The organism is Exiguobacterium sp. KKBO11, assembly GCF_001644945.1.
Lineage (GTDB): Bacteria > Bacillota > Bacilli > Exiguobacteriales > Exiguobacteriaceae > Exiguobacterium_A > Exiguobacterium_A abrahamii.
Genome location: NZ_LUCU01000011.1, coordinates 461,374 through 692,059, shown reverse-complemented (window position 1 = coordinate 692,059; position 230,686 = coordinate 461,374). Strand labels below are relative to the sequence as shown.

At 47.4% G+C, this 230,686-nt stretch carries 220 protein-coding genes, 1 tRNA gene, 1 pseudogene, 2 riboswitches and 3 other annotated features (2 of these 227 running past the window's edge); of the genes and pseudogenes, 51 read left to right on the top strand and 171 right to left on the bottom strand.

Features of this window, described 5'->3' with window-relative positions:
• The 14 genes from mreD to AYO36_RS03560 form a co-directional block, all read right to left on the bottom strand.
• On the bottom strand, positions 1-271 hold the 5' portion of the coding sequence (gene mreD, locus AYO36_RS03625; protein ID WP_023468949.1) for a rod shape-determining protein MreD. The gene continues 233 nt to the left of window position 1, outside the view; only the first 271 of its 504 coding nucleotides appear in the window; the start codon lies at positions 269-271; its stop codon lies beyond the left edge, outside the window.
• Positions 264-1,148, bottom strand: coding sequence for a rod shape-determining protein MreC (mreC, locus tag AYO36_RS03620; RefSeq protein WP_058703839.1), 885 nt, complete (start codon positions 1,146-1,148; stop codon positions 264-266). Before mreC ends, mreD begins: the two co-directional genes overlap by 8 nt.
• A 14-nt stretch (positions 1,149-1,162) precedes the next feature.
• A complete protein-coding gene (locus AYO36_RS03615; protein ID WP_029342258.1) occupies positions 1,163-2,197 on the bottom strand; it encodes a rod shape-determining protein in 1,035 nt (344 codons plus the stop codon).
• Between the two features lie 162 nt (positions 2,198-2,359).
• A complete protein-coding gene (radC, locus tag AYO36_RS03610; RefSeq protein WP_050677672.1) occupies positions 2,360-2,992 on the bottom strand; it encodes a RadC family protein in 633 nt (210 codons plus the stop codon).
• Between the two features lie 46 nt (positions 2,993-3,038).
• A complete protein-coding gene (locus AYO36_RS03605; protein WP_064299551.1) occupies positions 3,039-3,614 on the bottom strand; it encodes a Maf family protein in 576 nt (191 codons plus the stop codon).
• 107 nt (positions 3,615-3,721) lie between these two features.
• Positions 3,722-4,453, bottom strand: coding sequence for a YfgM family protein (locus AYO36_RS03600; protein WP_029342261.1), 732 nt, complete (start codon positions 4,451-4,453; stop codon positions 3,722-3,724).
• Positions 4,450-6,186 (bottom strand): type IV pilus biogenesis protein PilM, encoded by a 1,737-nt coding sequence (locus AYO36_RS03595; protein WP_064299550.1) that lies wholly within the window; start codon positions 6,184-6,186, stop codon positions 4,450-4,452. The genes AYO36_RS03600 and AYO36_RS03595 overlap by 4 nt, the downstream gene beginning before the upstream one ends.
• Before the next feature lie 18 nt (positions 6,187-6,204).
• Entirely contained in the window at positions 6,205-6,960 is a 756-nt protein-coding gene (locus tag AYO36_RS03590) for a prepilin peptidase (RefSeq protein ID WP_064299549.1), read from the bottom strand.
• Between the two features lie 57 nt (positions 6,961-7,017).
• Positions 7,018-7,488 (bottom strand): type II secretion system protein, encoded by a 471-nt coding sequence (locus AYO36_RS03585; RefSeq protein ID WP_064299548.1) that lies wholly within the window; start codon positions 7,486-7,488, stop codon positions 7,018-7,020.
• Positions 7,489-7,625: 137 nt separating this feature from the next.
• Positions 7,626-8,843 carry a type II secretion system F family protein gene (locus AYO36_RS03580; RefSeq protein ID WP_064299547.1) on the bottom strand — a complete coding sequence of 406 codons (1,218 nt, stop codon included), beginning with the start codon at positions 8,841-8,843 and terminating at the stop codon, positions 7,626-7,628.
• A gap of 4 nt (positions 8,844-8,847) precedes the next feature.
• On the bottom strand, positions 8,848-9,894 hold the full coding sequence (locus AYO36_RS03575) for a type IV pilus twitching motility protein PilT (RefSeq protein ID WP_058703845.1): 1,047 nt from the start codon (positions 9,892-9,894) through the stop codon (positions 8,848-8,850).
• A complete protein-coding gene (locus AYO36_RS03570) occupies positions 9,891-11,555 on the bottom strand; it encodes a GspE/PulE family protein (RefSeq protein WP_064299546.1) in 1,665 nt (554 codons plus the stop codon). The genes AYO36_RS03575 and AYO36_RS03570 overlap by 4 nt, the downstream gene beginning before the upstream one ends.
• 8 nt (positions 11,556-11,563) lie before the next feature.
• Complete coding sequence (locus AYO36_RS03565) at positions 11,564-11,878, bottom strand: hypothetical protein (protein WP_029342268.1); 315 nt, start codon at positions 11,876-11,878, stop codon at positions 11,564-11,566.
• Between the two features lie 15 nt (positions 11,879-11,893).
• Positions 11,894-13,261, bottom strand: a complete 1,368-nt coding sequence (locus tag AYO36_RS03560; RefSeq protein ID WP_064299545.1) for a G5 domain-containing protein — start codon at positions 13,259-13,261, stop codon at positions 11,894-11,896.
• 190 nt (positions 13,262-13,451) lie between these two features.
• Between AYO36_RS03560 and AYO36_RS03555 the strand changes: the two genes are divergently transcribed.
• The 3 genes from AYO36_RS03555 to AYO36_RS03545 are packed head-to-tail and all read left to right on the top strand — an operon-like array spanning position 13,452 to position 16,152.
• The gene (locus tag AYO36_RS03555; protein WP_064299544.1) at positions 13,452-13,979 is read left to right on the top strand and encodes a prepilin-type N-terminal cleavage/methylation domain-containing protein; all 528 of its coding nucleotides are present in this window, start codon (positions 13,452-13,454) and stop codon (positions 13,977-13,979) included.
• Positions 13,942-14,562: a PilW family protein gene (locus AYO36_RS03550; RefSeq protein ID WP_064299543.1), complete on the top strand. Its 621-nt coding sequence runs from the start codon at positions 13,942-13,944 to the stop codon at positions 14,560-14,562. Before AYO36_RS03555 ends, AYO36_RS03550 begins: the two co-directional genes overlap by 38 nt.
• A gap of 18 nt (positions 14,563-14,580) precedes the next feature.
• Positions 14,581-16,152, top strand: a complete 1,572-nt coding sequence (locus AYO36_RS03545) for a type IV pilus modification PilV family protein (protein ID WP_064299542.1) — start codon at positions 14,581-14,583, stop codon at positions 16,150-16,152.
• Positions 16,153-16,200: 48 nt separating this feature from the next.
• Here AYO36_RS03545 and AYO36_RS03540 read toward each other — a convergent pair whose 3' ends face one another.
• From AYO36_RS03540 to AYO36_RS03395, 30 genes are all read right to left on the bottom strand, one after another.
• Positions 16,201-16,887: an ankyrin repeat domain-containing protein gene (locus AYO36_RS03540; protein ID WP_064299541.1), complete on the bottom strand. Its 687-nt coding sequence runs from the start codon at positions 16,885-16,887 to the stop codon at positions 16,201-16,203.
• An 18-nt stretch (positions 16,888-16,905) separates the two neighbouring features.
• On the bottom strand, positions 16,906-20,505 hold the full coding sequence (locus AYO36_RS03535) for a GEVED domain-containing protein (RefSeq protein WP_064299540.1): 3,600 nt from the start codon (positions 20,503-20,505) through the stop codon (positions 16,906-16,908).
• An 82-nt stretch (positions 20,506-20,587) separates the two neighbouring features.
• Positions 20,588-21,820: a bifunctional folylpolyglutamate synthase/dihydrofolate synthase gene (locus tag AYO36_RS03530; protein ID WP_064299539.1), complete on the bottom strand. Its 1,233-nt coding sequence runs from the start codon at positions 21,818-21,820 to the stop codon at positions 20,588-20,590.
• Between the two features lie 54 nt (positions 21,821-21,874).
• Positions 21,875-24,511 carry a valine--tRNA ligase gene (locus AYO36_RS03525; protein ID WP_035396608.1) on the bottom strand — a complete coding sequence of 879 codons (2,637 nt, stop codon included), beginning with the start codon at positions 24,509-24,511 and terminating at the stop codon, positions 21,875-21,877.
• A 50-nt stretch (positions 24,512-24,561) separates the two neighbouring features.
• Positions 24,562-24,791, bottom strand: a binding site (T-box leader).
• A gap of 54 nt (positions 24,792-24,845) precedes the next feature.
• The gene (hemL, locus tag AYO36_RS03520; protein WP_064299538.1) at positions 24,846-26,156 is read right to left on the bottom strand and encodes a glutamate-1-semialdehyde 2,1-aminomutase; all 1,311 of its coding nucleotides are present in this window, start codon (positions 26,154-26,156) and stop codon (positions 24,846-24,848) included.
• Positions 26,153-27,142 (bottom strand): porphobilinogen synthase, encoded by a 990-nt coding sequence (gene hemB, locus AYO36_RS03515; RefSeq protein WP_023468970.1) that lies wholly within the window; start codon positions 27,140-27,142, stop codon positions 26,153-26,155. Before hemB ends, hemL begins: the two co-directional genes overlap by 4 nt.
• On the bottom strand, positions 27,139-27,819 hold the full coding sequence (locus tag AYO36_RS03510; protein ID WP_064299537.1) for a uroporphyrinogen-III synthase: 681 nt from the start codon (positions 27,817-27,819) through the stop codon (positions 27,139-27,141). The genes hemB and AYO36_RS03510 overlap by 4 nt, the downstream gene beginning before the upstream one ends.
• On the bottom strand, positions 27,809-28,735 hold the full coding sequence (hemC, locus tag AYO36_RS03505) for a hydroxymethylbilane synthase (RefSeq protein WP_058703856.1): 927 nt from the start codon (positions 28,733-28,735) through the stop codon (positions 27,809-27,811). Before hemC ends, AYO36_RS03510 begins: the two co-directional genes overlap by 11 nt.
• An 83-nt stretch (positions 28,736-28,818) precedes the next feature.
• Positions 28,819-30,159 (bottom strand): glutamyl-tRNA reductase, encoded by a 1,341-nt coding sequence (hemA, locus tag AYO36_RS03500; protein ID WP_029342279.1) that lies wholly within the window; start codon positions 30,157-30,159, stop codon positions 28,819-28,821.
• 213 nt (positions 30,160-30,372) lie between these two features.
• Positions 30,373-31,515 carry an AI-2E family transporter gene (locus tag AYO36_RS03495; RefSeq protein WP_082874158.1) on the bottom strand — a complete coding sequence of 381 codons (1,143 nt, stop codon included), beginning with the start codon at positions 31,513-31,515 and terminating at the stop codon, positions 30,373-30,375.
• A 27-nt stretch (positions 31,516-31,542) separates the two neighbouring features.
• Positions 31,543-32,976, bottom strand: coding sequence for a glycosyltransferase family 2 protein (locus AYO36_RS03490; RefSeq protein ID WP_050677619.1), 1,434 nt, complete (start codon positions 32,974-32,976; stop codon positions 31,543-31,545).
• Entirely contained in the window at positions 32,966-33,985 is a 1,020-nt protein-coding gene (locus tag AYO36_RS03485) for a HEAT repeat domain-containing protein (RefSeq protein WP_064299536.1), read from the bottom strand. The genes AYO36_RS03490 and AYO36_RS03485 overlap by 11 nt, the downstream gene beginning before the upstream one ends.
• The gene (locus AYO36_RS03480) at positions 33,985-34,731 is read right to left on the bottom strand and encodes a response regulator (RefSeq protein ID WP_064299535.1); all 747 of its coding nucleotides are present in this window, start codon (positions 34,729-34,731) and stop codon (positions 33,985-33,987) included. The genes AYO36_RS03485 and AYO36_RS03480 overlap by 1 nt, the downstream gene beginning before the upstream one ends.
• Positions 34,732-37,779 (bottom strand): hypothetical protein, encoded by a 3,048-nt coding sequence (locus AYO36_RS03475; RefSeq protein ID WP_231884643.1) that lies wholly within the window; start codon positions 37,777-37,779, stop codon positions 34,732-34,734.
• Between the two features lie 183 nt (positions 37,780-37,962).
• Positions 37,963-38,544 (bottom strand): ribosome biogenesis GTP-binding protein YihA/YsxC, encoded by a 582-nt coding sequence (gene yihA, locus AYO36_RS03470; RefSeq protein WP_023468975.1) that lies wholly within the window; start codon positions 38,542-38,544, stop codon positions 37,963-37,965.
• 1 nt (position 38,545) lies between these two features.
• Positions 38,546-40,855, bottom strand: coding sequence for an endopeptidase La (gene lon / locus AYO36_RS03465; protein WP_023468976.1), 2,310 nt, complete (start codon positions 40,853-40,855; stop codon positions 38,546-38,548).
• A gap of 69 nt (positions 40,856-40,924) precedes the next feature.
• Positions 40,925-42,190 carry an ATP-dependent protease ATP-binding subunit ClpX gene (clpX, locus tag AYO36_RS03460; RefSeq protein ID WP_023468977.1) on the bottom strand — a complete coding sequence of 422 codons (1,266 nt, stop codon included), beginning with the start codon at positions 42,188-42,190 and terminating at the stop codon, positions 40,925-40,927.
• A gap of 234 nt (positions 42,191-42,424) precedes the next feature.
• Positions 42,425-43,717 (bottom strand): trigger factor, encoded by a 1,293-nt coding sequence (tig, locus tag AYO36_RS03455; RefSeq protein WP_023468978.1) that lies wholly within the window; start codon positions 43,715-43,717, stop codon positions 42,425-42,427.
• A 110-nt stretch (positions 43,718-43,827) separates the two neighbouring features.
• Positions 43,828-44,811 carry a hypothetical protein gene (locus AYO36_RS03450; protein ID WP_064299534.1) on the bottom strand — a complete coding sequence of 328 codons (984 nt, stop codon included), beginning with the start codon at positions 44,809-44,811 and terminating at the stop codon, positions 43,828-43,830.
• A 28-nt stretch (positions 44,812-44,839) separates the two neighbouring features.
• A complete protein-coding gene (locus AYO36_RS03445) occupies positions 44,840-45,364 on the bottom strand; it encodes a hypothetical protein (RefSeq protein ID WP_231681742.1) in 525 nt (174 codons plus the stop codon).
• A gap of 102 nt (positions 45,365-45,466) precedes the next feature.
• Positions 45,467-45,540 (bottom strand) — tRNA-Arg (locus tag AYO36_RS03440).
• 73 nt (positions 45,541-45,613) lie between these two features.
• Positions 45,614-46,123, bottom strand: a complete 510-nt coding sequence (locus tag AYO36_RS03435) for a metallophosphoesterase family protein (protein ID WP_064299533.1) — start codon at positions 46,121-46,123, stop codon at positions 45,614-45,616.
• Between the two features lie 5 nt (positions 46,124-46,128).
• On the bottom strand, positions 46,129-46,722 hold the full coding sequence (locus AYO36_RS03430) for an XTP/dITP diphosphatase (protein WP_064299532.1): 594 nt from the start codon (positions 46,720-46,722) through the stop codon (positions 46,129-46,131).
• Complete coding sequence (gene rph, locus AYO36_RS03425; RefSeq protein WP_064299531.1) at positions 46,719-47,474, bottom strand: ribonuclease PH; 756 nt, start codon at positions 47,472-47,474, stop codon at positions 46,719-46,721. Before rph ends, AYO36_RS03430 begins: the two co-directional genes overlap by 4 nt.
• Positions 47,475-48,281, bottom strand: a complete 807-nt coding sequence (gene racE / locus AYO36_RS03420) for a glutamate racemase (protein WP_023468984.1) — start codon at positions 48,279-48,281, stop codon at positions 47,475-47,477.
• Positions 48,282-48,367: 86 nt separating this feature from the next.
• Positions 48,368-48,631: a phosphocarrier protein HPr gene (locus AYO36_RS03415; protein ID WP_012371023.1), complete on the bottom strand. Its 264-nt coding sequence runs from the start codon at positions 48,629-48,631 to the stop codon at positions 48,368-48,370.
• 65 nt (positions 48,632-48,696) lie between these two features.
• On the bottom strand, positions 48,697-49,152 hold the full coding sequence (locus AYO36_RS03410) for an acyl-CoA thioesterase (RefSeq protein ID WP_058713782.1): 456 nt from the start codon (positions 49,150-49,152) through the stop codon (positions 48,697-48,699).
• Positions 49,153-49,208: 56 nt separating this feature from the next.
• Positions 49,209-50,015 carry a succinate dehydrogenase iron-sulfur subunit gene (sdhB, locus tag AYO36_RS03405; protein WP_023468986.1) on the bottom strand — a complete coding sequence of 269 codons (807 nt, stop codon included), beginning with the start codon at positions 50,013-50,015 and terminating at the stop codon, positions 49,209-49,211.
• Positions 50,015-51,778: a succinate dehydrogenase flavoprotein subunit gene (gene sdhA, locus AYO36_RS03400; RefSeq protein WP_023468987.1), complete on the bottom strand. Its 1,764-nt coding sequence runs from the start codon at positions 51,776-51,778 to the stop codon at positions 50,015-50,017. Before sdhA ends, sdhB begins: the two co-directional genes overlap by 1 nt.
• 19 nt (positions 51,779-51,797) lie before the next feature.
• Positions 51,798-52,415, bottom strand: coding sequence for a succinate dehydrogenase cytochrome b558 subunit (locus tag AYO36_RS03395; protein ID WP_029342294.1), 618 nt, complete (start codon positions 52,413-52,415; stop codon positions 51,798-51,800).
• Positions 52,416-52,628: 213 nt separating this feature from the next.
• On the opposite strand from AYO36_RS03395, the gene AYO36_RS03390 reads away from it, so the two are divergent.
• Positions 52,629-53,048, top strand: a complete 420-nt coding sequence (locus AYO36_RS03390) for a YslB family protein (protein WP_050677628.1) — start codon at positions 52,629-52,631, stop codon at positions 53,046-53,048.
• Positions 53,049-53,165: 117 nt separating this feature from the next.
• Positions 53,166-53,780, top strand: coding sequence for a PH domain-containing protein (locus AYO36_RS03385; RefSeq protein WP_023468990.1), 615 nt, complete (start codon positions 53,166-53,168; stop codon positions 53,778-53,780).
• Positions 53,781-53,821: 41 nt separating this feature from the next.
• On the opposite strand, the gene uvrC is transcribed toward AYO36_RS03385, so the two are convergent.
• The gene (gene uvrC, locus AYO36_RS03380; protein ID WP_064299530.1) at positions 53,822-55,606 is read right to left on the bottom strand and encodes an excinuclease ABC subunit UvrC; all 1,785 of its coding nucleotides are present in this window, start codon (positions 55,604-55,606) and stop codon (positions 53,822-53,824) included.
• A gap of 82 nt (positions 55,607-55,688) precedes the next feature.
• Here uvrC and AYO36_RS17115 point away from each other — a divergent pair, with 82 nt between their 5' ends.
• The 3 genes from AYO36_RS17115 to AYO36_RS03370 are packed head-to-tail and all read left to right on the top strand — an operon-like array spanning position 55,689 to position 57,402.
• On the top strand, positions 55,689-55,898 hold the full coding sequence (locus tag AYO36_RS17115; protein WP_082874157.1) for an FAD-dependent oxidoreductase: 210 nt from the start codon (positions 55,689-55,691) through the stop codon (positions 55,896-55,898).
• Positions 55,880-57,010, top strand: a complete 1,131-nt coding sequence (locus tag AYO36_RS17110; protein WP_156501821.1) for a dihydrolipoyl dehydrogenase family protein — start codon at positions 55,880-55,882, stop codon at positions 57,008-57,010. Before AYO36_RS17115 ends, AYO36_RS17110 begins: the two co-directional genes overlap by 19 nt.
• A 14-nt stretch (positions 57,011-57,024) precedes the next feature.
• On the top strand, positions 57,025-57,402 hold the full coding sequence (locus AYO36_RS03370; RefSeq protein WP_064299529.1) for a VOC family protein: 378 nt from the start codon (positions 57,025-57,027) through the stop codon (positions 57,400-57,402).
• Positions 57,403-57,463: 61 nt separating this feature from the next.
• On the opposite strand, the gene trxA is transcribed toward AYO36_RS03370, so the two are convergent.
• The 11 genes from trxA to zapA all read right to left on the bottom strand — a co-directional run bounded on the left by trxA (position 57,464) and on the right by zapA (position 68,703).
• Complete coding sequence (trxA, locus tag AYO36_RS03365; protein WP_023468994.1) at positions 57,464-57,775, bottom strand: thioredoxin; 312 nt, start codon at positions 57,773-57,775, stop codon at positions 57,464-57,466.
• A gap of 161 nt (positions 57,776-57,936) precedes the next feature.
• The gene (locus AYO36_RS03360) at positions 57,937-58,902 is read right to left on the bottom strand and encodes an electron transfer flavoprotein subunit alpha/FixB family protein (protein ID WP_050677630.1); all 966 of its coding nucleotides are present in this window, start codon (positions 58,900-58,902) and stop codon (positions 57,937-57,939) included.
• Positions 58,903-58,915: 13 nt separating this feature from the next.
• The gene (locus tag AYO36_RS03355; protein ID WP_064299528.1) at positions 58,916-59,689 is read right to left on the bottom strand and encodes an electron transfer flavoprotein subunit beta/FixA family protein; all 774 of its coding nucleotides are present in this window, start codon (positions 59,687-59,689) and stop codon (positions 58,916-58,918) included.
• Positions 59,690-59,763: 74 nt separating this feature from the next.
• On the bottom strand, positions 59,764-60,342 hold the full coding sequence (locus AYO36_RS03350; RefSeq protein ID WP_050677632.1) for a fatty acid metabolism transcriptional regulator FadR: 579 nt from the start codon (positions 60,340-60,342) through the stop codon (positions 59,764-59,766).
• Between the two features lie 71 nt (positions 60,343-60,413).
• On the bottom strand, positions 60,414-62,087 hold the full coding sequence (locus AYO36_RS03345; protein WP_064299527.1) for an AMP-binding protein: 1,674 nt from the start codon (positions 62,085-62,087) through the stop codon (positions 60,414-60,416).
• 198 nt (positions 62,088-62,285) lie between these two features.
• Entirely contained in the window at positions 62,286-63,182 is an 897-nt protein-coding gene (locus AYO36_RS03340) for a YitT family protein (protein ID WP_050677634.1), read from the bottom strand.
• Positions 63,183-63,367: 185 nt separating this feature from the next.
• Positions 63,368-63,775, bottom strand: a complete 408-nt coding sequence (locus tag AYO36_RS03335; RefSeq protein ID WP_023469001.1) for a DUF350 domain-containing protein — start codon at positions 63,773-63,775, stop codon at positions 63,368-63,370.
• Between the two features lie 10 nt (positions 63,776-63,785).
• On the bottom strand, positions 63,786-66,152 hold the full coding sequence (locus AYO36_RS03330; RefSeq protein ID WP_023469002.1) for an endonuclease MutS2: 2,367 nt from the start codon (positions 66,150-66,152) through the stop codon (positions 63,786-63,788).
• The gene (gene polX, locus AYO36_RS03325; protein WP_064299526.1) at positions 66,153-67,868 is read right to left on the bottom strand and encodes a DNA polymerase/3'-5' exonuclease PolX; all 1,716 of its coding nucleotides are present in this window, start codon (positions 67,866-67,868) and stop codon (positions 66,153-66,155) included.
• Between the two features lie 46 nt (positions 67,869-67,914).
• Positions 67,915-68,463 carry a CvpA family protein gene (locus AYO36_RS03320; RefSeq protein ID WP_050677637.1) on the bottom strand — a complete coding sequence of 183 codons (549 nt, stop codon included), beginning with the start codon at positions 68,461-68,463 and terminating at the stop codon, positions 67,915-67,917.
• 3 nt (positions 68,464-68,466) lie between these two features.
• A complete protein-coding gene (gene zapA, locus AYO36_RS03315; protein ID WP_029342308.1) occupies positions 68,467-68,703 on the bottom strand; it encodes a cell division protein ZapA in 237 nt (78 codons plus the stop codon).
• A gap of 120 nt (positions 68,704-68,823) precedes the next feature.
• On the opposite strand from zapA, the gene rnhC reads away from it, so the two are divergent.
• Positions 68,824-69,744, top strand: a complete 921-nt coding sequence (gene rnhC / locus AYO36_RS03310; RefSeq protein WP_156501820.1) for a ribonuclease HIII — start codon at positions 68,824-68,826, stop codon at positions 69,742-69,744.
• Between the two features lie 23 nt (positions 69,745-69,767).
• On the opposite strand, the gene AYO36_RS03305 is transcribed toward rnhC, so the two are convergent.
• Positions 69,768-71,234: a UDP-N-acetylmuramoyl-L-alanyl-D-glutamate--2,6-diaminopimelate ligase gene (locus AYO36_RS03305; protein ID WP_064299524.1), complete on the bottom strand. Its 1,467-nt coding sequence runs from the start codon at positions 71,232-71,234 to the stop codon at positions 69,768-69,770.
• A gap of 257 nt (positions 71,235-71,491) precedes the next feature.
• Between AYO36_RS03305 and AYO36_RS03300 the strand changes: the two genes are divergently transcribed.
• Together AYO36_RS03300 and AYO36_RS03295 are read left to right on the top strand one after the other, a co-directional pair.
• On the top strand, positions 71,492-71,920 hold the full coding sequence (locus AYO36_RS03300) for a MarR family winged helix-turn-helix transcriptional regulator (protein WP_023469008.1): 429 nt from the start codon (positions 71,492-71,494) through the stop codon (positions 71,918-71,920).
• Positions 71,917-73,104, top strand: a complete 1,188-nt coding sequence (locus tag AYO36_RS03295; protein ID WP_064299523.1) for an MFS transporter — start codon at positions 71,917-71,919, stop codon at positions 73,102-73,104. The genes AYO36_RS03300 and AYO36_RS03295 overlap by 4 nt, the downstream gene beginning before the upstream one ends.
• Before the next feature lie 64 nt (positions 73,105-73,168).
• Here the strand turns inward: AYO36_RS03295 and pheT are convergent, their stop codons facing one another.
• The 8 genes from pheT to infC all read right to left on the bottom strand — a co-directional run bounded on the left by pheT (position 73,169) and on the right by infC (position 80,514).
• Entirely contained in the window at positions 73,169-75,565 is a 2,397-nt protein-coding gene (gene pheT / locus AYO36_RS03290) for a phenylalanine--tRNA ligase subunit beta (protein ID WP_064299522.1), read from the bottom strand.
• 12 nt (positions 75,566-75,577) lie between these two features.
• On the bottom strand, positions 75,578-76,600 hold the full coding sequence (pheS, locus tag AYO36_RS03285; protein WP_035396564.1) for a phenylalanine--tRNA ligase subunit alpha: 1,023 nt from the start codon (positions 76,598-76,600) through the stop codon (positions 75,578-75,580).
• Between the two features lie 308 nt (positions 76,601-76,908).
• A complete protein-coding gene (locus tag AYO36_RS03280) occupies positions 76,909-77,661 on the bottom strand; it encodes a TrmH family RNA methyltransferase (RefSeq protein ID WP_050677644.1) in 753 nt (250 codons plus the stop codon).
• 7 nt (positions 77,662-77,668) lie between these two features.
• On the bottom strand, positions 77,669-78,751 hold the full coding sequence (locus tag AYO36_RS03275) for a M42 family metallopeptidase (protein WP_064299521.1): 1,083 nt from the start codon (positions 78,749-78,751) through the stop codon (positions 77,669-77,671).
• A gap of 12 nt (positions 78,752-78,763) precedes the next feature.
• Positions 78,764-79,246 (bottom strand): dUTP diphosphatase, encoded by a 483-nt coding sequence (locus tag AYO36_RS03270; protein WP_023469014.1) that lies wholly within the window; start codon positions 79,244-79,246, stop codon positions 78,764-78,766.
• Positions 79,247-79,364: 118 nt separating this feature from the next.
• A complete protein-coding gene (gene rplT / locus AYO36_RS03265) occupies positions 79,365-79,724 on the bottom strand; it encodes a 50S ribosomal protein L20 (RefSeq protein ID WP_012371057.1) in 360 nt (119 codons plus the stop codon).
• A 37-nt stretch (positions 79,725-79,761) separates the two neighbouring features.
• A complete protein-coding gene (gene rpmI / locus AYO36_RS03260) occupies positions 79,762-79,956 on the bottom strand; it encodes a 50S ribosomal protein L35 (RefSeq protein ID WP_023469015.1) in 195 nt (64 codons plus the stop codon).
• 27 nt (positions 79,957-79,983) lie between these two features.
• Positions 79,984-80,514 (bottom strand): translation initiation factor IF-3, encoded by a 531-nt coding sequence (gene infC, locus AYO36_RS03255; protein ID WP_029342318.1) that lies wholly within the window; start codon positions 80,512-80,514, stop codon positions 79,984-79,986.
• A 434-nt stretch (positions 80,515-80,948) separates the two neighbouring features.
• On the opposite strand from infC, the gene AYO36_RS03250 reads away from it, so the two are divergent.
• A complete protein-coding gene (locus AYO36_RS03250; protein ID WP_023469017.1) occupies positions 80,949-82,418 on the top strand; it encodes a catalase in 1,470 nt (489 codons plus the stop codon).
• A 47-nt stretch (positions 82,419-82,465) separates the two neighbouring features.
• On the opposite strand, the gene AYO36_RS03245 is transcribed toward AYO36_RS03250, so the two are convergent.
• The 13 genes from AYO36_RS03245 to AYO36_RS03185 form a co-directional block, all read right to left on the bottom strand.
• Positions 82,466-83,671 (bottom strand): glycoside hydrolase family protein, encoded by a 1,206-nt coding sequence (locus AYO36_RS03245; RefSeq protein WP_064299520.1) that lies wholly within the window; start codon positions 83,669-83,671, stop codon positions 82,466-82,468.
• 219 nt (positions 83,672-83,890) lie between these two features.
• Positions 83,891-85,831: a threonine--tRNA ligase gene (gene thrS / locus AYO36_RS03240; RefSeq protein ID WP_029342321.1), complete on the bottom strand. Its 1,941-nt coding sequence runs from the start codon at positions 85,829-85,831 to the stop codon at positions 83,891-83,893.
• Positions 85,832-86,141: 310 nt separating this feature from the next.
• Positions 86,142-87,059: a primosomal protein DnaI gene (gene dnaI / locus AYO36_RS03235; RefSeq protein WP_064299519.1), complete on the bottom strand. Its 918-nt coding sequence runs from the start codon at positions 87,057-87,059 to the stop codon at positions 86,142-86,144.
• 12 nt (positions 87,060-87,071) lie between these two features.
• Entirely contained in the window at positions 87,072-88,433 is a 1,362-nt protein-coding gene (locus AYO36_RS03230; RefSeq protein WP_064299518.1) for a replication initiation and membrane attachment family protein, read from the bottom strand.
• A 72-nt stretch (positions 88,434-88,505) separates the two neighbouring features.
• Positions 88,506-88,982, bottom strand: a complete 477-nt coding sequence (nrdR, locus tag AYO36_RS03225) for a transcriptional regulator NrdR (protein WP_023469022.1) — start codon at positions 88,980-88,982, stop codon at positions 88,506-88,508.
• Between the two features lie 13 nt (positions 88,983-88,995).
• A complete protein-coding gene (locus AYO36_RS03220; protein ID WP_023469023.1) occupies positions 88,996-89,364 on the bottom strand; it encodes a hypothetical protein in 369 nt (122 codons plus the stop codon).
• A gap of 107 nt (positions 89,365-89,471) precedes the next feature.
• Positions 89,472-89,858 carry an adenosylmethionine decarboxylase gene (gene speD / locus AYO36_RS03215; RefSeq protein WP_023469024.1) on the bottom strand — a complete coding sequence of 129 codons (387 nt, stop codon included), beginning with the start codon at positions 89,856-89,858 and terminating at the stop codon, positions 89,472-89,474.
• A gap of 258 nt (positions 89,859-90,116) precedes the next feature.
• Entirely contained in the window at positions 90,117-91,160 is a 1,044-nt protein-coding gene (locus AYO36_RS03210) for a glyceraldehyde-3-phosphate dehydrogenase (RefSeq protein ID WP_023469025.1), read from the bottom strand.
• A 132-nt stretch (positions 91,161-91,292) separates the two neighbouring features.
• On the bottom strand, positions 91,293-91,898 hold the full coding sequence (gene coaE, locus AYO36_RS03205) for a dephospho-CoA kinase (protein WP_064299517.1): 606 nt from the start codon (positions 91,896-91,898) through the stop codon (positions 91,293-91,295).
• Entirely contained in the window at positions 91,895-92,725 is an 831-nt protein-coding gene (gene mutM, locus AYO36_RS03200; protein ID WP_035396555.1) for a DNA-formamidopyrimidine glycosylase, read from the bottom strand. Before mutM ends, coaE begins: the two co-directional genes overlap by 4 nt.
• Before the next feature lie 16 nt (positions 92,726-92,741).
• Positions 92,742-95,339: a DNA polymerase I gene (polA, locus tag AYO36_RS03195; protein WP_064299516.1), complete on the bottom strand. Its 2,598-nt coding sequence runs from the start codon at positions 95,337-95,339 to the stop codon at positions 92,742-92,744.
• 212 nt (positions 95,340-95,551) lie between these two features.
• Entirely contained in the window at positions 95,552-97,285 is a 1,734-nt protein-coding gene (gene pnpS / locus AYO36_RS03190; RefSeq protein WP_064299515.1) for a two-component system histidine kinase PnpS, read from the bottom strand.
• Positions 97,282-98,001, bottom strand: a complete 720-nt coding sequence (locus AYO36_RS03185) for a response regulator (protein ID WP_369815309.1) — start codon at positions 97,999-98,001, stop codon at positions 97,282-97,284. The genes pnpS and AYO36_RS03185 overlap by 4 nt, the downstream gene beginning before the upstream one ends.
• 211 nt (positions 98,002-98,212) lie before the next feature.
• Here AYO36_RS03185 and AYO36_RS03180 point away from each other — a divergent pair, with 211 nt between their 5' ends.
• Complete coding sequence (locus AYO36_RS03180; RefSeq protein WP_047393552.1) at positions 98,213-98,638, top strand: divergent PAP2 family protein; 426 nt, start codon at positions 98,213-98,215, stop codon at positions 98,636-98,638.
• A 58-nt stretch (positions 98,639-98,696) separates the two neighbouring features.
• Here AYO36_RS03180 and AYO36_RS03175 read toward each other — a convergent pair whose 3' ends face one another.
• The 11 genes from AYO36_RS03175 to dnaE form a co-directional block, all read right to left on the bottom strand.
• Positions 98,697-99,836 (bottom strand): zinc-dependent alcohol dehydrogenase, encoded by a 1,140-nt coding sequence (locus AYO36_RS03175; RefSeq protein WP_064299514.1) that lies wholly within the window; start codon positions 99,834-99,836, stop codon positions 98,697-98,699.
• 455 nt (positions 99,837-100,291) lie between these two features.
• The gene (gene mdh / locus AYO36_RS03170; RefSeq protein WP_064299513.1) at positions 100,292-101,230 is read right to left on the bottom strand and encodes a malate dehydrogenase; all 939 of its coding nucleotides are present in this window, start codon (positions 101,228-101,230) and stop codon (positions 100,292-100,294) included.
• 22 nt (positions 101,231-101,252) lie between these two features.
• Positions 101,253-102,527, bottom strand: a complete 1,275-nt coding sequence (icd, locus tag AYO36_RS03165; RefSeq protein ID WP_064299512.1) for an NADP-dependent isocitrate dehydrogenase — start codon at positions 102,525-102,527, stop codon at positions 101,253-101,255.
• A gap of 71 nt (positions 102,528-102,598) precedes the next feature.
• A complete protein-coding gene (gene citZ, locus AYO36_RS03160) occupies positions 102,599-103,711 on the bottom strand; it encodes a citrate synthase (RefSeq protein ID WP_064299511.1) in 1,113 nt (370 codons plus the stop codon).
• Positions 103,712-103,929: 218 nt separating this feature from the next.
• On the bottom strand, positions 103,930-104,400 hold the full coding sequence (locus AYO36_RS03155) for a DUF441 domain-containing protein (RefSeq protein ID WP_023469036.1): 471 nt from the start codon (positions 104,398-104,400) through the stop codon (positions 103,930-103,932).
• A 59-nt stretch (positions 104,401-104,459) separates the two neighbouring features.
• The gene (gene pyk / locus AYO36_RS03150) at positions 104,460-106,208 is read right to left on the bottom strand and encodes a pyruvate kinase (RefSeq protein ID WP_055968754.1); all 1,749 of its coding nucleotides are present in this window, start codon (positions 106,206-106,208) and stop codon (positions 104,460-104,462) included.
• Between the two features lie 65 nt (positions 106,209-106,273).
• Positions 106,274-107,242: a 6-phosphofructokinase gene (gene pfkA / locus AYO36_RS03145; RefSeq protein WP_029342336.1), complete on the bottom strand. Its 969-nt coding sequence runs from the start codon at positions 107,240-107,242 to the stop codon at positions 106,274-106,276.
• Between the two features lie 147 nt (positions 107,243-107,389).
• Entirely contained in the window at positions 107,390-108,325 is a 936-nt protein-coding gene (gene accA, locus AYO36_RS03140; RefSeq protein WP_064299510.1) for an acetyl-CoA carboxylase carboxyl transferase subunit alpha, read from the bottom strand.
• Positions 108,312-109,172 (bottom strand): acetyl-CoA carboxylase, carboxyltransferase subunit beta, encoded by an 861-nt coding sequence (accD, locus tag AYO36_RS03135; RefSeq protein ID WP_023469040.1) that lies wholly within the window; start codon positions 109,170-109,172, stop codon positions 108,312-108,314. Before accD ends, accA begins: the two co-directional genes overlap by 14 nt.
• 21 nt (positions 109,173-109,193) lie before the next feature.
• A complete protein-coding gene (locus AYO36_RS03130; protein WP_064299509.1) occupies positions 109,194-109,712 on the bottom strand; it encodes a FadR/GntR family transcriptional regulator in 519 nt (172 codons plus the stop codon).
• 102 nt (positions 109,713-109,814) lie between these two features.
• Entirely contained in the window at positions 109,815-112,976 is a 3,162-nt protein-coding gene (gene dnaE, locus AYO36_RS03125; RefSeq protein WP_064299508.1) for a DNA polymerase III subunit alpha, read from the bottom strand.
• A gap of 146 nt (positions 112,977-113,122) precedes the next feature.
• On the opposite strand from dnaE, the gene AYO36_RS03120 reads away from it, so the two are divergent.
• Complete coding sequence (locus AYO36_RS03120; protein ID WP_023469043.1) at positions 113,123-113,317, top strand: YtzJ family protein; 195 nt, start codon at positions 113,123-113,125, stop codon at positions 113,315-113,317.
• Between the two features lie 65 nt (positions 113,318-113,382).
• Here the strand turns inward: AYO36_RS03120 and AYO36_RS03115 are convergent, their stop codons facing one another.
• Positions 113,383-114,318, bottom strand: a complete 936-nt coding sequence (locus AYO36_RS03115) for a DHH family phosphoesterase (RefSeq protein ID WP_064299507.1) — start codon at positions 114,316-114,318, stop codon at positions 113,383-113,385.
• A gap of 63 nt (positions 114,319-114,381) precedes the next feature.
• Between AYO36_RS03115 and AYO36_RS03110 the strand changes: the two genes are divergently transcribed.
• Entirely contained in the window at positions 114,382-114,690 is a 309-nt protein-coding gene (locus AYO36_RS03110) for a YtpI family protein (protein WP_023469045.1), read from the top strand.
• A gap of 51 nt (positions 114,691-114,741) precedes the next feature.
• Here AYO36_RS03110 and AYO36_RS03105 read toward each other — a convergent pair whose 3' ends face one another.
• Positions 114,742-116,052, bottom strand: a complete 1,311-nt coding sequence (locus AYO36_RS03105) for a DRTGG domain-containing protein (RefSeq protein WP_023469046.1) — start codon at positions 116,050-116,052, stop codon at positions 114,742-114,744.
• Between the two features lie 155 nt (positions 116,053-116,207).
• Here AYO36_RS03105 and AYO36_RS03100 point away from each other — a divergent pair, with 155 nt between their 5' ends.
• On the top strand, positions 116,208-117,311 hold the full coding sequence (locus AYO36_RS03100; RefSeq protein WP_064299506.1) for a M24 family metallopeptidase: 1,104 nt from the start codon (positions 116,208-116,210) through the stop codon (positions 117,309-117,311).
• 436 nt (positions 117,312-117,747) lie between these two features.
• Here AYO36_RS03100 and AYO36_RS03095 read toward each other — a convergent pair whose 3' ends face one another.
• On the bottom strand, positions 117,748-118,473 hold the full coding sequence (locus tag AYO36_RS03095) for an SDR family oxidoreductase (protein WP_064299505.1): 726 nt from the start codon (positions 118,471-118,473) through the stop codon (positions 117,748-117,750).
• Between the two features lie 154 nt (positions 118,474-118,627).
• On the opposite strand from AYO36_RS03095, the gene AYO36_RS03090 reads away from it, so the two are divergent.
• Positions 118,628-119,065, top strand: coding sequence for a universal stress protein (locus AYO36_RS03090; protein ID WP_029342342.1), 438 nt, complete (start codon positions 118,628-118,630; stop codon positions 119,063-119,065).
• A gap of 108 nt (positions 119,066-119,173) precedes the next feature.
• Here the strand turns inward: AYO36_RS03090 and AYO36_RS03085 are convergent, their stop codons facing one another.
• From AYO36_RS03085 to tpx, 4 genes are all read right to left on the bottom strand, one after another.
• Positions 119,174-119,779 (bottom strand): 3D domain-containing protein, encoded by a 606-nt coding sequence (locus tag AYO36_RS03085; RefSeq protein WP_064299504.1) that lies wholly within the window; start codon positions 119,777-119,779, stop codon positions 119,174-119,176.
• A gap of 290 nt (positions 119,780-120,069) precedes the next feature.
• The gene (locus AYO36_RS03080; RefSeq protein ID WP_023469051.1) at positions 120,070-121,281 is read right to left on the bottom strand and encodes an acetate kinase; all 1,212 of its coding nucleotides are present in this window, start codon (positions 121,279-121,281) and stop codon (positions 120,070-120,072) included.
• Between the two features lie 120 nt (positions 121,282-121,401).
• Positions 121,402-122,310 carry a class I SAM-dependent methyltransferase gene (locus tag AYO36_RS03075; protein WP_064299503.1) on the bottom strand — a complete coding sequence of 303 codons (909 nt, stop codon included), beginning with the start codon at positions 122,308-122,310 and terminating at the stop codon, positions 121,402-121,404.
• Between the two features lie 100 nt (positions 122,311-122,410).
• Entirely contained in the window at positions 122,411-122,902 is a 492-nt protein-coding gene (gene tpx, locus AYO36_RS03070; RefSeq protein ID WP_035396538.1) for a thiol peroxidase, read from the bottom strand.
• Positions 122,903-123,074: 172 nt separating this feature from the next.
• Here tpx and AYO36_RS03065 point away from each other — a divergent pair, with 172 nt between their 5' ends.
• Together AYO36_RS03065 and AYO36_RS03060 are read left to right on the top strand one after the other, a co-directional pair.
• Positions 123,075-123,890 carry an NAD kinase gene (locus tag AYO36_RS03065; protein WP_023469054.1) on the top strand — a complete coding sequence of 272 codons (816 nt, stop codon included), beginning with the start codon at positions 123,075-123,077 and terminating at the stop codon, positions 123,888-123,890.
• Between the two features lie 90 nt (positions 123,891-123,980).
• Positions 123,981-124,748 (top strand): MerR family transcriptional regulator, encoded by a 768-nt coding sequence (locus AYO36_RS03060; protein ID WP_082874155.1) that lies wholly within the window; start codon positions 123,981-123,983, stop codon positions 124,746-124,748.
• Here AYO36_RS03060 and AYO36_RS03055 read toward each other — a convergent pair.
• Both AYO36_RS03055 and ezrA read right to left on the bottom strand, forming a co-directional pair.
• Entirely contained in the window at positions 124,740-126,299 is a 1,560-nt protein-coding gene (locus AYO36_RS03055; RefSeq protein ID WP_064299502.1) for an amidohydrolase, read from the bottom strand. The two genes, AYO36_RS03060 and AYO36_RS03055, sit on opposite strands and share 9 nt — an antisense overlap.
• Before the next feature lie 67 nt (positions 126,300-126,366).
• A complete protein-coding gene (gene ezrA / locus AYO36_RS03050) occupies positions 126,367-128,073 on the bottom strand; it encodes a septation ring formation regulator EzrA (RefSeq protein ID WP_064299501.1) in 1,707 nt (568 codons plus the stop codon).
• A gap of 223 nt (positions 128,074-128,296) precedes the next feature.
• Between ezrA and AYO36_RS03045 the strand changes: the two genes are divergently transcribed.
• From AYO36_RS03045 to AYO36_RS03035, 3 genes are all read left to right on the top strand, one after another.
• Positions 128,297-128,782: a GAF domain-containing protein gene (locus AYO36_RS03045; RefSeq protein WP_023469058.1), complete on the top strand. Its 486-nt coding sequence runs from the start codon at positions 128,297-128,299 to the stop codon at positions 128,780-128,782.
• A 233-nt stretch (positions 128,783-129,015) separates the two neighbouring features.
• Positions 129,016-129,615 (top strand): 30S ribosomal protein S4, encoded by a 600-nt coding sequence (gene rpsD, locus AYO36_RS03040; protein ID WP_023469059.1) that lies wholly within the window; start codon positions 129,016-129,018, stop codon positions 129,613-129,615.
• Between the two features lie 152 nt (positions 129,616-129,767).
• Entirely contained in the window at positions 129,768-130,295 is a 528-nt protein-coding gene (locus tag AYO36_RS03035; RefSeq protein WP_064299500.1) for a biotin transporter BioY, read from the top strand.
• Between the two features lie 45 nt (positions 130,296-130,340).
• Here AYO36_RS03035 and tyrS read toward each other — a convergent pair whose 3' ends face one another.
• On the bottom strand, positions 130,341-131,588 hold the full coding sequence (gene tyrS, locus AYO36_RS03030; RefSeq protein ID WP_064299499.1) for a tyrosine--tRNA ligase: 1,248 nt from the start codon (positions 131,586-131,588) through the stop codon (positions 130,341-130,343).
• Positions 131,589-131,644: 56 nt separating this feature from the next.
• Positions 131,645-131,851: a binding site (T-box leader), on the bottom strand.
• A gap of 148 nt (positions 131,852-131,999) precedes the next feature.
• Here tyrS and AYO36_RS03025 point away from each other — a divergent pair.
• Positions 132,000-134,540 carry a transglycosylase domain-containing protein gene (locus AYO36_RS03025; protein WP_064299498.1) on the top strand — a complete coding sequence of 847 codons (2,541 nt, stop codon included), beginning with the start codon at positions 132,000-132,002 and terminating at the stop codon, positions 134,538-134,540.
• Positions 134,541-134,584: 44 nt separating this feature from the next.
• Here the strand turns inward: AYO36_RS03025 and acsA are convergent, their stop codons facing one another.
• Positions 134,585-136,288, bottom strand: coding sequence for an acetate--CoA ligase (acsA, locus tag AYO36_RS03020; protein WP_064299497.1), 1,704 nt, complete (start codon positions 136,286-136,288; stop codon positions 134,585-134,587).
• A 146-nt stretch (positions 136,289-136,434) separates the two neighbouring features.
• Between acsA and AYO36_RS03015 the strand changes: the two genes are divergently transcribed.
• The 4 genes from AYO36_RS03015 to AYO36_RS03000 all read left to right on the top strand — a co-directional run bounded on the left by AYO36_RS03015 (position 136,435) and on the right by AYO36_RS03000 (position 139,769).
• Positions 136,435-137,067 carry a GNAT family N-acetyltransferase gene (locus AYO36_RS03015; protein WP_023469064.1) on the top strand — a complete coding sequence of 211 codons (633 nt, stop codon included), beginning with the start codon at positions 136,435-136,437 and terminating at the stop codon, positions 137,065-137,067.
• A gap of 18 nt (positions 137,068-137,085) precedes the next feature.
• Complete coding sequence (locus AYO36_RS03010; RefSeq protein ID WP_064299496.1) at positions 137,086-137,718, top strand: acetoin utilization AcuB family protein; 633 nt, start codon at positions 137,086-137,088, stop codon at positions 137,716-137,718.
• Positions 137,715-138,908, top strand: coding sequence for an acetoin utilization protein AcuC (locus AYO36_RS03005; protein WP_023469066.1), 1,194 nt, complete (start codon positions 137,715-137,717; stop codon positions 138,906-138,908). Before AYO36_RS03010 ends, AYO36_RS03005 begins: the two co-directional genes overlap by 4 nt.
• A 105-nt stretch (positions 138,909-139,013) precedes the next feature.
• Complete coding sequence (locus AYO36_RS03000; protein ID WP_156501819.1) at positions 139,014-139,769, top strand: maltotransferase domain-containing protein; 756 nt, start codon at positions 139,014-139,016, stop codon at positions 139,767-139,769.
• 53 nt (positions 139,770-139,822) lie between these two features.
• Here AYO36_RS03000 and ccpA read toward each other — a convergent pair whose 3' ends face one another.
• From ccpA to AYO36_RS02980, 4 genes are all read right to left on the bottom strand, one after another.
• Positions 139,823-140,833: a catabolite control protein A gene (gene ccpA / locus AYO36_RS02995; RefSeq protein ID WP_023469068.1), complete on the bottom strand. Its 1,011-nt coding sequence runs from the start codon at positions 140,831-140,833 to the stop codon at positions 139,823-139,825.
• 158 nt (positions 140,834-140,991) lie between these two features.
• A complete protein-coding gene (locus tag AYO36_RS02990; RefSeq protein WP_023469069.1) occupies positions 140,992-142,077 on the bottom strand; it encodes a bifunctional 3-deoxy-7-phosphoheptulonate synthase/chorismate mutase in 1,086 nt (361 codons plus the stop codon).
• Between the two features lie 199 nt (positions 142,078-142,276).
• The gene (locus AYO36_RS02985; protein ID WP_064299494.1) at positions 142,277-142,813 is read right to left on the bottom strand and encodes a YtxH domain-containing protein; all 537 of its coding nucleotides are present in this window, start codon (positions 142,811-142,813) and stop codon (positions 142,277-142,279) included.
• Between the two features lie 95 nt (positions 142,814-142,908).
• On the bottom strand, positions 142,909-143,379 hold the full coding sequence (locus AYO36_RS02980) for a DUF948 domain-containing protein (protein ID WP_231884641.1): 471 nt from the start codon (positions 143,377-143,379) through the stop codon (positions 142,909-142,911).
• A 139-nt stretch (positions 143,380-143,518) separates the two neighbouring features.
• Here AYO36_RS02980 and AYO36_RS02975 point away from each other — a divergent pair, with 139 nt between their 5' ends.
• Positions 143,519-144,631, top strand: coding sequence for an aminopeptidase (locus tag AYO36_RS02975; RefSeq protein WP_029342360.1), 1,113 nt, complete (start codon positions 143,519-143,521; stop codon positions 144,629-144,631).
• 53 nt (positions 144,632-144,684) lie between these two features.
• Here the strand turns inward: AYO36_RS02975 and AYO36_RS02970 are convergent, their stop codons facing one another.
• The 7 genes from AYO36_RS02970 to AYO36_RS02940 form a co-directional block, all read right to left on the bottom strand.
• Entirely contained in the window at positions 144,685-145,125 is a 441-nt protein-coding gene (locus AYO36_RS02970; protein ID WP_023469073.1) for a Dps family protein, read from the bottom strand.
• A 92-nt stretch (positions 145,126-145,217) separates the two neighbouring features.
• Complete coding sequence (locus AYO36_RS02965; protein WP_023469074.1) at positions 145,218-145,733, bottom strand: DUF2179 domain-containing protein; 516 nt, start codon at positions 145,731-145,733, stop codon at positions 145,218-145,220.
• A gap of 172 nt (positions 145,734-145,905) precedes the next feature.
• Positions 145,906-147,201 (bottom strand): UDP-N-acetylmuramate--L-alanine ligase, encoded by a 1,296-nt coding sequence (gene murC / locus AYO36_RS02960; RefSeq protein WP_023469075.1) that lies wholly within the window; start codon positions 147,199-147,201, stop codon positions 145,906-145,908.
• A 78-nt stretch (positions 147,202-147,279) separates the two neighbouring features.
• On the bottom strand, positions 147,280-148,206 hold the full coding sequence (locus tag AYO36_RS02955; protein ID WP_064299493.1) for a hypothetical protein: 927 nt from the start codon (positions 148,204-148,206) through the stop codon (positions 147,280-147,282).
• A 37-nt stretch (positions 148,207-148,243) separates the two neighbouring features.
• Positions 148,244-148,852 (bottom strand): YtpR family tRNA-binding protein, encoded by a 609-nt coding sequence (gene ytpR, locus AYO36_RS02950; protein WP_058264712.1) that lies wholly within the window; start codon positions 148,850-148,852, stop codon positions 148,244-148,246.
• 53 nt (positions 148,853-148,905) lie between these two features.
• Positions 148,906-149,703 carry a DUF1444 domain-containing protein gene (locus tag AYO36_RS02945; RefSeq protein WP_064299492.1) on the bottom strand — a complete coding sequence of 266 codons (798 nt, stop codon included), beginning with the start codon at positions 149,701-149,703 and terminating at the stop codon, positions 148,906-148,908.
• A 53-nt stretch (positions 149,704-149,756) separates the two neighbouring features.
• Positions 149,757-150,065, bottom strand: coding sequence for a thioredoxin family protein (locus AYO36_RS02940; protein WP_023469079.1), 309 nt, complete (start codon positions 150,063-150,065; stop codon positions 149,757-149,759).
• Between the two features lie 126 nt (positions 150,066-150,191).
• Here AYO36_RS02940 and AYO36_RS02935 point away from each other — a divergent pair, with 126 nt between their 5' ends.
• Positions 150,192-150,482: a hypothetical protein gene (locus tag AYO36_RS02935; protein WP_023469080.1), complete on the top strand. Its 291-nt coding sequence runs from the start codon at positions 150,192-150,194 to the stop codon at positions 150,480-150,482.
• Between the two features lie 83 nt (positions 150,483-150,565).
• Here AYO36_RS02935 and AYO36_RS02930 read toward each other — a convergent pair whose 3' ends face one another.
• On the bottom strand, positions 150,566-151,579 hold the full coding sequence (locus AYO36_RS02930; protein WP_064299491.1) for a PTS sugar transporter subunit IIC: 1,014 nt from the start codon (positions 151,577-151,579) through the stop codon (positions 150,566-150,568).
• Positions 151,580-151,736: 157 nt separating this feature from the next.
• The gene (locus AYO36_RS02925) at positions 151,737-152,807 is read right to left on the bottom strand and encodes a M42 family metallopeptidase (RefSeq protein ID WP_035396484.1); all 1,071 of its coding nucleotides are present in this window, start codon (positions 152,805-152,807) and stop codon (positions 151,737-151,739) included.
• A 119-nt stretch (positions 152,808-152,926) separates the two neighbouring features.
• Between AYO36_RS02925 and AYO36_RS02920 the strand changes: the two genes are divergently transcribed.
• Positions 152,927-153,229 (top strand): PepSY domain-containing protein, encoded by a 303-nt coding sequence (locus AYO36_RS02920; protein WP_012371126.1) that lies wholly within the window; start codon positions 152,927-152,929, stop codon positions 153,227-153,229.
• A 69-nt stretch (positions 153,230-153,298) separates the two neighbouring features.
• Positions 153,299-153,655 carry a DUF1304 domain-containing protein gene (locus AYO36_RS02915; protein ID WP_058264707.1) on the top strand — a complete coding sequence of 119 codons (357 nt, stop codon included), beginning with the start codon at positions 153,299-153,301 and terminating at the stop codon, positions 153,653-153,655.
• Positions 153,656-153,696: 41 nt separating this feature from the next.
• Here AYO36_RS02915 and AYO36_RS02910 read toward each other — a convergent pair whose 3' ends face one another.
• A complete protein-coding gene (locus AYO36_RS02910) occupies positions 153,697-154,212 on the bottom strand; it encodes a hypothetical protein (protein WP_058703918.1) in 516 nt (171 codons plus the stop codon).
• A 116-nt stretch (positions 154,213-154,328) separates the two neighbouring features.
• Positions 154,329-154,970 carry a tRNA (guanosine(46)-N7)-methyltransferase TrmB gene (gene trmB, locus AYO36_RS02905; protein ID WP_023469086.1) on the bottom strand — a complete coding sequence of 214 codons (642 nt, stop codon included), beginning with the start codon at positions 154,968-154,970 and terminating at the stop codon, positions 154,329-154,331.
• Positions 154,971-155,146: 176 nt separating this feature from the next.
• Here trmB and cydS point away from each other — a divergent pair, with 176 nt between their 5' ends.
• From cydS to budA, 3 genes are all read left to right on the top strand, one after another.
• Positions 155,147-155,248, top strand: coding sequence for a cytochrome bd oxidase small subunit CydS family protein (gene cydS / locus AYO36_RS17190; protein ID WP_023469087.1), 102 nt, complete (start codon positions 155,147-155,149; stop codon positions 155,246-155,248).
• A gap of 162 nt (positions 155,249-155,410) precedes the next feature.
• On the top strand, positions 155,411-157,102 hold the full coding sequence (gene alsS / locus AYO36_RS02900; protein ID WP_064299490.1) for an acetolactate synthase AlsS: 1,692 nt from the start codon (positions 155,411-155,413) through the stop codon (positions 157,100-157,102).
• An 11-nt stretch (positions 157,103-157,113) separates the two neighbouring features.
• Positions 157,114-157,827, top strand: a complete 714-nt coding sequence (gene budA, locus AYO36_RS02895) for an acetolactate decarboxylase (protein WP_064299489.1) — start codon at positions 157,114-157,116, stop codon at positions 157,825-157,827.
• Positions 157,828-157,867: 40 nt separating this feature from the next.
• Here budA and AYO36_RS02890 read toward each other — a convergent pair whose 3' ends face one another.
• The 6 genes from AYO36_RS02890 to pepV are packed head-to-tail and all read right to left on the bottom strand — an operon-like array spanning position 157,868 to position 164,905.
• Positions 157,868-158,668, bottom strand: coding sequence for a phosphotransferase family protein (locus AYO36_RS02890; protein WP_064299488.1), 801 nt, complete (start codon positions 158,666-158,668; stop codon positions 157,868-157,870).
• 51 nt (positions 158,669-158,719) lie between these two features.
• On the bottom strand, positions 158,720-160,924 hold the full coding sequence (gene pulA / locus AYO36_RS02885) for a type I pullulanase (RefSeq protein WP_231884640.1): 2,205 nt from the start codon (positions 160,922-160,924) through the stop codon (positions 158,720-158,722).
• Entirely contained in the window at positions 160,896-161,771 is an 876-nt protein-coding gene (locus tag AYO36_RS02880; protein WP_231884639.1) for a hypothetical protein, read from the bottom strand. Before AYO36_RS02880 ends, pulA begins: the two co-directional genes overlap by 29 nt.
• 1 nt (position 161,772) lies before the next feature.
• Positions 161,773-162,291: an RNA 2',3'-cyclic phosphodiesterase gene (gene thpR, locus AYO36_RS02875; RefSeq protein ID WP_064299486.1), complete on the bottom strand. Its 519-nt coding sequence runs from the start codon at positions 162,289-162,291 to the stop codon at positions 161,773-161,775.
• An 8-nt stretch (positions 162,292-162,299) separates the two neighbouring features.
• On the bottom strand, positions 162,300-163,448 hold the full coding sequence (locus AYO36_RS02870; RefSeq protein ID WP_064299485.1) for an MFS transporter: 1,149 nt from the start codon (positions 163,446-163,448) through the stop codon (positions 162,300-162,302).
• Positions 163,449-163,507: 59 nt separating this feature from the next.
• Positions 163,508-164,905 (bottom strand): dipeptidase PepV, encoded by a 1,398-nt coding sequence (gene pepV, locus AYO36_RS02865; protein WP_064299484.1) that lies wholly within the window; start codon positions 164,903-164,905, stop codon positions 163,508-163,510.
• 321 nt (positions 164,906-165,226) lie between these two features.
• Between pepV and AYO36_RS02860 the strand changes: the two genes are divergently transcribed.
• Positions 165,227-165,445 carry a DeoR family transcriptional regulator gene (locus tag AYO36_RS02860; RefSeq protein WP_023469095.1) on the top strand — a complete coding sequence of 73 codons (219 nt, stop codon included), beginning with the start codon at positions 165,227-165,229 and terminating at the stop codon, positions 165,443-165,445.
• Positions 165,446-165,553: 108 nt separating this feature from the next.
• Positions 165,554-166,186, top strand: coding sequence for an SDR family oxidoreductase (locus tag AYO36_RS02855; RefSeq protein ID WP_064299483.1), 633 nt, complete (start codon positions 165,554-165,556; stop codon positions 166,184-166,186).
• Positions 166,187-166,244: 58 nt separating this feature from the next.
• Here the strand turns inward: AYO36_RS02855 and AYO36_RS02850 are convergent, their stop codons facing one another.
• Positions 166,245-166,964 carry a pseudouridine synthase gene (locus tag AYO36_RS02850; RefSeq protein ID WP_064299482.1) on the bottom strand — a complete coding sequence of 240 codons (720 nt, stop codon included), beginning with the start codon at positions 166,962-166,964 and terminating at the stop codon, positions 166,245-166,247.
• The gene (locus tag AYO36_RS02845; protein ID WP_064299481.1) at positions 166,951-168,615 is read right to left on the bottom strand and encodes a putative polysaccharide biosynthesis protein; all 1,665 of its coding nucleotides are present in this window, start codon (positions 168,613-168,615) and stop codon (positions 166,951-166,953) included. Before AYO36_RS02845 ends, AYO36_RS02850 begins: the two co-directional genes overlap by 14 nt.
• A 192-nt stretch (positions 168,616-168,807) precedes the next feature.
• Here AYO36_RS02845 and AYO36_RS02840 point away from each other — a divergent pair, with 192 nt between their 5' ends.
• Positions 168,808-170,079, top strand: a complete 1,272-nt coding sequence (locus tag AYO36_RS02840) for a BaiN/RdsA family NAD(P)/FAD-dependent oxidoreductase (protein ID WP_050678607.1) — start codon at positions 168,808-168,810, stop codon at positions 170,077-170,079.
• A 59-nt stretch (positions 170,080-170,138) separates the two neighbouring features.
• Here AYO36_RS02840 and AYO36_RS02835 read toward each other — a convergent pair whose 3' ends face one another.
• The 5 genes from AYO36_RS02835 to AYO36_RS02815 form a co-directional block, all read right to left on the bottom strand.
• A complete protein-coding gene (locus tag AYO36_RS02835) occupies positions 170,139-171,116 on the bottom strand; it encodes a hypothetical protein (protein WP_064299480.1) in 978 nt (325 codons plus the stop codon).
• 131 nt (positions 171,117-171,247) lie between these two features.
• Positions 171,248-173,653 (bottom strand): leucine--tRNA ligase, encoded by a 2,406-nt coding sequence (gene leuS / locus AYO36_RS02830; RefSeq protein ID WP_064299479.1) that lies wholly within the window; start codon positions 173,651-173,653, stop codon positions 171,248-171,250.
• Positions 173,654-173,699: 46 nt separating this feature from the next.
• Positions 173,700-173,922, bottom strand: a binding site (T-box leader).
• Between the two features lie 38 nt (positions 173,923-173,960).
• Positions 173,961-174,605, bottom strand: coding sequence for an HAD family hydrolase (locus AYO36_RS02825; RefSeq protein WP_064299478.1), 645 nt, complete (start codon positions 174,603-174,605; stop codon positions 173,961-173,963).
• A gap of 93 nt (positions 174,606-174,698) precedes the next feature.
• On the bottom strand, positions 174,699-175,733 hold the full coding sequence (locus AYO36_RS02820) for a peptidoglycan bridge formation glycyltransferase FemA/FemB family protein (protein ID WP_064299477.1): 1,035 nt from the start codon (positions 175,731-175,733) through the stop codon (positions 174,699-174,701).
• A 183-nt stretch (positions 175,734-175,916) separates the two neighbouring features.
• Positions 175,917-177,095: an MDR family MFS transporter gene (locus AYO36_RS02815; RefSeq protein ID WP_064299476.1), complete on the bottom strand. Its 1,179-nt coding sequence runs from the start codon at positions 177,093-177,095 to the stop codon at positions 175,917-175,919.
• A 153-nt stretch (positions 177,096-177,248) separates the two neighbouring features.
• Between AYO36_RS02815 and mnmM the strand changes: the two genes are divergently transcribed.
• Positions 177,249-177,845, top strand: coding sequence for a tRNA 5-(aminomethyl)-2-thiouridylate-methyltransferase MnmM (mnmM, locus tag AYO36_RS02810; RefSeq protein WP_255359378.1), 597 nt, complete (start codon positions 177,249-177,251; stop codon positions 177,843-177,845).
• 54 nt (positions 177,846-177,899) lie between these two features.
• On the opposite strand, the gene AYO36_RS02805 is transcribed toward mnmM, so the two are convergent.
• The 3 genes from AYO36_RS02805 to metK all read right to left on the bottom strand — a co-directional run bounded on the left by AYO36_RS02805 (position 177,900) and on the right by metK (position 180,517).
• The gene (locus AYO36_RS02805; protein ID WP_035396459.1) at positions 177,900-178,604 is read right to left on the bottom strand and encodes a serine aminopeptidase domain-containing protein; all 705 of its coding nucleotides are present in this window, start codon (positions 178,602-178,604) and stop codon (positions 177,900-177,902) included.
• A gap of 78 nt (positions 178,605-178,682) precedes the next feature.
• Positions 178,683-179,171 carry a GNAT family N-acetyltransferase gene (locus tag AYO36_RS02800; RefSeq protein WP_023469107.1) on the bottom strand — a complete coding sequence of 163 codons (489 nt, stop codon included), beginning with the start codon at positions 179,169-179,171 and terminating at the stop codon, positions 178,683-178,685.
• Between the two features lie 137 nt (positions 179,172-179,308).
• Positions 179,309-180,517, bottom strand: coding sequence for a methionine adenosyltransferase (gene metK, locus AYO36_RS02795; protein ID WP_023469108.1), 1,209 nt, complete (start codon positions 180,515-180,517; stop codon positions 179,309-179,311).
• A 128-nt stretch (positions 180,518-180,645) separates the two neighbouring features.
• Positions 180,646-180,772, bottom strand: a riboswitch (SAM riboswitch).
• 234 nt (positions 180,773-181,006) lie between these two features.
• Here metK and pckA point away from each other — a divergent pair.
• A complete protein-coding gene (gene pckA / locus AYO36_RS02790; RefSeq protein ID WP_195864591.1) occupies positions 181,007-182,575 on the top strand; it encodes a phosphoenolpyruvate carboxykinase (ATP) in 1,569 nt (522 codons plus the stop codon).
• Positions 182,576-182,599: 24 nt separating this feature from the next.
• On the opposite strand, the gene AYO36_RS02785 is transcribed toward pckA, so the two are convergent.
• The 9 genes from AYO36_RS02785 to AYO36_RS02745 form a co-directional block, all read right to left on the bottom strand.
• Positions 182,600-183,853: an EAL and HDOD domain-containing protein gene (locus AYO36_RS02785; RefSeq protein WP_064299475.1), complete on the bottom strand. Its 1,254-nt coding sequence runs from the start codon at positions 183,851-183,853 to the stop codon at positions 182,600-182,602.
• Positions 183,854-184,027: 174 nt separating this feature from the next.
• Complete coding sequence (locus AYO36_RS02780) at positions 184,028-184,783, bottom strand: alpha/beta hydrolase family protein (protein WP_064299474.1); 756 nt, start codon at positions 184,781-184,783, stop codon at positions 184,028-184,030.
• A complete protein-coding gene (gene ytkD, locus AYO36_RS02775) occupies positions 184,755-185,228 on the bottom strand; it encodes an RNA deprotection pyrophosphohydrolase (protein ID WP_047393467.1) in 474 nt (157 codons plus the stop codon). Before ytkD ends, AYO36_RS02780 begins: the two co-directional genes overlap by 29 nt.
• A 170-nt stretch (positions 185,229-185,398) precedes the next feature.
• Complete coding sequence (locus tag AYO36_RS02770; RefSeq protein ID WP_050678632.1) at positions 185,399-186,748, bottom strand: glucose-6-phosphate isomerase; 1,350 nt, start codon at positions 186,746-186,748, stop codon at positions 185,399-185,401.
• Between the two features lie 113 nt (positions 186,749-186,861).
• Positions 186,862-188,028: an iron-containing alcohol dehydrogenase gene (locus tag AYO36_RS02765; protein WP_064299473.1), complete on the bottom strand. Its 1,167-nt coding sequence runs from the start codon at positions 188,026-188,028 to the stop codon at positions 186,862-186,864.
• 137 nt (positions 188,029-188,165) lie between these two features.
• Positions 188,166-188,558: a S1 domain-containing post-transcriptional regulator GSP13 gene (gene yugI / locus AYO36_RS02760; RefSeq protein WP_012371159.1), complete on the bottom strand. Its 393-nt coding sequence runs from the start codon at positions 188,556-188,558 to the stop codon at positions 188,166-188,168.
• 417 nt (positions 188,559-188,975) lie between these two features.
• The gene (locus AYO36_RS02755; RefSeq protein WP_064299472.1) at positions 188,976-190,019 is read right to left on the bottom strand and encodes a ribonucleotide-diphosphate reductase subunit beta; all 1,044 of its coding nucleotides are present in this window, start codon (positions 190,017-190,019) and stop codon (positions 188,976-188,978) included.
• Positions 189,988-190,476 (bottom strand): flavodoxin domain-containing protein, encoded by a 489-nt coding sequence (locus tag AYO36_RS02750; protein WP_023469116.1) that lies wholly within the window; start codon positions 190,474-190,476, stop codon positions 189,988-189,990. Before AYO36_RS02750 ends, AYO36_RS02755 begins: the two co-directional genes overlap by 32 nt.
• Positions 190,477-190,494: 18 nt before the next feature.
• Entirely contained in the window at positions 190,495-192,762 is a 2,268-nt protein-coding gene (locus AYO36_RS02745) for a ribonucleoside-diphosphate reductase subunit alpha (RefSeq protein WP_023469117.1), read from the bottom strand.
• A 456-nt stretch (positions 192,763-193,218) separates the two neighbouring features.
• Between AYO36_RS02745 and AYO36_RS02740 the strand changes: the two genes are divergently transcribed.
• Genes AYO36_RS02740 through AYO36_RS02725 form a run of 4 tightly spaced genes read left to right on the top strand, consistent with a single transcriptional unit; the run spans position 193,219 to position 195,998 of the window.
• Positions 193,219-193,458: a NifU N-terminal domain-containing protein gene (locus AYO36_RS02740; RefSeq protein ID WP_023469118.1), complete on the top strand. Its 240-nt coding sequence runs from the start codon at positions 193,219-193,221 to the stop codon at positions 193,456-193,458.
• A 56-nt stretch (positions 193,459-193,514) separates the two neighbouring features.
• A complete protein-coding gene (locus tag AYO36_RS02735) occupies positions 193,515-194,309 on the top strand; it encodes a glycosyltransferase family 2 protein (protein WP_064299471.1) in 795 nt (264 codons plus the stop codon).
• 4 nt (positions 194,310-194,313) lie between these two features.
• Complete coding sequence (locus AYO36_RS02730; RefSeq protein ID WP_050678638.1) at positions 194,314-194,811, top strand: Lrp/AsnC family transcriptional regulator; 498 nt, start codon at positions 194,314-194,316, stop codon at positions 194,809-194,811.
• Complete coding sequence (locus AYO36_RS02725) at positions 194,808-195,998, top strand: aminotransferase (RefSeq protein WP_058713852.1); 1,191 nt, start codon at positions 194,808-194,810, stop codon at positions 195,996-195,998. The genes AYO36_RS02730 and AYO36_RS02725 overlap by 4 nt, the downstream gene beginning before the upstream one ends.
• Before the next feature lie 42 nt (positions 195,999-196,040).
• Here the strand turns inward: AYO36_RS02725 and AYO36_RS02720 are convergent, their stop codons facing one another.
• Both AYO36_RS02720 and AYO36_RS02715 read right to left on the bottom strand, forming a co-directional pair.
• Positions 196,041-196,928: a MazG nucleotide pyrophosphohydrolase domain-containing protein gene (locus AYO36_RS02720; RefSeq protein ID WP_231884638.1), complete on the bottom strand. Its 888-nt coding sequence runs from the start codon at positions 196,926-196,928 to the stop codon at positions 196,041-196,043.
• Positions 196,894-197,079 (bottom strand): hypothetical protein, encoded by a 186-nt coding sequence (locus tag AYO36_RS02715; protein ID WP_064299469.1) that lies wholly within the window; start codon positions 197,077-197,079, stop codon positions 196,894-196,896. Before AYO36_RS02715 ends, AYO36_RS02720 begins: the two co-directional genes overlap by 35 nt.
• A gap of 93 nt (positions 197,080-197,172) precedes the next feature.
• Here AYO36_RS02715 and ytvI point away from each other — a divergent pair, with 93 nt between their 5' ends.
• A complete protein-coding gene (gene ytvI, locus AYO36_RS02710) occupies positions 197,173-198,297 on the top strand; it encodes a sporulation integral membrane protein YtvI (RefSeq protein WP_064299468.1) in 1,125 nt (374 codons plus the stop codon).
• Here ytvI and AYO36_RS02705 read toward each other — a convergent pair.
• The 3 genes from AYO36_RS02705 to AYO36_RS02700 are packed head-to-tail and all read right to left on the bottom strand — an operon-like array spanning position 198,277 to position 200,505.
• A complete protein-coding gene (locus AYO36_RS02705) occupies positions 198,277-198,945 on the bottom strand; it encodes a DUF429 domain-containing protein (RefSeq protein ID WP_064299467.1) in 669 nt (222 codons plus the stop codon). The two genes, ytvI and AYO36_RS02705, sit on opposite strands and share 21 nt — an antisense overlap.
• Entirely contained in the window at positions 198,926-199,096 is a 171-nt protein-coding gene (locus AYO36_RS16725; RefSeq protein ID WP_156501818.1) for a hypothetical protein, read from the bottom strand. Before AYO36_RS16725 ends, AYO36_RS02705 begins: the two co-directional genes overlap by 20 nt.
• Positions 199,093-200,505: a leucyl aminopeptidase gene (locus AYO36_RS02700; RefSeq protein ID WP_064299466.1), complete on the bottom strand. Its 1,413-nt coding sequence runs from the start codon at positions 200,503-200,505 to the stop codon at positions 199,093-199,095. The genes AYO36_RS16725 and AYO36_RS02700 overlap by 4 nt, the downstream gene beginning before the upstream one ends.
• 353 nt (positions 200,506-200,858) lie before the next feature.
• On the opposite strand from AYO36_RS02700, the gene ptsP reads away from it, so the two are divergent.
• On the top strand, positions 200,859-202,583 hold the full coding sequence (gene ptsP, locus AYO36_RS02695) for a phosphoenolpyruvate--protein phosphotransferase (RefSeq protein ID WP_023469128.1): 1,725 nt from the start codon (positions 200,859-200,861) through the stop codon (positions 202,581-202,583).
• A 108-nt stretch (positions 202,584-202,691) separates the two neighbouring features.
• Here the strand turns inward: ptsP and AYO36_RS02690 are convergent, their stop codons facing one another.
• From AYO36_RS02690 to AYO36_RS02665, 6 genes are all read right to left on the bottom strand, one after another.
• Positions 202,692-204,209, bottom strand: a complete 1,518-nt coding sequence (locus AYO36_RS02690) for an MDR family MFS transporter (RefSeq protein ID WP_064299465.1) — start codon at positions 204,207-204,209, stop codon at positions 202,692-202,694.
• A gap of 152 nt (positions 204,210-204,361) precedes the next feature.
• Positions 204,362-206,470, bottom strand: coding sequence for a glucose-specific PTS transporter subunit IIBC (gene ptsG, locus AYO36_RS02685; protein ID WP_064299464.1), 2,109 nt, complete (start codon positions 206,468-206,470; stop codon positions 204,362-204,364).
• 130 nt (positions 206,471-206,600) lie between these two features.
• Positions 206,601-208,124, bottom strand: a complete 1,524-nt coding sequence (gene ptsG / locus AYO36_RS02680) for a glucose-specific PTS transporter subunit IIBC (RefSeq protein ID WP_064299463.1) — start codon at positions 208,122-208,124, stop codon at positions 206,601-206,603.
• 217 nt (positions 208,125-208,341) lie between these two features.
• Positions 208,342-209,199: a glucose PTS transporter transcription antiterminator GlcT gene (glcT, locus tag AYO36_RS02675; protein ID WP_023469132.1), complete on the bottom strand. Its 858-nt coding sequence runs from the start codon at positions 209,197-209,199 to the stop codon at positions 208,342-208,344.
• Positions 209,200-209,300: 101 nt separating this feature from the next.
• A complete protein-coding gene (locus AYO36_RS02670) occupies positions 209,301-209,618 on the bottom strand; it encodes a YuiB family protein (RefSeq protein WP_023469133.1) in 318 nt (105 codons plus the stop codon).
• Between the two features lie 81 nt (positions 209,619-209,699).
• Positions 209,700-210,911 carry an NAD(P)/FAD-dependent oxidoreductase gene (locus AYO36_RS02665; RefSeq protein ID WP_029342410.1) on the bottom strand — a complete coding sequence of 404 codons (1,212 nt, stop codon included), beginning with the start codon at positions 210,909-210,911 and terminating at the stop codon, positions 209,700-209,702.
• A gap of 243 nt (positions 210,912-211,154) precedes the next feature.
• Here AYO36_RS02665 and AYO36_RS02660 point away from each other — a divergent pair, with 243 nt between their 5' ends.
• Positions 211,155-212,153, top strand: a complete 999-nt coding sequence (locus AYO36_RS02660) for an NAD(P)/FAD-dependent oxidoreductase (protein ID WP_023469135.1) — start codon at positions 211,155-211,157, stop codon at positions 212,151-212,153.
• A gap of 242 nt (positions 212,154-212,395) precedes the next feature.
• Here AYO36_RS02660 and AYO36_RS16630 read toward each other — a convergent pair.
• The 5 genes and pseudogenes from AYO36_RS16630 to AYO36_RS02640 form a co-directional block, all read right to left on the bottom strand.
• Positions 212,396-212,647: pseudogene (locus tag AYO36_RS16630) on the bottom strand (GNAT family N-acetyltransferase); the annotation flags it as partial.
• Between the two features lie 30 nt (positions 212,648-212,677).
• Positions 212,678-212,887: a GNAT family N-acetyltransferase gene (locus AYO36_RS16625; protein ID WP_082874153.1), complete on the bottom strand. Its 210-nt coding sequence runs from the start codon at positions 212,885-212,887 to the stop codon at positions 212,678-212,680.
• A complete protein-coding gene (locus tag AYO36_RS02650) occupies positions 212,884-213,387 on the bottom strand; it encodes a GNAT family N-acetyltransferase (protein WP_058264692.1) in 504 nt (167 codons plus the stop codon). Before AYO36_RS02650 ends, AYO36_RS16625 begins: the two co-directional genes overlap by 4 nt.
• Entirely contained in the window at positions 213,384-214,250 is an 867-nt protein-coding gene (locus AYO36_RS02645; protein ID WP_058264691.1) for an NAD-dependent epimerase/dehydratase family protein, read from the bottom strand. Before AYO36_RS02645 ends, AYO36_RS02650 begins: the two co-directional genes overlap by 4 nt.
• A 118-nt stretch (positions 214,251-214,368) precedes the next feature.
• The gene (locus AYO36_RS02640; protein WP_064299462.1) at positions 214,369-214,719 is read right to left on the bottom strand and encodes a HesB/IscA family protein; all 351 of its coding nucleotides are present in this window, start codon (positions 214,717-214,719) and stop codon (positions 214,369-214,371) included.
• A gap of 111 nt (positions 214,720-214,830) precedes the next feature.
• Positions 214,831-214,973: riboswitch (FMN riboswitch) on the top strand.
• 155 nt (positions 214,974-215,128) lie between these two features.
• Between AYO36_RS02640 and AYO36_RS02635 the strand changes: the two genes are divergently transcribed.
• On the top strand, positions 215,129-215,695 hold the full coding sequence (locus tag AYO36_RS02635) for an ECF transporter S component (RefSeq protein ID WP_029342415.1): 567 nt from the start codon (positions 215,129-215,131) through the stop codon (positions 215,693-215,695).
• Positions 215,696-215,771: 76 nt separating this feature from the next.
• Here AYO36_RS02635 and AYO36_RS02630 read toward each other — a convergent pair whose 3' ends face one another.
• On the bottom strand, positions 215,772-216,005 hold the full coding sequence (locus AYO36_RS02630) for a YuzB family protein (RefSeq protein ID WP_023469141.1): 234 nt from the start codon (positions 216,003-216,005) through the stop codon (positions 215,772-215,774).
• A gap of 92 nt (positions 216,006-216,097) precedes the next feature.
• Here AYO36_RS02630 and AYO36_RS02625 point away from each other — a divergent pair, with 92 nt between their 5' ends.
• Positions 216,098-217,150: an NAD(P)/FAD-dependent oxidoreductase gene (locus tag AYO36_RS02625; protein ID WP_023469142.1), complete on the top strand. Its 1,053-nt coding sequence runs from the start codon at positions 216,098-216,100 to the stop codon at positions 217,148-217,150.
• 40 nt (positions 217,151-217,190) lie between these two features.
• Here the strand turns inward: AYO36_RS02625 and AYO36_RS02620 are convergent, their stop codons facing one another.
• Positions 217,191-217,487 carry a DUF1462 family protein gene (locus AYO36_RS02620; protein ID WP_064299461.1) on the bottom strand — a complete coding sequence of 99 codons (297 nt, stop codon included), beginning with the start codon at positions 217,485-217,487 and terminating at the stop codon, positions 217,191-217,193.
• Between the two features lie 109 nt (positions 217,488-217,596).
• On the opposite strand from AYO36_RS02620, the gene AYO36_RS02615 reads away from it, so the two are divergent.
• A complete protein-coding gene (locus AYO36_RS02615) occupies positions 217,597-217,824 on the top strand; it encodes a NifU family protein (RefSeq protein WP_012371190.1) in 228 nt (75 codons plus the stop codon).
• Positions 217,825-217,866: 42 nt separating this feature from the next.
• Here AYO36_RS02615 and AYO36_RS02610 read toward each other — a convergent pair whose 3' ends face one another.
• Both AYO36_RS02610 and AYO36_RS02605 read right to left on the bottom strand, forming a co-directional pair.
• On the bottom strand, positions 217,867-218,631 hold the full coding sequence (locus AYO36_RS02610) for a TIGR01457 family HAD-type hydrolase (protein ID WP_064299460.1): 765 nt from the start codon (positions 218,629-218,631) through the stop codon (positions 217,867-217,869).
• Positions 218,632-218,637: 6 nt separating this feature from the next.
• Positions 218,638-219,081: a DUF86 domain-containing protein gene (locus tag AYO36_RS02605; protein ID WP_023469145.1), complete on the bottom strand. Its 444-nt coding sequence runs from the start codon at positions 219,079-219,081 to the stop codon at positions 218,638-218,640.
• A 151-nt stretch (positions 219,082-219,232) separates the two neighbouring features.
• Here AYO36_RS02605 and glpX point away from each other — a divergent pair, with 151 nt between their 5' ends.
• Positions 219,233-220,213 carry a class II fructose-bisphosphatase gene (glpX, locus tag AYO36_RS02600; protein WP_029342420.1) on the top strand — a complete coding sequence of 327 codons (981 nt, stop codon included), beginning with the start codon at positions 219,233-219,235 and terminating at the stop codon, positions 220,211-220,213.
• 35 nt (positions 220,214-220,248) lie between these two features.
• Positions 220,249-220,524 (top strand): DUF3055 domain-containing protein, encoded by a 276-nt coding sequence (locus tag AYO36_RS02595; protein WP_023469147.1) that lies wholly within the window; start codon positions 220,249-220,251, stop codon positions 220,522-220,524.
• A 33-nt stretch (positions 220,525-220,557) separates the two neighbouring features.
• Here the strand turns inward: AYO36_RS02595 and AYO36_RS02590 are convergent, their stop codons facing one another.
• From AYO36_RS02590 to sufD, 11 genes are all read right to left on the bottom strand, one after another.
• The gene (locus tag AYO36_RS02590; protein WP_064299459.1) at positions 220,558-221,004 is read right to left on the bottom strand and encodes a general stress protein; all 447 of its coding nucleotides are present in this window, start codon (positions 221,002-221,004) and stop codon (positions 220,558-220,560) included.
• 85 nt (positions 221,005-221,089) lie between these two features.
• Complete coding sequence (locus AYO36_RS02585) at positions 221,090-221,467, bottom strand: YutD family protein (RefSeq protein WP_029342423.1); 378 nt, start codon at positions 221,465-221,467, stop codon at positions 221,090-221,092.
• A 94-nt stretch (positions 221,468-221,561) separates the two neighbouring features.
• Complete coding sequence (lipA, locus tag AYO36_RS02580) at positions 221,562-222,461, bottom strand: lipoyl synthase (RefSeq protein ID WP_023469150.1); 900 nt, start codon at positions 222,459-222,461, stop codon at positions 221,562-221,564.
• A 62-nt stretch (positions 222,462-222,523) separates the two neighbouring features.
• Positions 222,524-223,825: a bifunctional metallophosphatase/5'-nucleotidase gene (locus tag AYO36_RS02575; protein WP_064299458.1), complete on the bottom strand. Its 1,302-nt coding sequence runs from the start codon at positions 223,823-223,825 to the stop codon at positions 222,524-222,526.
• A gap of 21 nt (positions 223,826-223,846) precedes the next feature.
• Positions 223,847-224,689: a DUF72 domain-containing protein gene (locus AYO36_RS02570; protein ID WP_064299457.1), complete on the bottom strand. Its 843-nt coding sequence runs from the start codon at positions 224,687-224,689 to the stop codon at positions 223,847-223,849.
• Positions 224,690-224,856: 167 nt separating this feature from the next.
• Positions 224,857-225,930 (bottom strand): acyltransferase, encoded by a 1,074-nt coding sequence (locus AYO36_RS02565; RefSeq protein ID WP_064299456.1) that lies wholly within the window; start codon positions 225,928-225,930, stop codon positions 224,857-224,859.
• A 146-nt stretch (positions 225,931-226,076) separates the two neighbouring features.
• Entirely contained in the window at positions 226,077-226,628 is a 552-nt protein-coding gene (locus tag AYO36_RS02560) for a dihydrofolate reductase family protein (protein WP_064299455.1), read from the bottom strand.
• A gap of 85 nt (positions 226,629-226,713) precedes the next feature.
• Positions 226,714-228,111 (bottom strand): Fe-S cluster assembly protein SufB, encoded by a 1,398-nt coding sequence (sufB, locus tag AYO36_RS02555; RefSeq protein ID WP_023469154.1) that lies wholly within the window; start codon positions 228,109-228,111, stop codon positions 226,714-226,716.
• Between the two features lie 36 nt (positions 228,112-228,147).
• Positions 228,148-228,582: a Fe-S cluster assembly sulfur transfer protein SufU gene (gene sufU / locus AYO36_RS02550; RefSeq protein ID WP_023469155.1), complete on the bottom strand. Its 435-nt coding sequence runs from the start codon at positions 228,580-228,582 to the stop codon at positions 228,148-228,150.
• Positions 228,572-229,795 (bottom strand): cysteine desulfurase, encoded by a 1,224-nt coding sequence (locus AYO36_RS02545; RefSeq protein WP_035396382.1) that lies wholly within the window; start codon positions 229,793-229,795, stop codon positions 228,572-228,574. Before AYO36_RS02545 ends, sufU begins: the two co-directional genes overlap by 11 nt.
• A 1-nt stretch (position 229,796) precedes the next feature.
• Positions 229,797-230,686: the 3' portion of a Fe-S cluster assembly protein SufD gene (sufD, locus tag AYO36_RS02540; RefSeq protein ID WP_064299454.1), read on the bottom strand. It continues 388 nt past the right edge of the window; only the last 890 of its 1,278 coding nucleotides appear in the window; the start codon falls outside the window, past its right edge — the gene reads right to left on this strand; the stop codon is at positions 229,797-229,799.

Genomic DNA, 230,686 nt, shown 5'->3' with positions numbered 1-230,686 from the left:
ATTTTAGCACGAAGCTACTAAAAAGCGGAATGGCGGATAACGCAAATAAGTAAATGCCGATGATATCCGAGTACACGAAATCATACAGCAATCCGAAAACGAGTCCGAATCCGAGTGCCTGTTCAAGTTTTCCGTACCGACCGAGGAACATCAGACCGATCAATGTCGCATGGATGACGTACGGCGAACCATCTCCGAGTGGTCCCGCGAACAACGTCCCTTCTAAGATAAAAAGAAGGAACACGGCGAAAAACAACTTAACGTTATTCACGAGTGTCCCCTCCCTTATCGGTCTCAGCGAAAGGTTCCTTCGCTTCGCGCTCAATCACGAAGACATGACCGAACTGTTCGAAGTCTGCTGCCGGTTTGACGTATGCGATTTTTGAAGCCCCATACTGATCGGCTTTCACTTCCTCGATTTTTCCGATGACAATTCCGCTCGGATACTTTCCACCGAGACCGGACGTCGTGACGGTCTGCCCTTTTTTCAGCTTCGCATCATTCGGAATTTTCGTGAACTTGAGTAATTTCGTCTCTTCATCAAAGCCTTCGATCGTACCGAAGACTCCTTTTCCTTTCGTGTCATCTGCCGTTGCCGAGACGTTATTCGTCCGACTTGTATCTGACATCAACTGCACGAGGGATGTATAAGCACTCGCCTGGATGACGCGACCGATCAGTCCATCTGCTGTTACGACGGCCATGTTCGCCTTGACTCCTTTTTGTTCGCCGATGTTAATCGTGACGAACCGTTGCCATTCGGACGATGTCCGACCGATCATCTCTGCCGGTAACAATTTGTAGTCGCGAATCGATCCGTTCAGGTCGAGCATGTCTTTCAATTCTTTATTCTCACGTTCAAGATCACGGACTTTGACGGCATTGCCGGCATAGTCACTTAAGCGTGATTTCAAGTGTTCGTTCTCTTTGTACACGTCACGCACTTCTTTAATCGAAGTGACCGTATCATCAATCCAGCCAATCGGTGTCGCGAAAAGGCGTTGACCGACGCCCACGGTATCACGCACGAAGCTTTGATACCAGTGGGATTGGTTACGCCCTTGTAGCGAAATCCCGATCAAGATCACCAAAAGGAGAAAACTAAGGAGTGTGATGAGCAGTTTTCGATTATTTAAAAATCGCTTCATCGCTCATCCCGTCCTTATCTTTTTTGCGAGATGCCTGATTTCGAACGAAGAACATTCATCATCTCGAGTGATTTTCCTGTACCGATCGCGACACAATCGAGTGCATTTTCTGCAACGAGTGTCAAAATACGTGTTTCGTCTTCGATGACAGCGTCGAGGTTCTTCAAGAGTGCCCCACCGCCTGTCAAGACGATTCCGCGGTCCATGACGTCTGCTGATAATTCAGGAGGCGTCTGCTCAAGCGTGTGCTTGACACCTGCAAGAATCGCTTCAACCGTATCCGAGAGTGCGTCACAAATTTCCGCACTTGTGACTTCGATCTGTTTCGGAAGACCTGTGACGAGGTCACGTCCACGGATTTCCATCGTTTCGTTCTCTGACTCTTCATCGATGCGAGCGTAACCAATCGTCATTTTCAACGTCTCAGCTGTCCGCTCCCCGATCATCAAGTTGTACTTCGATTTGATGTAACGAATGATCGACTCATCCATCTCATCACCACCGACACGGATCGATTGGCTCGTGACGATACCACCGAGTGAGATGACAGCAACTTCTGTCGTACCACCACCGATATCAACGACCATCGATCCTGTTGGTTCTGAAACCGGAAGACCAGCACCGATTGCTGCTGCGAATGGTTCTTCGATCGTGTACGCTTCACGCGCACCTGCAAGTTTCGCTGCATCTTCGACCGCACGTTTTTCGACCGATGTAATACCACTTGGTACACAGATCATGACGTTCGTCTTAGAAGAGAACAAGCCTTTTTTCTTCGAAGCTTGATCCATGAAATATTTGATCATCGTAGCGGTTGTTTCATAATCCGCGATAACCCCGTCTTTCATCGGGCGTCGTGCAGTCACGTTACCCGGCGTACGACCGATCATGTTTTTCGCCGCGTTACCGACAGCTTCAATTTTCCCTGTATCCGTACGGAAGGCGACGACGGACGGTTCGCGGACGACGATTCCTTGCCCCTTTACATACACAAGCGTGTTAGCCGTACCTAAGTCAATGCCGATTTCACGGCTGAATGATCCAAACATTATTCAAAAAACCCCTCTCTGAGAATACACTTCACTAATTATAACGGAAAAGCCTTCATTGGAAAGCGTTAAAACGTTACAGCTTGTTTACAGTTCGCCTTAGAAAACACACAAAAAAACGTCTGACGGAAAGAATCGAAGCTTTCCCTTCAGACGTTATTCTTACATAAATCCGCGCTGTTTCATACTAATAAATTGTCCATGCCCGATGATGATGTGGTCAAGACAACTGATTCCAATGAGTCGTCCCGCCTCAACGAGTCGCTCAGATACCTCGATATCTTCCCGACTTGGCGTCGGGTCACCGGACGGATGATTGTGGACGGCGATGAAGTTCGCAGCCGAGCAGCGAATCGCTTCTCGGAAGACGTCTCGCGGGTGGACGATCGACGTGTTCAATCCTCCAATGAATAACGTCTTTTTCGAGACGACCTCATTTTTCGTATTCAAATACAGACAGATGAAGTGTTCCTGCTGATAGAGGCGCATCTCTTCTAACAACAGTTCGGCGGCGTCTTCCGGTGAACGGATCGTCGGTCGCACCCATTTCGGTTCCGTGACGAGCCGTCGACCGAGTTCTAGTCCAGCCATAATTTGTAGTGCCTTCGCCTTCCCGACCCCCGGTGCTTTTTCGAGCCCACCGACTCCGGCTGCCTCGAGTTCGATCAACGAAGGATAGATGTGCAGTAATTCTTCCGCGATTTCAAGCGGTGTCCGGTCGCGCGTCCCACTTCGGACGAGACACGCCAGCAACTCGACTGTCGTCGCTTGTGCCAAGCCTTTCAACTGAACCATATCCTTCGGCCATTCAATCACAGCATCCGACCTCTCTGTTTCAGAATTACGCAAACATCGGCTTGATTTCAAAGGACACGAGACGTTTTGTGATCTCGTGGATCGGCAGTCCGACGACATTATAGTAATCGCCCTCGATCGCCTCGACGAACAGACCACCCATCGCTTGGATGCCATAGCCACCCGCTTTATCATAGGGTTCGTTCGTCGCGATATAGCCTTCCATCCACTCGTCTGGTAATACACCAAAACGGACGTGCGTCGTCACGTCGAACGTCTCTTCCTTCTCCCCGAAGCGAATCGTCACGCCTGTCACGACTTCATGAGCGCGTCCTGACAGACGAGCTAGCATCGCCCGCGCTTCAGAAATATCCGCCGGCTTCTCAAGAATCATGTCATCGATCGCGACGACCGTATCAGCAGCCAGAATGACACCATCTGCTGTAATCGCTCGCGCTTTCTTTTGTGATAGATGACGGACGTACTCGTGTGGTGTCATCGGGTACGGCGCTTCTTCGACGATATTCGCTGGTACGACTTCATGAGGAATGCCGATTTGTTGTAGGAGCTCCGTCCGCCGTGGTGAAGCCGACGCGAGAATCAAGTGTGGTTGCGTTATCATCAGTATCACGTTCTTTCCCGTTAATTTCGAATCGGATAATTCGAGTCATCGTTTAGTCTAACAAAAAACAAGCGGTCCCTAACAGAGTAGGAACCGCCAAATGAACCTTAATTTCCTGTCACATCGACAAATGGATCCGACTTCGGTGTCTTCTCCTCGAGTGGCGTTTGTTTATCCGGCGTCAACTTCGTCAAATCCGGACGATAATACGACTCGATCTCGACTGTGAATGAGAGCATCTCATCCTCAAGTAAGACTGTTCCACTGCCTGGACCCGGCTCTTCCGGTCCCGACAACTGGATTTGGCGTAAGACCGTGATTCGATCCGTCCGCTCGATTTGCTTCAGGAATGCCATTAATTCAACATACGACGGGGCTTCGACTGTTAGTGATGCCGGAAGCGGTGTTGCATTCGCTGTGGTCGTTCCCGTCGTTGCAGATGAAGCTGCAGCTGCCTGATCAGACTCCGTCGCCATCGCTCCGTCAACAGCAGGTGTTGAGGTAACCGGTGACTGTGGTGCTGTCTCTGTCGCCTGACCAAACGTGATCGACTGGACTTTGACACCGGCAATCTGACTCGACGCATTGATCGCATCGATGACGTCATCGTTTGACGCCGTCACCGGGACTTTTTGTTGCAAGAAGCTCGATTCAGCGACGTCGACTTTCTGTTCGTTCGCTTTCGCTTGCTCGAGTACCATCTGTTCTCGCTTTAACGTCGCTTCTTTTTCTTGAAGCGTTTGATGCGTCGTATAGGTCGTATAACCGAAGTAACCAACCGCACCGAGGACGATCAAAATCGTTAGACCGAGGAGGATGAAGCTACTATAACGTTTCAATTGTCCGGCACCTCCTCGATTTCAGTCGTTACATTCGGATCAGTCGTCTCCGTCGTATCGGTCTCAGGAGTCTCTTCCGTCGAGCCATCCGTTTCCGATTCAGACGGCTGATCTTCTTTTGGTACTTCCGGATCAGCCTCGTTCGTCTCACCTTTGACGACTTCCGTCGGGTTGACGTTTAACGAGAATTGTCCGATATAACGGGGTTCTTCTGATTTGGCATCGTCAGACGGTGTAATTTCCGTCGTCGGGACTTCTTGTCCGGTCGTCGGATCAACCGTCGTTGTCGTGACGACGTCGGCCTTTTCGTTCATCGTCCGTGTCGTCACGCTCGCAAGATTCGTTCCTGAGAAGACTTTATCCGTCAGTAACTCGCGATAAAAATCGTTCAGTTCATCAAGTGTCTCGAACTGGGTCGTCATCGTCACGGCATGATCTGCACCGTACGCAAATTGAAGAATGTAACCGCGTTCCGGGAGATAACGGGTAATCCGCTCAAGTGTTGGTACAGCAGGACGAGGCGTCGTCTCAAGTCCTTCGACCGTCTGTTTAAGTTGTGCAACTTCTTGTTTCGCCGATTGATCCGATTCCGACTGCAGCTGACGAACGATTTGGATTTGATCATTCGTCGATTCGACGCGATCCGCGAATTGATCGGTTTGCCAGTAGAGATAGCCACCGGCGAGTCCCCCGAACAATAAGAGGATCAATGAAGCGACGAGTGGGTACTTCGGTGCTTCATCGTTTTCCGGTAACAAGTTGATGCGGTCTTTTCGCGGTGAAGCAAGACCAGCAAGCGGTAAGTAGGCTCGTGGAATCGACTGTCCGTCGATCGTCATCATGTCAGGAATCTCATCAAGGTTTAAATCGAAGTTCGACCGGAAACGCGTCGCCAGTTCATCTCGGAACGGGAAGTCGCCGGCAAGGACGACGTTCGTGATTTCCCGTCCTTCGCGCGCGAGCGAAAAGCGATAGAAATCGAGCACTCGTGAGAACTCGAGCAACATCTCGTCTAAGACGAGTTCAACCGTCGGATCATCCGAACGGTAACGATAATGCAATTGATCATCGATGACATCAACATCCCACGCGTCAGCCGCAAACGTATCAACGGAGCGAATCAGACGCGGCACGTGATCTTCGATGATGATCAACTGGTGGTTCGTTGCATTCGCATTCCAGATCAATAATGTATCGGCTTCTGTCGTGACCGGATGATGGGCTTCGATCCCGAAATAGGTCGCGAGTGGTTGAGGTTCAGCTGCGACCAGTCGTAAATGCTTTTGTTTGAAGAGTTGTGTATATTGCTTCAGCGCCTCGTTTGGCGCGGCATAGAGCATGATTTCTCGCTTGCCGTCTTCTTCAAGAACCGTGTAATCAAAATACGGTTCTTCAAACGGCAAGACGATACTATGTCCAATTTCCATGAATAAGTAACCGCGGATTTGATTCGTCTCGATCGTTTCCGGAATATCGAGTTTCCGAGCGAGAACGAGTGAACCATCGAGCGCCAGCACCGCCTGCGAGCCACGTGGTACTTTCAGCTTCGTCAGTAACCCGTCAAAGATGAAATCAAGCGAGGCTTCCGGTTGCAACCAGCCTCCTTGCAGTGTTCCCGGCGGCAGCGCGACGACTGCCCGGCGTTTAATGACGCCTTTTTTGACGACTGCACCGAAAATTGCGACATCGGTGAAATTAAAGTAAATATAGGTACCTTTACGCCGTTGCGCCATATGTACGTTCTTCCTTTCTTAAAGCAGTAAATCGAGGTACCACGATACCCAATCATCCGCAAAATAATATGTCAGTAATGTTCCGACGGCAATCGACGGAACGAAGGGAATTGGTTGTTTCCGTTTCACGCGTCCGAGTCCAAGTAACGTTAAGCCAAGAACGGAACCGACGAATGCCGAGACGAACAAGGCAATGACGACGTGAAGCGGTCCAAGGAAGATCCCGAGCAGTCCGAACAGCTTGACATCCCCTGCCCCCATCCCACGCCGGGAAGCAAGAAAGATGACGAACAATAGAACGAATCCGACGATTCCACCAATAATTGGATTATACCAGTTTTCGAGTGGAGAAAGGTAGCGCACAATCAAGGCAATCGGCAAAAAGATGAGCAAAATTTTATTCGGGATCAGCATGTAGGCTAAGTCCGACATCGTCAGGATGAACAACAAGCTCGTCAGGACGAGCGTCAATGCGAGTTCCATCGACCAGCCGAACTGCCAGAAGGCATAGGCGTAGAGGATCCCTCCGAGTAATTCAAGCGCTGGATACTTGATTGAGATCGATTGTCCGCAAGAGCGGCACTTCCCACCGAGTACTGCGTAACCGAGTACCGGTGTTAATTCGAGCGGTCCAAGAACATGTCCACACGTCGGACAATGGGAGCGCGGATGAACGATCGACTCCCCGGCCGGGACGCGCAGACCGACGACGTTCGTAAACGACGTGATGAGTAAGCCTAACAAGAAAAAATAAACCGTGAAGACGATCGTCATGACACGACCTCCCTTTCAAAAAAGTTCAGAAAAAAACCCCCGAGGAGGGGGTAGTAATTACCAACGTTTAAGCGCTGATGGTGTTTTATCAGTAAAGTAGTCTTCATCACCATTTAGAGTTACAGAATACGTATATTTACCTCCTGTTTCTGTTACAGAAACAAAAGCATCAGTATATTTTTCTGGCGAATTAAATGGGTCTTCCATGCTATCGATGTATTTATCAAGAACTACACCATCAGATGTAGCAAATGGTTTTCCATCCTTTTCAATTCCCATAACAACTGTTTCTCCAGCTTTAATTGGATTCGATGACGTATACAACTTCGCAGCTGATACCAATTGCTTCGCATCCGAAACAACTGCATCTTTACGCGAGTTCTCAATCAATCCACCGATTGCGACAACAGCGATTGCTGCAATGATTCCTAAGATAACGACGACGACGAGTAACTCGATCAACGTCAACCCGCGCTCATCACGCATTTGTTTTGCATCTAACCAGATTTCTTTTAACCGTTCTACCATTACATTATGCCTCCCTAGTGCTTTTTTACTGTGCGTGGCTAGTAGGTAATACTATCCAGACGAATACTATTATAGTAGCACCATATTTTTTGTAGATTATGTCTTTTTTTCACATCAGGTAAATGTTTTTACAGTTGTCAACTCGCTTGGATATCCGAGTAAATTTTAAACATCGGTACGACAACTGCAATGACGATGACACCAACGATCGCTGCTAAGACAACAATCAAGAGTGGCTCAATAATCGACTTTAATCGGTCCGTCGTCGTCTCGACTTCCGTCTCATAAAAGTTCGCGACTTCCGTCAACATCGTATCAAGACGCCCTGACTCTTCCCCAATCGCAATCATCTGCGTGACAAGAGGTGGGAAATATTTGTTTTTCTCGAGCGGCTCGTGCATCGGAATTCCGCGTGACATCGCTTCATTGGCACCCGCAATCCCCTTCCGGATGATCCGATTCGTGACGATCCGTTCCGTGATGTCGAGCGATGCCAGGATTGGGACCGAAGCGTTTAACAGTACAGATAAGCCACGCGTCATTAAGGCGATTTGTGACTTTTGAATCAATGGACCGAAGACCGGAACCATCAATAAGAATCGATCAAAGAATAAGCGTTGCCGTTCGTTTTTTAAATTGAAATACAGTAAACCAATCAATCCGAACGCAATCAACAGCATCACCCACCAATAAGCGACGAAGAAGTCGGATACGGCGACGACGAGTTTCGTGATTAACGGTAGTTCACTCCCGAGCTGATCGAAAATCGACGCAAAGGTCGGCACGACGTTCATCATCAAGAAGACGACGACTCCAATAGCGACGAGTGAGACGACCGCTGGGTAGATCAATGCCGAGATGACCTTCCGTTTGATTTCGTACTGCTTTTCAAGTTGAGTGACGATGTTATCGAGCGCTTCCTCAAGATTACCACTCGCCTCTCCCGCCATCGCCATACTGACGAAGAACGTGTCAAAGACGCGCGGATGTTTTTCAATCGCTTGCGAAAATTGGATCCCACTTCGTAAATCGTCCTCGACCTCAACGAGTGCCCGTTCGAGTGGTTTCGACTCCGTCTGCTTCCGTAGAATTTCCGTCGCCTTGACGATCGAAACACCGGACCGCACGAGGGTCGCGAACTGCCGCGCATACATGACGAGATGTTCGATTTTTGGTTTTGCACTGAGGAACGTAATCTCAGTGTTCAACCCTTTTGATTCTTGTTTTTCAAGCGAAGTCACAGCAATCTGATCCGTCCGCAACCGTTCTGCGGCTTCCCGTTTCGTCAGTGCTGTAATCTTGCCTTTCTTTCGTTTGCCGGCAATCGTCCGACCTTCATAAATGAATACTGCCATGTGTTCACCCCGATATATACGGTGATGCAGCAGAAGCCGGAATCAATCCCCGACTGACGAGATCCTGCAATGCCATCTGCATCGTCTGCATGCCGTATTGTTTACCCGTCTGCAGGACGGATTGAATCTGATATTCCTTACCGGTCCGAATTAAGTTCGAGACAGCTGGTGTATCGACCATGATCTCAAGGGCTGCGACGCGTCCTGAACCGTCTGAACGCGGCATCAGGCGTTGCGAGACGACGCCCGCAAGAACGTTCGCCAGTTGAGCCCGAATCTGATCTTGTTGCTCTGACGGGAAAACATCGATGATTCGGCTGACTGTCGAGGCAGCCGTCGACGTATGGACTGTCGCGAAGACGAGGTGACCCGTCTCTGCTGCTGTCACGGCTGTCGCAATCGTTTCAAGGTCTCGCATTTCTCCAAGCAAAATGACATCCGGATCTTGACGGAGCGCTGACCGCAACCCGGTCGCGAAACGTGGCGCATCGATCCCGATTTCCCGCTGATCGATTAGACTTTTATGATGACTATGTAAGTATTCAATCGGATCCTCAAGCGTAATGATTCGTTTGTACATCGTCTGATTGATTTCATTGATCATCGCTGCAAGCGTCGTCGATTTCCCGGAACCCGTCGGACCCGTCACGAGAATCAAGCCGTGTGGTTTCGTTAAGAATCGTTTTAAGACAGGCGGTAACGCTAATTGCTCAAGCGTTGGCACCTCGGTCGGAATCGTTCGAAACGCCATCGACAAAGCGCCCCGTTGGTAAAAACAGTTGACCCGGTACCGGGCAACACCGGTCACACCGAATGAAAAGTCGATGTCTCGGTCCTGCTTCAGCTGTTGATACATCTCTTCCGTGATCAGTGACTGCACAAACCCATCAATGATGATTGGTTTCATCTTTTCTGTCCCAAACGGTGTCAACGTTCCGTTGATTCGAAAGACAGGCGGTGATCCCGCCGTCAAGTGGACATCAGACGCTCCTCGTTCTTTTGATGAGCGTAAGATGTCTTCGATTTGTGCCCGTTCCATCGTACTATTCATTCTGAAATCACCGTCCGTAAAATCTCTTCTGTTGTCGTGATCCCGTCCGCGACCTTTGATAGACCATCTGCAAGCAGGAACCGTTGACCTTGTTCCTTGACGTACGCTGTGATATCACTTTCCGTCGATTGATTCATGATCATCCGGCGTAACACTTCGTCGACCATGATGACCTCTTGAATCGCAACCCGTCCACGGTACCCCGTCATATTACAAGACGAGCAGCCACGTCCACGCATAACTGTCGTCGCTTCGATTCCCTCTTGATCAAATAGCTCTTGTTCTCGTTTCGAAATCGGATTGACTTCGCCACAATCACGGCAGACACGGCGAACGAGTCGTTGTGCAATCAATCCACTGACAGAAGCAGCAACAAGGAATGGTTCGACACCCATGTCAATCAATCGCGTGATCGAACTAACGGCAGAGTTCGTGTGCAAAGTCGAAAGAACCAAGTGTCCTGTCAGCGAAGCACGAATCGAAATCTCAGCCGTCTCGATGTCGCGAATCTCCCCGACCATGACGACGTTCGGATCCTGACGAAGGATCGAGCGAAGACCGCTCGCAAACGTCAACCCAATCTTCGCGTTGACTTGGACCTGATTGATCCCATCGACCTGGTACTCGACCGGATCTTCAACAGTGATGATGTTGCGTGACTCGTCATTCAACTCATTTAACGCAGCATATAACGTCGACGATTTCCCGGAACCGGTCGGACCGGTGATCAAGATAATGCCGTTCGGGCGCTTTAGCATCTCCCGGAACTGTGATTCATTCCGCGAACTAAAACCGATTTTTGAAATCGAGATGTTCGAGTTCGAGCTGTCAAGAATCCGGATAACGACCTTCTCGCCGTAAACGGTCGGCAAGGTCGAGACACGGAAATCATATGGTAATCCGTTAAAGACATATTTAATACGTCCATCCTGTGGCAAGCGTGACTCGGTGATATCGAGTTCACTCATGACCTTGATCCGGGTCGTCAGAATGCTTTGGATCTGCTTCGGATAGTTGTTCTCCGTTCGTAATTCTCCATCAATCCGGATTCGGATCGTCATCGAAGTTTCCTGCGGATCCATATGAATATCCGATGCACGCTGGGCAATCGCGTTCTCTAAAATTTGATTGACGAGCCGGATGATGGGTGCATCTTCGCGTGTCACGACATCACGGGATTGATCCGACTCCATCATGTCATCGGATTCGAGTAGCTCCCGTAACGACGAATCAATGTCGTAGTATTTCAGGATCGTTCGTCTGATTTCGTCACGCGTCGCGATTCCGACATCGATTGATAGACCGGTCTGCATCCGCAAATCATCGATCGCGATCAAATCCATCGGATCCGCCATAGCGATGAACAAACGATTTCCTTCCCGGTAGACCGGGACGAGTGTATGTCGCTGTGCGAGGTCTTTTGAGATCAGTTTCGTGACGGCGACGTCAACTGGATAGTTGTACAGCTGGATGATCGGAATCTTCAATTGGTGATGTAGCGCCTCTAGTAATTGTTGTTCCGTCAAGTGACCAAGTCGAAGGAGTGCATCCCCGAGTTTTTCGGTCGACCGTTTGACCGTCAACGCCTCTTCGACTTGTTGCTCCGTCACGAGGCTTTCTTCGATCAACATTTCCCCTAAACGTTTTCGTTTCATTGCCATTTAACGTGTCATCCTTCCGCGTGCCATGTTTCTTCTTCCTCTAACACATCCGGTTTTTGATGTTTTTCATCCATTACACTCGTCACTGCTGCCGTCAACAGACATAAGACGACAATTCCGACTAAAACGAGTGGGTTCGTAATCCAGTCGAGCTGGATGCTGAAGTAGATCAACGTCACGATCAAGATCGCCGCAACGGATAAAATCGCCTTTGTCGTCACAGTCGTCACGTAAGGGATCGTCACCGCAAACATCAGACCACAGATGATTGTCGCTAGACCGATGATGATACCGAGTTCAATTGCTATCGTCGTCCAGTTCATCTTGTTTCCTCCTTCTTATCCGACAGGTTCCCCTGTTGTTTCACCTTCTACTGGTGAAGCAGGATCACCCGTTTCATTACTATCAGGTGTATCGGGTGACGTCGGACTTGTCGGAGACGTTGGTGTATCTGGCGTCTCGACGCCATCTGTCTGCGGTTCATCCGTCGTTTGATCGTCTGTACCGTCTGTATTCGTTGAATCATTGGAATCATTCGTATCCGTCGAATCATCGGAGTTCGTGTCGTCTTCCGGTTCAGGTACGACGACAGGTGCTTGTTCTTCTTGACTACTCTTTGTGACGATTGCTGGGATGGCTGCGTAGAAATCAAGAGACAATAACTGCTTCTTCTCACCTTGAGCCGTCTTCGTCACGCGATAGACTTCAATCGATTTCCCTTCTTCTCCCGCTTGTGTATCACTCGTCGTTCCAGCTGTAAGCGTTGCAGAATAACGTGTGATTGTCCGGAATGGAATCGTTTTTTCGCCTTCAAGGACGGTCGTGACCGTTTCCTTGAATGGTGTGCCTCGCAATTCAAGCGTGACATCACTTCCGTTTTGTGTCGCAATGACACGATAGATGGATGCTTGTGTATTACGAACGGCAAAATCTGTTTTCTCATCAATTTTGACGTCATATCCTAGTGTGACGCCATCTGGTAATGCCGCATGCGGCATCCGTTCGACGATTTCAAATGGCGTCTTTGCGAACAGTTCGTATAACTTGCTACCGACATACGAGCCTGCGACTCCATCCATACCGTACGTCTTAACATTCATCAATTGTCCCGGCTTGATTTCCACATTCATCATTGCCGTGATCATCTGTTCTTCAGCAGCAGACCGCGTCGAGAATGAAACCGTTGAAACGACCTCACCTGTTGGATCGACTGCAGCTTCCGATTGAGCAGGATCAAAGTTTCCTTCCTGTAACGTTTTACTCGTATCGATTAACCATGTCTTAAAGGCAACGAGTTGCTCATCCGAGTAACTGATCGGCTGTGTCGCTAGAAAACTCTCAAGCGCCGCCTCGTCTACTGCAACCATCAAATCTCCACCTTTTTTCAAAGAAGCTTTTTTGACAGAATCAGCGGCGTTGATCGTCACGACTTCTGTTGGCATCGGTGTCGTCTCTTCTCCCGTTCCAGTCGTCAGCGGCGTTTTCTTCGTCCACTCCGTAATCGCTTTCTCAACTTTCGATTGTGCTTCTTTTCGATCCATGCCACTGACTGGAACCGATCCAATTCGTGCCGTCTCAGAAAACGTCGTAGGTGCCGTTGCTTTACCGGTAAAGGAAATTAAGGCAAACGATGGTACGTAAATCAGGGCTACCAGTACAAGTAGCAAAAGTGTATGTATAGCAAAACGCTTCGGATTAATCATCATCTGTTTCCTTTCTGTATGAATTTAATCATTTCAGGTGCCTAGTATTTCCATTATAATGAATATTATGATGAAACATAAGTCCTATCCTTACAAATCCTTTCATGATCTGTGAATAGGTGCTGTTTTTGATTTTCTAGAAAAATCATTTAGGATCTTTCATCCTCATCTATCATGAAGTAGAGGTGAATCCATGCAACGCGAGCAAGGCGGTTTTTCGCTAATCGAAGTATTAGTCAGTATTACGATCTTATCTATCATATCGGTCTCTCTGATCAGCATTTTTTCTCAATCACTAGCTGCCTCACGCGACAGTACGGAGTTGACGTTTGCGAATTATCTGGCAAAAAACGCAACCTCTTATATCAAACGAGAAGCTTTAGAAGCGACAAGTGATGAACCCTTCGCCTTCAATTCTCTATCTACACAGGCAGACAAAGCGACTTATCTGAATGGAAAATATGTCATTCCAGAGCCCACGTCTCCTTCTTGTGAACTATCGGCTATTTGCTCATCAATCTTTACTAATCCTGAAATCAATAATATTGCCTTTGAAGTCAAATACAGTGTGACACCTCGGAAACTCGAAGGAGTCGTTAATCCGAATCTCCTTGACCTCCATGTATTCGTCTACATAGAAGGAACAACTGAACCGATTACATCATTGAAAGGATCGATTACGAATGCGACGCTCAATCAAAGTTTTCCGACAACAAAATGACGGCTTCTCGCTCGTCGAACTACTCGTCGCCATCGTCATTGCCTCGATTTTCAGTGCTGTCATCCTGACTGTGTTCATCTCTGGTACGAAAAGCTTTCGGGCAACTGGAATCATCAGTGAACTGCGTAGTGAAGCTGATAGTCGAGTCGGTATCATATTAAACGAAATCGGTGGATTTGATGCGATTCGGATCGATGAAGCAAAACAGTTATCGTTTTATAAACGAACACTTCCTGTTTTGAACGCAGACACTGGATTACTTGAACGCGCCAGTGGATTTGAACCTTTTAACGCAACAGAAGAAGCATCTGCTTCAGAGAAGGAAGCGACACCCGTCCGTTATACGTTCGCAGAACAAACCTCGTACGGCACCGAACTAATGTACGAATCGACACCACAGTCGATCGACGACCAAACGGAATTACTTCAAACGTTTAAGTTATCGAGTCCCGAGTATCAAACCATTACATCAGGAGCATATCCGGGGCGCTACGTCATTCACGGTATTTTAACGATTACAACTACAATTCAATCGACAGATCAAGAAGAAGTCCAGACCTTCACGAGTACGATTGGATTTTAACTCAGAAAGGAACACGGTATGCGTAAATCCGAACAAGGCTATACATTACTTTTCGTTCTTGTGACTTTAACCGTCCTGTCTGTCCTCGCTGTTGCGACGATTGGCATCAGTTTACAGTCAACTCGCCTAACCGAAATCCGCGAGACGGATATCGATGTCGAGACGACGACACAAAATGATCTTGATTTAGCAGTCGCTTCCCTCCAAAACATCGTGTCAAAGACGACTGGGACTTCACCAACGACTTCTTCTCAAGCATTGTTTGAGAATCTCGACAGCTCTATCGTCTTACCCTTAAAAACAATCGTTCCGAACGTGACCGTCAAGCTAAATGAAGCCGCATCGAACGTTCGTGTCAAAGCGCTTGATTTAACAGCGACAGTTTCAAAACAAAAAGGCGATCAGCCGGCAATCAAAAAAACGTATCGACAACGTGTCTATTTGTCTGCGATTCCTAGTTTTTTGTACTATACATTAGGCTCAGATGATCAAGTCATATTAAATGGCGCTCCCTTGATCGAAGGTAATATTTTTTCTCGCAACGCTCTGCAAGCAACTGCGACCCCGATATTTAAATACAACGATGAGGATGGGATCTTCACTAATACCAAAGCACTTCCTTATATCGCAGGTCAGGTACGCGTTTTTCAAGAGAAGAATCAGCCATTACTGAAATGCGGGGATTACCTTGTGTGTGATAAAACGATTTTTGATCCGAAAGGTGCAACAGAGCTAGTATCAACGAAAGAAACACTCGTTCCGTTCGATTTTGATTATGCGTTGAACGACTTTCTGAAACTACCGGTGAATACGCCTCTTACACAAGTCGCGTCTACTTTGAAAAACTCCTCGATTCCGCAATCTATACTAACGGGACCCTTTTTAACAGAACTTGATACGAAGCGACAAATGATTAGTCCAGCATTAAACACAGGTAATACTGTGACGTTGACAGATGATCTTGTTCAAGAAACACTCGAACCTTTAATCATTAACGGGAACTTAACGATCTCTTCCTTGAACCCTTTGACCCAGCCGCTTGAGATCAAGCGTCCTCTCGTCGTGCTTGGCAACTTACTGATTCGAGGAAATGTTGGATTTGCAACGACGATTTATGCGACCGGAACAAGTCGTCTGGATGACGCAAACATTCAAGGACTGACTTCAACAGCTAAACAAAATACATTGATTTTACTCAGTAAAGGAAATCTCGTCATTAACCGCGTCAATAAATTTTCGACGCCTCAAACGACTACACCTGATTTAAATGCCTTTCTATATAGTGATGACAATCAAAAAAATACGATTTACTCTGTAGGTTCGACGATGAATGTACGCGGTGGCATTTTTACGAAGGGTAATCTAGAAGTCAATGCCTATCGTGGAAAATTGGACTTACCAGAAAATACGTTTCCTGCAAACGTAAGAGAACTCGAAAAACTGATGGTCGCTAACAAATCATCTGACTTTGAAGCATCCCGTCTACGTATGGCGTATGATGCGACGGTATTAAAAAATCCAACAGCCTTACTTCCACTCAATCGAGCAGTCCAATTGTATGTCGAAACACCAAAACGCGTTCAACCGTAACACACATAAAAAAGAGTCATTCGTCTGCGACGAATGACTCTTTTTTGACTAGAATTTTGTTGCTCGGTATTCTTTAGCGAGCTTTTTCACCTTTTTGCTTTCTACCGTTGCACCGTTCTGTTCTAACATTGCGTATAAATCTTTTCGATTTTGTTTGACCGTTTCATAGACCGGTTTCTCTTTCCCACGATTCGAATCAGCTCCTGCTTCTAACAACAGTTCAATCGCTGCCTCATTTTGATCTAGTGTCGCATAAAAGAGTGGTGTATGACCAAAGTCATCGATCCGATTGAGCTCTTTTTTCGACGCTTCTTTTATCAAAAGAGCATACGCATCAATCGATCGATTCACACTCGTTGCAACATGAAGAACCGACTGACCTTGCGCATTCAGTTGACTGATTTTTGCACCTTCTGCCAACCATTCAGCGACCGTGCTACGTGGCGCGAACTGCGCCGTATAAAACCAGTTCGCTTTATTTTTTACGGTCTGCTCATCAAGAAGGAGGTTTGCTTTGTCAAAAGCGAGTGTTTCCTGGAAGCGACGGATGTAACGATTTTTCTCCTTTGTTGATAAAGAAGTATCTTTTAATGCGTTCGCAAGTCGTTCTGGTTTTTCTGAACGCAGTCCTTGTTCCAGTGCTGCTTGTTGATTTGATTTCGTAACATATATCGCTCCCCCGATTCCAATGATGATTAAAATCAAGAGGACGACAATTATTCGTCTGCGTTTCATATATAGCGTCCCCACTTCTTAATAAACATCTCCATCCAAGTCTGATGTTCCTGACTCAGAACCGATCGTCACCTTGAATGTCGTCGTTAGTGGTGTTTTTTGATTGTCTTTCATGACTTCGAACACATCTTTGTTTTCTTTTAATGCTGTTACCTTGATACGTGCTACACCTGGACGAAGTGGTTGTAGCGCTTGTCCTGTTGGATCAATTTTGACGTATTCCTTACCCTGAAGCACTTCCAACCGATAGAAGCGTTCCGTCGTCGTCACTGGGAACCAGCGCAGAATCGGTGATTTCTTATCATCCTTCATCGTCATCGCGATATCATCGGCTGTCAGATTAAGTGGGTTCTCGCGTACCCGTACGAGCGTCTTCGCGACTGTATCTGGGAAATCCGTCAATGTGAGTAACGCTTCGACCGGACCGTTTGGTGTGCCAGTTTTACCCGTGATCGTATAACCCGATGCCGTCTGTTTCAATTCAATTGCATTACTAACAGTTGAAGTCGTAAGTGGTAATGGATAGTTCGGATTGAATGTCGCCGTTACATCTTGATTCGATCCAACCCACAGTTCCAGATTACTTGGGGAAACGGATAATTCCGGCAACTTGACTTGAATCGTATACGTCGTTGATTGGGCAAGATAAGTCGAGCTTCCAGCTGTCGCAGGTACGACCGCTTTGACCGTGACTATGCCTGGTGTCTTTCCTGTCAACTCCAACGTATTCTTAGTTAAGCCACTTGTCGTAACACGCGAATCGTTCGTTATGATCCATTGAATCGGCGTGTTGCTTCCCGATACCATCGAAGCGATTCCTGTCATTGATTTTGTTTCGCCGACATATAACGTATCTGGCACGTTTCGGACGATGAGTCCTCCGAACACATCATTGATGACGAGTTCAGAAGTCGCCGTCAACTCCTTACCGTTTCCGACTGGTACGACAAGTTTAATCTGTGTCGTCCCGACTTTTTTCGGTTTAATGACACCAGCTTCATCGATGGATGCGATTTCTGAATCTACGATTGACCATTTTAACGTGCCGTACTGACTACCTATAGGACTGATTTCTGGTAAAACTTTATATGATGGTGTCGTGATATCCATCTTGACGGACGGAATTTTCGCACTTGTCGCATAGGATGGTGTCAGTGCATAACCAATCGTCGGAAAAGCTTGTGGATCATTGGTGACAGTTGTTGATTTATCTTTTCCGTTCTTTTTATCTCGGTAGACGTTTTTCGTTGATGTCAGCGTATTATCTTTTTTATCAAGTACATGAACTCCTGCATTATCTTTGGCACGTACTTTGACAGTGAATGTTACTTCTGATTGATCTGCGATCCATTCACCCTTATGAACACCTGAAATCGCCTCATCGTATTCGATATCCGGGAGTCTCCCTTTAATCGTCTGTCCTGTAATATTCGCTCCAGTCAGACCAGTCGTTGATAAGATTTCAAGATTACTTGGAAATTGTTCGTTGAACAGGATATTTTCCATCGTCACCGAGAATTGTCCCATGATGTATCCGTTGTTACCAATGGCATCCTTTTGCATCATTGGAGACGTTTTGACGATGTAGGTGATATCCGCTGTTTCTCCTTTTGGAATCGTAGCTGGATCAATCGAGCGTGACAGGACGAAAGGCATAGATGCAGCCGGACGAACGACTTGAACCGTTCGTGTCTCAATTGTTTTGGCACCTCGTTGATCCTCTGCTTCAATACGGATCGTCACGCTCGTTTTTCCTTTGAGCTTTGAATCGAACGATTGACTGACGAACGAGTTATTTTTCAATTTATTGTTTTCAAAAACTTTCTCATCATCAATGTAGATGCGCGTCTTTAACTCACGATCTTGTAGGTCGTAGTCGTTGACTTGATACGAGATAGTCAACGGTTCGTTCTCGAGGTAACTTGATTTATCCGTTGGTAAGATGTTCTTGATGAGCGGCTTATGGTTCGCACCAATGAACGCTCGGTACATCGTGTTTGAGAATAGTTCTTTTTCTTGTTGTTGATTGAAGCTCGAAGTATGCCCTGCTCCTGAATACGTAACGTTTCCTTTGGTATACATATAATAGTGGTTGCGTGCATCACCAATTGTTCTTCCGGCAGCCTGATTCGAACTACTGAGGTTGTTTTCACGGATGTTATACCATGGAATCAAGTCCGGTTGTTCAAGATCCAGACCAAAGTATTGATTGTGTGTCGTTGCGATAGCAACCGTATCAGCTAAGGCAAATGGATAAGAAGTCATGACGCCCGCATTTTGTTTGACTGCTTGACCCGATGTTCGAGGTGCCGCGTACCCCATGTTCGTAAAGTTCTTTTGACCTGCGAGATCCGCAAACTTTGTTTCCCAGAATAGCTCTGGTTTGCTGGATTGTGCCGGTCTAAAGATCGTATCATGTGTCAACATCAATCCTTGCCCCGTATTCGTGAAGTTAAGAATAGCATCTGATGCAGGGTCACTGAGTGAAGCTGCACCATACGAATCCTGAAAACCGAAGATTAGCATATCATAGGATGTATTTATATTTTTATTGGCATACGTTTTGTTAAACGTGTCCGCAGAAATGACTTCTACATTAAAGTCATATAACCCATCTTGTTTTAGTAAAGTTCCTGAGTTCATAAAACCGTTGATTGAACCGGTCGTTCCGGAACGCGTGACTTGTAAAATTTTTGCTTTAGCTTCTTGGTCCTGCATTAAAAAGCTTCCCATTTTATAATCCGTCAGTCCATCTTCACTTACGAGTCGAATCATCCAATTGCGTGGTCCCGTATAGCTTGGTGCATCAAAGCGATACGATACTGAACCAGAAACCGTAGCTACTTTCTCATCGACTTTCTCCGACTCATCGAATTGGTCGTTACTATTAAAGTCAATATACAACTGGACACGTGTATTAGCCGTAGTTTGATCAAGCGTAAAATTAAAATCAATTGGTTTATCTGGTGAAGCCGGTGCTGCTTTATCCACCGATGTTAACGATTGACCAGCCTGCGAAACCGCTACCTTGCTTAAACGAGGTCGTTCAATTTTTTCGGATTGTAATCGGGAGACGACCTGTTTTGAATCCGTATAGGCAATCGCAGCACCAGACGTCATGCTTGGCTTAAAAATCGAAGTGAAATTACTCGTTGCATGTGTTAACACATCAGCGTGTAAAAAGACGGGTAATCCTTTTTGAATATAGTTCGTCAAAATCTCATTCGCTTTTAACTTCGTAATATCATTCTCAATTTTACTCGTATTATGTTTTTTGGATGTATCAGATACTGTAATCGAATAACGGTCTGTTCCAGTAAAAATAGATGGATCAAAAACGATCGCATCAAATGCGCCATCAAGTGGAAAACGAGACGCATTCAACTCTTTGACCGTCATCATCTTGATTTCGTATTGACTAGTATTCAAGTCTTTTAACAGTGACAACGATGTAATGGTCGTTCCCGGGTCAATCCGGTTCGTCGTCGACCAGTCATCTCGAATCTCTAAAATCTTAAACTTTTCACCCGTTGCCGCTTTGGAATGTGGCTCATGTATATACGTAAAACTTGAAAAAATCAGTAAGATGGCTAAGGCTAGACGGACCCACTGTTTCATCACTTATCGTCTCCTCATCGTGTCATTGAGATATGGGACTATACTCCCCCATTTCATTATAACGAGAGAATGCGAATTTTCCCTATTTTGTAAAAATGGAAGCGTAATAATGACGTACTTCACTAATGAAATAGAGTGATCCTGTCACGACGTATGTTCGCTCAGCGCTTAATTGATTGAAGAACGCTTCGACCGTCGTCACGTTGGCGCCTTCTTGCTGCAACTCCTCTATCGTCCGAGCTCGCGGGAAATCAAATGTCGTCTCGTAAATATCTGGTGTAATGCTACTTAACTGCGTAAGCATCGCCGTCCGGTCTTTGTCACGCAAAATCGAACAAAGCAACGTCACGGGTTTTGATTCTTCCTTTAAGCGTTCAACAAGTGCCGTGATGCCTTCCGGATTATGTGCACCATCGAGAATGATCCGTGGTTTGCGCGAGATGATCTCAAACCGTCCCGGATGTTTTGCCTCCCGTAATCCTTTTCGGATTGCCGCTTTCGACCACCCAAGTCGCCGCGCACAAATGACGGCATTCGCCGCATTATGGACTTGATGATGACCTTCGAGCCCTAAGCGTGTCTCTGGTATTCCATCATACGTCGCCCAGGTCCCCGTCTCTTTTAAGCGGTAACGAATGATCGCTTCCTGACTCCATTTCAACGTCGCATTCCGGTCCCCGCAATACGCCATTAACGGCACGGTCAGCTCTTCCTGCAGTTTTCCGGCGATGACCGGTGTTCCTTGTTTGATGATGCCGAACTTTTGTAAAGCAATCTCTTGGAGCGTATCTCCGAGAATCGCTTGGTGATCGTGCCCGATTGACGTGATGATCGCGGCGACCGGCTTCTTGAAGACGTTCGTCGAATCATACAGTCCACCGAGACCGACTTCATAGATGACGAAATCGGGACGAATCTGATCAAAATAATAGAAGGCAAGTCCTGTTAATGCCTCGAACTCAGTGACCGTACCTCGTGCCGGATCGATGCGCCCGATGGCCGCTTGAACAGCGATCGCAGATGCGACGAGATCGTCTTCTGCAATCGGTATCCCATTCAACATGATCCGTTCCTCGAACTGAATGATATACGGCGACGTAAACGTCCCGATTCGTAATCCTTCCGCAATTCCCATCTCACGTAAGAACGCAACCGTCGATCCTTTTCCGTTCGTGCCAGCGACATGAATCGTCGGAATCGCGTCTGGGTCAATCTGTAATTCCAGTAACATCGCCTGCATCCGTTCAAGACCCGGTTTGACGCCGAATGCTAGTAAGCTCGATAACCATTCCAATACATCTTCTCGCGTCCTCATGCTGTTCGCTCCTTTAAAAAAAGTGGCTCAAGGAGACTTGAGCCACTGCTGTAATTAGTGTGAGAGTTCGTTGATGCGTGCTTCGACAGCTTGACGTTTTTCCGTATAATCAAGTGCCTTCGCTTTTTCTTCATCAATGACATGTGCTGGTGCTTTGCCGACGAAGCCAGGGTTGTTGAGTTTTTTCTCGACCCGTTCGACTTCTTTCGTATACTTGACGAGTTCTTTATTCAAGCGCGCGATTTCTTCCTCGATGTTGATCAAGTCAGCGAGTGGGATGAACAATTCTGCTCCCGTTACGATCGCACTCATTGCTTTTTCTGGCGCCGGCATCTGTTCTTCGATCCGGAGTTCAGACGCGTTCGTGAACTTTTGCAAGTACGAGCTGTTTGACGACAAGTCGTCTTGAACACGTGCGTCATTCGTCGAGATGAACAGTTGGATCTGTTTCGACATCGGTGCGTTCACTTCCGCGCGGATGTTACGAACCGAACGGATGACGTTCTGAACCGCTTCGAATGCTGGAACAGCTTCCGGGAAGTCAAGTGACGCTTCACGTGTTGGCCATGCGGCACGTGTGATCGTCTCACCTTCATGCGGTAAGTGTTGCCAGATCTCTTCCGTGATGAACGGCATGAATGGATGCATCAGACGCATGATCCGGTCGAGCGTATAGGCAAGAACCGAACGCGTCGTCTGCTTCGCTGCTTCATCTTCCCCGTTGAGCGGTAACTTCGCCATCTCGATATACCAGTTACAGAAGTCTTCCCAAATGAAGTGATAGAGAATACGTCCCGCTTCACCAAACTCATATTTGTCCGACAGACGTGTTACGTCGTCAATCGTCGTCTGTAAGCGTGTCAGAATCCATTTATCTGCGAGTGACTTCTCGCCTGTCAAATCGATCTGATCAAACGTTAGACCATCCATGTTCATCAAGGCAAAACGGCTTGCGTTCCACAATTTGTTCGAGAAGTTCCATGTTGCTTCGATTTTTTCCCAGTAGAAGCGGAGGTCGTTCCCTGGCGTTGATCCTGTCGTTAAGAACCAACGGAGTGAATCGGCACCATACTTCTCAATGACATCCATCGGGTCGATTCCGTTCCCGAGGGATTTCGACATCTTGCGTCCTTCCGAATCACGAATCAATCCGTGGATCAAGACGTCTTGGAATGGACGTTGTCCTGTGAATTCGTACGATTGGAAGATCATCCGTGATACCCAGAAAGCGATGATGTCATAACCCGTAACGAGTGTCGATGTCGGGAAGTATTTTTGATAATCGGCTGCGTCCGTATTCGGCCACCCCATCGTCGAGAACGGCCAAAGCGCTGAAGAGAACCATGTATCGAGGACATCGTTGTCTTGCTCCCAGTTCTCGATATCGGCTGGTGCTTCCTTGCCAACGTAGACTTCGCCTGTTTCTTTATGGTACCAAGCCGGAATCCGGTGTCCCCACCAGAGTTGACGGCTGACACACCAGTCACGGATATTTTCCATCCAGCGTACGTACGTGTTTTCAAAGCGTTGTGGAACGAAGTTAACCTTGTCTGGCCCTTGTTGCTCCTCGAGTGCTTTTTGCGCGAGTGGCTCCATTTTAACGAACCATTGGAGTGAGAGATACGGCTCAACGATCGCGTCTGAACGCTCCGAGTGACCGACAGAGTGCAAGTGTGGTTCGATTTTGATTAGAACACCTTCTGCTTTTAAATCTTCAACGATTTGTTTTCGGCATTCGAAACGATCCATGCCTTCGTATTTCCCTGCGTTCTCGTTCATCGTTCCATCTTCATTCATGACGAGGACACGTGGTAACTCGTGACGGTTACCGACTTCGAAGTCGTTCGGGTCGTGTGCTGGTGTGATCTTAACGACACCTGTACCGAACTCCATGTCGACATAGTCATCGGCAACAATCGGAATCTCGCGGCCAACGATTGGTAACGTGATCGTTTTTCCGACGAGGTGAGCATAACGCTCATCCTTCGGGTTCACGGCGATCGCTGTATCACCGAGCATCGTCTCAGGACGTGTCGTCGCTAGTTCAACGTGACCTGAACCGTCCGTTAGTGGATAGCTGAAGTGATAGAACGCACCTTCGATATCCTTGTAGATGACCTCGATATCTGAAATCGCTGTTTTCGTCGCTGGGTCCCAGTTAACGATGTATTCGCCGCGGTAGATCAAGCCTTTTTCGTAAAGTTTCACAAAGACTTCTTGAACCGCTTCTGACAATCCTTCGTCAAGTGTGAAACGCTCACGTGAATAATCGAGTCCAAGACCAAGTTTTGCCCATTGTGCACGAATCGTTGACGCGTACTCTTCTTTCCATGCCCAAGATTGTTCGAGGAATTTCTCGCGACCCATTTCAAGACGTGATTGTCCTTCTGCCCGCAGTTTTTGTTCGACTTTTGCTTGCGTCGCGATACCGGCATGATCCATTCCTGGTAGGTAAAGGACGTCGAACCCTTGCATCCGCTTCATCCGTGTCAGCATGTCTTGTAACGTCGTGTCCCATGCGTGACCAAGGTGCAATTTACCTGTGACGTTCGGTGGTGGAATGACGATCGTGTACGGCTCTTTTTCTGGATCCTGATCGGCTTTGAAATAGTCACCTTTCACCCAAAAGTCGTACCATTTTTCTTCCGTTGCCTGCGGATCATACTTCGTTGGCATTGATAATTCCTGCATCCTGATCGCTCCCTTTTTGTCCATAATAAAAACGGCTTCTCTCGTCCTATGCTAAGGACGAAAGAAAGCCGTTGCTTTTTTCCGCGGTACCACCTTAGTTCATCCAAAATCGGATGCCCTCGAGCCACGTAACGTGTGGAGGACGGATATCGCTCGTAAGACTCACGATACCAGCTCGTGGGGTGACCTTCCTCCTGTTCGCCCGTCACATCTTTCAGCCAAGGATGTGTTCTCTACTCCGGTACAAATACAGGACTACTCTTCCCGTCATCGCTGTTGCCATTTTCTTCTTTACTCATTTTAGCCGAGAGTTCAAGTAATCGTCAAGAACTGCTTAACGACCAAATTCAACTTGGAGTTCCTTGAACGTCAATTCGACGGCTTCGATCGTCCGCTCGATGTCTTCATCCGTATGGGCGATCGACAGGAAGAGACCTTCGAATTGTGACGGTGGTAAGAAGACACCACGCGCCGCCATCTTTTGATAATACGAACGGAACATCTCAAGGTTCGATGTTTTCGCTTTTTCGAAGTTCGTGACGCGTTCATCCGTGAAGAAGACACCGAACATCGCGCCTGCGCGGTTCGTCGTCAGCGGAATGTTATATTTCGCTGCAGCGTTCAGGTAGCCTTCTGACAGACGGCTCGCTTTCCGGTCGAACTCTTCATAGTGTTCTGGTTTCAACTGTGTCAATGTCGCTAGACCCGCTGCCATTGCGAGTGGGTTTCCGGATAACGTACCGGCTTGATAGATTGGACCTTGTGGTGCGATCTGCTCCATGATGTCACGACGTCCACCGTAAGCACCGACCGGCATTCCGCCACCGATGACTTTTCCGAGACACGTGATGTCTGGTGTGACACCGAAGTGTCCTTGTGCGCAGTGGAAGCCGACACGGAAACCAGTCATGACTTCGTCAAAGATGAGTAATGCGCCGTTTTCCGACGTGATGTCCCGTAAGCCTTCGAGGAACCCCGGTTCTGGTGGCACGAAGCCCATGTTACCAGCAGCTGGTTCGACGATGACACCGGCGATATCATCGCCATGTTTTTCAAACGCGATCCGGACAGCATCTAAATCGTTGTACGGAACCGTCAGCGTCATGCTCGCGATTTGCGCCGGAACGCCTGGTGAATCGGGTAATCCGAGTGTCGCGACACCTGAACCTGCTTTGATCAAGAGCGAGTCACCGTGACCATGGTAACAGCCTTCGAACTTGAGGATTTTCGTCCGACCTGTATAGCCACGTGCGAGACGAAGCGCTGCCATCGTCGCTTCTGTTCCTGAGTTGACCATCCGGACCACTTCGACCGATGGCACACGGCTGATGACGACTTCCGCCATCGCTGATTCGATTTCTGTTGGTGTTCCGTAACTCCAACCACGTGTCGCTTGTTCTTGAATCGCTGACGTGACGATTGGATCGGCATGACCGAGAATCATTGGTCCCCATGACAAGACATAATCGATATACTCTTTTCCGTCGATGTCATAGAGCTTCGATCCTTTCGCGTGATCTGCGAAAATCGGTGTCATCCCGACCGATTTATAGGCACGGACTGGGCTGTTGACACCACCCGGCATGAGCGGGAGTGCCCGCTCGAATGCTTCTTTTGATTTTGAGTTCTGGTTAATTAAGCTCATTTCGACCCCTCCAGGTAACGACAAATGTCTTTTGCGAAATAGGTGATGATTAAATCAGCGCCTGCTCGTTTAAAGCCAAGCATCGTCTCAAGGACGATTCGTTCTTCGTCGATCCAGCCGTTCAAGGCAGCGGCTTTGACCATTGCATACTCACCCGATACGTTATAGGCGACGATCGGTAAATCAATTCGCTCGCGCACATCGCGAATGATATCCATGAATGCAAGTGCAGGTTTGACGATCATGAAGTCAGCTCCTTGATCGACGTCCGCTGTTGCTTCGCGGAACGCTTCGCGGCGGTTTGCTGGATCCATTTGATAACCTTTCCGGTCGCCTTCTCCCGGTGCCGAGTTCGCTGCATCACGGAATGGACCGTAATAAGCAGACGCATATTTAACGCCATAGCTCATGACCGGAATATGGCTGAAGCCGTTCTCGTCTAATCCTTGACGAATCGCTGCGACGAATCCGTCCATCATCGATGATGGAGCGATGACGTCGGCACCCGCTCGAGCTTGTGAGATCGCTGTCTTGACGTGAAGCGGTAATGACGCATCATTATCGACCGTACCGTCGGCGACGATTCCACAATGACCTGTCGACGTATATTCACATAAGCATGTGTCGGCGATGACCGTTAGCTGCGGAGCAACCTTCTTGACGAGACGTGTCGCTTCTTGAACGATCCCGTGATCGTGAAACGCACCTGATCCTTGCTCGTCTTTCAAGTGGTCATGCGGAACACCGAATAAGATAACAGATTCGATTCCGAGTGCGACGACTTCTTCAATCTCAGCCGTCAGATGATCAAGTGATAAGTTGAAGACGCCAGGCATCGAGCTGACTTCGCGTTTGATATCTTCGCCTTCAGCGACGAAGATCGGATAAATCAAATCTGATTTATGCAACTGGTTCTCGCGGACGAGTGACCGGAGTGATGCGGTATGACGCAAACGACGGTGACGTGCGTATTCTAATGTGTTCATGCTGATTCCTCCTCAATGATACGATCAATCATGCCGTCCACCGTGAATTCACGGGCGACATGGATCGGTTGAAGTCCGGCTGCTTTTGCTGCTTGCTCCGTAATCGTCCCAATGACGATGAACGTCGTCTGTGGGGATAATGGAGCAATCGCTTCGACAGCGGAAGGACTCTGCAGTCCAATATAGGTGGCAGTTCTGACAAGTGCTTCAGGTAGCCGACGGGTGACGGTTTCATACGTGATGATATCTTCGACCGTATATCGATTCAGTTTTCGTAACTGATCGACCGGTGCTTGCCGCGATCGGTTACCTCGCGCAAAGACGATATGATCGCCGTCAGACAAGTGTGGTCCGAGTTCTGCGACGAGTGCGTCTCCTGTAAAGGTCGACGGACAGAAGTCTGCTGTTCGACCGTACTTCGCAAGTGCGTCTGCTGTCTTTCGCCCGACGACCGCGATACGCGTTTCTGCTAATTCAGGTAACACATCGGCGATTCGGTGGACACCATTCGGACTCGTCACGACGAGCCAATCAATTCCCTTCGGTAATGTAAACGAAACAGGCTGCGTTTCAATGACCGGATAGTGTACACTCTCAATCGCAAATGCGCGTAGCCGAGCCACCTGCTCGGTCGTCGGTGGTCGGCTGCCCGTGAAGAGTACCTGCTTACAAGTCATCCGGAAGTGTCGCGAGAATCTCACGACCGCCCGAAGCAAGCAGACGTTCGGCAACATCTTGACCGAGTTGCATCGGGTCAAGACCTGATTCGCGCTCGAGTAGGATTTGCTCTCCATCGACGGATCCAATGAATCCGACAAGTGTCGTTGACAGATCTTCGTTGATCGTTGCGAATCCACCGACCGGAACGTGACAGCTACCTTCGATCGCCGCTAAGAAAGCGCGCTCGGCGTAAGCTACTTTTTCCGTCATCTGATCATGAATCAGGTGCAGAAGGTCACGTACTTCTTGGTCATGTTCGCGACATTCGATACCGAGGATTCCTTGACCGACGGCTGGAATCATGTCATCTGTCGAGAGATATTCCGAGACGACGTCTTCAGACCAACCCATCCGTTGTAGACCAGCTGCTGCGAGCAAAATCCCGTCAAACGGACCATTTTTTAATTTATCGAGTCGTGTGTCGATGTTTCCGCGAATCGATTCGATCTTTAAATCAGGGCGGAGTTTTAGCAATTGCGACCCACGACGTAAGCTACTCGTGCCGACAACTGCACCTTCTGGCAAGGAAGCAAGACCTTCGCCTGTTTTCGTAATCAAGGCATCACGCGCATCGACACGCGCTGGTGTGGCACCGATGATGAGACCGTCCGGTAATTCAGAAGGTAGATCTTTCATGCTGTGAACGGCAAAATCGATTTCTTCGTCAATCATCTGTTGCTCGATCTCTTTTACGAATAATCCTTTACCGCCGACTTTCGAGAGCGTCACATCCAAAATGCGGTCCCCTTTTGTGATGATGTTCTTGATTTCGAACTCATACGGCGCGCCGGCTTGTTTCAACTGGTCAATGACCCATTTCGTCTGTGTCATCGCTAGCTTCGAGCTTCGCGATCCAACAATGATTTTTCGCATGCTAAAATCCCCCTGTACAATGATAAAGGGGCGGCACAAGTCCGCCCCATGCATTTTCTATTGTAACACAAATCGTGCTTTGTTCACCGGTTCACAGCTTTTGCGGAAGGTGTCGTCTCTTCTGATGTCATGACGTCATCTTCGAGCCCTTCGAACAAGTCTTCGTTTAATGCAAACGTATCCATGAACTGCGCAATCCGCTCATCGGCATCTGGCTTCGCTGCCGCATCTTTGATGTAAGACAACGGTTCACGCAACAACTGGTTGATGATCGATTTCATGTGTTTGCCAATGACGGTTTTTTCACGTTTCGACATCTCCGGTAACTTCCGTTCCAAGCTTTGCATCGTTTCTTGTTGAATGCGTAACGCCTGGTCTCGTAATTCCGTGATGATCGGTACGACACCAAGTGTCGTCATCCAACCTTCGAACTCAGCGATTGCTGCTTCAATCCGTTGTTCGATCTTCGCTGCTTCCTTCATCCGTTCCGCCATGTTTTGTTGGACAATCGATGTCAAATCATCGACATCGTACAAATGAACACCTGGCAAGTCACCGACGGTCGGTTCAATATCGCGTGGTACGGCGATGTCGATCAAGAGGAATGGACGATCGTGACGGAACAGCTGTGCTGCCGCGATGTCTTCCCGTTTGATGATGGCACGTTTGGCACCCGTTGAAGAGATGACGATGTCTGCCCGAAGCAAACCGCACTGCATCTCGTTAATCGAATGTGCCGATCCTTCGAACCGATTCGCGACCTCTTCTGCTTTAGCTAACGTCCGGTTAAAGACCGTGATATCGCGTGCCCCTGCTTCATATAGGTTAAGCGTCGTCAATTCGCCAGTTTCTCCCGCACCGATGACGACGATTGATTTATCTTCAAGCGATCCGAGTAACTGTTCGGCAAGCGTGACAGCAGCAGCACTGACAGAAACGGCATTTTCACCGATTCCAGTTTCTGCGTGAGCCCGTTTGGCGAGCGTGACCGCTTCTTTGAAGAGTTTATTGAAGACCGTTCCTGTCGTTTCAAGCTTCTGCGCCATGAAGAAGCTTGTCTTGACTTGACCAAGGATCTGCGTTTCACCGACAATCATCGAATCAAGTCCACTCGTCACGCGGAACAGATGCTTCATCGCATCGAACCCTTCATGGATGAAGAGATATGGCTCAAGTTCCTCCATCGTCAATCCGAACCAATTTGCAAGGAAACGTTTCGTATAATACCGTCCTGTATGTGGCTGATCCGTCACGACGTACAATTCCGTCCGGTTACATGTCGAGACGATGACACTTTCAAAAATACTTTTTTCATCGCGCAATGCGACGACCGCTCCCTTCATCTCATGCTCCCCAAATGAGACTTGTTCGCGTATTGATACAGGCGCTGTTTTGTTATTCAAGCCGACCACTACGATATGCATGCGCTCTACCCCTTACGTCCAAAGATTTCGTTCCGATCTATCTTTTCGTTCTCTATCCTACATTATAACCATTATAAAAAAGATTCCAATCAATTTATAAACTAAAATGAGTCGAAGTTGTGAAATCTTCTTCATTTTTCTCTTCTTCTACCTTATCCCTCTCTCATGAAAATCACAAACCCTCTGCTCCTAAAAAGGTCAGAGGGTTACACTTTACTTCAAGGATTCAGGTGGTACTGTCACGTCCGGTACGTCGAGACGTTGCTGACGTAAACGATAGATCCGAGCGATATTTTGAACGACGACTTTTGAAACTGCGTATGTTGGAACCGCCAAGATGACACCGATGATTCCACCGATTTTCCCAGCAACGAGCAAGACGATGATGATCGTCAACGGATGAACCTTGAGTGTCTTTCCTTGGACATAAGGCGAAATCAAGTTCGACTCGATTTGCTGCGCGACGACGATCGTGATGATCGCATAGACGGCTTTGATCGGATCATCGATGAACCCGACGATGACCGCCGGTACGGCACCGATGTAGGGACCAAGATACGGAATGATGTTCGTGACCGTACAGAATAAGGCAAGCAGTAACGCATATTGAATATCTGCGATGAAGAAGCCAATCAATGACATGAGACCGACACAGATCGAGACGATGACCTGTCCATTGACATAATGCTTCACTGTCACGTGCATGTCGTGCAAGATTTTACGCGTTTCTGTTTCATAGCTTTTCGGCAACAGCTTCACGACAGAATCCGGAAACTTATAGCCGTCAAGCAACATATAAACTAAGATGAACGGCACTAAGACGATGATTAAAACGGTCGAAGAGATGACACCGAAAATCGTTCCGACAGACGTCGAGACAGACTTAAAGACTGTACCGATATACGATGTTGCTTCATTCGTCCACTTGTCAAACAAGTCCGTGTTCTCGTGAACCCATGTCGAGATGAATCGGTTGTTCATCAATTGATCGCGTAAATTTAACGTCTGATCACGCAATTCAACGACGAGTGTCGGAATGCTCGTCGCAAAATCCGTCACCTGTTCGACTAAGATGGGTCCGATTGATGCAACCGCAATCGTCAGGATCGAAATAAAACCAAGCAAGACGATTAGCACGGCAAGACCACGCTTCTTGACTCGTTTTTGTAGTGCGTCCACGATGCCAAGCGTAAAGTAATAGAAGATCCCTGCGATGATCAATGGCGGGAAGATCAAGGCTAACATGACACGAATTGGCTGGAATAAAAATGAAATTTTCGTTCCAACCCAGATGACGAGAAAAATCACTAATATCCAGATTAATGCTTTAAACCACTTGTTTCGTAACAACTCCACCTAACTTATCCCCCTCATACCTATTCGTCAGCCGACTTTTTCCTCGGTGACGTCTTCGAGACGCTGACGCTCCATCTGCCCCCAGTTTCCTCGACCAGTCAAGAATTGAATCAATCCTCCTAGCTTGAAGAAGACGAGAATCGGACGGTACCAGAACGACTCGGTTAAGGACCATAGATACAACCGAATCAATTCCTTAACGTTCTTGAATCGGTGCATCGTCCACTCCTCCAATAATACGGCACCTGCTGACAATAAGGAACCATAGAGTAAAGCGACGACCAGCAAGACGATCCCAAATTCAAAGTTGAGTGTACCGACGAGTAGGTTGAGCGGAATGATGAAATAACCGATCAGTTCGACGATTGGTCCGAGTAGTTCAATCAAAAAGAAATACAACATCGAGACGCTACCAACAGAACCATATTTCGGATTGCCAATCATTCGTTTATGCGTCCACAACGTCTCAGCAAGACCACGATGCCAACGTGTTCGCTGTGACCGTAACACTTCCATCGATTCTGGAGCCTGTGTCCAGCAGACTGGCGCCGGAACGTACTCGATGCGTTTATCGAGCTTATTTTCCTTCATGTACCGGTGTAAGCGGACGACAAGCTCCATGTCCTCACCGACGAGACCTTCTTTATATCCACCAGCCTGTACGACAATATTCTTTTGGAACAATCCGAAGGCGCCGGAGACGATCAATAAGATATTGAAACGACTAAGACCAAGGCGACCGAACAAGAATGCTCGGAAATACTCGATCATCTGCATCAGGACGATCCGTTGCTTCGGTGTCCGAATCTCAACGATTTCGCCGCCTTCAATCGTACAACCGTTAACGAGGAAGATCGAACCACACGTCGCGACGACTTCTTCATCTGACTCAACGATCGGTTTCATGACTTTTAATAACGCATCGCGCTCTAAAATCGAATCCGCGTCGAGCGAACAGAAATAGGGATAACTCGAGTAATCAATACCGGCATTCAAGGCGTCTGCCTTTCCACCATTCTCTTTATCGATGACAATCAAACGACTATCAATGCGGGAACGGTAGACTTGTTTGACCGGCTTTGAACCAATCAAGATACGTGGATATTGAATTTCTTTTTCCAACTCATACGCGCGAAACAGCTCATCCATTGTTCCGTCTTTTGAACCATCGTTAATGACGAGTACCTCATGCTCTGGGTAGTCAAGGGCTAGCAAGGCTTGGACACTTGAGACGATCGTATATTCTTCATTATAGGCTGGAACAAGGATACTGACCGGTCGTGTATAGAGAGACCGCATCAACGGTAAATAAGAACTTTCTTTTCGGCGGAACCGTTGCCGTCGCACCATCTGAGCAGAAATCAGATACAGCGTCGAATAGAATACGATGACGAGTAACATATAGATCAATACTGTCCATGAGAGGACTTCAATAATGGCTTGGATTGTCTCAGACGACATGATGCTTCATCTCCTTTGCCAACCGTTCGGTCGCTTTTTGACGCGCATAGCGGTCGGGGTGTGTACTTGAAACCTTCGCCAACTGTTCGATCCCACCACAAGCAAGTAGCGCATCAAAGGCTGCCGTCCGGACCCACCATGATCGACTGCCGACAAACGGCAGGATCGCTGGTATCGCATCATCTGGAACGACGTGCTCTAAGAAACGAAGGGCAAGCATTTGCTCGACCCAACTTGATTCTTCTTCCAAGTAAGGCACATACAATTTCCAGTCTTCCTCAAGTCCAATCCGTGTGAGCGCGCGAAGGGCTCGCTTTCGGACTTCTGGATTCTTATCAGTCGTTTTATCGCGTACGAGCGCGATATAACGTGTCTCATCTCGATCAAAGATCAACTGGAGTATTGCTAGTTGAAACGATAGTGTAAGTTCATCGAACGATGTGACCCATTCTTGTAAGTCGTGACTACGACCGATCGCAAGAATCGCACCAAAGAAGCTGATATCATTTTCTTGTTTAGCAATCGCAATCGCATCTTGTGGGGATAAGGAGACAAGTGTCCGGACGATGACATCGCTCTCCTCTTTTTCAATTGCCTTTCCCCAACGGGCATGAATCATCGGTGCGACCGCAACCAAACGGAATTGAGAAACGGCTTCATAGGCGTTCAAGCGACGGTCAATCCGCCGATGCTTCAATTGTTGCTCATAATACGCTTGCATATTAGAAGCGACGAAAGCTTGTATACGTTCGAGATGTTCTGGTGTCGCTGTTAAGTTGGATAATGCGAATAATTCAAGCTCCGCTAAATCTTCGTTTTCTTTTTGAATCGTTGGCATGTCTTGACGTTCACTTGTCGCATAGTCATAGATATCATCTCGAAAGGCAAGCTGCCAATCGCGACGCGCATGCTCCCGGTTGGCGCGTTTTCGTTTTTGAACGACAAGATAGATCAATGCTCCACCTTGTAAGAAGATGAGTACGACGATGAATACTAAAATCGCCTGCATCATCGGCCGTCCTCGACTTTGCGAATCCACGCACGGAACTCTTCGATTTTTAGGGGAAGCGTCATGATGTAATCAACACCACGATCAATCGCTAGGACATGATCACGTTCGCGGTTATACATCGAGATCATCATCGATTGGAATGGTGCGACACTCTGTTGTTTCGCTCGCAGCAGTAATTCCAATCCATCTGCTCGCGGCAATGCGGACGTGAACACGAGTAAGTACGGACGGGATGCCACATACTCATCAAGGAACGTCTCCGCTCGCTCGAACGTCACGAAGCGTTCGAAACGGTCCGTCAATTCCCGTTCCATCATCCGACGAATATGCGGATCTTCCGTTACGACGACAACGTCTGCGATATGATGGATCTTCTTATAACGCGCAAGGCGATCGAGAACAAGCTCCCGTGACAGCGTCGCCGGCAGAACTTCACGTGCGTTCTCTAACCCAAAGAAAGAGGGTTCCGTATTAAAGTAAACGACAGGAATCCGCTCCTCGATGACGGGTTTGCTCGCGAGAACGACATCGGCATAAGAGATGTCCGTCCGCACGCACCACCCTTCCTCGATCAGACCATTGACCGTCTCCGGCATTTGTCCGACCGTGTGTACGAATAAGGTATTCGTCGTCGATTCTCGGACAGCCTCTTCCGTCCATTCAATCGTCGAACTGACCTCACGATCTTGAGTTGTTGATTCAAACGACTGATTGATTAATTTCCACATCTCTTCACGTCGCATTTAGTTTCCTCCCTCAGTGAATGCTTTTTTCATCGTATGATAGATAGGTTTCAATTCTTCACGTTGCTGTGGATTCGTCCACTCGGCCCAGTTGTAGAAACCACGATCCTTCTCTGGAATACGTGTACCACCGACTTGACCTGTGACTTCGATTCCTTCCGTGTTCATCTTCGCTTCGAGTCCATCTTTCCAGAAGTCTCCGATGATTTCATGTTTACTTGGATCACGCATATTCAAGACCATCCATGGAATACGGAGTTCAACGGTTGGTTTCGTGACATCTGAGATATCCGTTAAAATGTCATCTGGTTCTCCTTCATGTAAAACACCTGTGTCCCATTTGACGGCTGGTTTGACGATTTTTTTCGTCACTGGGTCTCGTCTTGCATAATCGAGCATTTGATAGATCGGAACGAACTTGCCGCTGTCTTTTTGATCAGACGGAGGTTTCACCATTTCAAACGGCATCTTCAGACCGTAGTGGTATCGGAAGATGTCATAGCGAGCATCGACATCAATACGCGCTGACTGATCGATCGTCAGACGGTATTCGGCTCCTTCGTCAAGCGTCAACGGACCGACTTTCGTATTCCCATCATTCGGTTTAGTCGATAGTGCAAGTGTCGTCGGTTCTGCTTTCTTCCGGTCGATGCGCAAGTAGAGATATGCCTCGTCGGAAGTCATATAAATCGCTCGATCCTTATTTTCAGCTACTGGTGCATACCCTTTCCAATCATCCAATTTCCCATCAATGATGATGTCTGAACGGAGGAATCCAAGCATCCCGAAATGTTGTTCACTTGTTTGAACATTCGACCAACGTGGACGGGTATCCGCATCGTCATAATCCATTGTGTTCCATGTTCGTTTGAACCATTCGTCTTGCCAGATGAAGACCAGTCCACCAGCCGTCTTGACGTCTTTGATGTCTTGATAGAGCTGCGCGACGAGTTCGCCTTGTTTCTTTTCACTGACATGTCCTTGGTCGAAACCGTTTGGTCCAAGGTGTGTCTTCCCGCGAGAACTCGGAATACCGAATTCCGATACAAGTAACGGCATATCATGATAGTCTTTCATTTCTTTCAAATAACGAGCGTAGGATTCAGAGCTCTTATCTGCTTTTTGACTGTATTCTTCCTTGATGAACGAAGGGTAATACGGATAGATGTGATAAGACGCAAACAAACCACCTGGGAAATCCTTCGTTGCTTTTAAATGATTGAAGTCGATCGAGACGAGATCCTGCTCTTCTTCGACCTCTTTCGGGTGTTTCAACGGATCCGTCGTCGGCCAGTTCGTCGAACCAATTGGTCGAGTCGTGCCGTACTCTTTGATTTCGTGTGCTGTCGCTGTATCCATCCGACCAGCAAGCCACGATTCGAACGGTGACGCCTCTTGTGTCGTCGTCACGTATTTCCCTTCGAATCGCGTGCCTTTGTTCTTTTTATTCGTCTCGACGACGGCTTCCGGTAACCATTCGATTCCGAAGACGAACGCTGAAACGTATTGCGAGACGTCTGAAGTATATGTTCCGGAAGCATGACCGACGACTTCCTTGACGACCGCGTTACCATGAATGACATCGACCATTCGTTTTGCTTCCGTATCGGTCATCTTCAAGAAGTCTGGCTCAAAAGCGTTCTTCAACTCTTCGAATGGTTTTTCCTCGACCCACATACCTTGCATCAAATAAATCGGTTGCTTCGCCCGTTCGTTATACGCTTTTAATGCATCGTAAAAAGCAGGAGGATGCAATGTATACACACGAATCGTATTGACACCCAACTCGCCGATTTCCTTTAGCCAACGATCGTATTCATTACGACTGATGGCATGTTCCCCGGGAAATGCACCCGGTCGACCGAGTCCGACGTTAACGCCTTTGACGAAATACGGCTTCCATTCGCCATCTTGATACATCTCAAGTGTATCTTGTCCTTCTCGTGCCCGAGTTCGTAATTCCTGATTGCCGACTTTCGTTTGTGAGAGTGGCTTTACTTTTGCAGCTTGCGTCGAGACACGCTTCGCATCCTCAAGAATCCGACTTAGTGTCGGCGCATACACCTTCCAAAAGAATGCCGACTCACTTTCTGCACTATCAAGAATGAACTGTTTGCGGAACCAATCGAGTCCACTGTATCGATAGTAGCGCGGGATGTCCGCGACATCTGTATAGTCACCAGCAAAATAATGTCCACTTCCTTGCGTGACATACGCAGGGAATTCAAGCGGCAACTGATATTTCCGAAGCATCGCTTGGGTCTGCTTTGACGGTTTCCAAGAAAAATGCGCTTGTTGCTCGCCGCCATCTAGCTCTAAAATCTCAAACCAGTAGTTATAACGCACCTCATCTTTTGCATTGCCCTTGTTTTTATCCCATTTATAAAGTAATGGTGTGTCATCATTGACGAAAAAAGCTTTTTCCGTTGAGTCATTGATGAAGACATAACCTGGACCAGATAGTTTGAATTCTTTTTCTTTTGCCTGCGCTTTTAATTGCGACACAACATTCTTCTCAAGACCTTGCAACTTTGTTAAATCCGGGAAAAAACGACCGATCCATCCTGTCCATGCCGTCCCGAACAATTGGCGAAACGCATTGGACCGCTCGACTGACGTCGGACTTGCCGCCGTATTAAACTCCGCTACGACCGTTTTCCCTTGCGAAATCGCTTCGGTCGCGAGATCAACGTCTTCTGCCGTCAACCCCCCACGGTGTTCTTGTTTCCCGTTGACCTCATAGGATTTCCCATACGTATCCGTAAACAACAGCACATCTGCTTTAGAAGCCTGTTGTAGCATTTGCTTCCCTTGTGTACCGTCATAACGATTAATGTAATCCGAATACTTATAATCTTGCTCTTGCGCATTTCGGATTTTCAAGTGATTCAATAACCACGTCGTTCCAGCGTGCTCTCGCTCATCTGTACCGTTCGTATAATCAAATAGCGCGATATTTAATGTCTTTTCCTGCTTTAAGAACCAAATGGCAAATGGTGTCAGAATAAGTAATATGACGATTGCAAACGTCCATTTATAACGCCTCATATTGGCATAGCCTCCCACTAGAACAATTTGTTCCTATCATTGTAACGTGAATTAAATAATGTTCATATAATGGAAATCAAAAATGATGGAAGGAAATGATTAGATGCTATTTATAGATTACTTTAACCCTAATTAAAAAACGTTCTGCTCTCCTATTGCCGGAGAACAGAACGTTTCGTTATTTTACAGTAGACGATAAATCGCTTCCCATGCGGCATCGACGCCTTCTCCTGTCTCAGATGAGAAAGGAATCAAGGTATCTTGACCGTCAAATTGCAATTTACGTTTGATTGCCGCGATATGTTTATCACGTTGACTCTTTTTGATCTTATCGAGTTTTGTCGCAACGACGATGACCGGTAGATCGTAATACTTCAAGAAATCATACATCGTCACATCATCCGCAGACGGATCGTGTCGGATGTCGACGAGCTGTACGACACCTTTGAGGATTTCCCGTTGCGTGAAGTACTTCTCCATCATCTTGCCCCATGCTTCACGCTCCGTCTTCGAAACTTTCGCATATCCGTAACCCGGTACATCGACGAACATGACTTCATCATTGATGTTGAAGAAGTTCAAGGTTTGCGTTTTACCTGGTTTCGAAGATGTCCGCGCGAGTGCTTTACGCTGGACCAGTTTATTGATGAAAGAGGACTTTCCGACGTTCGATCGCCCTGCGAGTGCCACTTCTGGCAACAATGGCTCCGGATAATGTTCCGGATTGACGCCACTCGTAATAAAATCAGCTTTATAAATTTTCATGTTACTCTCCTTTTAATGCATGTTCGAGCACTTGCTCCATCGTCGCGACCGGAATGAATTCCATTCCTGCGCGGACGCTTTCCGGGATATCATCGATGTCCCGCGTATTGTCTTGTGGCAACAGAACGGTCGTCAAGCCCGCACGATGTGCTGCGAGTGACTTCTCCTTTAATCCACCGATCGGTAAGACACGTCCACGCAACGTGATTTCACCTGTCATCCCGACATCCCGGCGAACCGGGCGTTTTGTTAAAGCGGAAATCAATGCTGTCGCGAGTGTGATCCCAGCAGATGGACCATCTTTCGGTACGGCACCTTCAGGAACGTGGATGTGGATGTCTTGCGTTTCGTAGAAGTTCGGTTCGATGCCAAGGGACGTCGCATTCGCTCGGACGAAGCTGTACGCGGTCTGAGCCGACTCTTGCATGACATCACCGAGTTTCCCGGTTAACTGCAATTTCCCTTTACCCGGAGCAAGGCTGACTTCGATCGTCAACGTATCGCCCCCAAAAGCAGTATACGCTAAACCAGTCACCGCGCCAATCATATCTTCGAGCTCGCCTTGACCATAGCGGTAGATCGGTTTGCCTAGGAAATCGTCCAGATTACGTTTTGTCACCGTCACCCGTTTCTTCTCACCCATCGCGATTTGTTTCGCTGCTTTCCGGCAAAGTGAGCCGAGGACACGTTCGAGATTCCGGACACCGGCTTCTCGTGTATAACGACGGACGACTTCTTCTAGCGCGTCTGCTTTGACCGTCAATTGACTCTTTTTCAGACCGTGTTCAGCCAGTTGCTTCGATAAGAGATGACGAACGGCAATTTCCGTTTTCTCTTGTTCCGTATAGCCACCGATTTGAATCAATTCCATCCGGTCGAGCAATGGTCCGGGGATATTCGAGACATCGTTCGCTGTCGCGATGAACAGAACGTTCGATAGATCGAACGGTTCTTCGATATAGTGATCAGAAAAGCTGTTGTTTTGTTCCGGATCAAGAACTTCAAGCATTGCGGACGACGGGTCTCCACGGAAGTCATTTGACATCTTATCGATCTCATCGAGCAGGAAGACCGGGTTGTTCGTTCCTGCTTGTTTTAAACCACGAATGATCCGTCCTGGCATCGCACCGATATACGTCCGGCGATGTCCACGGATCTCCGCTTCGTCGCGCACGCCACCAAGTGAAACGCGGACGAACTTCCGCTCAAGTGCTGTGGCAATCGAACGGGCAAGCGACGTTTTCCCGACTCCCGGAGGACCAGATAGACAAAGAATCGGTCCACGTAATGAGTCCGTCAATTGACGAACGGCAAGATACTCAAGGATCCGTTCTTTGACCTTCTCTAGACCGTAATGGTCCTTTTCAAGCTGTTCCGAAGCAGCCGAGACGTTCAAGAAATCATCGGTTGCTTCATTCCACGGCAACGAGAAGAACCATTCGAGATAGTTGCGAATGACCCCATGTTCGGGACTCGTCGCCGGTACGACCGCTAAACGACTGATTTCCTTCTCGACGTTCGCAACCGTCGTTTCTGGTAAATCAAGCATCGCAAGCTGCTCCCGATATTTCGTCGCATCACTTTCAACAGAAGCCGACTCGCCACCTAGTTCTTGTTGAATCGTCTTCAATTGTTCCCGCAAGTAATACTCGCGTTGCGATTGTTCAATCGTCTTCTTCGTCCGTTCACGCATCTCACGTTCGAGTTCGACGACTTCATATTCGTGTTTCATGACATCAAGCAACATCAATCCTCGTTCGACCGGATCCTGTTGTTCGAGGAACTCCTGTTTCTTCGAGATATCGATTGGTAGCTTCGACGTAATATAGTCCGTTAATGAATCGAGGCGTTCGTATGTCTCGAATCGGCGACGTTCATCCGTTCCGATTCCTTTGATCCGAGAGACGAGCTGACCGAACTGTTCTTTGATGAGACGAACGAGCGCTTCTTGTTTCGCTCCTTTGATGTCCATCTTCTCGATTGGTTCGATGACGGCTTGATAACCTTCGTCTGTCTCTTCGACGTTTTCGATCCGGACACGTTCCTTCCCGATGACGCGGACACGGACCGTATCATTCCCGAGTTCACTCATCTTCGCGATTTGAACGAGCGTACCAACTTGGTGCAGCCCGTCAACAGACGGCTCTGCCTCTGGATCACGTTGCGTGACGACGACGAGATCGATTTCGTGTTCCTTTGATGCAAGTAAGGCTTTTAAGGATACCGGACGCCCTACATCAATCGTCAATCCGATCAACGGATACGCGACGACACCGCGTAACGGTAAAAGTGGATATTGTTTTTTCTTCATTCGAATTCCTCCTAAACAAAAAGACTCGGAAAGGCGTACAAGTAGCCTCCGAGCCGATTTGTCACGGTGTTACGCCGTTTCTTTTTCTTTCCCATGTTCAATTGTACCATCTTTCAACTCAAGCGTTGGACCGCGTTTACCAGTCAACGTTTCTGCTGTAATGATGACTTTCGCGATGTCTTCACGTGATGGGATTTCGAACATGATATCAAGCATAGTTTCTTCGATGATCGAACGAAGACCACGCGCACCTGTTTTACGTTCGATTGCAAGTTTTGCAATCTCAAGAAGTGCATCTTCCGTAAAGTCGAGTTCGACATCATCGAGTTGAAGCATTTTTTTATATTGTTTCACGAGGGCGTTTTTCGGTTTCGTCAAGATTTGAACGAGTGCCTCTTCATCAAGTGGCTCGAGCGTCGCCATGACCGGCAAACGACCGATGAACTCTGGAATCAAACCGAACTTTTGAAGATCTTCTGGTAATGCAGCTGCCAGAATTTCTTTTTGTGTAAGGTTACGGTTCTCTGAATCGTTTCCGAATCCGATGACTTTTTTACCAAGACGACGTTTGATCGACTGATCGATACCATCGAATGCGCCACCGACGATAAACAAGATGTTCGTCGTATCGATTTGGATGAATTCTTGATGTGGGTGTTTTCGTCCACCTTGTGGCGGTACACTCGCAACCGTTCCTTCCAAAATCTTCAGCAAGGCTTGTTGGACACCCTCACCAGATACGTCACGTGTAATCGACGGGTTTTCTGATTTACGAGCAATCTTATCGATCTCATCAATGTAGATGATTCCTTTTTCAGCCTTCTCGACATCGTAATCCGCAGCTTGGATGAGTTTCAATAAGATGTTCTCGACGTCTTCACCGACATAACCGGCTTCCGTCAAACTTGTTGCATCTGCAATCGCAAACGGTACGTTCAAGATACGTGCCATCGTTTGGGCAAGAAGTGTCTTACCGCTACCTGTTGGTCCAATCATGACGATGTTCGATTTTGAGAGCTCGACATCATCTGCGCGACCACCAGCATTGATTCGTTTGTAGTGATTGTACATCGCTACAGACAACGACTTCTTCGCTTTTTCTTGACCGATGACATAATCGTCAAGTGTCGTACGAATTTCATGCGGTTTCGGAACATTCTTTAGCTCGACTTCTTCTTCAGTGCCGAGTTCTTCCTCTACGATTTCATTGCAGAGTTCGATACACTCGTCGCAAATGTAAACGCCAGGTCCAGCAACAAGTTTGCGTACTTGTTCTTGTGTCTTTCCACAGAAAGAACATTTTAGCTGACCTTTTTCTTCGTTAAATTTAAACATAAAGGTCCACCCCTTTAACGTGGAAATTGTATGGATGCCTGTAGCATCCCGTCTCACGTTTTACTATTTATGATTGTAGCATGAACAAGGAAAGTCTTTCAAATCCTGGACGAACGATTTACAGTTTGATGTTCTGAACCAAGGATCGTTTGTCCTTGTTTGACCTATCGTACAAAAAAATCGACTCCAAGACCAGAAATTGGGCTTGAAGTCGATCGAAAACCATGAAATGGCTTATTTTGCTTTTGCGTTGTCGACGAGAACATCGATAGCTTTACGGAATTGAAGATCGCCTTTAAGCGTTTCAAGACCACCTTGTGGTGCAAGCATCGTTTCAAGTTGATCTGCAGGGATGTTGTAGAGTTCTGACATTGATTGAAGTTCAGTTTGAGTTTCCTCATCTGTTACTTCGATTTTTTCGTCAGCAACGATTTGCTTGAGGACGAGACGTGCTTTAACACGCTCTTCCGCTTGCTCTTTCATTTCAGAACGCATTGCCTCTTCTGTCGTTCCAGTCAACTGGAAGTACATGTTGAGGTCGATACCTTGTGATTGAATACGTTGTGTGAACTCTTGAACCATACGCTCGACTTCGTTTTCGACCATGACTTCTGGAAGATCAACTGTCGCGTTTTTCGTAGCCGCTTCGACTAACTCATCGCGCATTGAAGCATCAGCTTCTTGTTTGCGTGTGTTTTCGAGACGCGTACGGATTTTTGTTTTCAACTCGTCGAGTGAAGAAACTTCTTCATCCATTTCTTTTGCGAACTCATCTGTCAATTCAGGGAGCTCTTGTGCTTTGACTTCGTGGATCGTTACTTTGAATGTAACTGGTTTTCCAGCGAGTGATGCTTCGTGGTATTCCTCTGGGAATGTCACTTCAAGATCTTTTTGCTCGCCAGTTTTTAAACCGACCATTTGCTCTTCGAATCCAGGAATGAAGTTTCCAGAACCGATGACGAGTGAGTAGTTCTCAGCAGTTCCGCCGTCGAATTGGTTTTCCCCATCGAAACCTGCGAAGTCGAATACGACTGTATCGCCATTCTCGATGACGCCATCTTCTTTAACGACGAGTTCTGCACCGCGTTCTTGTAATGTTTTGAGTTCAGCGTCGACGTCTTCGTCAGTAACGTTCGTTTCAACTGCTGTGTACTCAAGACCTTTGTACTCACCGAGTGTAGCTTCTGGCTCGATGACGAACGTGATTTTGAATTCGACTGGCTTGCCTTTTTCGAGTGTTTCAACGTCGATGTTCTCAAGCGCGATTGGCTCGATTCCTGATTCGACGACTGCACCTTCGATTGTGTCCTTGTAAAGGATATCGAGTGCATCTTGGTACAGTGCTTCTTCACCGTACATTTTGTTGAACATTGCGCGTGGCATTTTTCCTTTACGGAAACCAGGTGTGTTCAAAGTCTTAACGACTTTCTTGAACGCTTGGTCTACCGCTTTATCAAATGCTTCAGCAGGCGCTTCATACGTGAGGACGCCGAGGCTACCTGATTGTTTTTCCCATTTTGCAGTCATGCTGAGTCCCTCCAAAATTGTCAATTAGCGTACATGTGTGTACAACAAGTCACATTATAGCACAATCGTTCTGACGATTACCACTGTTGAACGAATCGTTTCCAGATGTCTCAATCGAAGTAAATCTGCTCGAATGCGATGACTTCTGGATAAAGGATATGTGCCGCTCGATATAACCGCTTCGCCAGCGGACTGAGGATACGTTCCGGTTCTTCACGTTCAAATGTCAGACCTGCGAGTTCTTCGCATGCTGCGAGCCATTTCTCCATATCTGATCCGATTCGTTCTCGTTCTTCAAGATGAATCAGTTGATCCGATCGCAAGACGAGCAACGCTCGGAACGGATCCATTCGCTCTAACGTATGCATCGATGCCAGTAACGCTTGTTGCTCCTGTTGATGTACCATCAGGATTTCTTCTAAATCTTCGCGTGACGAGATCGTCCAGTCTACAGCTAAGTGTGGTACATGAATGCTTATCGGATATGACACGTGATCCAGCACGCTTCCTAATAACTGATCAATGACGAGTAGACTTTGATGTGCAGTCTCTTGCGCCTGAAGATATTTCTGGGTAATATATGCAATGAGCTCAGAGGTCCGTTCGAATTCAATACCGGTCAAATGGCGCATTTGTTCGACCCAACTCCCATGTCGTAACACATGCATCAGTTCCGTTGCTGATGTTACCTCACGCTGCGCAACAGGGTTGTTTTGAACTGCCGGCTTTTGTTCGCGAACACGCATCTGTTGTTTGATTTCATCTAATCGAAGCGCGAGCCCATAAGGCAGATACGGTGACGCCGAGCGCAAAGCGAGTTTCATCGGATAACGTTCTCCGAGTTCATAAAGAAAGAGTGCGAGCACTTGCTCGACACCCTCGACTTCAAGAAATCGTTCTGCCACTGTTTCAAATCGTTCACGGTCATGCATTAAGAGTGGTTGAATGACATAGAGCCGGTGTAATACATCTTCTCCTGTCAATTGGTCAGTCTCTAATTCCATAATCAATTGTTCTTGTTTAGAAGCGGGCAAACGAAGAATCCGCGCTCGTTCTACTTCTAGTTCATGTTCCATCCAGCGCGATGTCCCCATATTCCGGCACTCCTTCATGTTCAACTTCTTATTTCGTAAATGGATCGAGTAAAGACGTCCAGTTCGTGATCGCTTCTTGAAGTTGTCCCGCCTGCTCGATTCCTAATCGATTCAACGTATCTAATGAGACGTCAGCTTCAAGTAATCGAGCGATGTCTTCCGATTGATTCACGTACTGCTCGAGTTTTGCACTTAAATTCTGCAATTCTTGCGGCGGATTTTCAAGTCCCGCTAATCGTTGATCGATTTGATCCAGTTCTTGATTGAACTGATCAATCGTTCCGTTTTCCTTCAATTTTTCGATTTGTTGATCAAGTGCTTGTTCAGGGTTCGCGGATTCACGCGCTGTCGTAGCAGCCTCATTCAAGGAAGCCGACAAATCTGACGTGACTTGGGCCGTATCTTTCGCAATGCCTTGAAGTTCTCCAGCGTAATCAACACTATTTTTTACATCGTTGACTTGTTGTTTTGCATCGTCGACTGTATTTGAAATCTCACTACATCCAGCAAGAAACGTACTTAGCACGAGGACTGCTCCAACTTTCTTCCACATTGCATTCATCCCTTTCGAGTTCATGATACCTTAATTATAATCGAAAATCGGAATAAAAAAAAGAGACCACCCTCGTAAGGGCAGTCTCTATTTTAATTATAGCGTCCCAAGAGGGATTCGAACCCCCGACCGACGGCTTAGAAGGCCGTTGCTCTATCCTGCTGAGCTATTGGGACGTGTCAACACGAATAAACTATACTAGAACAATTCTTTCGTGTCAATCACATTACAAACATTGCATTTATTTTATTACAAAAATGTTCCGTCCAGATGCAGGGCATTCACTCGATCGCCATTCATATCGAGAAAATCGACAGAATAACGGTTTTGATCCACTTCAAGAATCGCATACGTCTTGTCTGGTCGATGACGTGGCATCCGGATTGAACCTGGATTGATGAATAACACACCGTCCCGATATTCAGCCTTCGCAACATGGGAATGACCATATAAGACGATATCCGCCTGCTTTTCCTTCGCATGATGCTGTAAGACATCTAGACTGTATTTGACGTCCTGACGATGTCCGTGGACACAAAGGATGGTACGACCATCTATTTTCGACATGACTTCTTCCGGAAAATCGTGTCCGTAATCGCAATTCCCTCGCACAACACGATATGGATATAATGATTCGATGTCGCGCGTCAATTGGGAGTCCCCACAATGAAATGCCAAATCCACGTCTTGGTGACGTTCGAATATCGTAAGCAGTTCTTGTTCTAGTCCATGGCTATCACTAACGATCAACGCTCTCATCTTCATCACACTCCTAAGAAAGTAGTTAAGTTCTGTTCGAGCTTGCGCAATGCATTGCCACGATGACTAATCATCGCTTTTTCTTCTTTCGTCAACTCAGCAGCCGTCTGTCCGCTTGCCGTGACGAACAATGGATCATAACCGAAACCGTTCGAACCCGCCGCTTCAAAACCGATTCGCCCTTCCATCGTCCCACGAACCGTCAATGTCTCACCCGTTGGTTTCGCTAGCGCGAGTACACAAACGAAGCGCGCCGTCCGCTCTTCCTCCGGAACACCTTCTAACTTTTCAAGTAGTAGAGCATTGTTCGCCACATCCGACTTTTCAAGACCCGCGAAGCGTGCCGAGTAGACGCCGGGAGCGCCATCTAAAGCATCGACTTCAAGACCTGAATCATCAGCAAGTACCGCGTGGCCAAAGTAGGCTGCTGCCTCTGTTGCTTTTAAAAGTGCATTCTCCTCGAATGTCTCACCTGTTTCATCCGTTTCCGGAGCATCGGCGTGATCGAGTAACGACTCGACCGTATAACCGAGACGACCCAGCATGCTTTCAAGTTCCTTCACTTTACCTGCATTGTGTGTTGCGACGATGACCTTCATCTATGTTCCCCCACTTCTTCTCCTACATACCACCAAGAGACACCGAGTGCCTCACGGCCAGCATCAATCAGTTCCTTAATTCCTTTTTCCCCAAGTTCGAGCATTTCGAGCATCTCTTGACGGGAAAATGTCGACTCTTCCCCTGTCGCCTGCATTTCGACGATTTTCCCCGACGAGGTCATGACGAGATTGAAGTCGACTTCCGCCGCAGCGTCCTCTTCATAGCATAGATCGAGCAAGACATTCGACTCGACGATTCCAACCGAGATCGCTGCGATGCCCTCTTTAATCGGTGTATCTGTCAGTTTTCCCGCTTGAATCAATTGATCGACTGCTCGGACGAGTGCCAAAAAACCACCAGTGATCGATGCCGTTCGTGTGCCGCCATCTGCCTGAATAACGTCACAATCGATCCAGATCGTTCGTTCCCCGAGCTTCTCTAAATCAACGACGGCCCGAAGCGAGCGGCTGATCAGACGTTGGATTTCCATCGTCCGTCCCGTCTGCTTGCCACGGACGGCTTCTCGTGCGGTCCGCTGAGCCGTCGCACGTGGTAACATCGAATATTCCGCATTGATCCAGCCCTGGCGTTTACCGCGAAGGAACGGTGGCACCTTCTCCTCGACGGTCGCCGTACAGAGGACTTTCGTATCGCCCAGTTCAATCAAGACAGAACCTTCTGCGTGTTTATTGACATCAATCGATAATTGAATAGGACGGAGATGATCCGCCGTTCGTTGGTCTATCCGCATTTAATCTTCCTCCGTTCCAAGCACGATGCGCTCCGCATGGATGGTCTGATCGAGCCAGTCCGTCGCAATCTGATCAAATGAGCGGATATCGCCTGTCGCATAATAACGATGTTCCGGAATTTGTGTCACATCTGCTGAAATCGTATTGTAATCAAGTAGTGCTGCTACCTCGAGCGCTGTCTCGTCTCCTGAAGAGATTAGCTGGACGCCTGGTCCGATGACCCGTCCAATCACATCTGCTAGGAGCGGGTAATGAGTGCACCCGAGGATCAATGTATCCATATCGTAATTCATCAATGGTCGTAATGTATTGGCAACGACACGTTCGACGTACGCACCGTCTGTCTGCATCGACTCGACGAGCGGGACGAACGGCGGGCACGCTAACGATTCGACAACGACTTGTCCTTCGACGTGGCGTAATGCCTTCTCGTAGGAATTACTTGTAATCGTCATCTTCGTTCCAATGACACCGATTCGTTTCGTACGCGTCACCTTAACTGCCGCGCGGGCTCCAGGATCAATGACACCGATGACAGGTATATTTAAACGTTCTCGCGCTTCTTTTAAGACGACAGCCGTGGCTGTGTTACAGGCGATCACGATCAATTTCACATCTTGTTGCACGAGATAATCAATCATCTCCCACGTAAACTCACGAATCTCCTCCTCTGGACGAGGACCATACGGACACCGTAATGTATCCCCGACATAGATGATTCGCTCATGGGGCAACTGTCGCATCAATTCACGTGCGACCGTCAACCCACCGACTCCGGAATCCAGTACTCCAATCGCTCGATTCACTCTTCTCCACCTCTTTCTCTCATTCCTATGGTAACAAAAAAGGACGACGGTGCAAGACCGGCGTCCGAGAATGTACGATTACAGGATTACTGAGCAAGACCTTCGCTAGTCAGCATATCTGAAAGAGTCGTGATTGCTTCAGAAGCATCGTCACCGTTTGCAACGATTTTGATATCTGAATCTTTCGCGATTCCGAGTGAAAGAACACCCATGATTGACTTCAAGTTGACAGTCTTCCCGTTGTATTCCAAGTTGATGTCTGATTGGAATTTAGAAGCTGTGTTGACGAGCTGAGTAGCCGGACGAGCGTGAATGCCTGAATCCGCGATGACTTTGAATGTTTTTTCCATGATTAAGAAATCTCCCTTCACTAATAACGTACTAGTGAGTCGTTTTCGAATATGTGAACTCATTATCAAATGATAACGGATTCGAATCGATTCTGCAAGGAATTTTTATATGCTTCACTCCACGGGAATGCTTTCCCGGCACGGTCGATTTGTACCATCGATGTCCGTCCTGTGAACATCAGTTCACCTTGCTCATCAAATGCCGCATAGTGGACGTCACACGATGCACTACCGACATGTACCGGATACGCATAGACAGCGAGACGTGCCCGTGGGTAGACTTGGCGAATGTAATTACACTGGGCATCCGCAACGACGATGATGCCGTCTTCTGCAAGCGAATATCCTGTTTCCTCTAACATCAATGTACGAACGTCCTCAAAATAGACGAACGGTACCCGGTTATTCATATGACCATAGGCATCCGTCTCCGCAAAACGAACGGCGACATCGAGTCGTGTGCCATGTTTCATCTGTTCAAGCCATGATTCAAGTTCTGGAATATAAGCTGGTACGCGCACAATGAGTTCCTCCTGTCTGAATGAAAAAAGAAGGAGCAAGCTCCTTCTTTGATAAATCATGAACTAACGGCTTCACCTGTCCGTCCTTCGTCACTACCGAAGAACTTCTTGAATGAATGAAGTGTCGTCTGACGGTTCATCGCTGCGATCGAAGTCGTCAGCGGAATCCCTTTCGGGCAAACCTCGACACAGTTTTGAGCGTTACCGCACTGCATGATCCCGCCGTCTTCCATTAACGCTTCAAGGCGTTCTTCCTTGTGGAAGGCACCTGTTGGATGCGAGTTGAATAGACGAACTTGTGAGATCGATGCCGGTCCGATGAATGTCGAACGATCGTTGACGTTCGGACATGCCTCGAGACACACGCCACACGTCATACATTTCGATAACTCATATGCCCATTGACGTTTGTTTTCTGGCATACGCGGTCCTGGTCCTAAATCGTACGTTCCATCGATTGGGACCCATGCTTTGACCTTTTTCAACGCATCGAACATGCGTTGACGGTCGACTTGAAGGTCACGAACGATCGGGAACGTCTGCATCGGTTGCAGACGGATCGGTTGTTCGAGTTTATCGACGAGTGCCGTACACGACTGACGTGGTGTGCCGTTGATGACCATCGAACAAGCGCCACAGACTTCTTCTAGACAACCCATGTCCCAGTTGATTGGTGTCGTTTTTTCACCAGCTGCATTGACAGGATTCCGGCGAATCTCCATTAAAGCAGAGATGACGTTCATGTTCGGACGGTACGGAATTTCAAACGCTTCATCATACGGTTTACCATCAGGTCCATCTTGACGTTGAACGATGAATTGAACCGATTTTTGCGTAGTAGATGATTCGAGTGGTGTCGCCATTATGCTTTCACCTCTTTCTTCGACTTCTTGCTGTAGTCGCGTTTCCGTGGTGGAATCAACGACGTGTCGACGTCTTCATAGAAGATTTCTGGATGACCGTTCGTATAACGTGCCATAGTCGTCTTCAAGAACTGTTCATCATTACGTTCCGGGAAGTCCGGTTTATAGTGCGCTCCGCGACTCTCGTCACGTTTTAAGGCACCAAGCGTGATTGCTTCAGCTAGGTCGAGCATGTGATCGAGCTGACGGATGAACGATGCCCCTTGGTTACTCCAACGTGCTGTATCCGTTGCCGAGATGCGTGTGAAGCGATCGCGGAGTTCCTTGATTTTTGTCAGTGTCTCTTCGAGCTTATCGTTGTAACGGACGACCGTGACGTTATCCGTCATGATTTCTCCAAGCTCACGGTGGATTTGATACGCGTTTTCCGTACCTTCCATGGATAGGATATCGTTGAAGCGGTTGATCTCTTCGATCTTATGCGCTTCGACGACGTCCTCGCTCATCTCATGAACCGATGTCTCGAGTTCATTCATATAAGCGATGGCTGATGGTCCGGCGACCATTCCGCCGTATACCGCAGAGAGAAGTGAGTTCGCTCCGAGACGGTTACCACCATGCATCGAATAATCACATTCACCAGCTGCGAACAATCCAGGGATGTTCGTCATCTGATCGTAGTCGACCCATAGTCCACCCATTGAATAGTGAACAGCCGGGAAAATCTTCATCGGTACTTTTCGTGGATCATCACCGACGAATTTCTCGTAGATTTCAAGGATCCCACCGAGTTTGACATCGAGTTCTTTTGCGTCTTTATGTGATAGATCCAGATAGACCATGTTCTCCCCGTTGACGCCGAGTTTTTGATTGACACAGACGTCAAAAATCTCGCGTGTCGCGATATCTCGTGGAACAAGGTTTCCGTACGCCGGATATTTCTCTTCAAGGAAGTACCAAGGTTTACCGTCTTTATACGTCCAGACGCGACCACCTTCACCTCGTGCTGATTCACTCATGAGACGTAATTTATCGTCTCCAGGAATCGCTGTCGGGTGAATCTGAATGAACTCACCGTTCGCGTAGATTGCTCCTTGACGATAGACAGCTGCTGCTGCTTGTCCTGTGTTGATGACCGAGTTCGTCGATTTTCCGAAGATGACCCCAGGACCACCCGTCGCGAGGATAACAGAATCCGCGGCAAATGCCTCGATTTCCATCGTCCGGAGGTTTTGACAAACCGCTCCACGACAAATGCCATTGTCATCGATGATGGCACGAAGGAATTCCCATCCTTCATATTTTTCTACCAAACCTTGCGCTTCGAACTTACGAACCTGTTCATCCAATGCGTACAACAGTTGTTGCCCAGTCGTCGCTCCAGCGTATGCCGTCCGGTGATGCAACGTTCCTCCGAAACGTCGGAAGTCGAGTAAGCCTTCCGGTGTCCGGTTGAACATGACACCCATCCGGTCGAACATATGAATGATCTTCGGCGCTGCTTCCGCCATTTTTTGAACAGGTGGTTGATTTGCGAGGAAGTCCCCACCGTATACCGTGTCATCGAAATGCTGGTATGGTGAATCCCCTTCCCCTTTTGTATTGACCGCTCCGTTGATGCCACCTTGTGCACAAACAGAGTGTGAGCGTTTAACGGGTACGAGTGAGAATAACTTAACTGGTACGCCTTGCTCCGCTGCTTTTATCGTAGCCATCAGACCGGCAAGCCCTCCGCCGATGATGACAAGATTCTTGTTCGCCATGTTGTCAGTTCCCCTTTCCTTACAACACGCCTGCAAACGTTAAGATCGAGCGTACGCCTACAAACGATAAACCGATGAATACGAGTGCTGCCACGTAAGACATCGCCCGTTGAGATGCTGGTGACTGCGTAATTCCCCATGTGATGCAGAACGTCCAAAGTCCGTTCGCAAGGTGGAATGTCGTCGCCAAGATCCCGACGATATAGAACGCGAGCATGAATCCGTTATCGACGATGTTCTGCATCATGCTTGCATCGACTGGTGTTCCCATCGCAGCGGCAATCCGTGTTTCCCAAACGTGCCACGTGATGAACACGACAAGGAATACACCGCTGAACCGTTGCAGTACATACATCCAGTTCCGGAAGTATGTATAACGCCCTGTGTTCGCAGAACCGGTGAATGCGATGTACACACCGTAGACACCATGCAAGATGATCGGAATGAAGATGACAAAGATCTCTAAGAACAATCGATACGGAACGTTCCCCACGAATTCCGCGGCCTTATTGAAGTCTTCCTCACCACGTACGATGAAGTAGTTCGTCGTTAAGTGCGAAAGTAAAAATAACCCGATTGGAATGACGCCGAGCAGTGAGTGTATCTTACGACTCACGAAATCACGATGATTCGCCATCCAAATCCCCCCTTTTGTTTGCCAATCAACCGTTGGCGCATTTTGGTAGAAAAGCGCTTTCATAAGGAAATTCGTCTTTTCATCACTTATTCTACTCCTGTCCTTTTTAGAAGACAACCCGAGCCGTTGCATTTAACTGCAAATTTTTTTAGGAAAACAATGACCGACAAGAATCATCTCGGTATAATGGTTCACAGATAGGAGTGAATCATGATGGATGCTACACCAAATCAAACACCACTTTTCGGTATCGAATTGATCCGAGATTATGTGCTGACTGATCTTTTAGGATCGGATTATCGGCAAGTCATCTACTGGGCAGGTAAACGTCTAGCGCGTCAATTCCCTGTCGTAGATGAATCTGAATTAGCCTCATTTTTTGAACAAGCAGGTTGGGGAACGCTCGAAATCAAGAAACGTAAAGGAACTGCTATCTCATTCGTTCTGTCTCCTCCTGATACGACGAGAGATGAACGACCACAAGGGTACTTCCAACTCGAAGCGGGTTTCCTCGCTGAACAGTTCTCTCGTTTTAACGGATGTGTCGCGGAAGGATATGCCGAGTTAAATAAAGAGCTCGTTCAAATCACGGTCCAAATCGACCCTAAAGATCCACTTGAACCGCTCAAGTGAAATTTACATAAAACGTGACAGGAATCTTAATTTTCAACATCGAAATAGATTCATGAAACCTTTTGCAGTAAATGCTCGTAAAATCATTCGTACACAAATCGCGAGGAGGAACTTCACATGTTCAAAAAACTAGCAGCAGATTTAACAGGATTCAGTGATATCGGACAAGTCATTCATCCTGATGATTTCGACAAGGCAGCCGCTGACGATTATGTCTTACATGAAGACGGCGAGAAAATCTATTTCTTGATCAAATCTAAATCTGACGAGTATTGCTTTACGAATCTGGCTTTAATTCACCTCGATGGTGAAAGTGCCGTCAGTTCGAAACGCGTCTTGTATCGTTATCCGTACGCACACTATCCGATTCGCCACGTCATGTTCGAAACGGCGGGAACAGTAGATCTTGATGTCGAGATCAAATTCGAGATTGGTGGTAAACATTATTCGATCGACGTCGATAAGAAACAACTCGAACATGTGAAAGATCTTTATAAAACACTTCTTGCGATCGCTGAAAAACAGTATGAAGGACAAAAGATGCTCGAGTTCGCAAACAGCTCATTGAATCATTCGGTCACGATTCTCGGCGGACTTCGTCAAGGTGACATGAACGTGCCGCAAACATTCAAGGAGTTGTCCGAACAATCCTTCGAGTGGCTACAAGGTCACTACCATCAGTGGAACCAGCGTGACTTTGGTTCATACTACGAAAAGTACATCAACAACTAATTATTTAAAAATGCCGCCCTCTTCAAGAGGACGGCATTTTTTCATTCTTCATTTGCTTGACTTAAATATTCAGCGACGGTTTCCGCTAACTTGACAGGTAATCCTGCTTCCGCCAACTGTTCGATCGTTGCGCGTCGCAAGCTACGCATCGATCCGAAATGACGAATCAACTGCTGGCGTCGTTTCGGTCCGACTCCTGGTATCTCGTCGAGCAAGGAACGGGTCATCCCTTTTGAACGGAGCGAGCGGTGGAACGTGATCGCAAACCGGTGGACCTCATCTTGCATCCGTTGAAGTAGATAAAACGCACTCGAACGCGGACTTAGTTCGACGAGACGGGCATCTTCTCCAAACAACAATTGACTCGTCCGGTGTTTGTCATCCTTTTTTAATGAGCCGACCGGCAGGGATAAGCCGAGTTCATCTTGAATGACTTCTAAAGCAGCATTCAACTGTCCAACGCCTCCGTCAATCAAAACGAGGTCCGGAAGGCGCGCTCCTTCGAGTAACAACCGTCGATAACGCCGACGTACGATTTCCCGCATCGATTCATAGTCGTCCGGTCCTTGAACCGTCCGAATCTTGAACTTCCGGTATTCTTTTTTCAGTGGTTTACCGTCTTCAAAGACGACGAGGGCCGAGACGGCATCCGCTCCTTGAATGTTCGCATTATCGATGATCTCAATCCGGGACAATGGATGAACGTCGATCGCGTCAGCGAGTTCTTCGACTGCTTGAACGGTCCGTTTCTCGTCTTTCGCTAACAACTCGAAGCGTTCAGAGATCGCATTTTCAGCATTCTTCGTTGCTAAATCAAGTAATTTCCGTTTTGATCCTCGGACCGGAACATGAATTTTAATCGATAGCGCCTCTTTGAGCAACAGCTGATTGACGAGTGGCGGTACATAGACTTCACTTGGCTTGATGTTCTTTTCGTAGAACTGGACGATGAAACTCTCGAGCTCTTCTGCCGGTGTACCATAAATCGGGAAAAGCGAGACATCACGTTCGATCATCTTTCCGCCGCGAAGGAAGAAGACTTGGACACACATCCAACCTTTATCGACATGGATTCCGAATACGTCGCGTGACGTCAAATCCGCTGTGATCATGTTTTGTTTGTTCATGATCGACTCGATCGCCCGTACTTGATCGCGCAATTCTCCGGCACGTTCGAATTCCATCGTTTCGGCCGCGTCCGCCATCTTCTGTTTCAAGTCTTCGACAAGCTCTTTCGTGTCGCCCGACAAGAAACGTCGGATTTCTGAAACGAGCGCTTTTTGTTCCGACTCGAGATTCGGGATTTCGCATGGACCGAGACACTGACCGATATGGTAGTACAGACAAAGTTTTTTCGGCATCGGTTGGCATTTACGTAGCGGATATAAACGATCTAACAGACGTTTCGTCTCGTTCGCCGCATACGCATTCGGATAAGGACCAAAATAATGACCACCATCCTTTTTTAACTTACGCGTCGTGATCAGGCGAGGATAGGTCTCATTCGTAATTTTCAAGTACGGATATGACTTGTCATCCTTCAACATGATATTGTACTTCGGATCATGTTTCTTAATTAGTGTCATCTCAAGCAGCAACGCTTCTAGTTCACTGGCTGTGATGATGTATTCGAAGTCACGGACTTCCGCGACGAGACGTTCCGTCTTAATATCATGTGCTCCCGTGAAATAGGAACGGACACGATTCTTGAGATTTTTTGCTTTTCCGACATAGATGACTTCGCCGAATTCATTTTTGTGCAGATAACATCCTGGCTCATCAGGCAAAAGGGATAGTTTCGCTTTGATATGTTCTTGATGTCCCAAATAAATGTCTCCTTTCACCGTTTTTAGTTTTATTCGTTCGGGTAAATACCATACATTGATTATGACATACGGAGGATGAAAAATGCGTACATATGATTGCATTGTGATCGGAACAGGTTCCGCTGGAAACCAAGCGGCTTATAAATTCGCTGAAAAAGGACTACGTGTTGCCATCGTGGAGAACTTCACTCCAGGTGGCACATGCGCACAACGTGGATGTGACGCAAAAAAAATCTTACTGACGGTAGTGAGACGAAAGACGCTGTCGAGCGATTGCTCGGATACGGCGTAAAGGGGCTGATTTCGATTGATTGGCGCCAATTGATGGAGCGAAAGAATGAATACACACGCGCCATCCCGGAGCAAACACGAAAGCGGTACGCGGAAACGGACATCGACTATTTCCATGGAGAACCGCATTTCGTGTCTTCACATCGCCTTCGAATTGGTGAAGACGAAATCGAAGGGAAACAGTTTTTAATCGCAACCGGTCTAAGACCTCGCGAATTATCTGTACCCGGTAGTGAGCGTTTCATAACAAGTAATGAGTTTCTTGAACTGAAAGAACTTCCACGCCGACTCGTCTGCATCGGTGGCGGTTATATCTCGTTCGAGTTCGCCCATCTCGCTCGTATTGCTGGCGCAGACGTCACGATCGTCTTACGTTCTAACGCCTTAAAACAATTCGAGAGCGAATTGGTCGATGTGCTGTTAGAAGCCACACGGGCACTTGGTATCTCGATCATCAAAGAAGCAGAGGTCGTCGCTTACGAAGAGGAATCCCTTCATTTATCGAACGGTGACGTCTTGAAGACGGATGTCGTCTTGAATGCGACTGGACGTGTCGCAAGTATCGATCAGCTTGGTCTCGAAGCAATTGGCGTTGCTCATAATGAAAAAGGAATCCATGTCAATGCGTACCTTCAGTCTTCCGTCGAACATATCTATGCCGCAGGGGATGTTGCTGTCAGCGGGAATCCAGCGTTGACGCCGTTTGCTGGAACCGAAGGACGACTCGCTGCCGATAACATGCTCGAAGGGAACAACCGGAAACTAGAGCTGCTCCCTGTACCTAGCGTCGTATTCACCGCGCCGAACCTCGCCCTCGTCGGTGAGACGGAAGCTGCTTTGAAAAAAGCAGGTATTCCTTATCGTGGTCGCTTGATTGATACGTCCGCTTGGCAAACGAACGCACGGATCAAGGACAGTTTCGCTCGGGCGAAAGTGCTCGTCGGGGAAGATGATCAAGTCCTTGGCGCACACTTCATCGGTGTCAATGCAGCGGAACTAGCAAACTATTTCTCGTTTGCGATGCAACACCGGATTCCAAGTACTTCGATGCAACAGACTGGATTCGCTTACCCGACACCGGCTTCAGATATCGCTTCGTTATTCGAGGATTGACAGGAGGCTTTTGGATGATTCAATACGGCTATACGATTTTATACGTTGAAGACACTGCACGAACGCTGACATTCTATCGAGACGTTCTTGGACTATCCGTCAAGGCGGAGCACGGGAGCTACATCGAGTTCGAGACCAGTCAGACGACACTCGCCTTCAATACGCGTGAAGACGTGCAACAGTTGATTCCGGATTACATGATACCAAGCGGAAAAACACAACAGACGTTAGAGATTGGTTTCATCACGGATGACGTCCCGACTCTTTTTCAGAAGGTGGTGGAGGCAGGATATGAGACCGTCCTCTCTCCTGCTCAAAAACCATGGGGGCAAGTCGTCGCCTATGTCCTCGACCCCGATGGTCACCTGATTGAACTTTGTACGCCAATGTAATCTAAAAAAAACAGACCGTTCTGCCTGTGCAGAACGGTCTGTTTTGATATGCAGGAAAGAATTAGTTAGATGTTTCAACGAATTCTTTAAGTGCGTCTTTTGGCATGAAGCCCATTGTTTTGTTGACAGGTTGTCCATCTTTGAAGAGAACGAGTGTCGGGATACTTTGAACTTGGAATGCTCCAGCTACTTCTGGGTTTGCATCTACGTCGACTTTGACGATTTTTACATCTTGCATGTCAGCATCGAGTTCTTCAAGAACAGGTGCGAGCATACGACATGGTCCACACCATGTTGCCCAAAAATCAACAAGGACGAGTCCTTCTTGTGTTTCTTCTTTAAATGATTGGCTAGTTGCGTGTACGATTGCCATTGATCATAACCTCCTAATGAGTAGATCGACCCGGTAGAAAAATGGGTGATCTCTTTATTGATTCGAGTATATCATAGCAGTCTCTTCCAACAAACGAAACTGCTCACGCGAAAAATCTGCAAAAACAACCGGCACCATGATAATGGCACCGGTCTTCAAACTCATCCGTGAACGAGCATTTTTTTGAATTCAGCTGTCAATAGTGGCACGACATCGAACAAATCACCGACGATGCCATAGTCAGCGACAGAGAAGATGTTCGCTTCCGGGTCCTTGTTGATCGCAACGATCACTTTGGCATTTGACATCCCTGCTAAGTGTTGGATCGCACCTGAGATCCCACACGCGATATAAAGATCCGGTGTAACGACTTTACCTGTCTGACCGATTTGAAGCGCATAGTCGCAGTAATCTGCATCACAAGCACCACGCGAAGCACCCACTGCTCCTCCGAGGACATCTGCTAGTTCTTGTAACGGTGCGAAGCCGTCCGAACTCTTGACGCCTCGTCCACCTGCGACGATGACTTTTGCCTCTGACAAATCAACGCCGCCTGTTGCTTTGCGTACGATGTCTGCGACGATTGTCCGTAAATCCTTCAGTTCAACCGTAACCGACTCGACCGTTCCTTGTGAACTACCTGCTTCGAGCGGATCGATGTTGTTCGGACGGACTGTAAAGAGTGTCTTGCCTTCTGCGACTTTGACTTTTTCAAATGCTTTCCCCGAGTAGATCGGGCGAATGAATGACGCATCTGCGCCTTCCCCTTCAATCGCCGTCACATCACTGATCAAACCGGCTTGTAGTTTTGCCGCAATCTTCGGTGATAGATCCTTGCCGAGCGACGTATGACCGAAGACGAGCACGTCGGGTGACGTCCGGTTCATCAACTCGAGGAAGACTTGTCCATAACCGTCTGGCGTGTAGTGTAAAAGACGCTCATCCTCGACGACGAGGACTTGGTCCGCTCCGCGTGATGCTAGTGCATCCGCATCCTTTGCGACATCGTGTCCAATCAGGACCGCGATGACTTCATCCGCGACACGTCGCGCTGCTGCGATTGCCTCAAACGACACATTCCGTAAACTGCCGTCCCGTGATTCTGCGAGTACTAATGCTTTTGTCATTCGTTTCTCCCCCTTAGACCACTTTTGCTTCGTTGCGTAATAATGATGCGAGTTGCGCGACTTGCTCGTTCAGTTCACCTTCAAGGATCTTACCAGCTGCTTTGTTCGGTGGTAAGAAACGATCAATCGTCTCTAGACGTGGTGCGAGTTCGTCTTCATCAAGTTCAAGATCATCGAGTTCGAGTTCTTCAAGCGGCTTTTTCTTCGCCTTCATGATTCCTGGCAGACTTGGATAACGTGGTTCGTTCAATCCTTGTTGCGCAGTGACGAGTAACGGAAGCGTTGTTTCGATCGTCTCCGTATCCCCTTCAGCGTCGCGTGTCACGACAGCTTTCGTACCGTCGAGCTCTAGTTTCGTGATCGTCGTCACGTAAGGGATATCAAGTAGTTCTGCGACGCGAGGCGCCACTTGACCACTTCCGCCATCGACTGCGACGTTCCCGGCGATGACGAGATCAACCGTTTGTTCCTTCAAATAACTAGCGAGCACTTCAGAAATCGTGAAATGATCTGCCTCTTCGATATCATCTTCAATCGAGATACGAACTGCTTGATCCGCTCCCATTGCGAGTGCTGTTCGTAATTCTTTGTCCGCATCTTCCGGTCCGACCGTCACGACCGTTACCGTTCCCCCTTGTGCATCACGGACACGAATCGCTTCTTCTACCGCATACTCATCGTATGGGTTAATGATGAACTCAGCGCCATCCTCATCGATTTGACCATTCTCGAGTTGGATTGCTTCTTCCGTATCGAATGTGCGTTTCAACAGTACATAGATTTCCATCTCATGCTCCCCCTTGTCGTCTATTCACCATCATTCTTTGTATCCGCTTACATAGTTGTTGTCATGAAAAGGGCTTAACTCAGCCCTTTGATCAACATCCGATGAATCCCGTCGCGTGTCTCAAGCAACTCATATTTGAATCCACTTGCCATCCAGCTCGTCACGACCTCATCGATTGTTCCGAAAATCATCTGACGTGCTAATCGATAATCCAGATCGTTTGAAAACTCACCTGTCGTCATCCCGTGCTTAACGACCCGGTCAATCAGATGCAAGTACGGCTTTAAGACGGCAGCGATGTTTTGACGCATGTCTTGGTTCGATTGACGCAACTCAATCTGCGTGACGACCGCTAAATCATAGTCGACGGATAATTGCTCGAGGTGTGCCTCAATCAATGCTGCCAATTGTTCCGTCGCTGATGTATGGCTCGCTATTTGTCCTTCGGAATATTCGATGAAGCTTCCCATTTTCGCTTGGAATAGCGAAATCAAGAGATGTTCTTTATTCTTGAAGTACAGATAGATTGTTCCATCCGCAACCCCGGCTTCCTTTGCGATGGCAGTCACTTTCGCTCCATGGTAGCCGTTCTTGGCGATGACTTTTACGGCGGCATCAATGATGCGGTCACTCTTTGACATTGTTCGTTTCATTCCACTATCTCCTAACGCATAAAATGAATGATGGTTCATTCATATTTATTCTATCATGTCATTTTATCCTGTCAACTGCTTTCTTCGAGTTGTTTAGCACGTTCTTCTTCAACGAGAACACGGCGAAGAATCTTACCAACGAACGTCTTCGGTAACTCTTGCCGGAATTCATACTGCTTCGGCACTTTGAACGATGCTAACTGTTTACGACAGAATTGATCGAGTTCTTCTTCCGTGACCGTCATCTCATCCTTAACGACGATGAACGCTTTGACGGTCTCTCCGCGGTAGACATCCGGAACACCGATGACAACCGCTTCTTTGACGGCTGGGTGTTCATATAGGATTTCTTCGACTTCACGTGGATAAATGTTGAATCCAGAAGCAATGATCAAATCTTTTTTCCGATCGACGATTCGGAAATAATGATCCTCACCGATATATCCAAGGTCTCCCGTATGCAACCAACCGTTTCGCAGAACAGCTTGCGTATCTTCTGGTCGTTTCCAGTACCCTTTCATGACTTGCGGACCTGTGACGATAATCTCACCAATCTCACCTGGAGCAGCCGGTGTCTCTCCGTCCGCTTGGACGATTTTTGCTTGCGTATCGGGTACCGGAATACCGACCGTTCCAGGAATCCGACGATCCCAGATACAGTTCGTATGCGTCACCGGACTCGTTTCAGACAAACCGTATCCTTCAACGATCCGCCCACCCGTCAGCGCTTCGAATTTTTCCTGCACTTCGACTGGTAGTGGAGCTGAACCAGAAATACAGGCTTCAATCGAAGAGAGATCATACTTCTTCAGCTTCGGATGATTCAATAGACCAACATACATCGTCGGAGCACCTGGGAACAGATTCGGTTTTTCCTTATGAATCGTCTTGAGTACCTGTTCAATATCGAATTTCGGAACGATGATTTGTTCATAGGCATTAAATATGCCGAAATTGAGGTTACACGTCATGCCATAGACATGGAAATAAGGAACGACTGCTAACAGCTTCCGTCCATCTCCTCGATTGTATTTATAGAACCAGTTGTCGATCTGTTCGACGTTTGCACTCAAGTTAAAGTGTGTCAACATGACACCTTTGGGTGCGCCTGTCGTTCCACCCGTATATTGGAGAACCGCGACGTCCTCCTTCGGTTGAATCGCGACTGGTGTAATCGGTTCATACCCCCGCAAAGATAAAAACGGGATCGAACCTGTCGTATCAATGATGATGTTGTTATCTTTCCGTGCTTTAATCGGATAGAGTTTATTTTTAGGGAAGGGAAGGTAATCCGCGATACTTGTCGTCACGACGGTCTTGAGTGTCGTCGACGCCTTGACACGAGACGCTTTCGGATAGAGTAGATCGAGCGTCACGAGTAGATGTGCTCCTGAATCGGCGAGAATCTGTTCAAGTTCACGGTCTGTATAGAGTGGGTTCACTTGGACGACGATACCACCTGCATAGAGAACAGCATAATAACTGATCATATACTGGGGACAGTTCGGTAACATCAGTCCGACGCGATCCCCTTTTTTTAGTCCATGCTCTTGTAATAGGCTCCCAAGTGCGCGGGCCTCGTTACGTACTTCACGAAACGTCATACGTTTTCCTAAGAAACTCAAGGCACGTTGTTCTGGAAAATCAGTCGCTGCCTCATCGAGTGCCTGATAAAGAGGTAATTCTCGATAATCAATCGATGCGGGTACTTGCTCGGGATAATCAGATAACCAAACGGATTCCATACGTTTCCCTCCCTGATAATGAATTACTATTCATTTTTATTATACGTTGAATCGAATTCGACATGCCAGTAAAATCCAAAAAAAGAAATCAAATCTGCTTGTTTTTTTCGATTCGTTCAATTAGAAATCATCATACAAAAAAGCAGCACCACCCTTTCTCGTTTCCGAAAAAGAAGCAGCACTGCTTTTTAATAGACATCACCGGGATGGATACGTAAATCCTTCACCAATGACTTCACGCACTTTATGAATGACGACGAAGGCGCGGGGATCCGCTGCTTCGACGATCTGTTTCAACGGTGCCAGTTGTCGTTTATCGACGATCATATACAACATATCATTCTTTTGTTTCGTAAAATGACCGTGACTGTGGATGACCGTCGCGCTACGACCGAGCGTCTCTGTCAGGATCGTCGCGATCTCCTCTTGGCGATGACTGATGATCGTGACCGCTTCGCGGACATTTAATCCTTCACTGACGAGATCAATCAAGTACGAGCCGATGATGATTGCAATCAACGTGTAAAGCATCGTCTCTTCTCCGAATAGAAACCCTGATGCACCGACGACCGCGACGTCGATGATAAACATCGAGACCGCGATACTGAGATTCAAGTATTTATTCATCAGTCGAGCGATGATGACTCCGCCGCCCGTCGTTCCTCCAGCTCGAATGACAAGACCAATCCCAACACCAATCAGAATTCCCGCATAGACCGTACCGATTAAACGGCTATCTGATGATGTCGCTAGACTAGCAGTCGAGGAGAGGACAAATGATGTGACGGCGACCGAAATGACGGAGTAAAGCATCGTCTTCCGGCTGAGGAATCGATAACCGACGACGAACAGCAAGGCGTTCGCAATCAGGGAAACAAGTCCCGTATCCCAGCCATAGAGGTAGTAGAAGATGACCGTGATCCCGATCAATCCACCTTCAGATAAATCGTTCGGAATCGTAAAGTAGTTGATTCCAAAGGCGAGAATCGCAGACCCGATGATGACCCAGAAGATGTCCTTCCAAGAAATCAATTGCATCGCCTCAAAAGCACGGCGTCTCGTTTCTGTCGTTGTTGATGTTTTTCTTACGTTCATATGCGTTCCTCCTTTTTTGATTAGGCGTGGCTTCCAATAAAAATTCCGTACTGAAACGATGTCAGTACGGAATGATCACACGGTAAGACCGGTTCTTTTAATTAAATACAATCCAAAGGATACCGACGACCAAAAAGGCAATCGAAACCCCGAACATGATTTTCGCTAAACGTTCTAACACGGATTCACCCCACTAACGCTGATCCGATGACGTAGGACATGCCGATCGATAAGGCACATGAAATAATGCCGACAGCAATGTTGCCGTTCTCGATTTCACGGTCTACCGGCAAATTCGGTGTCAGGAATTCAAAGATCCAGTATGTCGATATCAACAGTAAGAAGCCAAAAGCACTTTCAAGAAATATCGACCCGACCCGTTCTTCCCCTTGAACAGCGAAATGAACGATATTGGCGAGTCCGATGATTTTTCCACCTGTTGCTAACGCAACGGCGATGTTGCCACTCTTGATATGTTCCCAGTTTTTATACCGGGTTGTCAACTCAAAAAGTGCAAGTCCTAAAATGATCAGTAATCCCGCGACCGAATAGAGCGCTGTCGTGTAGACATAGACGTTCTCAAAAATGTTCATCCTGCTTTCCTCATTTCAGTTCGATGATCGTCACACCGTGTCCGCCTTCACCTTGACCGCCTAAGCGGTGACCTTTGACGTGACGATGACCTTTCAAGAATTCTTGGACACCTTGACGCATCGCTCCCGTACCCAGACCATGGATGACACGAATGTGGTCGTAGTTCGATAACAAAGCTTGGTCCATGAAGCGTTCGAGCTTCGATAATCCTTCTTCAACACGGACGCCACGTAAATCCAGTTCAGCTGAAGGCGCCGATTGTTTCGTTACACTCGTACCACCAGAACGCCCTTTTGTTTGAGGACGTTTTGGAGTACTGCCGATCTTCGCGAGATCTTCCGGTTTGACGTTCACCTTCATGATGCCGACTTGAACGGTATACTCGCCGTTCGCCTGTTGGTTGATGATATAGCCTTTTTGATTAAAGGTCGTGACTTTGACTTCTTCCCCTTTATCAAAACGTGGCGTTTGATCGTATTTCGCTTTTACTTTAGCGATCCGTTTCTCTTGCAGACTCGGCTTCGCATCTTCAAGTTTTTTACGTGCCTCGATCAGTTCATGCTCTTTGACGGCACCAGCATCACGCAATTCTTTCAAACGTTTAATGACGCCTTCAGCCTCTTTTTGGGCACGTTCGACTGCACGTGCTGCTTTTTCTTCCGCTTTTGCCAGAATCTCATTTTTCTCTTCCTGAATCTCTGCTTGTTCTTGCTCGAATTGCTCACGCTCTGCAACGAGTCGTTTCTTCTCTTCTAGCAACTGAGCCTCTAACGTTTCAGCACGCTGTTTCGCTTCTTCCAGTCGTTCGATCATCGTTTCGACGGATTGGGCGTCGCTACCGATTTGACCACGTGCCGCGTCGATGATCCGGTCTTCAAGTCCGAGACGTTTTGAAATCTCGAACGCGTTCGAGCGTCCCGGTACACCGATGAGTAAGCGATACGTCGGACTGAGTGATTCGACATCGAATTCCATCGACGCGTTGACGACTCCTTCTCGGTTATAGCCGTACGCTTTTAATTCCGAATAGTGCGTCGTCGCTGCAACGCGTGCTCCGCGGCGTTTCACTTCATCAAGAATTGCAATCGCCAGGGCAGCCCCTTCTGTCGGGTCCGTTCCCGCACCCAATTCATCAAACAGCACCAAACTCATGAAATCGATTTTCTCCATCATCGAGACGATGTTCGTCATATGCGAACTGAACGTCGACAAGTTTTGTTCAATCGACTGTTCATCCCCGATATCGGCATAAATCGCATCGAAGACACTGAGCTCCGTCTCATCTGCTGCCGGCACGTATAGTCCTGATTGCACCATCAATTGCAAAAGACCAATCGTCTTTAAAGTAACTGTCTTACCACCGGTGTTCGGACCGGTGATGACGAGTGATGTAAAATCGCCACCTAGCGAGACAGTGATCGGTACGACCTCTTCTTTTGGAATGAAGGGATGTCGTGCTTCCTTCAGAATGATATGGCGATTTTCATTCAAGCGTGGTTCGACCGCTCCGATCTGATGACCATACAACGCTTTCGCCATGATGAAATCAAGTTCTGCTAGTACATCGAGATTGATGCGCAGCGAGTCGCCGACACTCCCGACAAGTGCTGATAATTGTGCGAGGATTCGTTCGATTTCAGCTCGTTCTTTCAAACGCGCTTCTTGGATCTCGTTGTTCGCAGAAACGACGGCTTGTGGTTCGATGAACAACGTTGCACCGGACGCCGACTGATCATGAACGATCCCACCGAACGCTTGACGATATTCTTGTTTGACCGGGACACAGTAGCGATCATTTCGCATCGTCACGATGGCGTCAGATAGCATCTTCGCTTTACTACGTAAGACACTATCGATTTTCGAACGAACTTGTCCTTCAAGCGAACGCAACTGACTCCGTAACGCTCGTAATTTATCACTTGCCGAATCTTGAACAGTTCCCTGATCGTCAATGGCATGACGAATTCCCTGTTCGATCTCAACGAGCTTCGTGATCTGTTCGATTCGACTGTCGAGTCGTGGTAATCGTAGATCCGGATGATCCTCATGCAATCGTTCCTGGAACGCCTTCACTTGACGTCCTGAATAGACGACGTCTGCGACGGATAGAAGTTCACTCGTCGAGAGGACCGAACCAATTTCTGCTCGTTTCACTTCACTGCGGACATCTGTCAGTCCACCGAACGGATAACGGTCACGTAACCGATAAACCGTCGTTGCTTCCGTCGTGACAGCCAATAATTCCTTGACCTGCTCGAACTCTTCCGCTGGACGCATCGCTCGAACGAACTGTGCTCCAAGTGAGCTTGCTGTGAACGATAACATGTTTTCTTTTAACTTCTCATATTCTAAGACGCGTAATGCGTTGGCATTCATTTAATCCACTCCTAAACGTTTTCGACCGAAGAAGGCAAGTGCTGCTTCAGCGCTCCACGTATTGATGACATCAGACGCCTCCAAATAGGCTTTACGTGCATGGAGGACTCCAAGTTTCATATCTTCTAACATTTCTGGTCGGTGTGTATCCGTATTGATTAAAATTTTCACACCAGCAGCCTTTGCTTTTGCTAGGGAACTTGCCGTCAAATCGAATCGTGCCGGGTTTGCATTCATCTCAAGCGCTGTTCCTGTCTCGGCTGCTAGTTCGATCAAGCGATCGACGTTAACCGCATACCCTTCACGTCTACCGATGATTCGTCCTGTCGGATGGGCAATCAGAGAAACGTAAGGATTACGACACGCATTCTCAAGCCGTTGCATGATCTCTTCTTCCGTCTGATCGAATTTCGAGTGAATCGAGGCAATGACGTAATCCATCTCTTTTAAGAAATCATCTTCATAATCGAGCGACCCATCAGGTAAGATATCCATCTCGACGCCACATAAAATCGTCATCTCGGGATGTTTCTTGCGTGCCGCTTCGATTTCGACACGTTGCGCACGTAGACGTTCTTCCGTCAATCCATTGACGAACTTCATATACTTACTATGGTCGGTGATCGCCATCCATGTATACCCTCGTGCAGCACACGCATCGACCAGTTCTTCAACAGATAATGTGCCATCTGACCATGTCGTATGCATGTGCACATCTGCTTGAATATCCTGTTCCGTCAAAAGGCGTGACAAATCCTGTTCGAACTCTTGACGCCCTGCTCGTAATTCAGGTGCGATGAACGGTAAGTCGTACCGCGCAAACAATTCTTCTTCCGTCTTCGGCTGCACTAACCCGTTCTCCGTCTCGACACCATATTCAGAAATGCTCTCTCCCTGTTCTTTGGCAAGTTGACGCATCCGGACATTGTGATCCTTCGAACCCGTGAAGTGATGTAACGTTGACGCGTACGCCGCGTCATCGACGATTCGGAAATCAACCGCGATATAATGGACGTCTCGTTTTAAGACGAGTGATACTTTCGTGCTGCCGGCAGCAATGACTTCATCGATGAGCGACAGTTCCAATAGTTGCTCCTTGATCCGTTCCGGTTCGTTCGTCGAGAGGATGAAATCAAGGTCCTTGCACGTCTCTTCTGCTCGGCGGAAGCTTCCACCAACTTCGAAGCGAATGATTTCATCGAACGACGCAAGGGTCTGATTTAATTCCGTAACGACCTTCCGCATGACACCATACGGTAATCGTTCCGGTCGTGTTTCAAACGTTTCGAGCGCTTTGACGTACTTTTCGACCGTCTTCTTACCGAATCCAGGCATCGTTTCGACTGTACCATCCGCTAATTTCTCTGCAAAGGAATCCGCATCAATGACGCCGACTTCATGCAATTTAGCAAGTTTCTTCCCACCAAGACCTGGGATCTTTAGTAAAGCGATCAGTCCTTCCGGTACTTCTTGTTCGAGTTCCGTCAGTGCCGTACTCGTTCCCGTTTCCCGGTACTCCTCAAGAACAGCAGCCGTTCCTTTACCAATCCCCTTCATCGCCGTGAAATCGTCGATTGCCATGAAGTCAGCATCCGATGCCTCGAGGATACTTGCTGCTTTTCGGAAAGCATTGATCTTAAACGGATTTTCCCCTTTAACCTCTAGATAGACTGAGATTCGTTCTAAGTGACGCATTGCATCTTGAATCGTACGCATGTGCAATTCTCCCCTCAAAAAAAGCTCCCATTTAACGGGAGCATGTTTATTTTATCAATCCAACTTTGTCCATCAGCCAATTCGCAAGGAGCGGTGTATGTTGGATGATGAAACTTGCCAAACTCGAGTCTGCAATGGCATCCTGTATCGACTGAATCGGAACGAATGCTGCGAGGAACAAGAGTAAGAAAATGAAGATGTACATCTCGATGAAGCCAAAGACGCCACCTAATAATCCTTTGACTTGTTTTAAAATCGGAATGTTCGTCAACGAATCAAACATCGATAACAAAATCGCTAAGATGATTTTTGTACCGAAGAACAGGACGACGAACCAAAAGGCTTTGTAGAACACCTCATCGAGTCGTGCTGAACTTGGAATTGCGAACATCGTCAAGTCGATTCCCGCATCATCCAGTGTCGACGGATATGGAACCCACAAACGGAATTTCGTCGCCAGTTCCTCATAGAACGACAAGGCAACGATGAAGGAAATGATCAGGCTGAGCAAATGCCCGGCCTGCAATACGACTCCCCGTCGGACACCCGTCATGACGCCTAAGGCGAGAAGTAATAAGATAACGAAAGAAATCATAGTTTATAGTTCACCCAAATTCTTTTTTATTTTTACGTAATCACTACCAATATTAAGCGCCGCTAGGACGGCGATTTGACGAACGTCGAGTTGTGGTGCTTGTTCTCGGATTTCTCGAATTTTCGTATCGACGAGGAGACCCACTTCGCGTACGTGTTCTGGCGACTCCGTTCCGACAATCGTATAATCATTGCCTGCGATATGAATCGTCGTCCGGTTCAACCCTTCTGAATCAGCCATTTTTCTGTCCTCCTCATACTTTGCTTCTTTCATATAGTACCATCATTTTCGTTTTAGGAAAAGAAGTCCCCCATCGGTCTTAAGGATGGTATGCTTAATCCCGGAAAGGGAGGTTATCTCGTGGGAACTACCGTTTTACGCTTATCTAAAGAAAAGCAAGACCTCGTCATACAAGAGTTTAAACAAGGACAGACGAAGAGTCCACCGTATGCCCGCTTCGCCGCTAAAGTACCCGGATGTGTCATCACGATTTACAATTCTGGAAAAGTGATGTTTCAAGGAACCGAAGCCGAAACCATCGCTTCACGCTTCGGTACGGCTACACCGACTAAATCGAAGGAACCACTTGTTTCAACGTTACCGAATGGTTTTGCAGAATGGTCCGTCGCTGGCAGTGACGAAGTTGGAAAAGGCGATTTCTTCGGTCCACTCGTCGTCGTCGCTTCCTTCGTTGATCGAAAGCAGATTGCACTTCTTCAGGAACTCGGTGTTCGGGACTCCAAGCACTTGAATGACACGGAGATTCGAAAGATCGCCCGTGATCTCCATGCTGTCATTCCGTACACATATCGTATCCTACACAATCCAGAATACAATCAGATGCAACGAACGATGACACAAGGAAAGATGACTGCCTTGATGCATAATGATGTACTCGAGCGACTTCTTGACCAACTGGAGACGAAACCAGAAGCAATCTTGATTGATCAGTTCGCTGAAAAGACCGTTTACTACAAACACTTGTCTGGTGTCGTCAATCCCGTTCGAGAAAATGTCTACTTCTCGACCAAGGCGGAGCAACTTCATGTCGCCGTCGCTGCCTCCTCGATCATTGCTCGCGCCATCTTTTTGAAGGAGATGGACAAGTTGAGTGAGACAACAGATGTCGTCATTCCGAAAGGTGCTGGTGCTAAAGTGGATCAAGTCGCCGCTTCACTGATCTTACGTTATGGAGCTGACAAACTTCGTGACTGGACGAAAGCCCATTTTGCGAATACGAAAAAGGCACAACAACTAGCCACGAAACGAAACCGACCATGACCTTAACGGAATGGTCGGTTTTTTTAAATGACGGACTCCCCTTCAGACAGTCGTTCTAATTCCGCAAGAAGTATATGTTTTTCATTAAAAGGAATCGTTTTTGTACCGATTCGTTCTACCTCATCATGCCCTTTCCCGACGATGACGATTCGTTTCCCTTCGTGCGCCAGATGCGCTGCTTGTACGAGCGCTTCATGACGGGACGTATGACAACCTACTAAATGTTCACGTGGAATATCAACGATTAACTCTTCGATGATTCGATCCGGATTCTCTGTCCTCGCATCATGGACCGTTGCGATGATGTGTTCACAGTATTTGCTTGCGATCCGCCCCATCTCCGCTCGTTTCGTTCGATCACGCTCTCCAGCTGCACTTAAAACGACCGATAGCGACTCTCCGGAAGAAGTGAGTGCCTGTAAACATTTTTCTAGACCATCCGGTGTATGGGCATAATCGATATAAATCTCACAAGGTGCCCAGTCCAGTCGTTCGAGTCGTCCTTTCGGCAATTCCAGTTCTGGAATATGACGAATCAACGTATAGAGATTGGCGTCGCCCGCCCGCAACAATCCCATCGCCGCCGCTAAATTCGCTGCATTGAATTCACCTAGTAAAGCTGTCGGCACACGCGTCGTCGTCTCATCGATCCGCACATTGACGGTGTCCGTCAACCATTCGACCGCGATCTGTGACGTCCGGTGTGGTTGCGTCGTATACCAGATGACGGGTTGTAAAGGCGCAGCTTCTCGCATGACGCGACTCCAACCATCTTCTCGATTCAAGACGATGGTCCGACCATTTGACGCAGCAACTTGTTCAAACAACAAAGCTTTCGTCTTGGCGTAATCCTCCATTGAATGATGGTAATCCAGATGATCATGCGTCAGGTTCGTAAATGCTGCCGAGTGGAAGGAGACTCCCTCGACTCGACCTTCAGCTAATGCATGAGAAGACACTTCAATGATGCAATCCGTCACGCCTTTTTCAACCATTTCATACAACAGTCGATGTAAGATGATGGCTTCAGGCGTCGTATTCGGCGTCTCAATGAGTTCCTCATCAATTCGTGCACCGACCGTGCTGATCATGCCGGCTTTCACACCTGTTGCTCGAAAGAGATCATACGCCAATTTCGTCGTCGTCGTTTTTCCGTTCGTTCCGGTTACACCGTAGACACGCATCTTTTGACTCGGTTGATCGTAAAAGCGATTCGCGACTTGACCTGCAAGTCGTTTCGTATCCGGCACGGTAATGACGGGTACCGGGCAAGCCGGAAACGATCGTTCAGCTAAAATCGCCACAGCCCCGTTTTTGATTGCCTGATTGATATAATCGTGACCATCAACCGTGTAGCCGTTGATACAGATGAATAATCCGCCAGGTGTGATTTGTCGCGAATCGGTTGCGATATTCGTAATGAGTGGATTGATTACTTCCTTTATAGTGAGTGGTAATAGTTCATTCAGAAGCTTCGCTAGTCGATTCATGATGTACTCTTCCCTTCTTGTCTCTTCTCTATGTCAAGATGAATTAGTCAACCAATCACATAAACAGTCGTATCCATTGTTTCAAGTAAATCAAATACTCTTTTACGGAACATACCCGCTTTAAGACCTGATTAATCTTTTATCATGCTAGAAAATTATTCTCTTCAATGCATGAAATGAGCGTTTCTTCCCTTGCACCTCTTAATCAGCTTTGATACACTCTTAAAGTTAACTAGTTAACTAAAAGGAGAAATAGGATGCTCTACACACAAGAAGATGTACTCGGACAACTATCAAAAGTCTCACGTCTCGTTAAACGAGAAATTGATGCTACCTTGCTTCCCTACTCGTTACATACGGGTCAATGGGCACTAATAAAAGCAGTTGCATTACTACAACCTGTTTCACAAGTCCAACTGGCCGATTATCTAATCATTGAAAAACCAGCTGTGACGAAAACCGTCTCACGTCTTGAGACGCTTGGTTTCATCACTCGGATAAAAGAAGGACGAACACATTTTGTCTCATTGACACCTTTAGCCATCGAACGGTTCGACCAAATCGATGCTGCGGTCCAAGAGACCCACCAACGCTTACTCGCCTCCTTCTCCCTTACCGATCAGCAACAGCTCGGTGAGTGGATGACGCACCTACTTACTCTACATCGACAGGAGGAATCTTCATGACCGCTCGGTTATTCTCGCGTCATTACATCATGACGTTGATCATCAATCTGTTGCTCTTCATCACATTTTATCTACTCAATGCCTCACTTCCTTTACTCGCTGCTAAACAGTTTCCAGTCTCCGCTTCAGCACTCGGGTGGATCGTGACGAGTTTCATCCTGGCAACCGTCTGTTCTCGTCCATTGATTGGTCACTGGTTAGATCGATACGATTTAAAGCGCGTCTTGATGATCTCTGCAAGTCTTTTTACAGTCATGAGTATCTGCTACATGCTCGTCCTACCTTTGGAATCATTTTTTTATCTAATCATCATCCGTATCATCCATGGCTTTAGTTTCGGGATGCTATCTTCTTCAATTAGTCTCGCCGTTACGACATTGATTCCAAAGACACGTCAAGGCGAAGGGATGGGCTATTTCGTCCTATCGATGAACTTGGCATCCGTCCTTGGTCCTGTCATCGGTCTTGCCTTTATTCAAGAAAAAGCATTCGTTCTGTACTTCGTGACGGTCGCCGTCCTAGCGATCATCGCTTTCTTGTTAATGACGCGTCTTCCACTGACGAGCCAACATATTCCAAGCACGTCCGCGTTTCGTTTAAGGCAGTCCCTCTTCTTATCGCGTCCGCTTTTATTAGTAGCGACTCTGTTGGCAGGCGTCGCGATCTCTAGTACGTCAGCATTCATCTCACTGTATACGGACTCGATCGGACATGTCGCATATGCTTCTTATTTTTATGCGTTAGTCGCTCTCGGAATGGTCGCGATTCGACCGATTGCTGGAAAACTGTTCGACCAGCGAGGGGCTGCATTCGTGTTGTTGCCATCGTACGCCCTATATATAATGGGCTTTGTCATTCTCGGCATGTATCCTTCGTTTGCCGGTTTATTGACTGCTGCCGTCATCATCGGTATCGGTTCTGCGTCCATCTTCCCGGGTCTTCAAACTGTCCTTTTGAACTTCGCACCTCCTGCACAGAAAGGGAAAGCCATCTCGACTTTTTTCCTTGCTTACGACACAGGCTTCGGAATCGGTGCCTTGATTCTCGCTACGGTCGCAAGCAGTATCGGCTATTCCAATATGTTCTTGTCCTGTAGTCTGATCGTTCTCGTAAGTGGTCTACTGTATTTCACCTTTACGAAACGACAAGCTGCGTCATCTGAAACAGAAGAACTTGCTTCTTGAATCTGTCGTCAAACGAAAACAGCCGCCTTCCTCTGAAAGGAAAGCGGCTGTTTGTTTATCCTGATTATGCGCGAAGTTCCGCATTGAACGTTTCTTTCACTGCATCTACGACTCGCTGTTGCGCTGTCGTGATTTCTTCATCGACTAACGTCCGTTCTTTGTTTTGATAACGGAGGGAGAAAGCGAATGATTTTTCATTCTCTCCGACGTTCTCACCCGTGTAGACATCGAACAATTCGATCGTCTGAAGAAGTGGACCGGCTGCTTCCGTCATGACATCGACGATGGATTGCGCCGTCACTGATCGCTCGACGACGATAGCTAAGTCGCGTGTCATTGATGGGAAACGTGAAATTTCCGAGTAGACCTGCTCTTCTTTCGTACGCAGTGCCATCGCCTCTAATTCAAAGACGTACACTTCTTTTAGACCATACTGTTCTTTTGACAGACCAGGATGCACTTGACCGACGAATCCGATCGCTTCTCCGTCAAGCAAAATGCGCGCCGTCCGTCCTGGGTGCATCGATGGAATGCTCGCTGCCTCGAACGTCAACGTAACACCGACTGCAGAAGCGAGTGTCTCGACGAATCCTTTCATGACGAAGAAATCTGTTTTGACGAGCGTTCCGTGCGCACGGTGTTGTTCTGACACACCGACTGCGACGCCACCGATCATTTCTTGTTCAATCGGGAGTGTCTCAAGTGACGCATCCCGTTGCAGATAAACACTGCCGAGTTCATAAAACGCGACATCGGCATGCTGTCGTGCGACGTTATGCTGCGCGACTTCAAGGAGTCCCGGAATGAGTGACGTCCGCAGTGTCGAACGTGCTTCACTGATTGGCATCGCCAGTTTAACCGGATGCAAATCTTCTCGTTCATTGAATTGCATCGCGCGTTGTTCGCTCGTCAATGAATACGTGATGGCTTGCGAAAGACCTGCTCCCTGCAATGTCCGGCGTAAATGACGACGGTGAATGTTCCGTTTTGGTAAGAAGCCACGGCTCGCTTCAGACGGTAAGCTTGAAGTCAGTGCGTCATATCCGTAGAGACGAGCGACTTCTTCCGCTAAATCAGCTGGAATTTTCAAGTCTTGGCGGCGAGTCGGTACGCTGACTGTCAAGGCATCACCCGATAATTCAACACCGAGACCAAGACGTTCGAGTAACGTTTGCATGACCGTTCCTTCGATCTCCATACCAAGACGGTGATTGATGTACGAGACACTCGCTTCAATCAAGTGATCGTCAAGCTCGAGCGTTCCAGCTTGAGCGACACCAGCCTGAACCGTTCCACCCGAGAGTTCAGCAATCAAAGTTGCAGCCCGATCGAGTGCTAACAAGACACGACGTGGATCAACGCCCTTTTCGAAACGAGCACTCGAGTCCGAGCGAAGTCCAAGAACACGGCTCGTCTTCCGGACGGAAATCGGTGCGAAGTAAGCTGATTCTAAAATGATCGATGTCGTGTTTTCATCGACTTCGGTATTCGCTCCACCCATGACACCAGCAAGCGCGACCGGGTGTTCACCGTCAGTGATGACCAGCATCGAAGAATCGAGCGTCCGCTCTACTTCGTCGAGCGTCGTGAACGACTCTCCTGCGTGCGCTTGACGCACGACGATCCGTTTTCCGAGTTTTTCAGCATCAAATGAATGAAGCGGTTGACCTGTCTCAAGTAAGACGAAGTTCGTAACGTCGACGACGTTGTTGATCGGACGAATGCCGTTCGCAATCAAGCGGTTTTTTAACCAAGTCGGTGACTCTTGAATCGTCACGCCTTGAATTTCTCGTGCCGCGTAGAACGGGCAGTCCTCTGAATCAAGCGTCACGTCGACTGCCGTCGCAGTTTCTGCTTCGTTGACTTCAACGACCGGGAAAGTCGGTGTCGTATCGTAAAGCGCCGCCACTTCGTGTGCGACACCATACATGCTGAGGCAGTCCGAACGGTTCGGCGTTAATCCAAGCTCGAGGATTTCATCACGTAGACCGAGTAACTCCAAAACGTCTTGTCCTGGTGTGACTGGTTCACGGAACGTATGGATCCCGTCCTGCTCATCTTCTCGGATATATTTCTTTTCGAATCCGAGTTCTTCGAGTGAACAGATCATCCCTTCTGAGACGACACCTCGCAATTTGGCACGTTTGATTTTAATACCTGGCAGGCGAGCTCCGACGCGTGCGACGATGACATTTTGTCCGGCTTCGACGTTCGGTGCACCACACACGATTTGGACCGGTTCGTCTTGCCCGATGTCGACCGTCGTGACATTCAATTTATCTGCTTCTGGATGTTTTTCTTTCGTTAATACACGTCCGACGACGATGTTGTTCAACGCTTCATCCCGGACATCTACGCCTTCGACTTCGATTCCGCTCTTTGTAATCAAATCAGCCAAATCTTGTCCTGATGTGTGACTGACATCCACATATTCGTTCAACCATTGTTTTGAGACTAACATCTGCGTTCCCCCTTAAAACTGTTCGCTGAAGCGAACGTCATTCGTATAGAAGTGGCGAATATCATCGACACCGTATTTCAACATGGCAATCCGTTCGATACCCATTCCGAATGCGAAACCTGACATTTTCGTGCTATCATATTCGGCCATTTCGAGAACGTGAGGGTGAACCATTCCAGCGCCCAGAATTTCAATCCATCCCGTCTGTTTACAGATGTTACATCCTTTACCGCCACATTTGAAGCACGAGACGTCGACTTCGACGGACGGCTCCGTGAACGGGAAGAAACTTGGGCGTAAGCGGACTTCACGTGCTTCACCGAACATCTGCTTTGCGAAGGCTTCAAGCGTTCCTTTTAAGTCTGCCATCGAAATCGATTCTCCGACGACGAGTCCTTCGACTTGCATGAATTGGTGCGAATGTGTCGCATCATCTTCGTCTCGACGATAGACTTTACCTGGGCAGAGAATGCGGATCGGTTCTCCTTTCGAAGCGAGCATCGTCCGTGCTTGGACCGGTGACGTATGCGTTCGCATCAAAATTTCTTCCGTGATATAGAACGAGTCTTGCATGTCACGTGCCGGGTGATCCTTCGGTAAATTCAACATCTCGAAGTTGAACAGATCTTGCTCGACTTCTGGTCCTTCGGCAATCGTATAACCGAGTCCGACAAAGATGTCTTCGATCTCATCCGTCACCTGTTGCAAGAGATGCGCATGACCGACCTTTTTCGGACGTCCTGGTAACGTGACGTCAATTGCTTCCGCTGCCAGTTTCGCATCCATTTCTTGTTGTTTGACAGCTGTCAGACGTTGTTCCAATTGCTCTTGGATCGCTTGACGAACTGTATTTGCGATCTCACCGACGACTGGTCGTTCTTCCGCTGATAACTTTCCCATTCCTCGTAATACTTCTGTGATTGGTCCCTTTTTCCCGAGATACTTGACTCGGACATCATTGAGATCTTTTTGTGTTGTTGCCTGATCGACTAATGTCAACGCTTCATCGCGTAATGCTTCTAATTGCTCGCGCATCTTTCCCACTCCTTTAGTTGAAGATATAAAAAAACGTCCCTCCGGCAAATGCCGAAGGGACGATGTAAACACCGTGGTACCACCCTTGTTTGACTTTTCAATCGAAAAGTCCTCCAATTGCGCGATAACGGGCGCATCCCGTCACGATCTCTCGTGCGACTCCGGAGTGAATTCGGTTAGCAGATTCACGAAGCAGTTTTCAGTCTACGACCGCTTCTCCCTGATTGAATCGTTCCCTAACGTACTCTGTTCCATCAACGTCCATGATGTATTCCTGATGTTCACTTTAGCATGAACGCTTGTCGGTTTCAATCCACGCTTGCAAAATGATAGAGCAAAATGCCAGCCGCTACTGCCGCATTCAATGACTCCGCTTTACCGCGGATCGGGATGTAGGCACGCTCATCACAATAAGAGAGCAATTCTGGCGCAACGCCTTGTGCTTCGTTCCCGATGATCAAACCGAGTGCATCCATCGGTGCGATCGTTTGATAAGACGTCGCTCCTTCTAACGCCGTGCCGATTACCGCAATTCCTTGTTCGTGCAGGGCATTGACTGCCTCTTCGAGTGGCATGGAGATAACCGGTAGGTGGAACAGCGATCCTTGCGTCGCACGGATGACTTTTCCGTTATAGACGTCAACTGTTCCCGGGCCGACGACGACCCCATCGAATCCAGCTGCGTCAGCTGTCCGAATCATCGTCCCAACGTTCCCTGGATCTTGCAGACGATCGAGCAACAAATAGCGTCCTCGTTCTAATTGTGCCGAAGCTTGTTTCATCTCACAGACAGCGAAGATGCCTTGCGACGTTTCCGTCTCAGCCAGTACTTTGATGACGGCTTCATCGATCGTAAAGACATCGGCATTTCGTTTCCAAGAGCCGGGTACTTGGTACGATTCACGCACGATCAATTCCTTGACGATTCCAGCGCGAACAGCTTCTTCAATCAAGTGTTCTCCTTCAATTAAGAAACGGTTCGTCTGCAGGCGTCCTTTTTTCGTTAAGAGTTTTTTCCATTGTTTAACGATTTCGTTCTTTGCTGATGCGATGTGCTTCATTGTTTTATTACCCCTCGTAGATCGCTTGGACGGTCTCCGCATCCAGACGTTTTGTCACAGCAACGACTAAATCGACGGCTGCTTCGAAATCGGCTTTATGCATGATTGAGACGTTCGTGTGTAGGTAACGGATCGGTACAGTCAAGGCAAGTGATGGAACACCTGTATTCGATAAGTGGAACTTCGCTGCATCCGTTCCGCCACCTGGTGTTAAGTCCAGTTGATACTTGATATTTTCTTCTGTTGCGACTTTCGTCACGAAATCGATCAATCCACGATGTGCGATCATCGACGCATCGAACATGATGACTTGAACGCCTTCACCTAATTTCGACAATGCTTCACGATCGGTCATTCCTGGCGTATCACCCGGGATACCTGTATCGACAGCAAAGGCGATCGATGGTTTGAGTAGGTGTGCGACAGTTTGAGCCCCACGTAACCCGACTTCTTCCTGAACAGTCGCTCCCGCGAAAATCGTGTTCGGATGTCCGTCCGCTTTTAAGCGCTTGATTGCTTCGATTGCGATGGCACAACCAATGCGGTTGTCCCACGCTTTTGCCATCAAGAAGTTCTCATTTTTCATCACAGTAAATTCGCAATGTGGAACGACCGTATCACCCGGACGAATTCCCCAACCGTCGACTTCTTCTTTTGATGAAGCACCGATATCGATGAACATGTCTTTAATGTCGACCGGCTTATTGCGCGCTTCCGGTGGTAAAACATGAGGTGGTTTTGCACCAATTACACCTGGAATGACTTCACCAGATGACGTCACAATATTCATACGCTGTGCCAAGAGGACCTGACCCCACCAACCGCCGAGTGGTTGGAAACGAAGGAATCCTTTTTCATCAATCTTCGTGACCATGAATCCGACTTCATCCATGTGACCCGCAATCAATACACGTGGTGCATCTTCGCCTGCGCCTTTATGTTCAGCAAAGAGACTACCGAGACCATCTTGGTGGAATGCTTCTGCATGAGGTTCTAGATATTCACGCATGAGGCTCCGGACTTCTTTTTCGTTTCCCGGTACACCTGTTGCGTCCGTGAGACGTTTTAGCATATGTAATTGTTCGTTCATCTGATTTCCTCCTTAGTAACCGTTGTCTTGTCGCACATGGTTTGCTTCATTTTTAGAAATGTAAGCCTTGAAAATCATATCCTGTGTAAAGCCTAGTGTAGCACCTAATGCAAGGTATGCACCAATCAGAACATCATAACTTTGTTCCGTCCGCGAAATCGCAAAGACGTTCGTTTTGTTATAGACGTCTAAAAAAGCATCTGTTGCTGTCAAATAGAAGTCACCTTCAGTAAAATGACTTTTCTTGTAATCAAGTGCTAGACCTAGTGAGAGTAGAAAATGGACGCCATCGACATATTCCTCAAGAATTGTGACTTGAGCGGATGGTCCCTTCTTCGACCAGAACTTAAAGCAACGTGTCTCGTTCGCAAGTTCACCGAGTTCGACCAGTAAGGCGAGCAGACGCTCGTCGAATTGATTGCCTGTCAATTGATGTTCTGACTGAATCCGTTTATCCAACTGTTCTTGCATCTCAAAAAGTGTCAACCAATCCATCTTTAATTCTCCTTCTATCTAAAAAAATCATATGACCGTCTCATCGACGTGCCTTCTTATTTTATCATTAAATCGAAAAAAACGTCGGAGAATTAAATTCCCCGACGAATTGTAGAACTTAAGCGTTCAATTTTGCTTTTGCTGTGTCAGCAAGTGAAGCAAATGCAGTTGCATCTGTAACTGCGAGGTCAGCGAGCATCTTACGGTTAACGTCGATACCTGCTAATTTAAGACCATGCATCATGCGGCTGTAAGAAAGACCGTTGATACGTGCTGCCGCATTGATCCGAGTGATCCAGAGGCGACGGAAGTCACGTTTCTTTTGACGACGGTCACGGTAAGCGTACATGAGAGATTTCATGACTTGCTGTTTCGCAACCTTGAAGAGTGTATGTTTCGAGCCGTAGTAGCCCTTAGCTAATTTGAGTTGTTTTTTACGACGTTGACGAGTCGTATATCCGCCTTTTACGCGTGGCATATAAATTCCCTCCTAAATCTGTATACGATTGGATAAATTACTTCGCGATCATGTGACGGATGCGTTTGAAGTCACCCGTAGATACCATGCTAGCTTTACGTAATTTACGTTTCGCTTTTGTTGATTTGTTACCGAACAAGTGGCTTGTGTAAGCACGACCACGTTTCAATTTGCCAGAAGCAGTACGTTTGAAACGTTTAGAAGCACCGCGGTGCGATTTCATTTTAGGCATGAGAGATTCCCTCCTACTTCGATTCGATTAGTCTTCTTTCTTAGGAGCAAGCACGAGGAACATGCTGCGTCCTTCCATCTTCGGTCTCTGTTCCACAACACCGAACTCACTTAAATCCGTTGCGAGGCGTTCGAGAACGCGTTTACCGATTTCCGAGTGAGTGATGGCACGACCGCGGAAACGAATGCTCGCTTTCACTTTGTTACCATTCTCCAAGAATTTCTTCGCATTACGGAATTTCGTTTGGAAGTCGTTCTCCTCGATCGTCGGGCTAAGACGAACTTCTTTCATCTGAATCACTTTCTGATTCTTCCGAGTTTCTTTGTCCTTCTTTTGCATCTCGAAACGGTATTTACCGTAGTCCATGATCTTACAAACTGGCGGCGTCGCTTGTGGAGCGACCATGACGAGGTCAAGTTCCGCTTCCTCTGCGAGACGTAGCGCTTCGTTGCGTGATTGGACACCTAGTTGAGCACCATCCGCTCCGATAAGACGAACTTCCCGGGCACGGATGCTTTCATTGATTAACAGATCTTTGCTAATGGTTAGCACCTCCATCGTGCATTGCACGAAAAATGAATGATAGAAAACGCTATAAAAAAAGCGTCGGCAGTTCTTCCCGCCCACACTCATAAGGAACGTCAAAGCATAGCAGTCGCTACACATTGCGTATCTTCATGATGAACCAGTACGAGTCGTCATACATGGTGAGAAGCGGGATGCTTCTGCTTTGTTGTCATTTCACTTTGCTATCATAGCACTTGTTTTCCCGTGATGTCAAGCCGCTTTCTATGTTCTTACAGAACGTTGCTCACATACTTGATTATAATAGCAATCCTTTGACGGATAAGCAAGAAGTTTCTAACCTGTTTTTCACGGGTACACTCTTAACATGGAAAAAAAGATTCAGAACATTCGCAAGCAAAATTGTTTATTTAGAATGATTATTGTTTTATAATCAATTTAATCTTACATAAGGGGGAGAATAACAGATGACTGAAAAACGATTAACGACCAATCAAGGTGTACCAATCGGAGACAACCAGAATTCACGTACGGCTGGACGTCGCGGACCAACGTTATTAGAAGACTATCAATTAATTGAAAAGATGGCCCATTTCGACCGGGAACGTGTACCTGAGCGTGTCGTACACGCTCGTGGATTCGGTGCTCACGGTGTCTTCACTGTCAAAAACTCAATGAAAAAGTACACGAAAGCTGCGTTTTTACAAGAAGAAGGGACAGAAGTTCCTGTTTTCGCCCGTTTCTCGACTGTTATTCACGGCACGCATTCTCCAGAGACACTCCGCGATCCACGTGGATTCTCTGTCAAGTTCTATACAGAAGAAGGAAACTGGGATTTCGTCGGGAACAACCTTCCTGTCTTCTTCATTCGTGACGCTATGAAGTTCCCGGATATGGTCCATTCACTTAAACCAGATCCACGCACGAACATTCAAGATCCTGACCGCTACTGGGACTTCATGACACTTCGTCCGGAATCGACGAACATGCTCATGCATCTCTTTACGGATGAAGGCATTCCTGCAAGCTACCGTAAAATGCGTGGTTCTTCCGTCCATTCATTCAAATGGGTGAACGCTCATGGCAATACGGTTTACGTTAAACTACGCTGGGTACCGAAAGCTGGCATTCATAATCTCTCAGCAGAAGAAGCAACGGAGATTCAAGGAAAAGACTTTAACCACGCTTCAAACGATACGTTCCAAGCGATTGAAGACGGAGATTATCCGGAATGGGATCTGTTCGTACAGGTGCTCGATCCGGCTGACGTCGATCAGTTCGATTTCGATCCGCTCGATGCAACAAAAGATTGGTTTGAAGATGTCATCCCGTTCCAACACGTCGGTACGATGACTTTGAATAAGAACGTCGATAACTATTTCGCTGAAACGGAATCTGTCGGATTCAACCCAGGTGTCTTGATTCCAGGAATGTTGCCATCTGAAGATAAGTTATTACAAGGTCGCTTGTTCTCCTATTCCGATACGCAACGTTACCGTATCGGAACGAACTACCAACAACTTCCGATCAACTGTCCGTTCGCACAAGTGAACAACTATCAACGTGATGGTGCAATGCCAGTCGGTCAACAAACGAGTCCGGTAAACTACGAACCGAACCGCTATCAAGAAGAACCAAAAGAAACACCAGAGTATACGGAAGAAAACCAGCCGTTACTTGATGATAAACACGGTCGTCTCGAAATCGAGAAGACGAATAACTTCGGTCAAGCCGGTGAAGTATACCGTCGTCTGACAGAAGACGAGCAAGCAGCTCTTCTGAAGAACCTCGTCAATGATCTCGAGCAGGTTCGTCATGAGAACACGGTCTTGCTCGCAATCTGCAACTTCTACCGTGCTGATGCTTCACTCGGTCAGAAACTATCAGAAGCGCTTCAAGTCGATATCGAACCGTTCTTGCAACAAATGCGTTCATAATATGGCACAAGCACCCTCGACGCTCGTCTTGGGTGCTTTCTTGTGTCTTAGTATGGAATGAAATCATATCGTTCTGCTGTTTTATATGTGAACTCATTGAGTTTTTTAAATAAGACGATTTGATCGAGTCCAACCTGCTTGACTGTATTTTGTTGCATGTAACGTTTTTGCTCTGCCGTAAACGTATTATAGATCGGAGCATAGCCATTGCTTTGGAACGGTTGCATTTGAATCGCTCGATCCGCGTCTTCAAATCGATTGTAGCGAATCGTCCCTCCGACAACTCCTCTACCGAGAATCGTCATCGCTTTTCCATCCGCCCGGTGCACGTTTCGAATCGTATTGTAACGGACCGTCGGATTCTTCCAGTTCATCATCGAAATCGCATAATCTTTTGTTCCATCAATCGTATTTTTTTCGATCCGCACATTCGTGTGTAATCGATTTTCTGTGTATTGATGTGTGCCGATTGCCACGTTGATGTTACGGAACAAGTTATTACGAATCGTGATATCTGCGTTCGGAGTTCCGTCTTGTTTCGACCACTTCCAGTTGAACCCTTTTGTGATTGGGTCTGGTGTATCGAGATTAATCGATTCATTCGGACCTGTATTCGGTATCATGACGGCGTCGACGAATTTCATGTTTTCGATGACTGCCTTTTTCGTCGCATCAAGTTCCATTGCATGTGAACCCTTTTGATTCCGTACTGTGATGCCACCAATATACAAGTTTTGATTATGAGCAATAGCGAACGCTGAACCAAGCGTATATCGATTCAAGTCGATTTGTGCATTCCCTTTTCCGATGATTTTAACGTTTTGTGAGCCATCATACTTTCCGACCTTTTTGTTCAAACGCAATACGGATGGAGCAACAAGATCAAATACACTGGTTGTTGAACTAATCTTCGTCGTTCCTGTCTCCGTCGTCTTCTTGATGATGACGCCATCTTCCAAGATCACCGTCGTATTGGACGGAATACCGACACGTAGTGGAGACAGATATGTTCCTTTCGTCAAGACGAGTGTCCCGCCTCCCTCTTTTTCAAGACGTTCCAAATAAGAGCGCATCGTATAGTGATTGCGCGTCTTTGCGTTATAGGTCGTATATTTACGAATCGTCGGGTCAATCGCTTCTGTTTTTGGTGTGATCCGGTATGTCTTTTTAGTCGTCGCCGCATCCGCTTTTCCCGGATGAATACCGATTAAAAGTGAAGAGGCGATGAGAACAGCAAGAGTCGTCTGTTTCATTTTTTGTAACTTCCTTCCCATCCTTCAAAACATTCCATCCAATGAAGGTTTATTATAGCATTTATCCAATTAAAGGAAAAATGATTTTCGGTTATGTTGGATAGATTTAGCTGGATGATCTATCTTTTTCATCGGCTTGTTTCTTCCTTCTTTTAAGTATCACATCACAAAAAAAGTCCGCCCTACAATAGCAGGACGAACTCTTTCATGAGACTATAATTATTTTGAACGGTTCGCGATTTCTTGCTCTAAGTCGGCAACGAATTGTTCAAGTGATGCGTTGCTTGAGTCTTTTGAACCGTAGCGACGAATGTTGACTTCGCGCGATTCGACTTCTTTGTCACCTAAAACGAGCATGACTGGTACTTTATTGACTTGTGCTTCACGAATCCGGTATCCGAGTTTCTCGTCACGGAAATCTGTTTCGACACGAATTCCTTTTTTCAGCAAGATCGCTTTGATTTCACGGGCATAGTCTTCATGCACTTTAGAAACCGGAATCAATTTCACCTGGACCGGTGCGAGCCATGTTGGGAACGCGCCTTTGTATTCTTCGATCAAGTATGCGACGAATCGTTCCATCGTCGAAACGACACCACGGTGTAAGACGACCGGACGGTGATCTTGTCCGTCATTTCCTTTGTACGTCAATTCGAATCGCTCTGGTAAGAGGAAGTCGAGTTGGACTGTCGAAAGCGTCTCATCTTTACCAAGTGCTGTCCGAACTTGCACGTCAAGCTTCGGTCCGTAGAAGGCAGCTTCGCCTTCTGCTTCGAAGTATTCGAGTTCGAGCTCATCCATTGTTTCTTTCAACTCACGTTGCGCCATTTCCCAAATCGCATCGTTATCGAAGTACTTCTCTTTATCCGCTGGGTCACGGTACGAAAGACGGAATTTGTAATCCGTGATTCCGAAGTCAGCATAGACTTCTTGAATGAGGTGAACGATGGCTTTGAACTCATCTTTCATTTGGTCAGGACGGACGAACGTATGTCCATCGTTAAGGACCATGTAACGAACGCGCTGAAGACCAGTCAAGGCACCAGACATCTCATAACGGTGCATACCACCAAGCTCCGCGACACGAAGCGGTAAATCACGGTACGAACGCGGTTCGTTCTTGTAGACCATCATGTGGTGTGGACAGTTCATCGGACGAAGAACGAGTTCTTCATTGTCCATCTCCATTTTCGGGAACATGTCATCTTGATAGTGATCCCAGTGACCCGATGTCTTGTATAGATCGACTGAACCGAGAACCGGTGTATAGACGTGCTCATATCCAAGTTCGAGTTCTTTATCGACGATATAACGTTCGACCGTCCGACGGATCGCTGCTCCTTTTGGTAACCACATCGGGAGTCCTTGACCGACTTCTTGAGAAGTGAAGAACAAGCCAAGTTCCTTCCCGAGTTTACGGTGATCCCGCTCTTTCGCTTCAGCAAGGAAGTGGAGATGTTGTTTCAACTGATCTTTTGTCGCCCATGCTGTACCGTAAATCCGTTGTAACATCTTGTTTTTTGAATCGCCACGCCAGTAAGCACCAGCAATGCTCATCAATTTGAAGACTTGTAGCTTCGCTGTCGCTGGAACGTGTGGTCCACGGCAGAGATCGAAGAATTCGCCTTGACGGTAAATCGTCAAATCCTGATCAGCAGGAATCGATTCGATCAATTCGACTTTCAACGGATCATTGAGTTCTTTATAAATCGCGAGTGCTTCGTCACGCGAGACGACTTCCCGTTCGATTGGCAAATTCTCACCGGCGATTTTATTCATCATTTTCTCGATTTCTGGTAAGTCTTCTTCTGTCAGACGACGTTCCATATCGATGTCATAGTAGAAACCATTCTCGATCGTCGGTCCGATTCCGAGATGAATCGTTTCATCCGGATACAGACGTTTGATGGCTTGTGCCATCAAGTGAGCTGAAGAGTGACGAATCAAATCGAGCCCTTCTTCTGAATCCGGCATGATCAATTCGATTGTGCCATCCTCTTCGATTGGACGACGATAATCGATTGCGTGCCCGTTTAGTTTTGCAGCAAATGCTTTTTTACGAAGTCCTGGGCTGATTGAAGCAGCGACTTCTTCTGCTGTCGTACCGACTGCAAATTCCTTTACGGCGCCATCTGGAAATGTAAGTGCGATGTTTGACATGACTGTTTCCCCCTTTAACAAAATAAAAAAGACTCATCCCTAAAAAGGGACGAGTCTTAATCTCGTGGTACCACCCTCGTTCCCGGACCAATGTTGGTTCGGCTCGAACACGCGTTAACGGGCGTGAGGCGCAAACGGATTAGCCCCGTTCGTGCTATGAGGGAGTAAAGACATGAATGATGCCATGAGAAGCTTCCACCATTCTTCTCTCGCTAGTTTGGTTCATTTCATACTTCATATCCTCAATCGTTGCATCGTCTATTGACGTGTCATTAGTATAACGAATCGGTCGCTTCCTTGACAAGGAAAATTAGTAGCGACGTCGATTTTCACCAAGGAACTCAATCGGTTGCGTCGTCGTCCGGATCCGTTCCATCAGTCGTGCGGCCTTTAACTTATCGCCTTGATCGTTCGTGATCCCGAAATGAAGCTCGAGTTCGTCATACGATAAGTTCGAGCTGAACAATGTCGGCAGACGATGCATCATGCGGTATTGCAAAATGATTCCGAACAACTCATCCCGTACCCACGGACTGATCGATTCTGCACCGATATCATCAATTAATAAGACTGGAATCGTTTGGAATCCTTCGAGGAACGTATCGAACGAGTCCGACCGAATCCGCCGTTTTGCTTCAGCGACGAACCCCGGGGCATGGACGAGAATCGTTGCAATCCGTTCTTTCTTCAGTGCATTCCCGATCGCAGCCAAGAGATACGTTTTCCCGACACCAAAGCTACCGTGCAGGTACAGTCCCTTTACATGCTCTTTTGAGCGCAAATGATTGAGGAACTGCGACGCCGCTCGCAAGGCGAGCTTCCGGTCCGTCGTCGACAAGTCGAAATCGCTGAAGTTCGCATCGCGCACTTCGTCCGGCAGGAACAGACTCTTGAACTTTTTCTCAAGTGCACGTTCATCTTCTCGATCTTTGAGTGCTTGTGACTTCTCATATGAGACGACGATCTGTCCTTTTTCGACGTGCAGGATCGGCTGATAGCCTTCGATGACGGCTTTATTTTCAATCAATCGATTCCCATCCATCTGTTCCGCGTATTCGTTCAGTTTGAGCATGCCCCGCTCGATCATCCGTTGATCGATCTCTGGATGGGTCCGTAAGAACATGACGACCCCCGGATGAGACAACACCCGTTGTTGAATCGCTCGAACCGATTCTGCAACGTCCGGTCGACTTAATATTTTTTCGATAGATGATTGGATATGTTCCATGTCCCGACTCCTTTAGTTCCCCTTCAGTTCTCGTAAGATTCGTTCCATCTCTTCATCGTCTGGAACATCCGCTTCGAAACTCGCTTTTTTAGAGGCTTCATACTGTTGCTGTTTCGCCTTCTCTTCTTGCAACCACTTCGGGTTCGGACCGCCGTTCGTATTGCTGGTCCGTCCCCGACGTCCACCAACGGTCTGACGCGCTCGCTCTTGTTTTTGCTCCTGCTTCTTCGCAATCAAATCATCTTGCTCCTGCGTCTTCGCCAGTGCCTCGGATGCTGTCACGTACCCTTTCTGTTTCCAATCATCGACGATGGATAAGAGGAAGTTCTTACTGAAGCGATTGTCTTTTTTGACGACGAGCGCATAGTAGTAGGCGGCATTGACGATCCCGGATGACATTTCATAATCGATGATCAATTGCTGGATCAACTCTTCATCTCGTTCAGACAACGCTTTGACTTTTCGTAACTTCGCGACATAATGCTTCGGATGGGTGCTTTCCATCGTCTCCGTTGCTTCGACGTCTCCGACCTCGATCGTATCGAGTGAGGCAACCTTCGCTTTTTTCTCACGGCTGAGTTTTTGTTTCGCTGACAGCATCATCTGTTTGCAACGTTCTTGTTTCTCAGCATCGGTCATCGGCAAGTATGCTTCGTGACGGAAACGGGCGTTCAACAGTTCCGCCATCAACGCTTCATTCGACTGCGTGACGTACGCAAGCTTTACGAGCAGATGATCGATTGCCTTTGAATAAAACGAGCGTGGCAAAAAGCGATCGGTTTGACGTTTCATCTCTTCTAAATCAAACGAATAATCGAATTCATATACTGCTCGTTCCTGTTTCGCATAGGCCTTCGGTTGATGCGCAGAAGCAAGACCAGCTTTCACATCGAACACTTGATCAAATCGGACCGTCCGATCAACGATGTTCTTCGGAAGCGGTTCCGTCCGGAAACGATGCTGGAGGGAGCGGAAACGAATTTCACCGACGCGGTAGAATAGCAGACTCGATAACACCCCGTCATTCAAGAAAGTGTTCGGCGCGAGCGGCACCCGGATTTGATAGATGTAGCGATACGCGGCTTGGCGCGCTTCGAACGTCCGGATCAAACCGATGCCTTCTAGCTTGAATAACTCTTCCTTGAACTCATCGACGGAAAAACCGAGTAGCGTTCCGAGTTCTGCATGGGAGATGTATTGGGATTTTGTCTTTCCCGGAATCATCTCGCTCCAAAACGTTTGATAGAGTCCAAGTGCTTTGACACCAATGATCGGCTGGTACAAATAATATAAAGATTGATAGGCTTCACGGTCGACGACACCATTGCTCATCACTAAGCAAAGATCGGTACCGGAAAGTTCACGTTCTACCATCTGACTCGTCCTTTCCTTAGGGAGAAAAAGAGAGATGCGCTGACCGGACAGACGACCTCTCTTATATCACGTTCAATTTTCACGGTCATTTTCTTGATGTCGCTCCATCAGTTCAGAGAGCTCTTGGAAGAAGACATTGATGTCCTTGAATTGTTTATAGACACTCGCAAAGCGGACGTATGCTACTTCATCGACGGAAGCTAATTCATTTAACACGAGACGTCCGACCTGCTCACTTGGAATCTCATGCTGAGCCGTCGCCCGCAATGCCTTTTCGACCCGACTGACGACTGTTTCTAGCTGTTCAATCGAAATCGGTCGTTTTTCACAGGCACGCACTAGTCCCCGCAAAATTTTATCACGATTGAACTCGTCGCGCGTTCCGTCTTTCTTTACGATGATTAAAGGGGTCTGTTCGACCATTTCGAAAGTCGTAAAGCGATAGCCGCAAGACTCACATTCACGTCTCCTCCGAATCGAACCGAAATCCTGGACCGGTCTTGAGTCCAGTACTTTTGTTCCGTTAAAATTACAGGCTGGACAGCGCATGCCGTACCTCCGTTCACGTGATTTCTTTTGTTCCAATCATTTTTAATCGATATCCCGCGTCAAGTGATGCATAGATGCGCTCGATGTGTTTTTCGAGATCAGGTCCGAGAAGACTTTCACGATGTAAGAATAGATCGACGGCTGTACGTCCGCCCGCCACCATGATGACGGTCGCGAGTCCGTCGACTTCTTTTAATGTAAAAGCGAGTTCTCCACGTTCCGCGTCAACACGACGCACCGTTCCGCCCTCTTGCTTTAAGATATTTTCTAAACCAGCAAACAACATCTCGACTGTTGCCGCATAGTAGTGTGTGCGTAAATTTTCGTTTTTATGTGTATCGGATGTCTCTAGCTGTTTTTGCAAGCGTTCTTTCAGTCCCATGGTCATCCTCTTTTCTTTGTTTCTTCTACTATTAAGAATAACAGACGTCAGACATATTAAAAAGCCCTCGTCTGAACGACGAGGGCTTGACGAATTCGTGTGTGTTGTCAGTTGACGTGCTGGACAGTAGCCGCTGGAACTTGAACAGGTCCCATACCACGTGGAATTTCGACATTTTCACGGATTTTCGCATCGAGCTTTTCAGCAATGTAGTTCGCTGCGATGGCTGGATCGATCCGATCCCCACAAGTAAAGACATCAACCGATGCATACCCGTGCTCTGGGAAACTGTGAATCGTCAAGTGCGATTCAGAGATAATGACGACGCCACTGACGCCGTGTGGTGCAAACTTGTGGAATGCTACTTCTCGTACTTCTGCACCTGCTTGAAGTGCTGCGTCAACGAAAAGTCGTTCAACGAATTCCATGTCGTTCAATTTTTCAGGATTACAATCCCAAAGTTCTGCAATAATGTGTCTTCCCATAGTATCCATTTGTGGATCCCCCCTACATTCAATGGTCTTCAAAGTAGTTGATCACTTACTTTGCGCCTGAGTCGTTCGCACCCACGGGGGAAAGTTAGTCCAGAGAGGTCCTAACCCTTTAAGCTGCGATTGCCAGACCGATTGAAGTTCACGATTTGAATTATAGCGAGTATCAAAAAGATACACAAGGATAAATTTCAAAAATTAATACATTTCTAGAAAAAAAACGGGACAGGTCCCGTCGTTACTGGGATCTGCCCGTTGTCATTAATTCAATTCAAGTTCTTTTTCAACCGTTCCCATTGCCTCTAAGTGCGCCGAAACAAGATGTACGAGGTCGACGACGCGGCAGGAGTAACCCCACTCATTATCGTACCAAGCGAGGACCTTCACCTGACGACCACCCATGACCATCGTCGAGAGTCCATCGACGACCGTCGAACGCTCTTCTCCGTTGAAGTCGATCGAAACGAGCGGTTCCATCGTCATTCCGAGAATGCCTTCAAGCGCACCGTCCGCTGCTTTCGTGAACGCTTCGTTCACTTCAGCAACTGTCGTATCGCGACTGACTTCGACGACGAGATCGACGAGTGAGACGTTTGGTGTCGGAACACGAAGCGCGAGTCCATTCAATTTTCCTTCCAAGTGTGGCAAGACGAGAGAAATCGCCTTTGCCGCACCTGTCGATGTTGGAATGATGGATGAGCCACATGCACGGGCGCGTCGTAAATCCTTATGTGGATTATCAATATTATTTTGATCGTTCGTAAACGCGTGAACCGTCGTCACGAGACCCGATTCGATTCCGAATGCCCGGTCGATGACTTGCACGACAGGTGCGAGACAGTTCGTCGTACACGATGCGTTCGAGACGATAGCATCTGTTTCATGATCATACATGTCGTCATTGACACCCATGACGATCGTCCGGACATCCCCTTTAGCAGGTGCCGTGATGACGACCTTTTTTGCGCCTGCCACTAAATGCTTCGCAGCACCCGTATCTGAGTTGAACTTTCCTGTCGCTTCGACGACGATATCGATGCCGAGTTCCCCCCACGGCAATAGTTCAGGATTACGTTCACTGACGATTTGAATTTGTCTTCCGTCAACCATCAACGCCCCATCGATGATGTCGACCGGATAATTGAATTTCCCATGTACCGTGTCGTACTTGATTAAATGTGCGAGTGTTTCGACTGGATAACTTGCATTGATTGCTACGACTTCGCTTTTCCCCTCAGCGATCAGACGTCGAAAGACCATTCGACCAATTCGACCAAAACCATTGACTGCCACCTTGACTCCCATGTGCGGATCCCCCTTCAATGTGACGGATGTAGCTCCGTTTACAGATAGAACTATATCATGAAATGTAAGCGATTTCATTATGTTCTCTAAAAAAAGTGAGAGAAGATGGAAACTTCTCTCACTTCACACTTTTCATGTGTCACTCTCATGCTTATCGGTGTCATATAATACTAACCATTTATCGATTTGTTGATATAACGAATCAAGACTCCCATCATTGAAGAACACATCATCCGCAAGCTCTTTTTTCTGTTCAATGCTAAGTTGCGAATGAATACGTGCATATGCTTCTTCTTCCGATAGGTCATTACGTTGCATCAATCGTCTTAACTGCATGTTTTCCGGACAATACACGACTACGACACGATCGAACAGCGTCCGCCAATCGCCTTCAAGTAACAACGGAATATCAAATACGACGAGCGAATGTCCTGAACGTTCATAGGCATCTGCTTCATCAAGCATCTGTCGTCGAATACTTGGGTGCATCAACTGATTCAGCTGTTGTCGTTTTTCGCTATCCTGAAAAATGATTTGTCCAAGTTTTGGACGAACGAGACGTCCTTCCTCGAATGCTTCCGGGAAAGCCATCTTGACCGTTTCATAGGCTCGTCCTCCTGGCTCAACGACTTCTCGCGCAACGAGATCCGCATCGATGACCGCTATTCCTTTTTGCTTCAGATAGCTAGAAACCGTACTTTTACCGGTGGCGATACTGCCCGTCAGACCAACCCTCATAAGGCGACCTGTTGGCACGTCGGACAGAAGTGTGTTCCCCGTCCGCCGACTTTGATTTTTTCAATGGCAGTGCCACAACGGGGACACGGTTCACCCTTTTGACCGTATACCGCGAGTTGAAGCTGGAACTCACCTTTTCCAGAAGGTGAGACATAACTTCGGATCGTACTTCCTCCCGCTTCCACTGCTTGTCGTAAGACGTCGACACCGGCTTGATGGATGCGTGAGATATCATCAAGCGTCAAGGCACCAGCCTTCGTCAACGGATGGACGCGTGCCGCATGCAGGGTCTCATCGACATAGATGTTACCGAGACCAAGGAAGATCGATTGGTCAAGTAATGCCGTTTTGATTGGACTTCTTTTTTTACGAATTAAATTCTCCGCTAACACTTCTGCTGTGAATTCTGGATCGAACGGTTCACGCTCCAGCTGTGCCAGTGGAGCAGTCTGCATTGCTGTTTCCTTATCACGCAATTCCATCGTTCCGAACTTCCGGACGTCATTGTAATGCAGCTCCGAACCATCCGTGAATCGGAAGACGACATGAGTATGTTTATCCCTCTCGACCGGTTGCGGATACGGGAAGTACTTCCCTTCCATCCGCAAATGGCTGACGAGATAAAAACGATCGAAATCAAAGAGTAGGAACTTACCGCGACGTTCGACGCGTTCGATCCGTTCTTGATGTAAGGCATCTGCAAATGGTGCCACTTCCATCCCCCGAATCATTTTCGGGTGGTAGACTTTGACGGAAGAGACTGTTTTTCCAGAGACCGAACGTTCTAAACTGCGGCGAACGGTCTCGACTTCAGGTAATTCAGGCACGTCTATTCCTCCTTGCTTACTTCGTTTCGTACCACGTATGTCCTGCGCCCCCATCGACGCGTAGCGGTACGGATAGTTCGACGGTCTGCTCCATCGCTTGTTTGACCAGCGCTTGTAGCGCATCGAGTTCTTCGTCTGGTGCTTCAAAAATCAATTCATCGTGTACTTGTAGTAACAAACGTGCTTTCAGATCAGATGCCTGTAAGGCAGCATGCACATCAAGCATCGCTTTTTTAATGATATCCGCAGCCGAACCTTGAATCGGCGTATTGATTGCCGTACGTTCCGCAAAACCACGTAAGTTGAAGTTTTTCGAATTGATATCCGGGATGTTACGGCGCCGGTTCATCAACGTTTCGACGAACCCATTCGCTCGTGCCGTCTCAATCGCCGTATCCATGAACTGTTTGATTTGCGGGAACAGCTCGAAATAACGATCGATGAACGATTGTGCTTCCTTCCGCGTGATGTTCAAGTTTTGTGACAATCCATAATCGCTGATTCCATAAATAATGCCGAAGTTGACGGCTTTCGCCTGACGACGCATGTTTCCTGTGACATCCTCCGGTTCGACACCAAAGACACTACTTGCCGTTTGGGTATGGATGTCCTCATCATGTAAGAACGCATCGACAAGCGTCTGATCCTGCGACATATCAGCCATGACACGTAATTCGATTTGTGAATAGTCGGCAGCGTACAGTGACCAGCCTGTCTCACTTGGAACGAAGGCTTTTCGAATCTTCCGTCCTTCTTCAATCCGAATCGGGATATTCTGAAGGTTCGGATTGACCGAACTTAAACGGCCGGTCTGGGCAATCGTCTGAGCAAAACGGGTATGAATCTTTCCGTCTTCCTTGATGACTTTTTGTAAGCCTTCGACATACGTCGACTGTAATTTTTGGAGCTCCCGGTATAACATGATGTGATCGATGACCGGATGCAGCGGACGCAGTTTTTCAAGGACGTCTGCGGCAGTCGAGTAGCCGGTCTTTGTTTTCTTGAAGGCGGGCAGTTCGAGTTTTTCAAACAGAATCACACCAAGTTGTTTCGGTGAATTGATATTGAACGACTCACCTGCCGCTTCAAAGACCAACGTCTCAAGTTCCGTTAAACGTCCGGCAAGATCTGCTTGCATCGATTGGAGCGTCGCGACGTCGACACGAATCCCGGTCCACTCCATCTCAGCGAGGACACCTGACAATGGACGCTCTAGTGTTTCATACAGCTCATATTGCTGATTCGCCTTCAACTCTTCCCGGACTTTCGGGAACAATAACTCGATCATCCGTGCCTTTTCTGCAAGATAAGGATGTAATACGTCATCCGCTGGGGCTAGACGTTTGGCTCCCTTACCGAGGACTGCTTCTTCGTTCGGTGCCATCAATGCATAATGACCAGCAATTGAAGCGAGCGTCGTGCCGCCACTTAAGTTCAATAAGTAACCCGCTAATAACAGATCCTCATAACCGTTTAAGGTTAAGCCGTGCTTACGCAACGCGAATGCGACTTGTTTGGCATCAAGACAAATCTTCCGATGTTCCGACTCGATCCATTGGCGGAATGCGGGATCCTCGACGAGCGTCGGGGCAGCAACATAGATCGTGTCAGGCGTTGCGATCGCAAACCCGATGATGTCCTCTTCCATGTAATCCTCTCGCAACTGTTCAGCAAGCAACACCGCATCGGTAACGTCTTCAGGAAGTGAAGTGATCGTCACGACGTTCAACTGCTCTTTATCCTCTTCTTTGACGACAGGGGCGAATCGATTCGTCAACGACTTGAAGCCGAGCGACTGGAACAACGAATACGGCACTTGGGTATCAACGTCGCGAATTTGCAAATCATCTAGCGTCGTCTCGAGCGGGACATCGACTTTAATCGTCGCAAGTTCTTTCGATAGTCGTGCTAAATCTTCGTTCGCGATGACTTTTTCCTTCTGCTTCCCTTTTAAGTCTTCAACATGTTCATACAGTCCTTCGACAGAACCATATGCCGAAATCAATTTAACTGCCGTCTTTTCACCAATCCCAGGAATCCCTGGAATATTATCCGACTTATCCCCCATTAACCCTTTCAGGTCAATCATTTGAATCGGTTTGAGACCACCATATGTCTCAGCGAACAGTTCCTCCGTCATGCACTGGACGTCCGTGATCCCCCGCTTCGTGATCAAGACTTCGACCTTATCCGTGACAAGTTGAAGTAAATCTTTATCACCTGTGACGATCCGCGTCCGATCCGTCGGCATCGTTCGTGCGAGCGTACCAATCAAATCATCTGCCTCATAGCGATGGAGTTCCATCATTTGAATACCGAGCGCTTCACAGATATCCCGGACGATCGGGAATTGCTCACGTAGTTCGGACGGTGTCTTTTCCCGACTCCCTTTATACTCCTGATAGACATCATGACGGAACGTTTCACTCGAAGCATCGAAGGCAACGAGCATATGTGTCGGTTGTTCTTCCTCGAGCAACTTCAATAACATCATCGTAAAGCCATAAGCTGCGTTCGTATTTCGTCCTTGCGCATCCGTCATTGGTGGTAAGGCGAAAAACGCCCGATAGGTCAACGAGTTCCCATCAATCAATAGCAATTTATTTTCCATCATCTACGCCCCTTTAATCGATTTTCTGTTCCTATTGTATCACTCTACACACATTTGTTCGCTAAAAATGACCAAAAAAAGACGATTGACTCACGGGGAGTCAATCGCCAAGGGCATGACGACATGGGAGCTGATCCAGTCGCCATACAGATGATGAAGAAGGTACTTTCATCATAAGATACGTCTATTAAGGAAATGTGAATCCACTGTGAAATTCAGCCGTGTTTTGGTAAACGAATCGTAAATGTCGTTCCTTTCTGCTCTTCTGAAGCGACTTCGATTTCACCATGATGAAGGTCGACGATGTGTTTGACGATAGCTAGTCCGAGACCCGTACCCCCGGAATTACGGCTTCTTGCCTTATCGACACGATAGAAACGTTCGAAAATCCGTTGGGTTTCTTTCGGATGGATACCAATTCCGTCATCTTTGATGATGAGCTGGACAGACTCTTCTCCATCCTCGAGCTGAATCCAGACGTTGCCACCATTTGGCGTATAATTCAACGCATTCGCTACCAAGTTGACGACGACCTGTTTTAATCGATTCAAATCTGCCCGAATGAAGACTTCTTCTTCCGTTTCGATATGAATCGTCATCTCTTTTTCTGTTGCTCGTCGGTCTAGGAGTGCTGCCGTTTCCCGAACAAGACTTGTCACATCAACGATTGCGGTCTCGAGCTGATAATTATCCTGTTCCAGACGAGAGAGTTCAAGCAAGTCTTCCACTAATGTCTGCATCCGTTCCGACTCGTCATGAATGATTTGTAAAAATTGTTCACGGATTTCCGGAACCTCTTGCGCGCCATCAAGTAACGTTTCCGCAAACCCTTTGATGGACGTCAGTGGTGTTTTTAATTCATGGCTGACATTCGCGACGAAGTCTTTACGCATCTGTTCCAGCTTTTTGATTTCCGTGATGTCGTTAAAGACGACGGTCGTTCCTTGCACGCGACCGTTCTTATCGAAAATCGGAGCGGCACTGACCATGAACGTCCGACTATTGATACCGAATCGAACACTCGACTGCTTTCGATTCGGTTTTTCCGTCAGATAGACATCTTCAATCACCTGGCTCATCTTTTCGTTTGGCAATACACGATAGTACAGCTTCCCGCTAGACGGTTCATGAATATTGAACATTTCCCGATACGTCCGGTTGACGAGCAGGACGTATCCTTTTTCATCAATCAACATGAGACCGGCTCCCATGTATTCGATCAAGGATTCGAGACGTGCCCGTTGCATCGCTTCACCAGACGATGCGTTCTCGAGATTTCGCGCTAGTAGATTGATGGAGCGCCCTAAATCGCGTGATTCGTCGGGTGCCGACAACTCATAGACGCGTGACTTGTAATTTCCATGCGACAGTTCGTGCAGGACATCGGTTGCCTCCGCGATCGGTCGAAGGAATCGTTTCGTCGACCGATAAATCGTCAAGAATATAACCAATAACGACGCAACGAGAGAAAGGATGATGACCGTCCAAATCCGTGAATAAATGACGTTTAAGTCTTTTGCGTAACGAATGAAACTGACGTACACCTCGCCACCGTCCGCTGTCGGAACAGGCTTCGTGAATTGGACGACACTGTCATCTGTTTTCGATTCAAACGTCCCCTCATCAGGAATCGCTGAAAAATTAAGAGTCGCGACTTTTAGTTTCGTCACATCAACCGGTGTACCAGCAATGATCTCGCCCCGACCATTGAATAAAATCATGTCGAAGTTCGATTCAGCGTACAATTGATTTACGTACTGGGCCATCTCCGAAACATCGCGTCCTTGTAAGATTGTCTCGACAAGAGAAGTCTCATCCATCAATTTTTCTTTTTCATTTTGGACATAGAACTCTTTGAAGGATTGTCCAAGTAAGAAACCGAGTGCAATCAGCACGAGACTGATGAACGAAAACATTTTAAAGATGAACCTTTTGCGATACTTACTCATTCCGGTTTCGGCTCCTCCATCTTATACCCGAGACCACGAATCGTTTTGATATAAATCGGTTTTTTCGTATTCGGCTCGATTTTTTCACGGACATGACTAATGTGCACATCCACGATTCGTGTATCGCCGACGAAATCATAGTTCCAGATTGCGGATAACAGTTGATCTCGTGTCAGGACACGTCCCTTATTTTTAGCAAGATATACGAGCAATTCAAATTCTTTAGGTGTCAGTTCAAGACGCTCTTCTGCTTTGAAAGCTTCGTAGTTATCTGGAACGATCTTGACATCACCAATCAGAATCGTCCCATCCGTCACTTCTTCCGAAGGTGTTGTCTGATGACTCATTCGTCGTAAAATTGCTTTCACACGGGCGACGACTTCACGTGGGCTAAATGGTTTTGTCAGATAATCGTCCGCACCGAGTTCAAGACCAAGGACTTTATCGAACTCATCATCCTTTGCTGTCAGCATCAAGATCGGCGTATTGATTTTCTGTTGGCGTAGCCGTTTACATACTTCCAGACCATCGAGTTCCGGCAACATGAGATCCAGTACGATCAGTGCGGCATCTTGTTTTTCCGCTAATTTTAAACCTGACATCCCATCATGTGCCGTTTCGACGATGAAACCGGCCTGTTCTAGATTAAACTTCAATAGTGTTGCAATCGACAATTCATCATCTACCACGATAATTTTATCTTTCAAACCTTGCATCCCCCTCAAGTTTCGTTCTTTCGAATGAGGAATTCCGTGGAATCCGCTTCGTCTGTCTTCATCTTACCGACTTTCACAGGAAAATCACAAATCTTTCTGCTGTTTCTTTACATAATCTTTAAAGGAGATGCCGAATCCAACTAGATCGTTCGTGTAAAAGCTAATAAAACGGGGAAACAATACATATCGTTAATTGTAGGAGGTAGAATGTATGGAATGGAACCATCCCCTTTTTGCAGCCATCACGGCGTGGTTCATCGCTCAAGCAGCGAAGCTTGTCACGAGTTTGGTTCGGACACGAAAGTTCGACCTGGAAATCATGTTTGCTTCCGGTGGTATGCCTAGTTCACATAGTTCGACTGTCGTCGCCTTAGCCGTTGTAATCGGTTTTCAGGAGGGCTTCTCGTCTTCGATTTTCGCACTGGCTGTCATCTTTGCGACAATCATCATGTATGATGCGACCGGTGTCAGACAAGCAGTCGGTGTTCAGGCAAAACTACTCAATGATTATTTCAAAGGAATTCGCCATGAGACTCCTCTCCTGAATGAGCTCGTCGGTCATACCGAATTTCAGGTGTTCGTCGGTCTGTTGCTCGGACTAGCCGTTGGTCTTCTATGGCCCGTCTTCTTCTTTTAATCCTATGATGTGCACAGCCCATCCAAAAATCGGATGGGCTGTTTGAGTATGATATAGCTTATGGTTTCAAGACGACCTTGATGCATCCATCTGTCCGATCATTAAATGTCTGATAGGCAGAAGCAGCATCCTCAAGTGCCACTCGGTGTGTCACGATATCCGTCGGATCAAATTCTTGATTGATGATTTTCTGGAACAGTTCCGGCATCAAATGGACGACTGGTGCTTGTCCCATTTTCAGCGTAATATTTCGGGTAAAGAAATCGCCAAGTGGAAACTGATTATATTTTTTAGCGTAAACGCCTGTCAACTGTACAGTACCAAATTTCCGGACAGCGTCCTTTGCAATATCAATGGCACTCAACGTTCCACCTTGCAGACCAATCTTTTGTTCAATTTTTTCTACAGGGGACATCTTCCCGTCAAAACCGACGCAATCAATGACGACGTCTGCTCCACCTTGTGTTAGCTCTTTAATATACGCACCACTTTCTGCGTGATCCGAGAAATTTACTGTCTCGACTTTATTCGTGACTTTAGCATGATTTAATCGATACACTTGATCATCCACCGCAATGACTCGCTTTGCCCCTTGCATCCATGCAAATTTTTGTGTCATTAGTCCAACTGGTCCTGATCCGAGTACAACGACCGTATCTCCTTTTTTCACACCCGCATGCAGGACACTCCAATACGCCGTAGGTAAAACGTCAGATAAGAACAATAATGCCTCATCTTCTAATTCACATGATTCAGGAATCACGAGTGGCATGAAATTCCCGAACGGAACTTTTAAATATTCCGCCTGACCACCGGGATGTCCACCAAACTCTTCTGTGAAGCCGAAGTACCCACCTGTATCAACATGGGGATTTCCATTCGAGTTATCACATTGACTCTCCATATCATGTTCACAAAAGAAACAGTGACCACAAGCAACATTAAACGGTAACACGACGCGATCGCCACGCTTGACCTTCGTCACACCTGGTCCAACTTCTTCAACGATGCCCATCGGTTCATGACCAATGACATAATCTTTGTGAGCCGGCATATTTCCTTGATAGATGTGTAAATCTGATCCACAAATGGCAGTCGAAGTGATTTTGACGATGATATCATCGTTTTTATCAATCGATGGATCCTGGACTTGTTTGACTTGAACATCTTTTGCTCCTTGGTACGTTACGGCGCGCATGTGGCATCCCCCTTAGTGGAATAGAATGACGTACCTTTGTCCTTACCCTAATACAATCATTTATTCTACATGTTTATTGAGATTGGAACTTTTCGCCTATGTGTATCGTATGTTGTGAAAAACACACTTTACACAATTAACCTATGAATGAAAGGAGGCACTCGCGTGGCACGATGCACCGTTTGTCGTCAATCCTGGTCTGCTCGAACAATCTATCGTTTAATGTGGTCTGCTCACGGACTCCCTTGTCCGCATTGTCAAAACTCACAACACCTACATATGGAACATCAAGGTCACTTCCTTCGAATCGGATATTTGATTCCTTGGCTGACGTTTCTTCTTATACTGGTCTGCCCTTGGTATGCCAAGTTATCGCACTATGCTTCTCCTCATCGGTTATGACGAGACAAAAAAGACGAACTTGTCGAAAGTGACAAGTTCGTCTTTTTTTAGAATCAAGATTTTAATAAGTCGAGTACAGAGCGGACTGTAGAGGCAGAGCGACTCAAAGCCTCTTGCTCTTCAGTCGTCAGTTCGAGTTCATAAACATGCTCGACACCGTTTCCGCCAAGAATGACCGGTACACCGAAATACATATCGTCATATCCATATTCGCCTTCGAGATAAGCAATGGCAGGGAGGATACGTCGCTGGTCCTTCAAGATCGCCTCGACCATCTCAGCAATTGCTGCTGCCGGTGCGTAGTAAGCGGAACCGTTTCCGAGTAACTGAACGATTTCACCGCCGCCTTTACGTGTTCGGTCAACGATCGCATCTAACCGCTCCTTGGATATCAGTTTCTCGATTGGAATGCCTCCCACCTGAGAATAGCGCAGTAGCGGCACCATGTCATCCCCGTGTCCTCCGAGTACGAATCCCGATACATCCTTTACAGAAACGTTCAGTTCCTCTGCTAAGAATGTCCGGAAGCGTGCCGTGTCGAGGACACCGGATTGACCGATGACACGCTCTTTCGGAAAACCAGATGCTTGATAGACCGTATACGTCATCGCATCGACAGGATTCGTCAAAACGATGATGATCGATTCCGGTGCATGCGCGACGATTTCCTTCGTCACAGCTGTCATGACAGCAGCATTCGTACTCACGAGGTCCTCGCGGCTCATCCCTGGCTTTCGAGCAATGCCAGCAGTGATGACGACGATATCCGCACCGTTGATGTCAGCATAGTCCGATGTCCCTTTTACTGAAGCATCAAACCCAAGGATCGGCGCTGCCTCTTGCATATCAAGCGCCTTTCCTTTCGTCGGATTCTCTTGCTCGGGTCGGTCGACGAGGACGACATCTCCTAGCTCTCGCTGAGCAAGATAGAGTGCCGTCGTTGCGCCCGTAAAGCCACTTCCTATGACTGCGATCTTCTTCCGTCTGTTCATCGACTCATTCCTCCTGATCGGATTACATGTTTTTGATGAGTTCGTCCGCGAATTCAGAACACTTCACTTCAGTCGCACCATCCATGAGACGTGCGAAGTCGTATGTGACGACTTTCGTTTCAATCGATGTTTCCATCGATTTGATGATGAGATCTGCCGCTTCGTTCCAGCCGAGGTGACGGAACATCATTTCGCCTGACAAGATGACAGACGATGGGTTTACTTTATCAAGTCCAGCGTATTTCGGTGCCGTACCGTGAGTTGCTTCAAAGATCGCATGACCTGTCATGTAATTGATGTTTGCTCCAGGTGCGATTCCGATACCACCGACTTGTGCAGCAAGTGCATCCGAGATGTAGTCACCGTTCAAGTTCATTGTCGCAACGACATCGAACTCTTTTGGACGAGTCAAGATTTGTTGTAAGAAGATATCAGCGATTGAGTCTTTCACGATCAACTTACCAGCAGCTTCTGCATCTGCTTGTGCTTTGTTCGCAGCATCTGTTCCTTCTTCTTCCTTGATGCGATCGTATTGGTTCCAAGTGAAGACGTGCTCTGCGTATTCACGCTCAGCAAGCTCATAACCCCAGTTTTTGAAAGCACCCTCAGTGAACTTCATGATGTTTCCTTTGTGAACGAGCGTCAACGAAGCGCGCTTGTGCTCAAGTGCGTATTCGATTGCTGCACGAACAAGGCGTTCTGTTCCCTCTTTTGAAATCGGTTTGATTCCAAGACCAGATGTCTCAGGGAAGCGGATTTTATTGACACCCATTTCGTTTTGAAGGAACTCAAGCAGTTTTGCAGCGCCTTCGCTGCCTTCTGCGTATTCGATTCCTGCGTAGATGTCTTCAGTATTTTCACGGAAGATGACCATGTCTGTATCTTCTGGGCGTTTAACCGGTGAAGGAACACCTGTGAAGTAACGAACTGGACGAAGACATGTGTACAAATCAAGTTCTTGACGTAGAGCAACGTTCAACGAACGGATTCCGCCGCCGACTGGTGTCGTAAGTGGTCCTTTGATTGCGATGATGTGCTCACGGATGAGATCGAGTGTCTCTTCTGGTAACCAGTTGCCTGTTTTGTTGAATGCTTTTTCACCAGCGTAGACTTCTTTCCATTCGATTTTCTTCTCACCGTTGTATGCTTTTTCAACTGCTGCATCAAACACACGTACAGCTGCGTTCCAGATATCAGGTCCTGTTCCGTCACCAATGATGAACGGAATGATTGGAGCGTTTGGAACTTGAAGTGTACCGTTAGTTACTGTGATGTTTTCGCCTTGAAGTGTAGCCATGTCTAAAAATCCCCCTTAAGTAATTGTAATCTACATCAAAAATCAGGAGAGGATTGCTCCTCCCCGTCCTTTTAACGTTCTTGAATGGACACGTATGTCCGGTGCGTTTCACCCGTGTAGTCTGCACGCGGGCGAATCAGACGGTTATCGCTATACTGCTCTAAAATGTGCGCCAACCAACCTGACATCCGACTTACTGCAAAGATTGGAGTGAATAGTTCTGTATCAAGTCCAAGTGCATGGTACGTAGAAGCGGAATAGAAATCAACATTTGGTTTCAATCCTTTTTCCGATTGGACGATTTCGTCGATCTTAACTGACATCTCATACCATTTCGGCTCCCCGATTTGAGCAGTCAGCTGACGACTCATTTCTTGAAGGTGCTTCGCACGTGGGTCGCCGTCCTTGTAGACACGGTGACCGAAGCCCATGATTTTTTGCTTGTTCTCAAGTTTATTATGAACATACTCGTCAACCTTTTCAACCGAATCAATTTCTAACAACATCTTCATGACGGCTTCGTTCGCGCCACCGTGAAGTGGTCCTTTTAATGCGCCCATCGCTGCCGTCACACCTGAGTAGACGTCAGAGAGTGTCGCGACACACACGCGTGCTGTGAACGTCGAAGCGTTCAACTCGTGGTCAGCGTGAAGAACGAGCGCTTGGTTAAAGGCTTTTTCTGCAACTTCCGTTGGCTCTTCACCCGTCAACATGAACAAGAAATTTCCTGCGTATGAAAGACCTGCTTTAGGTGCGATCGGCTCTTGTCCTTTTTTGATACGAGCGTAAGCTGTGACGAGTGTTGCGATTTGTGCCTGTAATTTGATGGCTTTAGCGTAATTCGCCTCAGTCGACATATCTTCCGATGTCTCATCGTAAAGCGCGAGTTGAGAGAGCGCTGTTCGAATCGTCGCCATCGCATTCGCCGACTTCGGTGCTGCCTTCATCGTTTCAAGAACGGCAGTCGCAACCGTTGCTTCGGAAATAAGTGCTTCCGATAGTTGCTTCAATTCCTCTTCTTTTGGTAGACGGTCGTTCCACAACAAGAAGACGACTTCCTCAAATGAGGCGTGCTCCGCCAAATCATCAATCGTATAACCGCCATACGTCAATTGACCATCGATGATCGAACTGATTTTCGATGAAGTCGCGACGATTCCTTCTAAACCTTTAGTTTGCGTCATGACAATAATCCCCCTTTTTTTCCCCAGAAATTTAAAACGCTTTCATTTCCGTATTGAAAAAAAGACGTCCACTCAAGAGTCGTTCCCCATGCTTGTAGCGCTGTACTCTTGAATAGACCATCTTGTTTCTGTTCTTAGTATAAACAAAAATACCCAAAAAGTGAATGAACTTGCATACTATTATCAAAAAATTAATTCAGTTACTTTGCTGATTCGGCTCATCCTGTGAACGCTTTTGCGATGACATCCCACATTCCGATGACGAGCGCCGCGATTCCAGCACCAATCAATGGTCCGACCGGTACCCCACGGAAAAGTCCTACTGCAAGAATCGTTCCAGCTAGCAAGGCTGTCGTCACGAGTGGATCTTCTTTCATCAGTCCAACACCGTGTGCCGCGACGATTGCAACAAAAATTCCTGATAAAAATGAGATGATGCCGATATGTCCCCGAATACTTTGGAGCAACTCCTTAAATCCGATATCCCCTGCTGCAATCGGTACGAGGATCGCTGCCGTGATCAATGTGACGCCCCACGTGATTCCTTTTGCCTGCAAGGAAGGAAACAGTCTACCATCCAGCCCGATTGCCTTGATGATCAGCAGGAAGGCTGCAGCAATGATTAATGATTTATTTTGTGCGATGACCCCGATGAAGACGAGGGCAATCAAAAAAAGATAAGCTTCCATACGTCCTCCTCATACAAAAAAAGACGGACATGACCTAAGTCACGTCCGTCATGAATGGATTATGCGTTATATAGTTTACCTGTCAATGGATCGATTGAGATCATTTGACCGTCTTTGAAGACTGTCAATGCATCTTCGACACCAACGATGACTGGTTTACCGAGTGATGGTCCAACGATTCCAGCATGGCTTGTCAATCCGCCATCAACTGTGATCATCGCTGCAGCCATCTCGATTGCAGGCATCATGTCACGATCAGTTGAGTTCGTAACGAGGATCATGCCCGGCTTCGCTTTCGAGTTTGCTTCTTCAGCATTGTTTGCGATGACGACTTCGCCAACGACTCCACGCTCACCGATCCCACGACCGTTTGCGATCTCTTTACCGACGATGTGGATTTTCAACATGTTCGTTGTACCAGCAGTCAAAGCAGGAATACCTGCTGAGATGACGACGAGATCACCATCTGTGACGAAACCAGCGTCTTTTGCTGTGTCCGCAGCAAGTGTCAACATGTCATCCGTGTTGTCTGAAAGATGATCAACGACGATTGGGTACACGCCCCATACGATGTTCAACTGACGTGCGACACGTGCGCTTGGTGTAACAGCGACGATGTTTGGCTCTGGACGGTATTTCGAGATACGTGCAGCCGTATAACCCGATTGTGTCGGTGTCAAGATTGCTTTTGCGTCCAAGTTGATCGCAGTGTGCGTAACCGCTTGAGCGATTGCATCCGTCACTGTGTGCTCACTACGTGTCTGACGATCTTTCAACAAGAGCTTGTAGTCGAGCATTTTTTCTGTACGTTTTGCGATCGAGTGCATCATTTGGACAGATTCGATTGGGTAGTCCCCTGCTGCTGTCTCACCTGAAAGCATGATTGCATCCGTACCGTCAAGAATCGCGTTCGCGACGTCTGATGCTTCAGCACGTGTTGGACGTGGGAAACGTTGCATTGAGTCAAGCATTTGTGTTGCTGTAATGACTGGTTTACCGAAGTCGTTACAAAGCTTGATCAAGTCTTTTTGAGTTGGCGTGACTTCTTCCGTTGGGATCTCGATACCGAGGTCACCACGCGCTACCATCAAACCGTCCGAAATCGCAAGGATTTCTTCAATGTTATCGACACCTTCTTGATTCTCGATTTTCGGGAAGATTTTGATATGGCTCGCGTTGTTTTTCTCAAGCAATTGACGAATCGCAACGACGTCTGACGCACGGCGTACGAAAGATGCCGCGATCAAATCGATATCGCTCTTGATACCGAACTCGATATCCGCAATATCTTTTTCTGTCAAAGCAGGAAGGTTAACCTTCACGTTTGGCAAGTTAACGCCTTTTTTCGTCTTGATGACGCCTTCGTTTTCGATTGAACAACGAAGCTCACGGTTCGGAAGTTTTTCAGTGACACGAAGACCGATGAGACCGTCATCAAGCATGATCATCGAACCAACTTCGACGTCATCATAGAGTCCTTCATACGTGACCGAGAATTTATCTTTTGTTCCGACGATTTCGTTTGCGTCTCCGCTAACGATGATGACTTCTTGACCACGTGCGAGAAGCGCTTTTCCTTCTTCAAACGAATGTGTCCGGATTTCTGGTCCTTTCGTATCAAGAAGAATCGTAACGATTTTGTTTGCTTCTTTCGCTGCACGACGGATATCCGTGATACGTGCACCGTGTTCTTCATAATCGCCGTGTGAGAAGTTCAAACGAGCGACGTTCATACCTGCTTCAATCATTTCTGGAAGACGTTTTTCTGACGCCGGTCCAATCGTACATACAATTTTAGTTCTACGCATATTCCATAAACCTCCTACGGTGTTTGGCCAAGTTCTCTTGTCCATTCCAATCCTATCGACGTTCGTTAAATCGAAAGCTGTTTTGAAAGCTCGAGAATATCAAGATCCAGCTCATGTTTATTTTCGTCGAGTGCCTCATCGATATCGAGATCGATCATCTTACCACCACGTACACCTACGACACGTCCTTGTTTTCCTTGAAGTAGGATTTCGATGGCATGCGCCCCCATCCGACTTGCAAGTACACGGTCCGCTGCCGTTGGTGCTCCACCACGTTGAACGTGACCAAGAACCGTGACGCGTGTATCGAGACCTGTTTCTTTTGCGATCGCGTCTCCAACGTCCTGAGCACGACCTGCACCTTCAGCGACGATGACGATTGAGTGTTTCTTACCGCGATTGACACCACTTTGAATGCGATCGAGGACTTCTTTTAAATCTTCAGGACGCTCAGGAACAAGAATCGATTCTGCTCCACCAGCAAGTCCTGCATATAATGCGATATCACCCGCATCGCGTCCCATGACTTCAATGACATACGTCCGCTCATGCGACGATGCCGTATCACGAATTTTATCGATCGCTTCAAGCGCCGTGTTGAGCGCTGTATCAAAACCGATCGTATAGTCCGTTCCAGGGATATCGTTATCAATCGTACCTGGAAGTCCAATTGTCGGGAAGCCAAGTCCCGTCAATTTTTGAGCACCACGATACGACCCGTCTCCGCCTACGACGACGAGTGCATCAATTTCAAATTTCTTAAGATTGACGACCGCTTTTGCTCGTCCTTCTTCTGTACGGAACTCAGGGCAACGTGCTGAACGTAGGAACGTTCCGCCTCGTTGAATGATGTCACCGACTGACCCAAGGTTCAACTGGACGATGTCCCCGTTGATTAATCCTTGATAACCGTTATAGACACCAAATACTTCTAAGCCATGAAAAATCGCTTTACGCGTGACAGCACGCACCGCGGCATTCATACCTGGTGCATCGCCGCCACTCGTTAAGACAGCAATCCGTTTTAAACTCACGTTAATCACCTCTCCATTAATCTGAATCTAAAATAGCACGTTGTTTTCTTGTTTTACAACAGGGCAGATTGCATAAACTTTCACTAGCTTTTTCATCATCGATTCCGGAAATGAGGAATATCAATCATGATAGCGATTACATGGTGCTTATGTGCCAATTTGGTGATATTTTTCGGTCCGCTGATCGATGAGCTCTTCCTTGGTCAGATGAACCAATGATTCAAGCTTCTGTACCAATACAGCTTTTAATTTATCCGCCTGTAATGACACATCGAGATGCGCCCCTCCGACGACTTCTGGAATGATGGCATCCGCGATCCCGAGTCGTAATAAATCAGGTGCTGTGATCTTCATCGATTCTGCCGCTTTCTCCGCAAGACTTGCATCTTTCCATAACAATGCTGCAGCACCTTCAGGAGAGATGACCGAATACGTTGAATTCTCGAGCATCAAGAGTTGATCACACACTCCGATTCCTAAAGCACCACCTGATCCACCTTCACCGATGACGATTGAGATGATTGGAACCGTCATGCCAGCCATCTCAAATAAGTTTTTCGCGATGGCCTCACTCTGACCACGTTCTTCTGCCGCACGTCCTGGGTAAGCCCCTTTCGTGTCGATGAACGTAATGATCGGTCGATTAAATTTCTCCGCTTGTTGCATGAGACGTAGTGCTTTTCGATATCCTTCCGGATGTGGCATCCCGAAATTACGACGAATGTTTTCTTTTGTATCTTTTCCGCGTTGATGACCGATGATCGTCACCGGACGATCATTCAGTGTTCCGATTCCACCGACGATTGCCGCATCATCATATCCATGACGGTCGCCGTGTAGTTCGATGAAATCTTCACAGATGGATTCAATGTAATCGAGTGTCGTTGGACGTTCTGGATGACGTGCCAATTGAACACGATTCCACGCTTTCATATTCCCGTAAATATCGAGTTCTAACCGATGAAGGCGTTCTTCAAGAAGTTGGAGTTCTTCCTTGAAGTCTAGACCTTGTGTTTCCGCCATATCATGGAGCTCAAGAATTTTTTCGCGTAACGCGATGACTGGTTGGTCAAATGGTTGCATGGTTCGTTCCCTCCGCATGTAGCTTTAAGATTCGCGTATAGTACGTTTTCAGATCATGTCGTGATACGACATCGTCCAGTTGACCTGCTTGTAATAAGAATTCTGCTGTTTGGAAATCTTCCGGTAGTTTTTCACGTATCGTCTGTTCGATGATCCGTCGACCTGCAAACCCGATCAACGCCCCCGGTTCAGCGATGTTAAAGTCACCGAGCATCGCAAAACTTGCTGATACACCGCCGGTCGTCGGATGAGTCATACAAGAAATATAAAGTAATCCAGCATCTGAATGCTGTTTTAAGAAGAGACTCGATTTTGCCATCTGCATGAGACTAACCATTCCCTCTTGCATCCGTGCTCCTCCTGAAGCGGAGAAAATCGTGACAGGTAGACGATGTTTTGTTGCGTAGCGAACAGCTTCAGAAATCGCAGCACCGACCGCTGCACCCATCGAGCCCATCCGGAATCGTGCATCCATGACACAAGCGACGAGTGGGTGACCATTCACATTCCCGACGCCACAGACGATCGCTTCCTCAAGACCCGTTCTGACTTGGTCGCCCTTTAATTTTTCCGGGTAATCCTGGAATCCGAGCGGATCCGCTTGAACTGCCGGTAAGTCGAAATACGTCACCGAACCTTCATCGAATAATTGCGTAAAACGTTCTTGCGCGGTCAATGGGTGATGATACCCACATGAACAGACACGTAAGTTCGCCTCCAGTTGTTTCGTATATTGGATTAATTTACATTTCGGACATTTTGTCATTAGGCCAACTGGCACATCGACACGCTGCTCCTTCGAAGTCAGCGTGACGAACTTTTTAGGTTTTCGAAAAAATGCTTGCACGTTCAGTTCCCCCTTGTCATCCTATGGGCGGTTCAAGAGTTGTTCCCGTTCCGCCTGCGTATAGAGTTCCCCTTGACCGAAGCTTTTATGGAAGGCATTGACTTGTCGCCAGATTCGTTCAAACAAATCGTTATCGACCGTCTGAATCAACGTCTCACGAAACGCTGCATCGGATGATACGACTGGTGCAAGCACCGAAAGGTCATCCAGCTGCGCGAGCGCTGCTTGCTCAAGCAAGCGGAGCATTCCTGCCAAGTCTTCGAACTTCGAATCGCCAGTCACTAAGAATTGAGCGATGATTTGAATATAGGTATGATCGTCACGGTTCAATAGAAAGCTTCCGCCTCCATGTCGTGTCTCGACGATCCCTAAATAAGCGAGCGTCCGTAATGCTTCTCGTACGGACGGTCGACTGATGGATAGTCGTTCTGCCAGTTCCCGTTCCGATGGAATACGGTCTCCTGGAACTAATCCATCTTGTTCGATCATCAATTTAATCGCCGCGATATTGGCTTCAAACGCATTTCGTTTCTTCTCCATATCGATACGGCACCACCTTTCTGACCCTTCAGTCGGTTGCTTCAATCGGTGGCATTGGTCAGACCAATTACCCCTTATTATAACAAATCTTATTACCTAGTACTAGTTTGAGCGGGGGACATTTTTCAGGACGACATGATCCTCGCCAAACCGAATACGTAGCCGAGCTAGTAATTCCTCATCATGCTGCACTGCATAAAGCGGCGGTAACGATTTCGTCTCGCGTGAATCCGCGTAGCGGACGACAACTGGAATATCGCCTGGTGCCGCTTCAAGCAACTGTTCGAGTGCAGCCAGCTCATTTTTTGATGTTAACTTGACGAATAGCACATCTTGTCCAAGCGGACGGAGACGTTCCAATATGAACTGACGCTCCCCTTCGCGATCCTGCACCTTTAGTTCAATCAGCAAGACGTTCCCTAAATAAAGTGATCGACGGAATCGTTCATATTGATTCGGGAAGACGACGACCTCTTCATTCGAATACCCGTCGACTGCCTGAATGACCGCCATCGTTTGACCGCGTTTCGTCTTGAACTCTCGAATCTGATCAATATAACAGACTAAATAATGTGTTTCCGAACCGACGCCAAGGTCATGAAAATAAGCAGATTCAACCGGAGCTTTCATTGCTGTCGTCAACGGCGAATACGTCAACCAGAATCCAAGCACTTCCCGTTCTAATCGTGCCCAGTCGGAATCACTTCGTTTCGATGACTTCTGTGTCCGGCGTTTCCCGAGAATTGCCAACTCGTCTGGAAGTAATGTATTCGACGACTCGGTGAAATACTCGAGCACCTCTTGTTCAGCGAGCCCGCGATCGCCGTGCGTCGCTCGGTCTAGCGCACCACTGTAGAGTAACAATTCAATTTTTGCGCGCTCCTTCTTGCCCCATCCGACGTGGGTCAACAGATCAGCAATCGTCGCTGTGTGCTTCGATGCTTCCTTTACACGCTCGAACTCACGCTCGGAAATACCTTTAATGACATGGATACCGAGTCGAATCCCTTTGCCTTCTAGTGAAGAACGGTAATCGGAAATCCAGACATCCGGCGAGTGGACCGGGAGACGTCGTTCGCGCATCAATCGGACGAGACGCTCCGGTTGTTCGACCGAGACGAGTAAGAAAATGTGCGGGAAATGCGCTTTGATATATCCGAGGGCATAACTAATCTTTGAATAGGCGACTGCATGGCTTCGATTGAATCCATACCCAGCGAATCGCTCAATTTGTTCATAAAGTGATTGTGCAATCCCATCATCGAATCCATTCGACTTTGCTCCTTCGAGAAAACGAACCCGTTCCTGTTCGAGCGAATCCGTACTTTTTTTAGAAATCGCACGTCGTAATAAATCTGCTTGTGCGAGTGTAAATCCAGCTACTCGACGGGTGATTTCCATGACTTGCTCTTGATAGACGATGATGCCATACGTTGGTGCAAGTACGTCTTCTAATACGGGATGCAACATCTGATAAGGTTGACCAGCTTTTCGTTTCGCGTACAGATCAATGAATTTCATTGGTCCCGGACGATAGAGTGACATCGTTGCCACCAAATCTTCGAACCGATTCGGTTTGACTTCGCGCAACGTCTGTTTCATACCTGTCGACTCGAATTGGAAAATATCATCCGTCTCGGCGCGGGCAAAGACTTGGAATGTCGCGCGGTCTTCTTCTGGAATTTGCGTGAGCGTAAAGGATGGCTGTTCTCGTCGAATCAATTCTTCCATCCGACGCAAACGACTGAGATTTCGTAATCCTAACAAGTCAATTTTCAACAATCCTTGACGTTCCAATGCCTGCATCAAAAACTGCGTCACATAGCGTTCATTTGGTCCCGTTTCAACGGGTGTCGTCTCGACGAGCTGTTCAGATCCAATGACGACACCGGCCGCGTGAACCGAACGTTGTCGCGGGAGACCCTCGACCGCTTGCGCTAGTTGCAATAGTTGCCGACGCTTTTCACTTCCAGAGAACCAACAATATGTCTGTTTATTTTGTTCGATCCCTTGTAACGTCGTTGATTTTCCAAGCTGTTTGACCGCAGCATCTAACTCATCCTTCGAAAACTCTAGCGTCCGTCCGACGTCTCGCAGAGCGGCTTTGGCACCGAGCGTCGACAATGTACCGATTTGAGCAACGTGATCTTTTCCATAACGCATCACGAGATCCTCTAATACTTCTTCGCGTCGTTCATCTTCGATATCGATATCGATATCCGGCATGGAAATCCGCTCAGGGTTCAAGAATCGTTCGAATAGTAATCCATATTTCAATGGATCCACCGTCGTGATCCCAAGCGCATAGCTGACAAGTGATCCAGCTGCTGAGCCTCGACCAGGTCCAACGAAAATGCCTTTCGCTTTTGCACTACGTACGAGTTCTTCAACGATTAAGAAGTAATCAGCAAATCCCGTCTTATCGATGACTGATAGTTCATAAGCGAGACGTTCCCGCGCTTCGTTACTTTCATGACCATGTGCCAGTAACCCTTCCTCAGCACGTTTTCGTAATAACGCATTCGAGTCTTCCGCGATACGTGGCAGTGGACGTTGTTGAAACGGTAATTCCAAGCGTTCAGATGTCGTAGCAAACTGCTCCGCCATCGTAATTTCTCGCTCGGTAAAGTCTTCGAGTAACTCTTCCCGGGTCTTTAAATGCATCAGACGATCTGTCTTTTGGTCTTGGAACGTCGTCGCCTCACCAATCGCACGTATTGCTTGATACGCTGACGCTTCATCTCGACGAATGTAACGAACAGGATCGACTGGGATGGTCTCAACACCAAGCGCTGCTGCTACTTCGCGGTAACGCGCACGACTCTCTCGTTCGACCGTTGAGCGACTAGAGGTCACGCCCATATATGTACGCGCTCCTTGAACGTGTCCCATCCATTGAACGAAGGAACGACGTAGACGCGTCGCATCTTCAGAGGCTTGACGCAGTGGCACGAGCACCGCGATCAGTGATGAAACTTCAGTCTCCTCTTGTTGACTGGCTAGTCGATACAGTTGACGGAGTCCATCAGAAGAAAAAGCAAACCATAAGATACAAAATTCTTCTTCTTCGATTCGCTGCTCCCATCCGACGATCGGTTGCATATTTCGACGCTGACATGCATCGATGAATGCGGGAACTCCTGTCAATGTCGTTTCACAGATGACCGCTCGTCCGATGTGTCGACGGACTAGTTCATCGAGATAGGGCTCGATTCGAACTAAACTCTGCAATGGACTAAACTGCGTTCGAACATTTATATGCATCTTCCATTCTCCTTTCTCTTCTGATGGATGTTTTTAAAAGTTTTCAGAACATTCATATCTAACTGACTCAAGTACTCGCCATCTGATTTATTATTCGATACAATAAGTATAGAAATATCATGACGGGTACGGAAGGAGCGTTTCTCATGATTTTGAATCGCAGTCAAATCGCACGTGAAAAAGTCGAACAATTAAAGCTCGGTGTTACCGCTTTTACTGAAACGGAAGAAATCGCTGAGAAGATTCGCAAATCTGTCGCTGAACTTCAACTGAATGTCATTGAAGATCACACAGATCGTGGCGTTTGGTTCATTCCGCAAGACGAAACAAAAACGCAATAAGCGTAAAAAGGCTGTTCGCTTCGCTTCCTCAATGAGAGGAGTGAGACCGAGCAGCCTTTTTCCATTTAAAACTGGAAGTTAGCAGCGACCTCGTCCAGACGACGGATGACACGTTCGACCTCACTCAACTGTCCAATCGTTGCACCAGACGCCATCGGATGTCCACCACCATTGAATTCTTTTGCTACTTCATTGATGACGGGACCCTTCGAACGAATTCGGACGCGAACCTCCGTGTCTGTTTCAAGGAACAATGCCCAACACTTCATGCCTTTTAAACCGGCAAAACTATTGACGAGCAACGATGCTTGCTCAACCGTCGCCCCAAACTGCTTCAACGAATCTTGTGTCAATACGACATAACCGACACCTTGATCCGTCAATTGAATATGTTGAAGGACATATCCTTGTAAATGAAGCGCCGCAAGTTCTGTTTCGTACATATTGCGATACAACCAGTCCGTATCGATTCCTGCATCAATCAATTGCGCTGCGACTTCAAATGTTCGTTTCGTCGTGCCACGGAATTGGAAACGTCCCGTATCACCAACGATCCCAGCGTAGAATTGAATGGCAGCTGATGCTGGAATGTCGTATCCCCATTCGTTCAATAAATGAACGAGCAGTTCCGATGTCGAACTCATCGTCGTATCGACGAGTTGTACTGGTGCGTATGGATCTTCATCCGGATGATGGTCGATTTTAATGACGTCTTTTCCTGTCATTGCGACCTTCCCGTCAATCCGCGCTTGATTCGCTGTATCCAGAATCACGACTAACGCCTCTTTGTATAGTTCATCGTCTACTTGATCGAGCTCTCCCATGAATGACAATGATGTCGCCATCTCTCCGGCCGTTAATACCGTTTTGCTAGGGAATTGATGTTGTAACGTCAATTGCAAACCGAATTGACTACCGAGTGCATCGGGATCTGGACGTTCATGACGATGAATGATGATCGTATCTGCCGCTTCAATCATTTGTTTGATTTGCTCTTTCACTGTGCACAGCTCCTCTAATCTTGATATGATATGAGATGAAGACAAAAAGGAGGTCCTTTTAACATGCAATTCATCCTCATCGCCCTCATCGTTTTCTCGCTTGGTGGGTATTTGTTAGCAAAACGCCGCGCGTTCCATACGAAAAGCACGAACCGAAAATACTTGTTCAATACGCAAGCGAGCATTTGGTTGAGCTTGTTCGTCATCCTATTCGCCGTCAACCAGTTCGTTTCCGGAAACGGATTAACGACACTCGTCGGGAAAATCGTTTGTTCCATTTTAATCATCGTCGGTGTTGCTTCATTCATCGCCGGATTCATCCGTTACAAAAAGATTTATCCGTATGTCGTCCGCGAGATGGAGCAATCCTGAGCTAGATTCAGAGGAACCGAAGTCCATTGACTTCGGTTCTTTTTGATTCATTTAACGATCGATGAGTTGGGATGTCACGAGTGCCTTCGCAACGATTTGTGTGCCTTGATACATCTCGACATCGACTTTCCCGAATTTTCGACCGACGTCAAAGACATTCGCCCGGATCGTTACCGTGCTCTCGATTTGAACAGGTTTAATGAAATAGATGCTGACGTTCTCGATGACAAGGTCACCTTTTTTCATATGGCGCAACATTCGCGTCGCTCCTTCGACTAGAAGCGTCGTCAACACCCCACTCGAAGCAGTCCCCATGAAGTTCGTCATTTGCGGCGAGACCTCAAGCGATAAGTACGGTCCCCGTTCGTCCTCTGCCGCCTTGATCTGTCCTGTAATTAGATCGTCGAACGTCTCTCCGACTTGTGGCTGACGATTCGCGAGTTGCAGTGCCTTGAGGACGTCTTGACGGCTAATGATCCCGAGTAATCGACCGTACTGATCGATGACTGGCAGCATCTCGATTCCTTCCCAGACCATCTGATGCGCAGAATTCGTAACACTCGTTCGAATACCGACCGTGATCGGATGACGGGTCATGACTTTTTCAACAGCCCAGTCATGTGGACGGTCAATGATGTCCTTCGCTGTCACGACACCGACGACCTTCATTTGTTCATCGATGACGGGATAACGGTTGTGTTTCGTCTGCTCATTCAACTCGTGCCAGCGTGAAATCGGATCCGTCGTCTGTAAATAGAACGTATCATGCAACGGAATTAAAATATCCGAAACGAGTAAAATCTCCTTTTTGATCAATCGATCATAAATCGCTCGGTTGATCATCGTCGCCACCGTGAACGTATCGTAGGATGTCGAAATGATCGGTAACTCCATCTCATCCGCTAATCGTTTTGCATCCTCCGTCGTATCAAAGCCACCGGTAATCAATACAGCAGCTCCTGCTTCAAGCACGAGTTCATGTGCTTTTTCGCGGTTTCCGATGATGACGAGACTATCGACATCGATATAGCGCATCATGGCTTCGAGCTTCATTGCGCCAATGACGAATTTCGTCAGCGTCTTGTGTAATCCATTTCGACCACCGAGCACCTGACCGTCAACGATGTTCACGACTTCCGCGAATGTCAGCTTCTCGATATTTTCTTTTTGTTTCTTTTTAATCCGAATCGTTCCGACTCGCTCAATCGTCGAGACGAACCCTAAATTTTCTGCTTCCTTGATGGCGCGATAAGCCGTCCCCTCGGATACGGTCAAATCCTTCGCGATTTGTCGGACGGAAATCTTTGTTCCGACATCAAGATCTTCGATATGTCGAATGATCTGTTCGTGTTTCGTAGGCATACTGTATCCCTTCTTTTCCTTTTTTCTACTCTCCTGTCATTATACTGTACTACTCTAAAGATGAAAACGTGTACTAGTCTGATTTACGATAAATGTTTTTCGAACCGGACGATGATATACTTATGTAGAAAATGAGTAGAAAGGTGGAATCATATATGAGCGAACGTACGAACCAAATCAGTGAATTCCTGAAAGAACAAGGAATCGACTTAGCCGTCGTCACTTCGAAGGCAAATGTCTTTTATTTCTCAGGAGTCTACGCTGAACCCCACGAACGTGTCATGGCGGTCCTCGTCGATGTAACCGGCAAACATGTATTATTCTGTCCGGCACTCGAAGCAAGTATCGTTGCAGCGAGTCCTTGGAAAGGAGACGTCGTGACGTATGAGGATCACGAAAACCCGTTTGATCGATTAGCAGAATTATTCGCGACATTCGAGCACTCGAATAACCGAATCGGTATCGAAGGGGAACACATGACGTTCAGTCGCTATCAGGAACTAAGCTCACGTCTCGAGAACGCAGCCATTCTGGATATCGGTGAGTCTTTACAAGCGCTTCGTCTGAAGAAAACACCGGAAGAAATCGCTATTCTTCAAGAAGCAGCCGCACTTGCGGACGAAGCAATCGAAATCGGTAAACAAGCGATCCGCCCAGGGATCACGGAAATCGAACTCATTGCAGAAATCGAATATGAAATGAAGAAAAAAGGTGTCCGTGAGATGTCATTTGATACGCTTGTCCTATTTGGTGCAAACAGTGCTGATCCGCACGGTGTACCCGGCGACCGTGTCATCCAAGAAGGCGATTTCGTCTTATTTGACCTCGGCGTCGTTTGGAAAGGCTACTGTTCCGATATTACACGGACCTTCATTTATGGCGAAGCGAACGAAGAACAGAAAAAGATCTATGAAACGGTTCGCCAAGCACTTGAAGCCGCGACAGAAGCGAGTCAGATCGGCACGACACTCGGTTCATTAGATAAGGCAGCCCGTGACGTTATTACAAACGCTGGCTACGGACAGTACTTCACGCACCGTGTCGGTCACGGACTCGGAATCGAGGTTCATGAATTCCCATCTCTCGCGTCAAACAATCTACTGACGGCTGAAGCTGGTATCGTCTACACACTCGAACCAGGCATTTATGTTCCAGGTGTCGGTGGCGTCCGTATCGAGGATGATATTCATCTCACTGCGGAAGGTCCAGTTGCGTTAACTCGCACACCCAAACATCTTCAATCCATTCCGTCATCTTAACTCAAGACAAACACCTAATCCATCGCTCGGATTAGGTGTTTCTGATTATAGACAAAATGTCTGACTAAAAAATATCTCGTCTTTTCATGCCCTTCCCTCAGGCGAGACACAAGCCAGTTTTCCCGCTTCATTCAAGCAGGAAAACGGGTCTTGTTTGTCTCTGACAGCGCAAAATTGCGCTTTTTCCTGTAGGAGTGGCGTGTGACGCGTCATTCTTTTTATACCGAAGGATTTGAGGAACGTTTTGTTCACTCGACATCGCTTCCTAGGGAAAACAAGCAAGAGCGACCCTGCAACGAAGCGAAGCGGCGCGATGCTTGTCCCAGGAAAACGATGCGAGACGAACAAAAAAGCGCAATCCTTCTCGTTAGAGAAAAATTGCACCTTATCTTCAGTCTCAAACATCTAATCCATTGCTTGGATTAGATGTTTTTGCTTATTTACGGGATTGATGGACGACATTGACGCCACCTGTAACATCGAGGATTGCTCCCGTGATCATACTTGATTCTTCTGCCAACAAGAAGGAAATCGCGCGAGCGATATCTTCTCCGACACCCGTTCTTCCGACCGGCGTCGCCTCATCTTGCTCCGCTTCAGAAATCAACTTCGTCTTATTGTCACCGACGATGTTTCCTGGGTTGACCATGTTGACCGTTATGCCGTGCTCTGCCTCTTCAAGCGCTACACTCTTCGTCAAACTCACCATCCCGCTTTTAGCAGCAGCGAACGCTGCCCGGCATACCCACCCTGGCGCTGTTGCACTCTCTGGAAAGCCATACGTAATGATTCGACCATAGGCTTGCTTACGCATGACGGGTAATACTTGACGTAATAGCCAAAAACTAGCTGTCAGATTCCCAGTGATCACTTCATTCCATTCCTGATCAGTGTAATCCACTAATGCTTTTCGTTCGAATATATAAGGTCCTGCATTAAGTATCAACGCATCAATCCGACCATGCTCGTTGATTGCTTGTTGGGTTGCACGTTCCAATTCTTCTTGATTCGTCACATCCGCTTGAATCGTCATGAGATTCGGATGTGTAAATTCGGGTTCGGAACGATGAAACGCCGTCACTTTCCAACCTTCTTCCAGTAACTGGCGCGTCACTCGTTCTCCCAGTCCTTTTGTACCTGCTGTAATTAACGCGTGCCTCATCTTGGCATCGCCCCCTTTCACTGACTCCATCTTACGACGGAACGGAAAGGAAGAACAATTTTTAGAACTCACTGAATGTTTCGTCCGCTCCCAGTAAGAGAATGGTATAATTAGGGTGTACTCATCATATCGATTACGAAGGGATGGATTCATCATGGCAATCGTCTATCATAATGTACTCGTAGCAGTAGATGGCTCAAAAGAGGCAGAACGTGCCTTCGAGACGGCAATCGATGTTTCATTGCGAAATGATGCAAAATTGATCATCGCACACGTCATTGATACACGGACATTCGCAACAGTTGAAGCCTATGACCGCACCATCACGGAACGTGCCGAATCTTACGCGAAGGAATTGCTAGACGAATACGTCAAGACCGCTCAAGATCGCGGTGTACAGGAAGTCGAAGTAGCGATTGAATACGGCTCACCGAAAGTAACGATCGCTAAAAAGCTTGCCCCTAATCACGATGCCGATTTAATCATCTGTGGCGCAACTGGTTTAAACGCTGTCGAGCGTTTCTTCATCGGTAGTGTCTCTGAAAGCATTACGCGTTACGCAAAATGCGACGTCTTGATCGTCCGTTTATGAATCACTCTTCTACAAAAAGCCTTTCTTCCTTCATTTCAAAGGAAGAAAGGCTTTTTGACGACCTATTTAAATAAAAAAACCATCGAACCAATGTCCGATGGTTTAAAATCATTTGTATTTTACTGTAACCGTACGACGACCCCAGTTGAATGCTTCTGAACGAGAGTAGTAAAGGATATCCATCTTCTTCCCTTTGATGGCACCGCCAGTATCAGCAGCTGTATACGTCCCTTTTAATTTCCCTTTGTAATACACTTTCACTGTCGAACGAAGTGGAATGACACGTGGATCAACCGCTACGACTTTCTTTTTCGAGCTTTTAATGTTCCAACCGATTGCTGTCAGATTACCACTACCTGGATCATACGGTGTGTAAGCTGTTGCGCTTACGTTCGTGATTGTTTTCCAACCACCTGTTGATTGTTTTTTCGAACTGCTTGATGTCACGACTTTCGAGTAGCTTGCGCTAAGGTAAGCTGTTTTACCTTTGTAACTTACTTTATACCAGTTACCTGTTTTTGCTTTGTACGATAACGTTTGGTTCTTATATAGAAGACCGAGCTTTTTCGAAGAAGTAGCAGCTTTCTGACGAATGACTAGGCTATCGACTGTTGACTTGACGCTTTTCTTAGTTGCAGCCTCTGCTTGAAGACCTGCAAACGAACTGAGTGCTAACACGACCGTTAAAACACTTGCGAGCATCCGTTTCATCATGTATTTTCTCCTCCATCATTGTTTCGTGTTTGTTAACTGAGATTAATATACATGACAAAACGAGGGAGTGCCGTTACATATAGACCACAAAAATATGTCTGTACTATTACTTTTATGTTACAAACGACTCATTTTTTTAAGAAATCGACCTTTTTTGGGTTTATTTTTACAAAGATGACGATTCATTTTTCGTTATATGACAAACAACGTAACAATGGATCGTACGTTCGTAGATTTCATTAAAAAAAGGACTGAATCGTTGGAATAACGACTCAGTCCTTTTGAAATGATTATGCGTTTTGAGCAACTAATCCACCAACACGAACCGTGTCGCGTGCAATCATCAATTCCTCATTCGTTGGAATGATGATGACTTTAACTGGTGAGTGTGGGTAGTTAATGAAGAGTTCTTCTCCACGAGCTCCGTTGTTGAGTGATGGATCCCAGTAAACGCCCATGAATTCAAGACCACGTAAGACACGCTCACGGATTGAATCTGAGTTTTCTCCGACACCGGCTGTGAAGATGATCGCATCGACACCGTTCATCTCAGCAGCGTATTGCCCGATGTAACCGTGGATACGGTTCGCGAAGATACGGAGTGCCATCTCTGAACGATGGTTTCCTTCTTTAGCAGCCGTTTGGACATCACGCAAGTCACTTGAAAGACCTGAGAGACCGTAGATTCCAGACTCTTTGTTCATGACGTTCAAGACGTCTTCTGCTGTTTTCCCTGTTTTCTCCATCAAGAATGGAATCAACGCTGGGTCAAGTGAACCAGAACGTGTTCCCATCGTGATCCCTTCAAGCGGTGTGAAGCCCATCGTCGTATCGATTGATTCGCCACCTGAAACTGCTGCGATTGATGCTCCGCTACCTAAGTGACACGAGATCAAACGGAGGTCTTTTAACGGACGACCGAGTAATTCAGATGCACGTTCCGTAACGTATTTGTGACTCGTACCGTGGAAACCATATTTACGGATACCGTATTCTGTATAGTAATCATACGGCAAGCTGTAAAGGAAGTTTTCTTCTGGCATCGTTTGGTGGAACGCCGTATCGAAGACTGCCACTTGTGGTACTTCCGGAAGCAATGCTTGGAATGCCCGGATTCCGATCAAGTTTGGTGGAATGTGAAGTGGTCCGAGCTCTGTGTACGACTCGATATCGTGCATGACTTCATCTGTAATCAATACAGAGTCTGCATATTTTTCTTTACCATGAAGCACACGGTGTCCAACACCTTTAATCTCATCGTAAGACGAGATGATTCCGAACTCCATTAATTTTTCGAGTGACAACTCGACTGCTTCTTTATGTGTTGCAAGTGGGAGGACATCTGTATACTTTTGTCCTTCACCATATTTAATCGTAAAGATTGCATCGTCTTTACCGACGCGTTCAACGAGTCCGACTGCGATCATCGTTTCGTTCGGCATTTCGAGCAATTGGAACTTCAAAGACGAACTACCTGCGTTTACCGCCATAATTTTTGCCATGATTTTTCCCCTTTTCCATTTGAATCCAATGAACATTCACATCTGTTTAGGTTTTCTTCTATTTCTGTTCTACAACTAGAATAGTCAAATTAACGACAGATTTCAATCACTTTGCGTAATTCATTTTAATTCTGTGTTAATCCATTCATCAATCTGTTTCACCATACCACCAAACGCGCGGGCATCTGTGAACGATGGCAACTCAGCAAGCAATGCTTGTTTCGGCATCTTCATACCGGCTAAATGATTACGGACGACCAAATAACTTTTTGCCGCCTGTTCTTGTTTGAACATCGTGAGCGGCAACTGCAAAATACCGATGACATGCGCTTTTGATTCGAAGTATTGTTTCAACTTGCCTTCCGTATCATGCTGGAACAGACCGTTCGGGATGACGAAGACACCGAATCCACCTGGTTTGACGTATTGCATTGCTTGTTCAATCAACAAGAAATGACTGTAGCTCATGCCTTCGTCTCGTTTCAAGATGTAAGAAGCGGCAGCCTCTTCATCCGGATAATAACCGACAGGAAGATCAGCCATCGCAAGATCAACTGGATCCAACAATAATGGACGTAACGCATCTTGATGGGTATACGTGACTGGATAGTCGAGTAATTCCGTTACCGCTGCCGATAAACGAATCAATGTCTCATCCACCTCGACCGCCTCAGCGGATGTACCTGTCGAAAGCTGACTTAAGACAGCATGTAACATGCCACCTGTCCCACTCCCCAACTCAAGTAGTCGGATGTCCTCCTTACCTACCAATTTCCCGATTAGATAACCAGCAAACAAAGCGACGCTATCTGGCGTCGGCAAATGGTTCGGTTGCGCTTGTTTCATCCCTTCTAGAATAGCAAGCGATACTGCCTTACGAATGACTTCTTTGTCTACATTTTCAGTATGACGATCGTTCAATCGATCAATCACCGTCGTCAACGCTTCTAAATAGGGCATATCAAGATCACGTTCGATTTGTTTTGTTTGACGTGTTAATTCCTTATATAACTTTTCTAACGGTTCCATGTACGTCATCCTCTCCAAAACGAAACGGCCCCCCGTAGAGCGGGAGCCGTTTCTATCATTAGTTCCATTGTAACGCTTCAGCGGCGTTTGTAAACCATTCTTACTTCGCTTCACGTGCTGCAGCGAGTGCTGCTTCGAAATTGACTTCGTCTGTTGATTCTTCAAGATATTCAACGTACGTGATCTCGTTGTTTGAATCAAGAACGAAAACAGAACGGGCAAGCAGGCGTAATTCTTCGATGGCTACGCCATACTGTGTACCGAATGAAAGATCACGGTGATCAGACAACGTCACGACTTGATCGAGACCGCTTGATGCGCACCAGCGACGTTGTGCGAATGGAAGGTCGTTTGAAACCGTCATGACCGTCACACCTTCGATTGTTGCTGCTTCTTCATTGAATTTGCGTGTCTGCGCATCACAAACGCCTGTATCGATCGATGGAACGACGCTGATGATCCGGACACCTTGATATGTATCACGTGTTACCGGTGATAAGTCGTTAGCTAACACTTGAAAGTCAGGTGCTGTTTGTCCGACTTGAACCGCTGTACCTTGAAGTGTGATTGGATTTCCTTTAAATGTTGCCATTATGAATTCCCCTTTTCCCCTGATTGGATATACTGTATTTTCTATTTAACTATAGGAATGATCCGCGAAGATGGCAAGCGTTCTGCCATAATTGATGGACTTCAGTACCCGTCTTTCCAAAAAACAGGTATAATGAAAGAGTTCATGAAACGCTTTCAAGGGGGAATTGACCATGGCTCGAAATAATGTCTACCTGTACTACCGAAATACACAAAGACACGAGACGCAGGTGCGAAAGTTGATTGATGTCGGTACACGATACGGACTGAACGTCGTCCAAGATCACCGACAAGCAAACATCATCGTCTCGATTGGTGGAGATGGGGCTTTCTTGCAAGCGGCACGCTTCACAGGTTTCCGTGATGATGCGATCTATGTTGGATTCGCTGAAGGACCCAACTCGTTCTACTGTGATTTTGATATCAATGATCTTTCTGCGGTCGAAGCCATCTTTAAAGAGACAGGCAACCGTGTCTCGGATGGTGAAATCGAAGTACGTCGTTATCCACTGCTCGAAGCATCCATCAACGGTGGACCACCGATGCTCTGTCTGAACGAATGTTCCGTGAAGTCGAGCATCATCAAATCACTTGCAATCGAAGTCTATATCGACGACTTCCTGTTTGAGACATTCCGTGGGGATGGAATGGTCATCTCAACACCGACGGGTTCTACAGCTTATAATAAGTCACTCTCTGGTGCGATCGTCGATCCGTTGATCCATTGTCTTCAAGTCAGCGAAATTGCTTCCGTCAACAACAACCGGTACCGGACACTCGGTTCTGCTTTCCTATTGAACCGTGGACGGAAACTTTCGTTACGCATCATCGAGGACGGAAACGACTATCCGATCATCGGGATGGATAACGAAGCACTCAGTCTCACACGAACAGATTCAGTCGATATCCAGCTTTCTGAAAAAGAACTGAAAACCGTCAAATTGACGAACAATACATTTTGGCATAAGATTCAACGCTCGTTCTTATGACAATAAAAAAATCTGCCTCCTCGGGGCAGATTTTTTTATTGCGTCTTCCGTTACGTCACCCTTTATACTCCAATCAAAGGAGGTACACAAATGATGTATTCCACTCAGGAAATCGCCAAACTGACCGGCGTCACAAAACGAACACTCTATCATTATGAGACGATCGGTCTCCTCGTGCCAAAGCGTACCAATGCTGGTCACCGAAGTTACAGCAGAGAGGATCTTTTACGTTTACAACAAATCCTGCTCTACCGCTCTCTTGATTTCCCACTGTCAGAAATCCAAAGATTACTCACGCAATCTGATTCCAATCATCATACGACACTGAAAAAGCAGATTGCACTCCTTCAAGAAAAAGCTTCGCATTATCAAATGCTTGCTCGACTCGCTGAACAGACATTACTCACCTTAAAAGGAGGACTCCCGATGAAAGACGAACAATTATTCCGCGGTTTGCGCCACGAAGAGATCGTTACGCATGAAAAGCAACATGCAGATGAAGTTCAAAAACACTATGGCGACACAGACGCTTATCGAATCAGTGCAAAAAGACAACAACAACGAACGCCGAAAGAGAAAGAACAACTGAGCAGCATGCATAAGCAACTCGATCAGCGCTTGACGACCCTTTACCGCGAAGGGCACGCGACGACGGATCCGGACGTTCAACAAGTCGTCAAAGAACAACATGATTTCATCGATACGTACTATTACCCGTGCGCATTATCTCTCTTTGCCTCACTCGGTCAGATGTATGTGTCTGACGAACGATTTCGTGCCTATTACGATGCGTATGCACCCGGACTTTCGACGTTCTATTCGGAAGCTATTTCACACTATACGCAAACATCACACTAACGCGGCTTCCGCCTGATAAACGGTTTTTCCAGCTTGGACTGTCTCGACCAAACGGTTATTCAAGATGGCTTCCCCACGCAAGCGATAGAAGTCTTCTTCAAAGATGACGAAGTCGGCATCATAGCCTGGTAAGAGCAATCCTTTTCGACCGTGTGTTTCCGTCGCGAGATGTGGATTTTTCGTAAAGAGCAACAAGGCTTCAAACATCGATAACGTCTCGTTCGTCTTATTGACACGCCCTGCCATTCCTTCCGTCGCTGCATAAAGCGACCGCCGGACATCGGGGTCAGAGATCGGTGCATCTGCTCCGCCGCACAATAGTGCGCCGGTCTCAGCTAACGAACGTAAGCGATAACTCCAGTCTAAGCGGTTCAAGCCGAGTCGATCAACGATGAAGTCGGCGTCATCCAATAAAAAGACTGGTTGAACATCAATCAAGACCGGTAATTTCCGAATTCGCGCAAGCGTTTCTGGTCGGACGACCGTCGCATGAATGATGCGATCTCGTTTCCCTTTTGGTGCCGGGTACTTCTCGAGCACCTGTACGAACCGCTCGATCGCTAAATCACCGATGACGTGTGCCGCGACTGTGAATCCGTAACTACGTGCGCGTTTGACGAGTTGTTCGAGTTGTTCTGGCGTATGCACTTCGATGCCGCGTGTCGTCGGATCATCGGAATAACCACGACCGAGAAGAGCTGTTCGTCCTCCGAGCGCGCCATCGACGAACAGTTTCATCGCACCGATTGACATTGTTGACGGTAAAGTAGGTTGTTGTTGCACGAACTCATCGATGACAAGATGATGCACGAGCAGATGCGTATGGAAGCCTGTCTCTTGCGTCACTTCCTTATAAGCTTGCAAAATGTCCGCGACATCCCCGTGATACGACAAGTCTTCTGTGTGTGCCGCAATGATGCCATATTGGTATAAGTTCTTAATCGCTGATCGAAGGGACGCTTTATTCCGCTCCAAGTTTCCAGCTTGTAACGCATATAAAGGTTCAAGCGCCGCATCGTACAAGAATCCGTCAGCTTCTCCATTATCCGATAAACCGACCTTTCCACCTTCGATGACAGTCGACGCTTTATATCCGAGCTGTTGGAATAAGACATCGTTGACAAGTGCTGTATGCCGGTCTGTTCGTTTCAACAAGGCAGGTGCGTCAGGGAACAACTGATTGAGCCACGCCTTCGTCGGTGCACGATCAAGCTTCGTTTCGTCATAGCCTTCTGCCACATGGATTCCATTGACTGGTTCCGCCTTGAGAAAAGCTTGTCCTAACGCTTCAAGCGTCGTATAACGCGAGGCATCGACACGATTGATCGCTTCCCCGTAACCGATCAGATGAATATGCGCATCTGTAAAGGCTGGATATACAGCTTTTCCGTTCAAGTCGTGAATCTGATCAATATGTCTACCGAAACGGCGGCGTAGCTTTCCTTCCTCCCCCATCGCGATGATCCGCGTTTTCTCGACGAACATCGCTGAATGGACATCCTCTTCGTGTGCCATCGTTCGAATCAATCCGTTTACGTATAGTGTTCCCATTCCACTCACTCCTCTTTTTACAAAAATAGGGTGACCATGACGGTCACCCTGAATTGTCGATCCTGATTTAAACGTGCAATGTTTCTTCTGGTGCACACGACCGTTTAATACGTTCGATCGCGGCCGGATCGTATTCATTTAGGACACGTTCCGCTAAGACAATCGTTCGTTCATAGTCTCCCGCTAAGAACTTCGTTTCCGCGATCGTCAGCGACATATGTATCTCGTTGTCGTGGCGACGGTACCGGTTCGCATACTGGACGAGCCGTTCGGCATACGTGACTTCGAACACTAATGTATCTAACCGTTCTTGCACATGTTTAAACGTTTCTTGGACGTCTTGACTTTGTGCGACGATCGATCGAACGTTAAACGGTAACTCCTCTAACCGTGTTTCAAGCGTCTGCAGTGAACGATTCGCATTTCGAAGCGCTTCTTCCACTTCAGCCGGTAAGTTCGGTAATCCGAGTCGTTTTAGACGGAGACGTGTTTGCGACAGCTGATGACGCCATTCGACGATTCGTTCGCGAACTTCCGTCTCTTCTTTTCGAAGTGCCTGGAGTTCGACCGTAAAGCGTTCGTACTGAATCATCAACTGTTCTTCGAGGCGAATCGCATCGCGCATCTGATCTTCGAGCATACTGAACGGGATGATTTTTCCGGCAATCGACTCATCAAGATCTTTTGCTGCTTCAAAGAGCAGCTCTTCGTCACGCTGAATCGTTTCATAGTGAATCCCTAAATCTGCTGAGATTTCATATTTTTCACGTAAGATACTGAACTCTTGTGCCAATTGATGAATCCGTTCACGCATCCGTAGCGCTTTTTGTTTCAAGAATTGGTTTTCTTTTTTCACTTGATGACGCGCATCGACCTCACGACGGAACGTATCATACATTTGATCCACATCGGCTGATAACTGTTGAATCGCCTCTTCCAAACCATCGACTTCTAGCATTTCGATTTTTTCAGAAAGGCTCAGACGTTGTTCCTCGAACCGTTTGATCTCGGATTGGAGACCGAGTGGTTCAAGTGGATACCCATCTAACGACATTTCCTTATAGCCTGCTCCGAGCTGATCAATCCGTTGACGTAATTCATGAGCAAGAATCTTCCATTGTTTCGGTACAAGTTCGACGAGTTGACGCGTCGTTGCTACTTCTTGCTCGAGTAGCAAGCTTGTTTCATACGCCTTCGTCACTTCACCTGAAGCTTCGTACTGACACATCTCATTCCAGTGCGCATCGATTTGTTCACTTCGTTCTTCTAGACGCGCAAGCGCCGGACCAAATGAGTTCGCTTGAATCAATAATGATTTCCGAACTTGCCCTGAATCGGCTTCCCCTTGCGCTTTCAGTTCGGCTAGAACCGATTGATTCGTTTTGAACGTCGACATCTCGACGAGCATCTCATCGATCAACCCTTCGAGTTCTGCAATCAATTGTTCCGTTACTTCGAGGTCATTCTTGACGGCGATGAACCGATATTTATCGAGCGCTTCCTCTGCCCGGTAAAGGGTCTCATCGATTTGGGCGACGTGGACCGTTAATAACTCTTCCCACGCTTGATGCCAGGAGCTGAACTTCGTCTCCGTCTCACCCGCCATCGGTAGTTGCTTTAAGTCCTGCAACTCCTTTGGAATCGATGCACTGACGATGCCTTGTTTGCGCATATCAAGTTCATCGATTTTCGTGTAGTATTTTTTTCGACTGATCATGCTAAACAGCATGACGAGTAATACGATGACGATGACTCCGATCACCCATGCCCACATTTGTCACGACCTCCACTCTGTCCTACGACTTTAGATTTTCTCTAAATCGCAATAATCTTATCCTTATAATAGTATAGCGCAACCGTTTTGCATAGATTTACAAGGGCTTTTCCTGATTTCTTCCGCTGTTTTAAATCCTTTTTCCAAAAATCAATTGTTTGTCAGCTACGCGAAAACTCGTTAAACTAAAAAAAATACGCTTTTCACGGGAGGAATTTTTATTATGTTCGAAACAAAGACATATGAAGGTGACCGGACGAAACAATACGACATGCTCTCAAAACAACTCGATGCGCTATTAATGGGAGAAGACAATCAAGTTGCAAACTTATCGAATGCGAGCGCGTTGCTCAACCAGTTCCTCGACCGTATCAACTGGGTCGGCTTCTATTTGACGGATACGGAGCAAAACCAACTCGTCCTCGGACCGTTCCAAGGACTTCCAGCATGCGTCCGTATTCCATTCGGTCGTGGTGTCTGCGGAACGTCCGCAGCAGAACAGACGACACAACGAATCGAAGATGTGCATCAGTTCCCAGGTCACATCGCATGTGACGCGGCTTCGAATTCAGAAATCGTCATTCCACTCGTCAAAGACGGACAAACGATCGGTGTCCTCGATATCGACAGCCCAGAATTCAACCGTTTCGACGAAGTCGATCAAGCTGGTCTAGAAGCATTCTGTACGACACTGCTTCGCCATCTGTAATTCTGATTGACAGTCGATTGTCCACACCGTATACTTGTAAAAGTGCAGAAATGATAACGATAGCGGTCAAATCGCTTACGTATCACATTTCATGACTCGGTGAATAACCGGAGGGGCATCGTGTAACTTTGCTATCAAGCGAGGGTGCCACATCATGAAATGGGCGTAATGTGGGTTTGATGGCGTTATTATTTTTATGCAAATAATAACGAACAATAAGGAGGAGTCTTATTATGGCTCGCTATACAGGTCCAGCTTGGAAACTCTCACGTCGTCTCGGTATCTCACTTACTGAAACAGGAAAAGAAATCGCAAAACGCCCTTACGCACCAGGTCAACACGGTAACAGCCGTCGTAAAGTATCTGAGTACGGTCTTCAACTTCAAGCGAAGCAAACACTTCGTCACATGTACGGAGTAAACGAACGCCAATTCAACCGTATCTTCAACGATGCTGGCAAAATGCCTGGTATCCACGGTGAGAACTTCATGTTCTTACTCGAAGCACGTCTTGATAACGTCGTTTACCGTATGGGTATGGCTCGTACACGTCGTGCTGCTCGTCAGCTCGTCAACCACGGTCACATCCAAGTTGATGGACAACGCGTTGATATCCCATCATTCCGCGTGAAACCAGGTCAAACGATCTCAGTTCGCGAAAAATCGAAGAACTTTGTCGTTATCAAAGAAGCACTCGAAGTTGCTCCAGCAACTAAAGACTTCGTTACTTTCGATGCTGAGAAGCTCGAAGGAACGTTCGTCCGTCTTCCTGAGCGTTCTGAATTGAACGATCAAATCCAAGAACAACTCGTCGTCGAGTACTACTCACGTTAATCGATTGTTCCAGCACTCACTTCGGTGGGTGCTTTTTTTATGCCTATGACTAAAATGTATACCTGGTCTTAAAAAAAGAGTGACGTCATTCATTCGTTTGTGTTAACCTTTATATATACATAGTTAACACAAATAGAAAAGAGGACTCATTCATGAAAACAAGAGATTTAACATTCATTGCCCTTGGTGCTGCCATCATCGCAGCCGTCAGCTCTTTGCCACAAATTCAACTTGTCGGCGCTGTTCCAATCACGCTCCAGATGCTCGCAATCATGACGGTCAGCGCGATTCTCGGTGGAAAACGTGGTGGACTCGCTGTCTTGATTTTCTTATTACTCGCAGCAGCTGGTCTACCGGTGCTTGGCGGAAAAGGCGGGCTAGCCCCATTCGTCGGACCAACCGTTGGTTATTTGATTGCCTTTCCGATTGCTGGATTCTTCATCGGTCTTGTTGCTGAAAAAACGCGTCGCTTCGTTCCCCTCTTCATCGGGATTATCGTCTTTGGTCTTGGTTTAGTCTACTTGCTTGGAACATTTGGTCTAATGGCTGTACTCGATCTATCGTTCAAAGATGCTTTTGCGATTAACTATCCTTTCGTCTTATGGGATACGATCAAAGCTGTCATTGCCACGACGATTGCCGTTCGCTTGTTGCCACTCCGTTTATTCCGAACAGCTTAAAAAAACGCTCTCTGCATCTAAGTGCAGGGAGCGTTTCGTATATCATCAAGCATGCTCGACGACGAAGTATTTTTTCTTTCCGCGACGTACGATCGTAAAGCGACCGATTGCATCAGCTTCCGTGATTTCTTTCGTTAAATCTTGCTCGCGTTCTCCGTTTAGGTAGATTGCACCGTTCGTGACGTCTTCACGTGCTTGACGTTTTGACGGACTGATCTTCGCCTCAACGAGAACGTCGACAAGGTTTGTCGCTTCACCGAGTGTAAAGCGCGGCATTCCTTTGAACGCATCTTCGATATCTTCGACTTGCAACGATTTAATATCTCCACTAAAGAGTGCCGTCGTAATACGTTGTGCTTGTGTCAGACCTTCTTCACCATGGACGAGAACGGTCATCTCTTCTGCAAGACGACGTTGCGCGACACGCTTCTCTGGTGCTGCCTTGACTTCTTCTGCGAGCGCGTCGAGTTCTTCGTGCGTTAAGAACGTGAAGTATTTCAAGAACTTGATGACGTCAAGATCGTCAACGTTGAACCAGAATTGGTAGAACTCGTACGGTGACGTTTTGTCAGCGTCTAACCAAACCGCACCACCTGCTGTCTTACCGAATTTTTGACCGTCTGCTTTTGTAACAAGCGGTACCGTCAAACCGAATGCTTTTTCTTCATGACCCGCACGACGAATCAATTCCATCCCTGCTGTGATGTTCCCCCATTGGTCACTTCCTCCGACTTGAAGGCGGCACCCTTTGTCTTCGTAGAGTTTCAAGAAGTCAAACGATTGAAGTAACATGTATGAGAACTCTGTGAATGAGATCCCGTTTTGAAGGCGTGAGTCAACAGAATCTTTCGCAAGCATGTAGCTGACCGGGAAGTGCTTTCCGATATCGCGTAAGAAATCGATGATCGTCAAATCTTTCGTCCAGTCCAAGTTATTGGCGATCGTAACCGGGTTCTCCCCTTCAAGCGGTAAGAAACGTGACAACTGGCCCTTAATCCGATTCGCGAACTCTTCGACGATATCCGATGTATTCAACGAACGTTCTGTTGCGCGACCACTCGGGTCTCCGATCATTCCCGTTGCTCCACCAACGAGACCTACGACATGGTGACCTGCTTGTTGGAATCGTTTTAAGACTAAGATCGGCAACAAGTGTCCGATATGCAACGAATCTGCTGTTGGATCAAAGCCTGTGTAAAGCGTCGTTGGTGTCTCGAGTAATGTCTTCAATCCTTCTTCATCCGTCATTTGGTTAATTAAACCGCGAAATTCTAAATCCTCTAGTAACGTCATTGTGTCTCCTCCTAAAGTTCACTTTTAACAATAAAAAACCGCCCCTTCGTCTAAGACGAAGGGACGGAAGATTCCGTGGTACCACCCTGATTGCCCTTTACATAAAAGGACCACTTGGTTCGTCGATAACGGGACGGACCGCTTGATTTCTCAAGAAACTCCTGGAAGCGTAATTCGTAAGTTCACTGTGTCCTAGTTCGCAGCACCACTAGGTCTCTGTCACAGGGAGTGACTTACTACTGTATTCCGATCACTGTTTAACGTAATATATGAAAATAAGATGGTTTCATGATACGTCGAAGACGAATCCGCTGTCAAGTCCGATTTCACTGGTGGATTTATGGTATAATACGTCTATCTGTGATTTAATATTAATTTACACCTAAGTTTAAGATGCAAAGGAGATCATTTATGCGCGAGAACTGGTTCAAGTTTTGGAATCACCCCCGGACGAAAGCCGTTCGGCACTGGTCGAATATCACATACGATGTTTCGTGGAACATCATTTTATTCCTCATCATAGCAGTCCTTCTCATCGGCAGCTTCTCTGTCGGAGCGGCTGGAGGATATTTCGCTTCCCTCGTCAAAGATACGAAAGCTCCACCTTTGACTGAGATGAAACAAGAAGTGAACAGTTATGCGGTGACAAGTCAAATTTATTGGGGAAGTGGCGAAAAGCTGACGAACATCTCAACGGATGAAGAACGTCAGCCGGTCGATATCAAAAATATCTCCCCTTATTTAATTGATGCGCTTCTATCAACGGAAGACGTAGATTTTTATCAACATGATGGAGTCGTTCCAAAAGCGACTTTACGAGCAGTCTTACAAGAATTGACGAATTCAGCGTCACGCACCGGCGGAAGTACGCTGACACAACAATTAATTAAAAACCAAATCCTGACGAACGAAGTTTCATTCGAACGGAAAGCAAAAGAGATCATCTTAGCGCTCCGCCTTGAAAATGCGATGTCAAAAGATGAAATTTTACAGGCATACTTGAATGTCGTCTCATTCGGACGAAATTCACTCGGGCGTAACATCGCTGGTATCGAAGCTGCTTCCCAAGGGGTCTTCAACAAATCAGCGAAAAAACTGACGTTACCACAAGCAGCTTTCCTCGCTGGTATTCCGAAAAACCCTTACTACTACACACCTTATCTACAAGGCGGTGTCGTCAAAAAAGACTTGACGCCAAGTGTCAATCGGATGAAGACCGTGTTGAAGCGGATGTATGTTGCAAAAAACATTACAAAAGAACAATATGAAAAAGCAATCAAACACGACATCACGAAAGACTTCGCGAAACAGTCGAAACGTTCGCGTGACACGTATCCGTATGTCTATGATTTAGCAGAACGTGAAGCGACGAAGATCATGACGAAGTACTTGATGAAACAAGATGGTGTGAAAGAAGACGAAGTCAAACCGTCTGAACTGGCAGAAGTCCGGGCAAACTATCAAGATCAAGCACTGGTTGCACTCCGTCAAGGTGGATACAAAGTTCACATGACGCTAGATAAAAAAATTCATGAATCGATGCAACAACCTGCGAAGAACAACGGGAACTTCCCTGGTGGCATGCAGTACAAACAAGTCGTCGATCCAAAAACGAAAAAAACCGTTTCGAAACAAGATCCAGAAGAAACAGCAGCAGTCATGGTTCAGAATGAGACGGGGCGTATCCTCGGATTCGTTGGTGGACGTTACCTTGATGGAAAAGCCGATGATTTTAACCGAGCATTCCAAGCGAAACGTCAAATCGGGTCAACGGCAAAACCAATTCTCGTCTACTCGAACGGGATTGAAAATCGTTTGATCACTCCGGCATCTACCGTCAATGATGAAGAGTACTACTACCAGACCGTACCACGTCAACCAGGTGATCGTCCGATCAAGAACGAAGGTGGACGTTATCGTGGAAACGTGACGGTTCGTACAGCACTTGAACTCTCATTAAACGTACCTGCCGTTAAGATTTACGAGAAGATGAACATGTCGAACTCGATTCAAAAACTCGTCGATATGGGTGTTGAAGTACCGGATGCGATTCGTTATGCTCCTTCGGCGGCACTCGGAACGATGGAGATTACACCGGTCGAACTTGCTGGTGCTTACGCGACACTCGCCAACTATGGTGAATTCGTGCAACCATACGTCATTTCGAAAATTACGAAAGACGGAAAAGATATCTATAAAGCAAAACCGAAGAAAAAACGAATTTATGAACTACGAACAGCTTACCTGACACTTGATATGATGCGTGGCGTCTTCTCAAAAGGTACAGCAACGTTTGCAAAAGATCGATTGAACGTTCCTGGAGATTGGGCTGGTAAGACAGGTACGACGAACGATGTCAAAGACTCTTACCTTGTCGGTTCCACTCCTGGTGTGACGCTTGCCGTTTGGACAGGACACGATCAGAACAACTCGCTCATCGGTCCAACGACGTATTACCAACGAACACAAACGCTGTGGTCACAAATGGCGAATGCGACGTATGCCGCGAACAGTAGTTACTTCAAATCCGGTGCCCGCTTCACACAACCATCTTCTGTAACAGCAAACGACTTTAAGAACAGTGGTCGCTTCAAAGAAGAAGATAAGAAGAAAAAAGCGGAAGAGGCAAAGAAAAAAGCCGAAGCGAAGAAAAAGAAAGAAGCAGAAGAAAAGAAAAAAGAAGCAGACGCACAGAAAAAAGAAGAGCAACAGAAAGAACAAGATCAGGCGAAAGAAAAAGCGGAAGCTGATGCTAAGAAAAAAGCAGCCGACGACGCCAAGCGTGCTGCCGATGCAAAAGCAAAAGCCGAAGCAGAGGCAAAAAAGAAAGCGGAAGCGGACGCTAAGAAAAAAGAAGCTGATGCTAAGAAAAAAGAAGCGGACGCTAAGAAACAGCAAGAACAACAGAAGAAACAAGATGAAAAGAAAAACGATGCTGCTTCTGAAAACTAATAAAAAGGATGAATCACCTGCCACGGTGATTCATCCTTTTTTGTTTAATCTTCCATCGTCGACAGATCACCTGTTTCAAGATTCAACTCCCATGCTTTCAGAACACGGCGCATGATTTTACCACTTCGTGTCTTCGGCAATTTATCCCGGAAATCAATTTCTCTCGGTGCCGCGTGAGCAGCCAGCCCCTCTTTGACGAATGCTTGGATTTCTTGTTTTAGTTCATCCGTCGGCTCGTAACCATCACGCAAGGCAATGAACGCCTTGATGATTTCACCGCGGACTGGATCTGGTTTCCCGATGACACCGGCTTCTGCGACAGCTGGGTGCTCGACGAGACGACTTTCGACTTCGAACGGACCAACCCGTTCTCCAGCCGTCATGATGACATCATCGACACGTCCTTGGAACCAGAAGTAACCTTCGTCATCCATATAGGCAGAATCCCCTGAGACATACCATCCTTTAAAGAAATACGATTCATATTTCTGCGGATTGTTCCAAATTTGACGCATCATCGATGGCCATGGTGTTTTTAAAGCAAGGTTCCCCATTCGGAATGGCGGTAACTCATTTCCTTGATCATCAATGATCGCAGCCTGAGTTCCTGGAATCGGTTTCCCCATCGATCCCGGTTTGATGTCCATCGACTTGTAGTTACAAATCATCATCGCGCCTGTCTCCGTCATCCACCATGTATCATGAATCCGTTGATCAAAGGCTTCTTTCCCCCAACGAATGACTTCTGGGTTCAACGGTTCGCCGACAGACAATACATGACGAAGACTTGAGAGATCATGATGATTTGCAACATCCGCTCCCGCTCCCATCAACATCCGGAAAGCCGTTGGTGCGCTATACCAGACCGTTACCTTATACTTCTCGATGACACTGTACCAGAAATCCGGATTGAAGCGTCCACCGACGACGATGTTCGTCGCGCCATTCAAGAATGGTGCGAAGATACCGTAACTTGTTCCTGTGACCCACCCCGGGTCAGCCGTACACCAGTAGACATCATCTTCTTGGAGATCAAGTACCCAGCGACCTGTCATTAAGTGCTGAATCATCGCATTTTGAACGTGGAGCACACCTTTCGGCTTCCCTGTCGATCCTGAAGTGTAGTGCAGGATCAATCCGTCTTCACGATCTAACCAGACCGGTTCGAATACATCGGATGCTTGCTCGAACGCTTTGCGGAAATCGAGTAATGTGTCCGATTCTTCGATATCTTCGTCGACAAGTACTACTTTTTCAAGTGATTCCAGTTCCCCAACTGGAACACGTGGGAGCAATGCCTTCGTCGTCACGAGTAACTTCGCTTCAGAATCAAGCAAGCGATCACGGACCGCTTGTTCCATGAATGCTTCAAATAACGGACCGACGATTGCGCCTACCTTCAGTGCGCCAAGCAAGGCAAAATACAATTCCGGTGAACGTGGCATGAAGATGAAAATACGGTCACCCATTTTGACCCCTGCATCGACTAATACGTTTGCCGCTTTATTCGTCAATCGTTTCATATCTGCATATGTGAATCGTTGTTCCGTCGTTCCATCGAAATAGATCAGCGCATCCTTGTTCGCCCGCTCGCCTTCTGCGTGGCGGTCGATTGCTTCATGAGCCATGTTGACTTTCCCCGTTGTCGCCCATGAAAAGTACTGCTCAGCATCTTTCCAGTCGTACGTGTTCGTTTCATCATACTCTGCTAACCAATGCTTCCCCGGAAGCGCTTTCAAAACTTTCATGTCTCGTTCCTCCCCTTCTATGTTTTCCTCTTTATTATAAGCTAGTTATCCGTCAGTTCAATCCATTTGCCGTCAATTTGTTAAAAAATCCCTCTCTTTGCTCAAGCGCTTTCGTCTATAATGAATAGGAAGGTGGTGACGCTTACATGTTTGAAAAACAATTCAATCATCGGACGCATGAAACATCACTCGGTCCTGTTGACATCGAAGGTCCCGTACCGAGTCAAACACTAGCAACGTATACACTCGATTCAGGGTTGACGGCTTTTCGTCCACCCGCTGAACAACATCAAGCACTCGTTGAGATTGCAGACCTTGAGGAAGGACGGATCATCGTCGCTCGTCAAGGAACGGAAATCATCGGTTATGTGACTTACTTATACCCTGATCCTTATGAAACGTGGAGCGAAGGAAACAATCCGTACATCTTGGAACTCGGAGCGATCGAAGTCTCCTCTCGGTTCCGCGGACAACAGATCGGTAAAAAATTGCTTGAAATCTCTATGCTCGATCCTGCTATGGAACACTATTTGATTTTAACGACTGAATATTATTGGCATTGGGACCTAAAAGGGAGCGGACTATCGGTCTGGGATTACCGAAAGATCATGGAGAAGATGATGAACCATGGTGGTCTTGTCTTCTTCCCGACCGACGATCCGGAAATCGCCTCCCATCCTGCCAACTGCCTGATGGCACGTATTGGAAAACACGTCTCACCTGAAGTCGTCGCTCATTTTGATGCGCTACGCTTGAGAAGACGCTTCATGTATGACTGAGCTCGAGGAGGAATCGTCATGTTAATCGAACAAATCATGAATACGACGTGCATCACGATGCAACCGACGAATTCCATCGCGCATGCGGTCGAACTCATGCAACGTCATCAGATTCGTCATGTTCTTGTCGTCAATGCCCGCCATGAACTCGTCGGTCTTGTCGGATTAAAGGAAATTCAAAGCGCAAGTAGTATCTTTCATCCGGATACAGCAAAACAAGACCTACAGTATCCGGTCTCAAGCATCATGATTGAAAGTCCTGTCACGGCTCATCCGCTCGATTTTCTCGAAGATGCGGCTGTGCTGTTTTATGAATACCGATTGACGTGTCTGCCAATCGTCCGCGGTCGACGCCTTGTCGGTATCGTCACGGAAACGGATTTGTTGCGGACATTCGTTCAATTGACGGGTGCACTCGAACCAAGTTCTCAAATCGAAATCCGTGTTGAGAACACTGCTGGAACATTAGCAAAGATTGCCGCACTGCTTGCCAAAACGAATATCAATATCTTAAATGTACTCGTATATCCAACAGACGATCCGTATGTCCGGATCGTTGCGTTTCGTGTCCAGACGATGAATCCGATTCGGATCATCGAAAAGTTGCGCAAAGAAGGATTCGATGTACTTGGACCGGATGTGAGCAGATGAAGGATTTTGCCTATCTGTACAGTCCTGAAGAGGCGACTTATCGGTTTTCGGAGACACATCCATTCAATCCGATTCGCCTCGAATTAACGGTTTCTTTGCTTGAAGCGATGCATCAATTAGATGACATTCCTTGTATCGCGCCACGTCATGCGACTGATGAAGAATTGTCACTCGTTCATGATCAGGATTATATTGCTGCCGTCAAAGCAGCCGGGACCGGAGCATTAACGCCTCTCAAGGCACAGATGTATGGTCTTGGGACAGAAGACACCCCTTTGTTCCAGGGGATGCATTCGGGCGCTTCTCTCCTTGTCGGCGGCACGATCGAAGCATGTGACCTCGTCTTATCTGGTCAATATAAACGGACCTTTCATATCGGTGGCGGATTGCATCACGGATTCCGTGGGCGTGCCTCTGGTTTTTGTGTCTATAACGATACCGCTGTCGCCATGGCAGCCATGATTGAAAAATATCACTGTAAAATTCTTTATGTCGATACGGACGCTCATCATGGCGATGGAGTACAATGGGCCTTTTATAATCGAAAGGACGTCATGACATTGTCTCTCCATGAGACGGGTCGCTACTTGTTTCCAGGAACGGGAATGGTGACGGAACGAGGGTCTGAAGAAGGATATGGATTTAGCTGGAACGTGCCACTGGACGCCTTTACGGAAGATGATTCGTTTTTACTCGCTTATGAGACGGCACTCTTTGAAGCCTGTGAATTGTTCCAACCGGATCTCATCATTACGCAAAATGGTGCCGATGCACACGCGCTTGATCCATTGACTCATTTATCCTTAACGATGAAAAGTTATGAGCAGATCCCTCAAATCGCCGTCGCTGCAGCAAATAAATATACGAATGGAAAAATCGTTGCTTTAGGAGGCGGTGGCTATGACTGGTATCGTGTCGTCCCCCGCGCGTGGAGTCAAGTTTTTGCTGCCATGACCGGACAAGCTCCGTTTCGTGGAGAGATTCCTACTTCATGGCAAGAACGTTGGAGTGGACAAGAAACACCCCCACCAACACACTGGCATGATCCAACACCACTCTACCCCGCCATTCCGCGACGACCTGAAATCGAAGAAAAAAATTGGGAGACTGTTAAACGACTAATTTGGCCGTTCGTGAGCGATGAGCGTAAGAAACAATTGACTGCGACTTCCCCTTACTCCGTTGATTAATCGACTTTATATCTTCACATTTATTTCGTTCGGAGTTCACAACTTGTTGCTATACTAAATATGGAATTTTTACTTAGTAAATGAATAATAGTTGGGGGAATCATCATGAAAAAGGCATGGCTTTATTCCGGTCTTATTCTATCGACGGGGATCGTACTCGCAGGGTGCGGCAATGAAAAACAGGCAATGGATCACGATAACATGCAAGGGTCAGGAAAACCGACGGTCGAGGTCAACGTCAATGTTCCGGCCAAGACAATGGAAGAAGATAAAGTTGTTTTTAAAGCGTCAGCTGTCGAACAAAAGAAACCAGTCAATCTTGAGGACGTGACATTTGAAGTTTGGGAAGCCGGAAAACAAGACGGTGCCCATCAAAAGTTCAAGGCAACCTTGAAAAAGACGGGTTCTTATCAAGCAGAAGCTAAGCTTGCTGAAGGTGAGTATGAAGGACTGTATCATATCAATGATAAAAAAGGACTCCATCATATGGATAAGATCTCATTCGTCGTCATGGATCATTCACATGAAAAAGAGGAAGCATCGCACGAGCATGGACATGATCACGAAGCCGTCGATGGCCTGTCTGTCCATTACATGGGCGCAACAAAAGCGAAAGCTGGTGCTGAACTTCCCGTCTCCTTTCATGTTTTCCTCGATGGGAAACCGCTAAAAGCGAACGTACAAGTGGAAGTCATTGAAACGGGCATTGAAAAGCATAACTACGTTCCTCTAGAAAAAAAGGGTGATGCCTACAGCGGGAAAGTGACATTGACTGCACCTGGTCAGACGACGGTTCGACTCCATGTCGAAAATGACAAACTCCACCATCACCAAGATGAACTTATTACCGTCGCGAAATAAAAAAACGTCTCTTTTTTCAAGCAGCTTGCTTGAGAGAAGAGACGTTTTTTCGATTAAGGACGTGTCGAATCCCGTTGTTCGATTCGGTGTGGTAACGTGACATCGTTCGTTTCAATTTCTTCTTTGTTCAAGATTTTCGTCAATAGACGCATCGAGACTGCTCCGATATCATACATCGGTTGAACGACAGTCGTCAGTTTCGGACGAATCATCGTCGCAAGACGTGTGTTATCGTGTCCGATAACTTCGAAGTCTTCCGGTACACGATGTCCAGCATCCTGTAAGGCATGGATGACACCAAGAGCCATCTCATCCGTTCCAGCAAAAATCGCGCGTGGGCAATCTTCTCCAAGTTCAAGCAATTGATTCATCGCCTTCATTCCTGAATCATACGTATAGTTTCCAAGGACGACATTTTGCTCGTTAAACGGAAGATTTGCTTCTTCGAGTGCTCGGCGATAACCCGCAAATTTCTTTTCACCATTGATTTGCTGTTCGAGTGGTCCAGTGATGAATCCAATCCGTTCATGTCCACGGTCGATCAAAGACTTAACAGCATCGTGCGCAGCACTCTCATAATCGATGTTGACGGCAGGAAGATCATAATCTTGATTCAACGTTGCAGCAAGCACGATCGGAACCGGTGATGTTTTGAACTCACGAACGAGATCCTCGTGCAGACGTCCGCCCATGAAGATGATTCCATCCACCTGTTTTCCGAGCAATGTATTGAGCAAATGAATCTCTTTTTCCCGGTTTTGGTCGGAGTTACATAAAATGATGTTATATTTATACATTGTCGCGACGTCCTCAATCCCGCGTGCTAAATCCGCAAAGAAGATGTTCGAGATATCGGGCACGATGACACCGACCGTCGTTGTTTTTTTACTTGCCAGTCCACGGGCAACAGCGTTCGGACGATAACCAAGCTGTTCGATTGCGTCTTGGACCTTCTTTCGTGTAGATGGTTTGACATTCGGGTTTCCGTTGACGACACGCGATACGGTCGCCATCGAAACAGCAGCCTCTCGCGCGACATCGTAAATCGTAATATTACTATTCAAAACAAATTCCTCCTTTAGTATGATCCATCTCAAGTGTTTTCATTTCGTTTTCATTTTTAGGCAACACGAAAGGAAGACAGGAAAAGATAGTTTTCTTTTCCCATTCTTCCTTCATTGTAAAACGTTTTCATTCGCTTTAGGTTACCCTTTTTCGGAAATCATTGAACGTTTAGTGCCGGAAAGGTAGTCGTCAAGTTTTCGATGAACGTATCGAATTCTTGGAAATCGAGTTGTTGGTTCGCATCAGACAACGCAAGTGCTGGGAACGGATGGACTTCGACCATGACAGCGTCTGCTCCAATCGCGTATGCCGCTTTTGCTGTTGGCAAGAGTAAATCCTTACGTCCTGTCGAGTGCGTGACATCGACCATGACAGGGAGATGCGTCTCTTGCTTCAGAATCGGAACTGCTGAGATATCAAGCGTATTCCGTGTTGCACGTTCATACGTCCGAATACCACGCTCACATAAGATGACTTGATCGTTACCACTCGCCATGATGTACTCAGCCGCGTACATGAATTCCTCGAGTGTTGCAGAAAGACCTCGTTTTAAAAGAACCGGTTTATTCGTACGACCGACTTCCTTGAGTAAATCGAAGTTTTGCATATTGCGTGCGCCGACCTGGATGATGTCGACATATGGTAAAGCAGATTCAACGGCGCTCGGTGTCATGATTTCAGTGATGACATGCAAACCGTGCGCGTCCGCTGCTTTTTTCAACATCTTTAGACCTTCGAGTCCTAGACCTTGGAAGTCGTAAGGCGATGTACGTGGTTTGTACGCTCCGCCTCGCATGAACTTCACGCCATGTTTCGCGAGCTGTTCCGCGACCTCAAATACTTGTTCTTCGCTCTCGACCGCACACGGTCCAGCGATTAATTGTTGCGAACCGTCTCCGATGACGGCATCTCCGATCCGGATGATCGTATTCGTCGGTTTTTGTTTCCGTGATACGAGTAATTTCCGAGTCCGATCTTCTCCTTGTAATTCGAGAGAAGCTTTGAAAATTTCTTTAAATACATGCTGAAGGCGTCCTGTTTCAAAAGGTCCATGGTTATTAGCGGCAATTGATTCGAGCATTTGACGTTCTCGAACAGGGTCGTATCGATCAAGCCCTTGTGCTCGTTTGACTTTTCCGATTTCAACGGCAATTTGACCTCGTCTGTTCATCAATTCCAATAATTCTGCATTCACTAAATCGAGTTCATCACGTAATCTTTTTAATTCTGCATGTTGATCCATGTCCTACCACTCCCTAATCAGCATATAGCTCGTAATAGCAACTAATTATAGCGAACTCTTTCCGTGTTGTACATAAAGAAGCTGCATGATTTCTTAAAATATGAAAATAAATTACGTTTTTTCATATAATTTTTTTGTGTTTTCTCTATAAGGAAACATAGAAAAAGAGCCCTCGTGATGAGAGCTCCTCATATATTGATTATTTCTTATGATTCACATCAGACTGCGGATCATTGTCTTCCTCTTGTTCGTCTGCTAACTGTTCGCGTAACTCCGAAAGTTCAACGACCGTCTCCGTGTCGATCTCTTCTGCAACAGACGCCCCATCCACTTCGTCGCCGATTTCACGTTCGATGTCACGTACGAGTTGCTCCGCTTCTGCGAGAGCAGCATCAATGCTTGCTTGATCCTTCTCAAAGCCCGCATATTGTGCCGCTTCTTGAACCGTTGAATTATTCTTCGCTTTTTCAATGACAGGTGCTGCCTTATCTTTCGCTAGTTGAATCCACTCACCTACGAGTGGCTCCGCTTTTTCACGGACAACTTGTGTCTGTTCCGTCAAACGTTGACGCGCAGGCGCCGTACGCTCGTCAATCAGATTGCGTACTTCACGACCTGATTTTGGGCTAGAAAGGAGAGCTGCCGCAGCACCAATCAATCCACCAACGATGACTCCGGCAAGGAAGCCTCCTCCTTTAGAAGAATCTTGTGCTTGATATGGGTGTTGTTTCGTCATGATTTACGATCTCCCTTCAACTCATCTGGAATGCTTTCAACGTCCGGTACTGACACGACTTCCGGTGTGACCGGCGCCTCAGCCTTTTTCCGGAATCAACGACGTGGCTTTTTCTCAACCGTCGTCGTTGCCGTCGAATGATTTTGAACCGTAGTCTCTGCCGGTTTATTTTTCTTAAATAACTCTACAGCGACTGAGCCCCAACGGACTGCTTGCGCAATCTGTTCTTTATTCGTATCCGCTGCACCAGCAACCGTATCGGATACTGTCCGGACAGAATCTGTCACTTTGTTTAAAGACGTACCGAGTTCTTCGATCGAGTTTGCGACAGGTGCAAGCAATTCTGTTTTTTCTTCAATCGTATCGACCAGACGATTCGTCTTATGTAACAACGCTGTCGTCTCCATCATGATACCGTCTAATTGACGTTCAAGTCCTGCTGTCGTGTTGGCTACATTGTTGAGCGTCTTACTCGCAGCACCTAATACACGGGCAAGGAAAATGACGAGCACTACGAATGCGATCGCAGCGACTAATCCGGCGATTCCGCCTAATGTGATTTCCATGGTTCTTGCCTCCAATTTTTTTGCATAGTCTTTTGTTGTTAGTTCGACATGTAGCAAGTCGTTCCTGCTACTCCAAATGGTTTATTTCCGTTACAATGATAAATGAAACCTACATAATCCATTTCGAGGGGGAAATTTCATGCGTGACCCACGTCTTACTCAACTGGCAACGAATCTCATTAACTATTCGGTTGCCCTTGAACCTGGTGAAAAAGTATTGATTGAAAACTTCGGCATCGAACGCGAACTGGTCGAGGCACTCGTTGAAGCTGCCTACGCGGCTGGCGGACATCCGTTCGTCTTACTTAAGGATAATCGTATCCTACGAAAATTATACCGAAATGCTTCAGAAGAGCAACTCCAATTGATGGCAGACATCGAACGCAAGCAAATGCAAGCGATGGACGCATACATCGGACTACGTGCTGGTGATAACATCAATGAATTGTCAGATGTGCCGGCTGAACAGATGAAACTTTACGGTCAAACGATCGGTAAGATGCACACACAAGATCGTGTCAAAGGAACGAAATGGGTCGTACTTCGTTTCCCAACTGCATCGATGGCGCAACTTGCGAATCAATCGACAGAAGCATTTGAAGACTTCTACTTCGATGTCTGCACGCTTGATTATGAAAAAATGGGACAAGCGATGGAACCACTCGTCGACTTGATGAACCGGACGGATCGTGTTCGTCTCGTCGGACCAGGAACGGATCTAACGTTTTCAATCAAAGACATCCCAGCCATCAAATGCGCCGGAAATGCTAACATTCCAGACGGTGAAGTCTTTACGGCACCCGTCAAGGATTCGGTCAACGGTGTCATCTCATATAACACACCATCTCCGTATCAAGGGTTCACGTTTGAAAACGTCAAACTGACGTTCAAAGATGGTAAAATCGTCGAAGCGACGGCGAACGATACGGATCGGATCAACCAAGTCTTCGATACAGATGCTGGTTCTCGTTTTGTCGGCGAATTCGCGATCGGCGTCAATCCCTTCATTCAGCATCCAATGAAGGATATTCTATTCGATGAAAAAATCGATGGCAGCTTCCACTTCACACCAGGTCAAGCTTACGAAGAAGCCTACAACGGTAATGACTCATCCGTTCACTGGGATCTCGTCAACATCCAACGTCCTGATTACGGTGGTGGAGAAATCTGGTTCGACGACGTATTGATCCGTAAAGACGGTCGTTTCGTTCTTCCAGAACTTGAAGTCCTCAATCCTGAAAACCTGAAATAAGAAAAAGCGGATGGCTCGTCCTTCATTAGGACGGGGTCATCCGTTTCTTTATCTTATTTTTTCAATGTCGCACGAAGCATCCAAATTTGTTTTTCGATTTCCTTCGCTTGACCAAGTAGATCATCTTCAACCGTCACGTCTTGTGCCTCAAGATGTTCAATCGCATCGAGCATCTCTTTTCGGACTTGTTGGAAGTCTTTGATGACAGAATCAATCATCTCATCTGCCGATAATCCCGATTTCGCTTCTTCAAGCGTTGTTTGCTCTAAATACTCTTTTAGTGTCGCAGAAGGTGTTCCGTTATTCATCAGGAGACGTTCTGCAACGACATCATATTGTTCAGACACCCATGTATAAAGTTCTTCAAGCTTCTCGTGAAGCGTTAAGAAGTCTGGTCCTTTAATGTACCAATGATAATTGTGGAGTTTGACGAACAGTACCCCATAGTTTGCTACCTGTTGATTCAAAGCTGATTTTGCATGATTACTAATCATCTGATATTCCCCTTTCCTGATTTCAAATGACGTTCTATTTCATCTTTATCCTTAAATAACAAAGAATAAACATCATTCTCAGGAAAAGTGCTCTATCGAGGACGCTTTAATCCTTTCAACATATACCCACCTTTGAAGTCGACAGAATCGAATGCGACGAGGAATGCTTTCGGTTCGTATTCTTCGACGAGATTACGAAGCACTTTCATACGTGTTCGAGCCGCGAGCACATCTAACCGATAACGGACACCGTCTCGTCCTTGACCTTGATAATGTGTCACACCAAAACCATTATCGCGAATGACTTGAATCAGTTCCGCTGGAAATTCTTGCGTATGCACTTGAATCATATTGTAACCGATGGCGAGTTTTCGCTCGACATATCCACCGACGAGTATTCCTAGACCAAATCCAAGCGCGTAAACGACCATACCGAGTGTCGTTAAGTCTTGGAATACGATTCCTAGTGCAAAAATGTAAATCAATGTTTCGACTGTGCCAAATAATCCGGCAATGACAGTTCGCCCTTTGACGAGCATGATCGTCCGTAATGTCAAAACAGGAACGTAAATCAACTGGAGCAATAAGATGAGTAAAATCTGTCCCATGGTGTCTTTCCTTTCTGTTAATAACTTCAACACATACACACTATTTCAAACTTTTTTTCAAGATGCAATCCTATTTTAGATTTTCCTCATCGGTTTTTTGAAATTACTATCATAATTCAAAAATACGACAAAAAAAGTGCCACTCGAGTCGAGTGACACTTTTGATTCTCGCTTATTTCACACTTTGATACTGATGCTGATACGTTTGGATATCGCCCGCTCCCATGAACAGAAGCACAGCATTTTCATGCTGACGTAGAACAGACACGTTATCGCGCGTCAGAATAGAAGCTTGCGGGATTTTCTCCTGCAGATCTTCGACGCGAACTTGCCCTTCCTGCTCACGTGCCGATCCAAAGATTTCGCATAGATATGTCGCATCTGCTTCACGTAAAGAAGTCGCGAAATCATCCATGAATGATTTCAAGCGTGTGTACGTATGCGGTTGGAAAATCGCAATGACTTCGCGGTCCGGATATTTCTTCCGTGCCGACTCAATCGTCGCGCTGATTTCCTTCGGATGGTGCGCGTAGTCATCTACTAGGATTTGTGTGCCGAATTCCGACTCACTGAAGCGACGTTTTACACCACCAAATGTGGCTAAACGTTCAGCAACGTCGTCTTTGCTCAATCCTTCGTACTGACAGATCGCAATGACAGAGAGTGCATTCAAGACATGATGACGACCGAATCCTGGAATGAGGAACGTGCCGTAGAAATCATCACGTAAATAAACATCAAATGATGTACCATCTGGCGTTGACGTCGCGTTTTCCGCGCGGAAATCATTGTTTTCTCCAAATCCATAATAGAGAACAGGTACATTCGCTTGAATGTTTTGAAGATGCTCATCATCTCCACAAGCAACGATCGCTTGCTTAACCTGCATCGCCATTTCTTGGAATGCCGAAACGACGTCATCGATTCCTGTGAAATAATCCGAATGATCGAAGTCGATATTCGTCATGATAGCGTAGTCCGGCTTGTAATATAAGAAGTGACGTTTGTATTCACATGCCTCGAAGACGAATGCTTTCGCATCCTCTACTCCTGCCCCTGTCCCGTCTCCGATCAAGAAAGCTGTCGGCGTGATACCGCTCAAGACGTGTGAAAGCAAACCTGTCGTCGACGTTTTTCCGTGTGAGCCTGTAATGGCGACCGAACGATATTCATTTGCTAGGTGTCCTAAGAAATCGTAATAATGATGGATGGTTAAACCAAGTTCATTTGCCCGTGCGATTTCTGGATGATCATCTCCAAAAGCATTCCCTTGGATGATGACATAATCTTCTTTGATGTTATCCGCATTGAACGGGAAAAATGGAATTCCCTTAGCCCGTAACGCGTCTTCAGTAAAAATGTGCTTTTCGATGTCTGAACCTTGCACCTCATGATTCATCTCATGTAGTACTTGGGCGAGCGCACTCATCCCTGTTCCTTTGATTCCAACAAAATGATACTTTGTCATATAAAAGCCCTCCAATTCACGTTCCGGTCCGTACCATCGGGCTCGGGTACAAAACCTGTACCATTATAGCAAACCGATTTATTTTTTACCATGTAAATTATTTTGTTCTCGACGTGCGCGATACATCGCCATCAAGTCTTTCGTCGTCATGACGACGTTAACAGGCGGTCCGACCGGTTTTTTCACTTCCGACTGAACAGGCTTATCCACCTCAGTAACAGATGGATCTTGATCTACTTCAACAGCAGATGGATCAAAAGTCGGTGCGAAGCTCTCCGCTTGTTGCTCAGCTTCTTTTTCATCAGCAGACTCTTCACTTGATGTCTCTGTCGGAACAACTAATTGTTCCACCGTCTCACTGTTGGAAGATGTTTCAGTTCCGTCCGTTTCTTCTACTTCGGTTACGGTCGGCACTTCTTCTCTCACGAGCTCTTCACTTGTGTGAGGTTCCGGTACAAGTAATTCGACGTCCGTCACCGGTACAAGACCAGCATTTGCTTCGTCTGATACGACTTCTGTCGGATCAGCTGATTGTTCCATCGTCTCACTGTCGGAAGATGTTTCAGTTACGTCCGTTTCTTCTACTTCGGTTACAGTCGGTACTTCTTCTCTCACGAGTTCTTCACTTGTGTGAGGTTCCGGTACGAGTAATTCGACGTCCGTCACTGGTACAAGACCAGCATCTGCTTCCGCTTCGTCTAATACGACTTCTGGCGCGGTCAGTTCTTGATCCGCCAAAGCAACCTCATCAGTATTTCCCTCTTCGACTGTTTCCGAAACCTGCTCATTCGTTTCCGTTTCTTCCGCAGCTTTTACGGTTTCCGATGCAGATTGCTTCGGACGTTGGAATCCATAAATCGGTGAAGGAACATCCGTTAAAACGAAGCGATCTTCACGCTCCTCTTTTTTCGGACGTTCTACCGGCTTTGTCTCACGTTCCCCTGCAAGCTCTCGACGAATCCGGGCAGCCTGCTCTTTTAGTGACTGTTCATAACGATTACTCATACGTTCACCCCTCCATCTTGTTAAAAAATCGGTCGAATCATCGACCGATTGAGAATGCTTCCCCTACTGCTTTTGTATCATCGAGTACAAGAATCCCTTTTTCTTGTGGTGCATCGACAAGTCCGAGCTCACGCGCTGAACATAGCATACCGCTTGATGGTACGCCGCGTAACGCTGAAGGACGGATGATTAACCCAGACGGCATGACCGCTCCCGGTTTAGCAACGACTACTTTTTGACCCGCCGCTACATTCGGTGCTCCACAAACGATTTGTAAAGTTCCGTTATCTACTTCTACCTGACAGACCGATAATTTATCAGCATCCGGATGCTTCTCGCAAGAAGCAACGAACCCAACAACGAATTTCGGAGAATAATCCACTTGTTCGAGTGACAATTCGATATCTCGACTCGCCAGTTCCTTTTGGATGCGTGTTGCCAATTCTTCCGTCAATTCAACCGGTCCTTGTGTCTCGATCGTAAACGTAGTCGAAGCATCAAACAGGTTGTAACCGACGACACGATCACCATGCTTGATAGTTGCTACGTCTCCTTCACGAGTCGCTGTCACTTCCGCACGTGGTGCGTCTTCCAAAATGATCATTAAGACGTCGCCGACGCCCTCTTTATTATAAAACACATTCATTCAATCCATGACTCCCTTCCGTCTTTCTCACAATGCCTATTGTATCAGATTCTTCACTCTTTCGGCTGCTTGTTTTTCGCAAGGACGAAGACCGGCTCCAGATTGCCATCTTCATATAAGAATGGCAGTGCCGTGACCGGTACACGACCGTTCGAGAAGAAGTCAAACATCAATTGCTGTAAGACATCATATCCGGCGTCATTCCGAATATCAGCGAAAATCAGGACATCCTGATGCGGAATTCCGACTGCGAATTCTCCTTCGATTTGCGCCGCATAATCGGCTAATAAAGTCTTGTTCAAAACACGACTCGCCTCATATCCGTCGCCGAGACTCAAGAAATAAAAGATATTCCCTGCGACTTCGTCTTGTTTAAATGGCGCTTCAAGCGATTTCACATTAAAACGCGCTACTTCTGATAACTGTTCAGCTGTCCATTCAGCAGACGCCAGTAACTCCTCATCAATCAAACGATACGTCGCCCCTAAATCAAGTGCGTACATGATTTTCGTCTCACCCGTATGTGGTGTACTGACGAGCGTCTTCCCTTCTTTTGTCGTATCGGCAAACGATTTAGCGCGAATGACAGGAAAGATTTTTTGTTCTTGTCCAACGAGTGAGATTTGATCCGTTTGTCCGAGTACAGCACGGATATATTCGATCGTCTCTTCGACTGCGATGACACCTCTTCGTTTTGCTTTTGCGACAAGCGGATTCAATCCGACATCAACGCCTGATTTATCGTGCTTTCGCTCAATTCGTAATACAGACTTTTCACGATCGAAATATGTCGTGTACCCTTCTTCTTCAAATGTTTGTGTCATCATTCTTCGGATTTGTTGTAGTTCCATTCGAATTCATCCTTTCTATCATGAAAAAAAGCGAGTCAGCGCTCGCTTTTTTCTTAAACCGTCTCTAAAAATGCTGTCACCTGTTCTGGTGTCTTCCGCTCTTTCCCGACATAACGCCCTGTCTCTTCACCATCGCGGAATGCAACAAAACTCGGAATTCCGAAGATGTCCATTTCCTGGGCAATTTCAATATGATCGTCGCGATCGACGTAGTAAAACTCGAAGCCGTTAAATGTTTGCTCGATTTCCGGCATGAACGGATCTAAGAAGCGGCAATCCGGGCACCAGTTTGCTGAGAATAAAAAGACGGCATTTCCTTGTTTTGCTGTATCGAATTCTTGTTTGGATTGTAATGTTTTCATGATGATTTCCTCCTTTGATTTCCCTAGAAGTCATTGCCCTCATCATAGCATATTCAATTGTGGCTGTGCGTTTTCGTGCTTGGTTTGCTATACTGCAACTAGAAAACACCTGGAAAGGACTTCACTATGGCAGATCAACCAATCAAACATCCGTTCGAACGCTTCGTCGGCTTCGTTGGCATGACGAGTTGTTTACGTTACGGCTATTCCTTCATTGATTCCGAACGAAGCTTACCCGAAATCTTTTTGTATTTGGTCGTCGGTTTTGCGATCATCATTTTACTCGAAGCACTCGGAAAACGACTCGCTCGAAAATTGCCTGTCGTACGCATGCGGTATTTGACTCCACTTTACCTCATTTACCTCTACGTTTTCTTTACGAGTTTTTATTCAAGTTCATTCGGATTCTCTTTATGAAAAAAGCTGATTCAAAAAGTCATATGCTTGTTCGTCCACCATCCGGTCAAACAGGCGTATCCTTTAGAATCAGCTTTTTGTATTTAATATTCGATTTTTAAATCGCCATCTTGAATCCGACCGAGACGTCGTAATATGCGATAAATGAAATAACTGATGATGCCGGGCGCAAGGAAACAGAGGACAGCGACTGCTAGGTAATACTCCATTTCGAACCCCATCGTTTTTAATAACATCAATGGACCAACGAATCCGCTCGTACCCATACCAGAACCTTCCGGATTGCTCTCAAGCATTAACAGAACAGTCGCAAACGGCGCTAGTATAGCACCGGCTGCAGTTGGTGGTAGAAGAATCCAAGGATTTCGAATGATATTCCCTACTTGTAGCATCGATGTTCCAATCCCTTGAGCAACCACACCACCGATTCCGTTATCACGGTAACTGATGACGCCAAACCCAATCATCTGTGCCGCACAACCGATCGTCGCCGCCCCTGCAGCAAGTCCATCCAAACCAAGCATGATTCCAAGCGCAGCACTCGAAATCGGCGCTGTCAATGCAAGACCCATGACGGTAGCAACGAAAATTCCCATGAATAACGGTTCGCGTTCCGTTCCCCAACGAATCAACTCACCGAGATCCGTCATGCCTTTTCCAATCCACTTTCCTGCGTAACGTCCGGCAACGAATCCGGCTAGTAACGTAACGAATGGCGTCAATAAAATATCGAGTCGCGTCGTCTTTGAAACGAGTTTTCCGACCTCTGTCGCAAGAAGCGTTGCAATGTAACTACCTGCTGGTCCTCCTGCTTCATATCCGACCGCACCAACGGCAACTGCTGCGAACAAGATCAGCGGTGGTGCCTCAAGTGCAAACGCTACAGCCACACCGATTGCTGGCCCAGTCAGTGCGATCGCCTGCTCTCCTAACTGAATGAGGAACTTCGCCTCTACACCACGATCGACCAGTCCCTCACCAATCGTTCGGATGATGAGACCCATGATCAACGAACTAAACAAACCAAGTGCCATATAACTTAATACGGTGATGAAATATACTTTAGGGCTAAGTGAGATCCCTTTTTGTTTGAACATCTTGTCACGTCCTTTTCTTAACATCGCGTATCATTATATCAAATCTCCTTTCTATCCGACTACATTGTTTTTCCAACTGACAAGACAGTTCATGCTTACGTCGTTCTTATTAAACAAAAACAGACAGCGGATTCACATCCACTGTCTGTCATGTCATTCACTTGACTTGTAGCGTCGCGAGTGTCGTCGTATCGAGGTTCGTGACGAGTTTCCGAAGCAATTCCTTCGCCGCATCATAATCATCTGTATGCATGATCGATGCATGCGTATGGATGTAGCGTGCTGGTAAACCAACGACTGTCGTTGGAATCCCATTATTCGAACGATGGATGACACCACCATCGGTTCCACCTGCACCGACATAATATTGGTACGGAATCTTGTTCGATTCTGCCGTATCGAGGACGTAATCCGTCATCTCTTTTGAGAGGATCATGACACTGTCTTTAATTCGAAGCAATGGTCCTTGTCCGAGTTGACCGAATTCCGTTTTGTCTCCTGATGCATCATTGGCAGGAGAAGCGTCGACGACGAACGCGACGTCGGGATCGATGAGTGCCGTCGCTGTTTGTGCACCGCGCAATCCAACTTCTTCTTGAACCGTTGCACCCGAGAACAAAATGTTCGGATGATCCGCCGCTGTCGTCTCTTCCAACAATTCAATCGCCATTCCGACACCATAGCGGTTATCCCATGCTTTCGCCATGATCTTCTTCGGATTCGCCATCGGTGTGAACGGGAAGAATGGTACGGCAGGAATACCTGGACGTACTCCAAACGATTCTGCCTCTTCTTTTGAGTCTGCACCGATATCGATGAACATGTCTTTGATCGCCATTGGCTTATTGCGCACTTCTTCTGTCAATAAGTGTGGTGGAATCGATGCGATGACACCAGGGATGACACCGTTGTCCGTACAGATCGAGAAGCGTTGCGCAAGCAACACTTGGCTCCACCAGCCACCGAGCGGTTGAATCCGCAACATTCCGTTCTTCGTGATTTGCGTCACCATGAATGCCACTTCGTCCATGTGCCCGGCAACCATGACTTTCGGCCCTGTCGCATCGCCTGTTCGTTTTCCAAAAATCGAACCAAGCCCATCCGTAACGATCTCATCCGTGACAGGTGTGATGCGCTCGCGAACGAACTGACGAACGTCGTGCTCAAACCCCGGTGCCCCGTTCAATTCCGTCAGTGTTCGAAATAACTCTCTCGTTTTTTCATTCATATGTATCGCCTCCTGCTTCTCATTATACAAAAAATTGCTTCTATCACTTAACCTTTTGTTTCTCTCTGAACGAATTATTTGGTACAGTAGGAATAGAACCTGTAAGGAGGGGAATTTTAATGAAAAAACGCTATTGGATTATCGGATTGGCAGCAGCTGTCGTCGCCGCTTTCGCAGTGAAGAAAGCCGTTGATAACAAACAACTTTCTGCCGAGGAAGCGCTCGAAATCACGAAACGCACATTTTCAGCAAAAGGACGTGTCCAAGGTGCATGGATCTCTGCAACACCAGAGGCTTACGCATATGAGTCACGTGACTACCAAAGCTACAAAGGTGGCATCTCGGTCCTTGAAGGTGATGACGAAAAAACGTATCAATTCACAGTTGATGCCGAAACTGGCGCTTTACTCGAATACGCTTAATCAAAAGACCGTGCTTCGATCGACGAAGTACGGTCTTTTTTCCACGTTCATCTGAAGGAGGTATGATTCATGTCGATTCTTGCTACGCTGTTCGTTATCCTCGTTGCTTTGGAACACTTTTATATTTTAGCACTTGAAATGTTCTTTCTTTCTTCCAAAGCGGCTCGTCGAACGTTCGGTTTAACGGACGAAGCTGTTGCATCACAACAAATTCGGACACTTTTTGCGAATCAAGGCTTATATAATGGATTTTTAGCAGCCGGACTAGTATTTGGTCTGATTCGTCAGGATGTGGCTGTTCAATTGTTCTTTTTAGCATGTGTCATTATCGCTGCGCTTTATGGCGCCGTGACTGCCAATCGCTCCATTTTACTCAAACAAGGCTTGCCTGCCATACTTGCTTTCATCTTCGTGTTGCTTGCATGAAAAAAGCCTCTATCCGATTGGATAGAGGCTTTTTTTCTTAATTAACGCGGGTTGTCGTTGCGTTCGTAGATCGGGTTCATGTATTCCGTCGTCGAGTATAGACGTGGAACAACGATGTATAAGATGACCGCTGGTACAGCGATGATCAACAACATCAAGAGCATCGGTAACCAGTAGACGACTTTTTGTTGAAGATTATCCGAGTTACCGTCGATGTATTCTTTTACGCCATCAACTTTTGCAGCATCGGCACTCGTCAACAATTTACCGCTATCGGCATTGAAGAAGTGGATTTCACGTTTGATCGTGATGAAGATGCCGTCACGGACTGTCTCGATGACAGCGATTCCGCCGATGACTTCTTCTCCTTTTTCATTCGTGAACGTCTTCGGATCCTCGATTTCGACCGAACCTTTTTTATAATCGTAATGCGTCGTTGGTAATTCCTCATTTAATGCTTTCGTCATTTCTGAGGTATCAACCGCAGCAAGTACCGATTGACCGATACTTAATGCGAGAAAGAGCGCCGTTACGAAGGCTAAGCTTTTCTGCCACATCCCCAAATTCCCCCTTTACCTATAAGTACAAGTTCTTCAGTCAACAACATTGTACCAATTAATAAGAAAAAAGTGTGAAAGAAATACCAGGAAAATAAGAAAACTTTTTGTCTAAATTAATTTTGGTACGTTGCTTCCATCCGATAAATCGGTTGACCCATTGATGAAAAACGCTCTTCGTACTCTGTCCGGACGTTATCTTCCGGTTCATTCGCATGTAAATCAAGCGACATCCAGTCGAAGCGCATACCGTATGCTGACATCGTCATCAAACTCGATTCGAACAACTTCCGATTATCTGTCTTGAAGTGAATTTGACCTTTCGCCGGTAAAATATCTTCATATGTCGAGAGGAATGTTTTATACGTCAAGCGGCGTTTCGCATGACGTGTCTTTGGCCATGGATCAGAGAAGTTCAAGTACACGCGGGACACTTCACCTTTTTCAAAGTAATCACGTAGGTCTTTTGCATCGACCGTCAAGACGCGAACGTTCGATTGTGGTGTTTCGACCAATTTTTGAACGATCGTCACGGCAACGCTTTCGAATAGTTCGATCGCGATGAAGTTGATATCCGGGTGTTGGTGCGCCATTCCGGTAATGAAAGCTCCTTTCCCTGATCCCACTTCGATGTAGATCGGGTTATCATTCTTGAACTCGCTAGCCCATGCTCCTTTAAGAGATGCTGGTTCTGCTATATAGATCGAGGATTGTTCCTTCATATAATCCTGCGCCCATGGTTTATGTCGTAAACGCACTATCGTTCATCCTTTCCAAACTTAAATTATCCGCAGATAAGTTTATCATGATTCGGGTAATTATATAAGAACTTCTTCGTTTCCTGTCGAAGAATGTTCAGCAGTTCGTCACTTGAGAAATAGTGAGCATTCTAATACACTTAAGGTACGTAAGAACCGAAAAGGAGGGCTATACTGTGGATGATTTCTTGATTAGTTGGGCATCTCCCATCGTTCTCGTCTTGGGAATCACTGCTTTGTTCGTCTGGGCGACTTTCGGAAAAGTCGACGTCGAATAAGGGCAATCTCTGTACCTTGTGTAATCATACACAAGGTACTTTTTTTATTTTCTAAATGATTTTAGGTTGGTTTTACCATGAAACAGATGTATACTTTTTTTGAAACAGATACTTTATTACAGCTATCGAACACCAAAAACGTTGGTAAAAAGGAGAATTGTAATGAACGAAAATAAAAACAGTGATTCAAAAGAACTAGCACAGAAGAAAACAGGTGCGGATCTCGTCGTCGATTCACTCATCGAGCAGGGTGTTGATTACATCTTCGGTATTCCCGGCGCCAAAATCGATTCCGTCTTCAATGTGTTACAGGACCGGGGACCTGAACTCATTGTTGCACGCCACGAACAAAATGCTGCCTTCATGGCTCAAGCCATCGGACGCTTGACGGACAAACCGGGTGTTGTCCTTGTGACATCTGGTCCTGGGGCATCAAATTTAGCGACTGGTCTTGTGACGGCGAACTCTGAAGGTGACCCTGTTGTCGCAATTGCCGGAGCTGTCACGCGGGCCGATCGTTTAAAACGAACACATCAGTCCATGGACAATCAGGCACTCTTTACACCGATTACGAACTTTAGTGCTGAAGTGCAAGATGCCGATAACATTCCAGAAGTATTATCGAATGCTTTCCGAACAGCTGAAACGACAGCTGGAGCTGCTTTCGTCAGTATCCCACAAGACGTTGGGTTAAGCGAAGCGAACGTCACGGCGTTCCGTGCGGTTGAAGCACCAAAGCTCGGCGTTGCACCAGAAGCATGGGTCGATGAAACAGCCCGTCTGATTCAAGAGGCAAAACTCCCTGTCTTGTTACTCGGTATGCGCGCGAGTCAGCCAGACGTCGTACACGCGATTCGTTCGTTACTCAAAAACGTCTCGATTCCTGTCGTTCAGACATTCCAAGCAGCCGGCACATTATCACGTGAGCTTGAATCGAATTTCTACGGACGTGTTGGATTGTTCCGCAATCAGCCGGGAGATGCGTTACTTGCAGAAGCGGATCTCGTCCTCTCGATCGGTTATGACCCAATCGGTTATGACCCGAAATTCTGGAACCAACCAACGCACGACCGGACGCTTGTTCACATCGATCAAATGCGTGCTGAAATCGATCATTTCTATCGTCCAGATCATGAGCTTGTCGGTGATATGGCGAAAACCGTCGATGCGATCGCTGAACGCCTACGACCACTCACATTACCTGAAAGCTCTGTTCAGTTCCTTGAAGGATTGCATCAACGTCTTGTCGATCGCGATGTTCCTCCTGTCGCGGATTCTCCATTGACGCATCCACTTTATTTCATGAAGACGTTGCGTGAAAAAATTGCGGACGATGTCACCGTCACGGTCGATGTCGGCTCACACTATATTTGGATGGCACGTCACTTCCGTTCGTACGAACCGCGCCACCTCCTCTTTAGTAACGGGATGCAAACGCTCGGCGTCGCACTTCCATGGGCAATCGCAGCTACACTCGTTCGTCCCGGAAAGAAAGCTGTCTCGATTTCAGGTGACGGCGGATTCCTCTTCTCTGCAATGGAACTTGAGACAGCTGTCCGTTTGAACTCACCACTCGTCCACTTCGTCTGGCGCGACAGCGGATTCGATATGGTCGCGTTCCAACAAGAGATGAAATACAAACGGAAATCCGGTACGTCATTTGGTGACGTCGATCTCGTCAAATATGCGGAAAGCTTCGGAGCAAAAGGACTGCGCGTCAATCATCCTTCGGAACTCGCAGCAATCATGGATGAAGCACTCGCGACAGACGGTCCCGTCATCGTCGATGTGCCGATCGATTACCGTGACAACATCGCGCTCGGAGAACAAGTTCATCTCGATCAATTGAACTAAGGAGGATTCACATGGCACACGATAAAACACTCGTCCAGATTTCAACGATGATGGCACTACTTGACGGCGTATTTGAGAGTGAAGTCACGTACGCTTCCGTCCTTGATCAACGTGATTTCGGTATCGGAACGTTTGACCACTTAGACGGTGAGATGATTGGATTTGATGGTCAATTCTATCAACTCCGCTCAGATGGTAGCGCTCGACCGCTCCAACCTGAGACGACGACGCCTTTCGCGACATTAACCCGTTTCGAGCCGGAACAAACCCTGACCGTGACGGAAGAGATGTCAAAAGCGACGTTTGAGCGCTGGCTGAACGAACAACTCCCAACGACCAATAGCTTTTATGCTATCCGGATTGAAGGAACATTCACGGAGGTTCAGACACGAACCGTCGCACGCCAGGAAAAACCATTCGTTCCAATCACGGAAGCTGTCGCTTCTCAAAGCGCTCGTACGTTCGAGCACACGGAAGGAACGCTTGCCGGATACTATACACCACGATTTGGTCACGGTATCGCCGTCGCAGGATATCACCTTCATTTCATCGATGCTGCCCGCGAAGGTGGTGGTCACGTCTTTGACTACACAGTTAAGAACGTCACCGTCACATTCGAAGAAAAGCCGCAACTTGATTTACGTCTACCGACGACAGCGGCTTATCGATCGGCAGATCTCGAAAGTCACGATATTGAAAAAGAGATTAAAATCGCAGAAGGTTAAGCAAAAAAGCGTGTCGTTCCCTTTCGGAATGACACGCTTTTTAGTCGTTTGAGTATTCAAGTAGCTGTTCAAGAAAATGATAACTGTCGTCGACATCCGGATGACGCGTATCTTCATACCAGTAGAGTGACAATACTGCTTGCGCTACGACATACCAGTGCATGCGTCGCTTCAAATCAATCGTCAAAGGATGTCCATAATGTTCGAACCATTCTGGCCAAGCCGCTTCGTCGACATAACTATATAACATCATTCCAAGATCGTACGCACGGTCAGCAATGATCGCATCATCCCAATCGTTCAGATAGAGTTGACCGTCTGCTCCCGTTAACCAGTTATTATGGTTCAAATCTGAATGACAAACGACCTGCTCATCCGTTCTGACCTGCTCCAGATTTTGTTCGAGGTAAACCATCGCATGTTCCACGAGCTCCGGATCCTCTAAATCATCCGGTTGAAAGTACAAACGACATTGTCGCAATAACTCATCAGGTTCGATCGGGCGCTGGTCAAGCTGTTGTAGCATGAACAGTAATTCCTTCGAATCATGGATTTTCCCAAGCAAACGTGCTACTTCAGGACGTTCCATCATTTCGGGCTCCAACTCGTCCCCTTCAATGAACTGTTGGGCGCTGATGACGTCCCCACTATAAATCCGTTTCGTCCATAATAACTTCGGAACGATTCCGTCTGCAGATAAAATCGCCAAAAACGGCGATGAATTTCGTTTTAAGAACAACTTCGATTGTCCGGTTGAAGCGATATACGCTTCTCCTGTGATTCCACCTGCTGGCGTAAGGGTCCAGCCTTCGCCAAGCGCATCTAAAATATCTAATTCCATTATAATCCGCTCAACTTTTTTAGTAGATTTGCCTAAGGCACAATGCTTATCTTAACACGTTGCGATCGTCGTTGACAACGGAAGGACCTGAATCCTGTCGACACCTTTCAGAAGCGGGTCGACCGAGGCCTCATCCCCTTGTACATGCACATTCCAGCGCGAATGATCAAGTGAGACTTCAACGATTTCGCGCGTCGTATTGTAAACGATGAGCGTGCGTTGCCATGCATCATACGAGTGGACCGCTCCAAGTTCATAAGCAATGACACCCGGACGTAAGTCGATGAAATGAAGCAACTCGCGAATCTGATTCGCTCGGTGCAACCGGAATCCGCCATGCATTCTGCGAATCTGCAAAATCGTCTTGATGTATGTGACAAGGGACAGATGATCATCCCGCCGTTCCCAGTCCATTCGATTGATCTCGTCTGATGCGTTATAGCTGTTTTCAACACCTTGTTTCGTGCGCAAGAACTCTTGACCTGCGTGAAGAAACGGAATCCCTTGCGCAAACAAGGCAATCGTCTGAGCTAAGCGACTCATCCGCAATAATTGCTGTTCATCTGCCTCTGGACAAGATAACTTTAATTTATCGTATAACGTATGATTGTCATGCGCCTCGACGTAATTGATGGAATAGGTAGGTTCCGGAAAACGTCCGTACGTTTGATTGTCGATATGGACACTTCCGGCAATCCCGTTTCGGACCTCCCCTTCCTTCCAGCCATCTCCCGCAACGAATCCTCGGTCGAATTCACTGAACGTCGATCCTTTTAACGCGTCACGGAACACATCATTAAAATGGGCGATCCGCGGCATTTGCGCAGCGGAGGCACTCATCGCCTTTAATCGTTCCGGTAACGCTGTCGCAAGATCCCATCCTTCTCCATACACCAGAATCGTTGGATCAATCGCATCGAGCGCCGCACGAACATCATTCATCGTCTCAATGTCATGGATCCCCATCAAATCAAATCGAAAGGCATCAATCCGGTAGACTCGAGCAAAGTACGTCAAACAGTCAACGATCAGGCGGCGCATCATGAATCGCTCAGATGCGGTATCATTTCCGACACCTGTTCCGTTCGATAGTGTTCCGTCTACTTCGTAGCGGAAATAATAACCAGGGACAAGCTGTTCGAGAGAGGAGCGTTCTCGAATGAAGACGTGATTCATGACGACATCGAATGTGACACGAATGCCTGCTTCATGGAGTCGCTCTACCATTTCCGCGTATTCTCTGACGCGAACGAGTGGTTCAACCGAACTCGCATAACTCCCAGCTAGCCCGAACCAAAGCATTGGGTCGTATCCCCAGTTATATGGAGACCGTGTCCGTTCATCGGTCGTCTCAAAAAAGTGAACTGGTAGCAATTGCAGATGGGTGATCCCGAGATCCAGGAGATAATCAAGTCCCGTCGCATGACCTCGAGGAGAGCGCGTTCCTCGTTCCGTCATCCCTGCGTATTGACCCGGATGACTTGAACCAGCTGAGTGATCGATCGTGAAATCACGGATATTCGCTTCGTAGATGACAGCGTCTGACGGTTTGACGAACAGAGGACGCGCTACACGCTTCGGGAACCACTTGGTCATCGTCCGTTCGACGTCAACGATGACGCCGTATCGACCATTCTCCGATATCGCACTAGCGTACGGATCGACGACCTCTTGTGTGCCAAGGTATGTCGTCACTTCATACCGATACCAGTACTCTGCGATATCTTGTTCCAGTTGAAGATGATAGGCACCTTGCTCTTGTCGCTCCATTTCGTGCTTTTCGAGTAACCGTTCATCTTGATCGTACACGACACACATGATCCGTTCTGCGACCGGTGACCAAACAGCAAAGTGAAATGCACCCTCTTCTTCCCAGACACCGAGCTTCCCTTCGTAACGGTACTTGCGCTCGAATGCTTCCGTCCGGACTAACCGGTCGGGAACGACGCGGATTGACCGTCCTGCTCCAAATACCTCATATCGACATTCTAGCTCGACCGGTTCCAGAACCGTCAATTCATAAATTACCAGTTGCCCCTCACGGTGTGTCTCGACTTGCTGGATCGCAAGTGATTGTCCATCACATTCAAGCGACCAGTGGATTGACGGATTGCCTTCGACCTCGACCCGGATGCTTTGGAACGATAAGAACTCCGCCCGGATCACTGGTATCGCTACTTCTTGATTCGTCATCTCTTTCGCAACGACAATGCCGTCGCTCCCTCCCTTACTCTTGGATTCGAGACTGTTCCTCACTTTGAATCGCCATGTGAAACGGAATCGATACCGTCTCTTTTAGGATTTTTTCACACACCCGCATCTGAAATGCCTTTGTATGTGTCGCATTCGCATTCATCCGTTGTACCCAGTTCGGAAAATCGACTTTATTGACATACGTCGTCGTCGTTTCTTTTGGAATTTGATCAAAATAACCTGAAGGAGCGAGGATGACTCGTTCGATCGGCAAAACGTAATCTCGGCCGAGTACGACCCGTAAAATATCTTCTGTCCGCTTTAAACCGATGTTCGGATTCAAAATTTGTTTCGCAGAAGCCTTAAACGGCTGCTCCCGCCATAACTTATCTCGTCGGATATGATAGATACTTTCGTCGCCATCAAGCCATTCCATGATATAGATTGCGGACGGTCCGACGACGAACGGACTCAACTCGACTTCTCCGACTTGATATTGGATGACCGCTCGATAAAACATCGCATACTGTTCATTTAGTAGATGCAGCATCTGGTAGAAGTCTAAATGACGTTTCAATGGAATCCGCCAAATGTCCTCCTCTCCTGCTCCGCCAGTGACGTTCAAGAGTTTTTGTAACTCGAGACGTTTTTTGTACCATTTATCAAACGCTCTTCGAGATAATTGTTTACCCGGAAGTTGAATGACTTCACTTTTTTTCATCACTTGCCACCACTTCTTCGGACGGATGAGCGTCTCCCCTGGAAACAACTCTCCTGCCTCCCATCTGCGGTAGACATGGGCATAATCAAGTGCCTGGTGTTCACCGAATCGTTTCGTCATCTCTAGCGGATTTTTTTCAAATCGACTATCTAAATCATATAGTTTCATCAAAATTGCGATGGGGATCACCTCATTCCTCTTCACCTAGATGAATCCGGTAAACCGGCTCATACCGCGGTGAAACCTCTGGTCGTACTTCAAATATAACGAGCTCACGAACAGTCCACTCTACCAATTGCATCGGACTCGTCTCCCATTCAGCTGCCTCAGTACGCCATTTTTTCGCGATCGTGACATGCGGTACGAATGGTCTGGTCGAATTCGGATCAATCTGTTTCACTAATTGAAACAATTCCTCCGATTCCGTTCCGAACCCTAAGACGCGTGGTCGTTCATCCCGACCAAACGTGATCAAACGATCGAATCGTAGCACGAAGGGTTCCATCGTACGCGCGATCTGCTGTAACTGCTGTTTCCACGACTGCTGTTCTTTTTCCTCCAATGGACCGAAAAAACGAAGTGTTAGATGATACTCTTCTAACGTATAGACGTTACGAAAGTACTCAGGTAGCGATAACCGTTCAGCAAGATTCGCTAAATCTTTAGAAGGGATCGGCAAGGCAATGAAAAAGTGTCGTTCTTGTCTCATCGTCGCGTTCACTCCTTCATACGACCACTGATACCATACAGAATCGCGCCTAGGATACTACTACTTGTATATACCCAAAAGACGATATAGATTGTACTCTTCTCGAGTACAAAACCACTCATCAGATTAAACAACGCGGTCGCGAGTCCCGTCGTCGTTGCCATATATGTACTGACGGCTGTTGCGACCATCGTCTCTGGAACGAGCGATCGGACATAATCTAAGGCGACAGGGATCAATAGACCTACGATCATACCTTGCATCGCAGATAATACCCAAAGCATGACGATTGGAAGTTCTAAAGCAATCATCGCTGTCCGCGCAGCCGACAACAAGGAGACGAATACAAGAACCGGAATCGCTCCGAATCGTAATAACAGACGCGTGGCGATGCGCATGAACGGAATTTCGCACAGAACGGCGACAAAGAATAATGTTCCGACGAGTGCCGTCGTCTCGCCACGAATCGTGACGTAGCTGCCAAAGTAATAATTGTTGGCGAAGATGGGTCCGAAGATCAAACTCCCCCCTGCTAGGAACAACAGGAAGCGTCGATTCGAAAAGAGCTGTTTTAACGGTACGGGTTGCTGATGTGAAACATGGACGCTGCCCGTCTCTTCAATACCGATCAGCACAAGGAAACCGAGAACCCATGCTGCACCGGTTGCATAAAAAATCAGATTTAGTCCGCCACCCTCAGTGATTTGCCCAAGAATGAAAACAGCTAAAGCGAACCCTGCTGAGCCGAAAAGACGTAAAGCGCCGTAATCCACTTTACGCTTTCGCGTGTACTCAATCGCTAATGTATCCACGAGCGGAATATGCGCACACTGGAACAACGCCCAGACACAAGAAATCAACAATAAAAGCAGATAAGCAGACGTCAGTAAGTAACTGAGTGTAAAAATACCGGCAGCAAGCATCGCGACGAGTAAGAGTCGTTTCGGTTTCCCGAGTCGATCCGCCGCGATTCCCCAGACAGGTTGTAGGAAAATGGAGAGAATCGGTCCAATCGCAACGATTGTTCCAATCTCTGAAGCCGACAGTCCGAACGCGTCGTTTGAGAAATAAAGTGCGAGATACGGAATGAGTGCTCCTTGCCCAAAGAAAATAAAGAAATATAAGGCTTGGAAATGATAGGTTTGACGATTTTTCACACGGAACTTCCTTTCAAGAAGCAATCCCCCCATCTTTACGATGCGGGGATCATCAATCATTATTTTGCGAGCTCATAAATCGCTTCTGCATAGATCGCGACAGCAAGCAATAGTTCATCAAAATCAACATATTCATCGACTTGGTGGGCAACTTCAGGACCACCCGGGAAGACTGGACCAAAAGCAACTCCCGCCGTCAATGAACGCGCATATGTGCCGCCACCAATTGCTATCAGATCAGCTGATTGGTTCGTGTGGCGCTCATAAACGGCACTTAGCGTCTTGATCAATTCATGGTTTGGATCGACATGGTGCGGTGTCATATGCGTCCGCGTCTGCAATTCAAAACCATATCCTGCCGCGGCCTCCTTAATGATTTGCAGACGTTCCGTGAAGTCTGCTGTATACGGGTAACGGATATTGATCGATGCCGTTCCTTGCTCTTCAGCGTAACGGAATACACCGCCATTGATCGTTAAGTCACCTGTCTCGTCTGAAGCAGCGACACCGATCGCTACACCGCGAGAATCCCGGAACATATGCGTCACGAGTTGAATGTAACGACGACCGTTATAATCCAAATGAAGCGTATTGAGGAAACGCGCCAAATGTAAGGCCGCATTTTTACCATTGTCCGGCTCCATCGCATGGGCTGCGACACCATTGACATCAAGGACGAGACCTTCCGTTTCTTGCTTGACTGTTCCCGTCAAACCTTGTTCTTCAAGATAAGCATGGAAATCCGTCTCAAGCGTTCCTACTTCGACGACACGAAGAAGCGCTTGGGCATGACCTGGAACCATGTTCGGACGTTCGCCACCTTCAAAACGAACGAGATGGTAGCCTGTATCAGATGCTTGCGCTGGTTTACCTTGAATCAATAACCCATCATAGAGTCCTTTTTCCGCATTGATGATCGGGAAGTCGGCATCTGGTGCAAAACCGAGTGTTGGCATTTCTTCATGTTTGAAGTAATGATTGACACAACGCCATTCACTCTCCTCATCCCCTCCTGCAATCAGACGGATGCGCTTCGAGAGTGGTAAGCCAAGTTCTTTGACGATTTTCAAAGCGTAATAAGCTGCCATCGTCGGTCCTTTATCATCAATTGCTCCACGTGCATACAGTTTTCCATCTACAAGCGTCGGGTTGAATGGACCGTATGTCCAGTGATCGCCACCAGCTGGTACGACGTCTAAGTGACAAAGAATACCGAGTAACTCTTCCCCTTGACCATACTCCAAATGTCCTGCATACCCATCGACATTTTTTGACGTGAACCCATCGCGTTCCCCTGTCGCGAGCATCCAATCGAGGGCACGTTTGACTTCATGACCAAACGGCGCGCCCTCTTCGATCGTGGATTCGTCGAGTACACTCGGAATCCGTAATAATTCTTTTAAATCTTCTAATAAGTCCTCGCGACGTGCGAGTACTTCCTCTTTCCAATTCACCATCTGATTTCGCTCCTTCATTACGGGTTTTGGATTCGTTTCCTATACACCTTCCTAGTATAGCGAATATTCGTTCAGATACGAACATCCAAATTCTGTTTTCTTTTTTATTTGTCGAAATTACGAACGTTAACCCGAAATAAAACCCTAATCATCGACTTTACAAACCATTTGAATATGTTTTTCATGAAAACGTTCGGTTAAATTACTTGCATTTTAATATCAAAACGTTATACTAAAGGCGAAACAACTGGATATTGCATTGTCTTTTGTCACCCGAAGCTTTAGAACACTATTCTATCCATTGGGGGAGTGGTTATACCAATGAAAGATTCTACAGACCGTATGTTGACCCGGATTAAATCGATTTATCTCTACATCCAAGAGAACGGAGCTACTACGACAGCAGAGTTGGTTGAAGAGTTTGGCATCACTTCAAGAACCGTACAGCGGGATTTGAACGTGCTCGAATACAACAATCTCATTGTGAGCCCTCGACGCGGTACATGGACGTCGAGTAAGAAACAAAAGCAAGCGGGTTGATCCACTGTTTCACTATGTATATCTTTCGATGACGCGATCCTTCGCGTCTTTTTTTGTTATCTTTTTTAAAACGTGGGGTATAGCTATTGGGAGAAGGAGATGATAAGCATGAATATTTTAATCATTGGAGCAAACGGAACGACGGGACGCAAAATGGTCGAATTGATCGCTAAACAAGGAGATCACCAAGCCGTCGCTGTCGTACGGGAAGAAAATCAAATCAACGATTTGATCGCACTCGGTGCATCTGAAGTCAGACTTGGGGATTTGACGAAGGATGTCAGTGGCGTCGTCAGTAACGCGGACGTCGTCATCTTTGCAGCGGGTGCTGGTGGCGCATCGGACGAATTGACACGCGCCGTCGATCAGGAAGGTGCGATCAAAGTCATCGATGCAGCAAAAGCTAACGGAATCGATCGTTTCCTAATGCTCAGTTCAGTCGGTACGGAAGAACCGAAAGGCGAACTAAAAGTATATCTCGAATCGAAAGCAGCAGCAGACGCTCACCTAAAAGAAAGCGGACTCGACTATACGATCGTCCGTCCTGGTCCACTCAGCTACGATGACCCAGCAGGTACTGTTGAAACGAAAGAGCATTTCGATTCATACGAAGATCGTAAGGTGTCTCGTGACGATGTGGCAGCACTGTTCGTTCACTTGATTGATCATCCGACACAATCTCGTGTGTTCGAAGTACTCAGCGGTCCTTATCCGATCGCAGAAGCACTACGTAACCAATAATTGAATTCCACAATAAAAGGCGATGGAATGTACATTATTCCATCGCCTTTCGTTTTGCTTATTCAGGTTGCCAATCAAACAAGGATAATTCATCCGGTGTCAGTTCGCGGTAGTCCCCGAGTGCAAGTGCCGGATCAAGCTCCAAGCGACCAATCGAACGCCGTTTCAAGAATGTGACCTCTTTACCGAGGGCAAGCATCATCCGTTTGACTTGATGAAACTTCCCTTCCGTGATTGTCAATTCAAGCGTTGAGTCTGTTTCTGTCGTCGATAAGATAACGAGTTTTCCTGGCTTTGCCTGATAACCGTCTTCTAAGGTGACGCCTGCCGCAATTGCCTCGACGTCTTCTTGCGTCAACACACCTGTCACTTCCGCGTAATACGTTTTTTCGACGTGTTTCTTCGGAGACATCAAAGCATGATTGAACGCTCCATCGTTTGTCAGTAACAATAAGCCTTCAGTATCCTTATCAAGTCGTCCGACCGGAAACGGTTTGAAATACGTCACGTCTTCAAACAACAGATCAATGACGGTCTCATCTCGTTTATCCTCCGTCGCACTAATGACACCAGGTGGTTTATTCATCATTAAATAGATGTATTTTTGATACGTGACCGGTTCGCCGTACATGAGAACCTGTTGCGTCTCGACATCGACATGTTGTTTCGGATCACGAACGATCTCACCATCGACTTGAATTGCCCCTGCCTTGAGCAAAAGTTTTACTTCTTTTCGGGAGCCTGCCCCCATGTTGGATAATAGTTTATCTAGACGCATGACCTCGTCCTCGTTTCAATGAAATTTTACGTCCTAATACGACTTCTGCTAATCCACTCCAAATCGAGAGTCCAGCGAAAATCACGATTCCAACTGCCGCACCAATAATCAGGATCAACAGAGATGCCCATGTCGTCTCTGGTAAGAAGGACACCATTCCCCACTTCACGAGTGCAACACCTGCTCCCATCAATGCACTGATGATTAGAATCAAAGATGTCCGGCGCAAGACCGTACTGAATGGGAACTTCACCGTTTGTGTGATCCGGAAGAACATCAATCCCGTCGCAACGAGATAACCAATGATCGTCGCATAACCAGCACCCGTTCCATCACCCGTCAAATGAATCAACGGCGCATTCAAGAGATACTTCGCAAGTAACCCTGCGAGGGTTGCGATGATCGTGAAGTACTGACGGTTAATCCCTTGAAGGACTGCTGCCGTAACAGAATACAAGGCAAGGAACAACGCACTCGGCGCATAACTTAACAGATAGACCCAGGCCGCTTGATCTTTCGGGAAGAGCACATGGAACGTTTCTTCACTGAGGAGAATCATCCCGACGACTGCCGGAATCGTCACGAAGAAAACGAGTTGATAAATCTGTGAGATTTGAGCCCGTACTTTCCGCATATCTCCTTGCGTAAAGGAAGCCGTCAACAGTGGAGTTGCCGACAACGACAATCCTGTTGCGACCGACACCGGAATCAAGACGATCTTATGACTATCCGCAATCAGATAGGCAGTCGCGTTTCCGGCCGCTTCGAGCGTGTAACCGATACTTTGTAATGCGGCATTCATCGTATTTTGGTCGATGACTTGGTAAAGGGGTGTCGAAAGACCGACCATGACGATTGGAATCGCATACGTCAATAATTCCTTATACAAATCCGTTAACGGGCGATCCGGCGAACGGACGGTTTGAGTAGCACGTAGTTCCTGCAAGCCGCTGGCACGTTTGCGGAAATAATAGATCAGAACCGCAACACTACCGATTGCACCAATGAAAGCGCTGAACGTTGCAATCGTTGCGGCAAATGCTGCACCTGAATCAAATAAATAAATCGCGATGCTGACTCCTGCAAGCAAAAAGATGATCCGGACGATTTGTTCCAAGATTTGCGAAATCGCTGTTGGTCCCATCGATTGATACCCTTGGAAGTAACCTCGGGTCATACTCATCGATGGAATCAAGAGTAAAGCGAAACTCACGCCACGAATCGTCATCGTGACGGCATCAACGTATGCAGCTGAATCAACGTCACCACCTGGAATGGCACGGTGTGCTAAATACGGTGCGAGAAAGAATAAAGCGAGGAAGGAAACAATCCCGGTCAAGGACATGATTTTCAGACCAGACCGATATAATCGTTCACTCGTATCATACTCTCCTAATGCATTGTATTTGGCGACGAATTTCGAGACAGCGACAGGAATCCCCGCTGTCGCGAGTCCGATCATGATCGCATAATAGTTGTAGGCATAGGTATAGAACATGATGCCTGTCGCACCGACCATGAACTGAAATGGAAAGAGATAAATCAAACCCAGTGCGCGGGAAATCAGTGACGCACCGGACAGGAGCATCGTTCCACGAACGAATCCTGAATTGCCGGAAGAAGTAGACTGCTTATTACTGACTGTGGACATGGTAACATCCCTCACGCTTTCTAATTTTTAAACTCGACACTCTGATCGTGACTGTCTCATTATACAAGTTCTCTCGTACACAATTGCAAATCATTATACCGCTGTCTATCTTGAATTGAAAGAGACGGTTTGTTTACAGTCGCAACTTCTGCTAAAGTGAAACAAGCAGAATTCTATGAATGAGGTGACCTTATGTACGATGTAATCGTAATCGGAGGCGGACCGAGCGGCTTGATGGCAACGCTCGCCTCTTTACAGGCTGGAGCTCGAACGCTCCTGCTCGATAAAGGAAATAAATTAGGTCGGAAGCTTGCGATCTCTGGCGGCGGACGTTGTAACGTCACGAACCGAAAACCACTCGACGAACTCGTCCAGTCGATTCCAGGAAACGGACGTTTCCTTTATAGTGCCTTTTCTCAATTCAATAATGAATCGATCATCGAGCTCTTCGAAGGGTTTGGTGTCGCCCTCAAAGAAGAGGACAATGGACGGATGTTTCCTGTCTCAGATAAAGCAGCAGATGTCGTCCGTGTATTGATCGATCAAATCCGCGCGCATGGTGCCGAGATTCAAACAGACGCGCAGGTCGCTACGCTCGACTTCCATCCAGACGGTTCTTTTGCAGCTGTCATCTTAGAGAACGGCATGCGTCTTGAAGCAAAAAGTTGCATCGTTGCAGTCGGCGGACAATCCGTTCCACATACCGGTTCGACAGGTGACGGCTACCCGTGGGCTGAAAAAGCGGGTCATACGATCACGGAACTCTTCCCAACTGAAGTTCCAATTTTGTTAGGTGATACGTTCATTCATGAAAAAACATTACAAGGGCTGTCGCTACGTGACGTCGCCTTAACGGTCCACGGCAAAAAAGATAAAGCAATCAAAACACACACGGGGGACTTACTCTTTACCCACTTCGGTTTAAGCGGTCCGATTGCTTTACGCTGTAGCCAGTACACGATCAAGGAGCGCAAACGTTCGAAGGAGACGATCGTCCATTTATCGATCGATCTCTTCCCGGACGAATCACTCGGTGCGTTAACCGAACGCTTCCAAGCCGCGCTTGCAGCCAATCCCAAGAAAACGGTACGCAACGCCCTCCGCGGCTTCGTGCCGGAACGTCTGCTTGAACTTCTCTTTGCTCAAATCGGCTTTGGCGATGAAGTCTGCACACAAGTCAAGAAACAGGACTGGACGGACTTCTTGCAAAAATTAAAGCGATTCCCACTTAAAGCAACGGGAACGCTCGACTTTGATAAAGCTTTCGTCACGGGTGGTGGCGTCTCGATCAAAGAGATTGATCCAAAGACGATGATGTCGAAAAAAGCCGAGCGATTATTCTTTGCCGGGGAGATTCTTGATATCCATGGCTATACAGGTGGTTACAACATCACAGCTGCATTCGTGACGGGTCATTGCGCCGGTAGTCACGCCGCAGAGATGGCACGTGATACTGTCTTTTAATATGAACAAGACCCGATTCTTCTGCTTAACAGAGAAATCGGGTCTTATTGTGTCAGGATTTAATCAATCGGTGTAAACGATCGGCTTGAGAATTTATCCGTGACGACTAACGCGAACAACTCGTTATCCTGCACGAAAATCCCCTTCGAACCATATACTTTCGGACTGGCTGTCTCACCCGTGATCGTTTTGTCCTTTCGATCGATCGAATAGAGATAGAGCGCTTCTGAATCGAGTGTGTAGATCCGACCTTGCCGTTCAGCAAGACCAATCGGACGGAACTCGGACTCGAACGATTTCTTCGCATCACTTCGCATCCCACTCGCCGCTTCAATCTTCTCGCGTTTGATGACTGACAGATAAGGTGGTTTCTGTTTTTTCTTCAACGCACGTTTTTTCTTTTCCGAGGCGTCAGGATCAATCTTGATCTTATCCTCTTTCATCGCGAAATAGGTCACCTCGACTCGTCCCAGTGCTCGAATATGATTAATCGTATAGAATTCTTTTTTCTTCGTATCATATCCAAGACCGTGGAAACTATCCCGTATCGTCGTTCCTTGTACTTTTTCACGTTTTTCTTCGCTCCAGACACCGTCTTTTCGCGTAATCGTGACCAGAATCTGATTCGACGTCAGTAACGCGACGGTCTCCCCGTCAACGAGCGTCATACCGTCTAGACCAGCGAGCAACAACTTTCCTTCTTCTAACTGGAAAGATGCGTTGATGCGTTCCCCGGTTCCACTGATTTCAAAGAAACGATAATCGTCTGTGACGACGAGGTACGAACCAATGGAATCATCATATAACATGTGTTGGACATTTTTGATTAACGGCTCTTCCGGGTTCGGAATAGCTGAAGGCGTTTTCGGTGGCACCTGTTTAACGGCTGCCTGATGCTTCGATTGCGTCTCGATTTTCGCGAACGTTTCTTGAATACGTGACAACGTCTCCGGCTTCGAGAAGACGAGCAGTACGCAAAGGATCAACCCCGAAACGACAGCAAAAATCGTTGTATAGACTATATAAGATCGTTTCATTGATGGTACTCGCCTTTCTTTCTCGGTTTCTGATTCAGTGTAGCAGAAGGTCGTTGAAAAAAAAAGCGGACTTGCGATGGAAATGAAGAAACCCCCTCCATTCGCATCAAACGAATGAAAGGGGCTATGGCTTAGTTTGCCACGATATTGATTAATTTTTTCGGTACGACGATGACTTTACGAACCGTCTTGTCGCCGATCCATTCTTGTGTCTTTTCATCAGCAAAGGCAAGTGCTTCGATTTCTTCTTTTGTCGCATCGATGTTGATTTCGATTTTCGAGCGAACCTTTCCGTTCACTTGAATGACGAATTCCATCGTATCGCTGACGAGTTTCGATTCATCGAATGTTGGCCATGCTGCATACGTCAATGTCTCTTCAAATCCAAGTTGTTCCCAGAGTTCTTCACCAAGGTGTGGTGCGACTGGCGTTAACAATTGGATGAATCCACGAAGGAAGTGACGCGGAAGAACCGGCTGTTTGTTTGCTTCGTTGACGAAGACCATGAGTTGCGAAATTCCGGTGTTGAACTGGATGTTCGCGAAGTCTTCCGTGACCTTCTTGACCGTCTGGTGGTACGTTCGCTCGAAGTCAGCATCGACTTCCGTAACGTCTTGAATGTCTGCTGTCCGTTCGAACAAGCGCCAGACACGGTCGAGGAAACGACGCGCCCCGTCAAGACCGTTCTCCGACCAGGCAACTGATGCATCGAGTGGTCCCATGAACATTTCGTACAAGCGTAACGTATCCGCACCATGCGATTTGACGATTTCATCCGGATTAATGACGTTACCGCGTGATTTCGACATCTTCTCGTTGTTCTCTCCAAGAATCATCCCTTGGTTGTATAACTTCTGGAATGGTTCTTTTGTTGGTACGACACCTGCATCATATAAGACTTTATGCCAGAAGCGCGCATACAACAAGTGGAGAACGGCGTGTTCCGCACCACCAATATAAATATCGACTGGAAGCCAGTATTTTAATTTTTCTGGATCCGCGATCGCCTCTTCATTGTGCGGATCGATGAAACGAAGATAGTACCAGCAGCTTCCGCCCCATTGTGGCATCGTATTCGTCTCACGACGCCCTTTCATTCCTGTTTCAGGATCCGTGTAATCCAACCAGTCTTCCGCAAGCGCAAGTGGTGATTCGCCTGTACCAGACGGTTTGATTTCCGGAATGATTGGAAGTTCAAGCGGTAACTCCTCTTGACTGAGCGTCTTCATCGAACCATCTTCCATATGAACGACTGGAATCGGCTCGCCCCAATACCGTTGACGACTGAACAACCAGTCGCGGAGACGATACGTGATTTTCTTACGTCCGACTTGATTCGTTTCGAGTTCAGCAATCATCGTCTCGATTGCTTCTTGTTTTCCAAGACCATCAAGCATATGCGAGTTGACGTGTTCGCCCTCTCCTGTATAGGCTGCTTCATCAACGTTTCCACCCGCGACGACTTCAACGATTGGCAAGTCGAATTGTTTCGCGAATTCATGATCGCGCTCATCGTGTCCTGGGACCGCCATGATTGCACCCGTTCCGTACGAAGCAAGGACATAATCAGCGATCCAGATTGGAAGACGATCACCTGAGATTGGATTGACGGCGAAAGCACCCGTGAAGACGCCTGTTTTTTCCTTCGCTAAATCCGTCCGCTCGAGGTCCGACTTCGTTTGGACTTGCGAAATGTACGTATCGACGGCTTTCTTGTGATCCGCTGTCGTGATGTCAGCTACGAATGGATGCTCCGGCGCAAGCACGAGGTACGTCGCACCAAAAATTGTGTCCGGACGTGTCGTAAAGACCGTGACTTGTTTTTTGTGTCCATCAATCGTGAAGTCGATTTCAGCACCTTCTGATTTTCCGATCCAGTTCCGTTGCATCTCTTTGACAGAATCCGGCCAATCAAGGTCATCGAGATCTTCAAGAAGACGATCCGCATATTCCGTGATTTTCAAGACCCATTGACGCATCGGGACACGCACGACCGGATGATTTCCGCGTTCAGATAATCCGTCGATGACTTCTTCATTCGCAAGAACGGTTCCGAGTGCTGGGCACCAGTTGACCGCGACTTCGTCCACGAACGCAAGTCCTTTTTCATACAACTTCGTAAAGATCCACTGTGTCCATTTGTAGTACTTCGGATCTGTCGTGTTGATTTCACGATCCCAGTCATAGGAGAATCCAAGTTCTTTCAACTGACGCTTGAACGTCTCGATGTTTTTCGCTGTGAATTCACGTGGGTCATTCCCTGTATCGAGGGCGTATTGTTCTGCTGGTAATCCGAACGCATCCCATCCCATCGGGTGCAAGACGTTGTATCCTTGCATCCGTTTCATCCGTGCGAGGATGTCGGTTGCTGTGTAGCCTTCCGGGTGACCGACGTGGAGTCCGGCACCTGATGGATACGGGAACATATCAAGGGCATAAAACCCTTCTTTTTCTGGATCTTCTGTCGTGACGAAGGCGTTTTCTTGATCCCAACGCGCCTGCCATTTTGGTTCGATTTCGCGATGATTGTACGGCATGTCTTTTCCTCCTCTAATCTAAAAAAACCGGTCCTCCGTCCCTAGGAATAGGGACGAAAGACCGGTTTGGCTTCCGCGGTACCACCCACGTTGTCTGTCTATGACAGACCGCTTGATTCACGGATAACGGTGTGAAAGACCGGATTCGCTACTACGACTTCACGAATCGTGCTCCCTGACGAGTTCACGGTTGTTACCGACTGGTTCGCACCTTCCACCAGCTCTCTTGACGGCACCTTTCCCCTACTACTTCAGTTCCATGCATTTGACTATCTTTTCCTAGTGTAATCTGTTTCTTCCTCAAGCGTCAACGCTTCCGTAAAATTTCCTCGATTTCTGCATGCGATCGTGCGACATGATCCGCTTGTTCTAGACGTTGCATCGGCATCCGATCATCGAGAAGCGCAATCACTTCCATGCCTGCTGCTTTTGCGCCGATCATCCCGTTCGCAGCGTCTTCAATGACGAGACAATCTTCAGGTGCGTGCCCGATTCGTGATGCCGCAAGTCGAAAAATCGCAGGATCCGGCTTCGAACGCATGACTTCTTCCCCACTGACGTAATGCGTGATTGGAAGCTCATAATGACGGATGACGCGTTCGATTTTTTGAAGCGAACTCGAGGAGGCGATCCCGATATCGTAACCAAGAGACGCCGCTTGTTCGATGACTTGTTTGACTCCCTCTTTTAAGCCACATTCCTCCGGTTTTGCATGAATTTGAAACAAACGATGTTCTTCCTCAAGTAACGCACTCGCTGTTTCTGGGAGCTCGTGTTGAGTGACAAGTTCTTCCCACATCTCATCTCCTGTTTTCCCCATGAACGTCGCATACTGAACCGGATCGAGTGGAATCGATAACGTTTTGAACATCTGCTGATGGACCTCAAAGTAGCGGATTTCACTATCTAAGATGACCCCATCCATATCAAAAATAAGACCTCGTTTTTTCAAGACACATCCCCCTCTATTGATCTATCATGATTTCAGCATATCAAAAAACGACTACACGATGTAGTCGTTTCGCCTTCTTCATTTAGTTACTGTTTAACTTGTCGCCATTTGGACACTGGTTTGTCGGTAAGCTGGAAAATAATCCGAATCAGCATCTGACCCGTATCGTACACATAACTGATCGTATATGGCTGGTTGAAGAATGGATTTTCCTTGATGATACTCAAATAAACGATACCCGGTGTAACGGCATTTACTCTCAAAGAGACTATCCCGTTCTTGATATCCACCCCCGAGATGTTGTTCGATGAGACCGCGTGCTTTCGTCTGAAGAATCGCTTCATACTCGAGTCGCTGATTCGGGAACATCTTCGCTTCGTCCCGCTTACAACCAATCAAATGACCGTGGGCATATTCTTTTCCGAGCAATACGAAGTATCCACCAACAGGTTCTCCGTCGATTTCCGCAATCAGTAACAATGGCTCACAGAGTGGATTTGCTTCAAATAATTGTTCAAAATAACTGTCCGTAAAATAGTAATGAGCCGAAGCATTCTTCCGGTCCATCGTTTCATGATACAACGCCACAAAAATAGGTAGGTCGTCTCGCGTTCCTGTTCTAACGGTTAAAGGAGAGGCAAGCGATTTGCGAATCATACTTCTCGTCTTCTTATGAAATGTCTGCATGATGTCCTCTAGTGAAGGGCGTAAATCGATACTCGTCGTATGACGGATGAAGGAGACTTTTGTCCAATCCCGCATGAAACGTTCATTACCTGTCAATGGATTAAAGCGAATCATTTCCGAGACGATCGCTTCTCGTTTTGCCCACCTTTCAAACAATAAGCGTGCATGCTGCATTTCAGTCGTAGTCAGTTGACCGATGATTTCCGGTCCACCATAGCCATACGGCGTGATGAGATCTGAATAAGGCGTATCAAAAATCCGGCGTTTCAGAAATGGATAGAACAGTGTTCCTACATCACCTTCATAACGGAATAGCACCGCTTGCTCAGCCGGTCTAGCATTGAGCGTGACGTATTGGTGACTGTAGAAGATATCAAGAGGCTGTTGCTGTACATGCGTCGTCCAAGTTGTGGCATCTGTGATGAATTGACACCTTTCCATTCGTGCACCTCCAGTCAAAAAGAAGCAACGTTCATATGACCTTTCTTTTTCAAGTTCTTGATTAGAAAGTACCCGTTTCTTTGCCGAAATATTCCATATTATTAAATGTTTATTTTATGATTTTGGAACGAATGACGTAACAAAAGACAGCGGATCTAATGTCCGCTGTCTCACAAATGATGCTCATGAGGTGATTTTAGGAATAGCACGAAGGAAGACGACGCCTGCTAACAGGATCAATCCAATCAATGTCAAGAAGACCGCTGACATACCGGATACATCGTAGATCAACCCTCCAACAGTCGGACTGATCATCCGCCCCGCTGAAGCAGCAATATTGACGTACCCTTGGAATTCTCCTTCTTTTCCGATCGGCGCGAGTCTCGCCGCCATAGCAGGAACTGCTGGCCAGATGAACATCTCACCAATCGTCAGGATGATCATCGCGACGAGGAACATCTTGAAGCCGCCTGCGAACGGAACGATCAGATAAGACAAGAGGAAGATTCCTGTACCGGTCATCAATTGTCGCTTTAAGTCATCTCCAAACCAACGAAGAATTGGTGTTAGTAAAGGTTGTGCGAACACGATGAGTGCTCCGTTGATCGTCCAAAGAATCGAGTACTCGGAAATCGTGACACCGAGCGATTTCGTGTGTACGGCAAAGGTTCCTTGCCATTGCACATAAACGAACCAAAGTAAGGCATAACCAATCGAAACGAGCAACATCGTCCGTGCCGCACCGCGTGCAAGGGGTGTGCGTGTCGTTTCGATTTCGTCATGCGCCGCATGCATCCGCGCCGGTGCCTGAATCCAGGACAAACCGACGAACAAAATGATGGCAAAGGCGATGTAGAGGACGAGATTGGCGATGAAGATGTACTGAATCGAAAAGGCAGCGATTTGACCACTGACTGCTGTCCCGAGCGCTACACCGACGTTTTGTGCGACATAGATCGCATTAAAGGCACGGCGCCCGCCTTCCGGCCAGATGACACCCGTCATCGCGTAGATCGTCGGAAAAACCATCCCACCGACGAATCCAATCAATCCAAGCATCGCGACGTATCCGAGGTACGTCTGATGAAACAGCAACAAGCCGACGGAAGACAGGACAAGTCCGATGACACTGATGACAAGCGTCTTCTTGCCACCGAGACGGTCAAACGCTTTTCCACCTAAGTAGTTTCCGACGATTGCTAAGGCCGAGTTGACGAACAACGCCATCCCTGCTTTTGTCATCGACTCTCCTAAATATTCATGAATATATAATGTATTAAACGGCCATAAAAAAGAGGATCCCGTCGTATTGATGGCCATCGCAAGGACGAGGATCCAGACCGCTTTTGGTAATTTTGGCATACCTGTGGTCCTCCTATTTCATTCTCAACCTTGCCACTTTACGCAATCCGTCCCCTAGCTGTCAAGCCACTTCGCTTTTCGTCAACGAATCAAAAAATGATATAATGCAGAAAGAATCTTGCACATACTGAACCATTACTAGAAAAACAGACCATAGGAACAGGAGTCTATGCCATGTCACTTGCCCGTGTACTACCTTATACGAAACAATTACTCGAGTCCGTTATCGAGCCCGGAGACTGCGTCGTCGACATGACTGCCGGAAATGGACATGATACGCAGTTTTTAGCAGAACGCGTCGGTCCAGAAGGTCGAGTCCTTGCGTTCGACGTCCAGGCACAAGCCATCGAGGAATCGACTCGACGTATCGACGAAGCTGGAATGTTAGCACGCGTCGACCTTTATCATGAAAGCCACATCCATGTCGGTGCCCGTCTTTCGGACGAACAACGTCCTGTTCGTGCCGGTGTCTTCAATCTCGGTTACCTGCCTGGAAGCGACAAATCGATCACGACGACAGGTGAAGAGACGCTCGAAGCACTCGATGCCCTCCTCCCGGTCCTCGCTCCCGGCGGTCTTGTCGTCCTCGTCGTCTATCACGGTCACCTGGAAGGAAAACGGGAACGCGACGCTGTCCTCGATTACGTGACAGCCCTTGATCAGCAAAATTTTGCCGTTCTCCAGTATCGCTTCTTGAATCAACAAAATCATCCACCTTTCATCATCGCAATCGAGAAAAAAGTACGCTGATGATTGGACACAAAAAAAGTGATGCCCTTTTTTAGAGGCATCACTTTTGTTATTTCATTCCTCAACAAGCTTAAAGAACAACATTAATTTTTCTGCAAACCGTGTGTTCAACCGTTCAAAACTAAAATGCGGAAAGCCGTGTAGACGTTGTAAGTAAATCTGATCGCCACCCATTTTCCGGCATACTTCAAGCGTCAACTTGACGTCTGCGAACTGATCGTCTGGTGCATAAAAACAAGCCAAGTTCACACGCGGCAGTTTTTTTCGTTCCTCGTCATGTACGACGATCTCTTCTTCGATTTCCCGGTACTGTGCATAGGTCAGTTCACCGATGCGAACGGTATCTTCCGTACTTTGACCAAACGGCAACGTACCGAGTGGCGCATCAGGTCGGAAACGATCAAATGCACTCGCGAAGACTTGTTTGACGCCTCCGAGTTGTTTCGAAGGGTGCCAATCAAACAACGGTGAAATGAACGCAAGGCTTGCGACCGGTAATTCATATTCTTGCAACAGGCGATTGACGACGAGTGCGCCCATGCTACAGGCGACAATATGAATCGGTAGCTTGCGTTTCCCGGCTTCACGTAATGCTTCTTTTAACAGTTGACCATGCTCTTCAAACGAGATGCGACGTGGTGCGTCGACAAGTAATACTTCATACTCTCGTTCGAGTACCCGAATCAAGGCTTCACTCGGACGGGCACGCAGTTGTAACGGATAGACTAATACGATGATTCCTGTTGGTTGTTCAACCACAAACTCACCTCTTCACTTCATACTTCCTTTTTACGATACCTTATTTCAAACGCACACGAAACCGTCCCAAGACGGATTTCATGAGGCGACATGGCGAAGACGAATGACAGATTCTACTTGCCCAAAGACTTCTTCCGTCATCTCACTGAGTTCTTCAAAACCGAATGAGGTTAAGAACTGACGTGCTTTATAGTTACGTGCCTCCACGTATACTTCGAGTGGGACGGCTCCTTGTCGTTCGAGTTCACGGATCAGCCGTCGTCCGATTCCGTTTTGCTGATATTTCGGCAAGACGTACAGACGAATGATCTCCCACGTTCCCTCAACATCAACAGCATGAATGAAACCGACGATTTCCTCATCGATGATTCCGACATAAAAATACTCTCCCCGTGCTTCTTCCGCCGTCCGGATCGCACGAACGACTTCTTCTTGCGGATACGCCTCCTGCACGAAATGCGCTTTCGAACGTTCGGAATAGATTTCTGCATACGTATCCAACCAAGATGTGACGGCAATGTCATGAATACGTCCTGCATCAGCTGGAATAGCTTCGCGTATTTCCATAATCGGAACCCCCCTTTGTATTCATACGAATCGACTCATGTACTTTTACCCTCTTCTAGAAAAAACATTCGTTTCCTGCAAAGTTCCACGGAAACAAAAAAGTCCGAAAACCCGCGTAGGGTTTTCGAACTTTTTGATTATGCGAAACGTTTTGCTTGTTCTTCAAGAACTGCTGCTTTATCTGTTTGCTCCCATGGAAGCTCAACATCTGTACGACCGAAGTGACCGTATGCAGCTGTTTGACGATAGATCGGACGACGGAGATCAAGCATGTTGATGATTCCAGCCGGACGAAGATCGAAGTTTTCAGCAACCAATTCGACGAGTTGCGCTTCAGGAAGTTTTCCTGTACCGAATGTGTCAACCGCGATTGATACTGGGTGCGCGACACCGATTGCGTACGCGAGTTGAACTTCTGCTTTGTCTGCAAGACCTGCAGCAACGAGGTTCTTCGCGACGTAACGTGCTGCGTATGCAGCTGAACGGTCGACTTTTGTTGGATCTTTACCTGAGAATGCTCCACCGCCGTGGCGTGCGTATCCACCATACGTATCAACGATGATCTTACGACCAGTTAATCCAGCATCTCCTTGTGGTCCGCCAATGACGAAACGACCAGTTGGGTTGATGAAGAATTTCGTTGCTGCGTCGATGTATTCAGCCGGGATAACCGGTGTGATGACGTGTTCTTTCAAGTCAGCTTGGATTTGCTCAAGCGTGACTTCTTCTGCATGTTGTGTCGAGATGACGATCGTATCGACACGAACCGGCTCGTTGTTCTCGTTGTATTCGACCGTGACTTGTGTTTTTCCGTCTGGACGAAGGTAGTCGAGTTGACCGTTTTTACGCACTTCTGCCAAACGGCGTGCGAGACGGTGTGAAAGCGAGATTGGAAGTGGCATGAGTTCTGGTGTTTCTTTCGTTGCGTAACCGAACATGAGACCTTGGTCTCCTGCACCGATTGCATCGATTTCTGCATCAGACATGCTACCTTCACGTGCTTCAAGCGCTTGGTCGACACCAAGAGCGATGTCTGCTGATTGCTCATCGATTGATGTCAATACAGCACATGTGTCCGCGTCAAAACCGTATTTCGCGCGTGTGTAGCCGATTTCACGAATCGTTTCACGAACGACTTTTGGAATGTCGACGTAAGTCGATGTCGTGATCTCACCTGCAACGAGAACGAGACCTGTTGTAACAGAAGTTTCTGCTGCAACACGTGCGTTTGGATCCGCTGCGAGGATTGCATCAAGAATTGAATCCGAAATTTGGTCACAGATTTTATCTGGATGACCTTCAGTGACTGACTCCGACGTGAATAGTCGGCGATTAAGGTTTGTCATGTATGACCCTCCCAAAAAAGAATTTGACGGTGTACTCATTTCCCCTAGTTGAGTGGGACGGTAAAATGAAAAAAACCTTTCCAAGTCCAAAAAATGGTCAGGGAAAGGTTGTGCGTTCTTCCTTTACCCTCTTATCGTTCGAAGTGTTTACTTCGCTTCAGGAGAGCACCTTTTCCCTCATTAATATGTGAATTAATGTAGGACGGTTGCCGGGTTTCTTCGGGCCTTGTTCCCTCCACCTGCTCAGAATAAGAGTATCCGTTACGAATTACATGATATAAAGTTGTACCTACTCTGTCAAGCAAGGTTTCAAATTCTAGTCGAAACTTTTTGAAAGAGATGTTAAACTGTTAATGCTGAAAGCGTTTCCAGATAAATAGAAATCAGCATCAGAAAATGATTGCTCTCTCTTTAGTATGTCATATATAATAAATGTGTCATACTAAATACAGTGAGCCAAAACCAACGTAGGGGAAAGGTGGGGTCAGGATGCCGATGACGGTCCTGAATATCGAAGAACTACTCAAGAAAGAGCATGTGTTCAAACAACTATCTGTTGCTGAACTTGTCGAACATGCGATTCGAAACGAAGAAGGTGTCCTTGCTGAGAACGGCGCATTATCTGTAGAAACGGGGAAATTTACAGGTCGTTCACCAAAAGATAAGTTCATCGTCCGTGATTCTTCCTGCGAGTCTCACATTGATTGGGGGCATGTCAACCAACCAATGGATGGAGACAAATTTGAACAATTGTTGCAAAAGGTTCTTCGTTACATGAACGAAGCCGACCAGCTCTACTACACAGAAGCTGCTGCTGGAGCAGATACGCACTTCACCCTTCCGGTCCGTGTGCTCACACAATACGCTTGGCATAACCTGTTTGCCAAACAACTCTTTTTACGCGAGTATCCTGAAGTGGCTGCCTTCGAACCGTTCACGGTCGTCTATGCGCCACATTTCAAAGCAGATCCTGCCGTTGACGGAACGAACTCCGAAACGTTCATCGCGATGTCGTTCGAACATCGGATCGTCCTGATCGGTGGAACGGAATACGCGGGAGAAATCAAAAAATCGATCTTCTCCGTCATGAACTATCTCTTGCCACAAGAAAATGTCCTTTCGATGCACTGCTCGGCAAACGTCGGACACGAAGGCGACGTCGCTTTGTTCTTCGGTCTATCCGGTACTGGTAAGACCACCCTCTCAGCAGACGACAGCCGTCAATTGATTGGTGACGACGAACATGGTTGGTCGCACGACGGTGTCTTCAACATCGAAGGCGGATGTTATGCAAAGACCGTTAACTTATCACGCGAAAAAGAACCGCAAATCTTTGACGCGATCCGTTTCGGAACCGTCCTTGAAAACGTCGTGCTCGACGAAGCCCGTCACCCTGATTACGATGACACATCGTTGACGGAAAATACGCGTGCTGCTTATCCGATCACAGCGATTGATAATATCGCTGTTCCGTCACGTGCTGGTCATCCGAAGACGATCGTCTTCTTGACGGCTGATGCGTACGGTGTTTTGCCTCCGATCAGTAAATTGACGAAAGAACAAGCGATGTACCACTTCCTATCAGGGTACACATCAAAACTCGCTGGAACAGAGCGTGGTGTCACGGAACCGGAAGCAACGTTCTCGACATGCTTTGGTTCACCGTTCCTTCCACTAATGCCAGAAAAATATGCGACGATGCTCGGCGAATTGATTGATCGTCACGGTGTCACTGTTTATCTCGTCAACACAGGTTGGACAGGTGGTGCTTACGGAACAGGTAGCCGCATGAAGCTATCCTATACACGGACGATGGTCAACGCTGCCGTCAACGGTACACTTGCAACGATTCCAACAGAAGAACATCCGATTTTCGGACTTCACATGCCACTTGAAGTTCCAGGTGTTCCAAGCGAGTTACTCAATCCAGTACGTGTGTGGTCGAATCCAGACGAATACGACACACAAGCGCGTTCGCTTGCTGAGAAATTCCAACACAATTTCCTTCGCTTCGAAAGTGCGACGGATGCAATCAAGTCAGCTGGTCCACGCCTATAAAAAAAGAGCCCTCGGGCTCTTTTTTTATAGGATAGAATCCGTTCTTTCTTGAAGATGTGTTTCTTTTTGTTTAAGCCATTCCTGACTTTCTGCTAGTAGCGCATAGGCTCGTGGAAGTGAGACATCTAAACGTTGACTGAGCAGTTCGAACTGATCGAAATCACCGCGATCCGCACTGATCGCAAGCACTAAACAATCCCGAAACGGATGATCTTTTCCTTGCAGAACGATCTTCAGAGAATCTTCAATTGGCAGTTGGTCGATGATGTCGTCGATATTCACAGATAACAGCGCATCTATGTGTGATAACAGACCGATCATATAAGCACTCTCCGGCTTTAACGTACACGTCTCTTTCGCAAATAACTCACAAAGTTTTGCGCAGTGCAAGGAAGACCGAAGTAACTCATTTGACCATTCGTAAGGACTAGCAAGCTTCATCTCACGCAAGACGATTAACGAAATCCAGCTTTTGAGTTGTGAGAAGCCAAGTAGTGAAATGGCTTGTCGAACAGAGCTGACTGTATTGCGTAATCCCATTCCCGGAGAATTGATCAATTGTAGTACTTGAATACTGATATAAGGATTTGCTTCGATCTCATCAATGACCTCATCGTATTTTTCATCCGTATCGAGCCATTTTAGCATCTTCAGCAATACCGGCAATTGAGGAGGGACAGCTTTTCCCTTCATCAACATCGGCTTAGCATAAAAATAGCCTTGAAACCAGTCATATCCCATGTCAAGACAACGTGTATGATCTTCATGTGTCTCGACTCGTTCGGCAAGCATCTTAATATGGGGATAATTACGCCGGACGATATGCAGGATCGCGCTTTGCTCGCGAGTAGGAATCGCTTCGATGTCGATTTTAATTAAATCAATTAGCGCGAATAATTCTGTTCCATGTTGACGAAGTAAATCGGTCACAAAATCATCGAGTGCTAGTGTAAAACCTGCTTCTTTCCAACTGTGCAACACAGATAACATCTCTGTATCGATATCAACAGTTTCTAAAATTTCGATAACGAACCGTTTTGGATCTAAATAGTGAATCAGATCACTTTTCAAGAGATCCGCTGTAAAGTTGACGAAAAGTTTTTTACCTTCAGCGACATGCTCTACACCCATATGAACGAGTGTATTCGTTAAAACATCCATTGTCGCTAGATCACCGTCGAATACATTCATTTGTTTGACGGAACGATACAGTAACTCGAATGCATCAACTGCTCCGATTCGGTCAACGATGGGTTGACGTGCTAGTAAGATATCCATCGTCCTCCATCCCCCTCTACATTACTCATATGGTTCTAATTATATCAAAATTTATTTTTCAGGAAGTTTATTGTTTTTTACAACGAATCAATATTCTTTTTTTGCCATTATGTATGTAAGTTCAATTCTTCAGATGACAAAAAAACCGATACGACATTCATCGTACCGGCTAAATTATCGATTATAGATACCAGTCTCAAACCAATTCAACACATTCCGTGTCACACGCAACTTCTCATGAATCGGAAATTGATGGGCATAGGCATAAGTCTGAAGCGTCGTCTGCTCAGGATGACGTGCAGCATAAGCGGTTGCGTGTCGTAAACGAACGTTCTCGTCGTATGCACCGTGAATCAATAATACTTCACCTTGAGGTTCGACATGGAGCGGCGAGCGAACCGCGTATTCATCAGGAACCGTGTCTGGTGTACCTCCCGTGTATCGCCGCAGCATCTTTTGCATCGTCTTCTGCTCTTCATACGTCCACGTCAACTCCGTCACCCCTGCCCAGGACACCGTTCGGGCGACTGGACGGTGATGCGCAAGGAGCAATGCCATCTGTCCACCACGTGAAAATCCAAATGCGTGAACATGCGAGACACGTTGCTGCAACCAGTCAAAGGCACTGCAGGCGTCTTCGATATCGTGATGTCCAAAGTCTTCTTTTCCCGTACCGCCTAGATTCCCTCGATAGAAAGGTGCCATGACAAAAAAACCTGCCTGTGCGAACGCGAGCAGTCGAGTCGGTCGGACCATTCCGATCGAACGCGTTCCACCACGCAAGTAGAGAATCCCCTGACCGTTCGCAACTTGCGGGAGTACGATATAGGCACCGACCCGTTCTCCGTCCGCTGTGGTATAAAACATCCGAAACGTCCGAAACGGACCTTGCCGCGGAAGTTCAAACCAATCGGCGTTCGCTAAGTACACGGAGCGTCTCCGGAAGGACACGGTCCTTCATCATAAAGCTGTATTGTCGATTCGTATCGAGACGATCAGGGAGTTCCTCGAATAGAAAAGCACCATCTGTTTCATCCACGGCAAGATGAGACGACAATGATCCGATTTGCGCGAAATAGATGTTTTTGATGATCGTATCGCCTTTTCCGGCAACACGATATTGTCCGACATATGAGAGAGAATCGATTTTCCCACCCGTCTCTTCCATCACTTCACGACGTGCGGCTTCTTCTGCCGTTTCACCCGGTTCAACCTTTCCACCAGGAAATTCGTAACCACGCTGCTTATGATGGGTCAGTAACCATTTTCCTTCGTACACGGCAATGACCCACACGTGCAAAGGACGATCCGAGAACGGATGGTCATCAAAACTTAACTCTACTTGATTTTGATAATAATCCAAGAATGTAATCACGTACGTGCACCTCATTTCTTCTTCTAACTTCACTTTACCTGTTTCACGGGTATTCTAAAAGTGAAAACGCTAGGATTACCTGTAAATCTGGAAAATGATAGCCTACTATCATCCGGTAAACACAAAAACAGCCGATGTTCCACTAAGGAACAATCGACTGTCGTTTTACATTACTTCAAACGTGCTTCGAGTTCTGCTTTTTCTGCTTCGAATCCTGGTTTCCCAAGAAGAGCGAACATGTTTTTCTTGTACGCTTCGACGCCTGGCTGATCAAATGGGTTCACTCCGAGGAGGTAACCACTCATCGCACAAGCTTTTTCGAAGAAGTAGAACAGGAATCCGAGGTGATACGGTGTCATCTCTGGAAGTTCGACTGTCAAGTTCGGTACTTGTCCGTCCGTGTGCGCAAGCAACGTACCTTCTGCCGCTTTATCGTTGACGAATTGAATTGACTTACCTGCAAGGAAGTTCAATCCATCGAGATCCTGAGCATCTTCTTCAACAGTCAACGCATGACGCGCTTGACCGACTTTGATGACTGTCTCGAACAGGTCACGACGACCTTCTTGGACGTATTGTCCCATCGAGTGGAGATCCGTCGAGAAGTCGACTGCTGCTGGGAAGATTCCTTTGAAGTCTTTTCCTTCTGACTCGCCGTATAATTGTTTCCACCACTCCGATACATAATGAAGTGCTGGTTCGTAGTTGACGAGAAGCTCGATCGTCTTCCCTTTCGCATAGAGCGCATTTCGTACGACCGCGTATTGATACGCTTCGTTGTCAGCTAGGTTTTCGCTCGCATAGCGCTCTTGCGCATCACGGGCACCTTGCATCAACTCTTCAATTGAAATACCAGCTGCTGCGATTGGTAATAGACCAACCGGTGTCAAAACAGAGAAACGACCGCCGACATCGTCCGGAATGACGAATGTTTCATATCCTTCAGAGTCTGCGAGTGTTTTTAATGCACCACGCGCTTTATCCGTCGTTGCATAAATCCGGTGTTTTGCTTCTGCTTTACCGTATTTCTCTTCCATGAACGATTTCAAGAGACGGAACGAAATTGCTGGTTCTGTCGTCGTACCCGATTTCGAGATGATGTTGACCGATACATCTTTTCCTTCGAGGACTTCGAATAAATCGTGCAGATACGTCGATGAGATATTATGTCCTGCATAGATGATTTGTGGTGCTTTGCGATCTTCTTTTGATAACAAGTTATGGAATGAGTGTCCGAGCATCTCGATCGCAGCACGCGCTCCGAGATATGAACCGCCGATTCCGACGACTAACAACACATCAGAATCCGACTTGATTTTTTCTGCAGACGCTTGAATGCGTGCAAACTCCGCTTGATCGTAGTTCGTCGGAAGATCCACCCATCCTAAGAAATCACTTCCTGCGCCTGTTCCTGCATGAATCGCATGGTGAAGCGTCTTTACCGTTTCCGCCATATGATCTACTTCATGTTGACCTACGAATTGTAGGGCTTTCGAATAATCAAAACGTACTGTTGACATGCCATCGTCCTCCTTATTCATTCGCAACGAAATGCGACCTTCCTTTTCATTAAAACGCAAGAAGGAAGGTCGTTCAAGTCTTTTGTGAAATGAGTAGCAAATGTTACAGATTGTTATAGGGCAGCTGTCACGATTTGACGAACATCTTCGTTTCCGAGTGATTTGAAGTTTCCGAAGTCGCCGCGTGTCATTGCTGACTTGACGATTGCGTCAACTGTATCTTCTTTGATGTCATAATCAGCGAGACGATTCGGTGCACCGAGTGATGTCCAGAAAGCACTGATTGCGTCGATTGTAGCGTGTGCCGCTTCCATCTCTGATTTACCTTCCGTATCAACGTTAAAGACGTTCTCACCGAGTGTCACGAAACGATGTGCATTTGATTCGTCAAGCACGTGGCGCATCCAGTTCGGGAAGAGGATCGCAAGTCCACCTGCGTGCGGGATATCGTGAACAGCTGAGACAGCATGCTCGATGTTGTGTGATGCCCAGTCGCCGCGTGCGCCCATTTGAAGGACACCGTTGAGTGCCATCGTACCAGCGAAGAGAATCGTGCCACGAAGTTCAACGTTCTCGAGATCGTTGACGAGTTTTGGTGCTGCTTCGACGACTGCTTTCATGACACCTTCTGTCATCCGTTCTTGGACCGGTGCATGCGCAGGGTGGAAGTATTGCTCGAGGCAGTGGCTCATCATATCGACGATACCGTAGATTGTTTGATCTTTTGGCACACTGACCGTGTACTTCGGATCAAGGATTGAGAATGTTGGGAACGTAAGCGGGCTACCCCAACCGTACTTCTCTTGTGTCTTCCAGTTCGTGATGACGGATCCTGAGTTCATCTCAGAACCTGTTGCTGCAAGCGTCAAGACTGTTCCGAATGGGATGACTGTTTCTGGTGTTGCTTTGCCGATGACGAGATCCCATGCTTCGCCTTCATAAGGAATACCAGCAGCAATCAATTTCGTGCAGTCGATGACAGAACCGCCACCGAGTGCAAGCAATGCGTCAACGCCTGCTTCACGTGCGATTTTGATACCGCGCTCTGCTGTCTCGATACGCGGGTTCGGTTCGACACCGTCGCATTCGACGTACTCGATTCCTGCCGCGTTGAGTTCACGTGTGACATCATCATAGACGCCGTTCCGTTTAATACTGCCGCCACCGAAGACGAGCATGACTTTCTTTGCACCGAGTGCTTCGAGTTGTGGTTTCAGTTGGCTGACTTGTCCGTCACCAAAAATAAGTTTCGTTGGATTGCGATATTCAAAGTTTTCCATCTGTGTTGCCTCCTCAATAAGTAATGAACACCTTACATTATCCACACATTCCCCTTTCGCATCTAATTTAATGCTTATTCTGTGTAAAAATCGCATAAAAAAAAGAGAACCGACCGATGTCGATTCTCTCATGTGGCTTATTTTTGGAAGTTTGATTTTTCAATCCATTCTTCCAATTTACCTTTAAGAACGTTGAATCCAGGTGCTTCTTCTTGTTTGAAAGCAGGACCTGCATCGCGACGTCCAGCGTTTTTGCGTGGACCTTTCGCGCGTGCTTCACGTTTTGGAGCTTCCTGAGTTGCTTTGATCGAAAGCTTCATTTTTTTGTTAGCTTCGTCGATGTCGAGAACTTTAACAGTTACTTCATCGCCAACTTTTACGTAATCGTTGATGTCTTTTACGTAATCGTGTGAGATTTCTGAGATGTGGACGAGACCTTGTGTTTGCTCGTCAAGTGCTACGAAAGCACCGAAGTTTTGAATACCAGTTACTTTACCAGTAACGACTTGGTCTTTTTCAAAGTTTGCCATAATGTATACACTCCCTAACTAAATTCATCAACTTATAATAACACACTTTTCTTGTATCGTAAAAAATATTTTTGGAATTTGTTTATTTTTTATTTCACAAGGGAACATTTTAATAGCAAGACTTCAAGTATTCCCCCTGATTCTGCCGAACTTTCCGAGTTCGGCCCTTTTTTTGTTCTTTTACTCAATTGACCTAAAAAACAGATACCGAAAAGTGATGTGAGCGACTTTCAAAACGCTCTAATAAAAACGGACAGTGTCGGTCTGCTCGCTTTCCGCGGACAAGCCCTCATGCCGCTTCAGATGCGTCGCATCTTCCATGGTCATGACGACTTGTTTTTCCGCAGGAGTCGAGCAGAACCTCACCTGTCCTAGCGTAAAGGAAATATAGAGTAGAAGCAATCATCAATTGATTACTTACAGATCGTCGAATCCATTCGCATCCGTTACTTTCGCATACGAACGTGATTTTTGTTCGAAGAAGTCTGATTTCGTCGCGTTCATCGAATCATCTGAATACGCACGAATCCATGGCATGACGTCTTCGTCGTGCCCTTCATAAAGATCCGACAAACCGATGACGCGAAGGCGTTTGTTCGCGAGATATTTAACGTAATCACGCATCTCACTGACATCAAGTCCGTCTAAATCACGTAAGACGTACTCGCTCCACTCGATTTCAAGATCAACGGCACGTTTGAACGTGTCATAGACGAATTGTGTGAAGGAGCCATCGGCATCAATTTCCGGATGCTCCGACAAGACAGCACGTAACAATTGGCTGATGAAGTACGAATGTTGCAATTCATCACGTTGAATATAGCTGATCATCGTCGACGTTCCGACCATCTTTTGGTGACGCGCTAAGTTATAGAAGAAGGCAAAGCCTGAATAGAAGTTGATTCCTTCAAGAACGATCGAAGCAACGAGCGATTTCGCGAAGTTCTCTGGAGTCCGGCCATTTTGGAAATCTTCGTATAAATCAAGAATGAATGCATTACGCTTCATGACCATGTCATCGTCTTTCGCGATATCAAAAATCCGGTTTTGTTCAGCCAATGGAACTAAGCTGGATAAGACGTAGCTGTACGATTGATTATGAACGACTTCCTGTTGCGCAACGATTGCAAGAATCGCATGAACCGATGAATCCGATGTGAACATTGCCGATTCCAAGATATAACGTGTCTGAACCGAGTCAAGGATCGAGAGTAGCCCGATGATTCGTTTGAAGGCATCCTGTTCCCGTTCGCTCAGTTGATTCCACTGTTGCATATCCTTCGACATTGAAATCTCATCTGGAATCCAGAAGTTCGATAACAGTTGTTTGTAGATCGAATAAAACTGTGGATACGCAATATCGTTCCAGTTGACGATGGCACTCGTTTCGCCACCGATGATCGCTGTCGCGCGATTCGGATGACGTGCATCAAGCAGTTTGATTTTTTGTAGCTGTTCCATGTGCTTCGACTCCTTCTTGCTGTAATTGAAGAATGGTCCGTTTCGTCCATTCCTTGACGAGATGTGGGCGATTGCGTGGTGACTGTTCGATTTTCAACAGTTCTCCAGCAAGCGGTACCCCGAATTTCGAGAGATGATACGCCATCTCATCCACGGCGCGACAATATTTGACGAACATCTTGTCTCCTGTTCCAAAAACAGCTGCCTGCGGAATCGCATGCGAACTTTCCTTCAGAACAGTTCTAAGACAATCGCGCATATCGTCGGGTAGTTGCCCATCTCCCCACGTATACGAACCAAAATAGACGATATCATAAGGCATTAACTGATACGTCGTCACTTCGTCTGCAAACAACATCGTCGGCTCGATTCCCATCTCAGAACACGTCTTCGCGACGAGTTCTGCCACCTCCTCCGTGTTTCCACTCAATGACGCATATACGATTGCTGCCTTCATGATATCGTCCTCCTTATCTTATGATGAACACGATTCACATTCGTCGATCTCAACCGTCGTCGAACGCGTGTAGTAGATCGTCTTCATCCCGAGTTGCCATGCTTCCATGTGCATCTCGAGTAATTCTTTCGCCTTGACGTTATTTTTCACGTACAGATTGAAACTGATCGCTTGGTCGATGTGACGCTGACGCGAAGCATTTTGACGAATGCTCCATAGCTGGTCAATCTCAAACGCTGATTTATAGAACCAGTTCGTTTCCGGTGTCAAATCTGGAACAGTGACTGGAATCTTATAGTTTTTCTTCTCTTCCGAGTAAACTTTTTTGTAGATTGGATCAATCGATGCTGTACTACCCGCAATGATCGCCGTCGATGAGTTCGGTGCGACTGCCATCAAGTATGCGTTACGCATTCCGTACGCCGTGATGTCGGCTTGGAGACGATCCCAATCGAGTTCATCCGTCGTTTTGTAGTGGCGACGTTTGATGTACTCTCCTGTTTGCCATTCCGAACCTTCGAAGAGACGGTACGCGCCTTTCTCTTTCGCAAGTTGCATCGACGCATCGATCGTCAAGTAAGCAATCTTCTCGTAGAGACGGTCTGCGTATTGTACCGCTTCGACCGATTCCCAACGGATGCCTTCGAGCGCGAGCAGATGGTGCCAACCGAACGTCCCAAGACCAACGGCACGGTATTTTTGATTCGTCAATTGTGCTTGCGGGACATCGATCGTATTCAAGTCGATGACGTTATCAAGCATCCGCATTTGAATCGGAATCAATCGCTCGAGGACGTCAGAACGAACTGCACGTGCAAGTGCGATCGATGACAAGTTACAGACAACGAAGTCCCCTGGTGTCTTCGTGACGATGATTTTACCGTCTTCCGTGTACTCTTCCGTCACGGTCGTCGGGCTCATGTTCTGCATGATTTCCGAGCAAAGGTTTGACGAGTAGATCATGCCTGCATGTTTATTCGGATTCGCACGGTTAACGGCGTCACGGAAGAACATGTATGGCGTCCCTGTCTCAAGTTGCGAACGCATGTAGCGTTTGACGAGATCGATTGCTGGAACTGTTTTTTTGCTGAGGCGTGGCTCGTTGACACATGCTTCGTATCGTTCCGTGAAGCTGCCACCTTGTTCCGTCTCATCGAAGTAATCCTCGAGGCTAAAGCCCATGACTGTCCGAATTTCGTGTGGGTCAAATAAATGCCAGTCTTCTCGTGCTTCGACGGCACGCATGAAACGGTCCGGTAAGTTGACGCCTGTGAACAAGTCGTGTGTCCGAAGTCGCTCATCCCCGTTGTTTAGCTTCGCGTCCAGGAACTCGAGAATATCCTTATGCCAGATGTCGAGATACACCGCGATAGATCCTTGGCGCATACCGAGCTGGTCGACGCTGACTGCCGTGTTGTTCAATTGTTTCATCCACGGGATGACACCGCTTGAGACGCCTTTGAAGCCTTTGATGTCTGATCCGCGTGAGCGAATCTTACCCATGTAGACGCCGATTCCGCCGCCACCTTTAGAAAGTGTCGCCACGTCCGTATTCGAGTCGTAGATGCCACGTAGCGAATCATCGACTGTATCGATGAAACATGAAGAAAGTTGACCGTAAGACTTACCAGCGTTCGAAAGCGTCGGAGTCGCAACTGTCATGTAGAGATTCGACAATGCCCAGTAAGACTCTTTGACGAGTTCTAAACGACGTTCTTTCGGTTCGTTCTGCATCAGTGTCATCGCGATGACCATGAATCGTTCTTGTGGTAGCTCGTACAAGTTTTTGACGTGATCACGTGCGAGGTACCGGTCTGCCAGTGTTCGAAGACCAATGTATGTGAACAAGTGGTCGCGGGATGGATCGATCGTTGCCGACAGTTCGTTGATGTCTTCCTTCGAATACGCATCTAGTAAATGTTTCGTGAAGATGCCGATTTCTGTCAGTTTTTCAATCAGCGTATACAGCGAACCATACCGTTCTTCTGCTGCATATCCGCGATTTTCACCTGCTTCAAGGTATAACCGATTTAAGTAAGTCGCTGTCGCTACGAATGTCCAGTTCGGCTCTTCTGCCTTTAACATATCGAGTGCGTGCATCGTTAACAGTTCATAGACTTGATCGGCTTGTAGGGATTTTCCTTCAAGCGCTCGGATGGCACGTTCAGTATAGCGGTCGATATCAAGTTCCGGATACGTTTCCGTCGCCTGTCGGATCACGACATATACGTCTTCTATTGTCATTGCACCCTTAAAGATGCGTGCTGTATTCAGTGGAGATGCCACTATGAACCACTCCCATTCTCTATCGTTAAACAGGTTCGCATTACACAATGAAATACGCTAAACTAAAAAAAGACGTCCTACATATAGAAAGGACTCTACAAGTATCACTCTATATATAGACGTTTTAGCCGTTTTTAAACCTGTTAATGTACAAGATATAGGTTATCACTGAAATTCAAAAAAATAACCCCTTGCTTTGAAATTCAGGTCAAACAATTTGAAAAAGGCATCATGACGCCTTTTGAGATATATTGAGATAGCGAGTAAAATGCATTATAAGGTCAAGTGAACCGTTAAAATAAAGATGGTCCATTTCTCCTACTAGAAGAAAAATATTCTCTTCGAATTTTCTGATATACTGAACGTATCGATCTTCCGTCTATCAGGAAGAAGGATTCAATCCATCTATCACGAAAAGACGGCATATACGTATGTACGTTGAAAGGAGCTTACCTCATGCAAGTCGATTACACACCAAATCCGAATTCCGTCAAAATCACGCTCGAAGAACAGCGCTTCGGTGCTAAAAGTACGAGTGTCAAAAAAGAAGATACACCTGAAGATGCGTTGCTCGCATCATTGATCGCTCTCGATGGCATCGACAATCTGTTCGCTTACGGCGACTTCGTGACGGTTACGAAAGAACCAGAAGCAGAATGGAACGAACTGCTACCACGCATTGAAGCAAACATGTAAAAAACAAGAAGACACCTGTTCCTGGACAGGTGTCTTTGTTCAAGGAGCGATCACTGATGCCAACCGTATCCATCATCATTCCGACGTACAATCGTCCTCGTGAATTAGCAGAAGCGCTAAAAGCGTTGACGCGTCAACACTATCAAGACTTCGAAGTCATCGTCTTAAACAATAATGGAGACGATGTCTCAGCAGTGACGACTGCGTATCAGGACCGTCTTCAACTGACCTATGTCGAGTTACCTGAAAACCACCATGTTCGTGCTCGAAATCATGGTGTCACGCTCGCTTCCGGTCGGTATATCTTACTTCATGACGATGACGACCTCTTATTGCCGAGTCACCTCGAAGAAGCGGTCGGCGATCTCGAAGCTGGTGCCGACCTCACCTATACGGACGCGGAACTCTTTACGTACCGCTGGGAAGAGGATCACCGGATTGCAATCGATTCTGAGCCATTCGCGTATCCGTACGATCCGGAGACGATTCGAGAAGACTCGACGTACATTCCGTCCGGGTCACTCTACCGTAAATCGCTCCACGATCAACTCGGTCCATTTGATGAGGACGTCTTCAACTACTGGGACTGGGATTGGATCTTACGCGTCGGCAAGGATCATTTAATACTGCACCCGGCGCGCGCGACCGTCTTATATGCTTTCAATCCGTCGGGTAATCATGAATCCGCGCGTCAGGATGCAGCGCGTCGCGTCTTTTTTGAACGCCTCGTTGAAAAACACCAACTTCCGACAAATGAAATGAAGAACTTCCATATCGTCCAGGCTGAGCGACGCGCACGATTGCGCCAGACCCGCCGTACCTTCAATGGTCAATTGACAGAAAGTGAGTGATCCCATGTACACCGAAAAACAACTCGAATTATTAGCATTATTAACACAAAATGGTCCGATGGACGTGGACTTGCTTGCGCAAATGCTCGACTGGGAAGCGTCAGAAGTAGCAGCTTCGATCGAGACATTCAAACGCGACGGTGTCCTACTCGGTTACACCGCTGTCATCGACTGGCAAAAGATTCATGCCCATCATGGCGTGACAGCTTTCATCGATGTCAAAGTCACACCGAAACGCGGACGCGGTTTTGACGAGGTAGCGGAGCGGATCCATCGTTTCCCGGAAGTGACGTCCCTCTATTTGATGTCGGGCGCATATGACTTACAAGTCGTACTTGATGGCAAATCGCTACAAGAAGTCTCTCAATTCGTCTCGGAAAAATTATCGACGCTCGACTCCGTCATCTCGACGACGACCCATTTCCGCTTGAAGACCTACAAGCACGATGGTGTCCTCTTCAGTCAGGATGATGACGACAAACGATTGAAGGTGTCTCCATGAAGTCTCTATCTGAACGTGTCGAACAGCTAGCTCCATCCGGCATCCGTCGTTTCTTTGATTTAGCAGGATCGATGGAAGATGTTATCTCCCTTGGTGTCGGCGAACCTGATTTCGTCACGCCATGGAATGTTCGCGAAGCGAGCTTCGCAGCACTCGAACAAGGCTATACAGCGTATAGTGCCAACGCCGGTTTACTCGAGTTACGTCAGGAAATCGCGCTCTACATGCAAGAAAAGTTCGCCATCTCCTATTCAACGACGGAAGAGATCATCGTCACGACTGGAGCCTCAGAAGGACTCGACCTTGCGTTTCGTAGTTTGATCAATCCAGGAGATGAAGTCATCGTTGTTGAACCGGCATTCGTCTCGTATGCCCCTTTGATTGAACTCGCTGGAGGCATTCCTGTCGCCGCTGCGTGTCATGCAGAAGACGGTTTTGCGATTCAACCGGAAACGATCGAACAATTGCTGACAGATAAGACGAAAGCGATCATCTTCTGTTTCCCATCAAATCCGACAGGCTCGACGATGTCACGCGATCAATTAGCGGACCTAGCGTTACTCGTCCAAAAGCATGACTTGTATGTCATCAGTGACGAAATCTATGCGGAACTGTCCTACGAAACGGAAGCGATCTGCTTCGCGACCCTTCCCGGAATGCGGGAGCGGACGATCATCATCAACGGCTTCTCGAAAGCCTTCGCGATGACAGGCTGGCGGCTTGGCTTCACTTGTGCCCCACCTGCGATCACGCAATCGATGCTGAAGGTCCATCAATACGGGATGATGTGTGCCCCGACACTCGTTCAATTCGCAGGCATTGAAGCACTGCGTTCTCGTCATAAAACGGTCCCTGACATGGTGACGAGTTATCGTCAACGCCGGAACTACTTCGTTAAGGCGTTAAACGATGCGGGTCTCCCGACACACTTACCAGGTGGCGCCTTCTATGCCTTTCCGTACATCGGTCATACCGGACTAACGAGCGAGCAGTTCGCCGAGCAATTGTTACTCGCTGAGCGCGTCGCCGTCGTTCCAGGATCTGTCTTCGGAGCAAGCGGTGAAGGTTATGTCCGGGCAAGTTATGCAAGTTCGATTGAACAACTCCAAGAAGCGATCGCTCGCATTCAGCGCTTCATGAAAAAATGGCAGACTCAAGATGAGGCAGCATCGTCTCATTCACATTAAAAAAATGATCCGCCTTGCTCAAAAGAGCAGGCGGATCATTTTTTAGTCTACATAGAGAACGAGAAACATCCGATGGTCGTCTTCTGCGTGATACGGCGAGATCGGACCGAGTTGTGGCGCAAAGACTTCTAAGCGATACGGTGAATCCTTGAAGTCAAGCGGTGTCCGCTCTTTGATCAAGCGTCCCATTTCGTCCGCTAGTTCTTTCACTTCAACCAAACTACGCGAGCGTTCCATCGGTGCTTCGAAGACGAATGCTTCGATTCCCTCAATCGACGCACATCGGAGGAAACGCCGGAGTGACGGCAATGCTGCTTCCATGTTATCTTCGATCGTTTGGTTCTCCTCGTACACAGGGGCTCCCCAGAGGCGTGCCTCGCTTCCTGTCGCACTTCGGAAATGATCAATCGTCTCTTCCGTGATGGGATCACGCGTCAACGCGAAGCGTGTTTTATCCCGCTTCAGATTCTTTTCATTCGTCCGGTCGATTTCTGTCAGTAAATCAAGTTGAAGTGGTCGTGCTAACCGAAACAGTTCGCGTTGCAGACGTGCTAAGGAATGACCAATCGGAACAATCGTGTCTTTCGCTTTCGGTGGTTTGTCCCCTTCATAACCGTTCATGACACGTGCGATTTGTCCGGCCTCATGCACGAGTCGATAAAACGAACCGTCCTGATCATCATTTACTGTACCGAGCGTCTCATGCTGTGCTGCAAGATCCGTCACGTATTGGTTCGCAAGACAGGTCGAGATCATCAAGACGTCGACAAGTTCAAAACGAAGGGCTTCTAAATCATTTTGTTCCAGTGCTTCTCCGACCTCACCGACTTCTTCCGTCAGGCGCGCGAGACCAGATAGCGGCCGAAAATAACCGCCGAGTGAGCGAATCGTCGCATCAACCTTTTGTTGCAGTGTCTTCATCTGTTCCATCTGTCTGACCCTCCACGATTGCTTGGCGTACGTGCATTTCTGTCTCTTGTTTGACGCGTTGCGTAAACGCCTGATTTTTCTTCCATTCCCGGATTCCGACAGATGTCGCAGCAATCAATGCAGCAATTAGTCCAATTTCTCTTTTACGCATCGAGATCTCCTCCTTTTGAATGACTCGTAACCTATCTAAACATGATATGATGATATCAATTAATTCTACATAATCCAGTAAGAGGTGTTGCTTGTGTCGACTGAACGTCTTTGGCAAATGGCCCGGTTCCTGACGGTGATCTTCGCCTTCTTAGTTGGTGGATGGTTACTCATCCGCCTCTCGTCCATTTTGTATCCGTTTGTCTTTGCGTTTCTGCTTGCCCTTTTGAGTCGACCGCTCGTCGATTTTTTCCAAAAGCGGTTACGAATCACTCGCGGATGGGGTGCGTTGTTGTCCATCATTTTGATCAGTGGCTTATTAGTTGGTTCGCTCGCCTTGATCATCATGCAGTTGATTCGCGGTCTTGTATTTGTCGCCAACCAATTACCGGCGCAAATCCAAGAGTTGAGCCTGTATTTTCAAAAGCTGTACAATGAAAAACTGGCACCCATCTGGAACGATGCTTCCGAAGCCTTACGCTCACTAGAGCCATCGCAACAAAATACGGTTCAAAACAGTATCCAATCTCTCGGTAGTTCACTTGCGAGTGCGATTGGCGAAGGCTCAAAAAGTATCGCCATGATGCTACAGACGGTCCTTGCGACATTGCCATCGATTGCATTGATTTTCGTCATCGTCTTACTTGCTTGGTTTTTCATCGCAAAAGATTGGCACCAGTACGAGATGCGATTGAAGCGCTATGAGATGCTTCCTTGGTTCGCTCGTTTCGAGTCGGTCTTCTTGAGTTTACGGTCTGCCTTGTTTGGCTACATCAAAGCGCAGCTCACGTTGATTACGATCACGTTCTTCATCGTCTTGATCGGTTTGTTCGTCATTGGTGTCGAGCATCCGTTCGCAGTCGCGTTTATCGCTGCCTTTTTTGATATCTTGCCGTATCTTGGCACCGGTTCCGTCTTCCTGCCTTGGATTGCCTATTCGATCATCACGGGTGATACAACACTTGCGATTGGACTCGGGATTCTATACGCTCTCGTCATTCTGCAGCGTAACATCATGGAACCGAAAATCGTCGGCGATAATATCGGGATTCAACCCATCACGGCGTTGATTGCGCTGTTCGTCGGGATCAAATTCTTTGGTGTCTTCGGACTGATTCTCGGACCATTGATCGCTGTCATCCTAAAAGCACTCTACAACGCCCAGATTTTTCATTATATCTGGGACTTCGTCAAAGGATCACCCACACCATTTCGGTGAGGGTGATTTTTTTGGTACAGCTGCATATAACGGATATCCTTCCGGATCCACCGGTCGACTCGCCGGCAAATAATCACACGGAAAACGGGCGCCCGTCGCAAGCAGACAAGCGTCGAGCCAATCATCGACCGCAACATGCGACTGACGCTGTTCCCATAACGGCGGACAATCAAAACGCTCGAGCAATTCAATCCGTTCCGCAATGCCTTCGGTCGTTTTCTTTGAAAAGCGTGCCGGATGACCGGCTAGTCGCGCGAAACAGACTTCCGGATGGGCTTCAATCATCTCCGTTCGATATACGCTGCGGACTTCTCGGATTTTCGGTAATAGGTACCACGCTTGTTTCGAAAGCCCGATCCCCGCATGTTGTTTGGCTAAATCATTTGCTTCCATATAGGTAGAAGCTGTCAACGCACTACGAAACGGTGCATTAAAGACACTGCTCGTCCGCCCAGGTCGTAGCTCCAGTCGCAACAGTTGATCCGTTTCCCGTCGTCCTTCCATCAAGCCGATTGGCATATCGATCCAAATCCGGTCAGCTAGCGGAATCTGAGTAAGCGTCGGTTCGACGAATCCCGTATAACGACCGTTTTCGTACATAACGACGACCCAGCCTGCCTTTGCCGCATCAATTCCGATGACGATCATTCGTCTTCTCCCGGAAAGAACGCAGTAGTGATAAGACGGTGAAGATACCGATGAACGTCGCGAGACCGAGCGATAGACGGTCGCGCGCATCCATATACCAGACGATGGCAAGAATCGTCAACAAGACGCCGAGTAGATTCCAACGTCTCATTTTTCTTGCTCGACGAATCGATACAGACTACGAACCATAACGCCTGTCGCTCCTTTTGGACCAATCTCAGACGCTTGATTCTGTTCCGATGTTCCCGCGATATCGAGGTGTAGCCAAGGTGTGTCACCGACGAATTCGCCGACGAACGCACCACCGAAAATCATATGTCCCATGCGTCCCGGTGAGTTGTTCAAATCTGCGACTTCCGAACGGCGAACTTGTTTAATGAACGCATCGACATATGGCATTTGCCAGACCATCTCATTCGTCTCTTTCGTCACCTGTTCAAAGCGTTCGTAAAGTGACGCATCGTTCGTCAATGCACCTGTGATTTCTGTTCCAAGCGCGACTAGGACACCACCTGTCAACGTTGCGAGATCGATGATCGCTTTAGGTTGATACTCTTTCACGTACGTGACTGCGTCAGCAAGGACAAGCCGTCCTTCCGCATCCGTGTTCAAGACTTCAATCGTTTTTCCTGCCATCGACGTGATGACGTCATCCGGCTTGAAGGCATCCCCGGAAATCATGTTGTCGGTTGCTGGAATGACACCGATGACGTGAACATCGGGCTTCAGTTGACCGAGTGCTTCGAACAGTCCAAGAACGGCTGCTGCTCCCCCCATATCGCCTTTCATCCCGACGATCCCGTCTTTCGGTTTGATGGAATAACCACCTGTATCGAACGTGACGCCCTTCCCGACGACCGCGATCGGTGCTTCTGCTGATCCTTTATATTCAAGGACGATCAATTTCGGTGGAATGACGGATCCTTGGTTGACGGCAAGCAAGGCGCCCATCCCAAGTGCTTCCATCTCTTCCTTATCGATGATCCGGAGATCATGTCCATGACGTTCCGCGATGAAACGTGCTTCGTCCGCAAGCGCTGGCGCCGTCAAGAGATTCCCTGGCATCGTTACGAGACGACGCGCTAAGTTCGTCGCTTCGCCTAAGACCGTACCACGAAGGACGGCTTCGTCATCAGAAGGTAAGACCGTCAGTTGTAACGTATATGCTTTCGAAGGCGACGTCTTATAATGTTTGACCTCATATGTAGCGAGGGTGAATGTCTCAGCAATCAGCTCGACTGGTTGCCCTGGGAATGTCGTTGCATCAACTGTGACATGTTCTAAGCGACGTGCTTTGACATGCTGTGCCGCTTTTCCGAGCAAGCGACGTAAATCGTCTTGTGAGAGTTGATCGACTTTCCCGAGCCCGACGAACAGTACACGCGCGATGTCGCCCGCTAACGTTGGCAATAGACGCAGTTCTCCGCGTTTCGTTGAGATATCGCCTTGACGAACCCACTCTTCTAGTTTGTCACCATACAGTGCTTGTAACCGTTCATCGAGCGGTTGATTTCCAGAAATCCCGACAACGAGTACATCTACGGATTGATTCGTTTGCATATAAAACTCCCCCTTTGACTAGTATCTATTAGTATGAAGTGTTTTCAGTCATTTTCCAACTGATAGCCTCTCGACTGATCGCAAACGCTTTCATTACTTCTGTTCGACAATTTGTCGAAATGCTTGGTTTCAAACAATTGTTGCCCGTTTCACAATATGATAGGATTAAACGGGTGAAATGTTGAGACACTTCAAGAAACGATGCGTTTGCTGTTCCGGGAAATGTCTACGTTTTCATTCAAGGGAGAGTGCGCAGAAGGCTCGTTAAGAGAGAGGCGTTTATGGGTATCTATAGATAGCTAAGAAACGAAGTCGTCGCGTTAAAAAAACTTACTGAAAAGAGGGTAATGCACATGGCACAACATATCAAGGGAATTGGCGCTTCTGCAGGGATCGCGATTGCAAAAGCATTCGTGATGGAAACACCGGTCTTTGAGATTCCATCGCACAAAATCGAGGATGCAGCTGCGGAAAAAGAACGTTTCCAAGCAGCGATCGCAAAATCGAAGACAGAACTCGAAGTCATTCGTGAAAATACCTTACAAGAATTAGGTCCAGATAAAGCGGAGATCTTCTCGGCTCACCTTCTCATCTTAGAAGATCCGGAAATCGTCAGTCAGGTGAACGCAAAAATCGAGGACGAGCAAGCAAATGCTGCAAAAGCACTCGATGAAGTCGCAAACATGATGGTCATGATTTTCGAATCGATGGATAACGAATACATGCGCGAACGTGCAGCAGACGTTCGTGACGTCACGAAACGGACGATGGCTCACCTTCTCGGTATCACGTTCGTCACTCCAGCTCAAATCAACGAAGAAGTCATCATCATCGCGGAAGACTTGACTCCTTCGGATACAGCTCAATTGAACCGTAAATATGCTAAAGGTTTCGCAACGAACATTGGTGGCCGGACATCGCACTCTGCCATCATGTCACGTTCACTCGAAATCCCAGCAGTCGTCGGAACAAAAGTCGTCTTGACGGACGTTAAACACGGCGATCTTCTCATCCTTGATGGTGCAGAAGGTGACGTCATCGTCAACCCAAGCGAAGAGCAAGTTGCTGAGTATGAAGCAAAACGCGCAGCATACATCGCACAAAAAGAAGAGTGGAAAAAACTCAAGAACGAAAAAACAATGACGGCTGACGGTCATCACGTCGAGCTCGCTGCAAACATCGGTACACCAAACGATGTCAAAGGTGTTTTGGATAACGGTGCAGAAGCAGTCGGTCTCTACCGTACGGAATTCCTCTACATGGATGCAGAGACATTCCCAACGGAAGATGAGCAGTTCACAGCTTACAAAACAGTTCTCGAATCAATGGGCGATAAAAAAGTCGTCATCCGGACACTTGATATCGGTGGCGATAAAGAATTGTCGTACCTTGATCTCCCACACGAGATGAACCCGTTCCTCGGTTACCGTGCGATCCGTCTCTGTCTCGATCAAACAGACTTGTTCCGTACACAATTACGCGCACTTCTTCGTGCGAGTGCATACGGTAAACTCGCTGTCATGTTCCCGATGATCGCAACGATCGAAGAGTTCCGTGCTGCAAAAGCACTTCTCCTTGAAGAGAAAGCAAACCTCCAAGCTGAAGGCGTTACGGTATCGGAAGACATCGAAGTCGGTATGATGGTCGAAATCCCAGCAACGGCAGTCATGGCTCGTCAGTTCGCAAAAGAAGTCGACTTCTTCTCTGTTGGAACGAACGATTTGATTCAATACACGATGGCGGCAGACCGGATGAACGAAAAAGTATCATACCTGTACCAACCGTTCAACCCAGCGATCTTGAACCTCTTGAACAACGTCATCACTGAAGCACACAAAGCAGGCAAATGGGTCGGTATGTGTGGTGAGATGGCAGGAGAAGAATTGGCACTCCCAATCCTTCTTGGTCTTGGTCTCGATGAGTTCTCAATGTCAGCATCATCTGTTCTTCGCGCTCGTAGCTTGATGACACGTCTCAACAAGTCAGAATGTGAAGCAATCGTTGAGCAAGTACTCGATATGGATACAGCAGAAGAAGTCGTCGACTTCCTCAGCACGACTTTCGACATCAAAAAATAAGTTCTGTCAGACGAATCTGGAACAATCCAGGTTCGTCTTTTTTTGTCTTGTTAAACAAAAAAACAACGCCTCTTTCTAATAAGAAAGAAGACGTTGTTGAAACGGTGATCATTGAGCTTGTTTCTTCTTTTCTGGAGTAGCTTGTTCCGACAAAATCGGACGCTCGTTCCCCATCAAGAAGATAAAGATGACACCGAGTACTGCTGGAATCAGTGCCCAGAAATAGACGGTTGAGATCGATTCTGCAAGCGACGTCTTGATTGCTGTCGCAACTTCTGGTGGCATTTTCGCAAACGCATCAGCCGTTGGGAACTGTCCACCGGACGGCGCTCCACCTTGCGGCAACCGATCCGCTACAGCTGACGTGAACGTCCGTGATTGAATGATTCCGAGGACCGTGACACCAAGCGTCATCCCGATTGTCCGGAATGTTGAGCCCATCGAGGTCGCTGCGCCACGTCGTTGCATCTCGATCCCATTGATACTCGCTAGGTTCAACAAGGAGAAGCTGAAGCCAACACCGAATCCGAGAATGATCATATAGATCGTTACCGCTGTCCGCGATGTCTCAAGCGTCATCGTACTAAGGAGATAGACACCGAGTAGGAAGAAGACCGCCGAGACGATCATGATGTTCCGGAAACCAAACTTATTCGGCAACTGTCCACCAAGTTGCGCTGAGATGACCGAGGCGATCAACATCGGCATTAGGATCAGACCGGAGTTCGTCGCGCTTCCACCAAAGACACCTTGCACGAAGATTGGAATGAATACACTCGCTGAGATAAAGACGAATCCATAAAAGAACGCCACGCCTTGTGTTGCCGCAAATAAGCGACGGCGGAATAGACTGAACGTAATGACGGGATCCGCGGCACGTCGTTCAGCAAATGCGAAGGCAACGAACGCGACGAGCGCTGCTCCGAACAGACCAAGAATTTGTGGCGAAGACCATGCATACTCTTTGCCACCCATTTCGAGCGCGAGTAAGAATAAAACTAATCCGGCGACAAGCGTAAAGGCACCGACGTAGTCGATTTTCTGTGTCCGGTGCACCGGTGATTCCTGATAGAAGACCGTCACGAGACCAAGGGCAATCAATCCGAGTGGGATATTGATATAAAACACCCAGCGCCAGTCGAGCGAATCCGTCAATACGGCACCAAGCAACGGTCCGAAGATACTCGAAATTCCGAAGACCGCTCCAAACAACCCACTGACTTTCCCCCGTTTTTCCGGTGGGAAGATATCAAAGATGATTGTAAAGGCGATCGGCATCAACGCCCCACCACCAAGCCCTTGCAAGGCACGATAGGCAGACAGCTCAATGATCGAGTCTGCCATTCCACATAAGATACTTCCCACCATGAAGAGGAGCATCCCAAAGAGGAAGAAGCGTTTTCTTCCATACATGTCACTCAATTTACCGAAGATCGGCATTCCGGCAACGGTTGCGATCATGTAAGCCGACGTGACCCATGCATACTGATCAAACCCATTCAGTTCGCTGACAATCGTCGGCATCGCTGTCGCAACAATCGTGTTATCCATTGCTGCGACTAAAATCCCAATCAATAATCCGATGACGACAGGTGTCGTATTCGTTTTTGTTGTAGTCGAAGACATCGACGCACCTCATTTCTCAAAAAATTAGCTAACTCTTATAATAGCTAACTCATTGTATCATCATATGTGCAAAATCTCATTATCAAATGTGCTCTACGATCGTTTCACACAAAAAAGACGGATCGCTCAGGGCGATCCGTCGCTTTTCTTCTTTACTCTACTCGATATGAAATCGCTTCTCCGGCTTCGACCGTCCGTCCGACATCAACATCAACTTTTCGATCCCCACTATTCGTGACGATGATCGGCGTCAGTAATGATGGTACGAGTGGTCGTACTTGTTCAAGATCGACATTGAGGAGTGGCGTCCCCGGTTCGACACGATCGCCAGCTTTCGCCAACGCCTCGAACCCTTTTCCTTCGAGTGACACCGTATCAATACCGATGTGAATCAAGATTTCATCTCCATTATCCGCAAGAATACCGATTGCGTGTTTCGTCGGGAAGAACGTCGTGATCTCACCAGAGACAGGGGAGACAACATATCCTTCCGTCGGTTCAATCGCGTATCCGTCACCCATCATACGACCAGAGAACACTTGATCCGGTACATCATCGAGAGAACGAATGATACCGCTCAGTGGTGCGACATATCCATCTTCAGGCACGTAAGCCCCACCACGATCTCCAGCGAGTGGACCGGCATCTGCTGTAGTTCCAGAAGTCCGTGCTTCGTCTCCCGTTGGTACTTGTGGAATTGGATCTGCTTCTGGTGTCTCTTTCGGTTTATAATTTGGATCTTTCATGATATCTGCCATTTCTGTCTTGATCCCATCGGATTTCGGTCCAAAGATGGCCTGGACGTTATCTCCGACTTCAAGAACACCAGCAGCACCGAGCTCTTTCAAACGATCCTTGTTGACACCTGATTTATCATTGACCGTAATCCGAAGACGCGTGATACAAGCATCTAAATGTTTAATGTTTGATGGACCACCGAATGCTTGTAGAATTTCATACGGTAGATCACCTGCTTGTGCCGTAGAGGTAGCGGCACCTTCCTTAATTGCTTCGCGCCCCGGAATCTTCAGATCAAACTTCGTGATGACGAAGCGGAATCCGAAGTAGTAGATGACGGCGAAGACAAGACCGACTGGAATGACGAGCCACCACGAGGTTCGGTTCGGTAGAATCCCGAATAACGTGTAGTCAATCAGTCCACCGGAGAACGTCATCCCGATCTTGACGTTCAGTAAATCCATGATCATGAATGAAAGACCTGCAAAGACAGCGTGAACGGCAAACAAGAGTGGTGCAACGAATACGAAGGAGAACTCGACTGGCTCCGTGATACCAGTCAGGAAAGAAGTCAACGCAGCTGAGAAGTAAAGACCTTCGACGGCTTTACGACGATCTTTTGCGACCGTATGGTACATCGCAAGACAGGCTGCTGGAAGACCGAACATCATGAATGGATATTTCCCGGTCATATATGTCCCTGCTGTAAATGGTACACCGTCCTTCAACTGTGCGAAGAAGATCCGCTGATCCCCGTTGATGATCGTTCCGGCTTTATCCGTATATTCTCCGAACTGGAACCAGAAGCTTGAGTACCAGATATGGTGAAGACCAAACGGAATCAACGAACGTTCGACGAGTCCAAAGATAAAGGCAGACAACGGTTCGTTCGCTTCGATGATTGTTTTTGAGAATGTGTTGATTCCACTACCGATCGGTGGCCAAATATACGACAAGGCAAACCCGGCGACAAGACTGAATAAGGCGGTTGCGATCGGAACAAAACGCTTCCCTGCGAAGAATCCGAGGAAATCAGGCAGTTTGATTTTAAAGAATTTATTATAACTGTACGCTGCTATCAAACCGGCAATGATCCCTCCGAATACCCCCATTTGCAAGGTCGGTATCCCGAGGACCGTCGCATACGACAAGTCACTCGCCTTCTGTGCTTCCGTGATTTTTTCTGGTGTGATCTGTAAAAACGAACTGATGACCTTGTTCATGATCAAGAAACCGACGATCGCTGCTAGACCGGCGACCCCTTCCCCATTCGCAAGACCAATCGCGACCCCGACGGCAAACAGTAACCCGAGATTCGCAAAGATGATATCACCCGCATCCTGCATGACTCGCCAAATGACGACTAGCGAATCGTTCTCGAGGAACGGTAAATATTGCGTCAAGTTCGGGTTTTGAAACGCTGTCCCGAACGCGAGCAATAGCCCCGCTGCCGGTAAAATCGCTACCGGTAACATCAGGGCCTTACCGATCCGCTGTAAGACACCAAACACGTTTTTCCACATGCGTATATTCCCTCCTTTTTTAAACAAACTACTTAATTCATACCCTAAAATATTCTAGCGCAAAACGATTCTAAAAGATTTTTCCAAAAAAAAATGAGCCCTTCCGCAGAAGGACTCATTTCTTAAAACATTAGACTGTTTTTTCTTGTTTACGTGATGCGATGACGGCTTGAATTTCAGACTTGATGTTGTCTGATTTCGGTCCGTAGATCGCTTGAACGTTGTTACCAACTTCAAGGACACCAGCAGCACCTAATTTTTTCAACTCATCTTTGTTGACTTTTGATTTGTCGAGAACTTCGACACGAAGACGTGTGATACATGCATCCAAGTGTTTGATGTTCGACTCTGAACCGAGTGCATCAAGAATACCTTCAGCGAGTTCAGAACCTTGAGCAGATGAAGTCTCTTGCGCTGCATCTTCACGACCTGGAGTTTTCAGGTTGAATTTGCGGATTGCGAAACGGAATCCGACATAGTAGATGACAGAGAGTGCAAGACCGACGACGATGACGAGCCACCACTGCGTGCGTCCTGGAAGAACACCGAAGAGAAGGAAGTCAATCAAACCACCAGAGAATGTCATACCGATCTTAACGTTCAACAATTGCATCGTCATGAACGAGAGACCTGCGAAGACTGCGTGAACTGCGAACAAGATTGGAGCAACGAACAAGAATGCGAATTCGATTGGCTCTGTGATACCTGTCAAGAATGCTGTAAGTGCTGCTGATCCAAGAAGACCACCAACGACTGCACGGCGCTCAGGACGAGCTTCGTGGTACATAGCAAGAGCTGCTGCTGGAAGACCGAACATCATGAACGGGAATTTACCAGTCATGAATGTACCAGCAGTCAATTCAACGTTATCTTTCAATTGAGCGAAGAAGATCGCTTGGTCACCACGAACGACATCACCTGCTGCATTCGTGTACGAACCGAATTCGAACCAGAATGGTGCATAGAAGATGTGGTGAAGACCGAATGGAATCAACGAACGTTCGATGAGACCGAAGACGAATGCTGCGAGTGTTGGGTTTTTCTCCATCATGAAGTGGGAGAATGTGTTCAATCCGTCCTGTGCGAACGGCCAAACGAATACAAGTACAAGACCTGCGAACAATGAAACGACAGCAGTGACGATTGGAACGAAACGTTTACCAGCAAAGAATCCGAGGAACTGCGGCAATTCGAGATTATGGTACTTCCCGTACGCCCAAGCTGCAATCAGACCGATGATGATACCACCGAATACCCCAGTTTGAAGTGTTAGGATACCGAGTACGTTTGCATACCCTTGACCGTTAGCAACCATTTCTGGTGTAACGCCGAGCCAAACGCTCATTGTTTTGTTCATGATCAAGAATCCGACGATTGCCGCAAGTCCGGCTGCGCCGTCCCCTGCAAGACCAATCGCGACACCGACCGCGAATAAGAGTGCTAAGTTACCGAAGATGATATCCCCGGCTGCTTCCATCAATTTTGCAACCTTGATGATTGCATCATTTTTTAAGAACTCGAGTTTTGACGTCAAGTTCGGATTTTGCATCGCGTTACCGAATCCGAGTAGGATACCGGCAGCTGGCAAAATCGCTACAGGAAGCATCAACGCTTTACCGACACGTTGAAGAACAGCAAAAATCTGTTTGAACATGTGTGTTTCCTCCTTTTCCTGTTAAGAGCGAAGTATGATGAATAATGCCAATGATTGAGACGAAAAAAGTCAGACATCTGACCGATTTTTTACAGAAAAAAATCAGGCACGAGCGGATTGTAGACAATAGACTTATCCCGTTGAATAACGGAAATAAAGCTTCTTGCCCGACATCCCACTCATGCCTGATCGTATCAGTAACACGTAGTCCGTGCGGTCATTTACCTGAATCGTACTGCACTAAGCGTTGCAGATGCATCGTAAGATACGTCGCCTCACCGCGCGGTACCGCTTTCTTCAACTGACGTTCCATGATGGACATCAGCTCCCAAGCAGTATCATAGCATAGCGGATATTCTTCACGCAATAGCTTTTCTACTTTTTCTGGAGCCTCTAGATACTCCCCATTGGAAACCCTTTCAATCGCTGAACGAAGATGCCGAATCAGACGCTTGTAATCAAGCGATTTTCGATCGATTTTAATCTCCAGTCGCTGTTCGATATGACTAGCAATTAAACCGACGAGCTGATGATGGCGGTTGACTTCGAGTACGTCTTTGAAGTTCGTCGCTGAATGAATATGAAGTGCGATGAATCCTGTCTCCGCTGGAGGCAGGTAAAAATTCATCTCAGCACTGATGAACTCGACGATTTCTTCTGCAAGCGCGTACTCTTCTGGATACAGGGCTTCCGTTTCGGCAAGAAACGGATTCGTGACTTCCATTCCTTGTTCCAGTCGCTTGAACGTGAACGTCAAATGATCCGTCAATCCGATATGGATATGTTCGTCGACCTTTTTCCCGAAGCGTGTCTCGATCATCGAGACGATCTCATTCATCAGCGCGATGAAATTTTCATCGAGGTGACCGACGAGTGCCTTATATTGATCCTGTTCTTCTTTATCCTTCAACGTGTAGACTTTTTCCAACTTGTCGAGATCTGTCAGTTGATCGCCTGGCTTCCGACCGAAGCCAATCCCTTTCGCGAGGATAATGACTTCCTGATTCGCACCAGTCGAACAAATGACGACATTATTATTCAATACCTTGATAACGTGGTACATTTGTTTATCCATTCGCTCTCAACCCAATCTGCTCTTACACATTTATTTAAAGACATTGTTTTTATTATAACGGTTTTTCAGACACGAAAAAAGCCTACTTACTCAAGTAGACTTTAAAACATTTGGTAACCGCTCTTACGCAAGAAGCGAATCGATAGACCGGCGATGATGATTCCGGCAAGACCAGCCGCGAACATCGTGATATCCGCTGTCTGTAGACCAGCAATCCGGTCCCCAAGATTCGGAATCGCTTCACGAGCATTCGTGAAGTATTCGAGCGTCGATTGGTTGTCGATCATCATGATGATGATGACCGGATAGAGTACGAGCATCACCCATGTACTCCGCAACAACATGTTTAAGATGAATCCGATACTAAAGAACATGACGAGATAAAGCACACTCCCGATCACGGCTTGAATGATATGCATACTGTTCCCCCTTTGAATCTCTTCTAGTATAACCGACAAAAAAGGCAAATGCACGAGTGTACATTTGCCTAAAACGTGAACTTAGAACTTCCCTTTTTTGATCGCAAGACCAAGTTTTTTCAGTTCGAAGAAGTGTTTGTTGTCGATGACTTTTTTCATGAACGATGCGTTACGACCGTAAATCTTCTTACCAAAGACCATGCCGATGCCGTCTTTATGACCAAGCGAAGCGACCGTTCCTTTGTTCTCGTACGTGAACGTCGATGTTTGACGGCCCGCGATGAGTGCTGCGATGTTCTCAGCGACTTTGTGTGCTTGTTGTGTCGCGATTTGTGCAGTCGGTGGGTACGGACGGTTCGAACTTGGGTCCATGACTGCTGAACAGTCACCGATCATGAAGACATTGTCGTGTCCTGGAACACGGAGATCTTCTTCAACGACGACACGGTTACGCATCGCTTCGAAACCAGATGCTGCAACGACAGGGTTACCGCTGACGCCACCAGTCCAGATGATCGTGTTCGCTTCGATCGTCTCAGTCGTGTCGCCTTGAAGCGGACCGAATGTGACGCTTCCTGGTCCACATTCCTTGATGCCGTTACCGAGTTTGAACTCGATGCCTTGGCGCTCAAGCCATTTGTGTGCATAGTTGACGAGATCTGCATCGAATCCTGGAAGGACTGTCGGTGCTGCCTCGATGTTGACGACACGAACGAGTTCGCGTGGAATGTCATATTGTTTGCACAGTTCTGGAATACGGTTGACGAGCTCACCCATGAACTCGATTCCTGTGAATCCAGCACCACCAACAACGATCGTCAAGAGTGAACGATCTTGTGATCCTGTTGTTTTGTACTGTGCGAATGAGTAATCGATATGTTCCTTGATTTTACGGACGCTGTTCAACGAGCTGATCGTCAGCGCGTGTTCCTTCAATCCTTTGATACCGAATGTTTCAGGAACGCCACCGAGAGCAACGACGACGTAATCGTAAGGAACTGTTCCGCCATCTTGTAAGAGAACCGTTTTAGCAGCCGTGTCGACTTTCTCAACGATACCTTTGACAAGTTTGACGCGTGACGGGTTGATGACATCATTGATGTAGATGCGCGCTTGCTCCGCAGACATCGTACCGGCAGCTGGTTCATGCAACCAAGTTGTTTGGTAATGATAGTCGTGTTTGTTAATCAACGTGATGTTCGCTTGATCGACGCCGAGTTTCTTTTGAAGGTTGACTGCTGTGATCAATCCACCGTAGCCCGCTCCAAGAATAACAATGTTAGGTGTGTTCATGTTCTGATACTCCTTACGAATCGTAGTTTTGTTGTGATTTTCTTCACATTCAATTACAGACGAATGCTCAAAAATTTTGTTCAAATAATGTTCACATGTCTATAAGCCTATTGAAACACTTTTCAGGAATGATTGCAAAAGAAAAATGTAATTTCCCTTAAAAAAATGTGAGATGTTCCGTACTTGCACCTTCACCCCCTACTTCCTATATAATGGACCTATCCAACGCTAGGAGGGAATCAGATGCACCAACCATATGATGTCACGATCATCGGCGGCGGTCCGGTCGGACTGTTCACCGCGTTTTATTCAGGAATGCGCCAGATGAAGACGAAGGTCATCGAGAGTCTACCTCAATTAGGTGGTCAACTCGCTACTCTTTATCCTGAAAAATATATATACGATATTGCCGGTTTTCCGAAAGTAAAAGCACAGGAACTGGTCGATCGGTTGCTTGAACAAGCAAATGAATTCGATCCGACATACGTGCTCGGTGAGACAGTCATCGCTTACGAACGGATGGATGACGGAATCATCCGCCTCGTCACGAATAAAGGCGAGCATTATACGAAGACCGTCATCTTGACGGCAGGAAACGGCTCGTTCGCCGCGCGTCCACTCGGAGTGGCAGATGCAGAACGCTTCGAAGAAACAAACTTACACTATTTCGTCAACGACATGGAACGCTTCAAGGATCGCCAAGTCGTCTTACTGGGTGGCGGTGACTCTGCCGTTGACTGGTCATTGATGCTTGAGCCGATTGCAAAATCCGTCACGCTCGTCCACCGTCGTGATAAGTTCCGTGCACATGAACATTCGGTCGAACTGTTACACGATTCGTCCGTCAACGTCATGACGCCGTATACACTTGAATCGGTCACAGGTGAGACGCACATCGAGACGCTGACGTTCAAACATGCTGAAAGTGGTGAAGTCGTCGTCGTCGCTGCGGACGATGTCGTCTGTAACTTCGGCTTCGTCTCGTCACTCGGACCGCTCAAAGAATGGGAAGTCGAATTCGAACGCAATTCGATTCGTGTCAATTCGAAGATGGAGACTGCGATTCCAGGCGTCTTCGCTTGTGGTGATATCGCGACTTACGAAGGACGCGTCAAACTGATCGCAACGGGCTTCGGTGAAGCACCAATCGCCGTTAACCAAGCGAAACTTCTCGTTGATCCATCTGCTCGTCATCCGCAACACTCGACGAGTCTGTTCGAAAAAGTGACGAATCATTCTTGAGATAACTGAATGGCTGTAAACAAATAAGAGGTCGAATTCCGGATGACATACCGGAGTCCGACCTCTTATTTAGATGGAATCATATCGAGGACGTGACCAAACATCTTCGACTCCTACAGGAAAAGGAAGCACGATGTGTGCTTCCGTCAGGGATAGGTAAGACCCGACAGATCACATGGAATGGGAACTGGCGCGGCTTACCTCCCGCCTGAGGAGAGCGAAGATGTTGAAAACGTCCGATTTCATATAGATGATCTTTTAACAGGTATCCGGTAAACCCGTTGCACGAGTTCGACCCCACCTCGCTCAATCATCGATTCTTCGAAGACCTGACCACCGAATCGCTCGTAAAACTGGCACGCCGGATTATCCCGCAAGACAGAAACCTGCATCGTCTCATATTCCGCCAAGTCCTCAGCGATGCGTTGAAACAACGCTTTACCGAGTCCTCGTCCTTGCGACGCTTGCAAGACATAAATCGCATACAACTCCCCTTCACGCGCATCACTTCGATTCGCTCCACCTTACGCAAAGCCAACGACTTCTTCTCCTGAGACGGCAACATACACGCGTTGATCAACTAATGTCTGTTCCCATTGTTTCGTCCGTTTTTCGTGCGATAACTGCACTAAATAAGTGTCCGGAATAATACCTTGATACGTCTCCCGCCAGGCATCAATATGAACGCGGGCGATGGCTGACGCATCTTCAAGACGTGCTTCACGAATCCTCATAACGGGATGATGAAGCGACGTGTCTCGCGCCCATTACGAACAGTCGGCTCGATTTCTTGTCCACCGTTCGCCAAGATGACACGGCGAGATGCTAGATTATCAACGCCACACGTCAACAGCACTTGATCGAGTCCACGTTGCCGTGCTTCTTCTAGCGCTAAACGGAGCCCGGTCGTCGCATATCCTTTCTGACGCTCAGATGGTCGGATGCCGTATCCGATGTGTCCGCCGTACAACTTCAAGTTCTCCGTCAAGTCATGCCGGAAGTTCAGCGCACCGACGATTCGTTGCCCGTCGACCATCCAGTACGTCGAATGGGTGACAAGACCCGGTCTGACTGTCGTCTCCATTTCCTTCAGTTCCGCAAAATAAGCGCCCAGTGGTTCATATGTGTCTCCGACTGCTTCCGGCACGATCGTTTCGCCCGACTCTCGCCAGTCTTCTAAAAAGGCGCGATACTCTGTCTCCCACGCAAGAGTTGGTTTTATCAACTGCATCATTGGTGATTGCGCACCTCCTCTTCAATCAAACGATCGAGCCAGTCATCGACATGTTGGAACAGATAGCCGGCTTGTTTCGCAGCTGTCGTATCCATATAGAAATCGCGTTCTGGCGCAAGCGGGGATTCATCTTCTCCTTTTGCAACGAGTTGACTCGTCGTTCCCGCAACGCGGTCGATCTTATCCACTAGGTCTTGAATTGATAAGACACCGTCACTTGCAGCGTTGATTGGTCCGGTCAGTTCCGAACGACCACACCACTCCAGAAAGGCAGCGGCTTCGTAACTTGAGATATACCCCATCTTCGCGTACGTGTTTTCAGCAACGATCGGACGACCGTCAAGCGCCCGCTTGATATGAAAAACGAGTCGCTCCGTATAGTCATCTGGTCCGAGGACGACCGGAAAACGGACCGCAACGACTGGGAACGTCGCCCGTTGGAAGAAATAACTCTCCGCTTGGCGTTTCCCTTCGCCATATCCATGTTCCTTCTCAAGCTCATATTTCCCGGGAAACGGATTGTAGGCACGCTCCGTGATATTCGCACCACCGTCTTCATAGACAGACATCGTCGACGTCAACACGTAGCGCCCGACTTTCCCTTCAAACGCGTCAATCGCAAGCTTGGCTTGATACGGCGTGAAGCAAATGTTGTCATAGATGACATCCCAGTGCTGTTGGCTTAAGTCCTTCATCGTACTACTTGACGTCCGGTCTCCTTTGAAAAATGTCAAGCCCTTCGCGACTGGTGGCGTATGCTCGCCGCGTGTGACGATTGTCACGTCATCCCCCGAATCGGCTAAGCGAATTGCAAGCCGGCGTCCGAAATAGCGCGTTCCCCCGAAGATCAATACTTTTCTCATCCTGAAGCCCTCCCTGTTCGTAGTAGCATTCACTCTCTTAATATTTCGAGTCAACGGGACAGGTCTCCTGTATGCGGATAATAAAAAAAATCGTGGACGATGTCCACGATTGGATTCATTAACAGCCACCCGGTGTCCCGGAATTCGTTGCCGTCCGGAACGAAGTCCCGCAACCGCATGTTGCGATGGCATTCGGATTCGTGATTGTGAATCCGCCACCGAGCATCGACTGTTTATAATCGATTTCCAGTCCTTTGACGACCGGATAATCTTTTTCGTCCACGATGACGGTCACGCCGTGCTGTTCGAAAACGAGATCCGTTTCTTTCTGTTGGTCGAATCCCATTCCGTACGACAGACCACTACATCCACCACCTTGGACGAGCATCCGAAGATTCCGTTCATCTGCTGGTGCCTGCGCCATCATGTCCTGGACTTGTAGCGCTGCTGCCTCCGTTAAATGGATCATGTCATCACCTTCCTTTTCTTTAGTATACGCAACTTCTGAGCGAATCGAAACCTAGTTGCTTGAAACTATCTTGAATTCGTTGTATAAATGGTATGTACAACAAAATAATCGTTCCATCTTCAGGGCAGGGTGAAATTCCCGACCGGCGGTAAACAACTCTTTTTGAGTTGAAGCCCGCGAGCGAATAGGGCGCTATTTGCTGATTCTGTGTAATTCAGGAGCCGACAGTACAGTCTGGATGGGAGAAGATGGCGGCATGAGTTTGAATTTGATCGATTTTTGCAATAATCGATTAGGTTTATTTAATGCGGACTTCTCCCCTGTTGATCTCATCAATAGGGGTTTCTTTATGGACGCAGTCATGCCAATACTTCATCGAGAGGAACGAGCAAAAGGAGACAATACTCGTATGAAACGCACACAAAAAATGGTCACTCTGTCAATGTTAGGTTCAATCTCATTTGTTCTTATGCTTATCAATTTCCCACTACCGTTCTTACCGAACTATCTGAAGATTGACTTCAGTGATGTTCCTGCTCTCGTCGCAGCGATCATGTTCTCACCGGTCGCAGGTGTCATCGTCGAAGCACTGAAGAACGTGCTATACTACATCTTCCGCGGAAGTGGTGTTCCGGTCGGAGAATTCGCGAACTTCGCTGCTGGCGTCGCATTCGTGCTTCCTGTCAGCTGGTTCTACCATAAAAAGAAATCAACACAAGGTCTCGCAACCGGTCTCGTCGCTGGTACGATCACGATGGCACTCGGTCTTGCGATTCTCAACTATATCTTGATCCTTCCAGCGTATGCATGGTTCCTCGGTATGGACTACATGGCGGATCCAGCTGTCAAATGGACAGCGATCACAGCCGGTATCTTACCGTTTAACGTCATCAAGGCGTTGTTCATCTCGGCACTCTTCATTCCGTTGTTCTTGAAACTACGACCATGGATGATGCGCCGTCAACAATCTGCCTGATCCGAAAAGCTGCGCCCGCTGACGGACACGAATCCCCTCGTTCAGACGAACGAGGGGATTTTTTGGCTGTCCGTGCTCACAGCTCATTTTCTTCGATTTTCAGGTAAATCTTTTCGAGTAACTCTTCCGGTGTCTCGCCTACGACGGTCTCACCATCAACGAGACAAAAATGATCAAGCGAACAAATGCCGCAATAGCCGAGGCAACCGTATTCGACGACGTCGACGTTCGGGTCACGTTCGAGTTGCTCCATGACGACCTGTGTACCAGCCGCTAAGTTACTGATACAAAATTCAATAATCGGATTCACTTTTTTTCCTCCTTCAAGCAGGAAACGACCTGCCTCATGTCGTATTATACAAGGTCAGACTGATTTAGGGGAACTAAGGGGGATTTTACGTTATGAAGCAATTGGTCGTACTCGGCGGAGGATATGGTGGAATGCGGATTTGTGAGCGATTCAAGGACGAGGAAGTTGCCGTCACGCTCGTCGACCGTCTACCGTACCACGCACTCAAAACGGAATATTACGCACTCGCAGCAGGTACATTATCAGATCGGGATGTCCGGATTGAATTTCCGGAGGGGAAACATCTTACTTATAAATATGGACATGTCATTAAAATTTCACCAGAGACGAATACGGTCCACCTGCAGGACGGATCAGAATTATTCTATGATGACTTGATCATCGCCCTCGGTTGCGAGGATAAATACCACAACATTCCGGGTGCTCAAGAGTTTACATACAGCATCCAGACACTTGAAGAATCTCGAAAGACACAACAAGCGATCTGTGGTCTGTCACCGGGGTCCGTCGTCTCGATCGTCGGTGCTGGTCTATCCGGTGTCGAACTCGCCAGTGAACTGCATGAAAGCCGGAAGGATTTAACGATTCGTTTGTTCGACCGCGGTCCATCCGTCTTGTCATTCTTATCCGACAAAGTCTCATCTTACGTCCAGGAATGGTTCGAGGAGCATGACGTGGAAGTCATCAACAATTCGAACGTCACGCTCGTCACAGCGGACGACGTGCGTAACGGCGACGATACGTACCCGTCGGACTTGACGATTTGGACGGCAGGTACGCAACCGGTCAAAGTCGTTCGTGATCTCGGCTTTGCTGCAGACAGTGGTGGTCGGATCAAATTGACGGCACATCACCACGTACCAGAATACGATAACGTCTTCGTCATCGGCGATTGTGCCAGCTTGCCTTATGCGCCAAGCGGTCAACTCGCAGAACATCAGGCAGAACAAGTCGTCGACGTCTTGCAAGCGAAATGGCAAGGGAAGAAATTGCCGAAACTGCCAGAAATCAAACTACGCGGGATGCTCGGATCGCTCGGAAAATCAGACGGTTTCGGGATCGTCATGGGCAAGCAAGCGCTGACGGGGAAAGTCCCACGTCTCTTGAAGTCCGGTGTCTTATGGAAACACAAAAAGATTAAATGAGCAAAAGAGGTGTCCCGATCTTGGGATACCTCTTTTTCATTCATCCCGTCTGACTTAACTTTGCATCAATCGCCGCCGTGATCGTCTTCAGCTTGACGTACCCCTCGTCAATCATCTCATCATCAAGCACGATCAATGGATAAAAATAGACATCCTCTTTTAAGGCTTCCGTCCATTGATCCGCTGTCGCTGTCTCGAAATCGACATAGCGTAGCGTCATTTCTTGCTCATATTTTCGCCCGAGGACGGCTTGGAGCCAACTGAACGTCTCTTCCGAGCTGGGTGCCCCGACACAACTCGGACAAGTGACCGCTGTCCCGTAAACCGTGATTTCCATCTTGAAGTCCCCCTTTTCAATTCTCTCCTCTTTAGTATACAAGTTTTCCAGATTGAGAACATTTTTCAACCCTGTTACAATGAAACTATACGAAAGGATGTGTTTACGCATGGAAATGTTTGATCAAGTGAATGAAGTTCTTGAAAAATTGCGTCCGTTCCTTCTTCGTGATGGAGGAGACGTTGAACTCGTAGATGTAGAAGACGGAATCGTAAAACTCCGTTTGATGGGAGCTTGTGGTAGCTGCCCAAGTTCAACGATCACATTGAAGGCCGGTATCGAGCGTGCCCTTCTTGAAGAAGTCGCTGGCGTCGTTGAAGTCGAACAAGTCTTCTAATACATGAAATCCCGAACGAATTCTCGTTCGGGATTTTTTGATTCATAGAATCCATTCGGCTAACGTATCGACCATATATGTCGGTTGACGATCCTGACCTTGAATGAAGACGGGTGTATGGACGCCAGAATTGACGTGCATCGTCCGGATGCCTCCATTGATTCCGAATAGGATATCCGTATGGTAGTTATCCCCGACCATGATGACGTCTTCTTTTGACAGACCAATCATCTCCGTTGCGATATCGACCATGACCGGTTCCGGTTTACCGATGAAGAACGGTTCCTTCTCCGTCGTCACGCGCAGGACGGACGTCAAGGCACCGTTTCCTGGTAAGAATCCACGTTCTGTCGGAATGGCGATGTCTCCGTTCGTCGAGATGAAACGAGCACCGGCACGAATCGCGAGAGCACCGACAGCGAGTTTTTCATATGTGATCTGACGGTCAAGACCGATGACGACGTAATCTGCCGCTTCGGTTGCGACGACGTCTAACCCTTCCCGTTCAAGCGCATCAATCAGTCCTGTCTCACCGATGGCATAGACGCGCGCTTTCGGTGATAAATCAGCGATATAACGACCAGTCGCCATCGCACTCGTCAAGACGTGTTTCGCATCGGAATGAACACCCATCCCGCGTAATTTCTCCGCCACGGCTTCTGCCGTCATCGACGCATTATTCGTCACGAACAAATACGGAATGCCTTCTGCTTGCAGACGATTGACGAACTCGACCGCTTCTTTTACCGGTTCCGTTCCGTTATACATCGTTCCATCTAAATCAAATAAATAGCCTTTTGCCTTCATCCTGACTCACTCCTCGTTTGGTAAAAATGCAGACACCGGTCCGAGTTCTGTCTCGATATACCGGCGAATCGCTTCCGGGAAACGACGTAGTTCTGCTTCCTCTGTCTCAAGTACCGCCCGAATCTCCGCCATACTCGACTGTGTGAATGACCGGACGATCAACGTACGTAACGCAACGAGCTTCTTCAGACTCGTCGCGAGCGGTCCATCGATGACCTTCTCATCTTCTAAAATGAGAATGATATCTTCATAACTTCCCGGATCCCGCATGATGAATCCATCAATCATACTGTTTCCGATGTCGATGACACTTTCGATGACTAAAAAACCGATCCGTTCCATAGCCAGTGCCGTCGTCACCGGATCCCCCGTAACTTCCTTACTTTGTCGAAGTGCCGTCTCATAACAGACGACCGTCTCTTCGATTTTTTGACGATTGACGAAATACATCTTCATTCCCCCTCACATCCTCCATTTTATCGTTATCCGGCAATCCTGAAAAGCAGAAAGGTCATTTGCATCACATTCCCCAATGTGTTATCCTCAATTTAGATTTTTGCTGAAAATAGTATGTCACATTGGTGACGTGGAGGTTATATACATGGAACGGGAACTCGCACTGGAAATCGTACGCGCTACGGAAGCAGCAGCATTAGCTTCTGCTCAATGGATTGGTCGCGGTAAGAAAAATGAAGCGGATGATGCAGCAACGACTGCGATGCGCGAAGTCTTGAACACGGTCAACATGAACGGAACGGTCGTCATCGGTGAAGGTGAGCTCGACGAAGCACCAATGCTCTTCATCGGCGAACGTGTCGGAACAGCAAACGGTCCAATCGTTGACATCGCCGTCGACCCGCTTGAAGGTACGAACATCGTTGCCAAAGGTCTCGGTAATGCAATGGTCGTCATCGCCGTCGCCGATCAAGGTGCCCTGCTCCACGCACCGGATATGTATATGGATAAATTAACAGTTGGACCAAACTTAAAAGGGCACGTCTCGCTCGACGATCCACTTGAAGTCATCATTGAAAAAGCAGCTCAATACAACAACAAACGGATTGAGGACGTCACGGTCATCATGCAGGATCGCCCGCGTCACGATCACTTCCGCGAAGCCGCGATGCGGATGGGCGCACGGGTTCGTCTATTTGAAGACGGCGATGTCTCAGCTGGAATCGCACCACTCTCTCCTGCGACAGGAATCGATATCTTCATCGGAACAGGTGGTGCTCCTGAAGGTGTCATCACGGCTGCTGCCGTCAAAGCGATGGGCGGCGACATGCAGGCACGTTTACATCCGATGAACGAAGAAGAAACCGCTCGTGTCATCCGGATGGGGCTTGAAGATCCGCTTCAACTCTTGACGCTTGATGACCTCATCAAAAGCGACGATTGTATCTTTGCTGCGACCGGCGTCACGACGGGCGAAATGCTCGACGGCGTGAAGTTCTTGACGGATGATATCGTTGAGACGACATCCCTTGTCATGCGTTCAAAGACACGGACGATTCGAAAAGTCATCGCCGAGCATAGCTTATCGCGTAAACCATACTTGCAAAAAGTCCCCCAAACCCTTTAATCTGAAACAGATGTTAGGGAAATGAGGGAAGCTGAATGATGGAAGAACGTGATTTTTTATATGATGATGTCGAACAAACGAAGACACGCTTCGTCAGTTGGATTGGAGAAGCCAGTCGGTTTGATCTCGCCATCACCCACTCAGAGCATTTTTACGGTAAGATTCTCGTCTTGAATCTCTTATCGAATCGCTATGCGATCATCGGTGCGGATGATTTTGATGAACCTGGCTATATCGCGACGGCGTTTGACGTCGAAGACGATGCAGCAACGGAACTCGAGATGTATCTTCGCGCTTATATCGGTCTATGAAAAAAGCCTTCGTCCGCGGACGAAGGCTTTTTCTTATAAGAGACGATCGTTTCGCTCATTTAGTGTATTTGGTCCGCTGAAGACGTTCGTGTTGTCTGACTCGTCATGGGCACGGCGTTCTGAATGCTGATCCGCTTCATCACCGACGAGTAATACGAATTGACCACTTTCGACCGCATGATTCGCACGATCGACGTCTTCCTTCGTCAAGCCACTTCCGTGGATGGCGTCTCCATGAGAGACCGTATCATCCTTTTTGAAGATGCTTTTGATTTCCTGCCAAAGATTACGATGATCTTCCTGCGACAGACGCGTAGACGTCTGTTGGTTGTTCAGATCCGCCAATTCCTCGATTTGTTCGAGATCGTATTTATCGTGCGCTAAGACTTTTAAATCAGTCGAGACGACACCGGCAACACGGAGATCGTGCACGGCACTGACGACTTCTGGTACGGATGAGTAAATTCCAACGATTCGCATGGATAGTTCCCCCTATAGGTACATGATACTTATAGTAATAGCCGAATTCCGTCCACTAGAAACGCTTTTCTGTATGACAGTTTAATTACTCGCCTTCCGTCTTCTCTGGTGCAGGTGCGAACTTCCGTTTCAACTTCAACGTATTGGATGAAGAACCGTCGAAGCGAGGTGGTGCTTCTTCTCCTTCTACCAATCCGATCTTCTTGACGATGAAGTAGGCACATCCGAAGTTACAGTATTCGTAGAGATAATCCGCCACATGCGAAATCTTCGTATCGAATGTCGCTTTCTCGTGTTGATCCTCATAGAAGCCACGTAGCCGTAATTGACCGTGCCCCCAGTCCCCCACGATATAATCATATTTCTCAAGGACGTCGCTAAAACGACCGATGAAGGCTTCCTCATTAAAACCTTCGCGCTTCTCTTCGACGACCTCATAACGTTCCCGATTGACTTGTATCATTATTCCCACCTCCTGCTGTTCTTATCATAGCATATTCCATTTCGCCTGGCAGACGAAAAACCGTCCGAGCAACTGCTCGAACGGTTTTTGATCATTAGTCGATCGGAAGTGCTGTTTTATTCTTTTTCGCTGCGTTGACTTGCTCATCCGCGTGATACGACGAACGAACGAGTGGACCTGCCTCACAGTGCGAGAACCCTTTGCTGAGGGCGATCTGCTTCAGTTCAGCAAACTCTTGCGGTGTATAGTATTTGATGACGTCGAGGTGTTTTTTCGTCGGTTGGAGATACTGACCGATCGTCATGATGTCGACGTTATTTGCGCGAAGATCATCCATCGTTTCAAGAATCTCTTCCCATGTCTCACCAAGACCAAGCATCAAGCTCGACTTCGTTGGAATTTCAGGTGCGAGTTCCTTCGAACGACGAAGGAATTCAAGCGTCCGGTCGTAAGTGGCTTTCGCACGAACGGTCGGCGTCAGACGGCGGACCGTCTCGATGTTGTGGTTCATGATGTCTGGTTGTGCATCGATCAGCGTTTTCAACGCTTCAAAGTTCCCGCCCATATCTGAAGGCAAGACTTCGATTGATGTCTCTGGGTTCATCCGACGCACTTCACGGACAGTTTCAGCGTAAACGCCTGCTCCGAAATCATTCAGATCGTCACGAGCAACCGCTGTGATGACCGCGTGCTTCAGGTTCATCAAACGAACGGATTCCGCGACACGTTTTGGTTCTTCGAGATCGAGTTCGTTTGGACGTCCTGTCGTCACGGCGCAAAAACGGCACGCACGTGTACAGATACTTCCGAGAATCATGAACGTCGCCGTCCGGCGTACCGCCCAACACTCGTGGATATTCGGACACTTTGCTTCCTCACAGACAGTATGTAGCTTTTTCTCGCGCATCATACTTTTTAATTCTGTGTAGGTTTCATTCGTATTCAGCTTGATTTTCAACCATTCCGGTTTACGTTGGATTTCTCCGCGTCCCATGGTTTCGCTTCCCCCTTCATCCCCAAAAAGTCAATTAATGTCTGCTTTAGTATAACAAACAATCAGGGTTTGCGAACATGCAATTCATTATATTCCGACTTCTCCGATAAGCGTTCGAACAATAAATCCCGTAACAATTCCGGCATGAAATATTCTTTTGGCATTTCTTTGATCGCTGGGAAGAGTGGACCGAATGTGAACATATCCGGCAAGACGACCGTATAGTTTCGCGTTGGCTCAAGCGGTTGATGTTCCGCCAAACCAGCATAATGCATCCGCCCCATCAACTTACCACGGAAACCGAGACCACGAACCTTTAGTTGTTCGAACTGATCTGTTTTGACTTCGTCGAGGAAAGTTTGGACTTCCACTCCGGTCATCGTCACTTTACAGGGATTGATCGGGTGCGGGCAGAGTCGATGTAAATCAAAGGCAGAGACAGGACCTGGTGGAAGTGACCCAAGCAGAATGCCTGCCGGGACACAAGCGATATCCGCATCACACCAGTCGCGCATCGTCTCGACAAGCAATTGTGAGAATGGCGACTCGCTGAACCAGTCATTGGCTAGACCCGATGTCTCGCCAATCGGCTCCTTCATCTGTTGTTCCGCAAGATACTGTTCCCGGTCGAGCAATTTTGCCGTCGCTTCATCCTCGGCGTAATCGTGCAAGGAGTGAAGGACCGCTTCCTTCTCACCCGTATCCGTATTCATGTAGATCTCACCTGCATATTGTCCATGTTTTCCCGCTTGCGTGATCAAGACACCGTTCTTGACGACGCCGTCATCAAGGACATGGTGCGTATGCGCACCGATGATCAAATCAAGTTCCGGAAACCGCATCGCCAGTTCTTCGTCTTGATAGAATCCAAGATGACTTAAACAAATCAAGACGTCAACTTCTTGACGCAACCGCTCGATTTCACGCGCTGCGACGTCAAACGGTTCTTCGATCGTCCAACCAAGTAAACCGTATAGTTCAATATACGGTGCCGTCAGACCAAAGACGCCGACTTTGCCGGTCGGTAATTCGTGAATGACCCCTTGTTTGGTAAAAGGCGCTTCTAAATTCGAGACGAGGACCGGAAAGTCCGCTTCCGTGTAGAGATTCGCTAACCAGTCATGCGGAAACGTGATGCCTTCATTGTTCCCGATCGTCACTGCGGTCGGCATCAACGCATTCAGTAGATGCGTATTGATCTTTCCTTTTGTTGCTTCCGTCGCTGGATCCACACGGTCAGCATGATCGCCGAGATCAAAAACGAGCGAATCGTACGTCCGGTGTTCCTTGACGAAGGACATGTAGCGAGGCCACATATCGAAGTGTGAGTGCAAATCATTATAGTGAATGATGTGTAACTTCATGCAGAAGCCCCCCTTGATGATTTAGAACAAAGAGATTTGTCGCGGCGCGAGTTCATAGTCGAGATCGAGAATCTCGATTAATCGTTTCGCATTCGGGGCAGCATCTCCTGCTGAGTTGTTATTGAAGAAAACATAGACATCTTTTGCTTCCGCTGCAACGTCGCGGACGTGACTTGCTAGCTCCTGTAGCTCGTCTTCCGAGTACCGATAGAGACAGCGGACTTTTCGCCAATCTTCGCTGCTTTGACCGGGTTTCTTTAACCAACCGGCTTTATTTCGTCCGTGGAGGCGGATGAATGCGGTCTCCTGCGTCACGACCGGTACGAATGGTACGGAACCATCTTCCGTCTGCGGTTCGTCACAAATCGTATGAATGAACTGATGTTCCTTCAGAAAACGGAGCGTCCGCTCACGATAAGCTTCCGAATACCACGATGGATTTCGGAACTCGATCGCGACCGGCAGTCCGGCAAGTGATTTTCGAATCGTTTGCAAATATTCCAAGTGCATTTTGCTGACATCGAACCAGGGCGGCAACTGCACGAGGATCGCCGCAATCTTTCCACTCTTTCGCATCGGTTCGATCGACGCGATATATTGTTCAAAAATCGGTCCGAGCGGATCTTTGTTATCCCGGTCGTGCCCACTCATCGCCCGGTGAACCTTGACGATGAAGCGAAACCCGTCCGGCGTCTCGGATGTCCATTTCTCATAGTTTCGTTCCGGTTGAATCGCATAGAATGTCGAGTCGACCTCGACCGCTGGAAAATGACCGGCATAGGCAGCCAGTTTCTCTTTACGATCTTGCGGGGTCAAGTAGAGACTATCATGATCTCCCCAGCCCGTGACACCGATATATATCATGCTCTCTTCCCCCTCGTATGTTCTATTCTACCTATTCATCATAGCATAGCAGAATCCGGGATTTCTTCTTCGATGCTTCCTAAGCAAACACTCTTTTTTCAGAAAAAAGACATCCCTCTCCTCCCTACTCATGCAGGAAGGAAAAGGATGCCTAGTCACCGTTCTCATCATGAAGCAGTAGACTGTGCCTCGACGATTTTCGGAGCAGGAGCTCTTCGTTTTGGAACCGGAACGATATAGTTTCCGTACGGCAATAGACTGATCACATAAGAGACAGAAATCGAAGCCGCAAGCGTGACGATCATCGCACAAATGAACATACTCGCAGAGTCGAAGTAAGCGAAGAGATCCGTTCGACCGATTCCGCGAATGACGAGCGGATGAATCAGGTAAATCCCCATCGAATGCGTTCCGATCGTCTGGAAGATGCGCATCGCTGTCGCATCCGTCTGGACACGGCGGAAGACGTAGTTCAAGACGACGAGGACGAACGGGATGTACACAAGGTTCGAAATGTTCGTCGACGTGTACGTCCGCTCTAGGTCGATACTGATCCAAATATCAAGGATGATCAATCCACTGATCAGCAATAAGATTGTCCGATGACGCTTTAGAATCTGTTGAATCTCTTCATAATAGACGGCATATGTAATCCCCATCATGAAATAGGCAATCCAATTGAGTAAGAAAGATCGGCTATTGACGAGTCGATCCAGAAACTCGATGTCTGTCGTTAAGTTTCCTGAAGTCAGCCAGAAGTAGTTGACGCCCATCGCCGCCACTGTCGCGACAAGCAGCAATGTTCCTTTCTTAAGTCGTGCAAGTACCGGAAATACGACATAAAACTGAAGTACCGTCAAAATGAAGTACAGATGGAAGTTTGCTGTTCCATAAAGGAAGTAATCCGATAGCGGCATACCTGGTTTTAAACTATCTTCTACATGATAACGATACACGAGGTAGATCGTGCTCCAAATCAGGTAAGGAATAAAGATTTTAGAGAAACGTGACTTGACGAATGTTCCGAAATCGAATCCTTTGCGCTGGACCATCGACATCAACAGAAACGCACTGATGATGGCAAAGATCGGCGTACCAATCCGAGAAAATTGATCGATGTAACCAATCGCTTCATTTTCGAATTCCCCTTTCGAGTGATACAAACCGGCGATGACATGGACAGCGACGACCATGATTGCCGCAATCGATCGAATGACAGGAATTTCTTGATAAAATTTCATTTTTTCACACCTTAATCATGTTTATATATTTTTTCACAAAAGTTATTATAATCTATTTTCGTCCAAATTAAATGATAATATCCAAATTTTATCGGATGTAACGAAAAAGAATCCCTTTTGAAATAAGAGACTCTTTTTTGTGAAGACTAGATTTTTTCATAAGATAACGCGATACATCCGGAAGCAAAGACGCGTGTTTCGACTAACCGTAGCGTCTGTGGTTGATCAAATACCGGAAACATCCGTTTTCCACCACCGAGCAGAACGGGGTAGATCACGACATGATAGCGATCGACGAGTCCAAGCTCAATTGCTTCAGAAGCAAGCGTCGCCCCACCGATCGCAATCTGTTTTCCAGGCAATGCTTTTAGTGCTTGAAGTTCCTCGGTAAGTGACTTGGTCGCTAGACGCGCATTTCTTGTGACGGAATCAAGCGTCCGCGAGAAGACGACCTTCTCAAGCGATTGCCAGGTTTTCGCATACTCAACGACAATCGGCTCGTCTTCCTGATCCGCTGTCTCCCAGTATTGCATCATCTCGTACAAACGGCGTCCGTAGACATGGGTATCGAACGCTTTCTCGTAGTCATTGAAATACTGATGTAATTCCGCATCCGGTGAAGCGAAATCGATCCTTCCTGACGCATCCTCGATGTAACCGTCAAGCGAGACTTGAAAGGAATAGACGATGTCACGCATAGTAACCCCTCCTTTTTCATTCTTTACCCGAATAACCATTTCATGAAAAAAACTCCCCCATCCGTAGATGAGAGAGTAAGACGAATTATCCGATTGAACCTTCCATCTCGAACTTGATGAGACGGTTCATTTCGACCGCATATTCCATTGGAAGTTCTTTTGTGAATGGCTCGATGAAGCCCATGACGATCATTTCCGTTGCTTCCTCTTGTGAGATCCCGCGGCTCATGAGGTAGAACAATTGCTCTTCCGAGACCTTCGAGACTTTCGCTTCGTGCTCGAGCGAAATGTTATCGTTGAGGATTTCGTTGTACGGAATCGTATCCGACGTCGATTGGTTATCCATGATGAGCGTATCACATTCGATGTTCGAACGTGCACCTGTCGCTTTACGTCCGAAGTGAACGATACCGCGGTACGTGACTTTACCACCGTGTTTTGAGATCGACTTCGAGACGATCGTCGACGACGTGTTCGGTGCTAAGTGAATCATCTTCGCACCCGCATCTTGGTGTTGACCTTTACCAGCGATTGCGATCGACAATGTCATACCACGTGAACCTTCACCTTTAAGGATGACGGCTGGGTATTTCATCGTCAGTTTCGAACCGATGTTACCATCGACCCATTCCATCGTTGCGCCAGCTTCACAGATCGCACGCTTCGTAACGAGGTTGTAGACGTTGTTCGCCCAGTTTTGGATCGTTGTATAACGGCAGTAAGCGTTTTTGTTGATGAAGATCTCAACGACCGCTGAGTGAAGCGAGTTCGTCGTGTAGACCGGTGCTGTACATCCTTCGACGTAGTGAACCGATGCTTCGTCATCAACGATGATCAACGTCCGCTCGAATTGACCCATGTTTTCCGAGTTGATCCGGAAGTAGGCTTGAAGCGGCGTGTCGACTTTAACGCCTTTTGGTACGTAGATGAACGATCCACCTGACCAGACCGCTGTGTTCAAAGCTGCGAACTTGTTGTCTGTTGGCGGGATCAATTTTCCGAAGTACTCACGGAAGATATCTTCGTTCTCTTTTAATGCTGTATCTGTATCTTTGAAGACAACACCGATTTCTTCGAGATCTTCCTTCATGTTGTGATAGACGACCTCTGACTCGTACTGAGCCGAGACACCTGCCAAGTATTTTTGCTCTGCTTCAGGGATACCGAGCTTATCAAACGTACGTTTGATTTCTTCCGGTACTTCATCCCACGATTTCTCTGCACGTTCAGACGGCTTGACGTAGTACGTGATGTCGTCGAAGTTCAATTCTGAGAGATCGCCACCCCACGCTGGCATTGCTTGTTCGTTGAAGATCTTGAGTGATTTCAAACGGAAATCAAGCATCCATTGTGGTTCTTCCTTCATTTTCGAGATCGTTTCGACGACTTCAGTCGTCAAGCCACGTCCAGAACGGAAGATCGAGATATCGCGATCGTGGAAACCATATTTATAATCGCCAATTTCCGGCATGTTCTTTGCCATGTTCATTTCCTCCTCTTACTTGCTTGTGACCGAAGTTTACTTCCCTTCTTCTACGCCGCGTTCGAGCGCCTTCCAGGCAAGTGTCGCACATTTGATCCGTGCCGGGAATTTCGTGACACCCGAGAGTGCCTCGACGTCCCCGAGGTCGAACGATTCGTCGTCATAGTCTTTTCCTTGGACCATGTCCGAAAAGATATCCGCGAGTCGTAAGGCTTCTTCGATAGTCTTACCTTTGACGAGTTGCGTCATCATTGAAGCAGACGCCATGCTGATCGAGCAGCCCTCCCCGTCAAATTTCGCATCACGGACGACATCGTCTTCAATCGCGAGCTGGAGACGAATCGTATCGCCGCACGTCGGATTGTTCATGTCGATCGTGACGCCCCCCTCGATCGCACCGCGATTTCGGGGAGTTTTATAGTGATCCATGATCACTTGACGATACAAGTGATCGAGATTGTTAAAATCCATGACTGAAATACTCCTTCGTTTGGCGAAGTCCTGTCACGAGTGCGTCAACCTCTTCTTTCGTGTTGTAGAGATAGAAGCTAGCGCGAGCCGTCGAGCTCGCTCCGAGCCAACGCATCAGGGGCTGTGCACAGTGGTGACCGGCGCGAACCGCGATTCCCTGCATATCAAGGACGGTTGCGACGTCATGTGCATGGACATCACCGAGATTGAACGTGACGAGTCCAACGCGTTCTTCCGGACCGTAAATCGTGAGTCCGTCGATGTCACGCATTTGTGCCATCGCGTACTGCGCGAGTTCACGTTCGTGTGCTTCGACGTTCTCTAAACCAATCTCTTCTAAGAAATCAATCGCTGCCGATAAACCAACGGCACCTGCGATGATTGGTGTACCCGCTTCGAAACGATATGGAGACGGTTTGAACGTCGACTCTTCAAGACCAACGTAATCAATCATCTCACCACCGAATTCAACCGGTTCCATCGCATTGAGTAATGCCTTTTTCCCGTAAAGAACACCAACGCCTGTCGGACCACACATCTTGTGTGCGGAGAAAGCGAGGAAGTCACAGTCGAGATCCGTGACATTAATCCGTTGGTGTGGTGCACTTTGCGCAGCATCGACGACCATGACGGCACCACGAGCGTGCGCAAGACGAGCGACTTCTTTGATCGGATTGATTGTACCGAGAACGTTCGAGACGTGTGCCATCGCGACGATCTTCGTCCGGTCAGACAGTTGTGCTTCGACCGCTTCGACCGTCACGCGACCATCCGCTGTCAAATCAACGTATTTCAACTTCGCTTTTTTGCGTTTAGCGACTTGTTGCCACGGAATGAGATTCGCATGGTGTTCGAGATATGTGACGACGATCTCGTCGCCTTCTTCGACATGCTCCATGCCGTAGCTAGACGCGACGATGTTGATTGCCGTCGTCGTGCCGCGGGTAAAGATAATTTCTTCATGGTGTTGCGCCTGGATGAAACGACGAACGTTCTCACGCGCACCTTCGTACGCATCCGTCGCTCGTGTTCCGAGCGTATGGACGCCACGGTGCACATTCGAATGAATCGTCTTATAGTAGTCGTCAATCGCATTGATGACGACGAGCGGCTTCTGCGAAGAGGCCGCACTATCGAGATAGACGAGTTTCCGGTCGTTGACCTGTTGGTCGAGGATCGGAAACTGATTGCGGATGGATGCATCGATTCCCATATTAGTTTACTTTCCCTTCGATGACTTGAACGAGACGTTCTTTCACCGAGTCAATCGCAAGTTCCGAGACGACTGGCTGGAGGAATCCGTGAACGACGAGGCGTTCTGCTTCCTTCCGTGAAAGGCCACGGCTCATCAAGTAGTAGAGTTGTAGTTCATCGACACGACCGACAGATGCCGCGTGTCCTGCCATGACGTCATCCTCATCGATCAAGAGGATTGGGTTCGCATCACCACGTGCCTTTTCAGACAACATGAGGACACGTTCCGTTTGAACGCCGTTTGATTTCGAAGCGCCGTGATGGATCATCGACGTTCCGTTGAAGATCGATGTTGCTGCGTCTTTTTGGACACCGTGGATCAAGATGAAACCTTCTGATCCTTTACCGAAGTGGTCCGTCCGGACGTTGAAGTTTTGTTTTTGCTCTCCACGACCGACCGTAACGGCTTTCGTATCTGAGAACGAATCGTTTCCGACGAGGTGTGTTTTTGTTTCTGTAACCGTATGACCGTCATTCATGTGACCGAGTGCCCATTCGAGCTTCGCGCCTTTTTTGACGACACCACGACGGTTCATATACGTGATGGCACCTTTTGATAGCGTGTCGACACCACCGAAGAGAACTTTTGCGTTGTCTTCAACGAAGACTTCTGTGACGACGTTGACGTTATGCGCTTCATCACCATAAGAGACGAAGTTTTCGATATACGTCAGTTCGCTGTCCGCATCTGCGACGATGATCGCGTGATGGTAAAGCGCTGCGCCTGATTGCTCAAGCGTGTAGATCGCTTGCATCGGTACAGAAAGCTTAACGCCTTTTGGTACATAAAGGAACGTACCGCCGTTACGAAGTGCTGCGTTTAATGCCGCAAGACGATCTTCGTTAACTT

What these genes read in the sequence shown, in the direction of transcription:
- mreC (WP_058703839.1), bottom strand. Translation starts at nt 1,148, where the DNA reads ATGAAGCGATTTTTAAATAATCGAAAACTGCTCATCACACTCCTTAGT.
- AYO36_RS03615 (WP_029342258.1), bottom strand. Translation starts at nt 2,197, where the DNA reads ATGTTTGGATCATTCAGCCGTGAAATCGGCATTGACTTAGGTACGGCT.
- radC (WP_050677672.1), bottom strand. Translation starts at nt 2,992, where the DNA reads ATGGTTCAGTTGAAAGGCTTGGCACAAGCGACGACAGTCGAGTTGCTG.
- AYO36_RS03605 (WP_064299551.1), bottom strand. Translation starts at nt 3,614, where the DNA reads ATGATAACGCAACCACACTTGATTCTCGCGTCGGCTTCACCACGGCGG.
- AYO36_RS03595 (WP_064299550.1), bottom strand. Translation starts at nt 6,186, where the DNA reads ATGGCGCAACGGCGTAAAGGTACCTATATTTACTTTAATTTCACCGAT.
- AYO36_RS03590 (WP_064299549.1), bottom strand. Translation starts at nt 6,960, where the DNA reads ATGACGATCGTCTTCACGGTTTATTTTTTCTTGTTAGGCTTACTCATC.
- AYO36_RS03585 (WP_064299548.1), bottom strand. Translation starts at nt 7,488, where the DNA reads ATGGTAGAACGGTTAAAAGAAATCTGGTTAGATGCAAAACAAATGCGT.
- AYO36_RS03580 (WP_064299547.1), bottom strand. Translation starts at nt 8,843, where the DNA reads ATGGCAGTATTCATTTATGAAGGTCGGACGATTGCCGGCAAACGAAAG.
- AYO36_RS03575 (WP_058703845.1), bottom strand. Translation starts at nt 9,894, where the DNA reads ATGAATAGTACGATGGAACGGGCACAAATCGAAGACATCTTACGCTCA.
- AYO36_RS03570 (WP_064299546.1), bottom strand. Translation starts at nt 11,555, where the DNA reads ATGGCAATGAAACGAAAACGTTTAGGGGAAATGTTGATCGAAGAAAGC.
- AYO36_RS03565 (WP_029342268.1), bottom strand. Translation starts at nt 11,878, where the DNA reads ATGAACTGGACGACGATAGCAATTGAACTCGGTATCATCATCGGTCTA.
- AYO36_RS03560 (WP_064299545.1), bottom strand. Translation starts at nt 13,261, where the DNA reads ATGATGATTAATCCGAAGCGTTTTGCTATACATACACTTTTGCTACTT.
- AYO36_RS03555 (WP_064299544.1), top strand. Translation starts at nt 13,452, where the DNA reads ATGCAACGCGAGCAAGGCGGTTTTTCGCTAATCGAAGTATTAGTCAGT.
- AYO36_RS03550 (WP_064299543.1), top strand. Translation starts at nt 13,942, where the DNA reads ATGCGACGCTCAATCAAAGTTTTCCGACAACAAAATGACGGCTTCTCG.
- AYO36_RS03545 (WP_064299542.1), top strand. Translation starts at nt 14,581, where the DNA reads ATGCGTAAATCCGAACAAGGCTATACATTACTTTTCGTTCTTGTGACT.
- AYO36_RS03540 (WP_064299541.1), bottom strand. Translation starts at nt 16,887, where the DNA reads ATGAAACGCAGACGAATAATTGTCGTCCTCTTGATTTTAATCATCATT.
- AYO36_RS03535 (WP_064299540.1), bottom strand. Translation starts at nt 20,505, where the DNA reads ATGAAACAGTGGGTCCGTCTAGCCTTAGCCATCTTACTGATTTTTTCA.
- AYO36_RS03530 (WP_064299539.1), bottom strand. Translation starts at nt 21,820, where the DNA reads ATGAGGACGCGAGAAGATGTATTGGAATGGTTATCGAGCTTACTAGCA.
- AYO36_RS03525 (WP_035396608.1), bottom strand. Translation starts at nt 24,511, where the DNA reads ATGCAGGAATTATCAATGCCAACGAAGTATGATCCGCAGGCAACGGAA.
- hemL (WP_064299538.1), bottom strand. Translation starts at nt 26,156, where the DNA reads ATGAGCTTAATTAACCAGAACTCAAAATCAAAAGAAGCATTCGAGCGG.
- hemB (WP_023468970.1), bottom strand. Translation starts at nt 27,142, where the DNA reads ATGAACACATTAGAATACGCACGTCACCGTCGTTTGCGTCATACCGCA.
- AYO36_RS03510 (WP_064299537.1), bottom strand. Translation starts at nt 27,819, where the DNA reads ATGACTTGTAAGCAGGTACTCTTCACGGGCAGCCGACCACCGACGACC.
- hemC (WP_058703856.1), bottom strand. Translation starts at nt 28,735, where the DNA reads ATGCGAAAAATCATTGTTGGATCGCGAAGCTCGAAGCTAGCGATGACA.
- hemA (WP_029342279.1), bottom strand. Translation starts at nt 30,159, where the DNA reads ATGCATATCGTAGTGGTCGGCTTGAATAACAAAACAGCGCCTGTATCA.
- AYO36_RS03490 (WP_050677619.1), bottom strand. Translation starts at nt 32,976, where the DNA reads ATGTCGTCTGAGACAATCCAAGCCATTATTGAAGTCCTCTCATGGACA.
- AYO36_RS03485 (WP_064299536.1), bottom strand. Translation starts at nt 33,985, where the DNA reads ATGCAGGCGATTTTAGTATTCATCGTCGTACTCATCTTCTTACAAGGT.
- AYO36_RS03480 (WP_064299535.1), bottom strand. Translation starts at nt 34,731, where the DNA reads ATGCGACGTGAAGAGATGTGGAAATTAATCAATCAGTCGTTTGAATCA.
- AYO36_RS03475 (WP_231884643.1), bottom strand. Translation starts at nt 37,779, where the DNA reads ATGAGGCGTTATAAATGGACGTTTGCAATCGTCATATTACTTATTCTG.
- yihA (WP_023468975.1), bottom strand. Translation starts at nt 38,544, where the DNA reads ATGAAAATTTATAAAGCTGATTTTATTACGAGTGGCGTCAATCCGGAA.
- lon (WP_023468976.1), bottom strand. Translation starts at nt 40,855, where the DNA reads ATGAAGAAAAAACAATATCCACTTTTACCGTTACGCGGTGTCGTCGCG.
- clpX (WP_023468977.1), bottom strand. Translation starts at nt 42,190, where the DNA reads ATGTTTAAATTTAACGAAGAAAAAGGTCAGCTAAAATGTTCTTTCTGT.
- tig (WP_023468978.1), bottom strand. Translation starts at nt 43,717, where the DNA reads ATGACTGCAAAATGGGAAAAACAATCAGGTAGCCTCGGCGTCCTCACG.
- AYO36_RS03450 (WP_064299534.1), bottom strand. Translation starts at nt 44,811, where the DNA reads ATGGGGACATCGCGCTGGATGGAACATGAACTAGAAGTAGAACGAGCG.
- AYO36_RS03445 (WP_231681742.1), bottom strand. Translation starts at nt 45,364, where the DNA reads ATGTGGAAGAAAGTTGGAGCAGTCCTCGTGCTAAGTACGTTTCTTGCT.
- AYO36_RS03435 (WP_064299533.1), bottom strand. Translation starts at nt 46,123, where the DNA reads ATGAGAGCGTTGATCGTTAGTGATAGCCATGGACTAGAACAAGAACTG.
- AYO36_RS03430 (WP_064299532.1), bottom strand. Translation starts at nt 46,722, where the DNA reads ATGAAGGTCATCGTCGCAACACACAATGCAGGTAAAGTGAAGGAACTT.
- rph (WP_064299531.1), bottom strand. Translation starts at nt 47,474, where the DNA reads ATGCGGATAGACCAACGAACGGCGGATCATCTCCGTCCTATTCAATTA.
- AYO36_RS03415 (WP_012371023.1), bottom strand. Translation starts at nt 48,631, where the DNA reads ATGGAAAAAACATTCAAAGTCATCGCGGATTCAGGCATTCACGCTCGT.
- sdhB (WP_023468986.1), bottom strand. Translation starts at nt 50,015, where the DNA reads ATGGCGACACCACTCGAATCATCTACTACGCAAAAATCGGTTCAATTC.
- sdhA (WP_023468987.1), bottom strand. Translation starts at nt 51,778, where the DNA reads ATGGCGAACAAGAATCTTGTCATCATCGGCGGAGGGCTTGCCGGTCTG.
- AYO36_RS03395 (WP_029342294.1), bottom strand. Translation starts at nt 52,415, where the DNA reads ATGGCGAATCATCGTGATTTCGTGAGTCGTAAGATACACTCACTGCTC.
- AYO36_RS03390 (WP_050677628.1), top strand. Translation starts at nt 52,629, where the DNA reads ATGGATGCTACACCAAATCAAACACCACTTTTCGGTATCGAATTGATC.
- AYO36_RS03385 (WP_023468990.1), top strand. Translation starts at nt 53,166, where the DNA reads ATGTTCAAAAAACTAGCAGCAGATTTAACAGGATTCAGTGATATCGGA.
- AYO36_RS17115 (WP_082874157.1), top strand. Translation starts at nt 55,689, where the DNA reads ATGCGTACATATGATTGCATTGTGATCGGAACAGGTTCCGCTGGAAAC.
- AYO36_RS03370 (WP_064299529.1), top strand. Translation starts at nt 57,025, where the DNA reads ATGATTCAATACGGCTATACGATTTTATACGTTGAAGACACTGCACGA.
- trxA (WP_023468994.1), bottom strand. Translation starts at nt 57,775, where the DNA reads ATGGCAATCGTACACGCAACTAGCCAATCATTTAAAGAAGAAACACAA.
- AYO36_RS03360 (WP_050677630.1), bottom strand. Translation starts at nt 58,902, where the DNA reads ATGACAAAAGCATTAGTACTCGCAGAATCACGGGACGGCAGTTTACGG.
- AYO36_RS03355 (WP_064299528.1), bottom strand. Translation starts at nt 59,689, where the DNA reads ATGGAAATCTATGTACTGTTGAAACGCACATTCGATACGGAAGAAGCA.
- AYO36_RS03350 (WP_050677632.1), bottom strand. Translation starts at nt 60,342, where the DNA reads ATGAAACGAACAATGTCAAAGAGTGACCGCATCATTGATGCCGCCGTA.
- AYO36_RS03345 (WP_064299527.1), bottom strand. Translation starts at nt 62,087, where the DNA reads ATGGAATCCGTTTGGTTATCTGATTATCCCGAGCAAGTACCCGCATCG.
- AYO36_RS03340 (WP_050677634.1), bottom strand. Translation starts at nt 63,182, where the DNA reads ATGAACGTAAGAAAAACATCAACAACGACAGAAACGAGACGCCGTGCT.
- AYO36_RS03335 (WP_023469001.1), bottom strand. Translation starts at nt 63,775, where the DNA reads ATGAACATTTTTGAGAACGTCTATGTCTACACGACAGCGCTCTATTCG.
- AYO36_RS03330 (WP_023469002.1), bottom strand. Translation starts at nt 66,152, where the DNA reads ATGAATGCCAACGCATTACGCGTCTTAGAATATGAGAAGTTAAAAGAA.
- polX (WP_064299526.1), bottom strand. Translation starts at nt 67,868, where the DNA reads ATGCGTACGATTCAAGATGCAATGCGTCACTTAGAACGAATCTCAGTC.
- AYO36_RS03320 (WP_050677637.1), bottom strand. Translation starts at nt 68,463, where the DNA reads ATGATTTCTTTCGTTATCTTATTACTTCTCGCCTTAGGCGTCATGACG.
- zapA (WP_029342308.1), bottom strand. Translation starts at nt 68,703, where the DNA reads ATGGCTGATTCAGAAGGGTTGAACCGGACGACGATTCATATCGCAGGC.
- AYO36_RS03305 (WP_064299524.1), bottom strand. Translation starts at nt 71,234, where the DNA reads ATGAATCGACTAGCGAAGCTTCTGAATGAACTATTACCACTCACTATA.
- AYO36_RS03300 (WP_023469008.1), top strand. Translation starts at nt 71,492, where the DNA reads ATGCTCTACACACAAGAAGATGTACTCGGACAACTATCAAAAGTCTCA.
- AYO36_RS03295 (WP_064299523.1), top strand. Translation starts at nt 71,917, where the DNA reads ATGACCGCTCGGTTATTCTCGCGTCATTACATCATGACGTTGATCATC.
- pheT (WP_064299522.1), bottom strand. Translation starts at nt 75,565, where the DNA reads ATGTTAGTCTCAAAACAATGGTTGAACGAATATGTGGATGTCAGTCAC.
- pheS (WP_035396564.1), bottom strand. Translation starts at nt 76,600, where the DNA reads ATGCGCGAGCAATTAGAAGCATTACGCGATGAAGCGTTGACATTAGTC.
- AYO36_RS03280 (WP_050677644.1), bottom strand. Translation starts at nt 77,661, where the DNA reads ATGAAGCACATCGCATCAGCAAAGAACGAAATCGTTAAACAATGGAAA.
- AYO36_RS03275 (WP_064299521.1), bottom strand. Translation starts at nt 78,751, where the DNA reads ATGAACGAACAATTACATATGCTAAAACGTCTCACGGACGCAACAGGT.
- AYO36_RS03270 (WP_023469014.1), bottom strand. Translation starts at nt 79,246, where the DNA reads ATGGATTGGTTGACACTTTTTGAGATGCAAGAACAGTTGGATAAACGG.
- rplT (WP_012371057.1), bottom strand. Translation starts at nt 79,724, where the DNA reads ATGCCACGCGTAAAAGGCGGATATACGACTCGTCAACGTCGTAAAAAA.
- rpmI (WP_023469015.1), bottom strand. Translation starts at nt 79,956, where the DNA reads ATGCCTAAAATGAAATCGCACCGCGGTGCTTCTAAACGTTTCAAACGT.
- infC (WP_029342318.1), bottom strand. Translation starts at nt 80,514, where the DNA reads ATGGAGGTGCTAACCATTAGCAAAGATCTGTTAATCAATGAAAGCATC.
- AYO36_RS03250 (WP_023469017.1), top strand. Translation starts at nt 80,949, where the DNA reads ATGACTGAAAAACGATTAACGACCAATCAAGGTGTACCAATCGGAGAC.
- AYO36_RS03245 (WP_064299520.1), bottom strand. Translation starts at nt 83,671, where the DNA reads ATGAAACAGACGACTCTTGCTGTTCTCATCGCCTCTTCACTTTTAATC.
- thrS (WP_029342321.1), bottom strand. Translation starts at nt 85,831, where the DNA reads ATGTCAAACATCGCACTTACATTTCCAGATGGCGCCGTAAAGGAATTT.
- dnaI (WP_064299519.1), bottom strand. Translation starts at nt 87,059, where the DNA reads ATGGAACATATCCAATCATCTATCGAAAAAATATTAAGTCGACCGGAC.
- AYO36_RS03230 (WP_064299518.1), bottom strand. Translation starts at nt 88,433, where the DNA reads ATGGTAGAACGTGAACTTTCCGGTACCGATCTTTGCTTAGTGATGAGC.
- nrdR (WP_023469022.1), bottom strand. Translation starts at nt 88,982, where the DNA reads ATGCGCTGTCCAGCCTGTAATTTTAACGGAACAAAAGTACTGGACTCA.
- AYO36_RS03220 (WP_023469023.1), bottom strand. Translation starts at nt 89,364, where the DNA reads ATGGGACTGAAAGAACGCTTGCAAAAACAGCTAGAGACATCCGATACA.
- speD (WP_023469024.1), bottom strand. Translation starts at nt 89,858, where the DNA reads ATGGATACTATGGGAAGACACATTATTGCAGAACTTTGGGATTGTAAT.
- AYO36_RS03210 (WP_023469025.1), bottom strand. Translation starts at nt 91,160, where the DNA reads ATGGGAGTCAAGGTGGCAGTCAATGGTTTTGGTCGAATTGGTCGAATG.
- coaE (WP_064299517.1), bottom strand. Translation starts at nt 91,898, where the DNA reads ATGAGGGTTGGTCTGACGGGCAGTATCGCCACCGGTAAAAGTACGGTT.
- polA (WP_064299516.1), bottom strand. Translation starts at nt 95,339, where the DNA reads ATGATGGAAAATAAATTGCTATTGATTGATGGGAACTCGTTGACCTAT.
- pnpS (WP_064299515.1), bottom strand. Translation starts at nt 97,285, where the DNA reads ATGAGTAAGTATCGCAAAAGGTTCATCTTTAAAATGTTTTCGTTCATC.
- AYO36_RS03185 (WP_369815309.1), bottom strand. Translation starts at nt 98,001, where the DNA reads ATGCAAGGTTTGAAAGATAAAATTATCGTGGTAGATGATGAATTGTCG.
- AYO36_RS03180 (WP_047393552.1), top strand. Translation starts at nt 98,213, where the DNA reads ATGGAATGGAACCATCCCCTTTTTGCAGCCATCACGGCGTGGTTCATC.
- AYO36_RS03175 (WP_064299514.1), bottom strand. Translation starts at nt 99,836, where the DNA reads ATGCGCGCCGTAACGTACCAAGGAGCAAAAGATGTTCAAGTCAAACAA.
- mdh (WP_064299513.1), bottom strand. Translation starts at nt 101,230, where the DNA reads ATGAACAGACGGAAGAAGATCGCAGTCATAGGAAGTGGCTTTACGGGC.
- icd (WP_064299512.1), bottom strand. Translation starts at nt 102,527, where the DNA reads ATGGCTACACTTCAAGGCGAAAACATCACAGTAACTAACGGTACACTT.
- citZ (WP_064299511.1), bottom strand. Translation starts at nt 103,711, where the DNA reads ATGACGCAAACTAAAGGTTTAGAAGGAATCGTCGCGACTTCATCGAAA.
- AYO36_RS03155 (WP_023469036.1), bottom strand. Translation starts at nt 104,400, where the DNA reads ATGGAAGCTTATCTTTTTTTGATTGCCCTCGTCTTCATCGGGGTCATC.
- pyk (WP_055968754.1), bottom strand. Translation starts at nt 106,208, where the DNA reads ATGCGTAGAACTAAAATTGTATGTACGATTGGACCGGCGTCAGAAAAA.
- accA (WP_064299510.1), bottom strand. Translation starts at nt 108,325, where the DNA reads ATGCAACCATTTGACCAACCAGTCATCGCGTTACGCGAAAAAATTCTT.
- AYO36_RS03130 (WP_064299509.1), bottom strand. Translation starts at nt 109,712, where the DNA reads ATGGAGAAGAAACGAAATGCGTTTGAAGCCAATATCGCGGCGATTAAA.
- dnaE (WP_064299508.1), bottom strand. Translation starts at nt 112,976, where the DNA reads ATGCATATAAATGTTCGAACGCAGTTTAGTCCATTGCAGAGTTTAGTT.
- AYO36_RS03120 (WP_023469043.1), top strand. Translation starts at nt 113,123, where the DNA reads ATGATTTTGAATCGCAGTCAAATCGCACGTGAAAAAGTCGAACAATTA.
- AYO36_RS03110 (WP_023469045.1), top strand. Translation starts at nt 114,382, where the DNA reads ATGCAATTCATCCTCATCGCCCTCATCGTTTTCTCGCTTGGTGGGTAT.
- AYO36_RS03105 (WP_023469046.1), bottom strand. Translation starts at nt 116,052, where the DNA reads ATGCCTACGAAACACGAACAGATCATTCGACATATCGAAGATCTTGAT.
- AYO36_RS03100 (WP_064299506.1), top strand. Translation starts at nt 116,208, where the DNA reads ATGAGCGAACGTACGAACCAAATCAGTGAATTCCTGAAAGAACAAGGA.
- AYO36_RS03095 (WP_064299505.1), bottom strand. Translation starts at nt 118,473, where the DNA reads ATGAGGCACGCGTTAATTACAGCAGGTACAAAAGGACTGGGAGAACGA.
- AYO36_RS03090 (WP_029342342.1), top strand. Translation starts at nt 118,628, where the DNA reads ATGGCAATCGTCTATCATAATGTACTCGTAGCAGTAGATGGCTCAAAA.
- AYO36_RS03085 (WP_064299504.1), bottom strand. Translation starts at nt 119,779, where the DNA reads ATGATGAAACGGATGCTCGCAAGTGTTTTAACGGTCGTGTTAGCACTC.
- AYO36_RS03080 (WP_023469051.1), bottom strand. Translation starts at nt 121,281, where the DNA reads ATGGCAAAAATTATGGCGGTAAACGCAGGTAGTTCGTCTTTGAAGTTC.
- AYO36_RS03075 (WP_064299503.1), bottom strand. Translation starts at nt 122,310, where the DNA reads ATGGAACCGTTAGAAAAGTTATATAAGGAATTAACACGTCAAACAAAA.
- tpx (WP_035396538.1), bottom strand. Translation starts at nt 122,902, where the DNA reads ATGGCAACATTTAAAGGAAATCCAATCACACTTCAAGGTACAGCGGTT.
- AYO36_RS03065 (WP_023469054.1), top strand. Translation starts at nt 123,075, where the DNA reads ATGGCTCGAAATAATGTCTACCTGTACTACCGAAATACACAAAGACAC.
- AYO36_RS03060 (WP_082874155.1), top strand. Translation starts at nt 123,981, where the DNA reads ATGATGTATTCCACTCAGGAAATCGCCAAACTGACCGGCGTCACAAAA.
- AYO36_RS03055 (WP_064299502.1), bottom strand. Translation starts at nt 126,299, where the DNA reads ATGGGAACACTATACGTAAACGGATTGATTCGAACGATGGCACACGAA.
- ezrA (WP_064299501.1), bottom strand. Translation starts at nt 128,073, where the DNA reads ATGTGGGCATGGGTGATCGGAGTCATCGTCATCGTATTACTCGTCATG.
- AYO36_RS03045 (WP_023469058.1), top strand. Translation starts at nt 128,297, where the DNA reads ATGTTCGAAACAAAGACATATGAAGGTGACCGGACGAAACAATACGAC.
- rpsD (WP_023469059.1), top strand. Translation starts at nt 129,016, where the DNA reads ATGGCTCGCTATACAGGTCCAGCTTGGAAACTCTCACGTCGTCTCGGT.
- AYO36_RS03035 (WP_064299500.1), top strand. Translation starts at nt 129,768, where the DNA reads ATGAAAACAAGAGATTTAACATTCATTGCCCTTGGTGCTGCCATCATC.
- tyrS (WP_064299499.1), bottom strand. Translation starts at nt 131,588, where the DNA reads ATGACGTTACTAGAGGATTTAGAATTTCGCGGTTTAATTAACCAAATG.
- AYO36_RS03025 (WP_064299498.1), top strand. Translation starts at nt 132,000, where the DNA reads ATGCGCGAGAACTGGTTCAAGTTTTGGAATCACCCCCGGACGAAAGCC.
- acsA (WP_064299497.1), bottom strand. Translation starts at nt 136,288, where the DNA reads ATGAAAGTTTTGAAAGCGCTTCCGGGGAAGCATTGGTTAGCAGAGTAT.
- AYO36_RS03015 (WP_023469064.1), top strand. Translation starts at nt 136,435, where the DNA reads ATGTTTGAAAAACAATTCAATCATCGGACGCATGAAACATCACTCGGT.
- AYO36_RS03010 (WP_064299496.1), top strand. Translation starts at nt 137,086, where the DNA reads ATGTTAATCGAACAAATCATGAATACGACGTGCATCACGATGCAACCG.
- AYO36_RS03005 (WP_023469066.1), top strand. Translation starts at nt 137,715, where the DNA reads ATGAAGGATTTTGCCTATCTGTACAGTCCTGAAGAGGCGACTTATCGG.
- AYO36_RS03000 (WP_156501819.1), top strand. Translation starts at nt 139,014, where the DNA reads ATGAAAAAGGCATGGCTTTATTCCGGTCTTATTCTATCGACGGGGATC.
- AYO36_RS02990 (WP_023469069.1), bottom strand. Translation starts at nt 142,077, where the DNA reads ATGGATCAACATGCAGAATTAAAAAGATTACGTGATGAACTCGATTTA.
- AYO36_RS02985 (WP_064299494.1), bottom strand. Translation starts at nt 142,813, where the DNA reads ATGACGAAACAACACCCATATCAAGCACAAGATTCTTCTAAAGGAGGA.
- AYO36_RS02980 (WP_231884641.1), bottom strand. Translation starts at nt 143,379, where the DNA reads ATGGAAATCACATTAGGCGGAATCGCCGGATTAGTCGCTGCGATCGCA.
- AYO36_RS02975 (WP_029342360.1), top strand. Translation starts at nt 143,519, where the DNA reads ATGCGTGACCCACGTCTTACTCAACTGGCAACGAATCTCATTAACTAT.
- AYO36_RS02970 (WP_023469073.1), bottom strand. Translation starts at nt 145,125, where the DNA reads ATGATTAGTAATCATGCAAAATCAGCTTTGAATCAACAGGTAGCAAAC.
- AYO36_RS02965 (WP_023469074.1), bottom strand. Translation starts at nt 145,733, where the DNA reads ATGGGACAGATTTTACTCATCTTATTGCTCCAGTTGATTTACGTTCCT.
- murC (WP_023469075.1), bottom strand. Translation starts at nt 147,201, where the DNA reads ATGACAAAGTATCATTTTGTTGGAATCAAAGGAACAGGGATGAGTGCG.
- AYO36_RS02955 (WP_064299493.1), bottom strand. Translation starts at nt 148,206, where the DNA reads ATGAGTAATCGTTATGAACAGTCACTAAAAGAGCAGGCTGCCCGGATT.
- ytpR (WP_058264712.1), bottom strand. Translation starts at nt 148,852, where the DNA reads ATGAATGTGTTTTATAATAAAGAGGGCGTCGGCGACGTCTTAATGATC.
- AYO36_RS02945 (WP_064299492.1), bottom strand. Translation starts at nt 149,703, where the DNA reads ATGGAACTACAACAAATCCGAAGAATGATGACACAAACATTTGAAGAA.
- AYO36_RS02940 (WP_023469079.1), bottom strand. Translation starts at nt 150,065, where the DNA reads ATGAAAACATTACAATCCAAACAAGAATTCGATACAGCAAAACAAGGA.
- AYO36_RS02935 (WP_023469080.1), top strand. Translation starts at nt 150,192, where the DNA reads ATGGCAGATCAACCAATCAAACATCCGTTCGAACGCTTCGTCGGCTTC.
- AYO36_RS02930 (WP_064299491.1), bottom strand. Translation starts at nt 151,579, where the DNA reads ATGTTCAAACAAAAAGGGATCTCACTTAGCCCTAAAGTATATTTCATC.
- AYO36_RS02925 (WP_035396484.1), bottom strand. Translation starts at nt 152,807, where the DNA reads ATGAATGAAAAAACGAGAGAGTTATTTCGAACACTGACGGAATTGAAC.
- AYO36_RS02920 (WP_012371126.1), top strand. Translation starts at nt 152,927, where the DNA reads ATGAAAAAACGCTATTGGATTATCGGATTGGCAGCAGCTGTCGTCGCC.
- AYO36_RS02915 (WP_058264707.1), top strand. Translation starts at nt 153,299, where the DNA reads ATGTCGATTCTTGCTACGCTGTTCGTTATCCTCGTTGCTTTGGAACAC.
- AYO36_RS02910 (WP_058703918.1), bottom strand. Translation starts at nt 154,212, where the DNA reads ATGTGGCAGAAAAGCTTAGCCTTCGTAACGGCGCTCTTTCTCGCATTA.
- alsS (WP_064299490.1), top strand. Translation starts at nt 155,411, where the DNA reads ATGAACGAAAATAAAAACAGTGATTCAAAAGAACTAGCACAGAAGAAA.
- budA (WP_064299489.1), top strand. Translation starts at nt 157,114, where the DNA reads ATGGCACACGATAAAACACTCGTCCAGATTTCAACGATGATGGCACTA.
- AYO36_RS02890 (WP_064299488.1), bottom strand. Translation starts at nt 158,668, where the DNA reads ATGGAATTAGATATTTTAGATGCGCTTGGCGAAGGCTGGACCCTTACG.
- thpR (WP_064299486.1), bottom strand. Translation starts at nt 162,291, where the DNA reads ATGAGACAAGAACGACACTTTTTCATTGCCTTGCCGATCCCTTCTAAA.
- pepV (WP_064299484.1), bottom strand. Translation starts at nt 164,905, where the DNA reads ATGGTGAATTGGAAAGAGGAAGTACTCGCACGTCGCGAGGACTTATTA.
- AYO36_RS02860 (WP_023469095.1), top strand. Translation starts at nt 165,227, where the DNA reads ATGAAAGATTCTACAGACCGTATGTTGACCCGGATTAAATCGATTTAT.
- AYO36_RS02855 (WP_064299483.1), top strand. Translation starts at nt 165,554, where the DNA reads ATGAATATTTTAATCATTGGAGCAAACGGAACGACGGGACGCAAAATG.
- AYO36_RS02850 (WP_064299482.1), bottom strand. Translation starts at nt 166,964, where the DNA reads ATGCGTCTAGATAAACTATTATCCAACATGGGGGCAGGCTCCCGAAAA.
- AYO36_RS02845 (WP_064299481.1), bottom strand. Translation starts at nt 168,615, where the DNA reads ATGTCCACAGTCAGTAATAAGCAGTCTACTTCTTCCGGCAATTCAGGA.
- AYO36_RS02840 (WP_050678607.1), top strand. Translation starts at nt 168,808, where the DNA reads ATGTACGATGTAATCGTAATCGGAGGCGGACCGAGCGGCTTGATGGCA.
- AYO36_RS02835 (WP_064299480.1), bottom strand. Translation starts at nt 171,116, where the DNA reads ATGAAACGATCTTATATAGTCTATACAACGATTTTTGCTGTCGTTTCG.
- leuS (WP_064299479.1), bottom strand. Translation starts at nt 173,653, where the DNA reads ATGCCGTACAATCATCGCGAAATCGAACCAAAATGGCAGGCGCGTTGG.
- AYO36_RS02820 (WP_064299477.1), bottom strand. Translation starts at nt 175,733, where the DNA reads ATGGAAAGGTGTCAATTCATCACAGATGCCACAACTTGGACGACGCAT.
- AYO36_RS02815 (WP_064299476.1), bottom strand. Translation starts at nt 177,095, where the DNA reads ATGCCAAAATTACCAAAAGCGGTCTGGATCCTCGTCCTTGCGATGGCC.
- AYO36_RS02800 (WP_023469107.1), bottom strand. Translation starts at nt 179,171, where the DNA reads ATGGAAATACGCGAAGCTATTCCAGCTGATGCAGGACGTATTCATGAC.
- metK (WP_023469108.1), bottom strand. Translation starts at nt 180,517, where the DNA reads ATGACAAACCTTAATCGCCGACTATTCACGTCGGAGTCAGTCACTGAA.
- pckA (WP_195864591.1), top strand. Translation starts at nt 181,007, where the DNA reads ATGCCGATGACGGTCCTGAATATCGAAGAACTACTCAAGAAAGAGCAT.
- AYO36_RS02785 (WP_064299475.1), bottom strand. Translation starts at nt 183,853, where the DNA reads ATGGATATCTTACTAGCACGTCAACCCATCGTTGACCGAATCGGAGCA.
- AYO36_RS02770 (WP_050678632.1), bottom strand. Translation starts at nt 186,748, where the DNA reads ATGTCAACAGTACGTTTTGATTATTCGAAAGCCCTACAATTCGTAGGT.
- AYO36_RS02765 (WP_064299473.1), bottom strand. Translation starts at nt 188,028, where the DNA reads ATGGAAAACTTTGAATATCGCAATCCAACGAAACTTATTTTTGGTGAC.
- yugI (WP_012371159.1), bottom strand. Translation starts at nt 188,558, where the DNA reads ATGGCAAACTTTGAAAAAGACCAAGTCGTTACTGGTAAAGTAACTGGT.
- AYO36_RS02755 (WP_064299472.1), bottom strand. Translation starts at nt 190,019, where the DNA reads ATGGAACAGCTACAAAAAATCAAACTGCTTGATGCACGTCATCCGAAT.
- AYO36_RS02750 (WP_023469116.1), bottom strand. Translation starts at nt 190,476, where the DNA reads ATGAAGGCAGCAATCGTATATGCGTCATTGAGTGGAAACACGGAGGAG.
- AYO36_RS02740 (WP_023469118.1), top strand. Translation starts at nt 193,219, where the DNA reads ATGCAAGTCGATTACACACCAAATCCGAATTCCGTCAAAATCACGCTC.
- AYO36_RS02735 (WP_064299471.1), top strand. Translation starts at nt 193,515, where the DNA reads ATGCCAACCGTATCCATCATCATTCCGACGTACAATCGTCCTCGTGAA.
- AYO36_RS02730 (WP_050678638.1), top strand. Translation starts at nt 194,314, where the DNA reads ATGTACACCGAAAAACAACTCGAATTATTAGCATTATTAACACAAAAT.
- AYO36_RS02725 (WP_058713852.1), top strand. Translation starts at nt 194,808, where the DNA reads ATGAAGTCTCTATCTGAACGTGTCGAACAGCTAGCTCCATCCGGCATC.
- AYO36_RS02720 (WP_231884638.1), bottom strand. Translation starts at nt 196,928, where the DNA reads ATGGAACAGATGAAGACACTGCAACAAAAGGTTGATGCGACGATTCGC.
- AYO36_RS02715 (WP_064299469.1), bottom strand. Translation starts at nt 197,079, where the DNA reads ATGCGTAAAAGAGAAATTGGACTAATTGCTGCATTGATTGCTGCGACA.
- AYO36_RS02705 (WP_064299467.1), bottom strand. Translation starts at nt 198,945, where the DNA reads ATGATCGTCATCGGAATTGATGCGGCAAAGGCAGGCTGGGTCGTCGTT.
- AYO36_RS16725 (WP_156501818.1), bottom strand. Translation starts at nt 199,096, where the DNA reads ATGAGACGTTGGAATCTACTCGGCGTCTTGTTGACGATTCTTGCCATC.
- AYO36_RS02700 (WP_064299466.1), bottom strand. Translation starts at nt 200,505, where the DNA reads ATGCAAACGAATCAATCCGTAGATGTACTCGTTGTCGGGATTTCTGGA.
- ptsP (WP_023469128.1), top strand. Translation starts at nt 200,859, where the DNA reads ATGGCACAACATATCAAGGGAATTGGCGCTTCTGCAGGGATCGCGATT.
- AYO36_RS02690 (WP_064299465.1), bottom strand. Translation starts at nt 204,209, where the DNA reads ATGTCTTCGACTACAACAAAAACGAATACGACACCTGTCGTCATCGGA.
- ptsG (WP_064299464.1), bottom strand. Translation starts at nt 206,470, where the DNA reads ATGTGGAAAAACGTGTTTGGTGTCTTACAGCGGATCGGTAAGGCCCTG.
- ptsG (WP_064299463.1), bottom strand. Translation starts at nt 208,124, where the DNA reads ATGTTCAAACAGATTTTTGCTGTTCTTCAACGTGTCGGTAAAGCGTTG.
- glcT (WP_023469132.1), bottom strand. Translation starts at nt 209,199, where the DNA reads ATGGATAAACAAATGTACCACGTTATCAAGGTATTGAATAATAATGTC.
- AYO36_RS02670 (WP_023469133.1), bottom strand. Translation starts at nt 209,618, where the DNA reads ATGCATATCATTCAAGCCGTGATCGGGAGTGTGCTTTATCTCGTCATG.
- AYO36_RS02665 (WP_029342410.1), bottom strand. Translation starts at nt 210,911, where the DNA reads ATGAACACACCTAACATTGTTATTCTTGGAGCGGGCTACGGTGGATTG.
- AYO36_RS02660 (WP_023469135.1), top strand. Translation starts at nt 211,155, where the DNA reads ATGCACCAACCATATGATGTCACGATCATCGGCGGCGGTCCGGTCGGA.
- AYO36_RS16625 (WP_082874153.1), bottom strand. Translation starts at nt 212,887, where the DNA reads ATGAGGATTCGTGAAGCACGTCTTGAAGATGCGTCAGCCATCGCCCGC.
- AYO36_RS02650 (WP_058264692.1), bottom strand. Translation starts at nt 213,387, where the DNA reads ATGATGCAGTTGATAAAACCAACTCTTGCGTGGGAGACAGAGTATCGC.
- AYO36_RS02645 (WP_058264691.1), bottom strand. Translation starts at nt 214,250, where the DNA reads ATGAGAAAAGTATTGATCTTCGGGGGAACGCGCTATTTCGGACGCCGG.
- AYO36_RS02640 (WP_064299462.1), bottom strand. Translation starts at nt 214,719, where the DNA reads ATGATCCATTTAACGGAGGCAGCAGCGCTACAAGTCCAGGACATGATG.
- AYO36_RS02635 (WP_029342415.1), top strand. Translation starts at nt 215,129, where the DNA reads ATGAAACGCACACAAAAAATGGTCACTCTGTCAATGTTAGGTTCAATC.
- AYO36_RS02625 (WP_023469142.1), top strand. Translation starts at nt 216,098, where the DNA reads ATGAAGCAATTGGTCGTACTCGGCGGAGGATATGGTGGAATGCGGATT.
- AYO36_RS02620 (WP_064299461.1), bottom strand. Translation starts at nt 217,487, where the DNA reads ATGGAAATCACGGTTTACGGGACAGCGGTCACTTGTCCGAGTTGTGTC.
- AYO36_RS02615 (WP_012371190.1), top strand. Translation starts at nt 217,597, where the DNA reads ATGGAAATGTTTGATCAAGTGAATGAAGTTCTTGAAAAATTGCGTCCG.
- AYO36_RS02610 (WP_064299460.1), bottom strand. Translation starts at nt 218,631, where the DNA reads ATGAAGGCAAAAGGCTATTTATTTGATTTAGATGGAACGATGTATAAC.
- AYO36_RS02605 (WP_023469145.1), bottom strand. Translation starts at nt 219,081, where the DNA reads ATGTATTTCGTCAATCGTCAAAAAATCGAAGAGACGGTCGTCTGTTAT.
- glpX (WP_029342420.1), top strand. Translation starts at nt 219,233, where the DNA reads ATGGAACGGGAACTCGCACTGGAAATCGTACGCGCTACGGAAGCAGCA.
- AYO36_RS02595 (WP_023469147.1), top strand. Translation starts at nt 220,249, where the DNA reads ATGATGGAAGAACGTGATTTTTTATATGATGATGTCGAACAAACGAAG.
- AYO36_RS02590 (WP_064299459.1), bottom strand. Translation starts at nt 221,004, where the DNA reads ATGCGAATCGTTGGAATTTACTCATCCGTACCAGAAGTCGTCAGTGCC.
- AYO36_RS02585 (WP_029342423.1), bottom strand. Translation starts at nt 221,467, where the DNA reads ATGATACAAGTCAATCGGGAACGTTATGAGGTCGTCGAAGAGAAGCGC.
- lipA (WP_023469150.1), bottom strand. Translation starts at nt 222,461, where the DNA reads ATGGGACGCGGAGAAATCCAACGTAAACCGGAATGGTTGAAAATCAAG.
- AYO36_RS02575 (WP_064299458.1), bottom strand. Translation starts at nt 223,825, where the DNA reads ATGAAGTTACACATCATTCACTATAATGATTTGCACTCACACTTCGAT.
- AYO36_RS02570 (WP_064299457.1), bottom strand. Translation starts at nt 224,689, where the DNA reads ATGATATATATCGGTGTCACGGGCTGGGGAGATCATGATAGTCTCTAC.
- AYO36_RS02565 (WP_064299456.1), bottom strand. Translation starts at nt 225,930, where the DNA reads ATGAAATTTTATCAAGAAATTCCTGTCATTCGATCGATTGCGGCAATC.
- AYO36_RS02560 (WP_064299455.1), bottom strand. Translation starts at nt 226,628, where the DNA reads ATGCGTGACATCGTCTATTCCTTTCAAGTCTCGCTTGACGGTTACATC.
- sufB (WP_023469154.1), bottom strand. Translation starts at nt 228,111, where the DNA reads ATGGCAAAGAACATGCCGGAAATTGGCGATTATAAATATGGTTTCCAC.
- sufU (WP_023469155.1), bottom strand. Translation starts at nt 228,582, where the DNA reads ATGGATTTTAACAATCTCGATCACTTGTATCGTCAAGTGATCATGGAT.
- AYO36_RS02545 (WP_035396382.1), bottom strand. Translation starts at nt 229,795, where the DNA reads ATGGGAATCGATGCATCCATCCGCAATCAGTTTCCGATCCTCGACCAA.